The sequence below is a fragment of the Pseudomonas spartinae genome, from assembly GCF_965197125.1.
Lineage (GTDB): Bacteria > Pseudomonadota > Gammaproteobacteria > Pseudomonadales > Pseudomonadaceae > Aquipseudomonas > Aquipseudomonas composti_A.
This window is the reverse complement of record NZ_CBDAMB010000001.1, coordinates 560,178-786,107: the sequence shown is the minus strand read 5'-3', so window position 1 is coordinate 786,107 and position 225,930 is coordinate 560,178. Positions and strand designations below refer to the sequence as shown.

Here is a 225,930-nt window from a genome sequence, read left to right as displayed (position 1 = left end):
GGCTTCGTCGGCACCTTCGGCATCGGTTTCGCCTGGGGTCTGCGTTCCTACACACCGGAGCTGCTGTGGAGCACCGAGCCGTTCCTGGTGTTGTTCTTCCTGATGTACGTGGCCATCGGCCTGTTGTTCGCCCGTCGCACCCTGCGTGACGCGGCAGATGCCCCGCAGGCACGCGACGAACTGCTGCGCTGGTCGCTGCGCCGCGGCGATTACGTCGATGCCACCACGCTGTTCGGCCCGCCACTGGTCGGCTTCGGTCTGCAGGTCGCACTGGTGCGGCATATCGAGTTCGCCGCTGCATTCAGCGCCCTCGGCCTGGGGCTGTTCTATCTGCTGCTGGCGCGGGTGCTCAAGGCGCGAGCTGGCCAGCGCGCCTTGCTGCTGATGGAAACCTGCCTGGCGCTCGGCGTGGTATTCGCCAGCCTGGCCATTCCGCTCGCGCTGGATGCACGCTGGACCAGCGCGGCCTGGGCCGTGGAGGGCGCCGGCATCTTCTGGTTGGGGCTGCGTCAGGGCCGGCCGCTGGCGCGTGCGTTCGCCCTGTTGCTGCAGCTGGGCGCCGCCCTGGCGTTCGTCAGTGCTCTGGATTACGGCCATGACCGCCTGCTCGACGGCTCGCCGCTGGGCGCGCTGATGCTCGGTGTGGCCCTGTTGTTCAGCTATTGGCAGCTACGCCGGGCGCCGCAGGCCGCCAGTGCCCGGGAGAACCGCTTGCAACCCTGGCTGGGCCTGGCGGGGTTGGCGTTTCTCTATCTGATCGCTCCGCTGCTGTTCGAGGCACCCGGCACCGCCATCGCCTGGGCGTTGGCCGGCCTTGCGACGCTGTTCGTCGGCCTGCGTATTGCGGCGCCGAGCTTCGTCTACAGCGCCTTCTTCATCCAGTTGCTCGGTGGCCTGCTGTTCCTCGGCCAGATGGCGCTGGATTCACTGTTCGGCCGTGGCGGCTTCAGCGCTGGCTGGTTCGGCCTGCTGGCAGCGTCGATGGTCGGCCTGGGGCTGATCGCCGGGATGCTGCTGGCCGCACGTGATCCGCAGATCCGCGACAATCGCCGTCTGCTCGGTGCCCTGTCGATGGTGATGCTGGTGGGGCTGGTGTTCATCAATCTGGCGGTGCTGTTCGTGCTGCCCTGGGTGGCGGCTGCCGCGGTGTGGGGCGGCACCGGGCTGTTGATTCTGTGGCTGGCGCTGTATCTGCAGCAGCGCGCGGCCTTCCTGTTCAGTCTGGTGCTGCAGGTTTTCGCTGGCCTGGCCTTCCTCGCGGCGGGGCCGCTGCTGCTCTCGGGCATCAGTGGCGAGGGCCTGTCACCGCTGGCGCATACCGGTTTCTGGACGCCGGCAGTGCTTGGCCTGGCTGCGCAGATCGGCGCCTGGCGCTTGCACAGTCTGGCGCACAGTGGGCGGGAAACCGGGCTCGATGGCATCAGTCTGCAACGCCTGGGTCAGCTTTTGCTGGCTTGGGGCGCGGCCTGGTGGGCGCTGGCCCTGGCCAGTGAGGTGCTGCGCTTCGTCGGTGTTGATCTGCAAGCCAGTGCGCTGCTGGTACTGGCCGCCGCGTCGAGCCTGGCCTGGATGCTGCTGGCGCTGCGCACTGGTTGGCGCGAGCTGGCCGTGCTGTGCAGTCTGCTGGCGCCGGTGGCAGGTCTGATCCTGGCTTATGCCTGGCATCCGCTGTATCACCCGGCGGCGAACTTTGGCTGGCTGGGGTGGGGCGCTGTGATCGCCGTGCATCTGCTGATGCTGAGGTGCCTGAGCGGGCTACTACCGAGCAGCGCGGCCAGCGTTGCCCATGTGCTCGGCTGCTGGTTGCTGATCGCTGTGTTGGCGCTGGAGCTGCGTTACCTGCTGCTGAGCCTGTCCGATCACTACAACGCCTGGCGCTGGCTGGGCTGGGCGCTGCTGCCCACCGCTTACCTGTGGGCGATGGCGCAGACGCGGCGCTTGCCCTGGCCGGTTGCCAGCTTCGAGCGCGAATACCGCCTGTGGGCGGCGGCGCCGCTGGCCGCACTGATGCTCATCTGGTTCTGGCTGGCCAATGCCAACAGCGCCGGCGACAGCGATCCGCTGCCGTACTTGCCGCTCATCAATCCGCTGGAGCTGGGCCTGCTGCTGTGCCTGGGTGCGCTGTTCGTCTGGGCGCGTGATGCGCTGCCGCGCTTTGGTCTGGAACCTGTGCGTGCACAGCAACTGGTGCAGGGTGTGGCAGGGGTGTCGCTGTTCGCGCTGCTGACAGTGATGGTGATGCGTTCGGCGCATCACTGGGGCGGCGTGCCCTGGCAGACGTCGGCGCTATTGGACTCGATGCTGGTACAGGCTGGCTGGTCCATTGTCTGGACCCTGATCGCCCTGGCATTGATGCTGTCGGGCCATCTGCGCGTACGTCGCGAGCTGTGGCTGGTCGGCGCTGCACTGATTGCCCTGGTGGTGGCCAAGCTGTTCTTCGTCGAGCTGGGTAACCGCGGCGGTCTGGAGCGCATCGTGTCGTTCATCGGGGTCGGGGTGCTGCTGCTGGTGGTGGGCTATTTCGCCCCGCTGCCGCCGCGCAAGGCCGACGATACTGCGGCCAAGGAACAGGAGCCTGCCGTATGAGGTTCATCCGTTGGGGCCTGCTTCTGGGGTTAGCGCTGAGTACACTCGGTCAGGCAAGCGAGCAGCTGCAGGATTATCGGCACAGTGCCGCCCTGCAACTTGCTGGAGAGGGCCCCTGGTATCGCCTGGAGCTGCCATTCGCTGCTCACCTCGCTGCCGGCTATGGCGATTTGCGCGATCTGCGCGTATTCGACAGCAAAGGCCAGATGCAGGCCTATGCGCTGATTCCGGGGTACAGCGAGACGCTGCAGCATGAGCAGGAACACGGCGTGCGCTGGTTTCCGCTACGGGGGCGTGTCGATGCTCAGGAGATGCCCGCGTTACGCGTCGAGCGCAGCACCAGCGGTACCCTGATCGAGCTGCGTGGCGACGCGCCGACGGCAAGCGGGCAGCAGTTACGGGGCTGGTTGCTCGATGCCAGCGCCATCGATGCGCCGCTGGTGAGTCTGAACCTGGACTGGAGTGGAGCCGAAGACGGATTCCAGCGTTTCAGCATCGAGGCCAGCGACGACCTGCAGCACTGGCGCAGCTGGGGAGAAGGACAGGTGGCCCGCCTGAGTTTTGCCGACGAGCACATCGATCAGCGCCAGGTCGAGTTGCCCGGGCTGCGTGCCCGCTATCTGCGCCTGCTGTGGAACAATCCCGCCCTGGCCCCGCAACTGGAGGCCGTCACCCTGCGCAGTCAACGGCAGGATCATCAGGCGGCGCCCCTGGTGTGGTCCGAGTCCATGCCGGCACACGCCAATGGTGAGGGGCAGTACCAGTGGCAGTTGCCGCTGGCTCTACCGCTGGAGCGGCTACGTATCGAGCTGCCGCAGAGCAATACCCTGGCGCCGCTGCGTTTCGAGGCGCGTACTAGCGACCAGGGCAACTGGCGTCAGTTGGTCAGTGGCGTTCTCTATCGGCTACCGGAGGCCGGGCGCGAAGTGGTCAGCGATGAATTGGCCCTGCCCGGCTGGCCAGTGCGCCAGCTCCGTGCACAGGTGGATGCCCGTGGTGGCGGCTTGGGCGCGGATACGCCAGACATGCGGGTTGCCCTGCGCGCCACGCAGATGGTGTTTCTCGCACGCGGCGAAGCGCCCTATCGACTGGCGCTGGGCCGCCTAAATGCACAGTCGGCGGCATTGCCGCTGCAAACCCTGATTCCCGGTTATCAGGCGCAACGGCTGGCCAGCCTGGGGCGTGCCGAGTTGGCCGAGGCGCTTGGCGCCCCGGTCGATTCGCAAGCGGGCTCCACTCAGCACTGGCAGCGCTGGGGACTCTGGGCTGTACTCTTGCTGGGAGTCGGCTTGCTGGCGGCGATGGCCGCCAGCCTGTTGCGCCGTCCGCCAGACGCCTGAGCGAGGCGCTACGGACCAACAAACCCCTGCTGCGGCAGGGGTTTTGCAGTATCTTAGGCACCTTGCGCTAATCCAGCATTGAAGGTCAGGAAGGCCCTTGCGTATTTCGATTTGCGTCACTGCCCAGCCGTCCAGTGTCGCTTGTGTCCGCGACTCACGCACTGCTTCGCCGGGAATGCGGAGGGGGCGCTGATGCACGCGTGCATGGCTTCCGGCTGGAGCCTGTCGGCGCCAGTGCTGGGAACGCTGCTGGTATGTCTCGGCGTGATCCTGCTGGCCTGCTGGGTCACCCGTCAGCGCGACTTCCCTGGGCGTGACAGCTTCTTCCTGCTGCACCTGGCCAGTCTCTGGTGGATGGTCGCTGCAGCGTTGGAAATGGCCTTCCTCAGCGCCGACTGCAAGATGTTCTGGGCCAGCATGGCCTGGCCCGGCATTGTTGCCACGCCCACGTTCTGGGCGGTTTTCCTCTGGCAATACGTCAACAGCATGCGCACGCCGCTGGCGCGTAGCAGCATCCTCGGGCTTGGTCTGGTGCCACTGCTGGTCTGGGGGCTGGCGCTGAGCAATCCCTGGCACGGCTTGTTCTACGGCGCTGGCAGTGCACCGATCGACGCCAGCCTGGGTGCGCCCGTGCGCTACGAGCATGGCCCGCTGTTCTACGCCACGGCTGTTTATGTGTACCTGTTCATGGCCTTCTGCATGGGCGTGGTCACGCGTGCCGCTGCGCTCAGCCAGGGGCTGCATCGTCGCCACTACCTGGCCTTCGTGCTGGTCACGGCTGTGCCCTGGGCGGCCAACGTAGGTTACGTCGTATTCGGTTGGACCCTGTTCGGCTTCGATCCGACACCCTTCAGTTTCGCGTTCACCCTGTTGGCTTTTTCCTGGCTGATCGTCGGCGTGCGCCTGTTCGATCTCCTGCCGGTAGCGCGTCACCTGCTGCTGGAGGCCTTGCTCGATCCGGTGCTGGTGATAGATCCACGGGGCCGTGTGATCGAGGCCAACCCGGCAGCGCTGAGACTGGCGGGCCTGCAATCAGGATGGCACGGCATGGCATTGGCGCAGTGGCCGGTTTTCGGCGCCGACCTGCAACGACTGCTGCAAGAGCGCGGCGCTACCGAGGCGGACGTGCCGCTGACGCTGACCTGCGCCGCGCGCTACTACGAGTTGCGGGTGCGTGGCATCCAGCGCGTCACTCGCCATGGTCCGACGCTGCTCGGCCATATGCTCTATATCCGTGACGTGACCCAGCGCCACCTCAGTGAGCTGAAGCTGGCCGAAGCCCTGGCACTCAGCGAGGAGCGCCTGAGCACCATCTCCAGTCTGCACGAGCAACTGCGCGAGCAAGCGCTGTGCGATCCGCTGACCGGGCTGTACAACCGTCGTTACCTGGACGAATTCTTCGCGCGCGAGCTGGCCAGGGTGCAGCGCGAAAAATTGCCGTTGGGGTTGGCGCTGATCGATCTCGACAACTTCAAGCGCCTCAACGACGAGTACGGCCACCTGGTCGGCGACGATGTGCTCAAGGCCGTCGCCCAGCACCTGCTGGACAACCTGCGCAGTACCGACGCAGTGTTTCGTATCGGCGGCGAGGAGTTTCTGTTGATATTGCCGGGCGCCGACCCGCATGAGGCCGGCGAACGCCTGCAGAGCATCTGCACGCAGCTGGCCGCTCAGGATGTCGCCACCCGGGGTGGTGATCAACGCGTGACCCTGTCTGCCGGCATGGCCCACTGGCCTGAGCAGGGGCAGGCGCTCGACGAGCTGCTGCAGGTCGCCGATGCCGCGCTTTACCAGGCCAAACGCGACGGGCGTAACCGCGTCTGCGACCTGCTGGCAGAGGCCAAACCCAGCCATCCATCCCAGCAGGCAGCATTGCGCGGCGACTCGGGTTAAACTGCGCGCGATTTTTTCCCTTTCCGGAGCCGTCCATGTCCCGCGTCACCCTCAGCCGCTACCTGATTGAGCAGACCCGCAGTCACAACACCCCGGCCGACCTGCGTTTCCTTATCGAAGTCGTGGCACGGGCCTGCAAGGCGATCAGCCATCAGGTCTCCAAGGGCGCCCTCGGTGGCGTACTGGGCAGCCTGGACAGCGAGAACGTGCAGGGCGAAGTGCAGAAGAAGCTCGACGTGATCTCCAACGAGATCCTGCTCGAAGCCAACGAGTGGGGCGGTCACCTGGCCGGCATGGCGTCCGAGGAAATGGACAACGCCTATCAGATTCCCGGCAAGTACCCGAAAGGTGCTTACCTGCTGGTCTTCGACCCGCTGGACGGCTCCAGCAACATCGACGTCAACGTTTCGGTCGGCACCATCTTCTCCGTGCTGCGCTGTCCTGAGCGCAATGGCCAGACCGGTGACCTGGGCGAGGAAGCCTTCCTGCAGCCGGGTACCCAGCAGGTCGCGGCCGGTTATGCCATCTACGGCCCGCAGACCATGCTGATGCTGACCCTTGGCGACGGCGTGAAGGGGTTCACCCTGGATCGTGAACTGGGCAGCTTCGTGCTCACCCACGACAACATCAAGGTGCCCGAGTCGACCAAGGAATTCGCCATCAACATGTCCAACCAGCGCCACTGGGAAGCCCCGGTGCAGCGCTACGTCTCCGAGCTGCTGGCCGGTGAAACCGGGCCGCTGGGGCGTAACTACAACATGCGCTGGATCGCCTCGATGGTGGCCGACGTGCATCGCATCCTCACCCGTGGCGGTGTGTTCATGTACCCGCGTGACGCGCGCGAGCCGGACAAACCGGGCAAGCTGCGCCTGATGTACGAAGCCAACCCCATGTCGATGATCATCGAACAGGCCGGTGGCGCAGCGACCGACGGCAGCCAGCGCATTCTCGACATCCAGCCCACTTCGCTGCATCAGCGCGTGCCGGTCTACCTCGGCTCGAAAGAAGAAGTGCTGCGCATCACTGCGTACCACCGCAACTGATGCAAGCCTGGCAGCCGTTGCTCGACTGGTGGTTCGGGGCCGATCACGGCCCGGCCACCGAGGTGGCTGCTGCGCGCCAGGGGTTGTGGTTCGGCAAGCGCGACAGCCAGGACCGTGAGGCCGAGGCGCGTTTCGGCGCGCAGGTCGAGCAGGCCCTGGCAGGCGAGCTGCAAGGCTGGGCGGATGACCCGCAGGGCTGGCTGGCGCAACTGATCCTGCTCGACCAGCTACCGCGCATGATCTTCCGCGATACGCCTCGCGCATTCGCTGGCGACCCACTTGCCCGTCCGCTGCTGCGCGCTGGCCTGGATAGCGGTTGGGATCGCAGGCTGACGCCCATCCAGCGCGTCTTCGCCTACCTGATCTTCGAGCACGCCGAGGATCTGCCCTTGCAGGACCGCGCGGTCGAGCTGTTTGGTGATCTGCTGAGCGAGGCCGCTGCCAATGAGCGGCCATTGTTCGCGAACTTCCTCGATTTCGCCGAGCGTCATCAACGGGTGATCGCCCGCTTCGGTCGCTTTCCCCATCGCAATGCGATTCTTGGTCGCACCTCTAGCGCCCAAGAGCTGGCCTTTCTGCGGGAACCCGGCTCGAGTTTCTGAACTCCAAGCGGGCAAGTCGTCGCCGGCTATGCCAAGCTTGCTGGCACCTTCCCATCAGGAGCTTCATCCATGTCGATGCGTATCTTCGCGTTGCTCGCCTGTTGCCTGCTTGCCGCCTGCGGCAAGGTCAATCAGGAAAATTATTCCAAGCTCGAAGCGGGCATGAGCAAGCAGGAAGTGGAAAGCCTGCTCGGCGCGCCGGGCGAGTGCGCGGGTGCACTCGGGATGACCAGTTGCACCTGGGGCGACGACAAAGCCTATATCAGCGTCCAGTACGCCGGGGACAAGGTCATGCTGTTCTCCGGCAAGGGACTCAAGTAACAGGAGCCTCCATGCGTTCGATCCTCATCGCCAGCGCCATTCTCGCTCTGGCAGGCTGCGCCAACTCGGGTACCGGCAGCATCTCCAAACCGCCACCGCAGACCATGCAGGTCGACCTGCAGCGCTACCAGGGCACCTGGTACGAGCTGGCGCGCCTGCCGATGTTCTTTCAGCGCAATTGCGTGCAGTCCGAAGCGCATTACGGCCTGCGTGATGACGGTCGTATCGACGTGACCAATCGCTGCCGCGACAAGGATGGCGAGTGGATCGAGGCCAAGGGCGTCGCCGAGCCTCAGGTCGAAGGGCAAACCGACAAACTGTGGGTGCGCTTCGACAACTGGGCCAGCAAGCTGCTGCCGATCAAGGGCGACTACTGGGTGATCTACCACGACGAGGATTACCGTGTGGCGCTGGTCGGTCACCCGGAGCACAAGTACCTGTGGCTGTTGTCACGTACACCGGAGGTCGATCAGGAAACCCGCGACAAGCTGCTCGAGGTGGCGCGTGAGCAGGGCTACGTCACCTCGGATCTGATCTGGCGTCAGGCTGACTGACTCAGCGCCCGCGCTGGCCCGGATGCGAGCCGGGCCAGGCCTTCATTCCCAGTCCAGGCGCGCAAGTTTCCATTCGCCGCCGTCGAGCCACCATTGCAGCTTCACCGAGTAGTGCCGCGCGCTGTCGGGAATCAGTCCCTCGGCGCCGCTCAGGCCCACCTGCGCCTCGGTGTAGCCCTTGCTGCTGATTGCCGGGTCGATCCAGCTGTTCTTGCCCAGGGCAATCACCTTGACGTTCTTGTGGCGCAGGAACAACAGGGTCATGGTGCGCTTGGCCCACTCGCTGTCGAGCTCCTGACGAGCCAGGAAGTCGCCATGCAGCTGGTCCATTACCGCGCCAGTACGCTTGGTTTCGATATTGTCCTGCAGCTGCTGCACAGCGGCTTCCAGAGCGGCCTGCGGATCGTCACGAGCGCCGCAGCCGACGAGCAGCAGGCTGAGGGAAATAAACAGCGACCAATACAGTTGACGCATCGACATGCTGAACGTCCTTTTCATGGTTATGATGCCGGGCAGAGTGGAACACGGCAGTTGTAGCCCATCCAACAGGAGCCAACCATGCAGACTTTGTACCCGGAGATCAAACCCTACGCCCGCCACGAGCTGGCGGTCGAGCCGCCGCACGTCCTCTATGTCGACGAGAGCGGCTCGGCGGACGGGTTGCCGGTACTGTTCATCCATGGTGGCCCAGGCGCCGGCTGCGATTCGGCCAGCCGCCGCTATTTCGACCCCGCGCTGTATCGCATCGTCACCTTCGACCAGCGTGGTTGCGGTCGTTCCACGCCGCACGCGAGCCTGGAAAACAACACCACCCAGGCATTGATCGGCGATATCGAGCGCATTCGCGAGCACCTGGGGATCGACAGGTTCGTGCTGTTCGGTGGCTCCTGGGGTTCCACCCTGGCGTTGGCCTACGCACAGGCACATCCACAGCGGGTGCACGGGCTGATCCTGCGTGGCATCTTCCTGTGCCGGCCGCAGGAGTTCAGCTGGTTCTATCAGGAAGGCGCCAGCCGCCTGTTCCCCGATTACTGGGAAGACTATGTCGCGCCCATCCCCGTGGAGGAGCGTGGCGACCTGATGCAGGCTTTCTACAAGCGCCTGACTGGCGCCGACCAGATCGCCCAGATGCATGCTGCCAAGGCCTGGTCGACCTGGGAAGGTCGCACCGCCACCCTGCGCCCGAACAATCAGGTGGTCGACCGCTTCAGCGAGGCGCATCGGGCGCTGTCCATCGCTCGTATCGAGTGCCACTACTTCGTCAACGATGCCTTCCTCGAACCGAACCAACTGCTCCGTGACATGCCGAAGATCGCCCATCTGCCGGGCATTATCGTGCATGGTCGTTACGACGCCATCTGTCCGTTGGACAATGCCTGGGCGCTGCACCAGGCCTGGCCCAACAGCGAGTTGCAGATCATCCGCGACGCCGGTCATTCGGCGGCGGAGCCGGGCATTACCGATGCGCTGATCCGCGCCGCCGAGCAGATGGCCCGGCGCCTGCTCGACCTGCCGCTGGAGGATGCATGAAGCTGCTGATCCAGCGCGTCAGCGCCGCCAGGGTCGAGGTCGAAGGCGAGGTGGTGGGCAGCATCGACCAGGGCCTGCTGGCGCTGGTCGGCATCGAGCCACAGGATGATCAGGCCAGTGTGGGGCGGGCCCTGCACAAGCTGCTCGGCTATCGCGTGTTCAGCGACGAGGCGGGCAAGATGAATCGCTCGCTGACGGACGTGCAGGGCGGCCTGTTGCTGGTGTCACAGTTCACCCTCGCGGCCGACACCAAAAGCGGCATGCGCCCCAGCTTCTCCAGTGCCGCGCCGCCCGCGCAGGGCGCCGCGCTGTTCGATGCCCTGGTCGAGCGCGCACGCAGTGAGCATGAGCAAGTCGCCACCGGGCGCTTTGGCGCCAACATGCAGGTGCATCTGGTCAACGACGGGCCGGTGACCTTCTTGCTCGAGGTATAGCGTGTAGGGTGGACAACGCGAAGCGTGTCCGCCGCTGAGTGCCTCAGAACAGTCTGGCCAGCAACACCGGTACCGCCGTTTCAACGCGCAGAATGCGCTCGCCCAGCTGCACCGGCTGCAGGCCGGCGGCCTCGCGTAGCAGTTCCACTTCGTAGGGGATCCAGCCGCCTTCCGGGCCGATGGCCAGCGTCACGGGCTGTTCTACCGCGCGTGGGCAGGTTGGGTAGTCGCCGGGGTGTCCGGTCAGGCCGAGGGTGCCGGCCGCCAGTGCCGGTAGGCGGTCCTCGACGAAAGGTTTGAAGCGTTTTTCGATGCTGACCTCGGGCAGTACGGTATCGCGCGCCTGCTCCAGGCCGAGGATCAACTGCTCGCGAATCTCCTCGGGCTGCAGGAAGGGCGTCTGCCAGAAGCTCTTTTCCACCCGGTAACTGTTGACCAGCACCAGGCGCGGTACACCCATGCTGGCGATGGTCTGCAGGGTGCGCTTGAGCATCTTCGGCCGGGGCAGTGCGAGAATCAGCGTCAGCGGCAACTTGGCCGGTGGCGCCTGGTTGAGTTCGACGGCGAGCTCGGCGCTGTCGGCATCCAGGCTGAGCAAATGCCCTTCGCCCATCAGGCCGCCCAGGCGTCCTACACGCAGGCGATCCCCTGCTTCGGCGCGGTGTACCTCCTGCAGATGCTTGAGGCGCCGGCCACTGAGACGCACTCGATCGACGCCGATGAAGTCGGCGTCTTCCAGTAGCAGCAGATTCACGGCTGCGGCGCGGGTGGCTGGTCTTCGGGTTTGGCTTGGTCTTCAGCCTCTTCCTGCTCTTGCTTCTGCTTGCGCTTGAGCAGTGCGCCAGCCAGCAGGCCGCTTTCGAACAGTAACCACATCGGCAGCGCCAGCAGCGTTTGCGAGAACACGTCCGGTGGCGTCAGCACCATGCCGACGATGAAGCAGCCGACGACCACGTAGGGACGGCTCTTGCGCAGCGTGGCGACGTCGACCAGGCCCACCCAGATCACCAGGAAGGTGGCGATGGGGATCTCGAAAGCCACGCCAAAGGCGAAGAACAGGGTCAGGACGAAGTCCAGGTACTGACCGATGTCGGTCATCATCGCCACGCCTTCTGGTGTCACGCTGGCGAAGAAGCCGAACATGATCGGGAAGACCACGAAGTAGGCGAAGGCCATGCCGGCGTAGAACAGAAAGATGCTGGAAATCAGCAGCGGCACTGCAATCCGTCGTTCGTGGGTATAGAGCCCCGGTGCGATGAAGCCCCAGGCCTGATGCAGGATCACCGGCATGCCAAGGAACAGTGCGCACATCAGGGTCAGCTTGAACGGCGTCAGGAACGGTGAGGCGACACCGGTGGCGATCATCGTCGCGCCGGCCGGCAAGTAGGCGCGTAGCGGCGCAGCCACCAGGGCGTAGATGTCCTGAGCGAAGTAGAAGAGGCCGGCGAAGATCAGCAGGATGATCACGACGCAGCGCAGCAGGCGAGTACGCAACTCGGTCAGGTGCGAGACCAGAGGCATTTCCTGGTCGTCTTGCGGGTTTCTGCTCATGGCTGGGGATTCTTGTCCTGAACGCTCGGGGTCGCTTCGGCTGTCGGTTTGGCGCTGCTTTCGGCAGGCGGGCTGGTGCCGTTGCCGGTGCCTAGGATGTCCTGCTTCATCGCATTCATCTCGCGCTCAAGCTCGAGAATTCGCTCGTTGTGCAGCTGGCGACGAATTTCATCGGCGCCGATCTCGCGCTCCACCTCGGCCTTGATCGAGTTGAAGCTGCGCTTGATCCGGCCGATCCACAGGCTGGCCGTGCGCACGGCACCTGGCAAACGCTCAGGGCCGAGCACTACCAAGGCCACCAGGCCTACCAGCAGCAGTTCGGTAAAACCGATGTCGAACATGGCTTAGTCTTTCTTCGCCGGCTCTTCGACCTTGCGTGCCTGGGCGTCGATGGTCTGCCCCTTGGGCTCTTCGACGGCCGGCTTGTCGGCTTCGCCGTTGTCCATCGACTTGCGGAAGCCCTTGATCGCGTCGCCCAGATCCGAGCCCAGGTTCTTCAGGCGCTTGGTGCCGAACAGCATGACCACGATGAGCAGGATGATCAGGAGTTGCCAGATGCTGATGCCGCCGAAACCCATGATGAGTTCTCCGTTGTGAAAGTTATTCGGATTGCGGTCGCGCGGCTTTTTCCGCGTGGCCAGAGAGGCCGAAACGGCGATCCAGTTCATCCAGCACGGCCTGTGGGTGCTGGCCGAGGGCGGCGAGCATGACCAGGCTGTGGAACCACAGATCAGCGGTTTCGTAGATCAGGTCCTTGCAGTCACCGCTGTTGGCGGCGTCCTTGGCGGCGAGGATGGTTTCCACCGATTCCTCACCGACCTTTTCCAGAATCTTGTTCAGGCCCTTGTGATACAGGCTGGCGACATAGGAGCTGTCCGGTGCTGCACCCTTGCGCGCTTCCAGTACCTCGGCCAGACGGCTAAGAGTGTCACTCATGGCTGTGTCCTGCATAGATGGCGTGCGGATCTTTGAGCACGGCGTCGACGGTTTTCCAGCCGCCATTCTCGTATACGCGGTAGAAGCAGCTCTCGCGCCCGGTGTGGCAGGCGATGCCTCCCAGTTGCTCGACCATCAGCACGATGACGTCGGCGTCGCAGTCCAGACGCAGCTCATGCAGCTTCTGCACGTGGCCGGATTCTTCGCCCTTGCGCCACAGCTTGCCACGCGAGCGTGACCAGTAGATGGCGCGCTGTTCGCTGACGGTGAGGGCGAGGGATTCGCGGTTCATCCAGGCCATCATCAGGATGCGGCCGGTCTTGTGATCCTGGGCGATGGCCGGCACCAGGCCGTCTTCGTTCCAGTGGATTTCGTCGAGCCAATCGTTCATCGGTGTTCCAAGTCTGCCGGGGTTGCCGGACTGTCAATTCGCCAAGTGTGCCAGTGCCGTGGCTAGCTGGCTATCGGCGCAGCACCAGATAGAGGCCGCCGCCGACCATTAGCCAGGCGGGCCAGGCGGCGAGCAGCGGCGCCAGTCCCTGAAGGGTGCCGGCGCCAATCAGTGCGGCACCGAGCAGGCGCAGTGGCCAGCGGTCGCTGCTGGGTCGCGGTTCTTCGCTTTGCGATTGCTGCAGGCGCTGCAGCGTGTCGCGGGCGATCTGCGACAGGTGTGGCACCTGTTCGGCCTGTTGCTGCAGGTTGCGCAGCAGGTGCAGGGGGCTGATGCGCTCGCGCATCCAGCGTTCGAGGTAGGGCTGGGCGGTGCTCCACAGGTCCAGGTCCGGATAGAGCTGGCGGCCCAGGCCTTCGATGTTGAGCAGGGTTTTCTGCAGCAGCACCAGCTGGGGCTGCACTTCCATGTTGAAGCGTCGCGCGGTCTGGAACAGGCGCAGCAGCAATTGACCGAAGGAAATGTCCTTTAGCGGCCGCTCGAAGATCGGCTCGCACACGGTGCGGATCGCCGCTTCGAATTCGTTGACCTTGGTTTCTGCCGGCACCCAGCCCGAGTCGATGTGCAGTTGCGCGACCTTGCGGTAGTCGCGTTTGAAGAAGGCCAGCAGATTGCGCGCCAGGTAGTCCTGGTCCTCGTCGGTGAGGCTGCCGACGATGCCGCAGTCGATGGCGATATATTGCGGGCTCCAGGGCGTGCGGGTACTGACGAAGATGTTGCCGGGGTGCATGTCGGCGTGGAAGAAGCTGTCACGGAACACCTGGGTGAAGAAGATCTCCACGCCGCGCTCGGCCAGCAGTTTCATGTCGGTGCGCTGGTCGGCCAGGGTCTCCAGGTCGGTCACCGGAATGCCGTAGATGCGCTCCATCACCAGCACCTGGTGGCGGCACAGGTCCCAGTACACCTGCGGCACGTAGAGCAGCGGCGAGCCGTCGAAATTGCGCCGCAGCTGGCTGGCGTTGGCCGCCTCGCGCAGCAGGTCGAGCTCGTCGTAGATGGTCTTCTCGTAATCGCTGACCACTTCCACCGGATGCAGGCGGCGGGCATCAGCGGAGGCTTTCTCGGCGATGCGCGCGATCAGGAACAGCCAGGCCAGATCCTGGCGAATGACCGGTTTGAGGCCAGGCCGCACCACCTTGACCACCACTTCCTCGCCGGTCTTGAGCTGCGCCGCATGCACCTGGGCCACCGAGGCCGAGGCCAGCGGCTGGCTGTCGAAGCGGGCGAACAGCTCGCTTACCGGGGCGCCAAGCTGACGCTCGATCAGGGCGATGGCCTGATCCTCGGGGAACGGCGGGACGCGGTCCTGCAGGTGCGCCAGCTCGTCGGCGATGTCCGGCGGCATCAGGTCGCGGCGGGTGGACAGCAACTGACCGAACTTGATGAAGATCGGCCCGAGGTCTTCGAGCGCCAGGCGCAGGCGCGCACCGCGCGACAGCTCCAGCGGCTTGCGCGGTAGCCAGCGCCAGGGCAGCAGGTAGGACAGCGCGCGCAGCCAGAACGGCAGCGGCAGCTCGAACAGCATTTCGTCCAGTTGGTAGCGGATGACTACGCGCTGGATGCGCAGCAGACGGCGAACGGCAAGCAGCTTCATGCGTCGGACTTATTGGCAGAAGTGAGGCGCTCGATGCGTGCTTCCAGGCGGTCGAGGGCGAGTTTCAGTTGGTCCAGCTCGGCGAAGCGCACATCGGCTTCGCGCTGGCCTACCAGGGTGCGTGACTCTTCGGCCAGGTAGTCGGCCAGGTCCTGCTTGAGGCTGGCAGCGCCATTGGTCGCCAGGTTGACCCGGCTACGCAAATGGCTGGCGAACAGCGTGGTGGCCAGCGGGCCGAGCCAGCGGGATATTTCGTACTCCCAGTCCAGCTCCAGATCCTGGAGGATGCCGGCCAACTGCAGCAGCACGGCGCTGTCGCCGTCGAGGGAAATTTCCGGGCGGTGCAGTACAGCGGTCTTGTCGCGGCTCAGGGCTAGGCGCGCCAAGCTGGCGGCGGGGGCGGTGAGGGTACAGTCGGCAGGGGCGTGCCACTGCGATGCCAGTTGCAGGCCAGCGCCGCTGGGCAGGATGAACAGCTCCAGCACCGGGCTCTGGCAATGCACGGCAATTACCTTGCCGCTGAGCGCCTGCAGGCGCGGCAAGGCCGTGCCATCGAGGCGCAGAACACGATTGAGGCCGGCTTCGACGCTGGCCAGCAAGCCGGTTATCAGCATCAGGGCTTGATGCCGCGGTGCAGGGCGACGATACCGCCGGTCATGTTGTGGTAGGTGACGCGCTCGAAGCCGGCGTCGACCATCATCGCCTTGAGGGTTTCCTGATCCGGGTGCATGCGGATCGACTCGGCCAGGTAGCGATAGCTTTCCGAGTCATTGGTGATCAGTTTGCCGGCCAGCGGCATGAAACTGAACGAATAGGTGTCGTAGACCTTGGCCAGCAGCGGGTTGCCGGGCTTGGAGAATTCCAGCACCAGCAGACGGCCACCGGGCTTGAGCACGCGCAGCATGGAGCGCAGGGCGTCTTCCTTGTGGGTGACGTTGCGCAGGCCGAAGGCGATGGTGACCACGTCGAAGTGGTTGTCGGGGAACGGCAGCTTCTCGGCATCGGCCTGAACGAACTGCACGTTGCCGGCCACGCCCTTGTCCAGCAGGCGGTCACGGCCGACCTTGAGCATGGAGTCGTTGATGTCGGCCAGTACCACCTGGCCGGTGGGGCCGACGATGCTGGCGAACTTGCGGGTCAGGTCACCGGTGCCGCCGGCGATATCGAGCACGCGGTTACCCGGGCGTACGCCGGACAGCTCGATGGTGAAGCGCTTCCACAGACGATGCAGGCCGCCGGACAGTACGTCGTTCATCAGGTCGTACTTGGCCGCCACCGAATGGAAGACTTCGGCTACCTTTTCCGCCTTCTGGCTTTCCGGTACATCCTGGAAACCGAAGTGAGTGGTGGGTTCCTGCTCCTGGGCCTTGCGTGGATCGCTCATGTCGCTCTCACCGGGTAGAAAACCGCCCCATTCTAAAGGTGCAGGCAGTCTTTGTCTTGCTCGGGTGCCCGGCCGTGCGGTGGGCTGATAGAGTGATGTGACCTCATGCCGCAGCCATGCGGCGCGCTGCCAGTTCAAGGAGTTGTCATGTCCCGTATTCGTGTCGAACGATCCCATTCCCTCGGCCGCGAAGCCGCCCGCGAAAAGGCCGAGCGCCTGGCCGAACGCCTGGCCAGCGAGTACGACGTGCGCTATCGCTGGAATGGCGACACCCTGGAATTCAAGCGCAGCGGTGCCGATGGCAGCATCGCGGTCGGTGACGATACCGTGCGCGTCGAACTCAAGCTCGGGCTGCTGCTGTCGCCGATGGGCGGCATGATTCAGCGCGAGATCGAGCAGGTGCTGGACAAATCCCTGGTCTGAACAGGCCGCCTTAAGCTTCAAGTCAGTACGTAGGGCGGATGGAACGGTGACGCGTGATCCTTCCGACCCGCTGCAGCTGCTCCTAGTATGCGATTTCTAATTTTTCTCCTTAGGGTGTACCCAAGCCTGCAATCCGTGGGCGTTTCCGCTAACTGTCAAAGCGCGTGAGGTGCACCATGTCGAAAGTCGCCGTGAAGAAAAAAGTAGAAACCGTGGTCGAAGACAAAGCCGGTCTGTTCGACGACGTGAAGGGCTATGCCCGCAAGATCTACCTCGCTGGCCTGGGCGCCTACGCCAAGGCGGGTGTCGAGGGGGCCGAATACTTCAAGGAGCTGGTCAAGGCCGGCGAAGGCGTCGAGAGCAAAGGCAAGAAGCTGGTCGACGAGCAGGTAGATGCTGCCAACAGCCAGATCGAATCGGTCAAGCAGTCGGTCAACAGCAACGTCACCAGCGTTAAAGGCAGGGTCGAAGTTCAACTCGACAAGATCGAGAAGGCTTTCGATACTCGTGTGGCTTCCGCTCTGAACCGTATCGGCATTCCGTCCAAGCAGGATGTTGAAGCACTCTCTGCTAAGCTGGATGAGCTGAGCGCGTTGCTCAAGCATGTCGCGCGTACCAAATAAGGAGATCAGGATGGCTGTTAAGAAGAAAACCGAGAAACAGACCAGCTCCTGGATCGGCGAGGTCGAGAAATACTCGCGCCAGATCTGGTTGGCAGGCTTGGGCGCTTACTCCAAGGTCAGCAAGGACGGCACCAAGCTGTTCGATACGCTGGTCAAGGATGGCGAGAAAGCCGAGAAGTTGGCCAAGAGCGAAGTCGACAAGCAGGTCGATGCGGTGAAAACCGGCGTCGGTTCCAAAGTCGGTTCGGCCCGCTCCAAGGTCGATGAAGTGCGGGGCAAGGCGATCGGCAAATGGGGTGAGCTGGAAGAGGCTTTCGACAAGCGTCTGAACAATGCCATCTCGCGTCTGGGTGTCCCCAGCCGCAACGAGGTCAAGGCATTGAACGACAAGGTCGACAGCCTGACCAAGCAGTTGGAGAAGATCACTGGCGTATCCGCCAAGTCGGTCGCCAAGCCTGCTGCTGCCAAAGCTGCGCCGAAACCCGCTGCCAAGGCGGCCGCCAAGCCAGCTGCGAAAGCCGCTGCCAAACCGGCGGCCAAGCCAGTAGCCAAAGCAGCAGCCAAACCGGCCGCTACCAAAGCTGCGGCGAAGCCTGCGGCGGCGGCCAAGCCGGCAGCTAAACCAGCGGCGAAACCAGCAGCCAAGGCGGCCGCGAAACCCGCTGCCAAACCTGCCACCGCCGCCAAACCGGCAGCCGCCAAACCTGCGGCCAAGCCGGCAGCTGCGAAGAAGCCGGCCGCGAAGAAACCTGCTGCGGCCAAGGCAGCAGCGCCGAAAGCGGCTACTCCGGCTCCGGCGGCGCCTGCAGCTGCTACCCCGGCCGCAGCTCCGGCTGCCACGCCTGCAGCGCCAGCCACTTCGTCCTGAGTTTCTCGGTAATGGACAACGCCCGGCCTAGTGCCGGGCGTTTTCATTTCAGGTCGTCGGGCACGCGATGCCTAGCAACGGCGGAGCAGTGTCAGGCTTCCAGATAACGCTGCGCCAGTTGCTCGACGGTGCCGCGTGACGGTTGGTTCAGGTGCGGTGCCACCAGCATCATGATCTGGTACACCACCAGGCGCACTTCGCCTTCCCGGTCGAGAATGCGTTGGTAGTCGAGGGAGAACAGCAGGGTCAGGGTGATCTGCTCGACCAGTTGGCCGAGCGCTTGAGTGCCACTGTTCAACTGTCCGGCGGCCATGAGGCGGGCGAGCAAGGCCGCCAGGGTGCGCTTGAGGGCGTTCAGCCAGTGGCGAACGCCGCGCGCCAGTTTCGGCAGGCGCCCGGTCAGGTTGGACATGTCCTGGAAGAGAAAGCGGTACTGCGACAGGCGCTCGACGATCAGGTGCAGGAACAACCAATAGTCCTCGACGTCCAGCTGGGCTTCCGCAGGTGGATCGAGCAGCGGCGCCATCTCGCTCTGGAAGCGCTCGAACAGCTCCAATACCAGCGGCTCCTTGCCGTGGAAGTGGTAGTAGAGATTGCCGGGGCTGATATCCAGCTCGTTGGCGATCTCCAGGGTGGAAACGTTGGGTTCGCCCTGCTCGTTGAACAACTGCAGGGCGGTTTGCAGAATACGTTCGCGGGTTTTCATCCTTGGCTTCTTGTTCGGCTGGGCGCGAAGACCTGACGATAACCGGCCGCTACGCTGCCGGCCATCGCTTTCAGCGGATGTGCACGTAGGTGCCCGGCGCTGCTTCCATGGGCGGATGGTTCTGGTTGCCCAGAGCCATCAGGGTTTCGCGTTGCTCGCCGGAACGGGCCTGGATCCACTCCAGCCACTGCGGCCACCAGCTACCCTGCTGGTGTTGGGCGTCGTGGTACCAGGCGCGTGGGTCGGAGGTGAGCTTGGCGTTCTCGTAGTAGTTGGCCTTGGGGTTGCCTGGCGGGTTGAGGATGCTCTGGATATGGCCGCTGTTGGACAGGATGAAGCGGCGGTTGCCGCCAAGCAGCAGGGTCGAGCGATAGACCGCATCCCAGGGTGTGATGTGATCGTTGATGCCAGCCACGCTGAAACTGTCGACGGTGACCTTGGCCAGGTCCACCGGCGTGCCGCAGACTTCAAGGCCGCCAGTGCGGCTGAGCGGGTTGTGCTTGAAGAAGTCGATCAGGTCGCCGTGCAGGGCGGCGGGCAGGCGGGTGTTGTCGTTGTTCCAGTAGAGAATGTCGAACGCCGGTGGTTGCTTGCCGAGCAGGTAGTTGTTGACCCAGTAGTTCCAGATCAGGTCGTTGGGGCGCATCCAGGCGAATACCCTGGCCATGTCGCGACCATCCAGCACGCCTTGCTGGTAGGAGCGGCGCTTGGCCGATTCCAGGGTTTCCTCGTCGGCAAAAAGCATGGCCGGGCTGTCGATCTGGCTGTCGAGCAGGCTGACCATGTAGGTGGCGCTGGCGATCTTGCGCAACTGTCGGCGCGCCTGCAGGTGACCTTGCAGGGCGGCGATGGTCAGGCCGCCGGCACAGGCGCCGAGCAGGTTGACATCCTTGCTGCCGGTGATGGCCCGACAGGCGTCGACGGCCTCCTCGACGGCCTGCACGTAGCTCGACAGGCCCCATTCGCGATGCCGTGGGTCGGGGTTGCGCCAGCTGATCATAAAGGTCTGCAGGTCGTTCTTCAGCGCGTACTGGACGAAGCTCTTGTCGTTGGACAGATCGAATATGTAGTACTTGTTGATCTGCGGCGGCACGATCAGCAGCGGACGCAGGTACTGTTTTTCGCTCATCGGCTTGTACTGGATCAGCTCCAGCAGCTCATTGCGAAACACCACCGCGCCCGGGGTGCAGGCCAGATTGCGGCCGACCTCGAAGGCATGCTTGGTGACCTGGCTGGGCAGCCCGTCGTTGTGCAGCAGGTCGTCGAGCAGATGGCGCAGACCCTTGAAGGCGCTGCTGCCACCGGTATTGAACAGTTCCTTGAGCGCCTGCGGGTTGAGCGGGCTGTTGGAGGGCGACAGGGCGTCACTCATCAGCGAGGCGAGAAAGCGCGCGCGGGCGCGGTCATCGGTTGACAGGTCGCTGTCATCGATCCACGCCGCCAACTGCTTCTGCCAGGCCAGATAGGCCTGCAGGCTGCGTCGGTAAAAGGGGTTGAGGTGCCAGGTCGGGTCGGCGAAACGAGGGTCCTGCAGGTTGACCTTGTGCAGGGTGTCGCCGAGCAGTACCCGGCCGAGCTGGCCGCCGAAAGCCAGCAGGTGGCGTCCGCTGCGCACGGGGTTCTTCAGGCCCTGGGCGGCCAGCAGGCGCATGGTCGATAGCAGGTCGCGACCGCGAACGCCGACTACGGCGCTCTGGGCATTCATGAAACTGGCAGGTGCCGGCAGTGAAGCCGGAGTCGATTTGTCTCGCATGGTGTAACACTCCATCGTCAAACCGCCTGGCAAGCCGTTGAAAACGACCTGCAAGAGACTTTCATGGCGCGGACTGCCTGACGCGCACCTTGTGCTTGTGCACGATGTGCAGCAAGCCCTGTACCAGACGCGCGGGAGATCCGTCCCAGAGCGCTGGCTGGAAAATCGAAGGGGCCGATACCGGCCCCTTCTTCGAGCATGCCCTACATTGCGCACTAAGCTGGTGCGGGTCAACAAGCCGCTAGAAAACTACCTTGGCTTTGGCTTCCTGCGTCGCTCTACCTCCTGCATCCATGCAGTCGTCGCCTAGGTATTCGAACGGTTTGCTAGTGCTGGCGCACAGGAGTTGGCTGCGGGTGCATCACCGCGCGGTGCCGCTCCTCTTCGAGAAACTTCATGATGATCGGGGCCACCGCCTCGGCGCGGGTCACCAGGAACAGGTGGCCGTCGTCGATCACGTGCAGTTCGGCGTTGGGAATGCGCCAGGCCAGCAGGCGCATGTTGATCAGCGGGATCAGCGGGTCGTCGTCGCCCGCCATCACCAGCGTCGGTTGGCGGATCTTGTGCAGCCAGTGGATGCTGGTCCAGCCGAGGCCGGCGAACAGTTGCCAGTAGTAGCCCATCTTGCCGCCCGAGCGCACCTTGCTGGCATGCGCCATGGCCAGCTTGGGGTCACGGCGGAAGGCGCCGCCGTAGATGTCCGGGGCGATGCGTACGCCATAGGACGGCTGCACATAACGCCGCGGGCTCGCCATGCGCCAAAGCACCTTGGGCTTGCCTGGCACCATCACCGCGCCAGCCGAGGTGGCGGCGAGGATCAGCTTCTTGCAGCGTTCGGGGTAGTCATGGGCGAACTGCTGCGCCAGGGCGCCGCCCCAGGACACGCCGATGGCATTGACCTGACCGTAGTCGAGGTAGTCCAGCATGCGTGCCGCGAGCTTGGCCAGGCCGGGGAAGCGATAGGGCATTGCCGGGGTCGAGGAGCCGCCGACACCGGGGACATCGAAGGCAATGATTTCCAGCTCCGGGTCGAGGGCGGCGACGAAGGGCATCACCAGTTCCAGGTTGGCGCCGATGCCGTTGAAGATCAGCAGTGGCACCAGTTGGCTGTTGCCCGGCCGCACCGCGGTGCGGATGGTCTGCCCATCGAGGTCGATGGTGCGGAATACGAATGGTTGCGGCATGGGCGCAGCCCCTGTGGAGTTGAGCGCTGGAGAGGGCCATCCGGGCCGCCTCCAGGGTTACCAGGATCTACCTGGTTCGCCGCGCCGGTTGGCCCGTCGAGGCGTGCGGCACTTCCCGGTGCCGCTGCGGTTGAGGCTGACGATCAGCGTTCATGTACGTAGGTGCCCGGGGCGGCCTCGCCGGCCGGGAATTTCTTGTTGCCCACTGTGCTGGATGCATTCTTGGTCTTGCCCGAACGTTCGGTCAGCCAGGCCTGCCAGTACAGCCACCAGGAGTCGGCGTGCTTGGTCGAACTCTCCTGCCACGCCTTCGGGTCCAGTGGCATTTCGCTGTTGGTCATGTAGCGCGCCTTGGGGTTACCCGGCGGGTTGAGGATGCTCTGGATATGGCCGCTGTTGGACAGCACGAACTCGCACTTGCCACCGAACAGGTGGGCCGACTTGTAGCAGGAGTCCCAGGGGGTGATGTGGTCGGTGGTGCCGGCGACGACGAAGAAGTCGCAGGTGACCTGCTTCAGGTCGATCGGTGTGCCACAGACCTCCAGAGCGCCCGGACGGGTCAGCGGGTTGGTCTGGAACATATCGATGAACTCGCCGTGCAGCGCGGCCGGCAGGCGCGTGGTGTCGTTGTTCCAGTAGAGGATGTCGAACACCGGCGGCTCGTTACCAAGCAGATAGTTGTTGACCCAGTAGTTCCAGATCAGGTCGTTGGGGCGCATCCAGGCGAACACCTTGGCCATGTCGCTGCCTTCCAGCACGCCGGCCTGGTAGGAGCGGCGCTTGGCTGCTTCCAGGGTCTTCTCGTCGGCGAACAGCGCGACCTGGGTGTCGAGCTGAGTGTCGAGCACGCTGACCAGCAGGGTCAGGGCGTTGACCTTCGGCTGGCCGAGGGCCGCATAGTGGCCGAGCAGCGACGCGGTGGTCAGGCCGCCAGAGCAGGCGCCGAGCATGTTGATGTCCTTGCTGCCGGTGATGGCGCAGATGACCTCGATGGCTTCCTTGAGCGCCTCGATATAGGTGGACAGGCCCCATTCGCGCTGCGCCTTGGTCGGGTTGCGCCAGCTGACCACGAAGGTCTGCACCTGGCTGCGCAGGAGGAAGCGCGCCAGGCTCTTGTCCGGCGACAGGTCGAAAATATAGAACTTGTTGATCTGCGGCGGCACCACCAGCAGTGGGCGCTCATGCACGCTTTCGGTGATTGGCCTGTACTGGATCAGCTCCAGCACGTCGTTGCGAAATACCACCGCGCCCTCGGTGATGGCCAGGCTCTTGCCGACTTCGAAGGCCTCCATGTTGACCTGGCTGGGCATGCCGCCGTTGTGCACCATGTCCTTGGCCAGATGCGAGAGGCCGTCCAGCAGGCTTTTGCCGCCGGTCTCGAAGAAGCGCTTGACCGCTGCCGGGTTGGCCATGCTGTTGCTGGGGGCCATGGCTTCGGTCATCAGGTTGATCACGAAGTGGCCGCGGCTGGCGTCCTGTTCGGACAGCGAGCTGTGTTCGATCCAGTCGTGCAGCTCCTTGCGCCAGGCCAGGTAGGTCTGCAGATAGCGGCGATACAGCGGGTTCTGGCTCCAGGCCGGGTCGGCGAAGCGGCGGTCGCCGTCTTCGGGCTTGAGTGCGGACTGGCCGAGCACGACATTCTTCAGTTCGAGGCCGAAATGGGCGACGTGTTTGGCGCTATGGAAGGGTTGCTTGAGTGCTTGGGTGAGCACCATGCGGGCAGAGGTCAGAAGATCCTTGCCGCGGATGCCGATCACCGGGTTGAGTCCCAGTGTGTTTTCCGAGGCCTGGCGTTTCAGGTCTTCGTTATTCTTGTCACTCATCTACGACGCTCCATTGTCCTGAGACGAATACCGGCCTGCGAGGGCGCGCGGCGACACGGGGCCTGGTACTGCTCGGGTTACCGGGGGCGGATCGAGTCCGCATCTTTCGTTGCACCTGGCACAGCCAAATGCAGGGAACCTGCCAGTTCCTTGGTTACCCGAGTTTTTGCAGTTAAGCAAGCGAGTCAGTGGGGCAGGAGTATGCCGCGATAGATTAGAAAACGCGCTCTAACTGTCGCTAACGTGACTCTATGTAATGGGCGCGAGGGCTCTGCTGCAGGGCTTTTGCAGCGGCTCAGAGCATCAGGCGCACGACTGACTCGTTGGGGTCGCGGGTTTTTCCGGCGGCGCTCAGTTGGGCCAGGTAGTCGGCCCACAGCGCATCCTGGCGTGTGGCCAGTTCGAAGAGATAGTCCCAGGTGAACAGGCCACTGTCGTGGCCATCGTCGAAGCACAGTTTCAGTGCATAGTTGCCAGCCGGTTCGATTTTCTCGAGGCCGACATTGAGCTTGCCGGTCTGCAGTATCGGCGTGCCGTGCCCCTGTACTTCGGCCGAAGGCGAGTGCACGCGCAGGAACTCGGCGCTGAGCGAGTAGCTCTGCTCGCCGTACCGCAGCTCCAGGGTTTTTGACGCCTTGTGCAGTTTGATTGCGCTGGGAATGGGCATGGCTGATTTCCGTGATCTAGTTAGGCGCTACGCCCAGGTGAGTGATTGCCGCGGTCTGTAGGAGCGGATCTATCCGCGAATTTCGCGGCTGAAGCGGAATGCCGCCCAGCCGCTCCTACAGAATGATGCCGGCCACTGGCGGCAAGATCGTGCTCCTGGATTTACAGGATGTAGCGCGACAGATCTTCGTCCTGAGCCAGCTCGCCGAGGTGGCCGTTGACGTAGGCGGCGTCGATGCGAATGGCCTGACCATCGTGTTGCGCGGCCAGGTCGCCGGCGCTGAAGGATACCTCTTCCAGCAGGCGTTCGAGCAGGGTGTGCAGGCGGCGCGCGCCAATGTTTTCGGTCTTCTCGTTGACCTGCCAGGCGATCTCCGCCAGTCGCTTGATGCCGTCTTCGGCGAACTCGATGTCCAGCCCCTCGGTCTTGAGTAGCGCGCTGTATTGCTCGGTCAGTGACGCATGCGGCTCGCTGAGGATGCGCTCGAAGTCCTCCGGGCTCAGCGCCTTGAGCTCGACGCGAATCGGTAGACGGCCCTGCAGTTCCGGCACCAGGTCGCTGGGCTTGGACAGGTGGAAGGCGCCCGAGGCGATGAACAGGATATGGTCGGTCTTGACCATGCCCAGTTTGGTGTTGACCGTGCAGCCCTCGATCAGCGGCAGCAGGTCGCGCTGTACGCCCTCACGGGAGACGTCGGCGCCGCCGGTGTTGCCGCGCTTGGCCACCTTGTCGATCTCGTCGATGAAGACGATACCGTGCTGTTCGACAGCTTCCAGCGCGCGCGCCTTGAGCTCTTCCTCGTTGACCAGGCGAGCAGCTTCCTCGTCGCGCACCAGCTTCAGGGCGTCGGCGACCTTGAGCTTGCGGCTCTTCTTCTTGCCCTTGCCCATGCTGGAGAACAGGTTCTGCAGCTGGTTGGTCATTTCCTCCATGCCCGGCGGGGTCATGATCTCGACACCCATGGGCGATTCGGCCACTTCGATGTCGATCTCCTTGTCGTCCAGTTGTCCCTCGCGCAGGCGCTTGCGGAACAGCTGTCGGGTGTTGGAGTCCTCGTTGCGCGGCGGCTCGTCGCCGAAGCCCTGGCGTGCCGGCGGCAGCAGGGCGTCGAGGATGCGTTCCTCGGCGGCGTCTTCGGCGCGGTGGCGGACCTTGATGATTTCCTGCTCGCGCAGCATCTTCACGGCGGCATCGGCCAGGTCGCGGATGATCGACTCGACGTCGCGGCCGACATAGCCGACCTCGGTGAATTTGGTCGCTTCGACCTTGAGGAATGGCGCGTTGGCCAGCTTGGCCAGGCGCCGGGCAATTTCGGTCTTGCCGACGCCGGTCGGGCCGATCATCAGGATGTTCTTCGGCGTCACTTCCTGGCGCAGTTCGGCCGGCAGCTGCATGCGCCGCCAGCGATTGCGCAGGGCAATGGCGACGGCGCGCTTGGCGTCGTCCTGGCCGATGATGTGGCGGTTGAGTTCGTGAACGATCTCGCGGGGCGTCATGGACATGGAATTTGGCTCGCTATCGGAAAACTGTAAGAACCTGCTCTGCCGTATCGGGAACAGGTTCTGAGGCAGTGGACGCTACTCGGCAGCGTCCAGTTCCTCGATGGTCTGGTGATGATTGGTGAAGACGCAGATGTCGCCGGCGATACCGAGTGCAGTCTGCGCTACCTCGAGGGCGGACAGATCCGTCTTCATCAGCAGGGCGCGCGCCGCGGCCTGGGCGAAGTTGCCGCCGGAGCCCATGGCGATCAAGCCTTCCTCGGGTTCGACCACGTCACCGTTGCCGGTGATGATCAGCGAGGCGTCCTTGTTGGCCACGGCCAGCATGGCTTCCAGGCGGCTCAGACTGCGGTCGGTACGCCAGTCCTTGGCCAGTTCGACAGCGGCGCGCACCAAGTGGCCCTGGTGTTTTTCCAGTTGGCCTTCGAAGCGCTCGAACAGGGTGAAGGCATCGGCGGTGGCACCGGCGAAGCCGGCCAGCACCTGGCCGTGGTAGAGGCGACGCACCTTCTTGGCGTTGCCCTTCATGACGGTGTTGCCGAGGGATACCTGGCCGTCGCCTGCCATCACGACCTTGCCGTGGCGGCGCACTGAAACGATGGTGGTCAAGGGTGAATCTCCACGCTGCGGGGCGAATTGCCCGGATGGAGAATCAGATGGGGTGCCCGCCTCCGCTTTTCAACCGGCGACGGGCTTAACAGGCTTTTGAAAAACTACCTGCGTTGTCTGGCCGTCGTTAAAAACAGCCTCACAATCGAAGATTGAACGCGCTTTGGCGCGGCCCCGTAGGGGTGAGCGAAGCGAATCAAATGCTCATTTACAACGCGTAAAGTCGAGCGCGACTCCGAGCGTTTTTCGGCTGTTTTTTCCCCGGCCAGTCTGCCTCGCCTACGTTTTTCAACGGCCTGTCGGACGATCAGCGGACTTGGCGCTGCTGTAACAGCAGGTTGCTGTAACCATTGCCGGCGAGGGTTTTCTGCGCTGCTGCCAGCTGTTCGCGGCTGGCAAACGGGCCGACCAGGACGCGGTGCCAGGTTTCCTCGCGCACCTTGCCGGTTTCCACACGTACGTTCTGCCCCAGCAGGATGATCTGCGCTCGCACGGTGTCGGCATCGTCGCGCTTGCGGAACGAGCCGGCCTGGAGGAAGAACTGCGTGGTGACCGGCGCGCTGGCCAGCACCGGTGGTGCGGGCGGCGGCACCTGGCCGTTGAGTGCGGCTTCGGCGCGAGCGGTGTCGATTTTCGCAGCTTCCTCCGGGGTAACCGGCTTTGGCTCGGGCGCAGGTGGAGGCGTTTCTTCCAGCGCCTGCGGCAGGATCACTTCCGACTCCGGCAGCAGGGTGTAGAAGTCGTACTTGGGCCTGGCGGGTTCCGGCTTGGTCGGTTTGGGTTCCGGTTTGGTGCTGCGCACCTGCTCGCCCTTGTCGCGCTTGATCTCGTCACGACCCGGTTCGAGGCTGAACAGGAACATGAAGAAACCGCCGACCACCAGACCGCAGGCCAGCCAGATCCAGCCCGGTACGGGCTTCTTCGCCGGGGCTTGATAGCGACTGGCGCCGCGTTTCGGTGCCGGTTTCTTGCGCGCTGCCATTTACATCCGCTCCAGGGTTTCCAGGCCGAGCAGTTCCAGGCCCTGCTTGAGGGTGCGGCCGGTGAGGGCGGCCAGGCGCAGGCGGCTGTTGCGAGTCACCTCGTCGGAGGCCGTAAGGATCGGGCAGTTCTCGTAGAAGCTGGAGAACAGGCCGGCGATGTCGTACAGGTAGCTGCACAGCATGTGCGGCGTGCCCTTCTCGGCGACGTTGCCGAGCAGCTCGTTGAACTGCGCCAGCTTGGCGGCCAGGGCCTGCTCCTGATCGGCGACCAGGCTGATCTGTCCGCCGATCTCGTCGACGCCCTTGCCCAGCTTGCGGAATATGCTGGCGACACGGGTGTAGGCGTACAGCAGGTAGGGCGCGGTGTTGCCCTCGAAACTCAGCATCAGGTCGAAGTTGAAGCTGTAGTCGCTGGCGCGATGCTTGGAGAGATCCGCGTACTTCACCGAGGCGATGCCGACCACGCGGGCAATCTGGCGCAGTTCGTCTTCAGCCAGATCCGGGTTCTTGTCCTTGACCAGGGTGTAGGCGCGCTGTTCGGCTTCGTCGAGCAGTTGCACCAGCTTCACGGTGCCGCCGTCGCGGGTCTTGAACGGGCGGCCATCAGGGCCGTTCATGGTGCCGAAGCCCATGTGTTCCATGTCCATGCTGGCGGGGACGAAGCCGGCCAGGCGCGCACAGGCGAAGACCATCTGGAAGTGCAGGGCCTGGCGCTGGTCGACGAAGTACAGCACGCGGTCGGCCTTGAGCGTGCCGGCGCGGTAACGGGTGGCGGCCAGGTCGGTGGTGGCGTACAGGTAGCCGCCACCAGCCTTCTGCACGATCAGCGGCAGCGGGTTGCCTTCGCTGTTTTTGAATTCGTCCATGAATACGCACTGGGCGCCGTTGTCCTCGGTCAGCAGGCCCTTGGCGGCGAGATCGGCGACCACCTTGGGCAAATCGTCGTTATAGGCGCTCTCGCCCTTGACGTCGGCCATCCCCAGTTTGACGCCGAGGCGGTCGTACAGCGCCTGGCAATGGCTCAGCGAGATGTCGTTGAAACGGTGCCACAGGCGCAGGCACTCGGCATCGCCGGCCTGCAGTTGCACTACCAGCTGGCGGGCGCGGTCGGCGAACTCGGGCGACTCGTCGAAGCGCTTCTTGGCGGCGCGGTAGAAACCTTCCAGGTCAGCCAGCTCGCTCTCGGCAGCCGCCGGGTTTTCCTGCATGTAGGCCAGCAGCATGCCGAACTGGGTGCCCCAGTCGCCGACGTGGTTCTGGCGGATGACCGTGTCACCGAGAAACTCCAGTACACGGGCCACGCCATCGCCAATGATGGTCGAGCGCAGGTGGCCGACGTGCATCTCCTTGGCCAGGTTGGGGGCCGACAGGTCGACCACCACGCGCTGCGCCGGGCCGCTCTTGCGCACGCTGAGCTTGGCGTCGGCCAGTGCGGCTTCCAGGCTCTGGGCCAGGGCATCGCTGTTCTGGAAGAAGTTGAGAAAGCCGGGGCCGGCGATTTCCACCTTGGTGACCTGCTCGTCGGCCGGCAGTGCTTTGATCAGCTTCTCGGCCAGGTCACGCGGCTTCATGCCGGCCGGTTTGGCCAGCATCAGGGCGATGTTGCTGGCGAAGTCGCCGTGGCTCTTGTCCTTGGTGTTCTCCACCTGGATGGCCGGTGTCAGCCCGGCAGGCAGCACGCCTTCGGCGGTGAGGCGGTCGAGGGCTTGCTGGATCAGGTGGCGAATGCTGTCTTTCATGTTCGGCTCGGGTTGCCTTGGGGCTTTGGTCGAAAACTGCGCATTATAAAAGCAGCAGCGAGCGGCAGGCCATAACTTGTGGGCTGTGCTGTGCGCGGCAGTCGCTGCGCATGGGCACCCTACCCTAGAACAGGTCGATTGGGTCGACGTCCAGTGACCAGCGCACTGCGCGGCCGCTGGGCATTTGCTCGAGTGCATGCAGCCAGCGGTTGAGCAGGCGGTGCAGTGGCGCACGGGCATTGCCCTGCACCAGCAGTTGCGCACGGAAGCGGCCGGCGCGGCGTTCCATCGGTGCCGGAACCGGGCCAAGCAGTTCGATGCCGGAGAGATTCAGTTCACCGAGCAGGTGTTCGGCCTCGCTGCAGGCTTCATCGAGGAAGCCCTCCGCCTGCCCTGGCTTGTGCGCTTCGGCGCGCAACAGGGCCAGGTGACAGAACGGCGGCAGGCCGGCACTGCGGCGTTCGCTTAGCGCCTGTTCGGCGAAGGCGAAGTAGCCTTGCTCGGTCAGTTGCACCAGCAGCGGATGGTCGGCCAGGTGACTCTGGATGATCACTTTGCCCGGCTCCTCGGCGCGGCCGGCGCGGCCAGCGACCTGCACGATCAGCTGCGCCATGCGCTCGCTGGCGCGAAAGTCCGCGGAGAACAGGCCGCCGTCGGCGTCGAGAATCGACACCAGGGTCACCCGCGGAAAATGGTGACCCTTGGCGAGCATCTGGGTGCCGACCAGGATGCAGGGTTCGCCCTTGTTGATGGTGGCGAACAGGCGATCCATCGCGCCCTTGCGCGAGGTGCTGTCGCGGTCGATGCGCAGTACCGGGTAATCGGGGAACAGCACCGCCAGGCGCTCTTCCGCGCGCTCGGTGCCTGCGCCGACCGGGCGCAGGTCGACGTGCTGGCATTTCGGGCAGTTGCTCGGTTGCTTCTCCACATGCCCGCAGTGGTGGCAGCGCAGTTCCTGGTAGCGCTGGTGCACGGTCATCCGGGCATCGCAACGCGGACACTCGGACAGCCAGCCGCAGTCGTGGCAGAGCAGGGTCGGGGCGAAGCCACGGCGGTTGAGGAATACCAGCACCTGCTGGCCGGCCGCCAGGGTCTGGGCGATGGCCTGCTGCATCGGCCCGGAGATGCCCGAGTCCAGCGGTCGGCTCTTTACGTCGAGGCGCAGGAAGCGTGGCTGGCTGGCGCCGCCGGCGCGCTGGGTCAGCTTGAGCAGTGCATAGCGGCCGCTGTGGGCGTTGTGCAGGCTTTCCAGCGAGGGGGTGGCCGAGCCGAGTACGATGGGCACATCTTCCTGGCGGGCGCGCACCAGCGCCAGGTCGCGGGCGTGGTAGCGCAGACCCTCCTGCTGTTTATAGGAGGCGTCGTGCTCTTCGTCGACGATGATCAGCCCCGGGTTCTTCATCGGCGTGAACAGCGCCGAGCGGGTGCCGATGATGATGTCGGCTTCGCCATCGCGCGCGGCCAGCCAGGCGTCCAGGCGCTCGCGATCATTGACCGCCGAGTGCAGCAGAGCGATGCGCGCGTTGAAGCGACGGGCGAAGCGGTCGAAGGTCTGCGGGCCGAGGTTGATCTCGGGGATCAGCACCAGGGCCTGCTTGCCAGCCTCCAGGCACTGATGGATCAGCTGCAGGTAGACCTCGGTCTTGCCGCTGCCGGTGACGCCCGCCAACAAAAACGCATTGAACTGATCCCAGCCCGAGGCCACGGCGTTGACGGCGGCGCGTTGTTCGGCGTTGAGCGGCAGCTCCGGTTGCGCCAGCCAGTGCGCGGGCTTGGCGTGAGGTTGGGTGCGGCGCACCTCGACCCGTACCAGCCCCTTCTCATGCAGCAATTGCAGGCTGTCGCGATTGAGTTGCAGCTGGCTGAGCAGGCTGTGGGCGACACCGTGCGGATGTTGCGCCAGCGCCTTGAGCGCGTCGCGTTGGCGGGGGGCACGGGCCAGCCGTGGGTCTTCGACGCTGGCGCCTGTGTTGGCCAGCCAGTAACGCTCCTGGCGGGTCTCGGCCGGTTCACCCTGGCGCAGCAACACCGGCAAGGCCCAGCTCAAGGTGTCGCCGAGGCTGTGCTGGTAGTACTGCGCCGTCCACAGGCACAGCTTGAACAGCGGCGCTGGCAGCGGCGAGCGGGCGTCGAGCAGCTCCAGTGCGGGTTTGAGCTTGTCGAGAGGCACTTCGCTCTGGCTATCGACCTCCACCAGCACGCCGATCATCTCGCGCCGGCCGAAGGGCACGCGCAGGCGTGCGCCTGGCTGCAAGGCGCTGCGCGACACGCCGGCAGGCGGCAGATAGTCGAACAGGCGGCGCAGCGGCGAGGGCAGGGCGAGGCGCAGGATCAGGTTGGGCAAGCCAGGAGCTCCTTTGACAGGCCGGCGATCTTAGCACGCGACGACCGGCGCCTTGCGCAGCTTGCATCGACTCGCGCGTCTGGTAAGATGCGCGGCCTATTTCTGTGCGGTGCCTGACATTGGTCGGGTGGCGGCACGACTACCCTGAGGAAAGCACGATGAAAGCCGATATCCATCCGAACTACGTCGAAATCGACGCTACCTGCTCCTGCGGTAACGTGATCAAGACCCGCTCCACCCTGGGCAAGAACCTGAGCCTCGACGTTTGCTCCGAGTGCCACCCGTTCTACACCGGTAAGCAGAAAGTGCTGGACACCGGCGGCCGTATCGATCGCTTCAAGCAGCGCTTCGGCGTATTCGGCGCCAAGTAAGCGGCCGAACGATAACGGAATCTGGCATGCGCCACTCCGTGATACTGAAAAAGGCGTCCCTGGTGGGCGCCTTTTTCGTTTCTCTACTGTGCGTCGATCTGGCTCAGGCCTTCTGTCCGCAGCGCGCCGACCTTACTCAGGTCGCCGTGCGCCATGTGGTCGATGGCGACACCGTGCGCCTGACCGACGGGCGCAGCATTCGTCTGATCGGCATCAACGCCCCTGAACTGGGCCGCAAGGGCCGCAGTGATGAGCCCTATGCCGTGCAGGCCAAGCGCCGCCTGCAGGCGCTGGTGGATGCCAGCGATGGCCGCGTAGGCCTTCTCTATGGCGCGCAGCGCAAGGATCGTTACGGACGCACCCTGGCCCATCTCTATGACCGCCAGGGGCATAATCTCGAAGCGCAACTGCTAAGTGAAGGCCTTGGTTTCATGGTGGCAGTGTCGCCCAATGCGGCACTGGTGACCTGCCAGGCGCAAGCCGAGCGTCAGGCGCGCAGCAAGCGACTTGGCGTGTGGCGTGACGGGCAGGTGAAGACGGCTGGCCAACTGCGCGGCGGTGGCTTCGCCTTGCTCGGCGGCCGGGTCATCGCTGTGCAGCGCAATCGTGGCGGTCTCTGGCTCGACCTCGATGGCGGTCGGGTGTTGCGCGTGGCGCCAGAGCTGCTCGATGAGTTCGACCTGCGCGCCTTGCAGGCGCTCAAGGGGCGACGGGTGGAGGCGCGAGGCTGGGTCATCGATCGGCAGAGTCGCGGTGGCTTGAAATCCGGGCAGGCGCGCTGGATGCTGCCGCTTACCCATTCGGCGATGCTGGAGGTGTTGCCATGATTCGTGCATTGACGCTGTGCTTGTTCTGCAGCTGGTTGGCCGGTTGTGCGGTCAATCCCGCCACCGGGCGTACCGATTTCGTGATGATGAGCGAGCGCCAGGAGCTGGATCTCGGCGCGCGCTACAACCAGGAAATCCTCAAGCAATATCCGCGCTACGAAGACGCCAAGCTGCAGGCCTATATCCAGCGCGTTGGTGAGCGTGTGGCGCGCAGCAGCCATCGCAATCAGCTCAACTACGTCTTCACCTTGGTCGACAGTCCTGACGTCAACGCCTTCGCACTGCCGGGGGGCTACATCTATATCCATCGCGGCCTGCTCGCCTATCTCAACTCCGAGGCGGAGCTGGCCGCCGTGCTGGGGCACGAGGTGGGCCACGTGACGGCGCGTCACAGCGTGCGCCAGCAGAGTCAGTCCACGGCCTGGGGGCTGCTTGGCCAGGCCGCAGCCATCGGCACGGGCGTCGGTGCAGTAGGCGATCTGACCAGTGTCATGGGCAACGCCTTCGTGCGCGGTTATGGACGTGACATGGAACTGGAGGCGGACGGTCTGGGCGCGCAGTATCTGGCACGCAGTGGCTATGACCCGCAAGCGATGATAGAGGTGGTCAAGGTGCTCAAGGGCCAGGAGGACTTCGCCCGCGCGCAGGCGGCCAAGCGCGGAGAAGCACCGGCTGCCGGTGGTTATCACGGCTTGTTCGACACCCATCCGGACAATGATCGCCGCCTGCAGCAGGTGATCGGCCCGGCGAGTGCGCTGGTAGGTGGCAATCAGGAGGTCGGGCGCGACAACTTTCTGCAGATGCTCGACGGTCTGGTGTTCGGCGATTCGGCCGCCAGCGGTATTCGCCGTGGGCGCAATTTCTATCATGGCGAACTGGACTTCGCTCTGACCTACCCGCAGGGCTGGCAACTGGTCAATCGCCCGGATGTGCTGATTGGCCATACCGCGGATGAGCAGGCCTTCATCGCCATGACCCTGGAGGCGGTGGACAAGCGACTTTCGCCGGCCGAATTTCTGCGCAAGCGCGTCGGTAATCAGCGTCTGGTGGCGGGCGAGGAGCTGAAGGTGGGTGCGCTGCAAGGCTATACGGCGATCCTGCAGGGGCAGGCGGCGCGCCGCGTTGCGGTGATCTATCGCGGCGACAATGCGTACCTGTTCGTGGCGGCGGTCAAGGGGCGCGCTTCGCTGGAAACCGAGGATAAACACTTTCTCGATGTCATCCGTAGTTACCGGCCGCTGACGGCAGCCGAGCGCAAGCTGGCCGAGCCGGTGCGTCTGCATGTGGTGCGGGCCAAGGCGGGCCAGCGCTTCTCCACTCTGGCCAAGGATTCGCCGCTACCGGTTGATGGCGAAGCGCAGCTCAGGTTGCTCAATGGGTTGTATCCGAGTGGTGAGCCGCGCCCTGGCGAGTGGCTGAAAACGCTGCGCTAGTGTGGTGCTTCAATCGCGACCGAACGGTCTTGTGCAGGTGTATACAACTTGCGTATCCTCGGCCGCTGCCCGTTCAACAGCCAACAAAAGCGGAAATGCCACTATGTCAGATCTAAAAACTGCCGCTCTCGAATATCACGCTCAGCCCCGTCCCGGTAAGCTGAGTGTCGAGTTGACCAAAGCCACCGCTACTGCCCGCGACCTGTCGCTGGCCTACAGCCCAGGTGTCGCCGAGCCGGTACGCGAAATCGCTCGCGATGCCGAGCTGGCCTACCGTTACACCGGTAAAGGCAACCTGGTCGCCGTGATTTCCGACGGTACTGCCATCCTCGGTCTGGGTAACCTCGGCCCGCTGGCTTCCAAGCCGGTAATGGAAGGCAAAGGCGTGCTGTTCAAGCGTTTCGCCGGTATCGACGTGTTCGATATCGAAGTCGATGCGGAAAGCCCGCAGGCCTTCATCGACACCGTAAAGCGCATCTCCATCACCTTCGGCGGCATCAACTTGGAAGATATCAAGGCCCCCGAGTGCTTCGAGATCGAGCGCGCGCTGATCGAACAGTGCGACATCCCGGTGTTCCACGATGACCAGCACGGCACCGCCATCGTGACCGCTGCCGGTATGCTCAACGCGCTGGAAATCGCCGGCAAGAAGCTCGAAGAGGCGAAGATCGTCTGCCTGGGCGCCGGTGCTGCAGCCATCTCCTGCATGAAACTGCTGGTGAGCATGGGTGCCAAGGTCGAGAACATCTTCATGATCGATCGCAAGGGCGTGATCCATGCCGGTCGTGACGACCTCAATCAGTACAAGGCCGTGTTCGCCACCGAGACCGACAAGCGCACGCTGTCCGACGCGCTCGAAGGTGCTGACGTGTTCGTCGGCCTGTCCGGTGCCAACCTGCTGAGCGCGGAAGACCTCAAGCGCATGGCGGCCAACCCGATCGTCTTCGCCTGCTCCAACCCGGATCCGGAAATCAAGCCGGAGCTGGCGCACGAGACCCGCAACGACGTGATCATGGCCACCGGTCGTTCCGACTACCCGAACCAGGTCAACAACGTGCTGGGCTTCCCCTTCATCTTCCGCGGTGCTCTGGACGTTCGCGCCACTCGCATCAACGAAGAGATGAAGATCGCTGCCGCGCTGGCGCTGCGTGACCTGGCCAAGCTGCCAGTACCGCAGGACGTGTGCGACGCCTACGGCGGCATTGCGCTGTCGTTCGGTCGTGAGTACATCATTCCGAAGCCGATGGATCAGCGCCTGATCACCGTGGTTTGCGATGCCGTGGCCAAGGCTGCCATCGAGTCCGGTGTGGCTACTCTGCCGTATCCGAAGCACTATCCGCTGACGTCGGTGGATGAGGTATTCAACGGCTAAGCCGATTGGATGCACAAACAAAAAACCCGCCTAGGCGGGTTTTTTGTTGTCTGCTGTTTGCTCGTCAGCGCGCGCCGGCAAGGTGCCGATCAGAACAGATCGATCGGCGCCATTTCGTCGGCTGGCAGCGGGCTGCCAGGCGCGCCCATGCCGGGTTCGAACTCGCTCATCGGTGGCGGCGAGTCCTCGCTTTTGAACAGCTCGAAGTAGGCATCCGGGGTGCCCGGCGCCGCAGCGCGACCGCTGACCGGGTCGACGCGCAGGGTCAGAATGCCCTTGGGTTCCTTGGGTAGATGGCTCGGACGATCCTTGAGTATCGGCCCCATGTAGTTCATCCAGATCGGCAGTGCGACTGTGCCGCCATACTCGTGGCGACCAAGGCTTTCCGGCTGGTCAAAGCCAGCCCAGACGGTGGTCACGTAGTCGGCGTTATAGCCGGAGAACCAGCTGTCCTTGGACTCGTTGGTGGTGCCGGTCTTGCCAGCCAGATCGCTACGTCCCAGGGCCAGGGCGCGGCGGCCGGTGCCGCGTTTGATCACGTCCTGCAGCATGCTGGTCATGATGTAGGCCGTACGCTCGTCGATGATCTGTTCAGCGACTTTGGGCTCTTCCGGTGGCAGGTCGTCCGTCGCGTTCACGGTCAGGTTGGCATTTTCCTCGGTCGGCTGACTGCCGGGGACACGTGCCGGGTTGGCGCGGAACAGTGGCTTGCCGTTGCGATCGTCGATGCGTTCGATCAAGTAGGGTTCGATCTTGTAGCCGCCATTGGCGAAGGTCGCCCAGCCCTCGGCGATTTCCATCGGTGTCAGGCTGGCAGTGCCAAGCGCCAGCGACAGATTGCGTGGCAGGTCCTGCGGGGCAAACCCGAAGCGTTCGATGTAGCGAATGCTGCGGTCGACGCCCATATCCTGCAGCAGGCGAATCGAGACCAGGTTGCGCGACTTGTACAGGGCTTCGCGCATACGGATCGGGCCGAGGAAGGTGTTGTTGTCGTTCTTCGGCCGCCACTTCTGTGACAGATAGTCGTCGGAGAGGATGATCGGGGCGTCGTTGACCAGGGTGGCGGCGGTGTAACCGCTATCCAGTGCAGCACTATAGATGAAGGGTTTGAAGCTGGAGCCCGGTTGGCGTTTGGCCTGTACTGCGCGGTTGTAGTTGCTTTGGTCGAAGGAAAAACCGCCCACCAGCGCCTGGATGGCTCCGCTGTAAGGGTTGAGAGAGACCAGCGCGCTCTGCGCTGCGGGAACCTGGGTGAAGCGCAGGCTGCCGTCGTCCTGGCGCTGCACGCGCACGATATCGCCGACCTGGGCAACGTCGCCGGGTTGCTGCGGGCGTGGACCGAGGCTGTTGGTATTGAGGAAGGGACGCGCCCATTTCATGCTGTCCCACGCCACGGCCTGTTCTTCGCCATTGCGGGTCATCACCAGGATGCCGCTCTTCTCGACCTGAGTCACTACGGCGGGCTCCAGGCCGCCGATGCTGCGGAACTTGCCCAGTTCGGCGAGCCAGGTTTCTCGTGTCATGCCTGGCAGGCGGCTTTCTGGGCCGCGGTAGCCGTGACGTTGATCGTAGGTGATCAGTCCGTCACGCAGCGCGGTATTGGCCACTTCCTGCAGCTGGCTGGGAACGGTGGTCGTGACATTGAAGCCTTCGGTGTAGGCCTCACTGCCATAGCGGCCGACCATTTCCGCGCGCGCCATCTCGGCTATATAAGGAGCACTCAGTTCCGGCGTCGGAACGTGATAACGGGCGTCCACCTCTTCGGCCAGTGCTTCTTCGTAGCTGGCCTGGTCGATGCGGCCCAAGCGGTAGAGGCGGCCGAGAATCCAGTCGCGACGTTCCTTGGCTCGGGTCGGGTTGACCAGCGGGTTGTAGCGCGAAGGGGCCTTCGGCAGGCCGGCGATCATTGCCATCTGCGCCAGGTTGAGGTCGCGAATGGACTTGCCGTAGTACACCTGTGCCGCCGCCTCGATGCCGTAAGCTCGGTGACCAAGGTAGATCTTGTTGACGTAGAGCTCGAGGATCTCGTCCTTGCTCAGTTCGCGCTCGATCTGCAGGGCCAGGAGGATTTCGGTGGCTTTGCGGGAGAAGCTTCGCTCGTTGGTGAGGAAGAAGTTCTTCGCCACCTGCATGGTGATGGTGCTGCCGCCGCTCTGAATCTGACCGCTTTTCAATAATTGCGTGGCAGCGCGCATCAGGCTGGTCACATCGACGCCATAATGATTGGCGAAATTATCGTCTTCGGCAGCCAGCAAGGCGCTGATGAATTCCTTGGGGATTTCATCGAAGCGAATGGGCGAGCGGCGCATCTCGCCGAACTCGGCAATCAGCTTGGCGTCGCTGCTGTAGACCCGCAGAGGAATCTGCAGCTGCACCTGACGCAGTGACTCGACGGACGGAAGGGTCGGGCTAAGATAAAGAAACGCGCCGCTGAAACTGAGCAACAGCCCACAAAAAACGGCAACGCAGGACCACCAGATGAACTTCAGCAGGCGTATCAAAATGTTCGGAATTCCAAGTAAAAGAATGAGTTAAGCAGGAGCTGAGGCGAAAAGGGAAAAGCTGATCACATTATAAGCGTTTTTTTTCCCGGGGAGCCATTTGCGCTTCTGTCAAGACTGATATTTAATGTGGAAAAACATAAATAGTCCGTAAGTCGCGGATGCCAATAGGAAAACGGTCGTGCTAGGGCTCTTCACTAAGAAAGCGAATACGCTGCTGGGGATCGATATCAGCTCGACTTCGGTCAAGCTCCTCGAACTGAGTCGCTCGGGAAGCCGCTACAAGGTAGAGGCTTACGCAGTCGAGCCGCTCCCGCCAAACGCAGTGGTCGAAAAGAACATCGCCGAGCTGGAAGGGGTCGGTCAGGCGCTTTCTCGCGTATTGGCCAAGGCCAAGAGCGGCGTCAAGACAGCTGCCGTTGCGGTTGCCGGTTCGGCCGTGATCACCAAGACCATCGAGATGGAAGCTGGGTTGTCCGATGATGATCTGGAAAACCAGCTGAAGATCGAGGCCGACCAGTACATTCCTTATCCTCTGGAAGAAGTCGCCATCGACTTCGAGGTGCAAGGCCCGGCTCCGCGTAACCCTGATCGGGTAGAAGTGCTGCTGGCCGCCTGCCGCAAGGAAAACGTGGAGGTCCGCGAAGCGGCTCTGGCGCTCGCCGGTCTGACTGCAAAGGTGGTCGATGTCGAAGCCTACGCCCTCGAGCGCGCCTACGGGCTGCTGGAAGCGCAACTGGGTGCAGGCCATGAGGAGCTCACGGTTGCGGTCGTGGATATCGGCGCGACCATGACCACACTCAGCGTTCTGCACAACGGCCGCACCATCTACACCCGTGAGCAGCTCTTCGGTGGCAGGCAGCTAACCGAGGAGATTCAGCGTCGCTATGGTCTCTCCGTCGAGGAGGCTGGGCTTGCCAAGAAGCAGGGTGGTCTTCCAGATGACTACGACAGTGAGGTTTTGCAACCGTTCAAGGAGGCTGTCGTTCAGCAGGTCTCGCGATCGCTGCAGTTCTTCTTCGCCGCAGGCCAGTTCAACGATGTCGACTACATCCTTCTGGCCGGTGGCACCGCGTCCATCCCTGATCTCGATCGGCTGATCCAGCAGAAGATCGGTACGCAGACGTTAGTGGCCAATCCCTTTGCCGATATGGCGCTTAGCAGCAAGGTCAACGCCGGTGCGCTGGCCAGTGATGCGCCGGCACTGATGATTGCCTGTGGTCTGGCGATGAGGAGTTTCGACTGATGGCGCGGATTAACCTACTTCCCTGGCGTGAACAGCTGCGCGAGGAGCGCAAGCAGCGGTTTTTGGTCACTTTGGTCGGTGTTCTGGTTCTGGGCGCTGGCGTTGTATTCCTTGGCGGGCAGCTGCTCAATGGAGCTATTGAGCAGCAGGATGCCCGTAATAATTTTATCCGGTCGGAAATTGCTGTGCTGGATTCGCGGATAAAAGAAATCAGTGAACTGAAAACGCGTCGCCAGCAGCTTTTAGAGCGAATGAAGATTATCCAGGATCTGCAGGGTAACCGACCGATAATTGGTCGAATATTTGATCAGTTGGCGAGAACTCTTCCTGATGGAGTGTATTTCACTAGTATCAAAATGACTGGTAAGAATATAGCCATTCTCGGGGCAGCCGAGTCCAACAATCGTGTTTCTAATCTTATGCGTAATTTGGATTCGTCTGATTGGCTGGAGCTGCCGAATTTGAGTCAGGTCAAAGCAACTACGGCGGGAGCGCTGGATCAGGCTAATGTCTTTCAGCTGAGTGTGCAGCAGACTCAGCCTCAAGTAGAAGTAGTTGAGGGTGATAAAAAATGAGCCTCGCTGAATCTATCGATAGCCTGCGTAAAGTCGATCTAAATGATCTGGATGTGAACAATATCGGCAGCTGGCCTGCTGCGGCGAAAGGAATAGTTTTTCTGCTGTTTTTTTTGTTGGTTGTCGGTGGTGGATACTATTTCTACCTTAGTGATTTGCGAAGTGCTTTGGATGTATCAAGAGGTCAAGAGGAGGCTCTTAAGCAGCAGTTCTCAACCAAGGCTTTCCAGGCAGCAAATTTAGAGGCCTATAAAGAGCAGATGGCTGAGATGGAAGTGTCATTTGGCGCTCTACTTAGGCAGTTGCCAAGCGATACTGAGGTGCCAGGGCTGCTGGAGGATATTACTCGCACTGGTTTGGGGAGTGGCTTGGAGTTTGAAGAGATTAAGCTGCTTCCTGAGGTTGCTCAGCAATTCTATATAGAGTTGCCGATACAGATTGCTGTTGAGGGGACCTATCATGATCTCGCTACATTTGTAAGTGGCGTAGCCAGCCTTCCGCGCATCGTTACCTTGCATGACTTTGAAATAAAACCAGTTGCTCAGGACGGTTCATCTGTTTTGCGCATGACCGTTTTGGCGAAGACTTATCGTTATAACGATAAGGGGGTGGACAAGTGAGGGCTGACAGGTTTTTGTTGCTTTCTTTTTTTCTCGTACTGCTGCAGGGGTGTGGTGGTGAGGGTAATTTCTCTGACTTGCAGGCCTTTATGGCGGAGGTTAAGGCTAGGCCTAAAGGTTCCATCGAGCCATTACCGAAGTTTCAGCCCTATGAGGCATTTTCCTACAATGCATCCTCCCTTCGTAGTCCGTTTCAGCCTCCTATTAAAGTAGAGACTGTTAGCCGGCCAAAAGGTTCTAAAGAAATCAAGCCTGATGAACAGCGTGTTCGAGAGTTTCTTGAAGGCTTTAATATAGAAAGCTTTGAAATGGTTGGTACGCTCTCTAATGGTGCGGGTACATATGCGCTAGTCAGCGGTGCGGGCGGAGTGCATCGAGTTAAGGTGGGTGACTATCTTGGAAGAAACCATGGTCGAATAGTAGCCGTAGATACTGCCGCTATCGAGGTTGTTGAAATCGTTCCTGATGGTGATGGTGGTTGGTTGGAACGGCCGCGAAGCCTGGTGCTCAAAGAGCGCTCTTAGAAAGGCGAGGGTTATATGAAAAAAAAATACCAGTCTGCACAACGGAAGCACCTAATGAATATCTCCTTCTCGCAATTTGGTTATGCGTTGTCAATGCTGTTTATTTCGCCGGTATTGCTGGCAGCCAATTTGCAGCATTTGGATGTGGCCTCGTTGCCGGGTGATCGCGTTGAGCTAAAATTGCGGTTTGATGAACCAGTTGTGGCTCCTAGGGGCTATACGATTGAGCAGCCGGCTCGTATTGCGCTTGATCTTCCGGGTGTTGTTAATCAGCTGGGTAGCAAGAGTCGCGAGCTTGGCATGGGTAATGCCAGAAGTGTAACTGTTGTCGAGGCCAAGGATCGTACGCGTCTTATAGTAAATCTTACCTCTCTGGCTCCATACAGTACCCGTGTTGAGGGTAATGAGCTGTTTATATTGGTAGGCGATGTATCTGCAGGGCGGAGTGGTTCTACGTCGCGCTCGGCGGCTGCGCCTGCGAAGGCGCCGGCTGTTGTGGGTAGGGCGATTCGTGATCTCGACTTTCAAAGGGGGGAGCAAGGCGAGGGTAATGTAGTAATCGAGCTCGCGGATTCCTCTGTAAGTCCTGATATTCAGGATCAGGGTGGTAAAATTCGTTTGGATTTTGCAAGGACTCAGTTGCCTGAATCTTTAAGGGTTCGCTTGGATGTAAAGGATTTTGCTACGCCAGTACAGTTCGTAAATGCTAGTGCTTCTTCTGACAAAGCTAGCATCTTAATTGAGCCTACCGGTATGTATGATTATCTGGTTTATCAAGCAGATAATAAACTTACTGTTAGTGTTAAGCCGCTCACTGCTGCGGATCAGGAACAGAGAAAAGTCGATCAGTTTGCATATTCAGGCGAGAAGCTGTCGTTAAATTTTCAGGATATTGACGTTCGTTCCGTTTTGCAGCTAATTGCAGACTTTACTGATTTAAATTTGGTTGCCAGTGATACTGTGCGCGGTAATATTACTCTGCGATTGCAAAATGTTCCTTGGGATCAAGCCTTGGATTTGGTGCTTAAAACCAAGGGGCTGGACCAAAGAAAGGTCGGCAATGTTCTTTTGGTTGCCCCTGCCGATGAGATCGCAGCACGTGAGAGGCAGGAGCTAGAGTCGCGTCGTCAGATTTCAGAGTTGGCTCCTCTGCGTCGTGAATTAATTCAAGTTAACTATGCAAAGGCTGCTGATATGGCGAAACTGTTTCAGTCGGTTACGACTGTTGATGGCGCCGCTGAGGATCGGGGTTCGATAACTGTTGATGATCGCACTAATAGCATTATTGCTTATCAGACACAGGACCGCCTGGATGAGTTGCGTCGGATTGTCGCTCAGCTCGATATCCCGGTTCGCCAAGTTATGATTGAGGCGCGTATTGTTGAGGCGAACGTCGATTACGAAAAACAGATAGGTGTGAACTGGCGTGGAGCAAGGGTTGGTGATAATAATTTTGTAATCGGTGGTCAGGGCGGTAATAGGCCTGGTGCCCCAGGATATGGTCAAAACCCTGGGGTGCAGAATCCAACCCCTTCCCTCGGCAATTTTGTAGATCTTGGTGCGACCAGTGCCAGTTCTGGTTTTGGTATAGGGTTTATCACTGATAACACTATCTTGGATCTTCAGCTTTCTGCAATGGAGGCTAGTGGTAATGGTGAGGTGGTTTCTCAGCCGAAAGTTGTTACCTCTGACAAAGAGACCGCCAAGATACTGAAGGGTTCTGAAGTTCCTTATCAGGAAGCTAGTTCGAGTGGGGCGACTAGTACTTCGTTCAAAGAGGCGGCGCTTTCCCTGGAGGTTACGCCGCAGATCACGCCTGATAATCGCATCCTTATTGAGGTTAAAGTTACAAAGGATGCGCCGGACTTTTCACAGGCTGCTCAAACTAATGGGGTCCCTGCAATAGCAAAGAATGAGGTCAATGCCAAGGTACTGGTGTCTGATGGTGAAACCATCGTCATTGGTGGTGTTTTCTCTAACACGCAGACCAAGTCCGTCGATAAGGTTCCATTCCTTGGCGATCTGCCTTACCTGGGGCGTTTGTTCCGGCGTGATCTTGTTCAAGATAGCAAGGAAGAGCTGTTGATTTTCCTTACCCCGCGTATCATGAACAATCAAGCCATTGCCGTGAATCGATGACCTAAGTGCGGAATGTAATCCTCGTTGGCCCGATGGGTGCTGGAAAGAGCACCATCGGGCGTTTGCTTGCCAAAGAGCTGCGTGTGCCTTTCAAGGACTCTGATAAGGAGATCGAGCAGCGTACCGGTGCCGACATTCCCTGGATCTTCGATGTCGAGGGGGAGCAGGGCTTTCGTGAGCGGGAGCAGGCGGTGATCGCCGAGCTTTCGATGCAGGATGGCCTTGTCCTGGCTACTGGTGGTGGGGCGGTCATGCGTCCAGAGAACCGGCAGGCGTTGCATGCCGGTGGGCGTGTGGTTTACCTGCATACGTCGGTCGAGCAGCAGATCGACCGCACATCGCGTGATCGAAATCGTCCTTTGTTGCGTACGGCCAATCCCGCTCAGGTGCTCAGGGATCTGATGGCCATGCGCGATCCTCTGTATCGAGAGGTCGCTGACATCATTATAGAGACTGATGAGCGTCCGCCGCGTATGGTCGTTCAGGAAATTCTCTCGCGTCTGGAAGCCTTGTCGCCCCGTTAAAGCGCGGAGCGAACTGCGCTATCCTAGTGGCCTTTTTACTCTGGGGGCCTCATGCAGACTCTTCACGTTGAACTCGGCGAGCGTAGTTATCCCATCTACATCGGCGATGGCCTGTTGGCGCGCTCCGAGCTGCTCACGCGTCATATCGCTGGGCGGCAGGTGGCGGTGGTTACCAATGAGACCGTGGCGCCTCTTTATCTCGAATCGCTGATGCGCTCCCTCGAGGGTTTCAAGGTCGCGTCGGTCGTTTTGCCCGATGGCGAAGCTTTCAAGAATTGGGAAACCCTGCAACTGATCTTTGATGGACTGCTGACGGCACGCCATGATCGGCGCACCACTGTTGTTGCCCTTGGCGGTGGCGTGATCGGTGATATGGCGGGTTTCGCTGCCGCTTGCTACCAGCGCGGCGTGGATTTCATTCAGGTGCCGACCACGCTGTTGTCGCAGGTCGATTCTTCGGTCGGCGGCAAGACCGGGATCAATCATCCGCTGGGCAAGAACATGGTGGGCGCCTTCTATCAACCCAAGGCAGTGCTGATCGATACGGCTAGCCTGCATACCTTGCCGCCGCGTGAGCTTTCCGCCGGCTTGGCCGAGGTCATCAAGTACGGTTTGATCTGCGACGAGCCTTTCCTCGACTGGCTCGAGGGCAATATGTCCGCCCTGCGTGCTCTGGATGGTGCTGCGCTGACCTACGCCATCGAGCGTTCGTGTGCGGCCAAAGCCCAGGTGGTCGGTGCGGATGAGCGTGAGTCCGGCGTGCGTGCGACGTTGAATCTGGGGCACACCTTCGGTCACGCCATCGAGACCGAGCAGGGTTATGGTGTCTGGTTGCACGGCGAGGCTGTCGCCGCCGGAACGGTGATGGCGCTGGAAATGTCTTATCGTCTGGGCTGGTTGTCGGCACAAGAGCGCGATCGTGGTGTGCGCCTGCTGCAGGCTGCCGGCCTGCCTGTCGTGCCTCCGCAGGACATGACGCCAGAGCAGTTCCTGGAACATATGGCGGTCGACAAGAAGGTCCTCGATGGGCAGTTGCGCCTCGTGTTGCTCAAACGCCTGGGTGAAGCGGTAGTGACCGCTGATTATCCGCGTGAAATTCTCGACGCCACGCTGCGTAGCGATTACGTCGCGCTGGCTCAGTCGTCCAACTCTTGAAGAGTGATTCATGACCAGTTTGCATGCTGACGAAGCTTTCCTGGCGCATTACCAATTCAGTCACGACCCCTTTGCGCCGCGCGTGCCCGGCTTCAAGTTCTTTCCTGCCCAGCGCAAGCCGGTGCTGGGGCAGTTGCACCACCTGGCGCGATACAGCCAGCTTTTGCTGGCGGTGGTTGGGCCGCAGGGCAGTGGTAAAACGCTGTTGCGGCAGGCGCTTGTCGCCAGTACCAACAAGCAGGCGGTGCAGAGCGTAGTGATTGCGCAGGGTGTCACCAGTAGCGAGGCGCTGTTGCGCCAGGTGGCGCAGGGCTTGTCCGTTGCGCAGGCTGATGTGCGCTCGATTCTGGCGCAAGTTGGGCAGTTGGCACTGACGGGGCAGGAGGTCTATCTGCTGGTCGATGATGCTGATCAGCTGGACGACGTGGCGCTGAAGAATCTGTTGGTGCTCGCTGCCGGGGGCGATGAGGGACGGCCTCACGTCTTTCTGTTCGCCGAGCAGGAATTGCTGGCTCGACTGGAGGCTTTGGCGGGCGGTGAAGAGTGCTATCACGCCATCGAACTGCAGCCTTATGGCGAGGACGAGACGCGCGACTACCTGGCGCAGCGTCTCGAGGGTGCTGGTCAGGATATCGATGTGCTGAGCGAGGAGCAGATCGAAGACATTCATGCCCGTTCTCAGGGGTGGCCGGGGGCGATCAATCAGGAAGCCCGCGAGTTGCTGGTCGAGCAGATGCTTGCGCAGCGCTCCTCTGGGCGCGCGCCGGGTGGCGGTTTCTCGCTGCCGAAGAAGCATGTGCTGGCACTGGCTGTCGTGTTGGTGGGCGTTGCCGCGGCCTGGTTCATGCAGGGCCGTGAGTCCTCTTCGTCGGCGCCGGTGGCCAGCAATACCTCGCTGCCTCTGCAGTCCTCTGCGCCTGTCGTGGAAGCTGAAGAGCCGGCGCAAACGCCGGCCGCCGAGGGGCCTGCTCCCGCCATCGAATTCGCGGGGGCCAGTCAGCCGCTGCCACTACCGCTGGTGGGTGAGTCGCAAGCCGTGATTCGCCAGCCTTTGGCCGAGGCTGCAGGTGAGGAGTTGGACGACTTCGAGCCGCCGGCATCGACTGAGCCCTCGACAGTGACTCCGCCCTCGGCTCCAGTCGCTGCGGCACCGGCACCGGCACCGGCACCGGCACCGGCACCGGCACCGGCGCCGGCCAAGCAGCCTGAGCCTGCTGCGCCCAAGCCTGCGGCTCCAGCTCCGACCCCTGCACCGAAACCTGCCCCCAAGCCCGCGCCCGCTCAAGCTGCGACGCCTAGTGCCGCTTCGGGAGGCTGGTACGCGCAACAACCTGCGTCCCGCTACGCCCTGCAGGTGGTCGGCTCGCGCTCCGAGGCCAATATCCAGGCGCTGGTGCGTGAGGGGGGTAGCGAATACCGCTACTTCAAGAAGATCCATCAAGGACAGCCGCTGTACGTGCTGACCTATGGTAGTTTCTCCAGTCGCGACGCCGCTCAGGCAGCGGTCAAAACCCTGCCGGCCAAGCTTCAGGCGGGCAAGCCCTGGCCTCGGACGCTGGGCAGCATCCAGCAGGAAATGAGCCGCTAAGCGCTCTGTCGCAAGATGACCGCCTGGTCGTTAGCACGACCTCGCGGTCTTATCCTTCGATTTTGCGACATTAATTTTCACCCCCTCGTCACGAAGATTTGTGGCGACATGGGGGGATATGTACAATGACCTCCCTTTTGCCCACGCAAAGCTGGCCCGTGCCCGCTTTTCGGGTTTAAGTAATTGAATTAGAAAGTAATTTGCCTGAGGTCTAGGCAGCCTGGTGAGAGTTCCCCTATGAAAGCAGGTTTGTACCGTCCTGATGAGTTCAAGGATAACTGCGGCTTCGGCTTGATCGCCCACATGCAAGGTGAACCTAGTCATCACCTGCTCAATACCGCTATTGAAGCCCTCACCTGCATGACCCACCGTGGCGGTATCAACGCCGACGGCAAAACCGGTGATGGCTGCGGCCTGCTGATCCAGAAGCCTGATCAATTCCTGCGTGCAATCGCCCAGGAGCAATTTGGTGTCGCACTGCCTGGGCAATACGCCGTGGGCATGGTGTTCCTCAACCAGGATTCGGCCAAGGCCGAAGCCGCGCGCGAGAACATGAACCGCGAAATCCTCGCGGCCGGCCTGCAATTGGTGGGCTGGCGCAAGGTGCCGATCGATACCAGCGTGCTCGGCCAACTGGCCTTGGAGCGCCTGCCGCAGATCGAGCAGGTGTTCATCGGCGGCGAAGGCCTGAGCGACCAGGAATTCGCAATCAAGCTGTTCAGTGCCCGTCGCCGTTCGTCGGTGGCCAATGCCGGCGACAGCGATCACTACATCTGCAGCTTCTCGCACAAGACCATCATCTACAAAGGCCTGATGATGCCGGCGGACCTGCAGCAGTTCTACCCGGACCTGGGTGACGAGCGCCTGCAGACTGCCATCGCGGTTTTCCACCAGCGCTTCTCCACCAACACCCTGCCGAAGTGGCCACTGGCGCAGCCGTTCCGCTTCCTCGCGCACAACGGTGAGATCAACACCATCACCGGCAACCGCAACTGGGCGCAGGCCCGTCGCACCAAGTTCGCCAACGAGCTGATCCCCGATCTCGACGAGTTGGGCCCGCTGGTCAACCGCGTCGGCTCCGACTCCTCGAGCATGGACAACATGCTCGAGCTGATGGTCACTGGTGGCATCGACCTGTTCCGCGGTCTGCGCATGATCATTCCGCCGGCCTGGCAGAATGTCGAGACCATGGACGCCGACCTGCGCGCGTTCTACGAATACAACTCCATGCACATGGAACCCTGGGACGGCCCGGCCGGTGTGGTGCTGACCGATGGTCGCCATGCCGTGTGCCTGCTCGACCGTAACGGCCTGCGCCCGGCGCGCTGGGTCACCACCAAGAACGGCTACATCACCCTGGCGTCGGAAATCGGCGTGTGGGACTACCAGCCCGAGGACGTGATCGCCAAGGGCCGTGTCGGCCCGGGGCAAATCCTCGCTGTCGACACCGAAACCGGTCAGGTGCTGGACACCGAGTCCATCGACAGCCGCCTGAAGTCGCGCCACCCTTACAAACTGTGGCTGCGCAAGCATGCCCAGCGGATCAAGGCGACGCTGGAAGACCGTGACCATGGTTCGGCCTTCTACGACCCGGATCAGCTCAAGCAGTACATGAAGATGTTCCAGGTCACCTTCGAGGAGCGTGACCAGGTGCTGCGCCCGCTCGGTGAGCAGGGCCAGGAAGCGGTCGGCTCCATGGGTGACGACACGCCGATGGCGGTGCTCAGCCAGCGTGTGCGTTCGCCGTACGACTACTTCCGCCAGCAGTTCGCGCAGGTCACCAACCCGCCGATCGACCCGCTGCGCGAAGCGATCGTCATGTCCCTGGAAATCTGCCTGGGCGCCGAGCGCAACATCTTCAGCGAGTCGCCGGAGCACGCTACCCGCGTGATCCTCAGCAGCCCGGTGATCTCGCCGGCCAAGTGGCGCGCGCTGATGAGCCTGGATCGTCCCGGCTTCGACCGTCATGTCATCGACATGAACTACGACGAGTCGCTGGGTCTGGAAGCCGCCGTGCGCAACATGGCCGACCAGGCCGAGGAAGCCGTGCGCGCCGGCAAGGTGCTGCTGGTGCTGACCGACCGTCACATCGCCCCGGGCAAGTTGCCGGCGCATGCCGCGCTGGTCACTGGCGCTGTGCATCATCGCCTGACCGAGAAAGGCCTGCGCTGCGACTGCAACATCCTGGTGGAAACCGCCACCGCGCGTGACCCGCACCACTACGCCGTGCTGCTGGGCTTCGGCGCCTCGGCGGTCTACCCGTTCCTGGCCTACGAAGTGCTGGGCGACCTGATCCGCACCGGCGAAGTGCTGGGCGATCTGTACGAAGTCTTCAAGTACTACCGCAAGGGCATCTCCAAGGGCCTGCTGAAGATCCTGTCGAAGATGGGGATCTCCACGGTCGCGTCCTACCGCGGTGCGCAGCTGTTCGAAGCGGTCGGCCTGGCCGATGAAGTCACTGAGCTGTGCTTCCGTGGCGTGGCCAGCCGTATTCAGGGCGCGCGTTTCGTCGACCTCGAAAGCGAGCAGAAGCTGCTGTCCTTCGAAGCCTGGAACAACCGCAAGCCGATCCAGCAGGGCGGTCTGCTCAAGTTCGTTTACGGCGGCGAATACCACGCCTACAACCCGGACGTGGTGCGCACGCTGCAGGAAGCCGTGCAGCAGGGCAACTACGCGAAGTACAAGGAATACTCGACGCTGGTCGACACCCGCCCGGTGTCGATGATCCGCGACCTGCTCAAGGTCAAGGAGTCCGCTTCGCCGATCGCCCTGGACGAAGTCGAGCCGCTGCAGGCTATTTTCAAGCGCTTCGATGCCGCGGGTATCTCCCTCGGCGCGCTGTCGCCGGAGGCCCACGAGGCCCTGGCCGAGGCGATGAACCGCCTGGGTGGCCGTTCCAACTCCGGTGAGGGCGGCGAAGATCCGGCCCGCTACGGCACCATCAAGAGCTCGAAGATCAAGCAGGTGGCCACTGGCCGCTTTGGCGTGACCCCGGAATACCTGGTCAATGCCGAAGTGCTGCAGATCAAGGTGGCCCAGGGCGCCAAGCCTGGTGAGGGCGGCCAGCTGCCGGGCGGCAAGGTCAACGGTCTGATCGCCAAGCTGCGCTATGCGGTACCGGGCGTGACCCTGATCTCGCCGCCGCCGCACCACGACATCTACTCGATCGAAGACCTGGCGCAGCTGATCTATGACCTCAAGCAGGTCAACCCGAAGGCGCTGGTGTCGGTCAAGCTGGTAGCGGAAGCCGGTGTCGGCACCATCGCCGCGGGTGTGGCCAAGGCCTACGCCGACCTGATTACCATCTCCGGTTACGACGGTGGTACTGGGGCATCGCCGCTGACCTCCATCCGTTATGCCGGCGCGCCGTGGGAGCTGGGCCTGGCCGAAACCCACCAGACCCTGCGCGGTAACGACCTGCGCGGCAAGGTGCGGGTGCAGACCGACGGCGGTCTGAAAACCGGCCTGGACGTGATCAAGGCCGCGATCTTGGGCGCTGAGAGCTTCGGTTTCGGTACCGCGCCGATGGTCGCTCTGGGCTGCAAATACCTGCGCATCTGCCACCTGAACAACTGCGCCACCGGCGTGGCCACGCAGAACGACAAGCTGCGCAAGGATCACTTCATCGGCACCGTCGAAATGGTGATGAACTTCTTCACCTACGTCGCCGAGGAAACCCGCGAGTGGCTGGCCAAACTGGGCGTACGCAGCCTGGAAGAGCTGATCGGGCGTACCGACCTGCTCGAAATGCTGCCGGGCGAAACTGCCAAGCAAGGCAACCTGGATCTGTCGCCGCTGCTGGCCAGTGCGCATATCCCGGCTGACAAGCCGCAGTTCTGCCAGGTGCCGAAGAACCCGCCGTTCGACGAAGGCCTGCTGGCCGAGAAGATGGTCGAACTGGCCAAGGACGCCATCGCCGGCAAGACTGGCGGTGAGTTCGAGCTGAACATCGGTAACTGCGACCGCTCCATCGGTGCGCGGATTTCCGGTGAGATCGCCCGCGTGCATGGCAACCAGGGCATGAACGGCGCGCCGATCACCTTCCGCTTCAAGGGCACTGCCGGGCAGAGCTTCGGCGTGTGGAACGCCGGTGGTCTGCACCTGCGCCTGGAAGGCGACGCCAACGATTACGTCGGCAAGGGCATGACGGCAGGCAAGATCGTCATCACCCCGCCCGCTGGCAGCCCGTTCGCCACCGAGGACAGCGCCATCATCGGCAACACCTGTCTGTACGGTGCAACCGGCGGCAAGCTGTTCGCCACCGGCACCGCGGGTGAGCGTTTCGCCGTGCGTAACTCCGGCGCCCATGCCGTGGTGGAAGGCACTGGCGACCACTGCTGCGAGTACATGACCGGCGGTTTCGTCTGCGTACTGGGCAAGACCGGCTACAACTTCGGCTCGGGCATGACCGGCGGTTTCGCCTACGTGCTCGACATGGACAACGGCTTCTACGACCGCGTCAACCACGAGCTGGTGGAAATCCAACGCATCAACAATGAAGCGATGGAGGCCTACCGCAGCCACCTCGAAAGCGTGCTCGCCGAGTACGTCGAAGAGACCGGCAGTGAGTGGGGCCAGAACCTGCTGGAAAACCTGGACGATTACCTGCGCAAGTTCTGGCTGGTGAAACCGAAAGCGGCCAGTCTGAAGTCGCTGCTGTCCAGCACCCGTGCCAACCCGCAATAAGAATGCGCCTGAAGTGGTTTGATGAGGTAATGCAATGACTGAACGTCTGAATAACGACTTCCAGTTCATCGAAGTCGGGCGCAAAGACCCGAAGAAGAAACTGCTGCGTCAGCGCAAGAAGGAGTTCGTCGAGATCTACGACAACTTCAAGCCGGCGCAAGCTGCAGACCAGGCGCATCGCTGCCTGGGCTGCGGCAACCCGTATTGCGAGTGGAAGTGCCCGGTGCACAACTTCATTCCGAACTGGCTCAAGCTGGTGTCGGAAGGCAACATCCTGGCCGCCGCCGAGCTCTCGCACCAGACCAACACCCTGCCGGAAGTCTGCGGCCGCGTGTGCCCGCAGGACCGCCTCTGCGAAGGTGCCTGCACCCTCAATGACGGCTTCGGCGCGGTGACCATCGGTTCGGTGGAGAAGTACATCACCGACACCGCTTTCGCCATGGGCTGGCGCCCGGACATGTCCAAGGTCAAGCCGACCGGCAAGCGTGTCGCGGTGATCGGTGCCGGCCCGGCCGGTCTGGGCTGCGCCGACGTGCTGGTGCGCAACGGCGTGACCCCGGTGGTGTTCGACAAGAACCCGGAAATCGGTGGTCTGCTGACCTTCGGCATTCCCGAGTTCAAGCTGGAAAAGACCGTGCTCAGCCGCCGCCGTGAAGTCTTCACCGGCATGGGCATCGAGTTCCGCCTGAACACCGAAGTCGGCAAGGACGTGACCATGCAGCAACTGCTGGATGAGTACGATGCCGTGTTCATGGGCATGGGCACCTACACCTACATGAAGGGTGGTTTCCCGGGCGAGGATCTGCCAGGCGTCTATGACGCGCTGGACTTCCTTATCGCCAACGTCAATCGCAACCTCGGTTTCGAGAAGTCGCCGGAAGACTTCATCGACATGAAGGGCAAGCGCGTCGTGGTACTCGGCGGTGGCGACACCGCGATGGACTGCAACCGCACCTCGATTCGCCAGGGCGCCAAGGCCGTGACCTGCGCCTACCGTCGTGACGAAGAGAACATGCCGGGCTCGCGCAAGGAAGTGAAGAACGCCAAGGAAGAGGGCGTGAAGTTCCTCTTCAACCGCCAGCCCATCGCCATCGTTGGCGACGGCAAGGTGGAAGGCATCAAGGTGGTCGAGACCCGTCTCGGCGAGCCGGATGCCCGTGGCCGCCGCAGTCCTGAGCCGATCCCCGGTTCCGAGGAAGTCATCCCGGCCGAGGCCGTGCTGATCGCCTTCGGTTTCCGCCCGAGCCCGGCACCCTGGTTCGAGCAGTTCGAGATTCAGACCGATAGCCAGGGCCGCGTCGTGGCGCCCGAGCAGTCGCAGTTCAAGCACCAGACCAGCAATCCGAAGATCTTCGCCGGTGGCGACATGGTGCGTGGTTCCGACCTGGTGGTGACGGCGATCTTCGAGGGTAGGAACGCCGCCGAAGGCATCCTCGACTACCTGGGCGTCTGATGACGCAGCGCAAGTAAAGACGAGACAAATCGTCGCGATGGACAAAAGGCACGGCACTCGCCGTGCCTTTTGTTTTGCGCTCTGCGAAAATGCCCGCACTTTTTTCGCCGGATGCCGCCATGACCGCCCTGAAGAACGACCGTTTCCTTCGTGCCCTGCTCAAGCAACCCGTGGATGTCACGCCCGTCTGGATGATGCGCCAGGCCGGTCGCTATCTGCCGGAGTACCGCGCGACCCGGGCCAAGGCCGGCGACTTCGTGAGCCTGATGAAGAACCCGGAGCTGGCCTGCGAGGTCACCATCCAGCCACTGGATCGCTACCCGCAACTGGATGCAGCGATTCTGTTCTCCGACATCCTCACCATTCCCGACGCCATGGGCCAGGGCCTGTATTTCGAGACGGGTGAGGGGCCGCGCTTCAAGAAGGTGATCAGCAACCTGGCCGACGTCGAGGCGTTGTCCGTGACGGATGCCGAGAAGGATCTGGGTTACGTGATGGATGCGGTGCGCACCATTCGTCGTGAGCTCAATGGCCGCGTGCCGTTGATCGGCTTCTCCGGCAGCCCGTGGACGCTGGCTACCTACATGGTCGAAGGCGGTTCGTCGAAGGATTTCCGCAAGACCAAGGCCATGCTCTATGACAATCCGCAGGCCCTGCATGCGCTGCTCGACAAGCTGGCGCAGTCGGTCACGGCCTATCTGAACGGGCAAATCCTGGCTGGCGCGCAGGCGGTGCAGATCTTCGACTCCTGGGGCGGCGCGCTGTCGGCAGCCGCCTATCAGGAGTTCTCCCTGGCTTACATGAAGAAGATCGTCGACGGCCTGATCCGCGATCACGACGGTCGCCGTGTGCCGGTGATTCTGTTCACCAAGGGCGGCGGTCTGTGGCTCGAATCGCTGGCTGAAACCGGCGCCGAAGCGCTTGGTCTGGACTGGACGTGCGACATCGGCAGCGCTCGCGCTCGTGTCGGTGACAAGGTCGCCCTGCAGGGCAACATGGATCCGGCGGTGCTCTACGCCAAGCCGGCGGCGATTCGCGCCGAAGTGGCGCGCATCCTGGCGGCTTACGGTGCCGGCAGCGGCCATGTGTTCAACCTTGGCCATGGCATCACCCCGGAGGTCGACCCGGCGCATGCTGGCGCCTTCTTCGAGGCGGTGCACGAGTTGTCTGCGCAGTATCACCAGTAAGTCGTAGCCTGCTGGCGACCAGGCCAAGCCTGGCTGCTAGCGGTCCCCGTTACGCGGTGGCGCGGGCGCCAGGCGCTCCTGCTTCTTGCGTGGCGGGATCAGGCGCACGTTAATCACGCCGTCCGTCGTGCCATGTTCGAACAGACTGTCGCTGGGTTTGGGTTTACCGCCGAACAGCGACGGGTTGCCGGAGAAGCCCACCGGCTCCAGCGGAATGCCGCGCGGGCTGAGATCCAGCTGGCCATTGCCGTTGCTGTCCTGGAATACCTGTACGGCGTAACGACCGGGCGGCAGGGCGGCGATGCGCAGCGGCGTTTGCGTTCCCTGCAGTTCGTACTGGCTGGGTTGCCAGTCCTGTTGGTCGGCCGGTACCAGTGCCAGATACAGGTTTGCCTGATCCGATGTGCCTTGCACCTCGATCAGCAGGTCGCCTGCCTGGAGCGATTGGCAGGCGAGCAGCGGAACCAATAGGCAAACTTGGCACAGGCGAGTTACGGTTTGAAGAAGTCTCTGTGGCATAATTCGGCCATTTTGCAGGGAATGCGCCACGAATGCGTCATGTTTTAGTCGTCCATTTTTCTCAGACTGGCCAATTAGACCGCTTGGCGCAATCGGTCTGTGCGCCGCTGCGCGAGTGCGACGACATCCAGGTGGATTTCCTGGCGCTGCAACCGGCCGAGCCATTTCCCTTTCCCTGGCCGTTTCTCGGTTTCTTTCGCATCTTCCCGGAAACCGTGCTGATGAAGCCGCAGCCGTTGCTGCCGCTGGCCGTCGATGCCGACAAGCGCTATGACCTGGTGATCCTGGCCTATCAGGTCTGGTTTCTCTCGCCCTCATTGCCCTGTACCAGCTTTCTCGCTTCGCCCGAGGCCGCTCGTCTGCTGAAGGGCACGCCGGTGGTCACGCTGATCGGTTGCCGCAACATGTGGCTGATGGCGCAGGAGAAGGTCAAGGCGCGCCTGCAGGCGCTGGGTGCCCGGCTGGTCGACAACGTGGTGCTGACCGACGCCTGTGGTACCGCCGCGAGCTTCCTGGCCACGCCGCTGTGGATGTTCACGGGTCGGCAGAAGCCCTATAGCTGGGTGCCGCGTGCAGGTATCGACGAGCGGGAATTGGCGGCGGCCAGTCGCTTCGGCGACGCTATGGCACGCCGCCTGCGCGCGGATCGACTGCCCATCGAGCTGCCGATGCTCGCAGGCCTCGGCGCGGTCAAGGTGGATGAGAAGCTGATCGCCAGCGAGAAGGTTGGCAATCGCAGTTTCACCCTGTGGAGCCGTCTGTTGTCGGCGCTTGGCCCGCAGCAGAGCCGCCGACGCGGCGCCGGCCTGGTGCTGTACATCGTGTTTCTGATCTGCCTGATCCTGACTGTGGTGCCGATCACGGCTGTTTTGAAGAAGTTGCTGGCACCGCTGTTCAAGGCGCGTATCCAGAAAGAGAAGGCCTACTTTGCCGGCCCGTCCGGCGAGTGAAGTGACCCTGAGGTAAGACCGTGGTAACCCCTGTATTCATCAACCGCATCAGCACCTGCCTGCCGCATGAGCCTGTGGACAACGAGCAGATGGAAGCGCGCCTGGGCATGGTCGGTGGCAAGCCGTCGCGTGCGCGCAGGCTGGTGCTGCGCCGTAATGGCATCCAGCAGCGCCACTACGTGATCGACCCGCACACGGGCGAGCCGAGCATGAGCAACGCCCAGCTCAGTGCCGAGGCCATTCGTGGTTTGCAGGGCAATGGGTTCGAGCTGAATCAGCTCGACTGCCTGGTGGCCAGCACCTCGTCGCCGGATCAGGTCATGCCGGGGCACGCGGTAATGGTGCACGGCGAACTGGGTAACCCCTCCTGCGAAGTGGCGACCACTGCTGGCATCTGCCTGTGCGGGATGACGGCGCTGAAGTACGCCTGGATGAGCGTGGCCAGTGGCGAGAGCCGCCATGCCGTGGCCTGTGGCTCCGAAGTCGCCTCGACGCTGATGCAGGCGCGCAACTTCAACGCCGAGTACGAAAGCCGCGTCGATGAGCTCGAGAGTCACCCCGAGATCGCCTTCGAGAAGGACTTCCTGCGCTGGATGCTGTCCGACGGTGCCGGCGCCGTGCTGCTGCAGGATCGCCCCAACGCAAGCGGCCTGAGCCTGCGCATCGACTGGCTGGACATTCTCTCGTTCGCCGACCAGATGCCGCCGTGCATGTATGCCGGTGCCGACATGCAGGATGACACCTTGCGCGGTTGGAGCCGTTACGACGCCGACGAGCGCGCGAAGCAATCGGTGATGGCGATCAAGCAGAACGTCAAGCTGCTCAACGAGAATATCGTCAAGTACACCGTGGAGGAGGCGCTCAAGCGCATCATGGCGCGGCGCGAGCTGTGCGTGGCGGACATCGACTGGTTCCTGCCGCACTACTCTTCGGAGTTCTTCCGCGAGCCGCTCGCCTTGGGCCTGGCCAACGTCGACCTGCCGATCCCGATGGAGCGCTGGTTCACCAACCTCACCAGCAAGGGCAATACCGGTGCGGCGTCGATCTTCATCATCCTCGAGGAGCTGTTCAATGGCGGGCGCCTGCGCAGCGGCCAGCGGTTGCTCTGCTACGTGCCTGAAAGCGGGCGTTTCTCCAGTGCGTTCATGCACTTGACGGTGGTTGGCGATGAAGCTTGACGACGTTCCCCAGGACCCCGGTTCCGCCTATGGCGGGCACAGCAAGCTGCTTTATGCGGTCGACGACAGCGGCCATTACCAGGGCGCACAGAGCGTAGGCTGGGATCCCGAGTCCTACGCCACGCAACTGGCCGTCGCCGAGCTGGAGGCGCAGGAGGCCGAGGCCCTGGCGCTCTGGCAGCGCGGCGAGCTATCGCCGCTCAAGTGCCTGATGTACCGCTACCGCATGGACGAGCCGGCGCTGGCGCAGATCACCGGTCTGTGGCAATGGCGCCTGCGCCGGCACTTTCGCCCGCACATCTATCGCCGCCTGAGCACCTCGGTGCTGGCGCGCTACGCCGACGCCTTCGGCCTGACCGTCGACGAGTTGCGTCGCTACCAGAGAGAGTTGCCATGACCGCGTTCCAGCACCGCCAGAGCGCCCACTGCGAAAGTGGCGTCATGGCCAGCCTGCTCACCCATGCCGGTTTGCCGATGAGCGAGCCGATGGCCTTCGGCCTGGCATCCGGCCTGGCCTTCGCCTACCTGCCCATCGTCAAGATCGGTGGCATGCCCTTGATCGCCTATCGCATGCCGCCGCGTCACCTGATCAAGACGCTGAGCAAGCGTCTGGGCGTGCGCCTGACCAGCCGTACCTTCGCCAATCCCGAACAGGGCCGCTTCGCGCTGGATGCGGCGCTCGACAGCGGCCGCCTGGCTGGCTTGCAGAGTTCGGTGTTCTGGTTGCCGTACTTCCCGCCGGAGATGCGCTTTCACTTCAACGCGCACAACCTGCTGGTCTATGGCCGTGAGGGTGACGAGTACCTGCTCAGCGACCCGGTGTTCGAGGAACCGGTGCGCTGCGCCAGCGCCGATCTGCAGAAGGCGCGCTTCGCCAAGGGGGCGCTGGCGGCCAAGGGCCTGATGTACTACCTCGACGATGTGTCGCCGGAGCAGGACTGGGAGCGGCTGATCCGTCAGAGCGTGCTGTCCACCTCGCGCATTCTCGACGGCATGCCGCTGCCGTGGATCGGCATTCGTGGCATCCAGCACCTGGCCAAATGCGTCGAGGCGCTCGACCCGGGGCAGGCCAAGTACAACCGCCTGTACCTCACTCATATCGTGCGCATGCAGGAAGAGATCGGCACCGGCGGTGCGGGCTTCCGCTTCATGTACGCCAGCTTTTTGCAGGAGGCCGGCGAGAAGATCGGTGATGCCAACCTGCAGGCGGCTTCGGCGCGGCTCACGGCCGTGGGCGATGATTGGCGCCAGTTCGCCTCGGCCTGCGTGCGGGCCAGTCGCAGCAAGGGTGAAGCCCCTGACTTCAGACCGATCGCCGAGATGCTGCGGGGTATCGCCGGGCAGGAGCGGGCGCTGATGAAGGAGCTGGGCGCCTGGGCCAAGCGCAAGGGATGAGGTTGGTGCTCCTTGCTTGGTGAGAGGCTGTCTGTGCTGGGCTGAAGCGGAGCGTCGCCCGGCCGGCCTTGCCTTTGACCATGGCAGTGTGAGGCGATGACCGGGGTAAGCGTCGTCCACCCTGCAACTCAAGGCGGGTGGGCGCTGGCCCACCAGGATCACCAACAAACCCGATCAGAGCTGCAGATGCAGGACGTCGGTTGCTGCCGTCAGCTCGGCGAAATCCTCTGCTTTGGTGGGTGCTTCGATCAGCACCGCCTGCGCCTGAAAGTCGCTGTTCTCGTCGATCACCACCAGCAGCGCCTGATCGACCAGGCCATCACCGAGATCCAGTGCGGCCAGCGCCTGGAGTTGCTTCCAGACGTTCGGCCCGGCGCCGATGAAAAGGTTTGGCCCTTCCAGCCCCAGTTGCGCGGCGACGTGGAAGCCGGCGGCGTTGCTGACGCTGTTGACGAATTCGAAGGGCTTGGGCTGCAGCTGGTGCACGCACACGCTGTCGAGCAGCGAGCCCATGGTGGCACGCGCCGGATGGCGGGAGGCCAGGTACAGGCCGCAGTCGCGGCGCACCTTGGCCTTGAGTGGCGCGGTGCACAGCAGGGCCTGCAGAATCAGCCGGTCGATACGCCGCGGCGGTGTGGCCAGCCACTGGCCCAGCGCGGCTTTCAGCGCCTTGTCGGAGCAGCTCGCCTGACCGCGTACGTTGCAGGCCGCGATGACCGGTTTCATGGGGTTTCTCCCGCGCAGCCCTGCAGCACCAGGCTGGCATTGTTGCCGCCGAAGCCGAAGAAGTTGGCCAGTAGCAGGCTGCCTGGCTCGATGGCCAGTGGTGCGCCATTCAGGGGCAGCAGGGCCTCGTCGGCATAGTCCAGGCCAGGCAGATGGTCGAGGTTCTCCAGCAGCAGCAGGGTTTCGCTCAGGCCGCAGGCGCCCAGGGTATGACCGAGCCAAGGCTTGAGCACGCACAGATGAGGCAAGGCAGCGCCGAACAGCAAGCGCACGCCATTGCTCTCGGCGCGGTCGTTGGCGCCGGTGGCGGTGCCGTGCAGTTTCACCAGGGCGATCTGCTCGGCAGTGGCACCGGCACTGCGCAAGGCTTCGCGCATGACCCAGTCGATATGGCTGCCGTCTTCGCGGGTGGTGGTCAGGTTGCTGGTGTCGCAGGCGCTGAAGCCGCCGAGCAGCCTTGCCAGTGGGGCGGTGCCGGGCTCGCGTGCGAGCAGGGTGGCGGCATAGGCTTCGCCAAGAATCAGGCCGTCGCGCTCCGGGTGAAAGGGACGATAAACGCCGCTCGGGCTGGTCAGGGCGAGTGCGCCGAAGCCTTGCTGGGCGATAGCACTGGGCGTTTCGAAGGCCAAGACCAACACGCGTTCATACAGGCTGGCGGCGAGCATTCGTGCGCCATACAGCAGGCCGTTGGCGGCGCTGGTGCAAGCGGTGTTGAGGGTGAAGGCGTCAGCGAAGCCCCAGCGTTGCTGCAGCGTGCGGGCCAGCAGGTCGAGTGTGGTCGAATGCTCCGCACGAAAGCCGCCTTCGCGTGCCACCTGCGCTTCCAGGTCATTGATGTCGAGACTGGTGCTGGCAACGATCAGCAGGCAATCACTCAGGTCCTGTGGCGGCTCGGCCAGGGTCTCGCCGATCAGACGATCGAAACGTTGGTCGAGGCTTTCGTCGTTGTGGCCGATGCCCAGGTAGGCACGCGGTTGCTGCAGTTCGTGCAGCAGGAAAGATGCAGGAGTCGCATGTGTCCCTTGGCGCAATACGTTGCCGGCGCTGCGCAGGTCGGCACCCAGCGCACTGTGCAGGGCGCCGCGTTGCAGGTAGATCGGCGTCACGGTTTCTGCCTGATAAAGGCGGCGATGCTGGCGATGCTATTGAGGATGCGCCGGCCATCCTTGGCCCCTTCGATGCGTACGCCATATTGCTGCTGCAGGGCCAGGGACACTTGCAGGGCATCGAGGCTATCCATGGCGATACGGCTGTGCTGGCCGAACAGTGGTTCGTCGTTGTCGATGCTCTGCCAGTCGATGTCGTCTTCCTTGTCGCACTCACGGATCAGCAATTGCTTGAGTTCTTGTTCTAGTAGTGTGTCGTCCATTGCGTTTGCTGCACTCGTTTGCGAAACAGGAAAAGCCCGCCAGCGCCCAGTACCAGGGCAAACAGCAGAAGGCGGGCGCAGTCGGGGGCGATGTCGGCCAGATTTCCCTGGCCCACCAGCAGGGTCAGGAAGGCGTCCAGCGCCCAGCTCATCGGCGAGACTTCTGCCAGTTGGCTCATGGCCTCGGGCATCACGCTCTTGGGCACCATGATGCCGCCGATTGCGGCGAGGATGATATTGAGGCCGCCGCCGAGCAGCAACGCCTGTTCGCCGCTACGCGCCAGTGCCGCCAGCAGCAGCCCCAGGCTGCAGGCGGCCAGGCTCAGACTCAGGGCCAGCAGGGCATAGCCCAGTGGCGCGCCGGGCAGGCTCAGGCCGCTGAGGCCGAGCAGCGGCAGCACGTGCACGCCGATGGCCAACAACAGGGCAAACTGCAGCAGATTGATGACCAGATAGGGCAGCAGCTTGCTCAGCACCAGGGTGGTAGGGCTCAGCCCCAGCGCGCGGAAGCGCAGCAGGGCGCCGCTCTGTTGCTCGCGCTGAAAACCGCCAGCCATCGGCAGGGCGACGAAGAACATGCCAAAGATCAGCCAGGCCGGCACGCTCAACTGGCTGGCGTTGGCCTTGCCGCTGAGCTCCCCGCTGGCCAGCAGTTGCCGTTCGCTGACCTGGCTTTGGGTGCGCTGGCTGATCAGTTGCCAGCGCTGCTCGGTGCTCATGCTCGGGTCCAGCGCGTCGCTGTCTTGCAGGTAGGCCAGCAGGCGGGTCTGCGCCAGGGCGATGTTCAGCGCCGCGCGCAGGCGTTGGCGAGACTGGCCATCGGTACGCGGTGCAAAGCTCAGCGTCGGGCCGACGTGAGGCGTCTCCAGCAGGGTGTCGGAGAAATTCGTGGCCAGGCTGATGCGGGGCAGGGGCTCGTCGCTGCTGGCGAGCAGGTGGCTGCCTGGCAACTGTGCCTGCAGCGCGTGCTGGAAGAACGCGCTGGCATCGCTCGGTTGCGGGACCTCGACCACCAGGTCCAGGGGCGGTGGCTGATCACGCAGGTAGTTGGACAAGGCGGCCGCCATCAGCACCAGAAACAGGATCGGCATGATGAACAGCACGGCCAGTGCATGCGGGTCGCGCAGCAGCAGCAGGCATTCCTTGCGGATCAGCGCCAGCATCGGGCTCACAGGCGGCCTCCGTTGAGGCTCAGGTAGAGTTGCTCCAGCGAGGGGCGGCCGAAGCGCAGCAGGCTCGGAGGCACTGCTTGGGCGGCGATGAACTGGGTGATGGCCAGCAGTTGCTGGCCGTCCAGGTTGGCGATGCGCAGGCCGTCGGGCAGTGTCTCCGCGTCCAGCTGCAAGCGAGCAAGCAATTGCGGCAAGCCATCGGGCACCCGCTGCGGCCACTCCAGCAGCAGGCCGTGTCCGCTGTCGAGCAGTTGCTGTTTGTTCAGGTCCAGACGCACCTTGCCTTCGTGCAGCAGCAGAATGCGCCCGGCGACTCGCTCAACCTCGTCCAGGTAATGGCTGGTGTAGATCACCCCATGGCCTTCGCCAGCCAGGTGCTCGACGGCGTCGAGCAGCAGTTGCCGGCTGGCTGCATCGACGCCCACCGTGGCTTCGTCGAACAGATACAGGCGTGCCGGCTGCAGCAGGCCGATGGCGAAATTCAGGCGCCGCTGTTCGCCGCCGGACAGGCGTGCGGCGCGACGCGACAGCTTGTTTTCGAGGGCGGTGCTGGCAATGCTCAGGTCCAGACGCTGGCGGCGCTGGGCACCGCGCAGGCGGTACAGATCAGCGAACAGCGCGAGGTTCTCGGCGACCGTGAGCTCGGCGTAGAACGCCAGTTGCTGGGGCACCAGGCCCAGGCTGCGCGGGCCGTCCCAGCGGATTTCGCCCTGCTGCAGGGCGAGGGTATCGCTGAGCAGCGCGAGCAGGGTGGTCTTGCCGGCGCCGTTGCTGCCGAGCAGGCCCAGGCATTGGCCTTCCTGCAATTGCAGGTCGATGTGCTGCAGGGCGGGGCTGTCCGCGCCAGGGTAGCGGTAGCTGATGTCATGTAGCTCAAGCATGGACGAGCACCAGCAGCAGTTTGCCGTCCAGCAGCGGCTGGCCGCCGGCCTGGATGGCGAAAGCATACAGCGCGCCGGCCGGGCTCAGGGCCTCCTGCCGGGCGCTGACCAGCAGTGGTTCGTCGCGACGTGTGACCGGGTGCAGATGGAGCTGGGAAAGTTTGCCGACCAGGGCCATTTCGATGGCATCCGCTTCGCCGTATAGGGCACCATGTGCGGCGCAAAGCTGGGCAGCGGCCTCGAACAGCAGGCAAGGCGAAGCATCTTGCCCAAGTTTTTCGAGGTGCTGCCAGGCGCTGAGACCGCGAATGGCCTTGGCATCGTGATCGAGCAAGGCATCCAGCCAGAGAGCGTCGCCCTGGTGCGGCAGCAGTGTGTGCAGTTGGGTGCGATCCATGGCGAGCGGTCTGGGCGTTTCGGGCGACGCAGTGTAACAGAGGCAGGGATAGAGGGAGGATGGGGTGACGATGTGGCAGTGGCTGGCTTTTGTGACGATCAGCGCGATCCTGGTGGGTATTTCCTGGCGCACGCTGGGTAATGTGCGCAGCCACGGGTTCTATCGTTTCCTCGCCTGGGAGGCGATGCTGGTGATGCTGGTGCTCAACGCGTCCTCGTGGTTCGGCGACCGGAGCGAGTTGAGTCAGCGCATATCCTGGGTCCTGCTGAGCCTGTCACTGGCGGTGCTGTTCGCCGGGATCTACCAGATGCGCCGCTTCGGCCAGGCAGGCGAGCAACGCCAGGATGATGAGCTGTTCGCCTTCGAGCGCACCTCGCAGTTGGTGACGGGCGGCATCTTCCGTTATATCCGTCACCCCATGTACTGCTCGTTGTTGCTGCTGGCCTGGGGCATCGCCTGCAAGCGCATCGATGGGTTGATCATGCTGCTGGCGGTACTGTCCAGCGTGCTGCTGTGGTGTTCGGCACGCTGCGAGGAGCGCGAGTGCCTGGCCTATTTCGGCGATGCTTATCGCGACTACATGAGACGCAGCTGGATGTTCGTGCCCTTGCTCTTCTGAGGGCGTCACTCGGCCTTTCCAGGGAAAGGCCGGTTCTGACAGCTCACTCGTTACTGAACCTTAGCCAGATCGCCCTTGAGCGCCACGCCAGACATGATGCTGCCTTTGTGGCACTCGTACTTCTCATTGTCCTTGTAGACGTTGTTGTTGTAGTTGCTGACTAGGTTGACCACGGCATTGGCACCAGCGGCCTTTGCCGACTTCTGGAAGCGGATCAGCGAAGAGTGCAGAGCACGGTTACAGGAAGCCTCCACGCTTTTGCCAAAGGCGTTGCTCTTCTGGCTGGTGGTGAGGCCGGATTTGAGCACGCTGACCTTGCCTGTTGGCTTCTTGTCGCCTAGGTAGAACTTAACGCTACCGTCGATAACTCCGGAGTTGATTGCTTCCTGTACAGCCGCATCGAACGGCAGGAAGTTCACGTCGTCAGCCGCCTGGCTCAGGCCAGGTAGCAGAACCAGGCCAAGTGCAGCAGCCATCCAGTATTGCTTGTTCATCATGCTCTCTCCTTTTTGGCGGGTGATGCTTACTGTTGTAGGGCTTTCATACTGCGTGCTACTCGCAGCTCCTGTTGGATGACGCCGTTTAGTTTCTTCACCAGAGCGTTGTAGCGTTTGTGAATCTTGCCATCGGCGTAGTCCAGATTCTGACTGTCGCGGTAACGGATGTTGTAGTGGTCTGGAGCGTAATCAATGTCGATCCAGATCTTGTGACGACCGCGGAAGTTCATGTGAGCCTGCATCAGCCCCTGGTGTCCCCCCTCGATCTGCCAGCGGGTGCGGGTCAGGGCTCTGATGAGTGCCTGCTGCATCGCTTGCTCGTCCAGATAAGATGCGCTGTCCGTGGGTAGCGGCTGCTGTACGGTCAGCACCGGTTGCATGCGGCTGCACGCGCCAAGTCCTAGCAGCATCAGAATGAGCAAGATGCGAGAAATATTGCGGGGCATATGGGACTCCATGTCGTTAAGGGTCATTTCCAGCGCTTGAAGATCAGCGAGGTGTTCACGCCGCCGAAGGCGAAATTGTTGTTCATCACATACTCGTGGCTCATCTGGCGGAACTCGCCGCGCAGGTAATCCAGCTCGCCGCAGGCCGGGTCGATGGCGTCCAGGTTGTGGGTATGCACGTAGCTGTCCGAATTCATCATCTCGATGCTGAACCAGGATTCCAGCGCCCCGCAGGCGCCCAGGGTATGACCCAGGAAGCTCTTCTGCGAGCTGATCGGCATACGCGGGCCGAACAGGCTGCTGGTGGCCTGGGTCTCGGCGACATCGCCCTGCTCGGTGGCGGTACCGTGACCGTTGACGTAGCCGATGGCCTGGGCCGCCAGACCGGCGTCGTCCAGCGCCAGTTGCATGGCGCCACGCATGGTTTCCTGCGCCGGCTTGGTAGCGTGCTGGCCGTCCGAGTTGCAGCCGAAACCGACGATCTCGGCATGGATGGTGGCGCCACGGGCGAGGGCGTGCTCCAGCTCTTCGAGAACCAGAATACCGGCGCCTTCACCGATCACCAGACCGTCGCGGCCGCTGTCGTAGGGGCGTGGGCTGGCGTGCGGCGTGTCGTTCTTCAGGCTGGTGGCGTACAGCGCATCGAAGACCATCGCCTCGGTGGGGCAGAGTTCTTCGGCACCGCCGGCGAGCATCATCTTCAGGCGCCCGAACTTGATCGCCTCGTAGGCGTAGCCGATACCCTGGCTGCCGCTGGTGCAGGCGCTGGACGTGGGGATCAGGCGGCCCTTGAGGCCGAAGAAGATGCTGATGTTGGCGGCCGTGGTGTGCGGCATCATGCGGATGTAGGAGTTGGCGTTGAGGCCGTCGGCCACCGAGTTCAGCAGCATGTTGCCGAATGCCTTGACCTCTTCGGTGCTGCCGGTGGACGAGCCGCAGGCGACGCCCATGCGCCCGTCGGCGATGCATGGATCGCCGAGCAGACCGGCGTGCTCCAGGGCGCGCTCGGCGGCGAATACCGCCAGTTTCGCCACCCGGCCCATGCTGCGGGTCTGTTTGCGGTTCCAGTGCTTGGGCTGGACGAAGTCGTCCACCGGGCCACCCAGGCGGGTATTCATTTCGCTGAAACGATCCCACTCGTCCATGCGGCGGATGCCGCTGCGGCCTTCGCGAAAGGCCTGGGCGATGCTCGGCCAGTCGCTGCCCAGCGAGGTGATGCCGGCCATGCCGGTAACTACTACACGTTTCATCAGCACAGCCCACCATTGACCGCGAGAACCTGACGCGTAATGTACGCCGCCTCGCTGGACATGAGGAAGTTCACCGCGCCGGCCACTTCCTCCGGGGTGCCCATGCGGGCAGCGGGAATCATCTTGAGGATTTCGTCCACCGGGACCAGCTCGTCGAGAATCTCGGTATCGATCAGGCCGGGCGCGACGCAGTTGACGGTGATCTTGCGCTTGGCCAACTCGATTGCCAGGGCCTTGGCGGCGCCGATCACGCCGGCCTTGGAGGCACTGTAGTTGACCTGGCCGCGGTTGCCGATCAGCCCCGAGACCGAGGTGATGCAGACGATGCGGCCCGCTGCGCGGCGGCGGATCATCGGCATGGTCAGCGGATGCAGCACGTTGTAGAAACCGTCCAGGTTGGTGCGCAACACCTGATCCCAGTCGTCCTCGGACAGGGCCGGGAAGGCGCCATCACGGGTCAGGCCGGCATTGCACACCACGCCGTAGTAGGCGCCATGGGCTTCGATGTCGGCTTCCAGCGCTTCGCGGCAGGCCGCGCGGTCGGATACGTCGAATTGCAGGATGCGCGCCTGGCGGCCGAGTTCGGCGATCTGCGTCTGCACGGCTTCGGCTTCATCGCGGCGCGAGCGGCAGTGCAGGACCAGGTCATGGCCCGATTGAGCCAGGCGTAGGGCGATGGCGCGGCCGATGCCACGGCTGGAGCCGGTGACCAGAACGGTGGCGGCAGAGGTGCTTTCAGTCATGGGATCGCTCTTGCAGATAGACCGCCGGTTGCGGCGGGCGGAACACATTGAGGCGGGCTTCGGCCTGGATGCCGGGGCCCTGGAGGTGGCATTCGAACACGCCCATGCCGTTGTCGTCCTGCAGCGAGCACAGGGCGCGGATGTGCAACTCGCTGCCAGCCGGGAAGCGCTCGACGTTGCAGCTGTACTTGCGCGTGCCGAGCAGAAAGCCCAGCTCCACCGGCAAGCCGGCGCGCTTGGCCTGGATGCCGGCGAATGAGGCGATGGCCTGCGCCATCAGCTCGATACCGGTCCAGGCTGGCAGGCTGCCGTCGCTGTCGTTGAGCAGGCCGTCAGGGCGCACCGTGAGGCGCACCTCGATCGCTTCCGTGTCGCAGCTCAGCACTTCGTCGAGCAACACCATGTTGCCGGCATGGGGCACCAGTTCGGCTACGGGCCACAGTTTCATGGTGCATCCCCCAGAATCAGCGCGACGTTGTTGCCACCAAAGGCGAAGGAGTTGCTCATCAGGTGACGACCCTGGGCACGGCTCAGGCGGGTACCGGCCCGGACCAGTTCCAGCGGCGCCAGCTCGGGGTCGGGCTGGCCGTCCCAGAGATGGGGTGGCAGCAGGCCGTCGCGGTTGTACTCGCTCAGGGTCAGCCAGCAGAAGGCTGCTTCCAGTGCGCCGGCGGCGCCCAGGGTGTGGCCGGTCATGGGCTTGCTCGACGAGCAGGGCAGGCCGGCAGGAAACAGGGCGTGCACGGCCTTGCTCTCCATCGCGTCGTTGTGTCGGGTGGCGGTGCCGTGCAGGTTCAGATAATCGATGCGCTCCGGCGTCAGACCAGCGTTGCTCAGGGCCTTTTCCATCGCGCTGCGGGCACCCAGGCCGTCCGGGTGCGGGGCGGAAATATGGTGGGCGTCGGAGCTGGCGCCGCCGCCCAGAAAAACGATGGGGGCAGGCTCACGGGTCATCAGGAAAAGGGCGGCGGCTTCGCCGATGTTGATGCCGTTGCGATTCACCGAGAACGGGTTGCAGGGTTCGGCCGACACCGCTTCCAGCGAGGAGAAGCCATTGAGCGTCAGCCGGCACAGGCTGTCCACGCCCCCGCAGATCACCGCGTCGCACAGGCCCATGCGCAGCAGGCGATGAGCGCTGAGCAGGGCGCGGGCGCTGGAGGTGCAGGCCGTGGATTGGCAGTAGACCGGGCCGCCAAGCTTCAGCCAGTCCGCCAGGAAGTTCGCGGGTGCGGCCATTTCCTGTTGGGCGTAATCGTATTCGGCCGGCAGTGCGCCTTCGTTGATGTGGCGCCCGATGTGCTCGCCTGCCTCGCGAATCCCTGAGGTGCTGGTGCCCAGCACCAGGCCGACGCGATGAGCGCCATGGCGGGCGATGGCCGCGCGCAGCTCGGGCTCGATCTGCAGCGCTGCCGCCAACAGCAGTTGGTTGTTGCGGCTGTGCGCGGTCTCGAAACCGGGCGGCATGGCGGGTAGATCGGCATGCACGGCGCCCACCGTCAGGCTGCGTTCGCTGACCCAGCCGTCTTCGGCGCGCATGCCTGAGGTGTCGCCGGCGAACAGCGCATCGGCGACCGCCTGCTTGCCTTCGCCGAGGGCGCAGAGCAGACCGAGTGCGTGGAGATAGCTGGGGGTAGGGGCGCGGGACATCAATCGCTTTCTTCCAGGTTCAGTGCACGTATCCGGTAGTTCAGGCCGGTCTTGCCAAGGGTGAAATCCACAGGGCCGTGGTAATCGATGGTCCAGTCCGGCGCGAGACGGCGCTGATCATCGTTCAGCTGTTGCCAGCTGCCGGCCGGGTAAGCCTGCAGCGCATCGCGGCGGCTCAGGGCGAACAACAGCGCGGCGAACAGTTCGCGGGCCTCGGCATTGGGCGGCAGCAGGCCGTCGTTACGCCATTGCCCGGCATCCAGTAGCTGACGTGCTTGCGGGATACCCAGTGGGTCCATCAGTGACCAGCGCAGGGCCGAGCCCTCACGCTGCACCACCAGCAGCCAGTCCTGTCGCTCCTGCGCCTGCTCGCGCTGGATCTGCAGGCTGAGCGGCAAGGGCGCGACCAGTGCCGGTGGCGTTTGCGGCACGGGTGTGTGTGCGGCGCAGGCGCTCAGCAGCAGGCTGGCGGCGAGCAGGAGTATGCGTGGCATCACGGTTTGCGCGCCACTACGTTGAGCAGCGTTTCGTCGCGTTGACCGACCGGCTTGGGTCGCATCAGCCCCCAGCGCTCCAGCAGGCCGAAGTCCTTGGAGCGGCTCCACCACAGGTAGGGGTAGGAAATACTGCTCTGGTCGAACTGGAAACCCTGCGCGCCGAGCATTTCCAGATACTGCTCGGCACTGCGCTGAACGTGCATCGGGTGGCGGAACAGCCAGCGGATCACCCAGGTATCGATGTAGAACTTGGTCGATTCGGCCAGCAGCAACCGGCCGCCCGGTTTGAGCACGCGCCAGAACTCGGCCAGGGCTTTCTCCTGCTCCACCAGATGGTGCAGCGTCTGGTGGCAGAACAGCAGATCGACACTGGCGTCGGGCAGATCGATGGCGGCGCAGTCACTGGCGATCAGCTCGACTTCGAGACCCAGACGCTCGGCCTCGTGGCGCGAGCAGTCCAGGCTGTGCGGGTCTGCATCGAGGCCGATCAGTCGCGCTGGCGAGAACGCTGCGTCGAGCAGGCCGAAGGAGCGCCCCTGGCCGCAGCCTGCGTCCAGCAGGACCGGTGCGTGCGGCAGCGGGCCGTCTATCAGACGCACCAGATCGTTGATCGCAACCCGCAGCACATGGTGCTGCCAGACATGGCTTTGCAGGAACCAGAAGCCGAAGCGGGTTTCTTCTACGTAGGTGGGCGAGACGGGGCGCAGGGCGTTCATCGACGATCCTTGTTTAGAATCTATTCACGGGCTAGCGAGCTTGAGCCATACAAGGCAGAAGCAGGCGAGGAAGCGGAGTTTACGAGTTGTAAATGAGCATTCCGAGCCTGTTTCTAACGCTGTAGGGCCGGCGCGCAGCTGATTGTAAATAGGTTCTCAGTTTTGGGCGCAAAGCTCTGCTAGAACGCGCAGGCGCCGGCGAGGTTCGGAGACATAGGGATTCTTACCGTCCCAGGCGTAGCCGGCAAGAATCGAGCTGATCATGCGGCGAATTTCCGGGGATGCCTTCTCGTAATAGATCACGTCCTGGAAGGAGCCCTCGTACCAGCCTTCGACGTAGACGCGGAAGGTATCCACGCCGCGCTTAAGCGGGATGGCGAACTCGTTCTCCCAGTCCACCGTCTCGCCGCCCAGTTGGCGATGCAGCAGTCCTGCGGCCATGCTCGCCGAGCGCATGGCGATGGTCACGCCCGAGCTGAACACCGGGTCGAGGAATTCCGCGGCATTGCCGAGCAGGGCGAAACCCGGGCCGTGCAGGCTCTTGACGTTGGCCGAGTAGCCGTTGATTTCGCGTGCCGGGGTATCCCACACGGCATTGCCCAGCACCTTGCTCAGCGACGGGGTCTCGGCAACGAACTGCTTGAGGCAGGCGTCGAGATCCTGCGGGTAGTTCGCGTAGTGCTCGGCGGCGCAGACCACGCCCAGCGAGCAGCGGCCGTTGCTGAACGGGATGGTCCAGAACCACACGTCGCGCAGGGTCGGGTGGGTGGTGATGAGGATCATCTCGCGGTTGAAGCCCGAGGCCGGGTCGATGTTGTCCTCTATGTGAGTGAACACCGCGCGGCGCACCGGGAAGGCCGATGGCGTGTCGAGGTCGAGCAGGCGCGGCAGCACGCGGCCATAGCCGCTGCCGTCGAGGACGAAGGCGCATTCGACCTGGTACTCGGCACCATCGGCCAGGCGGCGTACCGACAGGCGCGGGCAATCGCCGCTGAAGTCGGCGGCGAAGATTTCCTCTTCGTAGCGAATTTCCACACCCTGGCGCTCGGCTTCGTCGGCCAGCAGCTTGTCGAAGTCGGCGCGGATCACCTGATAGGTCGAACCCTTGCCTTCGGTGAACTTGTCGCGGAAGTCGAAGCTGGTGTAACGCTCACCCCAGGCGAACGCCGCGCCGTGTTTGGTCTGAAAGCCGGCGGCCTGCACCGCCTCGAGCATGCCGGCTTCCTCGACGAAATCCAGGCAGTGCGACAGCAGGCTTTCGCCGATGGAGAAGCGCGGGAAGCGCTGTCGCTCCAGCACCAGCACGTCATGCCCCTGGCGTTTGAGAATGGCTGCCGCGATTGCTCCGGACGGGCCTGCACCGATAACGACGATCTGACGCTGTTCGATTTCAGGAGATTGCATGACGACTTCTTCGCCTCAAGGTTGTGGGCATACCCGGCACATCGTGCGCCAGGTTTTATGGGGAGTGGTTAATACAGGTCCGATCATGTCGACTGCGCCTCGGCTTGCCTGTCGCTTGCCCAGGGCGCGAGGAGGAAGCTGAAGACCAGGCCGATGCTGATGGTCAGGCCGAAATTGCTTACCGCCGGGGTGCTCGACAGCGCCAGCAGGCCGAACGACAGCCAGGTGGTCAGGGCCGACAGCAGTGTGCCGAGCAGGCTGGTGGCTGCACCGCCGACCTGCTCGCGGATCAAGATGGCGTAGTCCACGCCAATGGCGGTGACCAGCAACAGGCCGAACAGGCTGAACAGCGTCAGCGGCTGGCCGAGCCAACCCAGGCTGGCCAGGCTGGCCAACGCCGCCAGCAGCGACACCGCCAGTATGCGAGCGGCGCCGCGTGCACCAAAGCAGCTGCACAGCAGGGCGAAGATCAGCAGGCAGGAGGCCAGTTTGAGCTTGGCGGCGCTGACCTGGGTGGCCGCGAACAGGCGATTGAGCTCGCCGAGGCGGTCGACCAGTTTCACTCCGTCGAGCCCGGCGGCCTGAGCGGCCAGCAGGTTGCTGTCGCTCAGACCTTGCAGGCTGATCAGCCCGGCGACCTGTCCATCTGTCGTATTGCCCAGCCAGAGTGGGCGCCAGGGTTCACTCAGCGGTGCGCCGAGCACCTGCTCGATGCTCAGCGTGGGCAGCGCTTGCATCTGCTGGGTCTCGTGCTCGATGGCCTCGGCAGGGATGCCCAGTTCGGTGAGCGCGGCGCTGTGGCTGGGCAGTGCGGCGAGCGCCTGGCGCAGGCTTGCCTGCTGCGTGGCTGACGCGATCAGCTGGCTCAGCGCCAGATAGCTTTTCAGCTGACCTTTCTCCACCAGCTTGTCCAGGCGCTGCCCCAGCAAATGCTGGCGCTGCAGCAGTTGCTCCTCATCGTCGCCACGCACCAGAAAGAACTGACTGGTCGGTTGCATGCCGACGATCTGGCTGATGGTTTTCGATTGCTCCAGCAATTGTGGCGGCACGCTGGCCCACTGGCGCAGGTCGTCCTTGTGCGAGAGCTGCAGCACGCCGCCTGTGCTGAACATGACGAAGATCAACAGCAGCCAGGGTGTTGGCACCTTGCGCAGCAAGGCTTCGCGCCAGTCGAGCAGGCGCTGCGCCAGAGCATGAGGGCGCTGCCAGGGCCGAATCTCGGCTTTGCCGAGCAGCGTTGGCAGCAGGAACAGGGTACTCAGGTAGGCGCCGAGCAGCCCGGCTGCCGAGAAGATCGCCACCTGCTTGAGGGCCGGAAAGGGCGTGAAGGCCAGTGCCAGATAGCCGATGACATTGGTCAGCAGCGCCAGGGTCAGGCCCAGCAGCGTAGCACGCAGGGCACGCCAGCTATCCCAAGGTTGCAGTGTCCAGCTCTTCGACAGCAGGTGCAGAGGGTAGTCGATGGCCACGCCGATCAGGCTGGCGCCGAGTACCAGGGTCATCACGTGGATATGACCGAACACCGCGACACAGGCCGTCAGCCCGGCGAGCACGCCGATGCCGACGGGGACGAAGGCCAGCAGGATGCGCAGCCGACGAAACACCAGCAGCATCATCAGCAGCGCCCCGGCGCTGGCAAGGCTGCCCATCAGGCTGATTTCGCCTGTGGCCTCGCGCTGGCCATGGGCGGAGTACAACAACCCGCTACTGGCCAGAAGCTGGCCGCCACGCGCCTGTACCTGGTCGCGGGCCTGGCTGACCAGATCGTCCGCCGCCAGCGCCAGGTTGCCGTCGAAGGCATCGGCAGTGGTGCGGGCGCGCAGCAGTGCCCAGGTGGTCCCCTCGCTCTCGGCGATCAAGGCGCCGCTGAGATCGACCTGAACGTTGTGCTGATGGGGCAGGCTTTTCTCTACCAGGGTGCTCAGGCCGAGCAGGTCGTCATTGGTGGCGACCACGCCCTGGCTGCGGAAGGGGTCGAACAGATCCTGTACGCGTCTGGCAACGAAGGCACTGGGGTCGTCGATCAGCAGCTGGCGGTCGGCTGCCGACAGCAATGCCAGGCGTTGTTCCTGCAGTTGCTGGCGTATGCCGGCCAGGTCGGCTTGTGGATCCCACTGCACCTTCTCGAACAGCGCCTGCTGTTGCCAGCGCTGACCCAGTTCGGCAGCCAGCGCCAGGGCCTGTTCGCGTTGCGGGTGGCTGATCAGCACCAGCAGTTCGCGGTTGAGCGGCTCCTGCATGCGTTGCACGGCCTGCTCTTCGAGCGCGTCGGGTCTGCCGCTGGGCACCAGCTCCAGCAGGTTGGCCGAAACGGGCGCACCGCCTCGCCACTGCCAGGCAGCAACGACGACGAGCAGGAGCAGGGCGAGCGGGAAGAGCCGTGAACCCCAGTATTCAATTCTGGAAGTCATGTCGCTCCGCATCGCTCAGGGCTTGCCCGGGCTGGCTGTCCTCGAGGCGCAGCACGGTGCTGTCGCCCTGGGTTTCCTGCAGCTCGATGCGCTGCACCAGGGCGCCGCCGCTGATATGGATGGCGTTGAAGACCTGCTTGAGCAGGACGCTACGCGGCGTCAGGTCGAGCGTCCAGGCCTCGGCCGAGCCGCTCAGGCTCAGTTCGAAGTCCTGACGCAGGCCGCTGCTGTCACCCTTGAGCACGGCGAGGAACAGGCGGTTCTGCTGGGCGCTGGCGCTTTGCTGGGCGACCAGCTGCCAGCCCTGTTCGCTACGTCGGGCGATGCCCTGCGCATCGATGCGGTAGTCCTGCTGCAGTGGGCGTTCGAGCAGCCAGAGCAGGCCTTGGTCCCTGGCCAGGACGAAGCGGCCGCGGCTGGTCAGTGGTTGCGGCAGGGCACGCAGGTGCTTTTCCTGAATGAAGTGACCACGCACCACCTCGGGTTTGCCAAGTTGCGCGCTGAGCTGGTCGAGGTCGAACGCCAGCGCCGACTGGGCAATGCCGGCCAGCAGTAGCCCGAATGCAATCCGCGGCATCCTGAGCGCAACACGCTTTTCGGATTTCATCCGGGCTATGCATTCGCAGCCTGCCAGGACGGCGCTGAGCAGGCGTCTCACGCGATGGCCCTCTGCACGGCATCGATGAAGACCTGCGGCGAGTTGAACTGCATTTCTCGGGTGGCGATTTCCACGGCCACTTGCACGGTACTGCCACGGGTCATGCGTTCACCGGTCTCGGCATCGCTGATCAGGTAGTTGATCTTCAGGCGGTTTTCCCACTCCACCAGGTCGGCGCGCACGACGATGCGCTGGCCGAACTGGGCGCCGCGCACGTAGCGCAGCTGCAGGTCGATCACCGGCCAGGCATAGCCGGAGTCACGCATCTGCCGGTAGTTGTGGTCGAGCTTGTCGAGCAGGGCGCAGCGCGCCTGCTCGAAGTACTTGACGTAGTGGCCGTGCCAGACGATTTCCATCATGTCGACGTCGTAGAACTGCACCTGCAGTTCGATCTGCGCCTGCAACACGCCTGATTTACGCATACAGCCCCCAGTGCTGGCTGCGAATGCGCTCCAGGCACAGGCGCAGCTCACCTTCCAGGGCGCGGTCTTCGATCACCGGCGGGAAGTCACTGGCCAGTTGCTCGCGCATGGCTGCCAGCGGCGCGGGAATGTCGCGCTTGCCAGCGCGCTCGCGTAGCCACACGCCCTGGTTGGCGGCCAGCAGGGTGGCGGCGGCGACCTGTTCGGTCAGCTCCAGGCTGCGCAGCGCATCGCGCGCGGCGATGGTGCCCATGCTCACCTTGTCCTGGTTGTGGCATTCGGTGGAGCGCGAGAACACGCTGGCCGGCATGGTGTTCTTCAGCGCTTCGGCGGTCCAGGCGCTGGCGCCGATCTGCACGGCCTTGAAGCCGTGGTTGATCATCGCGGTTTCCAGCGGTGCGCCAGACAGATTGCTCGGCAGGCCGTGGTTGTAGCGGCTGTCCACCAGCAGGGCGAGCTGGCGGTCGAGCAGGTCGGCGACGTTGCCGATGAGGTTCTTCAGGCTGTCCATGGCAAAGGCGATATGCCCGCCGTAGAAGTGCCCGCCGTGCAGGGTGCGCTCGGTCTCGGCATCGAACAGCGGGTTGTCGTTGGCGCTGTTGAGTTCGATCTCGATGAACTGGCGCAGCAGGCCCAGGCTGTCGGCCAGCACGCCAAGCACGTGCGGCGCGCAGCGGATCGAGTAGCGATCCTGCAGGCGATGCAGGGGCGGCAGCGGCGCTTCGACGGCCAGGTCCTGGCGAATCCAGGCGGCGACCTGGGTCTGTCCGGGGTGCGGCTTGGCGGCGAACAGGCGCTCGTCGAAGTGCTCCGGGTTGCCTTCGAGGGCGATCACGTTGAGTGCAGTGATGCGCGTCGCCAGTTTCAGCAGGTAGTCGGCGCGGGCATAGGCCAGGCAGGCCAGGGCGGTCATCACTGCGGTGCCGTTCATCAGCGCCAGGGCTTCTTTCGGGCGCAGGGTCAGGGGCGTCCAGCCCAGCTCGCGATGCACGTCGGCGGCGCTGCGGCGTTCGCCCTTGTACAGCACCTCACGCTCACCACTGAGGGTGGCGGCGACGTAGGACAGCGGGGTGAGATCGCCGCTGGCGCCGACTGAGCCTTCTTCCGGGATCAGCGGCAGCACGTCGTGATCGATGAACGCCTGGATGCGCTCGAGCAGCTCCACGCGTACCCCGGATACCCCATGGCACAGCGACTGCAAGCGGGCCGCGAGCACTGCGCGGGTGCTGGGGGCGTCGAGCAGTTTGCCCAGGCCGCAGCCGTGGAAGGTGAACAGGTGCTTGGGCAGTGCCTCGACCTGGTGCAGCGGCACCGCTACCACGCAGGAGTCGCCATAGCCGGTGGTGACGCCATAGATCACGCCTTCCTTGTCTAGCAGGGTGTCGAGAAAACGAGCGCCCTTGGCGATCTTTTCCCGGTAGGCCGCGTCGTTCTGCAACTGGGCTCGGGCCTGGCGTTGCGACAGGGCTACGATGTTCTCGATGTTCAGCGGGCGCTCGCCGAAGATCACCGGCTCAGGCTGGTATGTCGTCATCTCGCTTCCAGAAAGGGTAGAAGTTGAACCATTGGTTGGGGGCGTCCAGGCAGTGTTCGCCCAGGCGTTGCGCATAGCGTTGTGCCCAGTCGCGGATCACCTGGTCGCGCTCGCTGCGCTTCCAGGCCACGGCATCGGCGAAGTGTTCGAGGCGCACCTGGTAGCGGCCGTCGATTTTCAGGCAATGAATCAGTTCCACCGGGCACTGCAGCAGGCCGGCCAGCAGCCAGGGGCCCTGGGGGAAGGCGGCCGGCAGACCGAGGAAGTCGACCTCGACACTGCGCCCGCCGTGCAGGGGCACGCGGTCGCCGGCAATCGCCAGCCATTCGCCGCGCTCCAGGCGCTCGGCCAATTGCAGCATGATCGCGGGGTCGAGTTCGCTCACCTGAATCAGGCGCAGGTGGCTGGCGCCGGACTCACCCAGCAGGCGGTTGAAGCGTTCGGCATGCTTGGTGTGCACCAGGACGTTCATGCGTACCTGCTCGCCAAGTTCGGCCAGTGCGCGGCAGACTTCCAGATTGCCCAGATGGGCACCGACCAGAAGCCGCCCGCGGCTGCCGTCGTGCATCTTTTCCCGCAGCTTGTCGGGGTCGTGCAGTTGCAGGTGCTGCAACGGCAGGTGGCCATTCCAGGCGTCGAGCTTGTCCAGCAGGCTGTCGGCGAAGGCGAGGAACTGACGTAGCACCGAACTTCGGCTCGGGCGCAGTTCGGGGCGTGCGCTCCATGCTGCCAGGTTGTGCTGGTACTGATGGATGCTGGTGCGCGCGCTGCGGCCGAAGATGTAGAAGTACAGGACGATCAGGTACAGCAGTGGCGTCAGCGGACGGCGGCCAAGTCGACGCACGGCGGCGACCGTGAAACGCATCAGCAGGAAGCTGCCGCGCTCCTTCTGGCGAGCCCAGTGATCCTTGTGTTCGGTAGCGCTCATGCAGTCAGCCTGCGCCAGAGAATGCGCGGTGCACGCAGCAACATGCCGAAGAACAGACGGGCATGCATGCCGGAGATCAGCAGGTTGTCGTGCCACAGGCGAAAGTGCGAAAGGCCATCGGCCGGGTAGTGCACGCGGGTCGGCAGCCAGTGCATCGGCTGCTCGCGCCAGGCCATGCGCACCAGAATCTCGGTGTCGAAGTCCATGCGCCGGCCGAGCTTGACCGTGTCCAGCAGTGCCAGGGTGGGCGGCAGCGGATAGATGCGAAAGCCGCACATGGAGTCGCGGATCTGCAGCGACAGGCAGTTGATCCAGACCCAGATGTGGGTCAGGTAGCGGGCATAGAGGCGCGACCTGGGCACGCTGGCATCGTATTGCGGGTAGCCGCAGACCATCGCCTCTGGATGCGCTCGAGCGGTGTCGAGGAAAGCATCGATGCTGCTCAGGTCATGCTGACCGTCGGCATCGACCTGCAGGGCATGGCTGTAACCGAGGCGCGCTGCTTCACGCAGGCCGGCCATCACCGCGCCGCCCTTGCCCAGGTTGCTGGGCAGGCGCAGCAGGTGGACGCCTGACTGCTGCGCCAGTTCGTCCATCACGGCGGCGCAGGTGGCACTGGAACCATCGTCCACCAGCAGGCAGGGCAGCCCGGCGCGGTGCAGTTCGTTGACCACGCCAGGCAATGGTCGCTCGTGGTTGTACACCGGAATGACCGCGCAGGGTTTGAAGCCAGATTCAGCCATGGGCCGGCTCCAGCAGGATGCGCCCGGAGGAACAGGCCGCTTCGCCATTGTGGTAGGCGAAGTAGAGCTTGCCGCGCTCGGTGTCGAAACGCAGGGTGAGCTGCAGGGTGTCGCCGGGGCGCACCAGTTGCTGGAACTTGAGCACTTCCATGCCGGCGAAACGTGGCGGCAGGTCGCTGATCAACTGGCGCGCCAGTTGCTGCGCCCAGTCCACCTGGACCACACCTGGCAGTACCGGGGTCTGCGGGAAGTGGCCAGTGAAGTGGGCAAGATCCAGCGGCACCTGCAACTGCAACAGCCATTCGCCGTCGCGTGCTTCGGCGCTGACGGGCTCTACCCGAGTCGGCCGTGGGGCGCTCAGCAGGGCGTCGACCTGGCTCTGTGGCAGTTTGCCCTGGCTGCTGTAGGGCAGCTCCAGCAGCAGGCGCCAGCGGCGTGGCAGGGCGATGGTTTCGCAGTGCTCGGCCAGATGTCGGCGCAGGGTTTCGGTCAGCGTGCGGCGACCCTGGTTGCGCAGGGCGTGTACGCCACTCGGGCTCAGGGCCAGCACGGCGCCGAGAAAGGCGCGGCCTTCCTGGATCACCCCCAGGCGAGCGTCGGCAACCCAGTCGTGGCCGGTCAGCGCCTGCTCCAGCATGGGCAGGGAGATGCGTTTTTCCTCCAGCTTGACGATGCGGTCGAGCCGCCCGCGCAGGACGAAACGACCGTCGTCGCCGATCTCGGCGGCGTCCGCGCTCTGCTCGACATGCCCGGCGGGCAAGTACGGCGAAGCGATACGCAGGGCGCCGGCTGCATCGAGGCTCAGCTCGACGCCCGGGAAAGGCTGCCAGGCGCTGTCGCCCTGACGCCAGCCGATGCCGCCGGTTTCCGAGCTGCCGTAAATTTCCGTCGGCCATTGGCCCAGGCGCTCATGCAGGGTCTGGGCGGCCTCGGCAGGCAGGGCGCCGCCAGAGGAGAACAGCTGTTTGACCTGGCTCAGCGCCGGCCAGTCGAGGTTGTCGCCCATGCGCTTGAGCAAGGCGGGGCTGGCTATCCAGGCGAAGTCAGGGGCGGCGCCAGCCTCTGCGCTCGTACGGCCCCTGGCGATAGCCAGGCTGGCCTGCTGCAGGTCTTCAGGGAAGGGCAGGGCGCGGCGGTATAGCGGTCGGCCGGCGCAGAGCGGCCAGAGCAGGCGAAACAGCAGGCCGTAGATATGCTGGCAGGCGACGCTGCCGAGGATGGTGGCCTGGCCGAGGTGCGCGCCCCACAAACGCTCCAGCGCCTCGACCTCGTTGGCCAGTTGCACCAGGCTCTTGTCGATCAGTTTGGGCTCGCCGCTGGAGCCCGAGGTGCACAGGGTCAGGTGGCAATGCTCGGGCAGCAGGCGGGCGCTCGGCAGCGGCTCCGCGTCCAGCCCGCTCAGGTCATCCAGCCACAGGTCGACCTGATCTGCCAAACGTTGGCGCGTCTGCGCCTGGGCATCGGCGGGCAGCAACACCTGCACTCCGGCGCGCCAGGCGCCGAGCAGGGCGATGGCCAGTTCGCCGGCATCCTCCAGATACAGCGCCACGCGTTCCACGCTTCGCGCCTGCAGGGCAGCGGCCAGGCGCAAGGCGCGTTCTTGCAGCTGCGCATGCTGCAGGGTCGGCTCCAGGGCCACCTGCCGGTCAGGCCGGGCTTCCAGCAGCAGATCAGTGAGGGGCAACCAGGTCATTCGTGTTTCCTTACCTGCTGGCGGATCAACCATTCGCCAGCGAACAACAGGCCGATCAGGCCGTAAGAGATGAATCCGGTGTAGAGCGTCCACCAAGAGAGCGGCGCCCACATCGCCAGTGCCATCAGCAGCACGGTATTGCCTAGGAAGAACAGCGCCCAGACCTTGGTGACGGTGCGGGTGTAGCGCACGGCGATGTCCGGTAGCTGCGGCTCCCGCAGGCGTGCCAGGCGCTCCACCAGCGGCGGGCCGAACTTCAGGCTGAGGCCGAACAGCGCCAGCAGCATCAGGTTGAGCAATACCGGGTACCAGCGCAGCAGGGCCGGCTCGTCCGCGACTGCCAGCAGCAGGCAGAACGCCAGCGCCGCCACGGCCAGCCACAGGCCACCGGGGCGGCGACGTGCCGTCAACGCACGGGCCAGCCAGAGCCCGCCGAGCAACGCAGCAAACACACGTGGCGACCAGTGTTCCATGCCGTAGTAGACGGCGAAGGGATAGAGGATGCCGGCGATCAGCAACAGCAGGCCAAACAGGCGCGCCATGGGGTCAGGCTTGGGCCTGGGGTGCGTCGTTGATCAGGCGGTACACGGCTTCTACCACGTCGCCGACGCTACGTACGCTCTTGAACTCCTCGGCCGCCAGCTTGCGCCCGGTCTGGCGCTTGATATGGTCGATCAGGTCGACGGCGTCGATGCTGTCGATTTCCAGGTCTTCATACAGGCTGGCGTCCAGGGTCACGCGCTCGGCGTCCAGTTCGAACAGCTCCACCAGGGCGCTACGCAGGGTGACGAAGATTTCTTCGCGGCTTTGCATCTGGGCTAATCCTCAAGCGGCTTTCTGGGCAGAAACGAACGCAGCCAGGCTCGCGACATTGGCGAAGTGCTTGCGGGTGTCCTTGGCTTCGGCGTCGATCTTGATGCCGAAACGTTTCTGGATGGCCAGACCCAGTTCGAGCGCGTCCACCGAGTCCAGGCCCAGGCCTTCGCCGAACAGGGTCTGCTCTGCGCCGATGTCGTCGGCGCTCATGTCTTCGAGGCCGAGGGCGTCGATGATCAGGTTCTTGATTTCAAGTTGCAGATCGCTCATCTGAGGCGAGCTCCTTCATAAAGTGTTGATGCAGATGGTCGTTGAGCTTGCGCGAGGCAATCGGCAACGGGGCCTGCTCGGTGTATTGCCGCGGATCGATATCCTCCCCGACCCGCAGGCGAAAGTGAAAACGGCGCGACGGAATGCTGTACCAGGGCTCGGCCTTGGTCAGGGTGGTGGGGGTCACGCTGATGACCACCGGGGTCACCACGCTGGCGCCGCGCACGGCGATGGCGGCTGCGCCACGGTGAAATTCCGGGTTGCTGCCAGGTACGGTGCGGGTGCCCTCGGGGAAGACGATCAGGGTTTCGCCGTTTTGCAGAGCGCCGGCGGCTTCATCGAGCATGTCCATGCTGCCGCTGTTGCTGATGTATTGGGCGGCGCGAATCGGCCCGCGCATGCAGGGGTTTTCCCACAGGCTCTGCTTGACCACGCAGTTGGCGTCGCGGATGAAGGCGATCAGCACGACCACGTCGATCAGCGAAGGGTGATTGGCGATCACCATCTGCCCGGGGCGGCCAAGACGCTCGGCACCCTCGACTTCATAGGTGAGCACGCCTGTGCGGTACATGAACTGAACGAATACGCGAAAGGTCCAGCTGACCACCGCCCGGGCGCGACTGCGGCGGCGCAAGGTGTCGCCGGGCAGCAGGCTGAGCAGGGGGAAAACCAGGACGCGCAGCAGCACACCGCCGACGCCAAACAGGGCGAAGCTCAGGGCGGTGGCGACGAGCCGCCATGCGTAAGGCGGGCTGTATTGGCTCAGGCCTCGTTGCGTGACCAGGTCCATTGACGGTGTTTCCAGTTATGAGTCAGCGTTGGCTGCCCGCCATGGAAGGCGCGCAGCAGGTTCAGAGGGTGTGGCCAGGCGGCGGGTAAGCCAGAGACGGCGGGCGCGAGGCTCAAGGTCCAGGTTTTGCCCGGTTTCAGCAGCAGAGCCAGCGCGTAGGAGAAGGGTACGTCATCTATGTAGGGCGTGTAGAGGTCGGGCGGCAATTCTTCGGCGATCACAAGCAGCACCGCCGGCGCTCCTTCGGCCAGCAGGCCACTGGCTTCGACCATGGCCTGCTCAAGGCCGTCTCCGGTCGCCGCCATGGCGGTCATTTCGCTATCGTCGGCGCGCAGGATCGACCACAGACCGATGATGGCGTTGTGTACCGACAGGCTGAACTGGGTGGGCGACAGCGGTTCGTCTTGCGCCAACTCGGTGAGAATGTTCAGGGTGCGCGGAGTTTCGCCATGACGCGAGGCGAATACCATCGGCAGAGGACCTTGCCCTTCGGCGAGCGGCCAGGCGACATGGAACAGCATCCGCGCCAGCCGGCTGAGGCGGCGCCGTTGCATGGCGGGAAGAAAACTCACGTCCGGTTGTTGTTGCTCGTCGCGCACGACCACAGGAGCGCTGCACCAGGCACGCCAATCATCCTCTGACTCCAGGCCGGGGGCCCAGGCGCGCAATCCTTCGATGTGGAAATTCATAGCACGAGGCTTTTCGCCACTCCGGGCATACTGGTGGGCACGACGATACGCCTGAAGGCGTCGCTATCAGTCAGTGCCATGGCATAGTGCCGGTACTTGTTCGGTCGGGCATTATCTAGATGCGCGCAGGACTGTGCAAACATTGCGCAGCTTCTTCTGATAGGCGGATGATGGCGATGTGGTCTACGTCTCGTGCCTGTCATGGCCTTTGCATAGAATTCGGAACATTCCAGATCAGGGAGAGCAACGATGCGACGTGTGGTATTCAACCAGAAAGGTGGCGTAGGCAAGTCCAGCATCGCTTGTAATCTCGCCGCAGTGAGCGCAGCTCAGGGCTATCGCACGCTGCTGATCGACCTCGATGCCCAGGCCAATTCGACCCACTACCTCACCGGCCTGACCGGCGAGGAAATCCCCATGGGCATCGCCGACTTCTTCAAGCAGACGCTCTCGTCCGGGCCGTTCGCCAAGAAGGGCAAGGTGGATATCTACGAAACGCCATTCGACAACCTGCATGTGGTCACGGCTACCGCCGAACTGGCCGAGTTGCAGCCGAAGCTGGAGCAGAAGCACAAGATCAACAAGCTGCGCAAACTGCTCGACGAGTTGGCCGAAGACTACGACCACATCTACCTGGATACGCCGCCGGCGCTGAACTTCTACACAGTTTCTGCGTTGATCGCCGCTGATCGTGTGCTGATTCCCTTTGATTGCGACAGTTTCTCGCGTAATGCGTTGTACGGCCTGCTGGCCGAGCTCGAAGAGCTCAAGGAAGATCACAACGAGGCGCTGGAGGTGGAAGGCATCGTGGTCAACCAGTTCCAGCCGCGTGCCACGTTGCCGCAGCAGTTGCTGGATGAGCTGATCGCCGAAGGACTGCCGGTGCTGCCGGTGAACCTGATGAGTTCGGTGAAGATGCGCGAATCGCACCAAGTGTGCACGCCGCTGATCTATCTGGATGCACGGCACAAGCTGACGCAGCAGTTCGTCGAACTGCACGATCTGCTCAACGCTGCAGACTAAGGTTGATCAGGGCTGCTTTGTTACAAGCCTTCAGTTCCCGCCAAACAAGAACGCCCCGAGATGATCGGGGCGTTCTTGTTTCAGTTGACCTGTCAGAGTTTGTTGGCGGCTTCCTGAGCAATTTCTTGCAGACCTGCTTCGGTGATGGCTTTCCAGTCGCTATCGGTGACGGCTTGCATGCCATCGCTTTTCAGCGTGACGATTTCCATATTCGGTTGGCCAGCAGCTTCGATGTTCAAGCGCGACTTGTTGTTGACCGTCACGTAGAAGAAGCCGGGCGAAAACCATGACCAGAACTCCTTGACGCGAACCTTCACCTCGGTAGCGCCGTCGGCATTAGGAGCTGTCACCACCTCATAGCCAGCTTGCCGGTAGGCAGAGGCCACGGACTCTTCGACCAGGGCAGACACGGTACGGCCAGATGGCAGCAAAACGTCTCCGAGCGCTTTGCCATAGCCATTTCTCTTGCGGCCAAAGGCCCGCTCGGTGATCGAGCGATCAGTGGTTTCTGCATTCTTCAGCGACGGAATGTCGGCCTGGCTCGGCTTGATTTCGAAAACGCGCTCATCGACTGCGCTGATGTACACCTTCTTACCGTTGCTGGCTTCAGGGGTGCCGGCCAGCTCCAGCGAAGGGGCCTTCACATCGATCTCGGAACGGCTCGTGGCGCAGCCAACGCAAAGCGCCAGCAGAAGACTAACGCCGGCTAGTCTGACGGTCTTTTCCATACTCATAGAACTACTCCTTGTGTGCATCGGTTGGGCATTGGACGGGCGATTCTACAAGGATGATGGCGAATTGGCATCTGCGCTGCAGTGACTAGGTATTGAGTAGGCGTTTGGATGCTGACCATAGGGCTTCTGGGGCCCTGCTCGGTAGGCGGGTTTGTTACTGCTGTGCAAAGGGCGGCCGACGGGCCGCCCCGAGCAAGGGCAATGGGTTGTCTCTGACCGTGTGTACTCTTGTGGCTGGTCTAGCGCACCACGAACACGTCGCATGGCGCCTTGTGCAGGAAGTGCTGCGCCAGGCTGCCCAGCAGGGCCTGGGAGAAGGCGCTGCGGCCGTGGCTGCCGAGCACCAGCAGCTCGCCTCGACGTGTCTTGATCTGCTCCTGCAGGCTGCGCAGGATGCCGCCTTGCAGCACTTCATGACTGAGTTTCGGGCCGCCCGCTGGCAGCAGCTGCGCTTCGTCGTGCAGTAGCTGATCGATCAGGCCTTGCTGAGTCTGCAGCTGCAGTTCCACCTGCTGCGGCGTGCCCTTGTCCGGCTCGAACACGTGCAGGGCGTGCAGCTCGGCATTGCCAGGCAGCAGTTGATACGCCTGGCCGAGTGCGCTGCAGGCGCACAGGGAGAAGTCGATCGCGGCCAGCGCCCGCTGATAAGGCTGGAAGTCGTTGCGTGCTACCAACAGCAGCGGCACGGTGCAGCGGCGGGCGATGCGGTCGAGGCTGGTGCCGGAGAAGAAGTCGTGGCGTTTCTGGTGCCCGCCCAGTACCAGCAGGTCGCAGCCGCTGTCCTGCACCTGTTGCAGCACCACTTCCGAGGGCTTGCCGCTGAGCATGCGCAGCTCCGTGCCTGGTGGGGCGTACTGGGTCAGGCTGCGATCCAGTGCCTGGCGTGCCTTCTCGTGCTGCTCGCTGCCCTGGCTCGGGTCGAGCACATGCAGGAGGGTCAGGCGGGCGTTGTGCTGCTGGGCCAGCTGAGTGGCGCGGCACAGCGCCATGTCAGCGGTGTCGCGCAGGTCGTGGGCGATAAGAATGTGCTTGAACATGGTGACGGCTCTCCTGCCGATACCCCTCGGCAATTTTATTGTGCCTGTTCAGATAGCCGCTCTTTTGACCTGTGGCAAGGTCAGGGACTGTTACCGATTGCGAATGCTGGCAGCGGCGCCATTGAGCGTAAACGCAATTGGTAGTGGCCGCGACTTTCTGCGACCACTTCGCCGCTGCCGTCGGTCAGTTGCAGTTCCAGCACATACTCGGCCTTGCCCTGCTGGCTCGCTTGCTCTTCCAGTCGGGCGATTTCCTCGGCCGCGAGGCGCGCTTCGACCCGGATGTCGCCCGTGGCGGGGCGACGAAAGCGCAGGTTCATTTCCTTGATGACGGGATAGAAGCGCTGGGCGTCGAAGCTGCTCAGAAACAGTGCGCCGCCGGGAATTTCCGCCAGGGTGAACAGGGCGCCGGCGTACATGCTGCCGATATGGTTCTGGTTGCCTTGCAACGGCATGCGCAGGCGGACGAAGCCAGGCTCCAGCACTTCGGCCTTGAGGCCGCTGCGCTTGACGAAGGCGATCTGCTCTTCGGTGAGTTGACGGGCGATTTCCACGGGCAGGGGCATGACGGACTCCTTGAGCGGGCGTCAGGCCAGCTTACGGCTTGCTCGTCGCCGTGCAATTGACCGCAGTGGCCGCCGTCACTGACGCAAACGCTCAAGTGGCGTAGCCCGGATACAACCCGGAAATGGCTGGCGCCCTGATTCCCCGGATTGCGTCCGGGTTACAGAAGCACGCTAGATGCCCTGCTGGCGCAACCAGGCCTGCAGTTGCGGCAGTGGCATGGCGCCGCTCTGACGCGCGACTTCGACGCCACCCTTGAACAGGATCAGGCTGGGGATCGAGCGAATGCCCAGTTGCCCGGCCAGATTCGGGTTGGCCTCGCTGTCGAGCTTGCCCAGGCGGCAGCGCCCTTGAAGCTGGGCAGCGGCCTGCTGGAAGGTCGGGGCGAAGGCCTGGCACGGGCCGCACCAACTGGCCCAGACATCCACCAGCAGAGGCAGGTCGCCCTTCAGCTGGCTGGCGAAGTTGGCTTGGCTGAGGGTGATGGGCGCGGCCGGTAGCACGTCGGCCTTGCAGCGGCCACAGCGTGGCGTGTCCGCCAGGCGTTCGGCGGGAATGCGGTTGAGCCCGTTGCAGTGCGGGCAGGGGATCAGCAGGGGATCGCTCATGATTCGGCTCCAGCGGCAATGACACCTATCTGGAGCCGAAGCGGCGGCTTTTCAAGCGATCAGCCGCGCGCGGCCTCGAGTGCCTGGGTCAGGTCGGCGAGGATGTCGTCGATATGCTCGATGCCGATGGACAGGCGCACCATGTCGCGCGGTACGCCGGCCTTCTGCAGTTCCTCGTCGCTGAGTTGGCGGTGCGTGGTGGATGCCGGGTGGCAGGCCAGTGACTTGGCGTCGCCGATGTTGACCAGGCGTACCACCAGTTGCAGCGCATCGATGAAGCGCGCGCCAGCTTCCTGGCCGCCCTGGATACCGAAGGACAGGATCGCCGCCGGCTTACCGCCGAAGTAACGCTGGGCCAGCCCGTGCTCGGGGTGGTCGACCAGGCCGGCGTATTTGACCCAGGCCACCTGTGGGTGCTCTTGCAGGAACTGCGCGACTTTCAGGGCGTTCTCGGTGTGCCGCTCCATGCGCAGGGCCAGGGTTTCCAGGCCTTGCAGGATGAGGAAGGCATTGAACGGCGACAGCGCCGCCCCGGTGTTGCGCAGCAGCACCACGCGGCAGCGGCCGATGAAGGCCGCGGGGCCGAAGGCTTCGGTGTAGGTGACACCGTGGTAGGACGGATCGGGCGTGTTGAGCAGCGCGAAGCGTGTTTTGTGCTCGGCCCAGGGGAATTTGCCGGAGTCGACCACGATGCCGCCGATGCTGGTGCCATGGCCGCCGATGTACTTGGTCAGCGAATGCACGACGATGTCCGCGCCATGCTCGAAGGGGCGGCAGAGGATTGGGGTGGCCACGGTGTTGTCGACGATCAGCGGCACGCCATGGCGGTGCGCGGCATCGGCCAGTGCCGCCAGGTCGACGATGTTGCCGGCCGGGTTGCCGATGGATTCGCAGAACACCGCCTTGGTGCGCTCGTCGATCAGCGCTTCCAGCGCGGCGATGTCATCGTGCGCGGCGAAGCGGGTCTGGATGCCGAAGCGTGGCAGGGTGTGGGCCAGCAGGTTGTAGGTGCCGCCGTAGAGCTTGGCCACCGAGACGATGTTGTCGCCGGCTTCGGCCACGGTCTGGATCGCGTAGGTGATGGCGGCCATGCCGGAGGCCACGGCCAGTGCGCCGACGCCGCCTTCCAGCGCCGCCACGCGTTCCTCGAGCACGGCATTGGTCGGGTTCATGATGCGCGAATAGATGTTGCCAGCCACCTTCAGGTCGAACAGATCGGCACCGTGCTGGGTGTCGTCGAAGGCGAAGGAACTGGTCTGGTAGATCGGTACGGCCACGGCCTTGGTGGTGGGATCCGGATCGTAGCCGGCGTGGATGGCCAGTGTTTCCAGTTTCATGCGCGCGTTCCTTCTGGGCAGATTGAAAGGATCGCAGCATGGAGAATGCAGCAGGGCCCGGTCAATGCGCTGGAGCAACGAAACGGGCCCTGGGTTAGAACGTTGTATTGGGCGCTTATGCCTTAGACCGGTGTCAGCGGGAAGAACCAGGGGATGATCATCGTCGCGACGCACCACAGCAGCAGGTTCAGCGGAATCCCCACCCGCATGAAATCGGTAAAGCGATAGCCACCGGCGTTGTAGACGAAGGTGTTGGTCTGGTAGCCGATGGGGGTGGCGAAGCTGGCGCTGGCGGCGAACATCACCGCGACCACGAAAGCGCGCGGATCGACGCCCAGGTGTTGCGCCACGCCGATGGCGATGGGCGTCACCAGTACCGCTACCGCGTTGTTCGACAGCATCTCGGTGAGGATCGAGGTGAACAGGTAGATGAAGCTCAGCATCAACAAAGGGCCGGCCCACGGCAGCCAGCCCATCACGTTCTCCACCAGCAGCTTGACCAGACCGACCTTGTCCATGGCGATGCTGATGGCCAGCATGCCGAAGATCAGGCTGAGAATTTTCCAGTCCACAGCCTTGTAGGCGTCTTCCACATCCAGGCAGCGGGTCGCCAGCACGGTCACCGCGCCGATGATCGCCAGTCCCTCGATGGGCATCACGCCGAAAGCGGCCAGCAGCATGACGGCGAGGGTCGAGATGATCGCGATGGGTGCCTTGTCGCGGCGAAAGGCGCGCTCCTGTACGGCGTTGAGGCTGATCAGCTCGCCGTTGTCGGCGAAGCGCTTGATCTGCGCGGGGGTGCCCTCGACCAGCATCACATCGCCAAACTGCAGCTCGAAGTCGTCCAGATTGCCCTGCACGTTCTCGTCCTGGCGATGCACGGCGAGCACGGCGATGCCGTAGCGCGCGGTGAGGTCAAGGTCGCGCATCGGCCGGTGGCTGTAGCGTGAGTTACGCCCGACTATGGCTTCGGCGAGGATCACGTCGTGGCTGCTGATGGTTTCGAAGGCATCGCCACGGTTGAAACTCAGGTGGCCGCTCTCGCGCAGCTCCACCACGTCCTTGACCTGACCATGCAGCACCAGGCGGTCGCCGCTGGCCAGCAGCGTTTCCGCGCCGGGTTCGGTCAGCTCCTGCTCTTCGCGAAACAGCTTCAGTACCTGCAGGCCGCTGCCGCCGTTGAGGTGGGCCTCGTGCAGGGTCTTGCCGATCATCGGTGAGTCGTGCGGCACCAGCAGTTCGGTCATGAAGGTGCGTGACAGGTCGGGGCGCAGCTGGCGCGACAGCGTCTCGCGCTCCGGCAGCAGGTGGCGGCCGATGGTCAGCAGGTAGAGCATGCCGCACGTGGCCATGACCAGGCCGACACCGGTGATCTCGAAAATGCCGAACGGCGCCATGCCGGCCTTGCGCGCCACGCCATCGACCAGAATGTTGGTCGAGGTGCCGATCATGGTCAGGGTGCCGCCGAGGATGGTGGCGTAGGACAGCGGAATCAGCAGCTTGGACGGCAGGGTACCGGCGCGGCGGGCCAGCGCGATCGCCACCGGAGTGAGGATGGCGACTACCGGCGTGTTGTTCAGGCAGGCGGAGACCACCAGCGCGGTGACGGTCAGGCCGGTGAGCACGCGAATCGGGCTGGTGCCCACCAGATTGCCCAGCCAGTTGCCGAGGGCGTCGATGCAACCGGTGCGCTCCAGCGCGGCGGAGAGCACGAACATGCAGGCGATGGTCACCGGCGCGGAGTTGGACAGCACACTGAGCACTTCGCTCGGCGTCAGCAACTGGGTGACCAGCAGCGTGGCCACGGCAATGGCCGCGACGATGTCCGGGCTCCACTTCTCCCGGACGAAGGCATACAGCACCCAGATCAGCAGGGCGCCGACGAATAACAGGGGGAGGGAGTCCCAGGGCATGAAGATCCTTGGCAGCGAATCTCGTGTGAGGTATCGGCACGCACTGGGCGGCCTGGCTGGGCGCCAAGATAGAGGGGTTCTCTTAGATAGTCTAAGAATGTTTGGGTAGATTGATATGCCTTTTCGATTTAACGGATAAGCGATATCGAGGCCTGGCGAGGCGCTTCTCTGCCCGGGTTGAAGCCCGCCAGATCACGCTCTCGATCACGACGAACAGCTGATCTCCAGGTGCTTGCCCCACTCCGGCGGACGCTCGGCATAGCGCTCCATTCCCGGCTGCTCGTCGAACGGCCGCGACAAGACCGCGTGCAGCTCGCGCAGCGGAGCATAGTCGCCCGCCTCGGCCGCTTCGATGGCCTGCTGCGCCAGATAATTGCGCAGGATGTACCTGGGGTTGACTGCGTGCATGCGCGCCTGGCGTTCGTCTTGTGCGCCGCTTTCCAGCGCGCAGCGTGCCAGGTAATCGATGCCCCAGGCATCGAAGCCGGCCAGGTCGACGAAGTCGTCGCGCACGCTCTTCAGCGCCTCGGCGGGCGCCTGCTCGCCGAGGCGGCGGAAGAACAGCGTGTAGTCGGTGGCCTTGCCCTTGTCCATCAGTTGCAGCAAGCGCTGGATCAGCGCTTCGTCGTCGTCCCGGGCGCTGGTGAAACCCAGGCGCTTGCGCATCAGGTCGAGGTAATGCGCCTGGTACAGCGGCAGGAACAGATCCAGCGCTTCACGCAGTGCGTCCACGGACGCGAATGGCGTCATGGCTTGGGCCAGCGCGGCGAGGTTCCAGTGGGCGATCGGTACCTGATTGCTGAAGCTGTAGCGGCCGGTGTCGTCGGAGTGGTTGCAGATGTGCTTGGCATCGAAGTCGTCGAGAAAGGCATAGGGGCCATAGTCGAAGGTGATGCCGAGGATCGACATGTTGTCGGTGTTCATCACCCCATGACAGAAGCCGTAGGCCTGCCAGTGGGCGATCATCGCTGCAGTACGCTCGATCACCTCGCGCAGCAGGGCCACCCAGGGCTCGTCCTGTTCCAGGCACTGCGGGAAGTGGCAGGCCATGACGTGCTCGCCCAGGGTCTTCAGTTGCTCATGCTGGCGCGTGTAGTAGAAGTATTCGAAGTGGCCGAAGCGCACGTGGCTCTGTGCCAGGCGCAGCACCATGGCTGCGCTTTCGCGCTTCTCACGCCACACCGGCGTGCTCGAGCCGGTGACGCACAGTGCGCGCGAGCTGGGGATACCCAGTGCGTGCAGGTGTTCGCTGGCGAGAAACTCGCGGATCGAGCTGCGCAGCACGGCGCGGCCATCGCCCATGCGCGAGTAGGGCGTCATGCCGGCACCCTTGAGGTGCAGATCCCAGTGCTCGCCGGCCTGGTTGACCACCTCACCCAGCAGCAGCCCGCGACCGTCGCCCAGGCGTGGCGTGTAGCCGCCGAACTGATGCCCGGAATAGACCATGGCGCGCGGTTCGGCTTCTGGCCACAGCTTGTGCCCGGCGAACAGCTCGGCGAACTCGCTGCGTTGTGCTTCGGCAGGCTGCAGATCGAGCAGGGCCATGGCCGACTCGCTGACCACTACCAGGCGCGGCTGCTCGATGGGCTCGGGCAGCACTTCGGTGGAAAACGCGTCACCGAGGCGCGCGAAGCGGTTGTCGAAGGTCAGCGTGTCGAGGCTTTTCACCTGGGGCTCCTCTGCAGATCAGGGCGTGGTGGGGGGCGGGGGCGTGTCTTGTACGGCGGCGGCGCCTGCGGCGGCGGCCTTGATCAGGTCCTTCTGGTCGAGTTTCTGTTCGCCGTGCTCAAGGTTTTTCACGTAGACCTCCACCTGGCGGAAGGCGATATTGATGCCGTTCTTGGGGAATTCCTTGTCGATAAAACGGTTGATCTCGTCGGTGGCCGGGTTGCGGTCGCCGAGGTCGCGCACATGAATGCGCAACTCGTGGTCCAGCGTGCTTTCGCCGAAGTTCAGGAAATAGGCAATCGGCGCCGGCTCCTTGAGTACCCTTGGGTTTTCCTGCGCGGCCTGCAGCAGCAGCTTGCGCACCAGGTCGAGGTCCGAGCCATAGCCAACGCCGACCTTGAGGGTGACGCGGGTGACCGTATCACTGAGCGACCAGTTGATCAGCTGGCCGGTGATGAAGGTCTTGTTCGGAACGATGATTTCCTTGTGATCGAAGTCGGTGATGGTGGTGGCGCGAATGCGGATCTTGCTCACCGTGCCGGACAGGTTGCCGATGGTCACCACATCGCCGATGCGCACCGGGCGCTCGAACAGGATGATCAGGCCGGAGATGAAGTTGGCGAAGATTTCCTGCAGGCCGAAACCCAGGCCGACCGACAGCGCGGCCACCAGCCACTGCAGCTTGTCCCAGCTGACCCCCAGCGTCGACAGCGTGGTGACGATACCGATGGTCACCAGCGCGTAGGACAGCAGGGTGGTGGTGGCGTAGGCGCTGCCCTGGGCCAGGCGCATGCGTGACAGCACCAGCACCTCCAGCAGGCCGGGCAGGTTGCGCGCCAGGGCCACGGTGATGGCGACGATGATCAGCGCGCCGATCACGTCCATCAGGCTGATGGGTACCAGGGTGGCAGTCTCGCCAGTGCCACTGCTGTACTCGTAGAGGTTGACCGTGTCGAGGTAGGTGAACACCCCGATCAGGTCGGCCCAGACCCAGTACAGGCAAACCAGGAAACCGCCGAGCAGGGCCAGGCGGATCAGGCGCAGGGACTGCTGGTTGACCTGCTCGATATCCAGGGTGGGTTCTTCCACGGGCGCTTCGCCGTCGTGGCCTTCCTTGCTCTGCGCCTGGCGTTTGGCCAGGGCGCGCTGATAGGCCAGGCGCCGGGCTGCCACGCTCAGGCCGCGCACCAGGGTCGCTTCGACGATGAGCAGGATAATCAGCAGATAGAGCGTGTCGATCAGGCGGTCGGTGAGCTTGAGGGCGGTGTAGTAGTAGCCGAAGGCGACCGCCCCGATCAGTGCCAGCGGCAGCAGGTTGAACAGTACGCCGACACTGGTGCGCAAGGCCGAGGTGTTCTCGCGCAGCGGGGCGCTGAACAGCAGGTGGAACAGTTGCCAGGCCATCAGGGCGTAGCAGCTCAGCACCACGGCGATGCCGATCACGTCGTTGGTCAGGCTGTCCGGCTGATGTTCGGCAATGCTCACCACCGCCACCAGGGCCATCACCACCAGCCCCAGGCGCCGCATGTGCTGGCGGAAGAAGGCGACATTGGCCGGTGGCCAATGGAAGTGCAGGATGGCAACGCCATCCGGGGACAGAATCCGGTGCAGGGTGTAGAACACCAGCCAGGCTTCGGCCATCTCGTACAGCGCGGCGCCCAGATAGAGGTTCTGTCCGCGGGCATCGTGCAGCAGGGCGTAGCCGCACAGCGCCAGGAACAGGGTGACCGGCAGGGCCAGGATCAGGTTCAACCCCAATGCCATGGGGGTATGCAGCTGGCTGTCGTGCTTGTAATGGCCGATGTCACCATGCAGTGCGCCGAGCTTGCTGAACAGGTACTGGCGGCGCCAGAGAATCAGTGCGCAGAGCAGGATCAGCGGCAGAAACACCAGCGGGCGCTCGATCAGGCCGGCGCCCAGCTCGGTGATGGCCATGCCCCAGGGCATTTCGGAGAGTTGCTGCTGGAGGTGACGCGGCGCCGCCTTCAGCCATTCGAGATCGAGCGGCTTGTTGCTGGGAATCCAGAACATCTGCTCATCGATGGTCGCGCGCAGGCTGCTGGCGGTGCTCTGCAACTCCTTCTGATTGAGCTGCAGGGTGATCGACTCGTTGAGCAGCGCATTCAGTGAGCGGTTCAGGCGGTCGAGCAATTCACGGCGCGTGTCGAGCTGCTCGAGAAGGGCCTTGCGCAGTTCCTTGGTGACTTGTTCGTCTGGCTGATTGGTCAGCAGGTTGTCCACATAACGACCGGGATCGCTGATCTCGTCGCGCTGTTTGTTCAGCTCGAACTGGTACAGCCGGATATCGGCAATCTCGTCGGCGAGCGAGCCGTCTTCGAGTTTCAGCTTCGGCAGGGCCTGCTTTTGCTGATAGAGAATCTTCGACAGCAGCAGGCTGCCCTGCAGCACGCTAATCTGCTCGTCTAGGGCCTGATCGGCCTGTGCCAGGTTGTCCAGTTGCTGACGGGTCTGCAGGTTCTGCTCTGTCACGCTGTTCAGGCGATCGGTCGAACGCAGCAGGTAGTCGGACAGCTTGAGATTGAGCGTGCTTTCCTTGGCCAGTAGCTTGTCCGAGCTGGCGCGCTCGGCTTCCAGTGACTGCTCGGCAACGGTCTGCTCAGATTCGGCGCGGCGGCGCTCGTTGATCCGGCTCTGCAGTGCCTGACGGTCCCGCTCGGCGCGGTTGATGCGCTCTTCGAGCAGGGCGCGCTGGGCGCCACCCAGGTCCTGCAGCAGGCTGTTACCGGCCAGCTCCTGGCGTCGTAACTGGGTCTGCGCTGCGAGCAGCGCCAGCTCCGCATTGAGCTGGTCGCGGCGTTCCGGGATCAGCGTCTTTCCGTCGTAACGACCGCTTTTGAGCGCGTCATTGATGACCTGGCTGCGCGCCTGGTTCTGGCTGATCTCGGCTTGCGAGCGCTCGGGGCGGGTCTGTGCGGTGATGACCAGGCTGTTGGCTTCGATGATGGCCTTGTTCCACTCGCTGAGCTGGCTGGAACGTTCGGCGAGCAATTGCTCCAGCTGAGCCAGGCTGGTGCGCGCGTGACGCTCTGCGATCGGCACTTCAGGGCTGGCCTTGAGCCGGCTGAGTTCGCGTTGGGCCTCGCTGATCAGGCGCGGCGCCTCGTCCAGCTGCTTGCGCAGATCACTGAGGCGCTGCTCGGCGGCCTGCCGGTCCTGCAGCATGCGCAGCGTCTGCTCCAGGGTTTGTTTGAGCGCCAGTTGCTCGGCTTCCGGCAGTTTGCGATCCGCCAGGCTGTCGAGACTCTGCTGCACGTTCTCGGCCTTTGGGGGCTCATCGGCGAATGCCGGCGCGATGCCGAGGCACAGGGCAAGCAGGATGGCAGCTAGAGGGAAGCGCGACAGGGACATGATCGGATCTACTGAGTGAGCGATGGCGATTGAGTGGCACGTGGCACAACGAAGACGCGGGCCTGGAGGCCCGCGCTTGGTGCTGATGCTAGCAGAGTCCTAGCGGGGAGTTTCCACCCGCAGGCTAGAAGTGCAGCCCGGGCCCCGGGCGTGTACCTTCGGGAAATCTGACGCCGACCTTGCGTATCTTGTTCCCTTCCATGGCCGCTACGGTCCAGGTCAGGCCCTGCCATTCCACCTGGTCGCCGACCACCGGTTCGCCGCCGATCAGATGAGCGATGAAGCGCCCCAGCGGCTGGTTGCCTTCAACGTCCTCGGTCTTGAGGCCATAGAGTGCGGCAACCGCGTTCAGTTCGGCATCGCCTTCCAGCACGAAATCACCGAAGAAGCGCAGATCCTGACCTCGCTTGGGTGCCTGGCTGAACAGCTTGCCGAGTGCTGGCAGGTCGTGCTCGTGACCGATCACGCACAGCAGATCGCCGGCTTCCAGACGCGTACTGCCGGATGGGTGAAGCAGTTCGCGACCGCGAAACAGCGCGGCGATACGGGTGCCCTCAGGCATGTTCAACTCACGCAGGGCCGCGCCGATGCACCATTTTTCCGCCCCCAGGCGGTAGACGAACAGCTCCCACTGGCTGGTCGGATGCACTTCCAGGCCTGCGCGTGAAACGGGCAAAGGCTCTGGCGGAACCGTCACCCGCATCAGCTTGGCGGCCAGTGGCAGGCTGGTGCCCTGCAGCAGCAGGGAAACGATCACGATGAAGAACGCCACGTTGAAGAACAGCTGCGCGTTGGGCAGGCCGGCCATCAGCGGGAACACGGCGAGGATGATCGGCACCGCGCCGCGCAGGCCGACCCAGGCGATGAAGATCCGTTCGCGGTCGTGGAAGGCGCGAAATGGCAGCAGGCCAAGGAAGATCGACAGCGGCCGCGCGAACAGAATCATCCACAGTGCCAGGGCCAGCGCCGGCAGAGCGATGGGCAGCAGCTCGTGCGGGGTAATCAGGAGGCCGAGAACCAGGAACATGCCGATCTGAGCCAGCCAGGTCAGGCCATCGAGCATATGCAGAATGCCGTGGCGCGAGCGAATCGGCCGGTTGCCGAGCAACAGGCCGCACAGGTAGATGGCGAGGATGCCGCTGCCCCCTACCGCAGTGGTGATGGCGAAGATTATCAGGCCGCCACTGACGACCAGCAGCGGGTAGAGACCGGCGGCCAGTTCCATGCGGTTGACCAGGTTGAGCAGCAGCCAGCCGCCGCCCAGCCCCAGCAGCGCGCCCAGGCCGAACTGCTGCACCAGTTGAATCGGCAGGTCCCAGCTGAAGCCGGTCTGGCCGCTGGCGAGCATGGCGATCAGGGTCACGGTGAGGAACACGGCCATCGGGTCGTTACTACCGGACTCGATTTCCAGCGTCGAGCTGACCCGTTCGTTGAGGCCGCGCCCGCCCAGCAGAGAGAACACCGCCGCCGCATCGGTGGAACCGACGATGGCGCCGATCAGCAAGCCTTCCAGCAGGGTCAGGTTGAATAGCCAGGTAGCGGCCAGGCCAGTCAGGCCGGCAGTGACCACGACGCCCACGGTGGCGAGCGATAACGACGGCCACAAGGCCACGCGGAAGCTGGAGACCCGCGTACGCATGCCGCCATCGAGGAGGATGACCGCCAACGCCAGGTTGCCGACCAGGTAGGCCAGGGGATAGTTGTTGAAGACGATGCCGCCGGGACCGTCGGTGCCGGCCAGCATGCCGACGCCGAGGAAGATCACCAGAATCGGGATGCCGAAACGGGTACCGAATGCGCTGACCAGAATACTGGCCGCTACCAGCAATGCGCCGATCAAGAACAGATTATTGATGGCGCTGGCATCCAACGGCGCGTACTCCTGGCTGGGTCATCGGGTGCGCCGTTATGCATGGCGCGTGCCAGGGATTCTAACCGTAGCCTTCGTACCGCTGTCAAAAAGGTTATTACATTTTTCTAGATTGCCCCGGAGCGCCCGTGTTCGGTCGCCCGGGGCGTTCGGCCCGGTTTCAGAACCAGGCGTCCTGCATGCCCAGGCAGGTGTCGTCGCGGGCTTCGAGAATGGCCAGGTCGTGGTGGCAGCTGGGCACTTCCCAGGTCAGGAAGTAGCGCGCGGCTTGCAGCTTGCCGCGATAGAACGCCTGCTCCTCGGCATTGTCCGCCTGCGCCAGGCCCTGCTCGGCGCGAATCGCCTGCTCCAGCCAGCGCCAGCCGATCACCGTATGGCCGAATACCTTCAGGTACAGCGCCGAGTTGGCCAGGCCCTGGTTGACCTTGCCACTCATCAGGTCGCCGAGCAGGGCCAGGGTCACCGCCTGCAGGCGCGCCAGCAGTTGTTCCAGCGGCTGGCGCAGGGCCGTGAGCGACTCATACGCGCTGGCGCGCAGGCAGCAGTCGTTGATCAGCTTGAGCAACTGCTTGAGCGCGGCGCCACCATTCTGCGAGACCTTGCGGCCGAGCAGGTCGAGCGACTGGATGCCATGGGTGCCCTCGTGGATCGGGTTGAGGCGGTTGTCGCGGTAGTACTGCTCCACCGGGTATTCGCGGGTGTAGCCGTGGCCGCCGAGGATCTGGATCGCCAGCTCGTTGGCCTTGAGGCAGAACTCCGACGGCCAGGACTTGACGATGGGGGTGAGCAGGTCGAGCAGTTCCAGGGCGCGGGTGCGCTCTTCGGCGGTTTCCAGGGTGTGGGTGTCGTCGAACAGTCGCGCGGCGTACAGGCCCAGGTCGAAGGCGCCTTCGACGTAGGCTTTCTGCGTCAGCAGCATGCGCCGCACATCGGCATGTTCGACGATGGAAATCTGCGGGCTGCTCGGGTCCTTGCCGTCCGGCTGGCGGCCTTGCGGGCGGTTACGGGCGTAGTCCAGCGAATACAGATAGCCGGCGTAGCCGAGCATGATTGCGCCCATGCCGACGCCGATACGCGCCTCGTTCATCATCTGGAACATGTACGACAGGCCAGCATGTGGTTTGCCCACCAGATAGCCGACGCATTCGCCGTTATCACCAAAGTTCAGCGCCGTGGAGGTGGTGCCGCGCCAGCCCATCTTGTGGAACAGCCCGGCCAGGGTCACGTCGTTGCGTGCGCCCAGCGAGCCATCGTCGTTGACGTGAAACTTGGGCACCAGAAACAGGCTGATGCCCTTCACCCCGGGCGGTGCATCCGGCAGCTTGGCCAGCACCATGTGCACGATGTTCTCGGAGATCGGCTGGTCGCCGCCGGAGATGAAGATCTTGTTGCCCTTGATCCGGTAGCTGCCGTCGGCGTGCGGCTCGGCCTTGGTGCGAATGTCCGACAGCGAGGAGCCAGCGTGCGGTTCGGTCAGCGCCATGGTGCCGAAGAAGCGGCCGTCGATGATCGGCTGCAGGTAGCGGGTTTTCTGCTCCTGGCTGCCGAAGGCCTCGATCAGGTTGGCCACGCCCATGGTCAGCATCGAGTAGGAACTGGTGGCGATGTTGGCCGACTGGAAGTGGGCGAAGCAGGCCTGCGACAGCAGGTTGGGCAGTTGCATGCCGCCGTGCTCGAAGTCGCGGGTGGCATTGAGAAAGCCGGCCTCATGGAACGCGCGCAGTGCCGGTTCGACTTCCGGGATCAGCACCGCGCCGCCGTCGACGTACTGCGGCTCGTGCTCGTCGTTCTTGCGGTTGTGCGGGGCGAACAGCTCCTCGGCAATGCCGCGTGCGGTGCTGATCGCCGCGTCGAAGGTCTCGCGGTTGTGATCGGCAAAGCGCGCACGCTGGGTCAGGGCTTCGGCGTCGAGCACTTCATAGAGTTCGAACGCCAGGTTGCGGGAGCTGAGCAGGGTCTCGGACATGGAACGGGCCTCCAGATGATCAGTCGAGTCTAGGCAGTGGCTAGCCCGGCTGCCCAGCATCATCAGTCATGGTGATAAAGCGCCACATCACCCAGCCAATTCCAGCACCGTAGGAGCGGTTTCAGCCGCGAACCTCAACCTCGAACGAAACCCCGCGCCAGCTCACGGGTCAGCTCGGCGGCCGGCATTGCTCGGCAGCTCGCGATGTTCTGCCCGGCCCACAGCGGCGAAAAGTCCCCGCTGCCCTGCGCTTCGGCAGCCGCGCGCAAGGGGGCAATGGCTGCCGTCGCCAGTGGGAATGCGGGTGCTCGCTCGCTGAGCGGCCCCAGCTCGCGCATCAGGCGGTTGACGATGCCGCGAGCCGGGCGCCCGCTGAACAGGTTGGTCAGCGCGGTATGGCGTGCCGCTGGGCTTTGCAGGGCGGCGCGGTGCAGGGCGCTGGTGGTGGCTTCCGGGCACAGCAGGTAGGCGCTGCCGACCTGCACGCCGGCCGCGCCGAGGGCCATGACCGCGGCCACACCCCGGGCGTCGCTGATGCCGCCGGCCGCGATGACCGGCACCGCCAGCGCATCCGCCAGTTGCGGCAGCAACGCCAAGGTGCCGAGCTGACGACTCAGATCGAGGTCGAGAAAGTGCCCGCGATGGCCGCCCGCTTCCAGCCCCTGAGCGATTACCGCATCGACGCCGCGCTCCTGCAGCCACAGGGCTTCGTCGAGGGTGGTGGCACTCGAGAGAATCGCCGCGCCGCTGTTTCGCACCCGCTGCAGCAGGGCTTCTTCCGGCAGGCCGAAGTGGAAGCTGACCACGGCCGGACGGAATTCCTCCACCAGTGCGGCAGCCTCGTCGTTGAATGGCAGGCGCCCTGGGCCACTGGCGATGCTGGCCGGATCCACGCCCAGTTCGTCGTAGTAGGGGGCAAGCGCTTCGCGCCAGGCGGCATCACGCGCCATGTCCGGCAGTGCAGGCACGTGGCTGAAGAAGTTGAGGTTGAACGGCCGCTCGGTCAAACCGCGCATGGCCTCCAGCTCCTGGCGTAGCGCGGCAGGGGTGAGCATGGCGCAGGCAATCGAGCCGAGGCCACCGGCCCGGCTCACGGCGGCAGCCAGGCGGTGGTCCTGCGAGCCGGCCATGGGCGCCTGGATCAGGGGCAGTTCGCTGCCGAGCAGATCATTCACGAGCATGGGATGTGTCCCTTTCAGTGGGCGGTGGGGCGGCAGGCGTGCGCCAGGTCCAGAACAACGACCATAGCAGTGCCAGCGCGCCGATCGAAAAGCTGCTGGTCAGGCTGTAACCGGCGGCAGTCCAGTGTTCCACGAACCAGGGGCCGACCAGCTGACTGCTGCCGTAGAGGCTGATCAATAGTGCTGCCAGACGCGGCCCCTGGCTCGGCTTGAGTGCGCGGGCGAGTCGCTGCGTGAGCAGGACGGTGCCCATGAAGGTGCCGCCGACCAGTACGGCGCAGCCCAACACCCCGATTGGTCCGGGCAGCAGTACTGGCAGGGCGGTTCCCAGCAGTTGCAGCAGGTAGTTGGTTTGCAGGGCACGGCGGTCGCCGAGCCAGCCACCGACGTGATTCCACAGGGTGGCGGAGATCAGGCAGGCCAGCGCGGTCCACCACCAGCTCCCGATCAGCAGGGGGTGATCTGGCGGCAGCTGTTCGCGGGCCAGCGCGGGCAGGAAGGTCAGCGGCAGGATATAGCCCAGGCCGGCGCCCAGATACGCCAGTAGTAATGGCAGGCTGCTGCGGTCGATCAGCCGCCCGTGCGTGCTGGCTTGAGTCATGACAGGTAGTTGCAGCGCCAAGCCTCGCAGCATTATCGCGCTGAGTAGTGCCAGCGGCAGGGCGAACAAGGCCATCGGAAGCCAGCGCATCGGCCCCTGCCAGGGGCTGAGCACCACCAGCACGCCACACAGCAACATACCGCCGCCCAGGCCCAGGTAGACCAGGCCACTCAGCGCCGTGGCCTGACGTACAGCCAGCCATTCCAGCACCAGCGCCGGAGCAAGCACGAAGACCACGCCATTGCTGATGCCGTTGCTCAGGCGCAGTAAGGCGAGCATATCGATGTCGCGAGTGAAGACCTGAGCCAGGGTCAGACCGGCGTTGATCAGCAGTGCTGCCGGCAGGCCCAGTCGCAGTCCACGCGGGTTGGCCATGGGCAGCGCGAGCAAGGCGCCGAGCAGGTAGCCCAGGTAGTTCCAGGTGGCCAGCTGGGCGCCTTGTGCCAGATTGAACAGGCCATCGTCGAGCAGCAGCGGCAACAGCGGGGTGTAGGCAAAACGCCCCAGGGCATGCACCGCCACCAGCGCAAGGGCTGCGGCGAGGATGGCCTTGAAGCTGTCTCGGTCGAGTTTGAACATCGGGCCTCCGGTCGTGCTGCGCACCTTAGTCGTTGTCGAGAATTGGGTGTTAGTGAAAAATAGTGCTGATGGTTTTCACTTTTGGTGATGTTTATGGGCGCCTGGCAACGACTGAATCCACAGCTGCTTCGCTACTTTCTGGCGATCGCACGGGAAGGCTCATTGAGCGCCGCAGGCTTGTACTTGAGTTGCGTGCCGTCGAACGTCTCGGCGCGCCTGCGCCAACTGGAGCAGCAGCTCGATGCACGGTTGTTCATGCGCCAGGGGCAGCGCTTGCGGCTGACGCCAGCGGGGGAGCGCCTGTTACCTCATGCCGAACACCTGGAGCAGCTGTGTCGGACGGCCTGGCGCAGCGTGCAGGAAGACATCTGGAGCGGCGATCTGCGTCTGGGCGCGATGGAAACCACGGCGGCAGTGCGTCTGCCGGAGCTGCTCGCGGCATTTCATCAGCGGGCACCGCGGGTCAACCTGCAATTGAGCACCGGACCGAGCCGGCGCTTGATTGAGGGTGTGCTGGCCGGTGAGCTGGATGCAGGCCTGGTCGGTGGGCCGTTCGAGCATGCGCAGCTCGAGTGCACGCCGCTCTGGCAGGAGGAGCTGATGCTGGTGCTGCCGCCTGCTCAGGATGCTGCGGGGCTGGAGGGGCAAGCGCAGACGCTGCTGGGATTCCCCGAAGGCTGTCACTACCGTGAGCGTCTCGAGCGCTGGGCGGTCAGTCGTGGTTTGCAGGTGGCGGCGCGGCAGAGCTACGGCTCCATCGACGCGATCTTCGCCGGTATCGCTGCCGGCATGGGCATAGGCCTGTTGCCACGCAGCCTGCTCGAAAGCCATCCGCGCTTGCACCTGGTGCAGTATCAGCCCATCGCCCCGGAGCTCGGTGCGACCACCACCTTGTTGGTGCGTCGTCGCGACGCCGGCGAGCATCCATCACTGGCCTTGTTGCTGGAGCTGATACGCGCGCAAAGCCCGCTCAACGGGTAACACACCGTTGAAGAACGTAGGCGATGGCAACCACGACTGCATGGATGCAGGAGGTAGAGCGACGCAGGAAGCCAAAGCCGAGGTAGTTTTTCGACGGTCTGGTAAACTTGGCGACCGCTTCGGAGACCCCCATGAACTACCGCCACGCCTTCCACGCCGGTAACCACGCCGACGTACTCAAGCACCTGGTGCTGACCCGCCTGCTCGCCCTGCTGTCACGCAAGGAGGCGCCTTTCGCCTACCTCGACAGCCACGCGGGCATCGGCCTGTACGACCTGCACGGCGATGCGGCCAGCCGCACCGGTGAGTACCTGGAAGGCATCGCGCGTCTGTGGCAGGCCACGCAACTGCCGGACGCCGTGGAGGCCTACCTGGAAGTGGTGCGGGCGATGAACCCGGATGGCGAGCTGCGCTATTACCCGGGCTCGCCCGAGCTGGCGCGCCTGCTCAGCCGCGAGCAGGACCGTCTGCAGCTCAACGAGAAACACCCCGAAGATGGCCGTCTGCTCAAGGACAACATGCGCGGCGACCGCCGTGTGGCCGTGCACCTGGGCGAGGGCTGGCACGTGCCGCGGGCGCTGATGCCGACCCGCGAGAAGCGCGTGCTGCTGTTGATCGACCCGCCGTTCGAACAGGCCGACGAGCTGCAGCGCTGCGTCGAAGCACTGAACGAGGCCCATGGGCGCATGCGTCAGGCCATCGTGGCGATCTGGTACCCGATCAAGGACGAGCGCCAGTTGGCGCGTTTCTATCGTGACCTGAGCAAGAGCGCTGCGCCCAAGCTGCTGCGCGCCGAGCTCTACGTGCATGCGCCGGACGATGCCACACGGCTGACCGGTTCGGGCCTGGTGATCAGCAATCCGCCATGGGGCCTGGAGGATGAACTCAAGCAGTTGCTGCCCTGGCTGGCCAATGCGCTCGGTCAGAGTCAGGGCGATTGGCGCCTGGACTGGCTGATCGAGGAAAAGCCGGCTGGCTGAGCCGCCGCCCCGGGTTCAGCTGCGTTTGTCGCTGGGCTCGATGTGGTAGCTGAGGTTGCGCCGCGGGCTGAGGTACTCCAGCACCTCCAGCGGTAGCTGCGAGGGGCGCAGGCTGCGGTCGATGGCCAGTTTCGGCTCCTGCGTGAGGTCGACGATCAGTGCCTCCTGCATGGGAACGTCGGCGTCGTAGAGAATCAGCGTCGGTTTCAGCGCCTGGGTCGGGTTGATCCCCAGCACCAGCGCATAGCGCTCATCCTCCAGCTGCACCAGGCTGCCCGGCGGGTAGATGCCCATGACGCGGATAAAGGCTTTCAATGCCACTTCGTCGAAGCGTTCACTCTGCTGCTTGAACATCAACGCCAGGGCTTCGTGCGGGCTCAGGGCCTGGCGCGGATCGAGCGGGTTGCACAGACCGTCGAAGTGGTTGGTGATGGCCACCAGCCGGCTGAGGCGGGCGATGCCGGCTTCGCGCAGTCCACGGGGGTAGCCGCTGCCGTCACAATGCTCGTGGTGCTCGTGAATGATGCGCAGCACCTCGTCGTCGAGCATCAGCTTATGGCCCATGCGCAGGCCGAAGTCGGTGTGCATCTGCAGCAGCTGTTGCTCCGGGCGGGTCAGCGGTTCGGGTTTGAGCAGCACCTTGCTCGGCACTTCCAGTTTGCCGATGTCGTGCAGCAGGGCGCCGAGGCCGAGGCTGTGGCAGGCCTCGCTGTCGAGGCCGAGCTGGCGCCCGAGCAGCAGGGACAACACGGTGACGTTGAGCGCATGGAAGTAGCTGTCCTCGGCGGCCTTGCCGGTGATGCCATGCAGCACCACGCCGGGGGCGCCCAGCAACGTCTCGACCATCTCGCCGACGATGGCGCCGGCCTGGCGCATGGCATCTTCCGGGCGGCTGCGCAGGGTCTGGTTGAGCGCTTTGATGCGCTGACTGGCCTCGATGAAACGGCGATCGACCTCGGCCAGGCGGCTGCGCAGATGGCGCAGTTTCTGCGCACGTTCCTGGCGAGCCTGGGTTTCCGGATCGAGCGGCGCCTCTTCGACCGCAGGCGCGGTGGCCGTGTTGACCAGAGGCAGGGGCGTACTGTCGCTGCGCGCCGGGTCGTAGCGCAGCTGTTTCAGGTTGAGGGCGCGCAGGGCGCGAATCTGTGCTTGATCCTTGATCTTGAAGTTGCTGAAGGCGAAGTCGTGCTCCCACCAGCTCAGATCAAGGTGAACGTAGAGACCGACGCAAAGCTGATCAGGGACGATGGTGGGGAGAGGGGCAGGCATGCCGGACTCGTCGATGGCTGGCGATTGGCCTGCAGTTTAGTCCGCCTGATGGCTTAAAGGCATCAGTTGTTCAGGCCATCACGTCGATGCTGTTGCCCAGATTGGGGGGATTGCTGGGCGCACTGGCCGGTGCGGCCGACTGTACCAGGCCGGTGATGTTGGCAGCTTGCAGCTCCAGCGTCTTGCGCAGCAGCAGGAGCGACATTTGCGCAGAGATCTGCGCAGATGCCTGGCTCGACACCTGACTGGAAATGCTGCTCAGCTCCACGACCCTTCACCCGTGCTCAAGATTCAGGGGGTAGACATACGCCTGTTCCGCCCAGACCGCAATAGCCGTTGGGGTTCTTCGCCAGGTACTGCTGATGGTAGGTCTCGGCGTAGTAGAAGGTCGGCGCCTCGGCGATTTCGGTGGTGATGCTGCCGATTCCCGCTTTGTCCAGCTCGGACTGAAAGCGCGCCTGACTGGCCAGGGCAGCGCTCAGCTGCGCTTCGTCCTGGCAGTAGATCGCCGAACGGTACTGGGTGCCCTTGTCATTGCCCTGGCGCATGCCCTGTTAGTATGACTTGGCCTGGCAGCTATCTATGTAAACTGATATCACCGCCAGCCTAGCTTCTACGAATGGTCTGAGAAGATCCTTTCTCGAAATATGCAGCCCAGCAACCATGAGTGTTGCAGATTAGCTATTTCGCGATACCGAGGCGTATTCGGCGTTTCCGCAAAGTTCCGAAGTTTTGTTTCTTAAAAAATTGAGTAACTGGATTTAGCCGTTCCGGGCTTATCTTTGTTTTGTACTGACTTTGCGACAGGTCACAGAGGAGTGTACATGGTTCTGAGTGTCAATGTTGACTTTCGCAGTAGTCACGATTCGAGGCTCTCACAGCTCTCACATAAAATTCCGCAGTTTTTCAATAATTCAGCTGAACCTTAACCGAGGGGCCATGCCGAGTGAAAGGTGATGGTTGGTTTTCCGAGGCAGGCGAGAGCTGACTGATATCTGGATATTTCTGGCTGTCAAAAGTGGCGTTGTGCCGGGAGATGCTTCCCACCGTCAGCACCATCATTGCGGGTGCCGGATCGATGATTGCGCTTTGTTCTGCGACAAGATATTCGGGGTACTCGTCACGCCAGCTGTTTACCGGAACTGGAGGTTCTTCAGAGCCGCGGAAGTTACCCGTAGAGACCACAAACAAAATGTTATGCCGCCTTGAGAGGACGTCCAGGATGTAGGCGAGCCCCCTGACATGAGCTCCATCGTACGGAGCATTATTGTTACCCAGGGAGAGATTGAAGATCCGACATCCAAGCTCGACGAAGTACTCAACCGCTTTCGTCAGTGATGCCTCAAGCGAGAGCTCGTCATAGATCGCATCGCCAGTATGCGGACACTTCTTCATCACCTTCCCATTGAAAATCCAGAGCTCCGGGCGCCAGAAATTTGAGTTGTTGCAGGCCTCTACGTCGCCATACAGGGCCACACCGGCTACAGCAGTACCATGTCCCGCCTGGTCATCGTCTCCTTCCTCATCCACAAAGGAGGCGCTTTCAGCCATCGCAGGTTTCAAGAGGGGGTGGTTCCCGTTGATACCACTGTCCAGAATGCAGACCCGTGCCGCATCTGCGGCCGGTGCAGGTATGTTTCGAGGTAGCTCGTTGATATCCCGATTCAGCTGCTGAATGCTGATTCCGGTGGCGGGAATGAGATCAACAAGCCGGACATCGCGGTGGTTCAGCAGTAGCTGTGCTTGTTCGGGCGTCACCTCAACCCGGTACATGAGCAAGCTGTCCAGATTCAGCTTGTCGAGCCTTTTAATGCGCTCCCCTGAGAGCCAGGCCTCGAAAGCATTTGTGAGTAGGATTCGCTTCGGGTGGCTCGCTACATAGACAGGCCATAGTTCGACATCAAGCTTGAAGGTGGGGGTGTCCGGAATCCCGATATGGGTGATCGCCCAGCTCTTCCGATCCTCCGCAGACCATGTCTCCACCCCTGCGATAGCCTCCAGAATCTGGCCATAGGTCAAGGCGTCGTCCATAACACCCAGCTTCGTCAGATGGTCAGCGAACTTGGCCAAACCTTCTTCTGTCGCGAAAACAACGCAAAGCTGTTTATCCTCCTGGCTGACGAACTCCAAGCCATGGACATCAAGGTTTGAGAAGTTGAGAGTGCCGTCGTATTTCAGTTTGAGGACGTAGGGAGAGTTAGCTGTCGAGCCGATCTGCTTTTTGGCTTGCCCTTCAGCCGTAAGAAAGTAAGCATTGAGTTTCTGGCCATGCCCTCGACGATCTTCACGTTTGGTGAAGGGAGGGGGATTCTTGGTCCGGCGTGAGTTATCCAGAACTTCCCGTGCAATGTTCAGATGCTTGTAGGTAGCCACCGCTTCTTCCTTGAATTGTTATGATTCAGGACTTCCTGAGATCTTCTCTTGCAAGTGCGCTTTTCAGCTCTTTGAGGGTCAGAAACTCTTGCTCCCGCAGGATCATCCGCTTCGCGGCGCGACGTATAACTCGCTCAACATCAGCTCCGCTCTTGCCCTTAAACTCCGTCAATACTTCCTTGTCGTCAATCTCAAATTGACGCCGGATTCCTCTCAGCTTCAGTGACAAAATATCTTTCAGTTGCTTCTCATCCGGGAGCGGAAATTCGATGGATTCATCAAATCGTCGCCAAATGGCAGTGTCCAGAATCTTCTCATGGTTAGTAGCAGCCAAGATCAAACTGCGACCTTCGTATGAGTCCATCATCTGAAGCACTGCGTTTACTACACGTCGCAGCTCACCATGGTCGCCACTATCGCCGCGCTCTTTACCGATTGCATCGAACTCATCGAATAGAACAACAAACGGATGCTGGGCAATAAAATCGAAGACCTTGCGAAGGTTGGCAGCCGTTTCACCAAGGAAAGACGAAACCAGCGCATCCAATCGGACAATTGCCAAAGGTCGATCAAGTTCGAACGCTACTACCTCGGCTGCCAGTGTCTTTCCGCAGCCCGGTGGGCCGAAGAAAATCACCTTGCCCGCGGGCTTCATACCGTAGCTGCGGAGCACATCAGCACGACGGTTCTCTTCGAGTATCTCCTCTAGTGCAGCAGAGCTGCTGGGAGGGAGAATCACTTCATCAAGGGAGCGCTTAGGTGACCTTATGTCAAGCAGCGGTAAACCGCGCTCTTTATCTACGGGAACATCATAGTGAGTGCGTGATGTGCTACTAGATGCTTTGAAGTTCAAGTCGCTGCCGTAGAGGATTTGCTCTAGATCATTAGCGAGAAGATGGTGTTGTTTCTGCCGCTCTTCCTCGATAACAGCTTTAGAGGCAAGGCGAAACGCATCGGTATCACCTGCAGTGCCCGCTTTGAACAACTGGCGAAGAATTTTCCCATTGGCCATAGTCGCCACCCTCTGAGTTACCGCTATTTTATATTATATGTAGGTATTGATAAACCCAGTTGCGGCTACATAACTTGCAATAAATTGTTTCGCATTTTGATCTTCATGGTCAAGGACTCCATTCCTCATTAAATAGCTAAACACACTTGAGATTAAAAGTTTGGAGCAGTGCGGCTGATATGGCAGTGTAGCCTAACTCACGTTCTAAAAACTTTAAATAACTAGCCTTCGAAATTCCGCCGAGCGGCAGAGCATCATGCCGCCTAGCGCCCAATCGCCAATGCTACCCAAGAGTGAGGCAATGGGCCTGCAGGCCTCAAAGCCTGCTAGGCAGCTGGAGTCTGATGCTTACGCAGCTTCTTCATCATCCGCCACCTCCTCGCCCATCGGGGCGGGCGGTCGTGATGGTTGGACTCGGTTTTACATTGGGCACTATTCGCGCCCAGTTGCTTTTTGGTTTTTGAATATAGTTTCCAGCTTTGCGAGCTTTGGTGCTATTGATATCTGGCAGTATCTATTGCTTGGGTTCTTTGTGAAGAAGTCTTGGTGGTATTCCTCGGCTTCGAAGAATTCAGTTAACCTCTCTAAGGTGGTTGCCGTTGGGTTTTTCCAAAGGCCATTTTTTTCAGTTTCTAGTATTGCGGTTTTCGCGGTTACTAGCTGTTCGTCGCTATCATAAAATATGGCAGATCGATATTGGGTTCCAATATCTGCACCTTGCCTATTTAGAGTGGTTGGGTCATGTATTGCAAAGAAAATCTCAAGCAATTCGGATAGGCTGATTTTGCTACTATCAAATTCAATCTTTATTGCTTCGGCATGGCCTGTTTTGCCAGTGCATATATCATCATATGTTGGTGCGTTGAGGGTTCCCCCCGTGTAGCCACATTTCACAGACTGAACGCCCTTGATTCTCTTGAAGACTGGTTCAAGACACCAAAAGCAACCGCCTGCCAGTACTATTTTTTCGGTTTTCATACGGGTCTCTGTATAAAATTCAGGGGGCTGGGGTGCTGCCGATATGGGTGCAGTATGGCTGCTCTGCTGTCACGTAGATCGCCTGGCTGGGCTATAGCTATGCTGAGGCGCGCTAGCAATAGGATTCCTAGCATAGATTTACTCTTGACGGTCCTCCTAATCCCTGGGTCGGGTTGTGCACTTCCCAGAACACCTTGAGCAGTGCTTCGAAGCTGGTCTGCTGCGGGTCGAACACCACCAGCACCACTTCGCTGTGCCCGGTCAGGCCGGAGCAGACTTCCTCGTAGGTGGGGTTGGGCGTGAGGCCGCCGGCATAGCCGACCGCGGTGCTGAACACGCCGGGTTGCTGCCAGAAGCGGCGCTCTGCGCCCCAGAAGCAGCCCAGGCCGAACACCGCCTGCTGCAGGCCAGCGGGGAAGGGCGGTTTGATCGGGTTGCCGTTGATGTAGTGAGTGTCGGTCACCGGCAGCGGCTCGGCGCGGCCCGGTAGTGCCTGTTCGGCCGTCGGCAGGGCATCCTTGTTGACGAGAATCTGGGAACGCAGAACCATGGCGGTCTCCTCGAAAATGGCTAACTGGTGGACTACGCGCAGTGTGGCGTATTACGTCCGTTGGTCGGTCTGGCGACTGCTCTCGGTGTGCGGCCGGCAGGGGTAGCGGCGCAGACTGTCGATCAGCTCGCGACCGGGAATCGGTCTGTCGAACAGGTAACCCTGGCCGACGTCGCATAGCTGGCGGCGCAGGAAACCGAGCTGAGCGCCGGTCTCGATACCTTCGGCCACGACCTTGAGCTTGAGATTGTGGGCCATGGCGATCACGGCAGAGGTGATCTCCATGTCGTCCTGGTTGTCGGGGATGTCCTTGATGAAGCTGCGATCTATCTTGATCACGTCGATGGGGAATTTCTTCAGGTAGCTGAGCGACGAATAGCCCGTGCCGAAATCGTCCATGGCCAGGGTCAGGCCCAGGCTTTTCAGGCGACCGAGTTGGTGGCGGGTGTCGTCGGTGGCCTCCAGCAGCAGGCTTTCGGTCAGTTCCAGCTCCAGCAGCCTGGGGTCGAGCTGTTCCTCATGCAGGATGGCGGCAATCGAGCCGACCAGGTCCGGGTCGGAGAACTGCTTGGGCGACAGGTTGATCGCCACCTGCAGATTGCCCAGGCCGATGGCGGCGATCTGCTTGCTCATGCGGCAGGCCTGACGCACCACCCATTTGCCGATGGGGATGATCAGGCCGGTTTCCTCGGCAACGCCGATGAACTGGTCCGGGCTGATCATGCCTTTTTCCGGATGCTGCCAGCGCAGCAGCGCCTCCATGCCCAGCAGTTGCCCGCTCTTGAGACATAGCTTGGGTTGGTAGAAGACTTCCAGTTCGTTCTGGGTCAGGGCGCGGCGCAGGTTGTTCTCGACGAACAGCTTGTAGTTGGCCTCGGCGTTGAGGGCTTCGGTGAACAGTTGCACCTGATGCTTGCCGTTGGCCTTGGCCTTGTGCAGGGCGAGACCGGCGTGCTTCATCAGGGTTTGCGGGTCGTCACCGTGCTCCGGGGCGATGGCCAGGCCCACCGAGCCGGTGATGCTGATCAGCTGGTTGTCGACGAACAGCGGCTTGTCCAGCGTCTGCAGCACCTGGTGGGCGACGTGCAGGCCGCTGTCCTGATCGCAGCCGTCGAGCAGGATGGCGAATTCGTTGCTGGCGAAGCGTGCCAGGGTGCCCTTGGCGCCCAGGCTGTTGCGCAGGCGCCTTGCCAGCGCCGAGAGCAGCTTGTCGCCGGTCTGGTGGCCGAGGCTGTCGTTGATCCGCTTGAAGTTGTCGATGTCCACCAGCAGCAAGCCCAGCGCCTGAACATTGCGGGCGAAGCGCTCTTCCAGGCTGCGGATGAACGACGGGCGATTGCCCAGGTTGGTCAGGTTGTCGGTGTAGGCCAGGCGTTCGATGCGTTGCTGCGCCAGCTTGGCCTCGGTGATGTCTTCGTAGATGCCGATGTAGTGAGTCAGCTCGCCGTCGTCGCCGTACACCTTGGAGATCGACAGGTGGCCCCAGTAGGGCTCCTGATTCTTGCGCCGACTGCGAAACTCGCCCTGCCAGCTGCTGTGCTCGGCCAGGCTTGAGTCGGTATCGAAGAGCAGGTCACTGAGATTGTCCAGCGCAGGCAGTTCGGACAGGCGATGGCCGCAGACCTCGTCGCTGCTGTACAGGGTGATGGCGGTGAAGCTGGGGTTGACGTACTCGACCCTGCCGTCGCGGTCGACCAGCAGGAAGGCACTGGCGCTCTGCTCGACAGCGCGCTGGAACAGGTACAGGGCGTGAGTGGCAGTGCGCTTCTCCTGGTTGATCAGCACCTGGGCGAACTGGTCGGCCAGTTCGCCGGCGAACGCGATCTCGTCGGCCTGCCAGAAGCGCTTGGGGCCGATGTGTTCGAGGCAGAGCACGCCGACCACTTCGCCTTCGATGCGGATGCTGGCATCCAGCGTCGAGGTGATCCCCTGCGGCGTCAGATAACTGGGAGCCAGCTCGCGAGTGCGGCGGTCGTGCTGGGCGTCGTGGGCGTCGATCGCGCGGTCGCTTTGCAGGGCCTGCAGGTAGTGCGGAAAACTCCTGGCGTCGGTCGGGGCCTGCTGTTCGTGCCGGCCCAGGTCGCGACGGTACAGCGCCACGGACTCGAGGGTGTTGCTGCGCAGGCTCCAGATCCCGGCACGAGCGATGCCATAGACCTCGCAGGCGGCCTGGGTGATGAGTTCGGCAGCCTCCTGGCGCGGATCGCTGGAAACATAACGCTGGCGCGCCAGGCGCATGATCAGTTGCTGCTGGGTATGCGAGCGCGCCAGGTGCTTCAGGTGGTCGTCCTGAGTGCGCTGATAGTGCTGCAGCGAGCTGCGCAGGTTCTGGTTCTGTGTCTGCAGCTCTCGCTCATCCGGGGCGTAGCCATCGAGGCTTTCGTCGGTGATCAGCAGATAGCCACGCAGCAATTGCCGGTTGCGCTGTTTGAATGGCTCGCCGAGCTCGAGCAGATTCAGCGGGCCCTGAGGCGTATGCAGGGTGTAACGCACCAGGTAGTGCGGCCCCTGTAGCAGTTGTTGCTGGATGGCATCGTGCAGGCGATAGCGTACCTCGGGCTCCATCAGGCTGGCGTAAGGCGCGTCCACCAATGCGCACAGGTCCGCGGCGCTGATGCCGAGCTTGCGCTCGCAGGTAGGATCGAGAAAAAGCAGGGCCCAGCTTGGTTCGTTCAAGCGCTCGAAACGCAACATGCCGAGCCGCGAAGGCACTGGCAACTGCGTCACAACCTCGGCTGCCGAGCGGGTGCCGGCATCGGGATGGCTTTTCATTGGGCGTTGGGCTTCCAGTATGCTGACCAGGCGAGGCATCCGTTCTCGGTACAGGGCCGCTGCAGCCAGATGGCGCATCGGCTTGGACGGAGGCTAGGGCTCAGGCCTACTTCACTATAGCGTTCGGCAAGGGTGCATCATGCAAGCGAGACTGACAAGAAAACTGATGGCCATGCTGTTGGGCGGCGCACTGTGCGCGGCATTACCCGCGTTGGCCAGTGCCGACGACAAGGCCGCGTTGCAGGGCGCCGAACAGGCAGCGTATCTGGATGGACTAAAGCGTCTTTATCTGACCGACAACGAGCGTCAGGCGTTGCTCGCGCACAGCAACGCATTGCTGGAAACCTACGCCCTGCGCGCCGGTTACCAGGTAGGCCAGGCGCAGCGGCAGGACCTGTTGTACCACTTCAGTGTCGGTGGTGCGGGCGAGCTCGTCCTGCGCGAGGAGACCAGGGGCGCGCAAGGTACAGCCATTGCGGTACGTAATCAGCGGGTCGCGGTATTTGGTATCGATCCGTTCATCCGCTACGAATGTCCGACCGGCGGTATCCGTTGCGTGCTGTTCAACCCGGCCGACGGCAGCCCGCTGCTGAGCATTCTGCGTGATCACCAGGGTGCCGGCGAGCTGGCCAAGGCGCTGAGCTTTCTGATTCGCAACGTGCAGAAGGGCTGAAGCGGAGCACCTAGCCAGCGGCCATTCCCCGCGCCGCTGCGGTCGTCCGCGTTTCGACTGGCAAGAAACAGGCAAAAAAAACCCCGCCTAAGCAGACGGGGTTGAGGATGCGAGCGTGGCGTGCTCGAAACGATTTACAGCAGGATGGTGCGGATATCGGCCAGCAGCTGCGACAGACGCTGAGTGAAGCGAGCGGCGGCAGCGCCGTTGATCACGCGGTGGTCGTAGGACAGCGACAGCGGCAGCATTAGCTTGGGCTGGAAGGCCTTGCCATCCCAGACCGGCTGAATGGTGGCCTTGCTGACACCGAGGATCGCCACTTCCGGCGCGTTGACGATCGGCGTGAAGCCGGTACCGCCAATGTGACCGAGGCTGGAGATGGTGAAGCAGGCGCCCTGCATGTCGTCAGCCGAGAGCTTCTTGGAGCGCGCTTTTTCCGCCAGGGCAGCGGCCTCAGCCGCAAGCTGCAGCAGGCTCTTCTGATCGACGTTCTTGATCACCGGCACCAGCAGGCCGTCCGGCGTATCGACGGCGAAGCCGATATGCACGTACTTCTTGCGGATGATCGCTTTGCCGCTCGGGGCCAGCGAACTGTTGAAGTCCGGCAGCTCCTTGAGCAGGTGGGCGCAGGCCTTGAGCAGCAGCGGCAGCACGGTCAGCTTGACGCCGGCTTTCTCGGCCACGGCCTTCTGCGCGACGCGGAAGGCTTCCAGGTCGGTGATGTCGGCCGAGTCGAACTGGGTTACGTGCGGCACGTTGAGCCAGCTGCGGTGCAGGTTGGCAGCGCCGACCTGCATCAGGCGGGTCATCGCCACTTCTTCGATTTCACCGAACTTGCTGAAGTCCACGGTCGGGATCGGCGGGATACCGGCACCGCCGGTGGCGGCTGCGGCAGTCGCCTGCGGTGCGGCCTTGGCCTTCTGCATCATCGCCTTGACGTGAACCTGCACGTCTTCCTTGAGGATGCGACCTTTCGGACCGGTGCCGGCGATGTCCGCCAGTTCCACGCCGAAATCGCGAGCCAGCTGACGCACGGCCGGGCCGGCATGCACCTTGGCGCCATCGCGCTTGGGCGCGTTGGCGACTTCGGCGGCAGCAGCCGACAGCGAGGCGATGGCGCGCACTTCGGCGGCCACTTCCGGTGCCGCACCTTCCGGCACGCGATGCACTTGCTGGCTGGTTTGCGCCGGCGCGGCGGCCGGGGCTGCGCCCGCTACCTTGAGCTTGAGGATCAGGTCGCCAGTGCCGATTTCATCGTCCAGCTTGACCTGCACCGACTCCACCACGCCGGCAGCCGGTGAGGGGATTTCCATGGAGGCCTTGTCGGACTCCAGGGTGATCAGTGACTGGTCGGCTTCGATGCTGTCACCGGCCTTGACCATGACTTCGATGACCTTGACCTTGCCGTCGGTACCGATGTCCGGCACGTTGACGTCCTGCACGCTGCTACCGCTAGACGCGGCGGCCGGTGCCGGGGCAGCCGCGGGAGCAGCTTCGGCCTTCGCTGCGGCCGCTTGAGCCGGAGCGGCCGCTGGTGCGGCCCCTTCGACTTTCAGCTTGAGGATCAGGTCGCCGGTGCCGATTTCATCGTCCAGCTTGACCTGTACCGACTCCACCACGCCGGCAGCCGGCGCGGGGATTTCCATGGAGGCCTTGTCGGACTCCAGGGTGATCAGCGACTGGTCGGCTTCGATGCGGTCGCCGGCCTTGACCATGACTTCGATGACCTTGACCTTGCCGTCGGTGCCGATATCCGGCACGTGCACGTCCTGCACGCTGCTGCTGGCAGCGGGCGCGGCTGCCGGAGCGGCCGCTTTCGGCGCTTCGGCTGGCGCTGCTTCGGCTTTCGGCGCAGGCGCCGCGTCTGCGGCTCCTTCGACTTCCAGCACCAGCAACTCGTCGCCTTCCTTCAGGCGGTCACCGATCTTGACCTTCAGTTCCTTGACCACGCCGGCCTTGGGCGAGGGCACTTCCATGGAGGCCTTGTCGGACTCCAGGGTCAGTACGCTCTGGTCGGCTTCGATACGGTCGCCGACCTTCACCAGCAGTTCAATGACCTCGCCTTCACCGCCGAGGTCGGGTACGCGAATCAACTCACTCATCGCTACGCTCCTTAGCAGTCCAGGGGGTTGGCTTTGTCGGCGTCGATGCCGAACTTGGCGATGGCGTCAGCCAGCACCTTGGCTTCGATCTCGCCACGGTCGACCAGGGCTTCCAGAGCGGCCAGCACGACCCAGTTGCGATCCACTTCGAAGAAGTGACGCAGTTGCTTGCGGCTGTCGCTGCGGCCGAAGCCGTCGGTGCCCAGGGCCTTGTATTCCTTGCTCGGAACCCACTGACGAACCTGTTCGGCGAACAGCTTCATGTAGTCGGTGGAGGCGATGACCGGACCCTTGCGACCGTTCAGACACTGCTCGATGTAGGTCTTCTTGGGCTTCTGGCCCGGGTGCAGGCGGTTGCTGCGCTCCACGGCCAGGCCGTCGCGACGCAGTTCGTTGAAGCTGGTGACGCTCCATACATCGGCGCCGATGTTGAACTCGTCGCGCAGGATCTTCGCCGCCTCGACGACTTCACGCAGGATGGTGCCGGAACCCAGCAGTTGCACGTGGTGCGCGGCTTCCTTCTTGTCTTCCTCGAGCAGGTACATGCCCTTGATGATGCCGTCTTCCACGCCCTGCGGCATGGCGGGCTGCTGGTACGACTCGTTCATCACGGTGATGTAGTAGAAGATGTCCTGCTGCTCTTCGGTCATCTGGCGAATGCCTTCGCGGATGATCACGGCGAGCTCGTAGCCGTAGGTCGGGTCGTAGGTGCGGCAGTTGGGGATGGTCGCTGCCAGCATGTGGCTGTGACCGTCTTCGTGCTGCAGACCTTCACCGTTCAAGGTGGTACGACCGGCGGTACCGCCAATCAGGAAGCCACGGGTGCGGCTGTCGCCAGCGGCCCAGGCCAGGTCACCGATACGCTGGAAGCCGAACATCGAGTAGAAGATGTAGAACGGCAGCATCGGCTGGTTGTGGCAGGAATACGAAGTGCCCGCCGCGATGAAGGAGCTCATGGCGCCGGCTTCGTTGATGCCTTCCTCGAGGATCTGACCTTTCTTGTCCTCTTTGTAGAACATCACCTGGTCTTTATCGACCGGCTCGTACAGCTGGCCGACCGAGGAGTAGATGCCGAGCTGACGGAACATGCCTTCCATACCGAAGGTACGGGCTTCGTCCGGGATGATCGGGACGATGCGCTGGCCGAGTTCCTTGTCCTTGACCAGTTGCGCGAGGATGCGCACGAAAGCCATGGTGGTGGAAATTTCGCGGTCGCCCGAGCCATCGAGGATAGCCTTGAGGGTGTCCAGCGGCGGCGTCGGGATGCTGAAGCTCTGCTGGCGACGCTGCGGGACGAAACCGCCCAGCGCGTTGCGGCGCTCGTGCAGGTACTTGTACTCGGGGCTGCCCGGCTCCGGACGCACGAACGGCAGGTTTTCCAGGTCTTCGTCCTTGACCGGGATGTCGAAGCGGTCGCGGAACTGACGCAAGCTGTCGACATCGACCTTCTTGGTGTTGTGCGCGGTGTTCTTCGCTTCACCGGCGCCGGTACCGTAGCCCTTGATGGTCTTGGCCAGGATCACGGTCGGCTGGCCGCTGTGGTTCACGGCCTGATGGTAGGCCGCGTAGACCTTGTACGGGTCGTGGCCACCACGGTTGAGCTTCCAGATCTCGTCGTCGGAGAGGTCCTTGACCATCTCCTGCAGCTCGGGGCTGTTGAAGAAGTGCTGGCGTACGTAGGCGCCGTCTTTGGCCTTGTAGTTCTGGTATTCACCGTCGACCACTTCGTCCATGCGGCGCTGCAGGGCACCGTCCTTGTCCTTGGCGAACAGCGGATCCCAGAAGCGACCCCAGACCACCTTGTTGACGTTCCACTGGGCACCGCGGAACACGCCTTCGAGTTCCTGGATGATCTTGCCGTTACCGCGGACCGGGCCGTCGAGGCGCTGCAGGTTGCAGTTGATGACGAAGATCAGGTTGTCCAGCTTCTCGCGGCCGGCCAGGGAGATGGCGCCGAGGGATTCCGGCTCGTCGCACTCGCCGTCGCCCATGAAGCACCAGACCTTCTGCTTGCCGGCCGGGATGAAGCCGCGTGCTTCCAGGTACTTCATGAAGCGCGCTTGGTAGATCGCCTGGATCGGGCCCAGACCCATGGAAACGGTGGGGAACTGCCAGAAGTCCGGCATCAGCCAGGGGTGCGGGTAAGACGACAGACCTTTGCCATCCACTTCGCGGCGGAAGTTCTTCATCTGGTCTTCAGCGATGCGACCTTCCATGAAGGCGCGGGCGTAGACCCCAGGGCTGGCGTGGCCCTGATAGAACACCAGGTCGCCGCCGTGTTCGTCGGTCGGGGCCTGGAAGAAGTAGTTGAAGCCGATGTCGTACAGCGTCGCGGAAGAGGCGAAGCTGGAGATGTGGCCGCCCAGGTCCGGGTCGTCCAGGTTGGTGCGCATCACCATGGCCAGGGCGTTCCAGCGCACCAGCGAGCGGATGCGGCGTTCCATGAACAGGTCGCCGGGCATGCGAGCTTCATGGGTAACCGGGATGCTGTTGCGGTAAGGCGTGGTGATCGCGTAGGGCAGTTGCGCACCGCTACGGGTGGCCAGCTCGCCCAGACGGGTCATCAGGTAATGGGCACGGTCTTCACCCTCACGGTCGAGGACGGATTCAAGGGCGTCCAGCCATTCCTGGGTTTCGATCGGATCGAGGTCTTGCATGGCTTGCTCCAGGGCGGAAAGGCTTCCAGAATCGGAGGCCAGTTGGGTCTCACCGGCTTTTTGGGCGGGCGAGTTGAAATTCTTGGATTTACCGGGGGTAGGACCGGCCGTATGTAGTTTTACTACATTTCGACGGCGGATTCAGCCCTCTGGATACAATTCTTTCGTAGTAAAACTACAATCCGCGGCACCGCCGGCCGCGCGTGCCCCGCTGGAGCGGGGCTGCGGGCGATTGCACCGTGCGTCCGGCAGTCCGCCAAAAGGATAGACCATGAGCCTGCCGTTGCTGGTCGAGTTGCCCCCCTCCCTCGTATCCCTGGCCGAGCGCGCCGAAACGTCGTTGCAAAGCGCCTTGGCCGAGCATGAGACGCTGGCTCAGCGTGTCGCTGCCTGGCCCCGCGAGCGGCACGATGCATGGCGGCAGGTCTCGGCCCTGAGCGACTTCGTCGCCGAGCAGGCTCAGCGCGATCCGCAGATGTTCGTCGCGCTGGCGGAGTCCGGTGAGCTGGAGCGCAGCCTGGCGCCTGGCGAGTTGCGTCAGCAGTTGGAGGCTCAGTTGGCCGAATGCGCTGATGAGGACGCGCTGGGGCGTAGTCTGCGGCGTTTTCGCAATCGTCAGCAGCTGCGCATCATCTGGCGCGACTTCAGCCGCCAGGCGGCGCTCGGTGAAACCTGTCGCGACCTGTCCGATCTTGCCGATGCCTGTATCGACCTGGCCTATCACTGGCTGTATCCGCGGCACTGCACGCAGTTCGGTACGCCGGTGGGCCGGCGCAGCGGTCAGCCGCAGCATATGGTCATCCTCGGTATGGGCAAGCTCGGCGCGCATGAGCTGAATCTGTCCTCGGACATCGACCTGATCTTCGGTTACCCGGAGGGCGGCGAGACCGAAGGGGTGAAGCGCCCGCTGGACAATCAGGAGTTCTTCATTCGCCTGGGGCAGAGGCTGATCAAGGCGCTGGATGCGATCACTGTCGACGGCTTCGTGTTCCGCACCGACATGCGCCTGCGGCCCTATGGTTCCAGCGGTGCGCTGGTGTTCAGCTTCAATGCGCTGGAGCAGTACTACCAGGATCAGGGCCGCGACTGGGAGCGCTACGCGATGATCAAGGCGCGTGTGGTTGGTGGCGACCAGGCAGCAGGTGCCGAGTTGCTGGAGATGCTGCGACCTTTCGTCTATCGCCGCTATCTGGATTTTTCCGCCATCGAGGCGTTGCGCGCGATGAAACTGCTGATCCAGCAGGAAGTGCGGCGCAAGGGCATGAGCGAAAACATCAAGCTGGGTGCCGGCGGTATTCGTGAGATCGAGTTCATCGCCCAGGCCTTCCAGCTGATTCACGGCGGGCGTGATCTCAGTCTGCAGCAGCGGCCGTTGCTCAAGGTGCTGGGTACGCTGGAGGGGCAGGGCTACCTGCCGCCAGCAGTGGTCACCGAAATGAAGGAAGGCTACGAGTTCCTGCGCTACACCGAGCACGCCTTGCAGGGCATTGGTGATCGGCAGACGCAGATGCTGCCGGCCGATGCGCAAGATCAGGCGCGCGTGGCGGCAATCATGGGTTTTGCTGACTGGGCGAGTTTTCATGAGCGCCTCATGCACTGGCGCGGGCGCATCGAATGGCATTTCCAGCAGGTGATCGCCGATCCTGATGAGGATGAGTCGGATGCTGGCGAGGCCAGTGTCGGCGCCGAGTGGCTGCCTTTGTGGCAGGGGGCGCTGGATGAAGAGGCGGCTGCGCAGCAACTGCTGGAAAGCGGTTTCGTCGATGCTGTCGCCGCTTGTCGGCGCCTGGCCGATCTGCGTAACGGTCCGCAGGTCCGCGCCATGCAGCGTCTGGGGCGCGAGCGACTGGATGCCTTTATTCCGCGTCTGTTGGTGCAGGCGGTGGAGCATGATGCCCCGGACCTGGTGCTGGAGCGGGTGCTGCCTCTGGTGGAAAAGGTGGCCCGGCGCTCGGCCTACCTGGTGCTGTTGACCGAGAACCCCGGTGCGCTGGAGCGGTTGATCAGCCTCTGCGCAGCCAGCCCGTGGATTGCCGAGCAGATCGCTCGTTACCCGCTGTTGCTCGACGAGTTGCTCAACGAAGGACGCCTGTATTCGCCGCCGCTGGCGCCGGAGCTGGCGGCCGAGCTGCGTGAGCGGCTGATCCGCATCCCCGAGGACGACCTGGAGCAGCAGATGGAGGCGCTGCGCCACTTCAAGCTGGCGCACAGCCTGCGCGTGGCAGCCTCGGAGATCGCCGGTACGCTGCCGTTGATGAAAGTGTCGGACTACCTGACCTGGCTGGCCGAGGCGATTCTCGATCAGGTGCTGGCCCTGGCCTGGCAGCACACGGTGCAGCGTCATGGTCGGCCGTATCGTGCCGACGGTACGCCCTGTGATCCGGACTTCATCATTGTCGGCTACGGCAAGGTCGGCGGTCTGGAGTTTGGCCATGGCTCGGACCTGGATCTGGTGTTCATCCACGACGGCGACCCGCAGGCTGAGACCGATGGTGCCAAATCCATCGATGGTGCGCAGTTCTTCACCCGCCTGGGGCAGCGCATCATTCATCTGCTGACCACCCAGACCACCTCCGGCGCGCTCTATGAGGTGGACATGCGCCTGCGACCTTCTGGCGCAGCCGGGCTGCTGGTCAGTTCGCTGGGCGCTTTTCAGCGCTATCAGGAAACCGAGGCCTGGACCTGGGAGCACCAGGCGCTGGTGCGGGCGCGGGTGCTGGTGGGATGTTCGCGTCTGGCCGGCGAATTCGCTCGCGTACGGGCCGAGGTGCTGGGGCGTCAGCGTGATGTCGAGGCGCTGCGGGTCGAGGTCAGCGAGATGCGCGCGAAGATGCGCGACAACCTTGGCAACAAAAATACCGCGGCCGGGACGGCGCCGAATGCCTTCGAGGCCACGTCCTCCTTCGATCTGAAGCAGGATGCCGGTGGTATCGTCGATATCGAATTTATGGTGCAATACGCGGCTCTGGCCTGGTCGTGGCAACACCCGCAGCTACTCGAGTTCACCGATAACATCCGCATTCTGGAGGGTCTGGAGCGGGTCGGATTGATGGGCGCCGAGGATGCCGCATTGCTGCGCGAGGTCTACAAGATCTATCGCTCGGCTGCTCATCGCCAGGCGCTGCAGAAGCAGCCCGGTGTGGTGCCGGGCGATCAGTTCCAGGATGAGCGTCGCGCCGTGATGCGCCTGTGGCGTCAGCTGGGGCTGAGTTGAATGGCAGGGGCTGCGGCCCCACCTAATTGTTCGAACCGTGAAGCGAATTTGAGGAGCAGGCAAGATGTCGATGTCCGACCGTGATGGCGTGATCTGGTACGACGGCAAACTGGTGCCGTGGCGCGAAGCCAACACCCATGTGCTGACCCATACCCTGCACTACGGCATGGGCGTGTTCGAGGGCGTACGTGCCTACAACACCCCGGACGGCACCGCGATCTTCCGCCTGCAGGCGCACACCGACCGTCTTTTCGATTCCGCGCACATCTTCAACATGCAGATCCCTTTCACCAAGGAAGAGATCAACGAAGCCCAGCGCGCTGCGGTGCGTGAGAACGGCCTGGAAAGCGCGTACCTGCGCCCGATGGTGTTCTTCGGCAGCGAGGGCATGGGCCTGCGCGCCGCTGGCCTGAAGGTGCACGTGATCGTTGCCGCCTGGCACTGGGGCGCCTACATGGGCGAAGAAGCGCTGGAGGCCGGCATCAAGGTGCGCACCAGCTCCTACACGCGCCACCACGTCAACATCGCCATGACTCGTGCCAAGGCCAACGGCAACTACATCAACTCGATGCTGGCCCTGCAGGAAGCCATCTCCGGTGGCGCCGACGAAGCCATGCTGCTGGATCCGGAAGGCTACGTAGCCGAGGGTTCGGGCGAGAACATCTTCCTGGTCAAGGACGGTGTGGTGTACACCCCGGAAGTGACCTCCTGCCTCAACGGCATCACTCGCAGCACCATCCTCACCCTGGCCGACGAGCACGGCATCAAGGTGGTGGAGAAGCGCATCACGCGCGACGAGGTGTATATCGCCGACGAGGCCTTCTTCACCGGCACCGCTGCCGAAGTTACGCCGATCCGCGAAGTCGACGGGCGCAAGATCGGTGCCGGCCGCCGTGGTCCGGTCACCGAGAAGCTGCAGAAGGCCTACTTCGACCTCGTTACCGGCAAGACCAGCGGCCACGCCGAATGGCGTACGCTGGTCAAATAAGCGATTCCTCGAAGGCCCGACGGGGAGGCTTCAGGAGTCTGTCGGCAATCTTGCGAGCTAGAGTCAGGCTAGGCGCGACAGGGGGAGGGCGTGAGTTTACTGCGGTAAATGAACGCCCAAGGCCCTTTTGCAACGACGCATGACCGACGCGCAGCTGATTGCAGGTGGGCTCTGAGCCTCCCCGGTTGTTTTTGGAAAAGGCATGAAAATACTGATCATCGGCCCTAGCTGGGTGGGCGACATGGTGATGGCGCAGACGCTGTTCCAGTGCCTGAAGCAGCGCCACCCCGCGTGCGAGATCGACGTGCTGGCACCGGACTGGAGCCGGCCGATCCTCGAGCGCATGCCCGAAGTGCGCGCCGCGCTGAGCCTGCCGCTGGGGCATGGCGTGCTCGATCTGGCCGGCCGTCGGCGTATCGGCAAGTCGCTGGCCGGTCAGTACGATCAGGCGATCCTGCTGCCCAACTCGCTCAAATCCGCGCTGGTGCCCTGGTTCGCCGGTATTCCCAAGCGCACTGGCTGGAAGGGCGAGATGCGCTATGGCCTGCTCAACGATATCCGCACGCTGGATAAAGACCGCTATCCGCTGATGATCGAGCGTTTCATGGCGTTGGCCTATGAGCCCGATACGCTGCTGACCCAGCCTTACCCGCAGCCGCGTCTGCAGATCGATGAGTCCAGTCGCGACGCCGCGCTGGCCAAGTTCGGCCTGCAACTGGACCGGCCGGTGCTGGCGCTGTGTCCGGGCGCCGAGTTCGGCGAGGCCAAGCGCTGGCCCGCCGAGCACTACGCCAAGGTGGCCGAGGCCAAGATTCGTGAAGGCTGGCAGGTCTGGTTGTTCGGATCGAAGAACGACCATGCCGGTGGCGAAGATATTCGCCTGCGTCTGATTCCGGGCCTGCGCGAGGAAGTCAGCAATCTTTCCGGGCAGACCAGCCTGGCCGAGGCCATCGACCTGATGTCGGCGGCCACTGCCGTGGTGTCCAACGACTCCGGGCTGATGCACGTCGCTGCCGCCCTGAACCGTCCGCTGGTGGCGGTCTATGGCTCCACCTCGCCGCAGTTCACCCCGCCTTTGGCCGATCGTGTCGAGATCGTCCGCCTGGGGCTGGAGTGCAGCCCATGCTTCGAGCGTACCTGCCGTTACGGTCACTACAACTGCCTGCGCGAGCTCAAACCGCGTCCGGTGATCGAGGCGCTGGATCGGCTGGTCGGCGAAGCCTTGACCCTGGTCGAGGGCGACTGATTTGCGGGTGCTGATCATCAAGACCTCGTCGCTCGGCGACGTGGTGCATACCCTGCCGGCATTGACCGATGCAGCCCGTGCGATTCCTGGCATCCGTTTCGACTGGGTGGTCGAGGAAGGTTTCGCCGAGATTCCGGCCTGGCACCCGGCGGTTTCCCAGGTGATTCCCGTGGCCATTCGTCGCTGGCGCAAGCATCCGCTGCGCACCTGGCGCAGTGGCGAGTGGGCGCGCTTCAAGCAGCGACTGCGCGAGACCCGCTACGACCTGGTGATCGACGCTCAGGGTCTGCTCAAAAGTGCCTGGCTGACGCGTTATGTGCAGGCGCCGGTGGCCGGGCTGGATCGCGACTCGGCGCGCGAACCGCTGGCCAGCCGCTTCTATGCTCGGCGTTATGCGGTCGCCAAGGATCAGCATGCCCTGGAGCGCGTGCGCCAGCTGTTCGCCAAGGCGCTGGGCTATCCGCTGCCGTCTGGCACCGCCGATTACGGGCTGAACCGCGCGGCGATGATGGATACTGCGGCGCCGCCCTACCTGGTGTTTCTGCACGGTACCACCTGGGCCAGCAAGCACTGGCCGGAAGCTGATTGGCGTGCCCTGGCCGAGCGCATGGACGAGCTGGGCTGGGCCGTGCGCCTGCCCTGGGGCAACGAGGCGGAAAAGGCGCGTGCCGAGCGTATCGCTGCCGGCCTGAGGCATGCCGCCGTGTTGCCGAAGCTGAACCTGGCCGGCGTGGCCAAGGTGATTGCCGGCGCCAGCGCCTGCGTTTCCGTCGATACCGGGCTCGGCCATCTGGCCGCAGCGCTGGACGTTCCCAATATTTCCCTTTACGGCCCGACCCTGCCCGGCAAGGTGGGCGCCTATGGCCGTAGCCAGATTCACCTGTGCGCCAGCGGTCCGGGGGCTGGCGGCGGGGATCGTGACAAGCCTTGCTTCGATGGCCTGGGCGCCGAGCGCGTCGGTCTGGAACTGGAGGCGCTGCTGCTCGCGCCTCCCGGCACCCTTTAAGGAGCGGCTATGCAACTGGCCTTCGTTCTCTACAAATACTTCCCGTTCGGCGGGCTACAGCGCGATTTCATGCGCATTGCCCTGGAGTGTCAGGCGCGTGGTCATGCCATTCGCGTCTACACGCCGATCTGGGAAGGTGACAACCCCGGCGGCTTCGACGTGCGCGTGGCGCCGGTGCGCGCGCTGTTCAATCATCGCCGCAACGAGAAGTTCACGGCCTGGTTGCAGGCGGATCTGGCGCGCGATCCAGTCGACCGGGTGATAGGTTTCAACAAGATGCCCGGCCTCGACGTCTACTACGCCGCCGACGGCTGCTTCGAGGACAAGGCGCAGACCCTGCGTAACCCGATCTACCGGCGCTGGGGTCGCTACAAGCACTTCGCCGACTACGAGCGCGCAGTGTTTGCGCCGGAGTCGAAGACCGAGATCCTGATGATCTCCGAAGTGCAGCAGCCGCTGTTCATCAAGCACTACAAGACGCCGCTGCAGCGCTTCCATCTGCTGCCGCCCGGTATCGCCCAGGATCGTCGTGCGCCGGCCAATGCCGCAGAAATTCGCGCCGAGTTCCGCCGTGAATTCAAGCTGGCCGACGACGACCTGCTGTTGGTGCAGATCGGCTCCGGTTTCAAGACCAAGGGCCTGGATCGCAGCCTCAAGGCGCTGGCCGCGTTGCCGCGTGAGCTGCGCAAACGCACCCGCCTGATCGCCATTGGTCAGGACGACCCCAAGCCATTCCTGCTGCAGATCAAGGCGCTGGGGCTGTCCGATCAGGTGCAGATCCTCAAGGGTCGCAGCGACATCCCGCGCTTTTTGCTCGGCGCCGACCTGCTGATCCACCCGGCCTACAACGAGAACACCGGCACCGTGCTGCTGGAGGCGCTGGTGTCCGGGTTGCCGGTGCTGGTCACCGATGTCTGTGGTTATGCCCACTACATTGCCGATGCTGATTGCGGCCGCGTACTACCCAGCCCCTTCGAACAGGAACGGCTCAACCGTACCTTGACCGATATGCTCGCCGATCCGGAGCGCCGCGCGTTCTGGGAGCGCAACGCGCTGGCGTATGCCGACAGTGCCGATCTGTATTCGATGCCGAAGAAGGCTGCCGACGTGATCCTGGCGGAGAAGCACGTGTGAAGCTGATGCTCGCTGAACCCTTCAAGACCCTGTGGGCAGGGCGCGACGCCTTCGATGCTGTGGAGGTGTTGCAGGGCCAGGTCTACCGTGAGCTGGAAGGTCGCCGCACCTTGCGTACCGAGGTCGATGGCCGTGGCTATTTCGTCAAGATTCATCGCGGCATCGGCTGGGGGGAGATCGTCAAGAACCTGCTCACGGCCAAGGCGCCCGTACTGGGCGCGGCGCAGGAGTGGCAGGCGATCCAGCGTTTGACCGAGGCAGGTGTGCCGACCATGACCGCAGTTGCCTATGGCGAGCGCGGCAGCAATCCGGCGCGGCAGCACTCGTTCATCGTCACCGAGGAGCTGGCGCCGACCGTCGACCTGGAGCAGCTCAGCCTCAACTGGGCGCAACAGCCACCCAAGCCGGCGCTCAAGTGGGCGCTGATCGAGCGAGTGGCGCAGATGACCGGGACCATGCACCGCGCGGGGGTCAATCACCGCGACTGTTATATCTGCCACTTCCTGCTGCACACCGACAGGCCGATCCAGGCCAGCGACCTGCTCCTGTCGGTGATCGACCTGCACCGTGCCCAGGTGCGCGACGCCGTGCCCCGCCGCTGGCGTGACAAGGATCTGGCCGCACTGTATTTCTCGGCGTTGGATATCGGCCTGACCCGCCGCGACAAGCTGCGCTTTCTGCGTACCTATTTTCAGCGGCCCCTGCGCCAGGTACTGCGCGAGGAGGCGAGCCTGCTCGCCTGGTTGGAGCGCAAGGCAGTGAAACTGTATGAACGTAAGCAGCGTTACGGAGATGCGCTCTGATGGCGAGCTGGATCCTTGCCCCTGAGTACCATGCCCTGACCGAGGACTTCGGCTCTCTGGAGGCTGTTTTCGCGATCAAGGGCGAGCGGCTGACCAAGGACCCATTGTCGGAGGTCATTCGTATCGAGCGTGATGGCGTGCATTACTACGTCAAACGCTACTGGGGAGCGGGTAAAGGTCTGCGCCGCTATCTGGGGCGCCCGCGGGTCAAGGCCGAATGGCAGAACCTCAAGTTGTTCGCCAAGTGGGGCATCCCGACGGCGCCGATCGTTGCGCATGGTCTCCAGCGCAAGGCGGGGGCTTTCGTGCGTGGAGCGCTGGTGACACGCGAGCTGGAAAATACGCTCGATCTTGCTGCGATCGCCAACCGTGATGACCCGCGCCTGGCTGATCGGTCGTGGGTTCTGCGCGTCAGTCAGCAACTGGCCAGGGGCACGCGGACGATGCATGAGCACCACTTCACCCACAACGACCTGAAGTGGCGCAACCTGCTGGTCAATGAAAAGGCCGAGTTGTTCTTCATCGACTGCCCCACCGGCAGTTTCTGGTGGGGGCCGCTATTGCGTTATCGGATCATCAAGGATCTGGCCTGTCTCGACAAAGTGGCCAAGCGCGTGCTGTCGAGAACGCAGCGTCTGCGTTTCTATCTGCAATATCGCGAGTGCAACCGGCTCAGTGGCGCGGATAAACAACGCGTCCTGCAAATCCTGAAGTTCTTCGAGGGCCGGGAATGAGCGACTTCATCGCGGAGCAGGATCGCGCCCTGCTCGAGCGTCACGGGTTGGCCAGTTTCGATGCCCTGTGGGCGTTGAAACTGGAAGCCGTGGACGAGCCCAACACCGAACGTGGCGGCTGGAGCAGCGTATATCGCCTGGAACTGGACGAGCGTGCCTTCTACCTGAAGCGGCAAAGCAATCACCTGACGCGCAGTCTGCTGCATCCCTTCGGTGAGCCGACCTTCGCGCGCGAGTTTCGCAATATCCGCCGTTACACCGAACTGGGCATTCCGGCGCTGCAGGCGGCCTATTTCGCCGAGCGTCGTTTGCCGGGCGAGCGCCGTGCCGTCTTGCTGACTCGCGCACTGGACGGCTGGCAGGATCTGGAACAATGGTTGACCCGATGGTCTGCACTCGACGGTGCCAGGCGTGCGTCCATCCTTCATGCCTGTGGCCGTCTTGCGCGCTGTTTGCATCAGGCGGGGCAGATGCATGGTTGTTTCTATCCCAAGCATATCTTCCTGCGCGAGCTGGAGGGCGTGTTCGAGGCGCAACTGATCGATCTGGAGAAAACCCGTCCTTTGCTGTTGGGGCAGCGTGATCGAGTCAAGGATATCGAGCCCCTGTTGCGCCGTGCCAGAGTCTGGAACGAGGCTGAGGTGCGTGAGCTGCTGGGGGCCTATCTGGGCGATGAGGGCGCTGTCGATGCCTGGTGGCGGCAGCTCGCTGCTCGGCAGCGCTACAAGGAGGCGCGTTGATGCAACTGGTTGAGTTGAGCCAGGCTGGCCGCACACCTGATTTGCCGTTGACACTGCAGGTGGCGGGCGAGCCGCTGGTACTGGAGCGCCTGCTACGTGTGCTGCCAGGGCAGCGCTATGTCGGCGTTGCGCGTTGGCAGGGGCGTCCGGTGCTGGCCAAGTTGCTGGTTGGCGACAAGGCGCAGCGGCACTTTCTGCGCGAGCGTGAAGGCGCCGAGTATCTGGCTGGCCAGGGGCTCGTCACGCCCAGGCTGCTGGCTCAGGATTTCATCGACGGGCAGGGCGGCTGGTTGCTGTTCGAATATCTGGAGAGCGCACAGAGCCTCTGGGATGCCTGGCGTGAAGCAGCTCGCGAGCAGCTGTTGAGCGACGCCCAGCAGAGCGTGCTGGCCGAAGCGCTGACGGCAATCGGGCAGATGCATGCTCAGGGCCTGTGGCAGGCCGATCTGCATCTGGACAACCTGTTGCGCCATGAGGGCCGCCTGTACCTGATCGACGGCGGTGGCGTGCGCTGCGAAACAGCAGGGCAACCCCTGTCACGGGCACGAGTGCTGGAAAACCTCGGGGTTTTCTTCGCTCAGCTGCCGGCCGAGCTGGACCCCTACCTGGAAGAGCTGCTAATCCACTACCTGCTGGCTAACGGCGAGCACGCGCTGCCGCTGGAGATGCTGCAGGCCGAAATAGCCAAGGTGCGCCGTTGGCGCCTGCGCGATTATCTGAAGAAAGCGGCGCGTGATTGCAGTCTGTTCGCCGCACGCATCGGCGCCTTTGGCCTGTGTGTGGTGCGCCGCCAGGCCGAGCCCGCCCTGCAGCCGCTGCTGGCTGATCTGGATGCTCGGACCGACGCCGGACATATCTACAAGACCGGTGGCGCCGCTACCGTCGCGTGCGTGGAGCTCGACGGCCGGCCGCTGGTGGTCAAACGCTATAACGTGAAAAACCTGCTGCACTGGCTCAAGCGCGTCTGGCGCCCCAGTCGTGCCTGGCATAGCTGGCGCGAGGGCAATCGCCTGCAACTGCTGGGCATCGCCACGCCAACGCCGCTGGCAGTGATCGAGCGGCGCTGGTGCTGGCTGCGCGGTCGTGCCTACCTGATTACCGACTATTGTGGCGGGCAGGATATAATCGCGCGTTTTGAGGCATACAAGCAGGCAACGCCCCCGGAAAGCGACCTGTTGGCACTTGATCGATTGTTCGCTGCCCTGCAGCGCGAACGCATCAGTCACGGTGATTTCAAGGGGCACAACCTGTTCTGGGATGACGCCCAGGGCGCCTGGTCGCTGATCGACCTGGATGCCATGCGCCAGCATCGCAGTACGCGCAGTTTCGCCCGGGCCTATGCTCGCGACCGCGCCCGTTTTCTGCGCAACTGGCCGGCGGACTCCGCCCTGCACCAGTTGCTCGACCAACGTTTACCGCAGGTGCCCGGCACCTGCCCGAATTAGAGGCTCAAACCTGTGGCACTGACCATTCTCGGCCTGTCCGGCGCCCTCAGTCACGATCCGTCCGCCGCGCTGTACATCGACGGCAAACTGATCGCGGCCGTGGAAGAGGAGCGCTTCGTGCGCGACAAGCACGCGAAGAACCGCATGCCCTACGAGTCGGCCAAGTTCTGCCTGGAACAGGCCGGCATCAAGCCGTCGGATGTCGACGTGGTGGCCATTCCCTTCGCCCCCATCAGCATCTTCGAGAAGGCCCGCTGGCAGTACGCCAAGCGTTACGCCTACGCGCCGGATCGCGCTCTGGACGCCATCCTGTTCGGCAACCGTCGCTACCACCGCTACAAGAAGCGTATCGAGTGGTGCCTGGTGCAACTCGGCTTCGACCTGAAGAAGGTCAAGATCGAGCCGGTCGAGCACCACCTGGCGCACGCCTCCAGCGCCTACCACTGCTCGGGCTTCAAGGAAAAGACCGCGATCCTCGGTATCGACGGCAAGGGTGAGTACGCCACCACCTTCTTTGGCTACGGCGAGAACGGCAAGATCCACAAGATCAAGGAGTTCTTCGACCCGGATTCGCTCGGTGGCCTGTATGGCGCGATCACCGAATACCTGGGCTTCGAGATGCTCGACGGTGAGTTCAAGGTCATGGGCATGGCGCCCTACGGTGACGCCGCCAAGTACGATTTCTCGCGCCTGGCCAAGTTCGAGAATGGTGAGCTGATCATCAACACCGAGTACGCCAACGTCATCGGTTTCCGCCGCTACAAGGAAAACGGCAAGGGCTACTACTTCTCGCCCAAGCTGATCGAATGGCTCGGGCCCAAGCGTGAAGGCGACATCGCCGATGACCCCTACATCCATTACGCAGCCAGCATGCAGGCGCTGTTCGAGAAGCTGGCGCTGCAGATGATGGAGTACTACCTCGGCGACATCCTCAAGGAAACCGGCAAGATCGCCTTCGCCGGGGGCTGCGCGCTGAACGTCAAGCTCAACCAGAAGATCATCGCCCGCGACGATGTGAAGGAACTGTTCGTGCAGCCGGCTTCCGGCGACGCCGGCACCGCCGTTGGTGCCGCGGCTTACGTGTCGCACCAGCGCGGCGTGCCGGTGGAGAAGATGGAGCACGTCTATCTCGGCCCGTCCTACTCCAACGAAGACGTCATCGCCGCATGCGCCAGGCACCCGAACCAGCCGGTGTTCAAGCGCATCGAGAATACCCCTGAGCGTATCGCCCGGATCATGGCCGACGGCAACCCGGTTGCCTGGTTCCAGGGGCGCATGGAGTTTGGCCCGCGTGCTTTGGGGGGGCGCTCCATCATCGGCTGCCCGAGCGTGCCGGGTGTCGCCGACCGTATCAACGAGCAGATCAAGTTCCGCGAGCGCTGGAGACCCTTCTGCCCGTCGATGCTCGATACCGTGGCGGCGAAGATGCTCAAGGTGGATCATCCGAGCCCGTTCATGACCTTCACCTTCGAGGTCAATGAGGAGTGGAAAGAGCGCGTCGGCGAGGTGGTGCACGAAGACGGCACCTCGCGCGCTCAGGTGCTGGAGCGCCGCTTCAATCCGCGTTGGTACGACCTGATGCTGGAGCTGGAGAAACTCACCGGCAACGGCGTATCGCTGAACACGTCGCTCAACCGCCGTGGCGAACCGATGATCTGCTCGCCGACCGACGCGCTGAACATGTTCTACGGTTCGGATCTGCAGTACCTGATCATGGAAGACGTGCTCGTGGTCAAGGATGGCAAGGATTGGTATGACGGCGTCTGAGCCGACTGCCAGCCAGGCGCAGCGCTGGGTTCTGCAGTTCTGTCACGGCTATGACGGCCCCTTTCTGGATTGCGCACGGCAGTACGCCGTGCTGTTCAAGGGCACGCCGTACAAGGTCTGCACTGTTTATCTGACCGGCGCTCCGTCAGCGGAGGTCGAGCGCGGCTCGGCTTCCGACGAGGTGATCTTCCTCGATTACTCCAGTGCACAGGTGCGTGGTCTGAAACTGGCGGCGATCCGCGATTTTCGCCGCATCGTCGCGTCGCGCGACTTTGCCCTGTGCATCGCTCACCGCTTCAAGCCGATCTACGTGGCGCTGCTCGGCAGCGATCTGCCGGTGATCGGCGTGCATCACGCTTTCGGCGACTACAAGCGCCGTTCCCGTCAGCTGTTCGCCAATTTCTTCCGCAAGCGCCTGGCATTGCTGGGCGTTTCCAACGCCGTACGTGACGACATGCGCGCCTGTCTGCCTGACTGGCCGGCCGAGCGTATCGAAACGCTGTACAACCGTATCGATGTCGAGGCGGTACAAGCCGAGCAGGTTTCTTGCGAGCAGGCTCGCGCGCATCTGGATTTGCCGCAGGATGCCTGGGTGGTTGGCAACGTCGGTCGCCTGCATCCGGACAAGGACCAGGCCACATTGATCCGCGGCTTCGCCCAGGCATTGCCGCAGCTGCGGGATGGCAGCTTGCTGGCGATCATGGGTACTGGTCGGCTGGAGTCTGCGCTCAGGGCACTGGCGTTGGAGCTGGGCGTCAGCGAGTCCGTGCGTTTTCTTGGTCAGGTGGCGAATGGACGGCGCTATTTCAAGGCCTTCGATGTCTTTGCGCTGACCTCCGATCATGAGCCATTCGGCATGGTATTGCTGGAGGCGATGGCCGCCGGAGTGCCAGTCATATGCAGCGATTGTGGCGGTGGTCGTGAGGTGGTGGATGGCGAAGGTTTGCTGGTCGCATTCGGTCAACCTGCTGCGTTGGCTGGGGCGCTCCGTGACTGTTCCCTGAGCCCGCTCGATCCCTCGTTACCTGCGCGTAGATTGAGTCTGTGCTTTAGTGATCAGGCGGCACGAGTGCGCTTCTGGGCGTTCGATTGGCTGTCCCAATAACTTGTCTTGTTCTGACTGTATTCCCGGATCGTTACTGTGAGCCCTAGCATTTGCTTCATCATTCCGTATTTTGGGCGCTGGCCGTTCTGGATGCCTTTGTTCTTGGAAAGTTGCAGAAGTAATCCGGATATCGACTGGTTGCTATTCAGCGACTGTGGTGAGCCGGATAACTTGCCGGCCAATGTTCGTGTTGAGCCGGTGACGTATGCAGATTATTGCTCTTTGGTGTCGGTGCGCTTGGGCATAACGTTTACGCCGCATAATCCCTACAAGCTTTGTGATCTGAAACCTGCTCTTGGCTATATCCATGAGGAGCAGTTACGGGGATATGATTTTTGGGCGTTTGGCGATCTCGATCTGATCTACGGACGCTTACGTCAGTACTTCTCTGACGAGCGACTTGCACGTTACGACCTTTACTCCACCCATGCTCGGCGTGTGTCGGGTCACTTATGCCTGATTCGTAATACCGAGGCAATGCGTAGAGTCTTCATGCGTATGCCGTCTTGGCAGGAACGCTTGGGGGATCAAGAGCATCATGCGCTTGACGAGGGAGCATTCAGTCGCCTGTTCTTATGGCGAAAGAATTTTCCAAAGCCGCTTTTCAACTTGGTGGGGCGTTTCAACCCCTTGCGCCGGCGCAGTGAGTTCGTTGAAGCATTCAGCACCCCAAATGGCTGTATACCTTGGATTGATGGAGGCTTTCATTTTCCTGATCGCTGGTTCTGGCGCGATGGCTGCCTGACTAACGATCAGGACGGTGATCGACAGTTTCCTTATTTCCACTTCGCCATATGGAAGCGAGGTGAGTGGTCTGACAAGGCGTCTCCCTCGCAGGAAACGATGCAAGCATTGGCCGGTAAGCGAGCCTGGATGGTAAGTGAAGAAGGATTTTCGCAATGGCAATGAGCATGGCGCGTCGTATCAAGGTTTTGCAGTTGCATCCTGACTACAACATCAAGACGCACGATTTTGCTGATTTGGGGGAGCAGATTTTTCACGCCCTTCCTTCTGAGCGCTTCGAGACAGTCAATGCGTTTCTCCGGGGACGGCCGACTACCGGTCAGCCGGAGAGTCGTGCTGAGCGTTCTGTTTACTTCGAGTTCTCCGATGCGCAGCTCAAGGGCATGCGCATTCGTGCTATGTGGCGGCTATTTCAGTATTGCCGCAGCGAGCGCTTCGATGTGGTGATCTGTAATCGCTTCAAGCCCGTGAACATGATGCTGATGCTCAATCGCTGGCTCAAGATCCCTCTTTGTATCGGTATCGCCCATGGTTTTGGCGAATACGATCGGGCCTATCGTCGTCAGCAGACTGCTCGGCTGGTGAGCCCCGCTTGGCGTTTCGTGGGTGTTTCTCCTGCGGTTAAGCAGTACCTCCTGGATTGTCAGTGCGGCTTCACTCCGAGCAACACCGTTGCGATAACCAATGCCATCGATATCGTGCAGGCCGAAAGTCTGCAGTTATCACGTGACCAGGCGCGTTCTCAGTTGGGGCTCGAGCCCAATGTGCGGATTGTCGGGGCATTGGGGCGACTGGTCCCGGTAAAGGGGCACATACATCTGATCCGTGCTTTTGCGCAGATTGCGCAGCGCTATCCAGATGTACAGCTGGCAATCATCGGGGAGGGGCGCGAGCGCGACCGCTTGCTACAGGAAGTGGAGCTTCTTGGTTTGCAAGGGCGTATCCATTTGCTTGGCTTTCGAGATAACGCTCTACGCTATGTGCGGGCGTTCGACATATGGGCCATGCCCTCTTTGGCGGAGGGCTTGGGTTTGGCGTTGCTTGAGGGGATGAGTGGGCGGCTACCGGTAATCGCGAGCGATGTTCCTGCCATGCTCCCGTTGATCCAGGGAGCTGGTGGTATCGCTGTTGCTCCGGCAGACGTCGAGGGACTGAGCCAGGCCTTGGATGAGTATCTTTCCCTCAGTGATGAGCAGCTTCAGATCAAGGGTGAGCAGTCTTACAGTTACTTGAACAGAGAGCACGATATTGACGTGTTTCGCCAGCAGTATCTGGAGTTGATCGAATCTGCGCTTAACGAGGTGAGGAAATGACGGAGCAACTGCCATTGGTCACGGTGGTGATCGCTTCATACAACCATGCGCCCTACATCGAGCGCTGCATTCTCAGTGTCGTGCAGCAGACATACCCGAATATCGAGTTGTTGGTGATCGATGACGGCTCCACGGACGACAGCGTGGCGCGAATCGAACGCTTGCAGCAAGAATATGGATTCGACTTTCGTGTCCAGCAGAACAGGGGGTTGACGCATACGCTCAATGACGCGGTTTCGCGCGCCCAAGGCAGCCTGATTGCTCCATTCGGCTCGGATGACATCATGGTGCCGGAGCGTATAGCCAAGCAGGTCGCTTACATGCGGGATAAGCCGGAAGTCGGGATCTGTGCCGGCAATATCGAGTTGATCGATTCGGACGGTCATCTGTTTCCCGAGTTTCGTCAGCGTCGAGATATAGCGTTTCGTCGACTGGATTTCGATGACGTGTTCATGGAGCGTAAACCCTATCCGCCAGCGCCCACGCTACTGTTTCGCAAAGAAGCGTTGGAACGGGTAGGGGGGTTCGATCCTGAGATCCGATTAGAGGATCTTCTTATCGAACTCAAGATCACTCATGCAGGTTATTACATCGACTGTCTTGGCGAGGTGTTGGCTCAGTACCGCAAGCATGGCAGTAACTCCTCCAAGAACACCCCGTTCATGGTGGATAGCATTCTGCGTACTTATGCCTTGTTCAAGGACCACCCTCAATACGAGTTCGTCAGGACTCGGTTTCTCAGCTCTATGTTCCTGAAGTGTTCCAATCGAGACCGTGATTACGCGCGGCAGTTGCTCAGGCAGATTCCGTTGCGTAGATGGAACAAGAAAACCTGGCGTGGGCTGGGGCGTCTTTTTTTCTCGCCTCTGGAGAAGAACTGATCATGGGTTTCTGGGCAAGATTTCGAGAGCGTCGGAGCAAGCGTGCGATCCGTAAGCTGCCGAGGCTGTATCGCGGTCAGGCCCGCTTTCTCCAGCGCTATCCTCACTACTCGATAGGTGTAGGCAGTTATGGTCTACCCATCGTCCATGACTGGAGTGAGGGCGCTACGCTTCGTATAGGTGCGTATACATCCATCGCTGAGCAGGTCGAAATATTTCTCGGTGGGCATCATCGTACTGAGTGGGTTACGACTTACCCGTTCCCGGCCATGATTGACGAGGCTGCGGATATTACCGGCTATGCCTTCACTCGCGGTGATGTCGTGATTGGCAGTGATGTGTGGCTATGTACTGGGGCAATGATTCTTTCTGGCGTGACCGTGGGCGATGGTGCGGTGGTCGCTGCTGGTGCCGTGGTAAGCCGAGACGTGGCTCCATACTCGATTGTGGCTGGTAATCCAGCGAAACACATCCGGTGGCGTTTCAGCGAGCCAGTCAGGGAGGCGCTCCTGGCTGCGAGGTGGTGGGAATGGCCTGAAGACGAGGTGCGTAAGGTCAGTGCACTACTGTGCAGTGAGCGGCTGGATTCTTTTCTTGAGTACGTGGAGCGACGTGCTGCGTCACTCCGGCCTCAGTAGCAGCGCCTGAGCAAGGCGAGGGGCGCATTGGCGGTAGCCATCGATGAGGGCGTCCTTATGCAACTTGAACAGCCACTCCTCGTCTTGCTCGTAGCGACGCATGTGCTTCAGATTGCGTTGGCGCATGCTCAGGTTGAGTGGGCGTCGTCCAAATTTCATGTCAGCGACATCTATCAGGCCGAGGGCGCCATCAGGCATCACCAGTACGTTGCCCAAGTGGATGGAGCGGAAATAGACGCCCTTCTCATGCAGGCGCGCCAGCAACTGCCCGAACTGGTTAATCAACAGGCCGCGCTGCTCCGGCTGTGCCTTCTCCAGGGCCTGTCTCAGTGTTTCGCCCGGAAGTGGCCAATAGTGCACGGCAGTCCCGTTCACGTCGTCCTCTACGCGGTATACCTCGATTATCTGTGGTGCAATAAAACCCAGGCTCTGTAGTTGTCTGGCATTGTCTGCGAAGCGCTTGGCATAGGGTTTCAGGGTTTCGCTGGAAAACAGTCGACGTATACGGAATAGCTTAAGAAAACTGCTGTCCTGCAGGCGAAGGACTTTGGGGCCGAGCCCGTCTTGCTCCAATACGCTGGAGCCGAGCATCAGTGCCTGCAGTTGTCCTTCTGACAGACGCTGCATCAAAGTGCATGCTCCTGTTTGCGTCCGATACTTAGCGCTGCCACCAATGCCAGCGGAATCCAAGTCAAGAACCAGTGTTCTTTGGGGCGAGGAAGAATTCCCCCTCCCTCAGTAAGGCCTGCGCCCAGTCCGTAAACAACCAACGCACCAGCGATGATGAAATACAAGTCACTGCGTCGTCGCCAGCAGGTCCAGAGTGCCGCACCGTGCATGAGCGCCCAGCAGAGGGCGCCGATTACGCCGGTATAATAGAGCACGCCTAGAAAGAAGCTATGAGGTTCGCTGAATGAGTAGTGAGTACCAGGAACATTGATCGCGAGATGCGCATCGAAGCCGTGCCCGATCCATGGTTGTAAGCGAATCTGCTCCAGCGCCAATTGCCAGATTTCCAGGCGGTAGGATGTACCTCGGTTAAGCAGGCTTTCAGGGAAGGCCAGCAGAAGGATAATTAACCCGCAAGCGCCGGCGCAGGCGAGCAGGAGTGCGCGTTTGTTCCAACAGCAAAGCATCAGCCAGGCCGCCGCAAGTGCAGCTGCGACAAGCGGAGTACGGGAGCCCGTTGCAAGTAGCGTCACTGATAGTACCGCCAGCGGAATTAGCGCGAAGCAGTAGTACCGCGACGAGGAGGTCATGACCCAGCCAAGCCATATCACGCAGAACAAGCCAAATACATGTGAGCTCAGCAGTGGGTTATCCAACGCTCCGCTACCTACCAGGCGAGCGCCGGGGGTGTAGTGGGTAGCGAAGTCGACTAATCCATACGCCGCTATAGGAATAATCGCCAGCGATGCCAGGGACAGGACCAATAGCAGGCGCGAGCAGTTGCGTTGGGTCATCAGCATGCAGGCTGTGAAAAGCATGAAGATATAGAGCGGTCTCTTGGCAAGCGAGGCAAAGGAATCTTCGGTTCCTGACCAGGAGATGCTGATCAGTGCCCAGGCTGAGAAGGCAAGAAACAAAAGAGTGACGGGCTCACTCAGTTGCAGGGCAATCTGCTTGGGCTGCATCACGATCGCAATCAGTGCTGGTGCTGCCATCAGAGCATAGAAGAGCTTGTGATACTGGCTGCGATCATCCAGCCAGGTCAGCCCGGTCAGCAAACAGAAATAGCCGATTGGTAAAATCCATTCGCTAATGAAGTTCGATGTATTGCGCGGCCATGCGCCCAAGGAAAGCGACATTGATCCTGTATTCCCCGATTCTGATTCGAGGCGCGATTCTACGGGATACCAGTGGATTTTTCGCGCATCCATGACGCGGCAGGGGGCTGTGATAGTATTCGCCCCTGTTCTGGCTGCGGCATATTTCCATGACCGATACCTCTGCGGACCTTCAAGCCACCTCCAGTTTGAAGATCTATTTTCGCTTACTACGATACGTCAGACCTTACATCGGTTTGTTCCTGCTCAGTCTGGCTGGCTTTCTGATTTTCGCCTCCACTCAGCCAATGCTGGGTTATATCCTCAAGTACTTCGTCGACGGATTGTCCAATCCTGATGCGAGCCTCTTTGCAGGCGTGCCCTGGTTGCTGGAGCATGCGCCCTGGCTGGCACATCTAAAGCTGCTGCAGGCAGTGCCTCTGCTGATCGTGCTGATTGCCTTGTGGCAAGGCATTGGCTCTTTCCTGGGGAATTACTACCTGGCAAAGGTTTCGATGGGGCTGGTGCAGGACCTGCGTGTCGAGCTGTTCAATAACCTGCTGACGCTGCCCAACCGTTACTTCGACAACCACAACTCCGGTCATCTGATCTCGCGCATCACCTATAACGTGACCATGGTCACCGGTGCTGCCACCGACGCTATCAAGGTCGTGGTGCGCGAAGGGATGACGGTGATCTTCCTGTTCGCCACCTTGCTGTGGATGAACTGGAAACTGACGCTGGTGATGGTGGCGATCCTGCCTGTGATCGGCCTGATGGTGACCAGCACCAGCAAGAAATTCCGCAAGCAGAGCAAGAATATCCAGACCAGCATGGGCGATGTCACCCATGTGACCTCTGAAAGCATCCAGGGTTATCGCGTTGTGCGCAGCTTCGGTGGAGAGGACTACGAGAAGCAGCGTTTTCTGGGCGCCAGTGAGGAAAACAAGCTCAAGCAGTTGAAGATGGTCAAGACCAACGCTGTCTACACGCCGTCACTGCAATTGGTGATCTACAGTGCCATGGCCGTGTTGATGTTCCTGGTGCTGCTGCTGCGCGGCGATGCCTCGGCAGGGGATCTGGTGGCTTACATCACCCTGGCAGGTCTGCTGCCCAAGCCCATTCGCCAGCTATCCGAGGTCAGTTCGACTATTCAGAAGGGTGTCGCCGGGGCCGAAAGCATTTTCGAGCAACTCGACGAGGAGCCGGAAGTTGATCGTGGCACTCAGGAGCGCGAGCGCATCAGCGGCCGGCTGCAGGTGAAGGATCTGAGCTTCAGCTACCCCGGTGCGGAGAAATCCGTGCTAAACAACATTTCCTTCGTCGCCGAGCCCGGGCAGATGGTGGCGCTGGTCGGGCGCTCCGGCAGTGGCAAGTCAACCCTGGCCAATCTGATACCGCGTTTCTACCACCATGATCAGGGGCAGATTCTGCTCGATGGCGTGGATGTCGAGGACTACACCCTGCGCAACCTGCGCCGGCACATCGCGCTGGTCACGCAGCACGTCACCCTGTTCAACGATACCGTGCGCAACAATATCGCTTACGGTGATCTGGCTGGCGCGCCGTTGGAGGCCGTGCAACAGGCTGCGGGTGACGCCTATGCCGCCGAGTTCATCGAGAAGATGCCACAAGGCTACGACACCCTGGTCGGTGAGAACGGCGTGCTGCTCTCCGGCGGTCAGCGTCAGCGCCTGGCCATCGCCCGCGCCCTGCTCAAGGATGCGCCGTTGCTGATTCTCGACGAGGCCACCTCGGCGTTGGATACCGAATCCGAGCGGCATATCCAGGCGGCGCTGGATCAGGTGATGCAGGGCCGTACCACCCTGGTCATCGCCCACCGCCTGACTACCATCGAGAAGGCTGACCTGATTCTGGTGATGGATCAGGGGCAGATCGTCGAGCGCGGCAGTCATGCCGAGTTGCTGGCACAGAACGGTTACTACGCGCGTCTGCATGCCAAGCAGTTCGAGGACGGCGACGAGTCGGTCGTGGTCGAGCAGAGCGTCTGATGCTGAGCCGTCTACGATTCTGGCGTGAACGCGGCTGGACGCCGATTACTGCTGCCGACTATGCCGAGGCCTGGGCCCGTTTTGGCGGCAGCGTCGCGACTCATCCCGAGGTGGTGGTGCGGCTGGCTGACCTGGCTGGTATTCCCGTGCGCTATCTGGGTTGGCAGGTCGGTGGCGAACTGCAGGCTGCAGTTGCTACCTGGGGGCGGTATCTGGCCCTGTCCAAGGATGTGCTCAAGCAGCAAGGCAAGCGCGGTCTGTTCGATCTGGGCAATGCCGAGATCATTCTGCCTCTGGCTCCGCAGGCGCAGGTTTCGCTGCGCCATCGGGCACGCTACCTGTCTGAACTCAATGCAACAGGACTCATCGGTGTCGGCGAACAGCCCGAGGGCCTGGCGCTGGCTCGTGAGCCTGAGCAATACAGCAAGAAATTTCGCTACAACCAGCGCCGCGAGCAACGCTTGCTGGAAGAGGCGGGCGGGGTGATCCGGCCGATGCTGGAGCTGACGCCCGAGGAGCAGGCGCGCATCTATGCCGATCTGTTCCAGCGTCGCTGGGGCTTCGAGGCCACTGGCAAGGAGCACCTGACAGAAGTGTTCGGCCTGCTGCGCGATTTCATGACCGGCTCGCTGATCTACCTCAACGACGAACCGGTGGCGATCCAGGTGCTGTACCGGGTCGAGGCGCCGCAATGGGTCAGTCTGGAATACATCAACGGCGGGGTCGATCCGCAGCAGCGCGAGTTCAGCCCTGGCAGCGTACTCAGCTTCGTCAACACGCAAAGCGAGTGGGAGCAGGCGCGGGCGCTGGGCAAGCCTCTGCGTTACTCGTTTGGCCGCGCTGACCGCGAATACAAGGATCGCTGGTGCAACCGGGTACCGGTCTATCAGGTGTGAGCGCATGAACGGTCGCAAGCAACAACTGCTCAAACGCCATCGCCGCAACAAACGCATCGCCCTGTTGCTGGCACTGTTGACGTTGCTGGCGCTCGGTGTGCTCGTCGCCTGGTGGCTGCCGCCAGTGCTGCTGGTGTTGGGCTGGGTCGCGCATGAGGCCTGGTTCGCCGATCACCTCTTTTATTCACCGCGCGACGATTATCGCTACGACTTCCCCGAGGACAGCCTGAGCGTATCGGCGCGCATCGAGCAGGGGCAGCTGCAGGTCGAGGCTGACCTGCAGGGCTACGACACGCTGATACTCGAGCTGCGTCTGACGGCGACCTGGCTTGGCCGGTGGTTCGATCCCTATGTGCGCCTGGGCGATGACCGTCAGGATTTCGAGCGTGGCGTGGCTGGCCGTCGTTACCTCAACCTGTCCGGGCAGCAGGCGCAGGCTCTGAGCATCGTGCCGCGCTTCTGTCGCATCGGTGGCGAGTTGCGCCTGCATGCCATGCGCAATCCCGATTTCGCCGAGCAGCGCATGCTGATCATCGCGCCGCATGCCGACGATGCCGAGCTGGCGGCCTTTGGTCAGTACAGCCGCGCGGCCAACACTGCCATCGTGACCCTCACTCAAGGCGAGATCGAGGCCGAGGCCTATCAGCGTTTCGGGCTGGACAAGGCCGCCGCTGCGCGTCTGAAAGGGCGCTTACGCAGCTGGGACAGCCTGGCCGCACCGCTGTGGGGTGGGGTCAATCAGGCGCGTTGCGTGCAGCTCGGCTACTACTGCCTGCAGTTGCCGGCCATGGCCGAGCAACCGCACGTACCCTTCGGTTCGCGGGAGTCGGGCGAGAGCGATGTGCGCCCTGTGCGCCGCCATAATCCGTTGTCCTTGCCGGGCGATGCCGACGGACAGCCAACCTGGAGCAACCTGATCGACGATCTGGTCGCCGTGATCGAGCATTACCGGCCCGAAGTCGTGCTGACGCCGCATCCGGAGCTCGACCCTCATCATGATCACGTCGCCAGTACGCGCGCCTTATTGGAAGCCTGCGAGCGTGCGGCCTGGCAGCCGAAAACGCTGCTGCTCTATGCCAACCACCTGCATGACAACGACCGTTGGCCCATGGGGCCGGCCGGCCATGGCATTGCCCTGCCACCGGCGATCACGGCGCTGCCGGCCGAGCGTCTGTGGAGCCCGTTGCTCGATGCCGAGCGGCAACTGGACAAGGCCATGGCGCTGGGCATGCAGCATGATCTGCAAGCTCCGCTGCCGCTGAAGCGGCGCCTGCGCCGCCTGATCCAGTGGGCCTTGGCCGGGCGCCGCTGGCCTGTCACGGGCGAGGACGAGTTCTTCCGCAAGGCCGTGCGCCGCCATGAGCTGTTCTGGGTGCGTACCCGCTAGAGCGGTACACCGAATGCGTCATGCTATGATTTTTCCCGTTTTTCTGCCCTTCTGGAGCTGCCATGAAACTGACCATGCCCCGCTATGACCAAGCCGCCGTTCTGGTGGTGGGCGATGTGATGCTCGATCGCTACTGGCATGGCGGCACTTCGCGGATTTCCCCGGAGGCGCCGGTACCGGTGGTGCGTGTGGACCAGATCGAGGATCGTCCCGGTGGTGCTGCCAACGTGGCACTGAATATTGCCGCACTCGGCGCGCGCGCGTTGCTGGTGGGCGTGACCGGCAACGATGAAGCCGCCGAGAGCCTGAGCGACAGCCTGCGTGGCGCAGGCGTGGACGCCCATTTCCAGCGCCATGACGGCCAGCCGACCATCGTCAAGCTGCGGGTGATGAGCCGTCACCAGCAACTGCTGCGCATGGACTTCGAGGAGCCGTTCAATACCGACACCGCAGCCCTGGCGCGTGAAGTCGATGCACTGCTCGACGGGGTCAAGGTGCTGGTACTGTCGGACTACGGCAAGGGCGCGCTGCAGAACCATCAGGCTTTGATCCAGGCGGCGCGCAACAAGGGTGTCCCGGTGCTGGCCGATCCCAAGGGCAAGGACTTCTCCATCTACCGCGGTGCCAGCCTGATCACGCCAAACCTGCATGAGTTCGAGCTAATCGTCGGTGGTTGCGTCGATGAGGCCGAACTGGTGAGCAAGGGCGCCACGCTGATGCATGAGCTGGAGCTGGGTGCATTGCTGGTGACGCGTGGCGAGCACGGCATGACCCTGCTGCGGCCGGAGTATCCGCCGCTGCACCTGCCGGCTCGTGCCCGTGAGGTCTTCGACGTGACCGGTGCCGGCGATACGGTGATTTCCACCCTGGCCGCGTCCATCGCCGCCGGTGAGGAGCTGCCACTGGCGGTGGCCCTGGCCAACCTGGCAGCCGGCATCGTCGTCGGCAAGTTGGGTACGGCGGCCATCAGTGCGCCTGAACTGCGCCGTGCGGTGCAGCGCGAGGAAGGCTCCGAGCGCGGCGTGCTGAGCCTGGATCAACTGCTGATCGCCATCGAAGATGCCCGCGCTCATGGCGAGAAGATCGTCTTCACCAACGGTTGCTTCGATATCCTCCATGCCGGCCATGTGACCTACTTGGAACAGGCGCGTGCGCAGGGTGATCGGCTGATCGTGGCGATCAACGACGACGCTTCGGTGAGCCGTCTGAAAGGGCCGGGCCGCCCGATCAACGCCGTTGATCGGCGCATGGCGGTGCTCGCCGGTCTGGGCGCGGTGGACTGGGTGGTGAGCTTCAGCGAAGACACCCCCGAACGCCTGCTGGGGCAGGTGCGGCCGGACGTACTGGTCAAGGGCGGCGACTATGGTATCGAGCAGGTGGTCGGCGCCGATATCGTCCAGGCCTATGGTGGTGAGGTGCGCGTGCTCGGCCTGGTGGAAAACAGCTCCACCACGGCGATCGTCGAGAAGATTCGCAGCAAGTGACAGCAGGCTGAGCCAGGTGCAAGTCCTGCTCAGTCCGTTCGCCTCCAGCCATGGCTTGACCCGATTGCCGCAGCAGCCTGTCTTGAGGGTCATAGGCACTCGCTGACCCTGACCTCATCATCAATGGCATCCCTCATGTGGAGTGAGATGCCATGACCGTCGATGTACAGGGCCAGGCCCTGAGTGTACTGAGCAAGCTGGCCCAGGCCGACTGGCCGGATCGCCTGAAGGTACGCAAGTCCTTCGAAAAACTCGTTTACAGCGGGAGCCGCGCCAGCTTTCGCCTGGCGGCTGGGCGTGCGGCGAGCAAGCCGCGTGAGGCGCGTCAGACAGCGGATGAGCTGTTCGATCTGTCATTCACCGATGAGCAGCAAATGCTGGTGGACATGCTGCAGGGCTTCGCCCTGGAGGTACTGCGTCCGGTAGCGCATGAGGCGGATGCGCAGGCGCGGGTGCCGGCTGCGCTGATCAATCAGGCGCGCGAGCTGGGCTTGGCTCACTATGGCGTGGGCGAGGCGCAGGGCGGCCTGGCCGGCGAGCGCACCGTTCTGAGCAATGCGCTGATCGCCGAGAGTCTGGCGCAGGGTGACTTTTCCCTGGCCGCTGCGCTGCTGGTGCCGCTATCGGCCGCCAACTGCATTCGCCGCTGGGGAACGGTTGAACAGCAGGCCGCCTGGCTGCCGGCGTTCGTTGGCGAGCAAGGCGCGCCGGCGTTCGCCTTGGCCGTCAATGAGCCTGCTGTGCTGAGCGATCCAGGCCAGCCTGCGACGCGGGCGCGCAAGCGCGGCAGGCACTATCTGCTCGACGGTGAGAAGACGCTGGTGATTGCCGGCCTGGATGCCAGTCGGCTGGTCGTCAGCGCCCAGGCCAGTGATGGGCCGGCGCTGTTCATCGTCGAGGCGGCGAGCAAGGGCGTCAGTCGCACTGCCGAGCCCGCCATGGGACTCAAGGCCTGTGGGCTGGCGCGTGTCCAGCTGAAGGGCGTCAAGGTGTCGAGCGACTGCCGCCTGGCTGGCGATGCGTTCGACTTCACGGCCTTTCTCGATCATTCGGCATTGGCCTTCTGCGCGCTGGCCGTGGGCACGGCCCAGGCTGCGCTGGATTACGTGACGACATACTGCAACGAGCGCCAAGCCTTCGGTGAGCCGATCAGCCACCGCCAGGGCGTGGCTTTCATGGTGGCCGATATCGCCATCGAGCTGGATGCCATGCGCCTGCTGCTGTGGCGTGCCTGCGCCCGTGCCGAGGCCGGTCAGCCCTTCCATCGCGAGGCCTACCTGGCGCGTCTGCTGTGTGCCGAGAAGGCGATGAAAATCGGCTCCGACGCCGTGCAACTGCTCGGTGGCCACGGTTTTACTCAGGAGCACCCGGTCGAGCGCTGGTATCGCGATCTGCGCAGTGTCGCCGTGCTTGCCGGCGGTTTGCACCTTTGAGAGGAGTGCCTGCATGAATCTGGAAACCCCGAAGAAATTCCGCGGCCTGCAGCACCAGGCCGGGCAGGTGGCCAAACATTATTTCCGGCCTATCTCGCGCAAGTACGACAAGGCCGAACACGCCTATCCCAAGGAGCTGGATCTGCTCGCCGCGCTGCTCGACGGCATGAACGAAGGCTCGCCCGATGCGGTCGGCGCCGGCTCGGCCAGCAAGCGCGGGGCGGCCCGCGAGCAGCAGGAAGGCATCAAGAACGGCGGCAATATGGCGGCGCTGCTCGGTGTGATGGAGTTGTGCTGGGGCGACGTCGGGCTGCTTTTGGCCATGCCGCGCCAGGGGCTCGGCAATGCGGCGATTGCGGCGGTGGCCAACGATGAACAGCTCGCGCGCCTGGGCCGGACCTGGGCCGCCATGGCCATCACCGAGCCGGGCTGCGGCTCCGATTCCGCAGCGATTCGCACCACGGCAGTGAGGGACGGCGATCATTACATCCTCAATGGCGAGAAGATCTTCGTCACGTCCGGAGAGCGGGCGGATTCGGTCGTGGTGTGGGCCAGCCTGGACAAGAGCCTGGGGCGAGCGGCGATCAAATCCTTCGTGGTCGAGAAGGGAACGCCTGGGATGACGGTTACGCGTCTGGAGAAGAAGCTGGGGATCAAGGCGTCCGACACCGCTTCGATCAGCTTCAGCGACTGCCGGGTGCCGGCAGCCAACCTGTTGGGCAATGCCGAGATCGACGTGCAGAAGGGCTTTGCCGGGGTCATGGAAACCTTCGACAACACCCGGCCGCTGGTCGCCGGCATGGCTGTCGGTGTCGCGCGCGCAGCGCTGGAGCGTGCCCGTGAACTGTTGAACAAGGCGGGTTGCCGTCTCGACTACGGCAAGCCGCTGCTCTGTGTCACTCACGCCGAGGCCACGCTGTATCGCCTGGAAGCGGAGTGGGAGGCGGCGCGGCTGCTGACGCTCAAGGCTGCCTGGATGGCCGACAACAAGTTGCCCAATTCGAAAGAGGCCTCCATCGCCAAGGCCAAGGCTGGGCGCGTGGCCAGTGAAGTGACGCTCAAGTGCGTCGAGCTGGCCGGTGCGCTGGGTTATGGCGAGGATGAGCTGTTGGAGAAGTGGGCCCGCGACTCGAAGATTCTCGATATCTTCGAAGGCACGCAGCAGATTCAGTTGCTGATCGTCGCGCGCCGGCTGCTGGGCAAGAGCTCCAGTGAGCTCAAATAGAGCGTTGCAAGGTCTCAAGCAGTAAAAGAAAAAGCCCGCAATAGCGGGCTTTTTTGCTTAGAAACGGAAGACTTCCGTGTCGATCTTGATAGGTTCTGCCACCGGGATTTTCGGCCCGGGGGCAGGTTCCTGTGGTTTGGCTTTGGCCATCGGCGTCTTCTTGCGTGACGGTTCAGGCGCCGGATCTGCCGCCGCGATGGGCTGAATGGCCACCGCCAGCTCGGCTGCCAGGCGTTGCAGCAGGGCGCTTTGCGCCTTGACCTGTTCAGCCAGAGGACCGCTGTGCGGTTCTTCCAGACGAATCAGACGGCTGTCGCGCAGTTGCCCACGGCGATCCAGCAGGCGCCATTGCGCCTCCAGCACAGCCGGCTGGGTCGGGCCGGAATCCAGGCGGGTGATGGTCAGCATGACCTGCGCATCGGCACTGAAACCGGGAGCTGCCGGCGCCAGAACCAGGCGCTGGCTATCCAGGCGCCAGGCCAGCTGGCGCAGCATCTGTTGGTCGATATCGTTGGCCAGGCCACTGGCCCAGCGCGCGTTCTGGGCCGCGACCAGGCTGCCGTCGGCCTGACGCTGCAGCAGATTTTGCTGACGCAGGTAATCGGCCACGCTGATCGGGCCGACCAGCACGGTCACACCATTGTCCTTGGTGGGAGTTACGGCCTTGCCGCCGTCCAGTTGGTAAAGGGGAACCGGCTTCTGCTGCAGCAGGCTGCAACCGCTCAATACGAGCAGCGCGGTCAGAAGCAGGGCCACAGGGCGTACTACAGTCATCATCAATCCCAGGCAGCCGCTTCTGGGGCAGCTGCACATCGATCCCATATCATTCAGGGGGTCATTTGCACATGACCCAGGGCGCGTATCATCCGTCAAACCGCGCTATGACTCCAGCCTTGGCTGCTTGCCGGTCGCGCGGGTTTTCTGGAAGAACGAGGCGTGTTGCCGACGCTATTCCACCAGAAGCTGGTCGACACGCTGGAAGCCGCGCGGCAGCTTGTTGCCACGGCGGCCGCGTTCGCCCTTGTAGTGCTCCAGGTCGTCGGCTTTGAGTGTCAGGGTACGCTTCCCGGCCTGCAAAACCAAACTGGCGCCGCTGGGCAGCACGGCCAGATCGGTCAGGTATTCCTCGCGCGAGGCCACGCGTTCGCCGGGAATGCCGATGATCTTGTTGCCCTTGCCTTTACCCAGTTGCGGCAGGTCGGTGACCTTGAACAGCAGCAGGCGGCCTTCGGTGGTCACCGCAGCCAGCCAGTCGTTTTCGAGATTGCTGACGGGTTTGGGCGGGACCACCTTGGCGCCGTTGGGTAGGGTCAGCAGCGCCTTGCCTGCCTTGTTCTTGGCCTGCAGATCCTCGCCCTTGACCACGAAGCCGTAGCCGGCGTCGGAGGCGATGACATACAGCGCGCTGTCTTCTGGCAGCATCACACATTCGAAGCTGGCGCCTGGCGGCGGCGTCAGACGGCCGGTCAGCGGTTCACCCTGGCCACGCGCTGATGGCAGGCTGTGGGCCGTCAGCGAATAACTGCGGCCAGTCGAATCGATAAATACCGCGTACTGATTCGAGCGCCCCGGTGCCGCCGCCTTGAAGCCGTCGCCGGCCTTGTAGGACAGGCCCGTGGCGTCGATGTCGTGGCCCTTGGCGCAGCGCACCCAGCCTTTTTCCGAGAGCACCACGGTGACCGGTTCGGTCGGCATCAGCTCGGTTTCCGACAGGGCCTTGGCCTCGGCGCGAGCGACGATCGGCGAGCGGCGGTCATCGCCGTACTTCTCGGCGTCTTCGATGATTTCCTTGCGCACCAGCTTCTTCAGCTTGGCTTCGCTGCCGAGCAGGGCCAGTAGCTTCTCGCGCTCCTTGGCCAGCTCATCCTGCTCGCCTCGGATCTTCATTTCTTCCAGGCGGGCCAGCTGGCGCAGGCGGGTGTCGAGGATGTAGTCGGCCTGCACATCGGTGAGGCCGAAGGTTTCCATCAGCACCGGCTTGGGCGAATCCTCGCTGCGGATGATGCGGATCACTTCGTCGAGGTTGAGGAAGGCGATGAGCAAGCCTTCCAACAGGTGCAGGCGCTTCTCGACCTTGTCCAGGCGGAACTGCAGACGTCGGCGCACGGTACCGACGCGGTACACCAGCCATTCACTGAGCAGGGTGCGCAGATCCTTGACCTGCGGCTTGCCGTCGAGGCCGATGACGTTGGTGTTGACCCGATAGCTGGACTCCAGATCGGTGGTGGCGAACAGGTGAGTCATCAGCTCATCGGCATCCACACGGTTGGAGCGCGGGATGATGACGATGCGGGTCGGGTTCTCGTGGTCGGACTCGTCGCGCAGGTCGGCAACCATCGGCAGCTTCTTGGCCTGCATCTGCCCGGCGATCTGCTCCAGCACCTTGGCCCCGGAGACCTGATGCGGCAGGGCGGTGACGACGATGTCTCCGTCCTCGACGCGATAGACGGCGCGCATGCGCACCGAGCCGCGGCCGGTCTCGTAGATCTTCAGCAGATCGGCCTTGGGCGTGATGACCTCGGCCTCGGTCGGGAAGTCCGGGCCCTGGATATGTTCGCAGAGCTGCTCGACGGTGGCGCCGGGCTCATCCAGCAGGCGTACGCAGGCGCTCGCGACTTCGCGCAGGTTATGCGGCGGCACGTCGGTGGCCATGCCCACGGCGATGCCGGTGGTGCCATTGAGCAGCAGGTTGGGCAGGCGCGCCGGCAGGGTCGCCGGCTCGTTCATCGTGCCGTCGAAGTTCGGCACCCAGTCGACCGTGCCCTGGCCGAGCTCGGTGAGCAGCACTTCCGAGTAACGCGACAGGCGCGCCTCGGTGTAGCGCATGGCGGCGAAGGATTTGGGATCGTCCGGCGCACCCCAGTTGCCCTGGCCATCGACCAGGGTGTAGCGATAACTGAACGGCTGCGCCATCAGCACCATGGCCTCGTAGCAGGCGCTGTCGCCATGCGGGTGGAACTTGCCGAGCACGTCACCGACGGTACGCGCCGATTTCTTGTGCTTGGAATCGGCGTCCAGGCCCAGCTCGCTCATGGCGTAGATGATGCGGCGCTGCACGGGCTTGAGGCCGTCGCCGATATGCGGCAGGGCGCGGTCCATGATCACGTACATGGAGTAGTTGAGATAAGCCTGCTCGGTGAAGTCGGCGAGTGACCGGCGTTCAACGCCTTCCAGGCTCAAATCGAGGGATTCGCTCATGCGGGCCTCATTGCAAGGTTGATTGGCGCAGCACCAGGGTGCCGCCCTTTTGACTGAATTCGAGTTGCTTCAGGGCGCTCATGCCCAGCAGCACTTCGTCGCCGTCCATGCCGGGTGCGATCAAGGCGGCGACGTCGCGCAGCTCGATATCGCCAAGGCGCAGGCTGTCCAGGCGCGTGCGGTGCCCGGTGGCACGGCCGTTGGCGGTGCTGATGATGATCGGTGCTCCGCGTTGCAGGCCCAGTTGCTCGGCAACCGCGCTGGGGATCGCCACCTGGGTGGCACCGGTATCGAGCAGGAAGGTCACGTCATGCCCATCGATCTGGCCATTGACCACGTAATGCCCCTGCCGACTGCTGGCCAGGCTGACTTCGACGAAGCCATTGCCACGCACCGACTGCGGCGTCTGGTTGGGGTTGTGCTGGCGATCTTCCCAGTTGCCGAAGAAATGCGTGGCCAGCAGCAGGCCCGCGCCCCAGGCGAGCACCCACATCACTCGTCCGGCGCGACGACCGGGCGTCTGCTCGCTCACGGGCGCCGGCTCCAGCCGCCCTTGGGCGCGTTGAGACGCCAGACGATGGGGCGCTCCTCACCGTCGGCGCGGGCCTGGCTGCCGTTGTCGATGCCGATCCAGGCGCCGTCCTTGTCGATCCACAACGCCTCGGCCATGCCGTAGTCCGGCGTGTAGCGACGCGGCTCGGTCAAGGCCTCGGCGGCGAACGACCAGCAGATGTCCGCGACGCCGTCGCTCAGGGTGCGGCGGCAGATGCGATGAGCCTGGCGCTCCAGGGTGAAGAGCTTTTCGCCGAAATAGGCCAGGCCGGAGAAGTCGCGTGGTGCCGCGTGGCCGCCGAGTGCTTCTGGCGAGGCTTCTTCGCCGCTTTCGCTGTTCAGCACGCAGCCGCCGGTGCAGCGCCAGCTGTTACCGCGCTGATGCAGCACGGTAAGGCCACGGCGGCGTTGCTCTGCCGCCAGCCACAGGCGTTCGCCTGCAGGGTCGATGGCGATGCCTTCGAAACCCTGGTTGAAGTGCAGCAGCATGCCGCTGGCACGTGCCTGGCGTACCAGGCCGCTCGGCAGGTTGAGCCACTGCGTGCTGCCGTTGCTGCTGATCTGCAACACGGCAGCGCGGGTTTCGCTGACCAGGTAGCGATTGCCTTGCGCGTCGCAGGACATTCCCTCGAAATCCAGCGTGCCGCCACGCACCAGCCCGGCGGCCCAGTTACGCATGCGCAGGCCCCAGGGAAGGGCGCTCTCGGGCGGCTCCGGGGCGACGAAGGTTTCCGCCTCGGCGCGCAGCAGGCCTTCTTCACGGTGCAGTTGGTAGATGCGCTCGTCGTCACGGTCGGAAACCGCCCACAGCGTCTCGCCGCACAGGGCCAGGCCGGAAAGGTTGCCGCTGGGCATGTCCGCCACCGGGTATTCAGCCTGCAGCTGCAGCTCTTCCAGCGCCACCGGCTCGGCGTTCGCGACGCCGGCCAGCAGACCGAGTGCCAGGAGGTGACGGCGCATCAGGCCAGTACCTCGGCCAGGTTGCCTTTGCTTTCCAGCCAGCTCTTGCGATCACTGGCGCGCTTCTTCGCCAGCAGCATGTCCATCACTTCGCGCGTGCCTTCGAAATCATCCAGGGTCAGCTGCACCAGGCGCCGGGTGTTCGGGTCCATGGTGGTTTCGCGCAGCTGCGGCGGGTTCATCTCGCCGAGCCCCTTGAAGCGGGTGACCTGCGGCTTGCCGCGGCGTTTCTCGGCGACCAGGCGGTCGAGAATGCCATCGCGCTCGGCGTCGTCCAGGGCGTAGAAAATCTCCTTGCCCAGGTCGATGCGGTACAGCGGCGGCATGGCCACGTAGACATGGCCGGCATCGACCAGCGGGCGGAAGTGACGCACGAACAGGGCGCAGAGCAGGGTGGCGATGTGCAGACCGTCGGAGTCGGCGTCGGCGAGGATGCAGATTTTGCCGTAGCGCAGCTGGCTGAGGTCGTTGGAGCCCGGATCGATGCCGATGGCCACGGCGATATCGTGCACTTCCTGCGAGGCCAGCACTTCGCTGCCATCGACTTCCCAGGTGTTCAGAATCTTGCCGCGCAGCGGCATGATGGCCTGGAATTCCTTGTCGCGCGCCTGCTTGGCGCTGCCGCCGGCGGAGTCACCCTCGACCAGGAACAGTTCGCAGCGCAGCGGGTTCTGCCCCGCGCAGTCGGCCAGTTTGCCGGGCAGTGCCGGTCCCTGGGTGATCTTCTTGCGCTCGACCTTCTTGCCCGCCTTGAGACGCCGCCCGGCATTGCTGATGGCCAGCTCGGCCAGGGCTAGGCCGGTTTCCGGGTTGGCGTTGAGCCACAGGCTGAAGGCGTCCTTGACCACACCGGAGACGAACGCGGCCGCCTCGCGCGAGGACAGGCGTTCCTTGGTCTGGCCGGAGAACTGGGCGTCCTGCATCTTCATCGAGAGGACGAAGGCGATGCGCTCCCAGACGTCTTCCGGCGCCAGTTTGACGCCGCGCGGCAGCAGGTTGCGGAACTCGCAGAACTCGCGCATGGCATCGAGCAGGCCCTGGCGCAGGCCGTTGACGTGAGTGCCGCCCTGCGCGGTAGGGATCAGGTTGACGTAGCTTTCCTGCACCGCGTCGCCGCCTTCGGGCAGCCACAGCAGGGCCCAGTCCACCGCCTCCTTGTTGCCGGCCAGGGTGCCGCAGAAGGGCTCGGCGGGCAGGCGCTCGAACTCGCTGACGGCATCGACCAGATAGGAACGCAGACCGTCCTCGTAATGCCACTCGACCTTCTCGCCGGCGGCCTTGTCCTCGAACGTCACGGACAGGCCCGGGCACAGCACGGCCTTGGCCTTGAGCACATGCTTGAGGCGGCTGACGGAGAACTTGAAGGAGTCGAAGTACTTGGCGTCCGGCCAGAAATGCACGCTGGTGCCGGTGTTGCGCTTGCCCACCGTGCCGATGACTGCCAGCTCGCTGGCCTTGAAGCCGTCGGCGAAACTCATCTGGTACTCGTTGCCATCGCGCTTGACGGTGACCACCACGCGGGTCGACAGGGCGTTGACCACGCTGATGCCGACGCCGTGCAGGCCGCCGGAGAACTGGTAGTTCTTGTTGCTGAACTTGCCGCCGGCATGCAGCTTGGTGAGGATCAGCTCCACGCCCGGCACGCCTTCTTCCGGGTGGATGTCCACCGGCATGCCGCGGCCGTCGTCGAGCACTTCCAGTGAGTTGTCCTCATGGAGGATCACCTGGATGGTCTTGGCGTGTCCGGCCAGGGCTTCGTCGACGCTGTTGTCGATCACTTCCTGGGCCAGGTGGTTGGGGCGCGTGGTATCGGTGTACATGCCCGGGCGCTTGCGCACCGGGTCGAGGCCGGAAAGGACTTCGATGGCGTCTGCGTTATAGGCGTTCTGCTGGGCCATAGGGTCTCTTGTTCATCAATTGAATGCGGAAAAGTCGGTATCGCGCCAAAGTGTGGCGTTAATGCCGGCGAAAGCGAAGAGCGTTGGCAGGCGTTCGGCAAAGCCCTGGAAGCCGTGGTCGCCACCGGCCTGGATGCGCAGGGCGCAGGCGCGGTAGTAACGCTCGGCGTCGCGGTAATCGAGGGTTTCGTCGCCGCTCTGCAGCCAGATCTGATAGCGCGTCGGATCGTCTGGCGGCGCCACTTCGAACTCGGCCAAGGCACTGACATGATCGGCGGTCAGGTCCCAGGTCTCGTCGCTGTAGTGGTTTTTCTGCGGGCCCAGGTAGCCGTCGAAGCGCAGGTGCGGCCGTACCGCCGGATTGACCAGCAGCGCCTTGAGCCCGTGTTGCTCCGCCAGATAGGTGGCGTAATAGCCACCCAGGGAGCTGCCCACCAGCAGTGGCGCGCCCAGTTCGCCGATCAGCGCCTGCAACTGCGCCATGGCCTGGCGCGGATGATGGTGCAGGGCTGGTACGCGCAACTGGTTTTCCAGGCCCAAATGAGCCATGGCGCGGCTCAGCTGGCTTGCCTTGTGCGAGGCTGGCGAGCTGTTCAGGCCGTGGATATAGAGGATGGATGCGGTCATGGAGCGGGAGGCTACTCGTCCGGGGCCTCAAGCTGCAAGCTTCAAGCTGATTAGGGGTATGTCAGTAACCCTTGACGCTGTAATCCACTTCGAAATGGATGCCGGTGACGCGTGATACCCCGGTGTCCAGGCTGCCGTCGGCATGCAGGCGTAGCCAGCGGTAGCCAGGCGCTTCGCTGCCGACCTGGAAATCCTCGCTGCCCGGTGCGAACTGTACGCAGGTCGAGGGCGAGGCGAGCAGACGCAGATTGCCGCGCATCTGGTCGAACTCCTGATGGATATGTCCCCAGAGCACGGCGCGCGCCTGCGGGTATCGGTCGAGGATGGCGAACAGGGCATCGGCGTTGCGCAAACCGATGGGTTCCATCCATTTGCAGCCGATTGACACCGGATGGTGGTGCAGGCAGATCAGGTGATGGCGTTGCGGCGCCTCGCTCAGCGCACGCTCGAGCAACTCCAGCTGGCTGGCGGCGAGAAAGCCGGGGACGGCGCCCGGGATCGAGGAGTCGAGCAGGATGATGCGCCAGGCCCCGAGGTCGATCACCGGCTCCAGCAGGTCACTGTCTTTGCTGGCGGCCTGCATCGGCGGGGTTTCATCGTGGTTGCCGGCCAGCCAGCGCGCCGGTGCATCGATGGCCGAGGTGAGTTGGCGAAAACGCTGATACGACGCGACGCTGCCGTCCTGGGACAGGTCGCCCGTGGCCAGGATCAGGTCGATCTGCGGCTGCTCCTGCTGCACCCGCTCGATCACTCGCTGCAGGCTGTCGCAGGTATCCATGCCCAGCAGCTTGCCGTCCGCTTCGGCGAACAGATGACTGTCGGACAACTGCACCAGCAGAGCCGAGGAATCAGTGGGTGGGGTGGGCAGGCTCGGCAAGACCATCTCCTAAGGCATTATCGAGTGGATTATGGTGGTTGCTGCCACAAAGGGAAAACCTGGGAAGCAGACGCAGATCACAGAAATTGGCACGACCTTGCACTATCGGCCGGCCGGGGGAAAGCTTGATCGCGAGGAGGCGGATCCTACATCACTGGCTGTGATTCATGGCCGCAGGCCAGGCAATGACTCAGCCACTCACCGAGAAACAGGTTGAGCTGGCTCTTTTCATCCGGCTGGTGCATCGCCGCATTGGGGTATGGGTAGCGGATGTGCAGGCGTCGCGCGTTTTCCGCGCTGACCACCTCGGCCATGCGCGCATCGTGATACACCCGTACCTGTAGTTGCGGCACCGGCAGCCAGGGCAGGCTGTGTTCCTGGCGCACGCACAGGGTGGTGGTATAGGGGCAGCTTTCCAGCACTTCCAGCGCCAGAATGCCGAGCAGGTGCTCGCCCTGGCTCAGGGCGACGCGACGGCTTTGCGTATGCTCGCGCATCTCTGGCAGCAAGCGCATCAGGCGTGCGTAGTTGGCCTCGCAAGCTGCTTGCAGCTCGACCAGGTCGACCCGATAGCGCTCACGCAGCAGATTCACGACCACATCCCTCGCACTTCGTCGCGGTTCAACGCCAACCATTGCAGGGCGATGATGCTGGCAGCGTTGTCGATGCGTCCGTCGCGCACGGCGGCCAGCGCATCTCCCAGCGCCATCACCTGAACACGGATGTCCTCGCCCTCCTCGGGCAGGCCGTGCACACCGCCGGCGCCTTCACTGCTGCAGCGCCCGACGAACAGATGCACGCGCTCGTCCGAACCGCCTGGTGAAGGGTAGTACTGAGTGATCGGCCACAGTGACGTCAGGGCCAGATCGGCTTCCTCGATGGCCTCGCGCCGCGCGACCTCCTCGGGTTCCTCGTCCTTGTCGATCAAACCGGCAACCAGTTCCAGCAGCCAGGGGTTGCTGCTCTTGTCCATGGCGCCGACACGAAACTGCTCGATCAGCACCACTTCGTCGCGCTGCGGATCGTACGGTAGCACGCATACGGCATCGTGACGCACGAACAGCTCGCGGGTCAGTTGCGGGCCCATGTTGCCGGCGAACTGGCGATGGCGCAGCTTGATCCGGTCGAGCTTGTAGAAGCCGCGAAAGCAGTTCTCGCGCTCGATGATGTCGATGTCGTTCTTGTCCATGGTCACTCCAGATGGTCGTAACGGGCCAAGCTCAGACTGTGTGAAAACTACTGCGCTCGCTCATGCTGCGTTAAAAAACGGCTCAAAGTACTCATTTACAGCTCGTAAACTGCGCCTTTTCGCCGTTTTTTGCCTTGCCTGACCTTCGCTCGCTATGTTTTCACACGGTCTGATGCGGCCCGTTACCCGTCACACTAGCGAGCATAGCGCTGCCAGATCAAGCTTCCATGACGGTCTGTTACACGCGTTGGTAAAGCTGGCTACCTTGCGCTTTGAACTCCTCGGCCTTGGCCTGCATACCCTGCTCGGCATCCAGGTCGACGGCGTCGATGCGCTGGTCCTTGGCGTATTCGCGCACTTCCTGGGTGATCTTCATCGAGCAGAACTTCGGCCCGCACATGGAGCAGAAGTGCGCCACCTTGGCCGAATCCTTGGGCAGCGTCTCGTCGTGGTAGGCGCGTGCGGTGTCCGGGTCCAGGCCGAGGTTGAACTGATCTTCCCAGCGGAACTCGAAGCGCGCCTTGGACAGCGCGTTGTCGCGGATCTGTGCACCCGGATGACCTTTTGCGAGATCCGCAGCATGCGCGGCGATCTTGTAGGTGATGATGCCGGTCTTCACGTCATCCTTGTTCGGCAGGCCCAGGTGCTCCTTGGGCGTGACGTAGCAGAGCATGGCGCAGCCGAACCAGCCGATCATCGCCGCGCCAATGCCGCTGGTGATGTGGTCGTAGCCCGGAGCGATGTCGGTGGTCAGCGGGCCGAGGGTGTAGAACGGCGCCTCGTCGCAGCATTCCAGCTGCTTGTCCATGTTCTCCTTGATCAGCTGCATTGGCACGTGGCCGGGGCCCTCGATCATGCACTGCACGTCGTGCTTCCAGGCGATCTTGGTCAGCTCGCCAAGGGTTTCCAGTTCACCGAATTGCGCGGCGTCGTTGGCATCGGCGATGGAGCCGGGGCGCAGGCCGTCACCCAGGGAGAAGGACACGTCGTAGGCCTTCATGATTTCGCAGATGTCGTCGAAGTGGGTGTAGAGGAAGTTCTCCTTGTGATGCGCCAGGCACCACTTGGCCATGATCGAGCCGCCACGGCTGACGATGCCGGTGACGCGCTTGGCGGTCAGCGGCACGTAGCGCAGCAGCACGCCGGCGTGGATGGTGAAGTAGTCCACGCCTTGTTCTGCCTGTTCGATCAGGGTGTCGCGGAACAGCTCCCAGGTCAGGTCTTCGGCAATGCCGCCGACCTTTTCCAGGGCCTGGTAGATCGGCACGGTGCCAATCGGTACCGGCGAGTTGCGGATGATCCACTCGCGGGTTTCGTGGATGTGCTTGCCGGTGGACAGGTCCATCACCGTGTCCGAGCCCCAGCGAATACCCCAGGTCAGCTTAGCCACTTCTTCTTCGATCGAGGAGCCCAAGGCGCTGTTGCCGATATTGCCGTTGATCTTCACCAGGAAGTTGCGGCCGATGATCATCGGCTCCAGTTCCACGTGGTTGATGTTGGCCGGGATGATGGCGCGGCCACGGGCGACTTCGCTACGTACGAACTCGGGGGTGATCTCTTTCGGGATGTTGGCGCCGAAACTGTGCCCGGCATGCTGCTCGCCCAGCAGACCGGCTTCGCGCGCCTCGGCCAGCTTCATGTTCTCGCGGATGGCGACGTACTCCATCTCCGGCGTGATGATGCCCTTCTTGGCGTAGTGCATCTGGCTGACGTTGTGCCCGGCCTTGGCCCGGCGCGGGTTGCGCACGTGGGCGAAGCGCATTTTGGTCAGCTCGGCATCATTGAGGCGGCGCTGGCCGAATTCCGAGGACAGGCCCGGCAGTTTCTCGGTGTCGCCACGATCCTCGATCCAGGCGCTGCGCACGTCGGCCAGGCCCTGGCGCACGTCGATGCTGACGTTCGGGTCGGTGTAGGGGCCGGAGGTGTCGTAGACGGTGACCGGAACGTTGATCTCACCGCCGAAATCGGTCGGTGTGACGTCCAGGCTGATCTCGCGCATCGGTACGCGAATGTCCGGGCGTGAGCCTTGTATGTAGACTTTCTGCGAACGGGGGAAGGGTTGTACCGACTGCTGGTCGACCTGGGCGCTCTCGCTCAGAATCGGACTCAAATTCTTTTCTTGTTGTGCGCTCATCAAGGCTCTCTCCGGGGATAGGTGTCGGAGTTGGAACCTGAGGGGAGAGGGGGCGCGAGATACACCTTGGGCGGTGCCGAGAGGACTCGCCGGTCTACTGGCGAGGACATCTTGTTCCCTACGCAGGCCTTAACCTGATCAGGTTCAACGGGATCCGGCAGCTGCCAATCTCAGCCCCGCATTTGGGGCACCCCGACAAGAACTCGGCCAGTCTAAACAAGCTGGCGGCAGAAAACCAACTCGGCGGTCAATAAATTCCGACCCGCGCGTCGGAAAACGACTGCGGGCACTGCTGATGGCCGATTGTTCCCGATGAGCAACATAGCTTGCCGCCAGCTAGACTGATGCCGTCCATGGCACGCTTGACCCTCGCCTGCGGCGAGCCGTAGCCTTGCTGATTACCGCCTATTCAAGGATCGATATCCATCATGTTGCGCAGACTTTCCCTGGCAATCGCCGTGGCCGCCGCTTCGGTGGGCCTGGTTCAGGCCGAAGAGGCCCCGCTGTCGAGCAAGACCGACCTGGTCACCGTGTATCAGGAAGCGGCGCAGAACAATGCCGACATCGCCGCCGCGCGCGCCGACTATCAGGCTCGCCGCGAAGTGGTACCGCAGGCGCGTGCCGGCTTGCTGCCCAACCTGTCGGCTGGCGCCAACTACGGCGACACGCGCACTGAAGTCGATTCTCCCAGCGCCACCCTCTCGCGCAGCGGCCTGGTGTATCAGGCCAATCTCAGCCAGCCGCTGTTCCGCGCCGATCGCTGGTTCCAGCTACAGGCGGCCGAAGCCACCAGCGAGCAGGCCGCGCTGGAGCTGTCCGCCACCGAGCAGAACCTGATCCTGCAGAGCGCCGAAACCTACTTCGCGGTGCTGCGCGCCCAGGACAATCTGGCCTCGACCAAGGCCGAAGAAGCGGCATTCAAGCGCCAGCTGGATCAGGCCAACGAGCGTTTCGATGTGGGCCTGTCCGACAAGACCGATGTGCTCGAAGCCCAGGCCGGTTTCGATACGGCCCGGGCCAACCGCCTGCTGGCCAAGCGCGCGGTGGATGATGCCTTCGAAGCCCTGGTGGCCTTGACCAATCGTGATCACCTGGCGGTCGAGGGGATCGTTCACACCTTGCCGGTGCTGGCGCCGACGCCCAATGACGCCAAGTCCTGGGTCGACACTGCCGCCACACAGAATCTCAACCTGCAAGCCAGCCTGTACGCGGTAAACGCTGCCGAAGAAAACCTGCGTCAGCGCAAGGCCGGTCATGCGCCGACCCTCGATGCGGTGGCCAGCTACCAGAAGGGCGACAACGACAGCCTGGGCTTCACCAACTCTGGTGCGTTCGGCGCTCCGCGCTACAGTGGCGACGTTTCGCAGCGCACCATCGGCCTGCAATTGAACATCCCGCTGTACAGCGGCGGCCTGACCAGCTCGCAGGTGCGCGAGGCTTATCAGCGTCTCGGCCAGACCGAGCAACTGCGCGAGAGCCTGCGCCGTCAGGTGGTGCAGAACACCCGCAACCTGTTCCGCGCGGTGAACACCGATGTGGAAACCGTGCAGGCGCGCAAGCAGTCGATCATCTCCAACCAGAGCGCCCTGGAGGCCACGGAAATCGGCTATCAGGTCGGCACCCGCAACATCGTCGACGTGCTCGATGCCCAGCGTCAGCTGTACAGCGCCGTGCGCAATTACAACGATGCGCGCTACGACTACATCCTCAACAACCTGCGCCTGAAACAGGCTGCCGGCACGCTCAGCCCGGCCGATCTGGATGCGCTGGGCGGCTTCCTCAAGCCGGACTACAACCCGGACAAGGACTTCCTGCCACCGGATCTGGCTTCCGCCGCCGAAGAGCGCCTGAAGAACAATCAGGACTATTGAGAGCCCGATACGCAAAAGCCCGACGTCAGTCGGGCTTTTGCTTTCAAGTGCGGCAACTCCGAGATGCAGGGTGATCGAGCCGTCGTAGCCCGGGTGCAATCCGGGACAAGCGCCATGCTGCAACATCCCCCGGACTGCATCCGGGCTACAGAAGCCGCTGCAGCCCTGTCAGCAGGCGCTGCAGCGCGCCCTGGTTGGCCTTGAGCACGCTCAGGCCGGCCTGACTCATGCTTCGCATCTCGCTCGGCTCGTTGAGCAATGTGGCAACCCTGTCCGCCAACTGCACGGCGTTCTCCACTTCGCTCAGGGCGCCGGCTTCGCGCAGCTGTGCGGCGATCTCGAGGAAGTTGAACAGGTGCGGCCCGCTCAGTACCGGCTTGCCCAGGGCTGCGGGTTCGAGGAGGTTGTGCCCGCCGTTGGCCACCAGGCTGCCGCCGACGAAGGCGATATCCGCCAGTGCATAGAGAAACAGCAGCTCGCCCATGGTGTCGCCCAGCAGCACCTGGTCGCTGGCTTGCACCGTTTCAGCCGTGGAGCGGCGACGCGTCGTCAGGCCCTGAGCGAGGCACAGCTCATGGACCGAGTTGAAGCGTTCAGGGTGGCGCGGCACCAGGATCAGCAGCGCGTCAGATCGTGTTGCCAGCAACTGGCGATGGGCGGCGAGGACGATCTCGTCTTCGCCAGCGTGAGTGCTGGCGGCGATCCACACCGGGCGTTGTTCGGCCTGCCACTGACGGCGTAGCTCGGCGGCGCGTTGCAGCAGCTCGTCATCGATCTTCAGGTCGAACTTGATCGAGCCGGTGACTTCCACGCAGCCCGGGCGAGCACCGAGGTCGAGAAAGCGCTGTGCCTCGGCCTGGGTCTGTACCGCGATCAGCGACAGTTCGGCGAGCATCGGTGCGGTGAGCCTGGCGAAGCGCGCGTAGCCGCGTGCCGAGCGTTCGGAGAGGCGTGCATTGGCCAGGGTTACCGGGATGCCGCGTTTGGCGCACTGGTGGATATGGTTCGGCCACAGCTCGGTTTCCATCACCACGGCCAGGCGCGGCCTTGTGCGATCGAGAAAGCGTGCCGCGGCCCAGGGCAGGTCGTAAGGCAGGTAGCAGTGCTGCACGCTGTCGCCGAACAGGGCCTGGATGCGCTCGGAGCCGGTCGGGGTCATGCAGGTGACGGTGATCGGCAGGTCGGGATGGCGCGCCTGCAGGGCGCGGATCATCGGCGCGGCGGCGATGCTTTCACCCACCGACACGGCATGCACCCAGATGCCGCCAGGTTTCATCGGCGGCAGGGCGAAGGAGAAGCGCTCCTTGATACGGCGCGCATAAGCCGGCGCCTTGCGGGCGCGCAGCGCCAGGCGCAGGGCGATCAGGGGCAGGGCCAGGTGCAGCAGGAGGGTGTAGAGGTGTCTGTTCATGGGGGCGCAGCTTATCGCTGCCGGCCGGGTGCTGGAAGGGCGATCATGCCGGTGGCCGCAACAGCTCGCGTGCCAGGCAGTCCGCCAGCCAGTTGGCGGCGGGGCCGAGCGCGCCGTCGCGGCGGCGGACCAGTTCCACCACCAGCGGCAACGGCGCCCAATCGCTGCGCAGTTCCTGAAGGTGGCCCTGGTAGGTCGGATACTGCGCCACGTGACGTGGCAGCCAGGCCCAGCCAAGACCACGAACCACCAGCTCGGCCATCGCGTAGAAACTGTCGGCGCGCCACACCAGCGGACTGATCTGTTCACCGCCGGGGTAGTGACTGTCCTGCGGCGTCATCAGCAGTTGGCGATGTTCGGCCAGGTCGCGGCGCTCCACACTGTCGAGGCCTGCCAGTGGGTGTTGCGGGCTGCACACCGTGACCATCTCGATAGTGCCCAGGCGTTGGCTTTCCAGCTCGCGGGGCATCAGCTCGTGATGAAACAGCAGGCCGAGGTCCGCCTGGCGCTGCAGCAGCTTGCGCGCCACGTCGCCCTGTGCGCCGCTGGAGAGCTGGACTTCGAGCAAGGGAAAGGCCTCGGCCAGTGCCTCCAGGCTGGCCAGCACCGGCTGGTAGGGCATGGCCTCGTCCTGCGCCAAGCGTAGGCACGCCTCTTCGCCACGTGCCAGGCCGAGCGCGCGGCCGTCCAGTCGCTCACACTGCTGCAAGACGCTGCGGGCCTGTTCCAGCAGCGCGGCGCCTGCCTCGGTCAGGCGCGGCTGGCGCCCGCTGCTGCGTTCGAACAGGGTCACGCCGAGATCGCTTTCGAGCAGGGCGATGGCGGTGCTGACGGCCGATTGCGCGCGGCCGATTTGCCTGGCGGCGGCGGAAAAGGATCGGCTCTCGGCGGTGCGGACGAACAGTTGTAGCTGATCGAGATTCCAGTTCATGGCCGGCCTATCTCCAAAGCAGATAGGTAATGACTTTATCCCATCATGGAAGAACTTAGAATCGAGACCCTCTTTCAGGAGTCGCCATCATGCCCGGATATCTCTATCTCGCCATTGCCATCGCGGCCGAAGTGGTCGCCACCACCTCGATGAAGGCTATCGACGGTTTCAGCAAGCCATTGCCGCTGTTGCTGGTGGTCGGCGGCTACGCGATCGCCTTCTGGATGCTGATTCTGGTGGTGCGGACCATTCCGGTGGGCATCGCCTACGCTATTTGGGCGGGGCTGGGCATCGTCCTGGTCAGCCTCGCCGCGCTGGTCATCTACCAGCAGAAAATCGATCTACCGGCTGTGCTCGGTATGGGCCTGATCGTCAGTGGGGTGGTGGTGATCCAGCTGTTCTCCAACTCCACCGGGCACTGATGTCCGCGCCTGCCTGAAGCCGCTCGGTGCACATGCTGCACCCGGCGGGGCTTGCCTGAAGCCGTTATACTGCGCGCCTGTTTTTCGCCGAGGCCCGTTCATGTCCCAGTCTCTCAGCACCGATGTCCTGATCGTCGGCGGCGGTATCGCCGGCCTTTGGCTCAATGCGCGCCTGCGTCAGCAGGGCTTCGCTACCGTCTTGGTGGAGCGAGGCAGCCTGGGTGGCGGGCAGAGCCTGAAGTCGCAGGGCATCATCCATGGTGGCGCCAAATATGCCTTGCATGGCGCACTCACCGGCGCCTCCGAAGCCATCGCCGATATGCCGCGGCGCTGGCGCGAAGCGCTGGCTGGTAACGGCGAGCTGGATCTTTCCGGCGTGCGCATCCTGTCCGATGCCCACTACCTGTGGTCACCGGGCACCCTGGCCGGCAACCTCACCAGCTTCTTCGCCAGCAAGGCGGTGCGCGGCCGGGTCGATCAGGTCAAGGGTGAGCAGTTGCCGCCGGCGCTGCAGCATCCGAAGTTCAAGGGCAAGGTCTACCGACTCGCCGAACTGGTGCTCGATGTGCCGAGCCTGATCGCGCGCCTGGTCGAACTGGCTGGCGATGGTCTGCTCGCCGCTGAACGTATCGAAGCGCTGCAGGAGAATGGCGAGCTGTGCGGGCTGATCGTCGACGGCCGCGAGATTCGTGCGCAGCGCGTGGTGCTCAGTGCCGGGGCCGGCAATGCCGAGCTGCTCGCCGCCCTGGGCGTCGAGCAGCCTGCGCAGCAGCTACGCCCGCTGCATATGGTGCTGGCCAAGGGGCCGGCACTGAAACCGCTGTATGCGCATTGCCTTGGCGGCGGACCTAAACCGCGAGTCACCGTTACCACTCATCCGGCCGCCGATGGCCAGTGGGTCTGGTACCTCGGCGGCGATCTGGCCGAGGCGGATGGCGTCGCCCGCGATGAGGACGCGCAAATTCAGGCTGCGCAAAAGGAAATGGCCTCGTTGCTACCCTGGGTCGATCAAAGCCAGACGCGCTGGGCGACACTGCGCGTCGACCGCGCCGAGCCTGCGCAGTCGGGGCTGGTGCGCCCGGACAACGCCTTCCTCGCCGAGCAACGGCGCCTGCTGGTGGGTTGGCCGACCAAGCTGGCGCTGGCGCCGGACTTCGCCGACCGCGTACTGGCCACGCTGAAACGCGATAACGTGCAGCCGGCCGAGCATGCCGCGCTGCCTGAGCTGCCGCGCCCGGCGCTGGGACAGCCGGTCTGGGAGGCGCTGTTGCCATGAACACTCTGCATGATCTGCATCGCCCGCTGGGCTCCACCGGCTTGAGTGTTTCGCCGCTGGGCCTGGGTACGGTCAAGCTCGGCCGTGACCAGGGCGTGAAGTACCCCAACGGTTTCACCATTCCCGATGATGCGCAGGCCCTGGCCTTGCTGCAGCAGGCGCGCGAGCTGGGCATCAACTTGATCGACACCGCGCCGGCCTATGGCGTCAGCGAGCAGCGCCTCGGTCCGTTGTTGCGGGGCCAGCGTGATCAATGGGTGATCGTCAGCAAGACCGGCGAGGAGTTCGTGCAGGGGCAGTCGCACTTCGACTTCTCTTCCGCGCACACGCGTCTTTCGGTCGAGCGTAGCCTCAAGCGCCTGGAGACCGATCGTATCGACCTGCTGCTGGTGCATTCCGACGGCAACGATCTGGCGGTGCTGGGGGAGACGGGAGTGTACGAGACACTGGCGCAGCTCAAGCAGGAGGGCAAGATTCTCGCCTACGGTCTTTCCGGCAAGACTGTCGAGGGCGGACTCCTGGCGCTGGAACAGGGCGACTGTGCCATGGTCACCTATAACCTGAGTGAGCAGGGCGAAAAGCCCGTACTGGACTACGCTGCCAGTCACGCCAAGGGGATTCTGATCAAGAAGGCGCTGGCCAGTGGGCATGCCTGTCTGGCCGAGGGTGTCGATCCGGTGCGTGCCAGCTTCGAGCTGATCTTCGCTCATCCAGGCGTCAGCAGCGCCATCGTTGGCACCATCACGCGGGCGCACCTGGCGGCCAATGTCGCTACTGTCGCGGCGGTTTTGCAGGGTATCCGCTGAGGTCCTCGGTCACGTCCTCTTACAGCCTTGGGTTGTGCTGGGTGGTCGGCTTGGGGCAGCCTTGAGCGGTTTTCGCTTCAACCTGATCCTCGCGTGGGGGCCCTTCACCGGGCTCTCACGCCCAGCCGGAACAAGGAGTCGAGATGTCGCGTACGCTGATCCGCAAGGACCCGAGTAACTTCAAGACCCTGCCGCTGTTCGTCGAGGCCAGCCCAGATGGGCTGAGCTACCAGAGCCTGGGGCAGCCGCTGAACTTCCAGCAGATGCTCGAACGCCGTCGCCCGCTGGAGGTGGCGGACAGCTCGCGTTTTTCCGTCGAGCTGGCCAACCTCGGTGTGTCCGTACGCCTGACCCTGCGCCTGCATGGCCGTGATTACTGGTTGCTGGTGCGTCAGCGGCGTCCGGATCGGGGTGACACCGTACTCAAGCTGATTTCCGGCTATGTGCCGGCGCATGAGCTGAACCTGCCGCTGCTCACTGCCATTCAGGAGGTCGCCGAGGAGTGCCTGCTGGAAAGTGTCGATGGTTGGCTGGGCGGGCGTTTCGCCGATACCTGGTTGCCTACGCCCTATCAGGACACGCTGCGTTATCGCGAGTCGAGTCACTTTCGACTCAGCCCGCTGTCCGGCGCCGCGCGGCCGGTGCAGTGCGGCAACCTGACCTTGCTCGAGCGCCCGCGCGCCTATGTGCATCTGCCCACGGCCTCCTTGCAACTGGTCTACGACCTGGGCCTGGAGCTGCCGCGCGATGCTCGCCAGTTGAGCCTGTTCCACGTCGACGAGTGCCTGGAAGACGGCCGCCTGGTAGCGCGCCTGGAGCGTCGGCGGCCGGATATCTTCTTGTTGGCGCTGCAGCGCGGAGTGCCCAGTGGTGGGCTGTTCACCTTGCGCAAGGGCGAGCTGTTGCCCGCCAGCACCCGAGGGGTGTGGCTGTCGGAAAGTTTTGCCGAGCAGGATGGCTGGCTGGTGCGCGACGAGCGGATTCGCTGGAAGGACTGGCTGCAGCGCTACGGCGTGAAGACGCCGCAGCGGCGAGCCTTGGTCAGCGCCTAGTCGAGGCCGGGCGTCACTGCGCCCGGCTGTCGTGCGTGCGCGTCAGTTGCCGTTCCAGCAGTGCCGGGTAAGGATCGAGCAGGCGTTCCACGCAGCTGGCACCTTCCGGGCTGGCGATCGGGCGGATGCGGGCGCGCTGGCGAGCCAGGGCATCTTGCGCAACGCGTTGTTCGACCAGCAGCAGATTACGGCTGTGCTGCGACAAGGCCAGGGCGTCCAGGGCGCTGTCGCTGAGCAGCAGGTCGACCTGGCCCAGCTCTTCCAGATCACGGCCCAAGGTCAGCCCGAGCTGTAGTTGCAGGGTGATGCCGCTGTCGGCGACCTCGATTTGCAGGGCGTGGCCCAGGGCACGCATCAGCTCACCGCAGCAGATGGCGTGGGTCAGGTAGTCCTCACCGCATTCGCGTTCATGGAACAGCATGAGGCTGCTGCCGTCCTTGAGCGTGTGCAGCCGCCCCTGATACAGCGCGGAGGCCTGCTCCAGGCAGCCCCGATAGCGATCCAGCAGATCCAGCAGTCGCGTCCGCGGCAGGCGCCGCAGTTGTTCCTGGGCGCCGAGTTGAATGGCCAGCACGGCGCTGGTTTGCGAGGGGAGTGGGGTCTTGGCTGCCGGCGCAGGCGTTGCGGAGTCGTCACGCAGGTCGGAGAAGGGATCGTCCGGCTCTATCGACTCGGGCCAGGGCTTGAGCGGCTCGTCCTCGTCCTCGTCCTCGTGCAGCTCCGCTTCGTCGAACTCATGCTCGGCGCGGGGCTCGCGAGGTTCGTCGGCAGGCTCGTCGTCCTCGTCGTGCAGATAGTCTTCGCTGTTATCGTCCAGCAGTGGCTCGTCATCCAGCTCCGGCTCGGGCTCCGGCTTTTCCGGTACCAGTCGCGCCTGCAGCTGGCGCGCCAGATCGCCGATCTCGTCGTTGCGCCCCGCGCCTGGCGCAGGGTCGTCCGGGTCACGTAGCCACAGGCGCATTTGCAGCAATGGTGTGGAAATGTAGCGGCCCAGACGCATGCTCAGCGACAGGGTCAGGGCCAGCAGAATGAGGCTGAGAATGCCCATGCTCTGCAAGCTGATGGTCATCGGCTGCTGGAACTGGCCCATGTCCAGGCTGATGCGCAACTGCCCGGCGATCACCTCCTGGAAGGTGATGGGCGTGGAGTAAAGGCCCTCGGTTTCGCCCAGTACGCTGCGCGTCGGACGCGACCCGGCTTCGGCGAGGATGCGGTTATCCACGCTGTAGATGGCGGCATGGGCCACCAGTGGGTTCTTCGCCAGATTGTTCAGCAGCACATTGAGGCTGAGGATGTCGTTGGACACCAGCAGTTCGGTGGCTGACGCCGCTGTCTGGGTGATCAGTGCCTGGCCCAGTGCATCGGCCTGTTGCTGCATGGCCTGCTTGAACTGCATGCCCATGACCCAGGCGTAGATGACCATGGCCAGGGCTACCAGCAGCAGGCTGTGGCTGGCGATGCGCAGTACCAGGGGCACCCGCCGCTGACGCAGCGCGTGGAAGATCATGATGAAGAAATTATCGGGTTTGGCGGGCGCGGGCCGGTTCACAGAGCACGGCTCTTGTCGACTGAAGTTGCCGCGCAGTATAGCGAGCGGCCTGGAGTGGGCAAAGCGCATGGCTGCACGGATCGGCGGGAAACTGGGTAGAATGTGCGCCTTTTCGTCGGCCGGTGGTCAATTCGCCGCTGGCTCGCCTCAATCGTTTGCCTTGGAGGGTGCGTCTTGCGCGAAATCGTCCTGATCAATATCACCGGCGAAGATCGCCCCGGACTCACCGCTGCCATCACCGGCGTGCTGGCTCAGGGCGGGGTGAACATCCTCGATATCGGCCAGGCGGTGATCCACGACACCCTGTCGTTCGGCATCCTCATCGAGATCCCGGACAACGGTCGCTCCCAGTCGGTGCTCAAGGATCTGCTGTTCACTGCCTACGAACTCGACCAGCAGGTGCGTTTCACGCCGGTTTCGGAAGACGACTACCGGCAGTGGGTCGGTGGCCAGGGCAAGGCCCGCCATATTGTTACCCTGCTGACGCGCAAGGTCAGCGCCGAGCAGTTGCAGCGCGTCAGTGCCATCACCGCCAAGTACGGCCTGAATATCGATCATATCGACCGTCTTTCCGGGCGCATGCCACTGGACATGCCAGCCGAGCAGGGCAAGGGCTGTATCGAGTTCTCCGTGCGTGGCGAGCCAGCCGATCCTGCAGCCCTGCGCGCCGAGTTCCTCAGCGTGGCGCAGGAGCTCAACGTCGACATCGCCTTCCAGCGTGATTCGGTGTTCCGTCGCAATCGCCGTCTGGCCGTATTCGACATGGACTCGACGCTGATCGAGGCCGAGGTGATCGACGAACTGGCCAAGGCCGCCGGTGTCGGTGAGCAGGTTGCCGAAATCACCGAGCGCGCCATGCGTGGCGAGCTGGATTTCCGCGCCAGCTTCAAGGAACGCCTGGGCTTGCTGCAGGGGCTGTCGGAGGACGTGCTGGAAGAGATCGGCGCGTCCCTGCGCCTGACCGAGGGCGCCGAGGTGCTGTTCGCCGAACTCAAGCGCCTGGGTTACAAGACTGCGATTCTGTCGGGCGGCTTCACCTACTTCGCCAGGCAACTGCAGGCCAAGCTGGGTATCGACTACGTGTTCGCCAACGAGCTGCAGATCGAGAACGGCAAGGTTACCGGCGTGGCTGTCGAGCCCATCGTCGATGCCCAGCGCAAGGCCGATCTGCTGCGCGAGCTGGCGCAGAAGGAAGGCCTGCAGCTGGAGCAGACCATCGCCGTTGGCGACGGTGCCAATGACCTGCCGATGCTCGGCCTGGCCGGTCTCGGCGTGGCCTTCCGCGCCAAACCACTGGTCAAGCAGTCGGCCAAGCAGGCGATCTCCACCCTGGGCCTGGACGGCATCCTCTACCTGCTAGGTTTTCGCGACCGCGAGGGGCAGGACTGAGCCAAGGTATTTCGGAAATGAAAAAGCCGCCTGAACAGGCGGCTTTTTCTTGGGCGCGGGTTTATTCGTCGCCGGCCGAGAAGTCGTAGTCCATCGACTGGCTCGGGCCCTGCAGGTAGTAACCCTGAATGAAGTTGACCCCGGCCTGCCACAGTGTGGCCAGCACGCTGGCGCTCTCGACGAAGGGCACGATGGTCAGCTTGGCCTGGGCATGCAGGCTGCTGAGCAGCGTCTTCAGCGCTTCCTGGTTGTCGGCGTTGGTCAGGTCCTGGGAGAACGAGCCGTCGACTTTGACGAAGTCCACTTGCAGGTGCTTGAGCGTGTTGAACGGGTTCAGCGCGCAGCCGAACTGGCTCAGCGCCGCCTTGCAGTGCAGCTCCGCCAAGCCCTGGGTCAGGGCCTTGGCCTGCTTCAGGTAGGCGATGGCATCTGGCTCGCTGAACTGGAACACCAGTGAATCCGACGGCAGTCGTGCAGCCTTGAGCGCGACGCTGAGCCAGGGCAGCAGTGTCTGGTCCTGCAGGCTGGCGCTGGACAGGTGCACGAACAGACGCGTGTTGTGACCTTTGGAGCGATGATCGGCCAGCAACTTGATCGAGTTGAGGATCACCCAGCGGTCGATCTTCTCGCCCAGCCCGGCGTCCTTGGCGGCTGCGAGGAACTGCATCGGCGGCACCTCTTCACCCTGCGGGCTGAGCAGGCGCAGCAGTACTTCATAGTGTTCGTGGGCATCGCCACGCAGGCTGATGATCGGCTGGAACAGCAGGCGGAAGCTGTTGTTCTCCAGTGCCTGCTGCACCATCGCCAGCAGGTTGCCGCGGTTGGCGGCGGCAGCCAGTTCGTCGGCCGGGTTGAACAGCTTGATGGCATTGCCATCGTTGAGTTCATCGGCGCAGCGGTGCGCACGGTCGATGACTTCCTGGGCCTTGGCGGTTTTCTCGCTGAGGCCGGCAACGCCTACCGACAGCGTGGTCTGGGCGGTGCGCCCGCTGACGTCGAACAGGTGGCCTTCAACCTTCTTCAACAGCGCTGCCAGACTGGCTTCGCATTGCTCGGGCGTCTGGCCCGGCAGCAGGGCGGCGAACACGTCGTCACCGAAGCGGGCCAGCTGGGTTTGCGCCGGGAAGTGCGCGCGCAGCAGGCCAGCCAGGTCGGTCAGCAGCAGGTCGATGCCGGCCAGGCCGATTTCGCCCTGCATGCTGGCGCAGCGGTCGACGCGGATGTACGCCAGGGTCGAGGGCTGGCCAGTGCTGATGGCGCGCTCGGCAGCGTTGTCCATCAGTTCGAGGAAATGGTTGCGGTTGAACAGGCCGGTGACCAGGTCCTGGCTGCTGATCTCGCGCAGTTTCTCTTCCAGTTCGGCGTTGGAGGTTTCCGCGCGAATCACCACCTGAATGCACGGCTCGCCGTCGTAGGTGGCCGGCGAAAAACTCATCTGCGCGGCGAAGCTGCTGCCGTCGGCGCGCACGCCCTGGCAGTTGAGCTCGGCGTGGCCTTCGGCGCTCTGGTAGTTCTTCAGGAAGTCTTTGAAGGCCCCATGATCGGCACTGGCAATCAGGTCGATCATCGGCATGCCTTCGAGCTCGTCGCCATCTTCGTAGCGGAACAGCTCCAGGTACGCACGGTTGGCGTAGATGTGCATGCCTTCGTGGACGTAGGTGATGGCATCCACCGAACTCTCGAGCAGCAGTTGGCAGCGTTTCTCGGCCTCGCGCAACGCCACTTCCGCGGCGCGGCGGGCGCGGCGCTCCTCGAGGTTGGCCAGCTCGCGCTTGGCCACCAGCACCAGGCGCTCGTCCTCGCCTTGCGGCAAGGCATCCTGGGCGCCGAACAGGAGCGCCTCGGTGATGATCTCCGAGTCGTTGTCTTCGATCAGCTGGATGACCGGAATGTCCTTGGCCTGGCGGCGGATGGCGGTAATCGCCTCGCTAGGCTCGAGCTGCTCGCTGCTTGGCGCGCAGATCAGCAGATCCCAGGTCTGTTGCAGGGTTTCTGCAAGGTCGTCGCTGGAGGTCAAACGGTGCACACGGGTGGCGTGACCGGCGTTGCGGAACAGACTGACCAAACGCTCAGCTTCGTTCTGCGAGTCTTCGAGAATCAGCAGGCGGATGGTTTTTTTTTCGATGGCCATAGGGGAGTCAATACCGCGCCGAACGGACGCGAAAAGGCGACAAATGGTAAGTCTGGCGGAGCCTACAGCGACTTCCAGAGCGAGTCAAAATCTTCCTCCCCGGCAGGCTTCTGGCTTTGCGAGGCTGTGACCGGTGTCCCGGCTGCGCCTTCTTCTTCGCCCACGCGGCGGTACTCGAACTGACTGAAGCTGCCGGTGCTGACCTGCTTGTGGGTGAGCATGGCGCGATGCTCTTCGCCGTGGTCGTTGATCATCACCTTGCTGCCCTCTTGGAACGGCAGGCGCGGGGTGATCAGGCTGGCAGGGCGGGAGATGGCGCTGATTTCCGGTAGCAGCAGGGCGCGCAGGTACTGGCTGCTCTGTTCGGATTTGCGCAGCAGCTGCAGGCCGCACGGGCGCGCATGCGGGGCGATCAGTTCGATGCCCATCTGCGTGCCGCCACCGCGAACCTGGCGAATCCAGCGCACGATGGCCACGCTCCAGCCCTGGCTCGGGTTGTCCTGCACGCCGAGCAACTCGCCGGCCTGCAACTGGCTGGGCACGTCCTTGGGCCAGGACAGGCAGTAGCCGCCTGGGCTGTGATTGACGATGGCCAGCGGGAAGGTCGGATAGTCCTCGCTGCTGCTCGTGGGTTGCGGCTGTTCGCCAGGCGTCACCTTGGTGTACTGGATTTCTTCGAAATGGATTTCGTCAGCGGCAGTGCGCTGAGCGTCGAAGGCGTTCGACCAGACGTCAGGCTCGCCGGTCGTTGGCTTGAATACCGCGGCGCCCAGTTCGACCGGACGCTTGAGTACTTCGGCGAAGCTGCGCTTGCCGGAGAGGAAGAAATGCAATGCGGTCATGCCGATGCACAGGGTCAGGTTGCCCTGGCCCGGTGTGCGCTGGAAGGTGCGCTCGGCGATGTCACCCCAGGCTGCTGCGACATGTTGTAGCAGGTCGAGGCTGATGCCTTCCGGAATCATCAGGCGCGATTTGCTTCGCTCCTCTTCCGGCAGTTCGAGGTATTCCTTGATCGCATCGACCAGTGGCTGCGTATCGATACCCAACAGGTTGTGCAACTCGCTGCTCTGGTACAGCGACTTGTAGCGTGGTGGGCCGTCGATCTGCGGCGCCAGTACGAACAGGCTGTCCGGATGGTCACCCGGCTGCAGCTTGACCAGCGTGCTCCAGGGCTCCAGCGCTTCTGCCAGGCGGGCGATGCCGTTCTGCCGCATCTGGTTGGTGCGGGCGCAGCCTAGCAGCAGTGCGGTCACGTAGGACTGTTCGGTGCTCAGGCCTTGGGTGTGGCGGGCCAGTGGATCACGAATGACCTGACGCTGCAGGCGTTGCTCGCAGGCGATCTGATACAGCTGGTGCAGCTCCAGCCAGAGTCCCTCGGGCACCGGGCAGTAAAGCTGGCTGGCGCGGATCAGCGGGCTGCACAGGCTGTGGCTGGCGCGTTGCAGGGCGACGGCGAGCAGTTGCTCGCGATCCTTGCCGCTGCGGCTGATAACGCGGGAGATGATCAGTTTGTAGCCGACGGCCAGGTGGTTCTGCAGCGCCTGGCATAGGTTGGCTACCTTACGTGGGCGCTCATCGAGCACGATGGCCTGGTTGAGGAAGTGCCGCTCCAGATGCTGGCAGACGAAGCTGACCTCCGGGCGCAGCAGCTCGAGCAGTTGCAGGCGGTTTTCCGAAGGGGTGAGGAGTTGGTTGAGTTCCACCAGGCTCTGATACAACTGCCGCGCGGTTTCACCGATGTTCGCCTTGGGTAGGCCTGCAATCCAGCGTTTGAGATCGCGGGGGGTGCCGTCACAGAAGCTGAGGCTCTGCTTGCTTGGCGTGGGTACGCGCAGTAGCTGAAGGTGGGTACTCTGTTTATCCATCAAACTTGGAGGCTCCGGCCACGCACTAGCAAGCGGCTCTAGTAATAGTCTTTCGAACTCTAGCAGCATCTGGCTGCGCTGGCAGCCCGTCCACTTGGACGGGCAACCCAGGCAGGGTATGGATCTTTGACCAGACCGTCGTTATGCGGGTTCCTGTTCCTTGGCGTTCAGCCCTGAGCGTTGCCCAGCAGTTGGCCCATGCGTACCGCGCTGCCGGCATCCAGCTCAGCGGCCCATTGCACCTGATTCGGGCCGAACAGGACGATGGCAGTTGAACCCAGTTTGAAACGACCCATTTCCGCTCCTGTGGCCAGTTCGATCGGGCCGCGCGCATGCGCGTCATAGCGAGTGCTCTTCAGTTCGCGCTTGGGCGGCGTGACCAGCCCGGCCCACACGGTTTCGACGCTGGCAACGATCATCGCGCCGACCAGTACCACGGCCATCGGGCCGCGCTCGGTATCGAACAGGCAGACCACGCGCTCGTTGCGGGCGAACAGTTCAGGTACGTTCTCCGCCGTGGTCTGGTTGACCGAGAACAGGCGGCCCGGCACGTAGACCATCTCCTTCAGTGTGCCGCCCAGTGGCATGTGCACGCGGTGGTAGTCCTTGGGCGAGAGGTACACGGTGGCGAACTGGCCGCCCATGAACGGTGCCGCGCGCTCGGCATCACCGCCGAGCAGTTCGACCGCACTGAAACTGTGGCCCTTGGCCTGGAAGATGCGGCCATGCTCGATGGCACCGAGCTGGCTGATAGCGCCGTCGGCAGGGCTGAGAATGGCGCCGGGGGTTTCATCCAGCGGGCGGGCGCCATCTTTCAGGGCGCGGGTGAAGAAGGCGTTGAAGTGCTCGAAGGCGCGCAGGTCTTCGACTTGCGCTTCGCTCATGTTGACCTGGTATTGCTTGGCGAACCACGAGATCAGTGGATTCTTCAGCCAGCCGATACGGCATTCGGCGACGCAGCCGATCAGGCGCGACAGCAGGTGGTGAGGCAGCAGGTACTGGCTGAGGATAAAGAGACGTTGTTTCATCGTGCTTCCTTGAAGGTTCTGAACCGGCACTGGCTTGGCCAGGCCGGGGATATCTGATCGTCGACGCGTTCAGCGTTCGATGGGGGTATCGGGCAGGTTGCCCCACTCGGACCAGGAGCCTGCGTAAGCCTTCACGCGCGGATAACCGAGCGCCTTGGCGACCACGTAGCTGAAGCCGGAGCGGCGGTGCGTCTGGCAGTGGGTGATCACTTCCTTGTCGGGCGTGATGCCCAGGCCTTGCAGAACGTCGGCGATGTCGGTGCGGATGCGCATGCCGCGCTGTGGGTCCATGCCGGCCGTCCACTCGAAGTGGGTGGCGCCGGGGATATGCCCGCCACGTGCCGAGCTGAGTTTTTCGCCGCGGTACTCATCTGTGCCGCGCACGTCCCAGATGGCCATGTCGCTCTGCCCCAGGCGCGACTCTATGTAGTCGCGGGTTGCTGTGGGGGCATCGCTCAGCATCAGTTGCACTTCGCTGCGGGTGACGTTGGGCACTTCCTGGCTCAGCTCGAGACCGTCGCCGACCCAGGCCTGCAAGCCGCCGTTGAGGAAGTGGTAGCGCTGATGACCGATCACGTCGAGCAGCCAGATGAAACGACCGGCCCAGGGGCCGCCTTCGTCGTCGTAGACCACATATGTGGCGTCCGGGCGGTGACCGATGTCGGCGAACAGCGCCTCCAGCTTGGGGCGCTCGGGACACAGGCCGGGAGCCGGCGGCTGGCCCAGCTGCGTGCGCTTGGCATCGACCCAGCGCGCGCCGGGGATATGGCCCGCTGCGTAGCGTGCTGCGCCGCTCAGGTCGAGCAGGATCAGATCGCTGGCGTCCAGGCGTTCGGCCAGCTCGGCCGGCTCGATCACCAGGGGCAGGTTGTCGAAGGCGGACATGACGGCCTCCTCGTATGAAAAGAGGTCGATTGTAGCGGAAACAGGTCGCTTCAGCGCCCGCGTCTGGAAAAGCTGCCGAGCGCGCGTTCGATGCACTGCACGGTCTTGCCGAAAGCTTGCAGGCTCAGGTCGTTGAGCGGCTGGCCGCCCTGGTCCGCGACTACCAGCATCACCACCCGGCCATTGCTGGCCAGCGAGCGCAGCAGCAGGTGCTCGCTGGGAAACAGTGCCTTGAGGTTGCCCGGCAGCAGCGCCGAGAACTGCGCCACGTTGCCGGGTGTCAGGCGCAACTGACCCGGCGCGCTGAGCAGGCGCTTCAAGACCTGGCTCTGTGCCGGGTCGAGGCTGAGGTTGGCTGCTCTGGCCTCCAGGCCGGCCTGCTGCTGGGTTTGCAGGCGGGTGTGCTGGCGATCGGCAAGCAGCAGCAGTACGCGCTTCAGGCCGCACGCCTGCAAGGCGTCGCGGGCGCAGCCAGTCAGCTGCGGCACGTTGGCGAAAACACTGGGCTCGGCGAGCAGGCGTGCACAGTGCTGACGCCAGGTGGCGAGGTCATCGCGTTTGGGTGGCGCCGCGACGTTCGCGGCTGGCGTCAGGCGGTGGGCGTCCCAAGGCCAGATCAGCGCCTGCGCCGGGTGCCAGAGTGTAGGGTCATGAATCAGGCGTGCGCTGCTCACGGCGTGCTGGTGCACTTCCTGCTGCAGCTCGTTCAGGGGTATCTGCAGATACAGTCCGGTCAAGCGCTGCCAGCGCAGGCTGTGTGCGCTGTTCCAGGCCTGGTGCGCCGATACCGCGAGGCCGTTGGCCAGCAGCACGCAGTTGCCCGGATGAGTGAGCCAGTGTCGCAAGGGCGTGTCGGCGTCGAGCATCTGCTGTTGATGCAGGGGATGTTCGTTGTCGCGGGCGATGTGCAACGCCTTGACCAGTTGGCGTCGATCTCGCTCCAGCAAACGGTAGCTGCGTACGATCCATTCGGGCAGGCGCCAGCGCTCGGCCAGTTTGACGCACAGCTGAATCAGGCTGACGCCGAGCAATTCCTTTTCGACCACGGCAGGGCGCTCGCCCTTGAGCAGTACGCGCTGCTCCCAGGCTTCGAAGAGCTGAGGATGAGCGCACAGCAGCGGCCAGATAGGGGAGAGAAACAGCAGGCTGCAGCCGTGCAATTCATTCCACAAGCGCGCCAGGCGTGCGCCGAACAGGCCGCGAGCCTGTTGGCTGGCGTGCTGGCTGATCAGCAGGATCTGCTTGAATGCCAGAGGTATGTCACTTTCTGGCAGGGCCGGCGCTTGGTTGAGCAGGGCTTCGCAGCGGCTCAGGCCCAGACGCGAAAGGGCGGTCTCGACGCTTTCAGCGGGGTCGCTGAGGCTGTTGTTCGACTGGTTGGCTTCACGCAGTACCTGCAAGGCAAAGGAGGGACTTGCCTCTATCGCCTCGGCAATTTCGCGCCAGGTCCGGCGGCTGTCGGCGAGGATGCGACGCAGACGCAAATGCTGCTGCTGCTCGATTGGCAGTGGCAATTTGCCCAGTTGTTGTACCCAGGCATCTAGCGTGCGCGGCAGGGACTTTGACGTCGACATATTGGCTCGAGTCGAAACTGGCTTTTGACCATAACTGGCTATAGTCTGGCGTATAAGCTCCGATAATTAGAAGGGTTGTTTTTAATAACCCACCCTCTTGGCTCTTCAAGCGTTTCTTTCATGGCAAAAATCATAGGCATCATCGTCGTTTTCGGCTGCGTATTCGGTGGGTTCGTGCTATCGGGCGGTCATCTGATGGCACTGGTCCACCCTTTCGAAGTATTGATCATCGGCGGCGCGGCGCTCGGGGCATTTCTGCAGGCCAACCCTGGCAGCATGTTCATGACGGTGTTCAAGAAGTCGCTGAGCATGTTCGGCAGCCGCTTCACACACGCCTATTACCTCGAAGTGCTCAAGCTGCTGTACGAGATTCTCAACAAGAGCCGCCGTGAGGGCATGATGGCCATCGAGGCGGACGTCGAGGACCCCAACGCCAGCCCGATCTTCAGCAAGTACCCTGGCGTGCTCAAGGATGCGCGGATGACGGCGTTCATCTGCGACTACCTGCGCATCATGTCCTCAGGCAATATGGCGCCGCACGAGCTGGAGGGCCTGTTCGACATGGAGCTGGCCAGCCTCAAGGAGGAAGTGGAGCACCCTGCCCACGCAGTGGCCAAGGTCGCCGACGGCATGCCGGCCATGGGTATCGTGGCGGCGGTACTGGGTATCGTGATCACCATGTCGATTCTTGCCGAGGCCGACAACGCGCAGATCGGCGAGAAAGTGGGTACGGCGCTGGTCGGTACCTTCCTCGGTATTCTCGCTTCCTACGGTTTCTTCGGTCCGCTTTCGGGGGCCCTGGAGCATGACGCCAAGGAAGAGTTGAACCTTTACGAGGCGATCAAGGCGACGCTGGTCGCATCCGCTTCCGGCATGCCGCCGACTCTGGCTGTCGAGTTCGGGCGCAAGGTACTGTACCCAGCGCATCGCCCGAGCTTCAGCGAGCTCGAGCAGGCCATGCGCGGCAACTAAGCCATGGAAAATAACCAACCCATCATCGTCAAGCGGGTCAAGAAGACCGCTGGCGGGCACCATGGCGGTGCCTGGAAGATCGCCTTTGCCGACTTCGCAACCGCCATGATGGCGTTCTTCCTGGTGATGTGGCTGATGTCCTCGGCTACGCCTGAGCAGAAACGCGCGATTTCCGGTTACTTCCAGGACCCTATCGGTTTTACCGAAAGTGCCAGTCCCTATGCCATCGACCTCGGCGGCACGCCGACGCCGGCTCCCGAGCGGACGCTCAATCCGGACGTTTCCGAGACGCCGGAAAGCCAGCCGGACGAGACGGGAGTCAGTACCGACCAGGTCGAAACCCTGGCCGAGAAAATGGAGCAGGAGCGTCTGGAGCTGCTGCTGCAGGAGTTGCAGAACAAGGTCGAGGAAAACCCCGAGCTGCAGCGTTTCAAGGACCAGATTCTGTTCGAGATCACCCAGGATGGCCTGCGCATCCAGATCATGGACGCCGAGAACCGGCCCATGTTCGCCCTCGGCAGTGCTGATCTTCAGCCCTATTTCGAAGACATCCTGCTGGCCATGGCCGACACCATTCGGGCGGTACCGAACAAGATCAGCGTCAGCGGTCATACCGATGCCAAGCCTTTCGCGGGGCGCGGCGATTTCGGCAACTGGGAGCTGTCCTCCAATCGCGCGAATGCCGCGCGGCGAACCCTGGTGGCGGGTGGGTATCCGGACGAGCAGGTGGCGCGAGTGGTCGGTTATGCCTCGTCGGCCCTGTTTGATCGCGAGGATCCGTTCAATCCCGTCAACCGGCGCATCGATATCGTCGTGCTGACCAAGAAGGCGCAGCGCGCGATCGAGGGCGAGCAGGGTGCGGGTACGGAGCCGTCAGCTCAAGAACCGACGCCCGCCGGTACTGCACCTGCGCAGCCGGCCGACGCACTGCCGGCCGATCAACTGCGTGAGCGGTTGAATATCTTCGAGAATGGCAACAGCCCGCTCGAGCAACTGAACAATCAGTAATCGTCTTGCGGCAGGCTGGCGAGAATGTGCCGGTAGCTGGCCATGCGCTGAGGCTGCACGCGGCCGTCCTCCAGGGCTTGCAGCAGGGCGCAGCCGGGCTCGCGGTCGTGCTTGCAGTCGCGAAAACGGCAACGCCCGAGCAGGTCGTGGAATTCGATGAAGCCGGCTTCCACGTCATCGCGGCTGACATGGCCCAGGCCGAATTCGCGGATGCCGGGGGAGTCGATCAGCTGACCGCCGCCAGGGAAATGGAACAGGCGCGCGGTGGTGGTGGTGTGCGTGCCCTTGCCGGTCAACTCCGACAGTGCGCCGACTCGGGTATCAACCCCAGGCAGCAGGCTGTTGACCAGGGATGACTTGCCCACCCCGGACTGGCCGACGAAGACGCTGACGTGGCCGTCGAGGCGCTTCTTCAACTGCTCCATGCCATCGCCCTGATGGGCCGAGACCTCCAGCAGCGGGTAGCCCAGCTGGCGATAGACCGCGAGCAGCGCATCCAGCGCCACCTTGTTCTGCTCGTCGATGAGGTCGGCCTTGTTCAGTAGCAGCAGGGGGCTAATGCCGGCATGCTCGGCGGCGACCAGGTAGCGATCGATCAGGTTGGCGTGCGGTTCGGGCAGGGGCGCGAAAACGATGACGATCAGGTCGACGTTGGCAGCCACCGGCTTGAGCTGGCCGCGCATGTCGGGGCGGCACAGTTCGCTGTTTCTCGGCAGCTGCGCGACGATGACGCCGTCACCCTGATTGCCGGGGCGCCAGACCACCTGGTCGCCGGTGACCAACGCCGGTAGGTTGGCGCGCAGGTGGCAGCGAAAGATCTGGCCGGCCGACTCGCCCTGCAAACCCTCGATCTCCACTTGCACACCGAAGTGCGCAATGACCAGGCCGGTCTGTTCCGGGCCCAGGTCTCCGCCTTCCAGTGCTTCCACCGCCCGCGATTCGCGTTTGGCGGCGCGAGCGGCGCGTTCGCCCTGAATCTTTTCGATACGCCAGCTCTGGCGGCGGTTGAGTTGGCGTTTGGCCATGGAGTTTCCGGGGGGTAGTGGAGTGTTGATCGCGGCGAGTTTAGCATGAGCGCTCGGTGGCCATTCGGCTGTCAGGAGCAGAGGCTGGCAATGATGACAGGCGGGGAGGGGGCGGTGCTGCGGCTGCCGCTGCTGCGTGCTCTTTTGGCGCAGGGATTGGCCATTGCGCTGGTGGTGGTGCTGGTCTATCTGTTGGCCTTGCTGCCCTGGCGCATGTCGCTGTTTTCGGTGGCCCTGCTGCAGGGCGTGCTGGCCGCCGGCATCGGTTGGCGCCTGGGGCTGTCGCGTTGGTGGTTGTGGATAAACCTGGCATTTCTGCCGGCGCTGCTGATGCTGCAGCGCGTCGATTTGCCGGCCTGGCTGTTCCTGCTGGGATTCGTGCTGCTGCTTCTGGTCAACTGGAACAGCTGGCGCGAGCAGGTGCCGCTTTACTTGAGTGGGCGCAAGGCGCAGCAACGTCTGCAGCAGTGCTTGAGCGAGCTTGAGCCGCCGCTGCGTTTCGTCGATCTCGGCTGTGGCACCGCAGGCACCTTGCTGCGGCTGGCTCGGCAGTTCCCGCGCGGGCAGTTCGTAGGAGTCGAGACGGCGCCGCTGCTTTTCGTGCTCGCCTGGTTGCGCTGCCTGTTGCAGGAAAACTGCAGTATTCGCTATCGCAGTATCTGGCGGCTCGATTTGCGGTCTTTCGATGTCGTTTACTGCTTTCTCTCGCCTGCGCCGATGCCTCGCCTCTGGGCCAAGGCGCAGGCTGAGATGACTGCCGGCAGCTGGCTGATCAGTAATACCTTCGAGATTCCCGGGGCGCCGGCCGACCGGCAGCTGGAGGTCAACCAAGGACGGCAGACCTCGCTGTTTCTCTGGCAGATCAGGGGAGCGGATATCCGCTAGACTTGGCGCCTGAGTCTAGGAGCAGCCAACCATGCAAAACCCCAACAACCTGATCTGGATCGACCTGGAAATGACCGGCCTGGAGCCGGAGCGCGACGTGATCATCGAGATGGCCACCATCGTCACCGATAGCGAGCTGAACGTGCTGGCCGAGGGGCCGGTCATCGCCATCCATCAGAGCGACGAGACACTGGCCGGCATGGATGAGTGGAACACTCGCACCCATGGCCAGAGTGGCCTGACCCAGCGTGTGCGTGACAGTCGGATCGACGCCGCTACGGCCGAGGCGCAGACCATCGCTTTTCTCGAACAGTGGGTGCCGAAGGGCAAGTCGCCGATCTGCGGCAACAGCATCGGTCAGGATCGTCGCTTCCTCTACAAGTACATGCCGGCGCTGGAAGCCTACTTCCACTACCGCTATCTGGACGTGTCGACGCTGAAGATTCTGGCGGGGATGTGGGCGCCCGAGGTCAAGGACAGCTTCGAGAAAACCGGCACGCACCAGGCGCTGGATGACATTCGCGAGTCCATTGCCGAGCTGCGCCACTACCGTAAGCACTTCCTCAAGGTCTGAGTCGGCCCGTCCTGTAGGGCGTAGCGGGCGATTCCCTCGCCGGTTGCAGCTGGGTTAGAGCGCGCCATGCCGATCCAGCGCCCACTCGACATGCTCGCGCACCAGTTCCGATGGGTGTTCCCGGCGTGCCTGCAGGGCCTGTAGCACCGGGATGGTCGAGGGCGCGTTGCCCAGGCCGACTGCCAGGTTGCGCAGCCAGCGCTCATAGCCGGCGCGGCGTAGCGGCGAACCCTCGGTTCGGCTGAGAAACTCCTCTTCCGTCCATAGGAACAGTTCGGCCAGGCCGCTGTTGTCTAGGCCGTGGCGTGGCTGGAAATCGCCCTGCTCGGTGGGGCGGGCAAAGCGGTTCCAGGGGCAGACGATCTGGCAGTCATCGCAGCCGAACACGCGGTTGCCGATTGGCGCGCGCAGTTCTTGCGGGATCGAGCCCTTGAGCTCGATGGTCAGGTAGGAGATGCAGCGCCGGGCATCCAGCATGTAGGGGCCGGCGAAGGCGGCCGTGGGGCAGATGTCCATGCACGCGCTGCAGCGCCCGCAATGTTCGCTGGTATGTGGAGTATCGACAGGCAATTCAATGTCGACGAACAGCTCGCCAAGGAAGAAATAGCTGCCAGCCTTGCGGTTGAGTACCAGGGTGTTCTTGCCGATCCAGCCCAGGCCTGCCTTTTCGGCGATGGCCTTTTCCAGGACCGGGGCGCTGTCGACGAAGGCACGGTAGCCGAATGGGCCGATCCGCTGCTGGATGCGCTCGGCCAGTTGCTGCAGGCGCTTGCGGATCAGCTTGTGGTAGTCGCGGCCCAGTGCGTAGCGCGACACGTACGCCTGCTCCGGCTCCTTCAGGCGCTGAGCCATCTGCGTATCGCCGGGCAGGTAATCCATGCGCAGGGACACCACGCGCAAGGTGCCGGGTACCAGCTCATCCGGGTGCGAGCGTTTGCTGCCATGGGCGGCCATGTAGTCCATTTCGCCCTGGTAGCCGGCCGCCAGCCAGCGTTGCAAGTGCGCCTCGTGCTCACCCAGCTCTACATCGGTAATGCCGACCTGCTGAAAGCCCAGCTCACGCCCCCAGTCCTTGATCGACAGGGCGAGGGCATTGAGGTCGAGTGTTTGATTGGGCATGAGGCGGGCGCGGGCGATGGACGTGGGTATAATTCTGCCAGACATCCGTCGTGAGCGAGTCATGCATCCACTTCCCGCTTCTTTGCCCATGAGCCTGCACAGCGCTGAACAGGTGCGCGCGCTGGATGCTCAGCTGATAGCCGCTGGTACGCCAGGCTTCGAATTGATGCAGCGTGCCGCCCATGCTGCCTGGCGCGCCCTGCGCAGGCGCTGGCCGGATACGGGCGAAATCACCGTGCTGGCTGGGCGTGGCAACAATGCTGGTGATGGTTATCTGATCGCCGCACTGGCGCAGCGCGCGGGTTGGCGCGTGCGCGTGCTGGCGGTAGGGGATCCGGCCGCGCTCAGTGGTGACGCCGCCCAGGCCTGCGCCGAAGCCCGGCGTGCGGCTGTGGAAATTCTGCCCTGGAGCGAATGCGCGCCCTTGGCTGGGGTCGTGGTCGATGCGTTGCTCGGTACGGGCCTCAGTGGTGCGGTGCGAGAGCCCTATGCCCAGGCGATTCGCATGCTTAATCAGAGCGCGTTGCCGGTGCTCGCCGTGGACATCCCCTCCGGTTTGCATGCGGATACTGGCGCGCGGCTGGGTGTGGCGGTGCGCGCCGATCTGACCATGACCTTCATCGCCCTCAAGTTGGGCCTGCTGACGGGCGTTGGCCCCGAGCTGTGCGGCGAACTGCAGTTCGACGACCTGCAGGGCGACGCGCAGCTGTTGGCAGATGCTCCCTGCGAGGCTCTGCGCCTCGATCCGGCGAACTTGCCGCGCCTGGCTGCTCGTTCGGCACTGGCGCACAAGGGCCAGTTCGGCCACCTGCTGGTGGTGGGCGGTGATCTGGGCATGGGCGGCGCTGCGCTGCTGTGCGCCGATAGCGCGCTGCGCGCTGGTGCCGGCATGGTGTCTCTGGCGACGCGAGCCGAACATGTCGCGGCGGCGCTGGTGCGGCGCCCCGAAATCATGTGTGCTGCGGTGGCTTCGGCCAATCAGCTGTTGGCACTGATCGAGCGCGCCGATGTCTGCGTAGTAGGCCCAGGCCTGGGGCAGGGCGCTTGGTCGCGCAGTTTGCTGTCTGGCGTCTGTGCTTTCGATGCGCCCCAGGTCTGGGATGCCGATGCGCTGAATCTGCTGGCTGCCGGGCGGGTCACGTCGCCGCGTCAGGGTGTGTTGACCCCGCATCCGGGCGAGGCCGCGCGTTTGCTGGGCGTCGATACTGCCGAGGTGCAGGCTGATCGAGCGGCTGCGGCGCGGGCGCTGGCGCAGCGTTTCGGGCTGGTGGTGGTGCTCAAGGGCGCTGGCAGCCTGATCGCGGCGCCGGACGGGCGTTTGGCGTTGTGCGATCGTGGTCATCCGGCGATGGCCGGTGCGGGGCTGGGCGATGTCCTGGCAGGCCTGGTCGGCGCGCTGCTGGCGCAGGGGATGACCGCATACGATGCCGCCTGCCTGGCAGTATGGCTGCATGCGCGAGCTGGCGAAATGCTCGCCGCGCAAGGGCGTGGGTTGGCTGCCGGTGATCTGTCCGGCGCCATTCGTCAGTTATTGGAGGAGTTGTGTCCTTGTGTGAAGTGAAGCTCGAAGCGGCTGACGAGGCCGTGATGATGGCCTTGGGCGCGCGGATCGCTGAGGCCAGTGGTGGCGTCGGCATCATCTATCTGCATGGCGACCTGGGCGCCGGCAAAACCACCCTTTCTCGTGGCATTCTGCGCGGCCTGGGCCACGCCGGTGCGGTCAAGAGCCCGACCTTCACCCTGGTCGAGCCCTATGAAATCGGTGATCTGCGCGCCTTTCACTTCGATCTCTATCGCCTGGTCGACCCCGAAGAACTGGAGTTCCTCGGGATCCGCGATTACTTCGAAGGTGATGCCCTGTGCCTGATCGAGTGGCCGCAGCGTGGTGCGGGCGTTTTGCCAAAGCCGGACATGGACATTACCATTAGCCCCCAAGCGAGCGGCCGTTCGCTGTTGCTGCAGGGGCACGGGGCTCGTGGGGAGGCCTGGTGCAAGGCCCTGAGCGGCAAGCAATGAATAAGAAGCGATGGGGTTGGTTATGCGCATAGGCGCGCTGGTTACCGCTGTTGGGGTGTTGTTGGCGGCCCTGGCTGCCGAGGCGTTCGCTGCCTCCGATGTGCGTGGCGTACGCCTGTGGCGTGCTCCTGACAATACCCGCCTGGTCTTCGACCTGTCCGGTCCTGTGCAGCACAGCGTATTCACCCTGAGTGCGCCGGATCGCATCGTTATCGACGTCAGTGGCGCCAAGTTGGCCACCAATCTCGACCAGCTTTCCCTCGCCAATACTCCGATCACCGGTGTGCGTTCTGCCCAGCGCAGCGCCGATGACCTGCGCGTGGTCATCGACCTTTCTGCGCCGGTGTCACCGAAGAGCTTCACCCTGGCGCCGAATCAGCAGTACGGCCATCGCCTGGTGGTCGATCTGTTCGATCAGGGCAGTGCGCCGCCGGCTACGCAGGTGCCCAGCGTTGCCGCCAGTGCGCCACCCGTGCCGGTCACGCCGACCCAGCCGCCACCGAAGCTGACGCCCGTGCCCAATGGCAAGCGCGATATCGTCGTTGCCATCGATGCCGGCCACGGCGGTGAAGACCCCGGTGCGCTCTCGCCGGTCAAGGGGCAGTACGAAAAGAACGTGACCCTGGCCATCGCCAAGGAGCTGCAGCGGCAGATCAACGCCGAGAAAGGCTTCCGTGGCGAGCTGGTGCGTACCGGTGACTACTTCATCCCGCTGCGCAAGCGCACCGAGATCGCGCGCAAGAAGGGCGCCGATCTGTTCGTGTCCATCCATGCCGATGCCGCGCCGCGTTCGTCAGCCTTCGGTGCGTCGGTCTATGCCCTGTCCGAGCGCGGCGCTACTTCCGAAACCGCGCGCTGGCTGGCCGACGCCGAGAACCAGTCCGACCTGATCGGTGGTGCCGGCAACGTCAGCCTCGACGACAAGGACAAGATGCTTGCCGGCGTGCTACTGGATCTGTCGATGACCGCGTCGCTGTCGTCCAGCCTCAACGTCGGGCAGAAGGTCCTGTCGAACATGGGTGGTATCACACCGCTGCACAAGCGCCGCGTCGAGCAGGCGGGTTTCATGGTGCTGAAATCGCCGGATATTCCTTCGATCCTGGTGGAAACCGGGTTCATATCCAACCCCAATGAAGCGAGAAAGCTGCACACGGCCAGCCATCAGCAGGCGCTGGCGCGCTCCATCACGTCCGGGGTCAAACAGTTCTTCCACGAGAACCCGCCGCCCGGCACCTACGTTGCCTGGCTGCGTGATGAAGGCAAGATTGCCGCCGGCCCGCGAGAGCATGTGGTGGCGCGCGGAGAGAGCCTGGCGCTGATTGCTCAGCGCTACCAGATCAGCCTGGCGTCGCTGCGTGGTGCCAACAAGCTCAAAGGCGACGTGATCAAGGTTGGCCAGACATTGCAGATACCCGCCACAGCGCTGGCGGCCCAGTAGTGAGTGTCATGTCCCGTATTCATTTGCTCAGCCCGCGCCTGGCCAACCAGATCGCCGCGGGTGAGGTGGTCGAGCGTCCGGCTTCGGTCGCCAAGGAACTGCTGGAGAACAGCCTGGACTCAGGTGCCCGGCGTATCGATGTCGAGGTCGAGCAGGGCGGCGTCAAGCTGCTCAAGGTGCGCGACGATGGTGGCGGTATCGCCCCTGACGACCTGCCGCTGGCACTGGCGCGCCACGCGACCAGCAAGATTCGTGCTCTGGAGGACCTCGAAGCCGTGCTCAGCATGGGCTTTCGTGGCGAGGCGCTGGCGTCGATCAGTTCGGTATCGCGCCTGACCCTCACCTCGCGTACCGCCGACGCCGATCAGGCCTGGCAGGTGGAGACCGAAGGGCGCGACATGGAGCCGCGGGTGCAGCCCGCCGCGCATCCGGTGGGCACCTCGGTGGAGGTGCGTGACCTGTTCTTCAATACCCCGGCGCGGCGCAAGTTCTTGCGCGCCGAGAAAACCGAATTCGACCATCTGCAGGAAGTGATCAAGCGTCTGGCGCTGGCGCGTTTCGACGTCGGCTTCCATCTGCGCCACAACGGCAAGACCGTACTCAGCCTGCATGAAGCGAATGACGATATCAGTCGCGCGCGCCGTGTTGCCTCGGTCTGCGGCTCGGCATTCCTCGAGCAGGCGCTGCCGATCGAGATCGAGCGCGGCGGCCTGCGGTTGTGGGGCTGGGTTGGTCTGCCGACCTTCTCTCGCAGTCAGGCGGACCTGCAGTACTTCTACGTCAATGGGCGCATGGTGCGTGACAAGCTGGTTGCCCATGCGGTGCGCCAGGCCTATCGCGACGTGCTGTTCAACGGACGTCATCCGACGTTCGTGCTGTTTCTGGAAATCGATCCGGCGACGGTGGACGTCAACGTCCACCCGACCAAGCACGAAGTGCGTTTCCGTGAAAGTCGCATGGTTCATGACTTTCTCTACGGCACCTTGCATCGCGCTCTGGCCGATGTGCGCCCGGAAGACCAGGTGGCCGCTCCGGCCGCCGTATCGCCCATGCTGCGCCCGAGCGGCCAGGCTGCCGGGGAGTTTGGCCCGCAGGGCGAAATGGGCCTGGCGGCCAGCATTCTTGAAACGCCTGCCGCCAGCGTACAACCGGCCTGGCGGGGCAGCGGCGCCGGATACCAGCAACCAGCAGGTAGCCCGGGTGTATCGACTGGTGAAGCCCAGGCTGCGTATCGCGAATATTTTTCGCCATTGCCGACGGCCCAGGTTCAGCCCATACCGCAGGAGCAGGGCGACATCCCGCCGCTTGGCTATGCGGTGGCGCAGCTCAAAGGCGTCTATATCCTCGCCGAGAATGCCCAGGGCATGGTGGTGGTAGACATGCACGCTGCCCATGAGCGGATTACCTACGAGCGCCTGAAGCATGCCATGGCCAGCGAAGGCCTGCGTGGGCAGCCGTTGCTGGTGCCCGAGTCCATCGCCCTCAGCCAGCGCGAGGCGGATTGCGCCGAAGAGCATGGTGAGTGGTTCCAGCGTCTGGGTTTCGAGTTGCAGCGCCTTGGCGAGGAGTCCTTGGCAATTCGCCAGATTCCGGCGCTGCTCAAGCAGGCCGAGGCCACCCAGTTGGTGCGCGACGTGTTGGCCGATTTGCTGGAGTACGGCACCAGCGACCGTATTCAGGCGCATCTCAACGAGTTGCTGGCGACCATGGCCTGCCACGGCGCGGTGCGCGCCAACCGGCGCCTGACCATTCCCGAGATGAATGCTTTGCTGCGGGACATGGAGCAGACCGAGCGCAGTGGTCAGTGCAATCACGGTCGTCCGACCTGGACGCAACTGAGCATGGATCAGCTCGACAAACTGTTCATGCGCGGCCAGTAATCGAGCTGGTGAGGCCCGGTTTGCAGGGCTTCTTTCTCCCGTCTTGGTGTTTCGAGTCATGCCGATGTCTTCGCTTCCTCCTGCAATCTTTCTGATGGGCCCGACCGCAGCCGGCAAGACCGACCTGGCTCTGGAGCTGGCGCGTGTGCTGCCATGTGACCTGATCAGCGTTGACTCGGCGCTGGTCTACCGCGGTATGGATATCGGCACGGCCAAGCCTGAGAGAGCCGTTCTTGACGAGTTTCCTCATGCCCTGATCGACATTCGCGACCCGGCCGAGAGTTATTCGGCAGCCGAGTTTCGCGCCGATGCCCTGGCTGCTATGGCTGAAAGTACGGCGCGTGGGCGTATTCCGCTGCTGGTTGGCGGCACCATGCTGTACTACAAGGCATTGCTGGAAGGCTTGGCCGACATGCCTAGTGCCGATCCGGCCATTCGCGCCGAGCTGGAGGCGCGGGCGGCGAGCGAGGGGTGGGAAGTGCTGCATCGCGAGTTGGCGTTGGTCGACCCGGAGTCTGCGGCGCGCATCCATCCCAACGACCCGCAGCGTCTGACGCGGGCGCTGGAGGTCTATCGCGTGAGCGGTCTGAGCATGACCGAGCATCGCCGACGACAGGCTGCTGGAAATCCCGATACGGGCACATCGGGTGTCGGACAATTACCCTATACTGTTGCTCAGCTTGCTATCGCGCCGGCGCAGCGTCAGGTTTTGCATGAGCGCATTGCGCAAAGATTTCGGGTGATGCTGGAACAGGGTTTCGTCGAAGAGGTCGAAGCCCTGCGTAGACGAAGTGACTTGCACGCGGGATTGCCGTCTATACGGGCGGTGGGTTATCGCCAGGTATGGGAATACCTTGATGGCGAGCTGTCCCGGGACGAGATGGTCGAGCGCGGCATCATCGCCACTCGGCAATTGGCCAAGCGTCAGTTCACTTGGCTACGTGGTTGGGATGGTTTGGAGTGGCTGGATAGCCTGGCCTGCGACAATCTGTCTCGCGCCTTGAAATACCTGGAAAGCGTCTCCATATTGAAGTGAGACCTTGCCGCTGGCCGTCTATCCTTGGGGGTAGGACGGTCCGAAGCCATTGTTTACTTACTAAAATTATTGAAAATTGATCCTTGAAAGGAGTGCGGCACATGTCAAAAGGGCATTCGCTACAAGACCCTTACCTGAATACCCTGCGTAAGGAACGCGTCCCTGTTTCCATCTATCTGGTCAACGGCATCAAGCTGCAGGGCCAGATCGAGTCCTTCGACCAGTTTGTCATCCTGCTGAAGAACACCGTCAGCCAGATGGTCTACAAACATGCCATTTCCACCGTCGTACCAAGCCGTCCGGTCCGCCTGCCGAGCGCTGGCGATGCCGAGCAGGGCGATGGCGAGCCGGGTAACGCCTAATAGGGGGTTGCATTGTTCTTCGAGCGTCATGAGGGCGGTGAGCGGGCCATCCTGGTTCATCTGGAAGGCCAAGACTCCGAGGCGAGCGAAGATCCCCAGGAGTTCCAAGAATTGGCCATGTCGGCAGGCGCTGACATGGTCGCTTTCTTTCGTGTGCCCAGCAGTCGCCTGACTGCGAAGTTCCTTATCGGCAGCGGCAAGGTCGAGGAGCTGCGCGACCAGGTCAAGGCCATCGATGCCGATCTGGTCATCTTCAATCACACCCTGACACCCAGCCAGGAGCGCAACCTCGAGCGCGCCTTCGAATGCCGCGTGCTCGATCGTACTGGCCTGATCCTCGATATTTTCGCCCAGCGCGCGCGTACCCACGAAGGCAAGCTGCAGGTCGAGCTGGCTCAGCTCGATCACATGAGTACGCGCCTGGTGCGCGGCTGGACTCACCTTGAGCGGCAGAAGGGTGGTATCGGCCTGCGTGGTCCGGGTGAAACCCAGCTGGAAACCGACCGCCGCCTGTTGCGTGTGCGCATTCGCCAGATCAAGCAAAAGCTGGAGAAGGTGCGCAGTCAGCGTGAGCAGGCGCGTCGTGGGCGCAAGCGTGCGGACATTCCTTCGGTTTCGCTGGTGGGTTACACCAACGCCGGCAAGTCCACGCTGTTCAACGCCCTGACGACCTCCGAGGTTTACGCGGCCGACCAACTGTTCGCCACGCTTGATCCGACCCTGCGTCGTCTGGAGCTCGATGACCTCGGTCCGATCGTGCTCGCCGACACCGTGGGCTTCATTCGTCATCTGCCGCACAAGCTGGTCGAGGCCTTCCGCGCTACGCTGGAAGAGTCGAGCAACTCTGACCTGCTGCTCCACGTGATCGATGCCCATGAGCCGGAGCGCATGGCGCAGATCGAGCAGGTTCAGGCGGTGCTCAAGGAGATCGGTGCGAGCGAGCTGCCGATGCTCGAGGTGTACAACAAGCTGGATTTGTTGGAAGGTGTCGAGCCACAGATCCAGCGCGATGGAGATGGTAAGCCGGTTCGCGTCTGGCTTTCGGCCCGCGAAGGGCGTGGTCTGGAGCTGCTGAGACAGGCCGTGGCAGAGCTGCTGGGCGAGGATCTGTTCGTCGCGACCTTGCAGTTGCCGCAACGATTGGGGCGGCTGCGTGCGCAGTTTTTTGCGTTGGGGGCGGTGCAGGGCGAAGAGCATGACGAGCTTGGGCACAGTTTGCTGTCGGTACGTTTGCCGCGAGTCGAGCTCAATCGCCTGGTGAGTCGTGAGGGTTTGGAGCCTCAGGTCTTCATCGAGCAACATACTTTGCAATAAAGCCTGTAGCGGTGGCTTTGCTGTCACCATAGGGCTTTGGGTAGCATTGGCCGGCGCGCCGTGGGCGCGCCTTTGCTTTATCAGTACGGAGAACGCTATGGCTTGGAATGAGCCGGGTGGAAACTCGAACAATCAAGACCCTTGGGGTGGCCGCAAAGGCGGTGGACGCAAGGGCCCGCCGGATCTCGATGAAGCGTTCCGCAAGCTGCAAGAAAGCCTCAACGGCTTGTTCGGTGGCGGCAAGAAGCGTGGTGATGACGATTCCGGGCGCAGTGGCGGCGGCGGTGGCTTCGGTCTGCTGTTCGTGGGCCTCGGCCTGCTGGCGGTAGTCTGGCTATACAGCGCGATCTATGTGGTGGACGAGCAGGAGCAGGCCGTAGTGCTGCGTTTCGGCAAGTACCACGAGACCGTGGGTCCCGGCCTGAACATCTACTTCCCACCGATTGATCGCAAGTTCCAGGAAAACGTGACGCGTGAGCGTGCCTACAGCAAGCAGGGCGCCATGTTGACCGAGGACGAGAACATCATCGAGGTGCCGCTGACTGTGCAGTACCGTGTGAGCAACCTGCAGGACTTCGTGCTCAACGTCGACCAGCCGGAAGTCAGTCTGCAGAATGCGACCGACAGCGCCGTGCGCCACGTCGTGGGTTCCACCGAGATGGATCAGGTGCTGACCGAAGGGCGTGAGTTGATGGCTACCGAGGTGCGTGAGCGCCTGCAGCGTTTCCTCGACAACTACCAGACCGGTATCACCGTCACCCAGGTGAACATCCAGAGCGCTGCGGCGCCGCGTGAAGTTCAGGAAGCCTTCGATGACGTGATCCGTGCCCGTGAAGACGAGCAGCGCGAGAAGAACCAGGCCGAGTCCTACGCCAATGGTGTGATTCCGGAAGCGCGTGGTCAGGCCCAGCGTCTGCTGGAAGAGGCCAACGGTTACCGCGACGAAGTCATCGCTCGCGCCCAGGGTGAGGCTGATCGTTTCACCAAGCTGGTCGCCGAGTACCGCAAGGCGCCGGAGGTGACTCGTGAGCGTCTGTATCTGGACACCATGCAAGAATTGATGAGCAACACCAGCAAGGTTCTGGTCACTGGCGACAAGGGGCAGAACAACCTGCTCTATCTGCCGCTGGACAAGATGATCGACGCCCGTGGCGGCTCCTCGTCTTCCAGTTCTACCAACAGCAGCACTTCGGCAACGCGGGATCCAGCCGTGCCGCTAAGCAGCGATCTGTCGCAGCGTAACCTGCGTACCCGGGAGGGCCGTTGATGAACAACAAGTCCCTGATCGGCCTGATCGTGGCCGTGGTTCTGGCCCTGGTGGCGTGGAACAGCTTCTATATCGTGGCGCAAACCGAACGTGCGGTGCTTTTGCAGTTCGGGCGTGTGGTCAATCCGGACGTGCAGCCGGGTCTGCATGTGAAGATTCCTTACGTGAACCAGGTGCGCATCTTCGATGGTCGTCTGCTGACGCTGGATTCGACTTCATCGCGCTTCCTCACCCTGGAGAAGAAGGCATTGATGGTTGATGCCTATGCCAAGTGGCGAGTGAAGGATGCCGAGCGTTTCTATCAGTCCACCTCTGGTCTGAAGCAAGTGGCTGACGAGCGCCTGGCGCGCCGTCTCGAGGCATCGCTGCGTGACCAGTTCGGTAAGCGCACCCTGCATGAGTCGGTGTCTGGTGAGCGTGATGCACTGATGGCCGATGTGACGGCGTCCCTCAATCGTGCTGCCGAGCGTGAGCTGGGTATCGAGGTGGTGGACGTGCGGGTCAAGACCATCGACCTGCCGCGTGAGGTGAACCGCAGCGTGTTCGAGCGGATGAGCACCGAGCGTGAGCGTGAGGCTCGCGAGCACCGTGCCAAGGGTCGTGAGCTGGCCGAAGGTATCCGTGCCGATGCCGATCGTCAGCGTCGCGTCCTGCTGGCCGAAGCCTATCGTGAAGCTGAAGAGCTGCGCGGTGATGGTGATGCTCAGGCGGCTGCGATCTACTCTCGGGCTTACGGCCAGGATCAGGAGTTCTACTCCTTCTACCGCAGCCTGCGTGCTTACCGTGAAAGCTTCGCGGACAAGCGCGATGTACTGGTACTGGATCCAAGCAGCGACTTCTTCCGCTACCTGGAAAAATCCAAGCCTTGACCGGCAGCCCTGGCGGCGCGATGCGTCGCCAGGGTGACCGCAAGGTAAAACGTGGTATGATGCGGCAGCCGGGAAAATCCCGGCTTTTTTGCGTCTGTGGGAATCATGTGGCAGGAACTTGGCATCGCACTGTGTCTGGTATTGGTGCTGGAAGGCATCCTGCCTTTCCTCTGTCCGCGCCACTGGCGCGGAGCGGTATTGCAGGCGGCTCGTCTGCCCGACCGCCGACTGCGTCTTATGGGGCTGACCAGCATGTTGCTGGGGACTGCCCTTCTATATCTGCTTCACTGAAGGCTTGTGCCGCCCGGATCGAGAGGGGAATGGCGAAATGGCAACGGTAGACCGCTGGCTGCTGCCAGATGGCATCGAAGAAGTACTGCCGCCGGAAGCGGCGCGCATCGAGGCGGCACGCCGCCAGGTGTTGGACCTGTTCCAGCGTTGGGGTTACGAGTTCGTCGTTACCCCCCATATCGAGTACCTGGAATCTCTGTTGACTGGCGCCGGTCAGGATCTTGACCTGCGCACCTTCAAGGTCACCGATCCGCTGTCCGGTCGGCAGATGGGCTTTCGTGCCGACATCACGCCGCAGGTGGCGCGTATCGATGCTCATACCCTGCGCCGCGAAGGTCCGAGCCGTCTGTGCTATGCCGGCAGCGTACTGCACGCCAAGCCGCGTGCGCTGACCACGTCGCGCAGCCCGATCCAGCTCGGCGCCGAGCTCTATGGCGACGCCAGCCCGGCCAGCGATATCGAGGTGATCAGCCTGCTGGTCGAGACCCTTGAGCTGGCGGCGGTGCCGGACGTGCACATGGATCTTGGCCATGTCGGTATCTACCGCGGGCTGGCGCGTGCCGCTGGTCTGTCTGGCGAAGCCGAGCAGCAGCTGTTCGATGCGCTGCAGCGCAAGGCCATGGACGAAATCGAAACCCTGACCACCGCACTGCCGCAAGGGCTGGGCAGCATGCTGCGTTCGCTGGGCGAGCTGTGCGGTGGACGCGAGGTGCTGGATCTGGCCCAGGCCGCGCTGGTCGAAGCGCCGGATGCGGTCCACGCTGCGCTCGACGAGCTGGTGGCCATCGCCGATGCGCTGGAGCTGCGTTATCCGGAGCTGCCGCTGTACTTCGACCTCGGCGAGTTGCGTGGCTACAACTATCACACCGGTGTGGTGTTCGCCGCTTTCGTTCCGGGTGAGGGTGGTGCCATCGCGCAGGGTGGTCGTTACGACGACACGGGTGCGGTATTTGGTCGGGCGCGCCCGGCCACGGGCTTCTCGACCGACCTGAAAACCCTGGTGACCCTGGGTGACATGCGTCTGGACGACACGGTCAGTGGCGTCTGGGCACCGGATAATCATGACCTTTATCTGTGGCAGGCCGTTCGTCGTCTGCGTGGTGAGGGCGAGCGCGTGGTACAGGCGCTGCCCGGACAGAGCGAGGCGGATGCACGCGAAGCGGGCTGTGATCGCCTGCTGGCGCTGCACGATGGACGTTGGCAGGTGACGCCCCTGGCGTCCTGAATTCATTTTCGCCGGCCAGAGCGGCCGGCATCGAAGCTTGCGCGAAGAGGACAAGTTTATGGGTAAGAATGTCGTCGTCCTGGGCACCCAGTGGGGTGATGAGGGCAAGGGCAAGATCGTCGACCTGCTCACCGAGCAGGCTGCCGCGGTCGTGCGTTACCAGGGTGGCCACAATGCCGGCCACACCCTGGTGATCGACGGTGAGAAGACCGTCCTGCACCTGATTCCGTCCGGCATCCTGCGTGAAGGCGTCGAATGCCTGATCGGCAACGGTGTGGTCGTCGCGCCTGACGCGCTGATGCGCGAAATCACCAAGCTGGAAGAGAAGGGCGTTCCGGTGCGTGAGCGCCTGCGCATCAGCCCGGCCTGCCCGCTGATCCTGTCCTATCACGTCGCGCTGGACCAGGCGCGCGAGAAGGCTCGTGGCGACGCCAAGATCGGCACCACCGGTCGCGGTATTGGCCCGGCCTACGAAGACAAGGTGGCCCGTCGCGGTCTGCGCGTGGGTGATCTGTTCCACCGCGAGCGTTTCGCCGCCAAGCTCGGTGAGCTGCTGGACTACCACAACTTCCAGCTGGTCAATTTCTACAAAGAGCCGGCCATCGACTTCCAGAAAACCCTGGACGAGTGCATGGAGTACGCCGAGCTGCTCAAGCCGATGATGGCTGACGTGACGGCCGTGCTGCATGACCTGCGTCGTGAGGGCAAGGACATCATGTTCGAAGGTGCTCAGGGCTCCCTGCTGGACATCGACCACGGTACCTACCCCTACGTCACCAGCTCCAACACCACGGCTGGCGGCATCGCCACTGGCTCCGGTTTCGGCCCGCTGTACCTGGACTACATCCTCGGTATCACCAAGGCCTATACCACCCGTGTCGGCTCTGGCCCGTTCCCGACCGAGCTGTTCGATGACATCGGTGCCTTCCTGGCCAAGCGTGGTCACGAGTTCGGCGCCACCACCGGTCGTGCCCGTCGTTGTGGCTGGTTCGACGCTGTGATTCTGCGTCGTGCCATCGAGATCAACAGCATCTCCGGCCTGTGCCTGACCAAGCTGGACGTGCTCGATGGTCTGGAAACCATCCGCATCTGTACCGGTTACAAGGACGCTGACGGCCAGGTGCTGGTCGATGCGCCGACCGATGCCGACAGCTACATCGGCCTGCAGCCGGTCTATGAGGAAATGCCGGGTTGGAGCGAGTCCACTCTGGGCGCCAAGACCCTGGAAGACCTGCCGGCCGCTGCCCGTGCTTACATCAAGCGTGTGGAGGAGCTGGTTGGCGCGCCGATCGACATCATCTCCACCGGCCCGGATCGCAACGAAACCATCGTGCTGCGTCACCCGTTCGCCTGATCGAGATTGTTCGATCCGCCAAAAGACCGCCTTCGGGCGGTCTTTTTGTATCCGAATAACGGGCATGAAGCTTGCCTGCGTTCAACAAATCGTCAAAGTTGCCGTTATAGCGATCAGGTTCGTTGAGGAGAGCTGTCAGTGTTCGCCATTATTTCGATGTTGCGCAGTCGTCTGTTGCGTCCGGTGTTCATCGCGCTCGGCTTGGCCATGCTGGTGCAGGTGGGGCTGGCCGTGTGGTTGATGCGCGCCTCGGTGAACGACATGGTCGAGGATCTTGCCCAGCGCCTGGGCGGTGAGAGTCTGCGTCTGGGGCAGGAGCTGAACGTTGCGCAACAGGAGATGAGCCAGGGGCTCACGGCGCTTTCGCAGAATACCCGCTCGCGCCTGGCCGAAGGCCTTACGACGCAGCTCAAGGGCGAGCAGGCGCAATTGCGCAGCGTGCTGGAGGGGAGTCTCAAGCAGTCCGGTCAATCGCTCGCGCAGCTGTTGGCCGGGGTCGCGCCCAAGTCCATCTGGGATCTGGATATCCCGGCGTTGACGGCGCTGACGCGTATCGCGCAGCAGGACCCGGCCGTGCTCTTCGCAGTCATCTACGATGCCGATGGCAAACGTCTGACGCGTAATTTCAATCGCAGTAATGCGCAGGTGCGTGAGTTGATCGCCGCCGGTCAGGGCACGTCTCCGCTCGACAAGCTGGTCGACGCCGCCTCGCGTAATCCCAATGTCTATATCGTCGAGGCGGACATCAATCCGATGGGCGCGTCCATCGGCAAGATCCAGATGGGCCTGTCGCTCGATGTGGTCGAGCGTGAGCTGCAGGCGCTCGACGGGCGTTTCAATGCGCTGGTCGACGGTGCCGGCAAGCTGGTCGACAGCAGCCTCTCGGGAGCTTCGGAGGAGACGACGCGAACCCTGCGTGAGCGCCTGCAGTCTGCCGAGCGCTACACCCAGCAAATGGCGCGCAATGGTGGCGAGTCGGTGCGCCAGGCGGCGGATGGGCTGCGTTGGAATATCGCGTTGGGCCTGCTCCTGGTTGGCGCGCTGGCGCTGGTGGTGGTGGCGCTCGTGCTCGGTTGGCGAGTGCTGAGTCGCCTGCGTCTGCTCAGTGATGCGCTCAATGATCTGGCTGCAGGCGAGGGCGATCTGACGCGGCGGGTGGATATTCGTAGTCAGGACGAAGTGGGGGAGATGGCGGGGGCGGTCAATCGCTTCATGGACAAGCTGCAGCCCATCGTGCGTGAGTCCGGTGATGTGGCGCTGCGCACGGGCGAGCAGATCCGTAGCCTCACTCAACGTGGCGCCGCGGCCGAGTCGGCGGCCGGTCGCCAGCGTGACGAGGTGGCTGGCAGCCTGCAGGCTCTGGAGCAAATGGCTGATGAGGCGCAGGCGGAAAGCCAGGCCATGCAGGAGGCATTGCAGCGCGTCGATACCATTCGTGAGGCGGCGCATGAGAATGCGGTGATCGCGCAGCGTCTGTCGTCGCTGATCGAGGGGTTGGTGGCGCGTGTGGCTGATGGCTCGGCAGTAATCGAGCGGCTGGCCAAGCAGAGCGAGCAGATCGAGGTGGTGCTGACGGTGATTCAATCCATCGCCGAGCAGACCAACCTGCTGGCGCTCAATGCGGCCATCGAGGCCGCGCGTGCCGGTGAAAGCGGGCGCGGTTTCGCGGTGGTGGCTGACGAAGTGCGCGCGCTGGCGAGCAAGACGCAGCAGTCCACCGGCGATATCCAGACCCACATCAGCGCCTTGCAGCGCGGCGCGCAGGAGGCGGTCAGCGCAATCGCCCAGGCGGGGGCGCAAGGCAGCGAGGGTTTGCAGGTACTGCGCGACAGTGCGCGTCTGCAGCAGTCTGTGCAGCAGTCGGTGGACGAGGTGCACGGCGCCATCAATGCCGCGACTCAGGCTGCGGCGCATCAGGCAGAAGGGGCGGGGGCGGTGCGCGGTCGCGTCGAGATCATCCATGCCGAAGCGCAGCATGCGGCTGAGGCGGTGGCGGCAATTGCCGGCAATGCGCGCGCGCTGGATGAGTTGGCGGCGCAGCTCAAGGCCAGTCTGGGGCAGTTCAAGGTTTGATCGCTGGAAGAGGCGCCCGGTGCGCCTCGCTGCACTCAGACCAGTGCTTTTCTGCAGGCAATAAAAAACCGAGCCATGAGACTCGGTTTTTTGAATTTTGGTGCCCAGGAGAAGACTCGAACTTCCACGGCCGTTAAGCCACTGATACCTGAAACCAGCGCGTCTACCAATTCCGCCACCTGGGCACTGCAGCAATGTTCGTCGTTACCGACACGGAGCGTTGCATCCGTTATTTGCAAAGTGGGTTATCAATCCACTTCACGAATTTGGTGCCCAGGAGAAGACTCGAACTTCCACGACCGTTAAGTCACTGATACCTGAAACCAGCGCGTCTACCAATTCCGCCACCTGGGCACAGAAACCGATGAATCATCATCTGCTTCGTGTTACAACGTCTGCTCGACGCTGTGGGCGCGAACTATACGGGCGGGCATTTACCTTGTAAACCCCTGACCGCAAAAAAATTATTGTCGGCGGAAAAGCTGCCGCGAATGCCGTTTTCGCGCTTCAATAGGCAGATGGCATACACCTTTATACATAAGCATAGGTAATCCTTCCTACATGGCCGATTGGCAATCCCTCGATCCCGAGGCCGCCCGCGAGGCGGAAAAATACGACAACCCCATTCCCAGCCGCGAACTGATCCTGGCCCATCTGGCCGAGCGTGGTTCGCCTGCAAGCCGCGAGCAACTGGTCGAAGAGTTCGGTCTCAGTACCGACGATCAGCTCGAAGCGCTGCGCCGCCGTCTACGCGCCATGGAGCGCGACGGCCAGCTCATCTATACCCGCCGCGGCACTTATGCACCGGTGGACAAGCTCGACCTCATCTGCGGGCGCATCAGCGGTCACCGCGATGGCTTCGGGTTCCTGGTGCCGGACGATGGCAGTGATGATCTGTTCCTTAGCCCGGCGCAAATGCGCCTGGTGTTCGATCGCGACCGTGCCCTGGTTCGTGTCGCCGGCTTCGATCGCCGTGGCCGTCGCGAAGGCGGCATCGTCGAGGTCATCGAGCGGGCTCACGAGAGCATCGTCGGCCGCTACTACGAAGAGAACGGTATCGGTTTCGTCGTCCCCGACAATCCCAAGATCCAGCAGGAAGTGCTGGTTACCCCGGGGCGCACTGCCGGTGCGCGCATCGGTCAGTTCGTCGAGATCAAGATCACTCACTGGCCCACTCAGCGCTTCCAGCCGCAGGGCGATATCGTCGAGGTGATCGGCAACTACATGGCGCCGGGCATGGAAATCGACGTGGCGCTGCGCAGCTACGACATTCCGCATGTCTGGCCCGAGGCTGTGGTCAAGGAAGCACGCAAGCTCAAGCCCGAGGTGGAAGAGAAGGACAAGGAGAAGCGCGTCGACCTGCGTCACCTGCCTTTCGTCACCATCGACGGTGAAGATGCGCGCGACTTCGACGACGCCGTGTACTGCGAGAAGAACAGCAGCCGCTGGAAGCTGTTCTCCGGTGGCTGGAAGCTCTACGTGGCCATCGCCGACGTATCGCACTACGTCAAGGTCGGGTCGGCACTGGATGCCGAGGCGGTCGAGCGTGGCAACTCGGTGTATTTCCCCGAGCGCGTGGTACCGATGTTGCCGGAAGAGCTGTCCAACGGTCTGTGCTCGCTCAACCCGCATGTCGATCGCCTGGCCATGGTCTGCGAGATGACCATGTCCAAGAGCGGGCAGATGGTCGACTACAAGTTCTACGAGGCGGTGATCCATTCCCATGCGCGTCTGACCTACAACAAGGTCAGCCTGATGCTGGAAGATCCCAAGAGCAGCGAGGGCAAGTCCCTGCGCAGCGAGTACAAGGAAGTCCTGCCGCACCTCAACCAGCTTTATGCGCTGTATCAGGTGCTGGTGGCCGCCCGTCACGAGCGCGGGGCAATCGACTTCGAGACCCAGGAAACCCGTATCGTCTTCGGCACCGACCGCAAGATCGACGAGATCCGCCCGACTCAACGCAACGATGCGCACAAGTTGATCGAGGAGTGCATGCTGGCCGCCAACGTGGCCACTGCGCGCTTCATGCAGGATCACGAGATTCCGTCGCTGTACCGCGTTCATGATGGCCCGCCACCGGAGCGTCTGGAGAAGCTCAAGGCCTTCCTGGGTGAGCTGGGGCTTTCGCTGCAGCGTGGCAAGTCCAAGGACGGTCCATCGCCCAAGGACTACCAGCGCCTGCTGGAAAGCATCCGCGAGCGTCCGGACTATCACCTGATCCAGACCGTGATGCTGCGCTCTCTGAGCCAGGCGGTGTACAGCGCGCAGAACGAAGGGCACTTCGGCCTCAACTACGAGGCCTACACCCACTTCACCTCGCCAATCCGTCGTTACCCTGACCTGCTGGTGCACCGCGCCATTCGCAGCGTGGTTCGCTCCAAGCGTGAAACCAAGCACGTGGAGCGCGCAGGCGCGACGATCATGCCCAAGGCGCGCATCTATCCGTACGACGAGGCAGCCCTGGAGAAACTCGGCGAGCAGTGCTCGATGACCGAGCGCCGTGCCGACGAGGCGACCCGTGACGTGGTCAACTGGCTCAAGTGCGAGTTCATGCAGGACCGCGTCGGCGAGACCTTCGCGGGCGTGATCACTGCGGTGACCGGCTTCGGCATCTTCGTCGAGCTGCGCGACATCTATGTCGAGGGGCTGGTGCACGTGACCGCGCTGCCGGCCGACTACTACCACTTCGATCCGGTTCATCATCGTCTGTCCGGCGAGCGCAGTGGCCGCAGTTTCCGCCTTGGCGACAGTGTCGAAGTCAAGGTCATGCGCGTCGACCTCGACGAGCGCAAGATCGACTTCGAACTGAGCCAGGCCAAGGCCGGCAAGGGCGATGATGCGCGCCGCGGCGGCAAGTCCGGTATGGGCAATACCGATGTGCAGAAAAGTCGCGAAGTGAAGAAGGCGCTGCTCGATAGCGCCAAGAAAGGCGGCAAGGCACCGGCGAAGAAATCGACCAGTCACCGCAAGGGCGCACCAGCGCCCAAGGGCAAGGTCGAGGCAGCTGCTGACAAGCCGGGCAAGCGTAAGGCGAAACGATGAGTCAGTTGGAAAAGGTCTACGGCGTGCATGCCGTGGAGGCGCTGTTGCGCCATCACCCCAAGCGGGTCAAGCAGTTGTGGCTGGCCGAGAGCCGTCAGGCGCCGCGCATCCAGCCCGTGCTCGAGCTGGCTGCGCAGAACCGGGTGCCGGTGGGGCACAAGGAGCGCCAGGAGCTGGACGAGTGGGCCGAAGGCGTACACCAGGGGGTGGTCGCCGAAGTCAGCCCGAGCCAGGTCTGGGGCGAGAACATGCTCGACGAACTGCTCGAGCGCAGCGAAAGCGTCCCCTTGCTGCTGGTGCTCGATGGCGTGACTGACCCGCACAATCTCGGCGCCTGCCTGCGCACTGCCGATGCGGCGGGTGCGCTGGCGGTGATCGTGCCGAAGGACAAGTCCGCCACGCTCAATGCCACCGTGCGCAAGGTGGCATGTGGCGCCGCGGAAGTGATTCCGCTGGTGGCCGTGACCAACCTGGCGCGCACCCTGGAAAAACTGCAGAAGAAAGGCCTCTGGGTGGTCGGTACTGCTGGTGAGGTCGAACAGGAGCTGTACCAGCTCGACATGACCGGCCCGACGGTGCTGGTCATGGGCGCTGAGGGCAAGGGCATGCGTCGCCTCACCCGCGAGCATTGCGATTACCTGGTCAAGCTGCCCATGGGCGGCAGCGTCAGCAGTCTCAACGTTTCGGTCGCTACCGGCGTCTGTCTGTTCGAGGCGGTGCGTCAGCGCCAGGCCAAGCGCCAGGGCTGATTGTTCAAATATTCGCCAATTCGCCTTGCGTGCGGCAGGGGGCTTCTCTAGAATGGCGCCCCTTGCCGTGACGGCAGGCCTTTTCGCGCCTACCGCCTGGCAAGCTCATCACGAGAAAAACCCACTCCTTGCCTGACCACCTTAGTTGGCAGGCTACAACCCGTAAGGAGCATTTATGCGTCATTACGAAATCATCTTTCTGGTTCACCCGGACCAGAGCGAGCAAGTCGGCGGCATGGTCGAGCGTTACACCAAGCTGATCGAAGAAGACGGTGGCAAGATTCACCGCCTGGAAGACTGGGGCCGTCGTCAGCTGGCTTACGCCATCAACAACGTCCACAAAGCCCACTACGTGATGCTCAACGTAGAGTGCACCGGCAAGGCCCTGGCCGAGCTGGAAGACAACTTCCGCTACAACGACGCCGTGATCCGTAACCTGGTCATCCGTCGCGACGAGGCCGTCACTGGCCAGTCCGAGATGCTGAAGGCCGAAGAAAACCGCAGTGAGCGCCGCGAGCGTCGTGAACGTCCTGAAAACGCCGAGTCCAACGACGGCGATGACAGCGACAACAACGACAGCGACAACGCTGACGAGTAATCCACGGATCTATTGAGGAGCCAATCACATGGCACGTTTCTTCCGTCGTCGTAAATTCTGCCGCTTCACCGCTGAAGACGTGAAAGAGATCGATTTCAAAGATCTCAACACCCTGAAAGCCTACATCTCGGAAACCGGCAAGATCGTTCCTAGCCGTATCACCGGTACCAAGGCTCGTTATCAGCGTCAGCTGGCCACCGCTATCAAGCGCGCCCGCTTCCTGGCCCTGCTGCCCTACACCGACAGCCACGGCCGCTGAGATCGGATAGTCGACAAGCGTTAAGGAATAGATCGCATGCGTGCCCTGGCTGAATACATCATGCGCGGCCGTATGCAAGCCACCCTCGTGGTGGTGGGTTCGGCCATTGTGCCGTTGTTTGCCTGGTTAAGCGCTGCTGCAGGTGCCTTGGTGCTACTGCGCAGAGGCTTGAGTGATGCGCTCGGTATCGTCATCTGGGCCATGCTGCCCGCCGCTTACCTCTGCTATCTCGGTGATCCGAGTGTGTTGATGGTAATGCTGGGTACGCTGGCATTGGCGCAGGTGCTGCGTAGCAGTGCTTCCTGGAGCCGAGTTCTGATGGCGTTGGTGCCAGTTGGCGTGGTGTTTGCGCTGGTGGTCAGTGTGGCAATGGTTGAAAACCTTGAGGCAATCGCCGAAGCGTTTCGACAGGCCTTTGCTGAACTGCCCGCGCAATCCGCCGGAGGGCCCAGCAGCGAGCAGCTTCAGAGCATGCAGCAGGCATCGCTGGTACCGCTTCTGGGCGGCTTCATGACGTTCTCGTTGTTGACGATGAGTGTCCTGAGTCTGACCTTGGCGCGTTACTGGCAGGCGTTGTTATACAACCCGGGTGGTTTTGGTGAGGAGTTCCGCCAGATCCGCCTACCGGTGCCGTTTGCACTTGCATTGATCGCAGGTGTGTTTTTGGCGCCGTCATTGCTCGGCGATGCAGGGTGGGCTGTTACCCTGATCTGCATGTTGCCGCTGATGCTGGCTGGTCTGGCGTTGGGGCACGGCCTGATAGCGATGAAGCAGCTGTCGAGCTTTTGGTCGATAGGGTTGTATGTGGCGTTGCTGATGGCCGGGAACCTGATCTGTTTGTTAGTCGTTTTCGACAGTCTGTTTGATTTTCGCGGTCGCCTCGCTCGCAAGAGTGGCTCCGCGGACGGTGAAGGTTAAAAGTTAAGAGGTAAGACCCAAATGGAAGTCATCCTGCTGGAAAAAATCGCCAATCTGGGCAACCTGGGCGACAAAGTGAACGTTAAAGCCGGTTACGGCCGTAACTTCCTGCTGCCGCAAGGCAAGGCCACCGCTGCTACCGCTGAAAACGTAGCTGCGTTCGAAGCCCGTCGCGCCGAGCTGGAAAAACTGGCTGCCGAGAAGAAAGCTTCCGCTGAAACTCGCGCTGCTCAACTGGCTGAGCTGGAAGTCACCATCACCGCCACCGCTGGCGATGAAGGCAAGCTGTTCGGTTCGATCGGTACCCACGACATCGCTGACGCCCTGACCGCCTCTGGCGTTGAAGTGGCCAAGGCCGAAGTTCGTCTGCCCAACGGTACTATCCGTCTGGTCGGCGAATACGACGTAGCTGTGCACCTGCACACCGACGTCGAAGCTACCGTCAAGGTAATTGTGGTCGCCGCCTAAGAGCCCGCCCATGATCTGCCGCGCGTCCGCCGTGCTGCGTTGAAAGCTGGTTCGGAATGCTCATTTACTGCTTGTAAACTGCGCTTCCTCACCAGCTCTCGCCTTGCAGGGCTCTAGCTCGCGAGATCATGAACAGACTCTAGTTAGTAGCCGCCAAGCGGGCTTGCACTCAGGTGCTGGTCTGCTGACAATCGGGCACGGCATCGTTTCGGCGATCCGTGCCCTTTGTTTTTCTATCGCAGCACTGTCTTCCCGAGCCTATGAACGACATCAGCATTCCCGAACAGTACGACCTGCAGACCGCAGCCCTGAAAGTGCCTCCGCACTCCATCGAGGCGGAACAGTCGGTGCTCGGCGGCCTGATGCTGGACAACAATGCGTGGGAGCGCGTGCTCGATGGTGTGTCGGATGTCGATTTCTACCGCCATGATCATCGGCTGATCTTCCGCGCCATCTTCAAGCTGGCCGAGCGTAACGAGCCCTTCGACGTGGTGACCCTGTCCGAGCAGTTGGACAAGGAAGGGCAGCTGTCGCAGGTCGGCGGCCTGGCGTATCTCGCCGAGCTGGCCAAGAACACGCCGTCGGTTGCCAACATCAAGGCCTATGCGCAGATCATTCGTGAGCGCGCCACCCTGCGCAAACTGATCAGCATCAGTAACGAGATCGCCGACAGCGCGTATGCCCCCGAGGGCCGCACGGGCGAGGAAATTCTCGACGAAGCCGAACGCCTGATCTTCCAGATTGCCGAAGACCGCCCCAAGACCGGCGGTCCGGTGGGGATCAACGACATTCTGGTCAAGGCCATCGACCGTATCGATACGCTGTTCAACAACGGTGATGCGATCACCGGCCTGTCGACCGGTTTCGACGATCTCGACGGACTCACCAGCGGCTTGCAGCCGGCCGACATGATCATCGTCGCCGGTCGTCCGTCGATGGGTAAGACCACCTTCGCCATGAACCTGGTGGAGAACGCGCTGATGCGCAGCGACAAGTCGATTCTCGTCTACTCGCTGGAGATGCCCTCGGAGTCCATCGTCATTCGTATGCTCGCCTCGCTGGGGCGCATCGACCAGACCAAGGTACGTGCCGGTCAGCTCGATGATGACGACTGGCCGCGATTGACCAGCGCGGTCAACCTGCTCAATGACCGCAAGCTGTTCATCGACGATACCGCCGGTATTTCCCCCAGCGAGATGCGCGCGCGTACGCGGCGACTGGCCCGCGAGCACGGCGAGATCGGCCTGATCATGGTCGACTACCTGCAGCTCATGCAGATCCCGGGTTCCAGCGGCGACAGCCGGGTCAACGAGATTTCCGAAATCTCGCGCTCGCTGAAGGGCCTGGCCAAGGAGTTCAACTGCCCGGTGATCGCCCTGTCGCAGCTCAACCGTGGCCTGGAGCAGCGCCCCAACAAGCGCCCGATCAACTCCGACTTGCGTGAATCCGGTGCGATCGAGCAGGACGCCGACATCATCCTGTTCGTGTACCGCGATGAGGTGTACCACCCGGAGACCGAGTACAAGGGCGTGGCCGAGATCATCATCGGCAAGCAGCGTAACGGTCCGCTGGGTACTGCGCGCCTTGCCTTCCTCGGCAAGTACTCGCGTTTCGAGAACCTGGCGCCGGGTAGCTACCAGTTCGACGACGAGTAGTTCGTATCCGCGCTCGCCGGGTTTTTCTCGGCAACGAGGCGGTGGCACAGATCAATGAAAGCGGGCGTCCAGCGGTTAAGATGGGCGCCCGTTTTTCGTTCAGGCCTCTGTCATGCGCCCGCTTGCCGCTATCGTCGATCTTTCCGCCATTGCCCATAATTACGCTGTCGCCAAGCGCTGCGCGCCGGGGCGCCAGGCCTTTGCGGTGGTCAAGGCCAATGCTTACGGGCATGGCGTGCGCGAAGTGGTGACGGCGCTACACGAGGCCGCCGATGGCTTCGCCGTGGCCTGTCTGGAGGAGGCGGCCGAAGTGCGCGCCATGCACGGCGAGGCACGTATCCTGCTGCTGGAGGGCTGCTTCGAAGCCAGCGAATATGGCATCGCCGCGCAGCTGGGGCTGGATCTGGTGCTGCAGAGCGCGGCGCAGGCCGAGGCCCTGCTCGCTGCTGAGCTGGCGCGTCCACTCAACGTCTGGCTGAAGCTGGACTCCGGCATGCATCGCCTCGGTTTCGACGCCGCCAGTCTGCGCCAGTGGCATGCGCGGCTGGAGGACGCCGCTCAGGTTGCCGAGCTGAATCTGCTCAGTCATTTCGCCTGTGCCGACGAGCGTGGCCATCCGCTTACCGAGCAGCAGGTGGAGCGCTTTCTCGACGTGCTGGATCTGGACTTCAATCATCGCTCGCTGGCCAACTCGGCGGCGGTGTTGACCATTCCCGCAGCGCATATGGACTGGCTGCGCCCCGGCATCATGCTCTACGGCGCCACGCCCTTCGCTGAGTTGAGTGCGCGCGAGTTGGGGCTGAAACCGGCCATGACCCTGGCTGCACGGGTGATCGCGGTGCGTGAGGTGGCTGTCGGTGAGAGCGTCGGTTATGGCGCGGCCTGGGTCGCCGAGCGGCCCTCGCGCATTGCCACGGTCAGCTGCGGTTATGCCGACGGCTACCCACGTCACGCACCGAGCGGTACGCCGGTGCTGGTCGAGGGGCAGCGCGCCAGGCTGGCGGGAAGGGTGTCGATGGACATGCTGGCGGTGGACATTACCGACCTGCCCGAGGCCGACGTCGACTCGCCAGTGGAGCTGTGGGGCAGCCAATTGCCGGTGGATGAAGTGGCCACGGCGTGCGGCAGCATCGGCTACGAGCTGCTGACCAAGGTCACGGCGCGAGTGCCGCGACGCTATATCGGCTGATCAGGCCAGGCCGCTGGGGACTTTCAGCACATCCAGTTGCAGGCACGCCTGCTCGCTCAGTTCACCGTCGTCGCCATGCACGCGTGCCCCGCAACGGCCTTGTTCCTTGGCGCGATACAGCGCCTGGTCGGCGATCTTGTACAGGCTGGTGAAGTTCTTCGCGTGGCGAGGATAGAGCGCCACGCCGATGCTGATGGTCACGCGCAGACGCTCGGCGCCGTAGTGCACCGCCTCCGACAGTTCTGCCAGCAAACGCTCGGCGATTTCCCGGGCCTGGCTTTCGGCATCGCTGCCGCAGATCAGTGCGGCGAACTCATCGCCACCCAGGCGCGCGACCGCATCACCGGCGCGCACGTGCTCACGCAGGCGTTTGGCGATGACCTGCAGCATCAGGTCGCCGGCGGTATGACCGAAGCGGTCGTTGATCGGCTTGAAGTGATCCAGGTCGATCAACAGCAATGCCACGCTTTCGTCGTGCCGTTCGGCATGTGCCAGCGCCGACTCGCAGCGCTCGACCAGATAACGCCGGTTGGGCAACTCCGTCAGTGGGTCGTGGAAGGCCGCATGCTGCAGCTCGCGCTCACGCTCGCGCAGTTGTTCGTTGGTCGCCGCCAGTTCGGCGGTGCGGGCGGTCACCGCCGCCTGCAGCTCGTCAGCGCTGGCCTGCAGTTGCGCCAGGCGCGCGGTTTTCTCGCGATCTGCCTGTTGCAGGGCCACGGCGCGCTCCTGCTTGAGGATCTGAATGCGGTAGGCCAGGGCAAAGGAGAACAGGATGGACTCGGCCGCCACGGCCAGTGGGAAAACATAGGCATTCCACTCGGCTGGCTGCAGTACGCCGGTGGTACGCAGCAGCAGGATGGCGACGCTGCCCAGGACCAATCCATAGCCGTACAGATACAGCTGCGCGGGGAAGAAGCCCTGTCGCCAACGGATCGCGGCGCTGCCCAGGGCGGCAGGTATGCTGGTCAGCGACAGCAGGGCAATGGCCCAGGCGGCGAGCAGGCGTTGGTCGAACAGATTCAGGACGATGGCGATCAGGTAGATCACGCAGGCCATGTTCAACAGGTGGTGCGCCCAGCGCACATAGATGCGTGTTTGTAATAGCGTCTGGGTGAAGCGGCTGGCGAACAGGCCCCATAGCGACGGCAGGGTGATGCGGTCCAGCCAGGCGGGCACCGCATGGTTCGGCCACAGGTACTGCGCGCCGTGGCCGGTCATGCTCATGATGAACAGCAGGGCGAAGGCGGTGGTCAAGACGTACCAGAAATACGCCCTGTCACGCAGCGAGATGAGGATGAACAGGTTGTACAGCAGCAGCGCGAAAACCACGCCATAGATGACGCCCAGGGCCAGGTTCTCGCGGGCTGCCAGCTGCGTGAGATCGTCGAGTTGCCAGATGCGCAGTGGGAACGAGTTGCCGGCGGGGTCAAGGGCGCGCAGGTAGAAGGTCGTTGGCTGGTCACTCAGGGTCGGCAGGTCGAACACCATGCGTCGGTACGGGTGGTCGCGACTCTCGGTGTAGGGGACTCGCTCGCCGGACTGGCGCAACTGCCAGCCGTCGTGGCCGTCAGGCAGGTAGAGCTGCAGGTCGAGCTGGGTGACCGAGCCTACTTCCAGCACCCAGCGTGCTGGTGCACGCATGTCACGCTGCAGGGTGAGTTTGATCCACCAGGGGTTGCGGCTCTGGCCGACGCTGGCGCGGCCGTTGGCGGGTTGAAAGCGAGCCTGTTGCTCGGCGGCGGCAAGATCATCGATGGACAGGTCGCCCTGAGTATCTTCCAGCAGCTCGATATATGCGTTGAGCGGCATGCCGCTGCTGGCGTCGGTGAGCATCACGGATGGCATCGCCTGGCCCGTGCTCGACAGTCCCAGCAGAAGAACAAGGAGGAGGGCGAAGCGCTGCTGCATAGGTGTCCTGAAGACGGCTGGCCGAATAGTTGAGTATATGCACAGGATTGTTATCGGGCGAAAACAAATATGGTGGTAAGGCTGCTGCCATATGAGTTGGCCAATTCTTGCGCGCTTTGATTATCGAAGCTGACGGCCCGGGGCTTGGATTGGCCAGGTTTGAGCGCCTGTCAATGCGCTTACGGACACCATAAAACCCAGCGTATTGGTCTGGTTTGGTCAAAATTTGTGCTATGATCCGCGCCCCTCGTAATAGCCCGCTGATCAAAAAATATGCAAGCCGCCAAGCCGCTGTTCGACTATCCCAAGTACTGGGCCGAGTGTTTCGGGCCCGCACCCTTCCTGCCGATGAGCCGGGAAGAGATGGATCTGCTCGGCTGGGACAGCTGCGACATCATCATCGTCACCGGTGATGCCTACGTCGATCATCCTTCGTTCGGCATGGCCATCATTGGCCGTCTGCTCGAGGCTCAGGGCTTTCGCGTCGGCATCATTGCCCAGCCGGACTGGCGCAGCAAAGACGACTTCATGAAGCTCGGCGAGCCGAACCTGTTCTTCGGCGTTGCGGCGGGCAACATGGACTCGATGATCAACCGCTACACCGCGGACAAGAAGATCCGCAGCGACGATGCCTACACCCCCGGTGGCCTGGCCGGCAAGCGTCCTGATCGCGCCAGCCTGGTGTACAGCCAGCGCTGCAAGGAAGCCTTCAGCCATGTGCCCGTGGTGCTGGGCGGCATCGAGGCCTCCTTGCGCCGCATCGCCCACTACGATTACTGGCAGGACAAGGTGCGTCGCTCGATCCTGATGGATGCCACCGCCGACATCCTGCTCTACGGCAACGCCGAGCGCGCCGTGGTCGAGATCGCCCAGCGCCTGTCGCGCGGTGAGCAGGTCGACGCCATCACCGATGTGCGCGGCACCGCGTTCATTCGTCGCGACACGCCGGCGGGCTGGTTCGAGGTCGACTCTACGCGCATCGACCGCCCCGGCCGCGTCGACAAGATCATCAACCCTTATGTGAACACCCAGGACACCGAAGCCTGCGCCATCGAGCAGGGCAAAGGCGAGGTCGAAGACCCGAACGAAGCCAAGGTCGTGCAGATTCTCGAAAGCCCGCGCATGACCCGCGACAAGACGGTGATTCGCCTGCCGTCGTTCGAGAAGGTACGCAACGACCCGGTGCTCTACGCCCACGCCAACCGTGTGCTGCACCTGGAGACCAACCCGGGCAACGCCCGTGCGCTGGTGCAGAGGCATGGCGAAGTGGACGTGTGGTTCAACCCGCCACCCATTCCCATGACCACCGAGGAAATGGACTACGTGTTCGGCATGCCCTATGCGCGTGTGCCGCACCCGGCCTATGGCAAGGAGAAGATCCCGGCCTACGAGATGATCCGCTTTTCGGTGAACATCATGCGTGGCTGCTTCGGTGGCTGCACCTTCTGCTCGATCACTGAGCACGAAGGCCGCATTATCCAGAACCGTTCGCACGAGTCGATCATCCGCGAGATCGAGGAGATGCGTGACAAGGTACCGGGCTTCACCGGTGTGGTCTCCGACCTTGGCGGGCCGACTGCCAACATGTACCGCATCGCCTGCAAGGACCCGGAGATCGAGAAGCACTGCCGCAAACCGTCGTGCGTGTTCCCTGGCATCTGCGAGAACCTCAACACCGACCACTCGTCGCTGATCGAGCTGTACCGCAAGGCGCGTGCGCTGCCGGGCGTCAAGAAGATCCTGATCGCCTCCGGTCTGCGCTACGACCTGGCCGTCGAGTCGCCGGAGTACGTCAAGGAGCTGGTCACCCACCACGTCGGCGGCTACCTGAAGATTGCCCCGGAGCACACCGAACGCGGCCCGCTGGACAAGATGATGAAGCCGGGGATCGGCAGCTACGACCGCTTCAAGCAGATGTTCGAGAAGTTCTCGAAGGAAGCGGGCAAGGAGCAGTACCTGATCCCGTACTTCATCGCCGCGCACCCCGGCACCACCGACGAGGACATGATGAACCTCGCCCTGTGGCTCAAGCGCAACGGCTTCCGCGCCGACCAGGTGCAGGCCTTCTACCCGTCGCCGATGGCCACGGCCACGGCCATGTACCACTCGGGCAAGAACCCGCTGCGCAAGGTCACCTACAAGAGCGATGGTGTCGAGATCGTCAAGAGCGAGCAGCAGCGTCGCCTGCACAAGGCCTTCCTGCGTTACCACGATCCCAAGGGCTGGCCGCTGCTGCGCGAAGCCCTGGAGCGCATGGGGCGCGGCGATCTGATCGGCAACGGCAAGCATCAGCTGATCCCCACCTATCAGCCGCAGACCGATGAGTACCAGAGCGCGCGGCGCAAGAACTCGACGCCTGCCGGCAGCAAGAAAGTCGGCAAGATCCTGACTCAGCACACCGGCTTGCCGCCTCGCGCCAGCGACGGCAGCAAACCCTGGGACAAGCGCGAGCAGGCCAAGGCAGCAGCCGAGGCGCGTAATCAGCAGGCTGCGCGCGAGCGTGCAGGTGCGGGTAAAGGCAAGGGCAAGAAGCCGTCGAAGAAGCCCGCAGTGCCGCGCTGAATCATCGACGCCGAACAAAAACGCCAGCATTGAGCTGGCGTTTTTGTTGCAGAAGCCCAGATCGGGGCCTGGCAGAGGGAGAGCTTCAGCTCGCCATTGCCGTCGTGACGTGCGGCTCGTTTCAGTTTGCGCTGAACCGGCAGGTCAGATAACGGTTGCTGGGGCCATAGCGCAGGATCGACCACAAGCGCCTGAATAGGTACAGCGGATGGCTGCGGTAATACGCCAGCACGGCATTGCCGACGCCTTCCGAGCGATGCTGGCGGGCCTCCTTTTTCTCGGGTTTCTTGAACAACCCGGAAAACTCCCAACGCTGGATCTGCTCGAAGCGCTCCTGCGCGCGCAGGTCGTGACGGCGGAACAGGCGCGCGAAGCTCGCCGGGCTGAAGTCATGGAGATGGTGCGGATTGCCGTCGAGCGTGGGGGTTGTCGGCACCGAGGCAATGATGCTGCCGCCGTGGGCCAGCAGTCGTGCGAGGTTTTCCACCAGGCGCACCGGGTCTGGCAGATGCTCGATGGTCTCCAGGCTGACGATGCTGTCGAAGCCTTCGCTGTCGGCGAAGGTTTCGGCATTGGCACACAGATAGCGCAGATTCGGTCGCTGGTAGTTGGCCTGGGCATAGGCGATGGCATCGGGGTCGATGTCGATACCGACGATCTGCTTGTCCGGATGTCGCTCGGCCAGCAACGCACTGCCGTAACCGCAGCCACAGGCCATATCCAGCACGCGTGAGCCTTGCAGCGAGTCGCTGGCGAATGCATAACGCTGCAGGTGCAGGTCGAGAGTGGCCTGGTCGGCGGCCAGGCGTTCATCCATCTTCAGGGGATAGATGCGTTCGAGGGTATGCATGGCAGCCTGTCCTTTGGCGACGAGGGAGGGTGTGGCGGTCCGTAGTCTGTTGCTTCCCGATCAGGGCTGCAAGCACCTTGCCGGGGCTGATGGTGCTGGGTGTGATGCGCCGCGGGGCTTGCTTATCCTTTTCTGGAGCCATGGTTGCAGAATATGAACGGCAGCGGATTCACGTCATGCATGTTGCTGTTGCCCCCTGTCCCTATCTGGTCCCTGTTGCTGGCTGCATACGGTGAGAATCAAGTGCTGCAATCTCGACTTGCAGAAGCAGCCGCAAACGCAGCTGATCAAGGCCGAATCGGGTGAGGTTATCTAGGGTCCGGCAGGCGCCTGGCAGCTTGACCGCAGGCCTGAGCCTCAAGGTCCACAGCTCGCAGCGCGATGGAGCGGAGCTCAGGCCCGAAATCCGGTGCCGAAGGGCTTCGGTGATCGTCTGCTGGAGATTCGTTCGGGTGCACTGCAAAAGTTGGTGCTGAACTTTCGCCTGCACAGCACCGACCTAGCGTCATGATGCTCGAGTTGGGGCGTTCGATCACCTCCCGCCGCGAAGGGCGGGAGGTGATCGAACGCCGGCTCGTCAGCCTCGATAGCGAGTGCTGAGGACTAGAGCTGGCCAGCCTGCCACTGCGCTTCGCGGCTGGAGAGGGCGGCGGCGATGTCCGCGATGCTGTCGGAGGCGATGCTCTCCGGCAGCGGGTCGAGACCGACGCTGGCGAACAGCTGACCATAGCTGTTGCGCAACTCGGCGTAGGCCAGGTCGCGGCGTAGGTCAGCCTGCAGCGTGTTCAGCTCGCCCTGGATCAGCTCCAGCTCGCCAATACCCTGTGCCTGGTAGCGATTGCGCAGTTGCTCGACGATCTGTCCGTCCAGCCCCGCCAGTTGCTGGCTGGTCTGGAACTGGCGCTGGGCCTCGCGGAAGTTGGCGTTTGCCACATGAAGCTGGGCGAGAATCGCCATCGACATGGCCTGGCGACGGGCGTCGGCGACTTCCTGGCCGGCCTTGGCGACATCAATGGCGGCTGGCGCGGAAAGTACGTTGAACAGGTTCCAGGTGACTTTCACGCCATAGTCGGCCCAGCTCTGGTTCACCAGGAAGCTGTTGCTGTCGTAGTGACCGCCAGCGGAGAACTCCAGGCCCGGCAACAGGCGCAGCATGGCCTTGCGAGTTTCAGCAGCACTGATGCGCGCCTGGTAATCCTGCTCACGCAGTTCCGGTCGACTGGCCAGTGCCTCCTGTTCCAGCGTGTCCAGCTCCACCTTGAGTTCCGGCATCTGATAACCGGTGTCAGGCGCCAGCTGGACCTGAGTGCCCAGTGGCAGGTTGATCAGGGTGGCCAGCTCGGTCTTGGCCAGCGACAGGGCACGGCGCTGCTCTTCCAGCTGGCGCGTGGCCTCGATCAGCGCGCGCTGATAGCTCAGGGCCTGGATCGGATCGCCGATGCGTTGTTCGCTCAGGCGCTGGCTGTTATCGCGGGCCTGGGCGACGCGTGCCATGAGGCTGTCGATCTGAGTCAGCAGACGATCCGCCGCCACGGCACGCCAGTAGGCCGAGCGCACATCCTGGATGATGGTATGCATCACCTTGCGGCGGCGCTCCTGAACGATCAGGCGCTGGTCGCCTTGCTGCTTGGCGCTGACGTAGCTGACGCCGAAGTCCAGCACGTTCCACACCATGGTCAGGTCTGCGACGCTACGGTCGCGGTCTTGCGAGGTGGATGGCTCCAGCGACTGGGTGCCGGTTTCGATGCTCTGGCTGCTGGAGGCGCTGATGTTGTTGCGCCCGGCGTAGCCGGCGGACAGTGCCATGCGTGGCAGCATGTCGAAGGTGGCCAGGTCGACCTGGCGCTGGGCCATGGCTTCTTCCATGACCTTAAGGCGTGCTTCGAGGTTGTACTTCACTGCGCGAGCCATGGCTTCGTGCAAGGTCAGCGGGCCACTGAGTGGCTCCTGATCCTTGAACATGATCGCCAGATCCTGCTGGGCGCGTTGCTCGCTTACGCTGCGGTCGATGGGTGTGCTGGTCACCGCACAACCGCCAACGGCTAACGCCAGTAGGCTGATACTGAAAAATTTCGCTGCTTTGCTCATCCTTGGACCGCCCCCTAGTACGGCACTCATTCGATTCTTATCTGTTGTGTCGATTACGCTTGTGGCATCTGCAACGGAATATCTCCCAGCGCCCAGGCCAGATCTCTTATCTGGCGTTGCTCGCTTTCACCTATCTCCTGCAGTTGCTGGCTCAGAGTCGCTGCTCCGAGAATCTCTCCCCCGCCCAAGCCACTGCCGGTGGAATTACCCCAGCGAAGCTGGATATCGCCTGACTCCTGCGGTACGTCCTTGCTGAACATGCTGGAGAAACTGCTGGTGCCGAATACCCCGCCGTCGCCGCCCCCAAAGCCGAGGAAGCCGACAGCGCCGCCAGAGGAGGCACCGCTATCACTGCTGGAGAACACCTGGGCGATGTAGCTGGGCGACAGTGCGCCGTTGTTGATGAAGATGTTGCCCAGCGTAGGTATGCCACTGCCGATAGTTGGCACGTCGAACAGCGGCGGTGGCAGCAGTGGCGAGGTGGTAATGGGTGGCGGTGCGCTGGGTATGCTCGGTTGAGTTGGCGTAACCGGTGCGGTCGGTACGCTTGGTGTCGGGTTGGCACGGAACTCCGGATCGCCGGTATTGAGCCCTCCCAGCGTGTAGCCGGTACTGGAGAAATTGCTCTGCAAGGTGTTACCGATGCCATCAACGATGCCGCTACCGGCGGCCGTGAGTGACAGACCGAGGGTGCCCTGGCCGGTCACGCCGCCGACGGTAATGCGGTAAGTGCGTGCATCGACCTGGACCAGCGAGAGCAGGATACCGCTGGCGCTGCCTGTTGTGGCCAGGGCGAAGTCGGCCAGATCGACGCCGTTGACGTCTTCGCTGAACGTGACGGTGAAACCGAGGGTGCTGCTAGTGGTGGGCGATGTTCCGTCGAGGGCGATGCCTGTCACCTGCGGTGCGGCTGCATCCACCAGTACGGCGGTGGTGGTGCCGATGTTGTTGAGAGCCGTAGCGGTATCGTTACCGGCGGCATCGCGCAGTGTCGCACCGTTGGCCTGGAGACTGCTGCCGATGGCAATGCCGTTGCTGTCCTGCTGGCCATTGGCAATGCTCAGACGGAATACCAGTGCGGAGCTGCCTGAGCCGCTGAGGTAGTTGGCGTAAACGGTGCCGCCGGTATCCAGGGTGATTGCCAGGCGCGGGGTACCGCCTGTGGTGTCGACGGTCACCGCTTCGTCGAAGTTCACCGTGAAGTCGAGGGTGTCTCCCACCACGTAGGTGCCATTGGCTGGCACGTTGACCGAGGTGACAGTTGGTGCCTTGCTGTCGATGGCGTAGTTGTTGGAGTCGGTGCTGCCGACGCCGGTGTTGCCGGCGGCATCGGCATAACCGGTGTTGTCCAGAGTAATCAGGTTGGTAGCGTCGGTGACGTCGGCGCCCGGTGTCAGGGTCGCCGTCCAGGTCAGCCCGCCATCGCCCGAGCTAAGGTTGCTGAGTGCACCATTGGCCACGCTGAAGTCGGTCGTGGTCAGCCCAGTCACCGCCTCGCTGAAGGTGATGGTGACGGTGGTGTTCTGGCCGGCCTTCAATGTCGTATCGGCGACCACGACGGTGGCCGTCGGGCGCTGGGTATCGATGGCGTAATTGTTGGAGTCGGTGGAAGCGCTTCCCGAGTTACCGGCAGTATCGGTATAGCCGGTGTTGTCCAGGGTGATCAGGTTGCTGCTGTCGGTGACGTTGCCATCTGGCGTCAGGGTGGCGGTCCAGGTGATGTTGTCCGAGGTGGACAGGTTGCTGAGGGTGCCGTTGGCCACGCTGAAGTCGGCGGTGGTCAGCCCGGTCACCGCCTCGCTGAAGGTGATGGTGACGGTGGTGGTCTGCCCGGCCTTCAGTGCGGTATCGCTCACCACGATGGCTGCCGTTGGGCGCTGGGTGTCGATGGCATAGTTGGCCGAATCGGTGCTGCCGCTGCCGATGTTGCCGGCCAGATCCATCACACCGCTGTTGTTGAGGGTGATGATGTTGCTGGCATCGGCGATGTTGGTACTCGGAGTGAAGGTGCCCGTCCAGGTCACGCCGCCATCGCTGCTGCTGAGGCCGCTGAGGCTGCCGTTGGCCACGCTGAAGTCGCCGATGTCCAGACCCTGCACGGCTTCGTTGAAGGTCACGGTGACGGTGGCGGTTTCGCCGATCCGCAGCGCCGTGTCGCTGAGAGTGATGCTGCTGGCAGCCGGGCGCACACCGTCCACCACCAGGGCCTTGTTGGCGCCTAGGGAACCGGCGGCCCCAGGCGTCGGCAGGGTGAGGATGGCGGACTGGCTGGTGCCGTCCTGAATGCTGCCGCCGTTGAGGTTCAGGGCCGAGGTGGAGGCGTAGTCGAGGTCGGCGGAGCTGTCGCCGGCCTGCACGGTGTAGCTGAAGCTCAGGGTGTCGGTGCCCGAGCCGGACACATAGTCGAGTACCCGGTCGGTGGTGCCGGTTTCCAGGGTCAGGGTCGGAGTACCGGTCACGTTCACCGCTGAGTCGAAGCGCACAGTGACGGTGATGACATCGCCGATCTTGTAGGTGCCGTTAGCGGTGCTGGACGAGACGCTGGTGACGGTCGGGGCGATGGGGGCGGTCAGGGTCAGGTCGTTGCCGCTGCTGCCGATGTAGCTGGTGGTCAGCTCGGTGCCGTTGCCGGCGGCGTTGAACTTGCCGCCCTCGCTGACGCCGCTGAAGGTGCCGGTCACGGCATCGGCAGCATCGTTGACGATCATCGTGTAGCTGTCGCCACTGCCGGCCGCGTAGCCATGGGTGACCGCCAGGGCGGCGCCGGAAACGTCGACGGAGCCATTGACCACGACCTGGTCGTAGCCGGTGCCGGCGGTGGTGCCGTTGATGTCCAGCGCCAGAATGCTGCCTGCATCCAGGGTCAGATTGCCGCTGACGGTCAGGGTGCCGGCGCCGCTGTTGCCCGGGGAGAGGGTGCCGCCGTTCTGCACGATAACGTCGCCACCCAGGGTGCCGCCGCCGGCCAGGGTGGCGCCATTGGCCACAATGGTAGCGCTGCTGGTGTTGCCGTCCACGACCAAGGTGCCGGCAGACACGCTGGTGGTACCCGTGTTGGTGTTGCTGCCCGACAAGGTCAGGTTGCTGGCGCCGGTCTTGGTCAGACTGCCCGTGCCACTGATGGTGCCGGACAGGGTGGCCGCAGCGCCGGCGTTGACGGTCACGAGGCCGGTCAGCGCCAGGGCATTGTCGATGGTGGTATTGCCGGTGATCTGCAGGGTGGTGCCGTTGGCCAGGTTGAGGCTGCCGGCGCCGAGGTTGGCGTCGCTGGCGACGCTCAGAGTGCTGGTGCTGACGCTGGTGCTGCCGCTGTAGGTGTTGTTGCCGGTCAGGGTCAGCACGGCGGAGCCGGCCTTGGTCAGATTGTTGTTGCCGCTGATCACCCCGGAGAGGGTGGTGTCGGCACCAGTGTTCACCGTGGCGCTGCCGCTCAGGGCAATGGCGTTATCGATGGTGGTGGCGCCGGTCACCTCCAGAGTGGAGCCCGCGCCCAGGGCCAACGTGCCGCTGCCGAGGTTGCTGCCGCTGGCCACGCTGAGGGTGCCGGCACTGACAGTCGTCGCGCCGTAGGTGTTGCTGCCATCCAGGGTCAGATTCGCGGCACCTGACTTGGTCAGTGCGTAGGCACCGCTGACCACGCCGGAAAGCGTAGCGTTGGCCGCAGCAGTGACTGTGGCGTCACCGCCGAGAACGATGGCGTTGTCGATGATGCTGGCGCCCGTTAGTGCGAGTGTCGTACCTGCGGCCAGGTTCACCGCCCCCGATCCCAGGTTGCCGTCGTTTGCGATCGACAGTGTGCCTGCGTTTACAAAGGTGGCGCCGTAGCTGTTGTTGCCTGACAGGGTCAGGGTGCCTGCGCCGGTTTTCGACAAGTCATAGGCACCGCTGATGGCTCCGCTGAGGGTGACGGCGTTGCTGTTGCCGATGCTGCTGTTGCCGGTCAGGACGATGGCGTTGTCGATGGTGGTGGGGCCAGAGACGTCGAGCACGGACCCTCCCGCCAGGTTGACGGCGCCACTGCCGAGGTTGCTGTCACCGGCGATCGACAGGGTGCCGGCGGAGACGCTGGTGGTGCCGCCGTAGGTATTGCTGCCGGACAGGGTCAGGGTGCCGCTGCCCTGCTTGACCAGCGAGCCGGTGCCGGACACCACGCCCGAGACCGAGGTGGAAGTGTTGTCGCCCCCGGAGGTAAGGGTGTAGCTGCCCAACTGGATGCTGGCGGTGGCGCTGTTGCTCGCCAAGCTGCCGATGGTCTGGTCCGACTGCAGGGTCAGGACGCTGTTGCCGTTGACCCGTACGGCGCTGCTGTCGGACATGGAGGCATCGCCATTGAGCTTGAGCCAGCCGTAGTTCAGCAACATGGTACTGCCGGTGTAGGTGTTGGTACCGGATAGGGTCGTCGAGTAGGTGGCGGATCCGATCTGGTTGAGATTCAGGCCGCCGGTGCCGCTGATATTGCCGGAGAAGGTGGTGTCCGCTGTCTGGTTCGTCGTCAGGCTGCTGCTGCCGAGGTTGATCGAACCCGCGCCGGAGAGGTTGCCGACGGTCTCGTTGCCGGCCAGCGCCAGGGTGGCTCCGGCCGAGACGTTCACGCTGCTGGTGCTGGCGATGGCATCGCCGCCGCTTACCGTCAGGGTGCCGGCGGAAATGCTGGTGGCACCGCTGAAGGTATTACCAGAGCCGGCCAGGGTCAGGTTGCCGGCCCCCGCCTTGGTCAGGGCACCGCTGCCGGCGACCACGCTGACGATGGATGCAGTGTCGCCCGAACCGTTGGTGAAGGTCTGGGTAGTGCCGCCGGCCAGGGTGATGGTGCCGCCGGTGAGGGTCAGGCCGCTCACCGCGTCGAGATCGAAGGTCAGACTCTCGTTGATCGACACGACATTGAGGTTGAGCGTCTGGCCGGCCAGGGAGCCATCGAAGACGATGGTCTGGGAACCGGTGTTGTCGGCCGCGGCAATGGCGATGGCTTCGCTGAAACTCACACCATTGCTGACGTTGATGGCGGCGGTGTCGGTGTTGTTGGTTACGTATATGAAATCGCTGGTGACCGTGGTCGTAGCGTTGGCACTGCCACCGGCACCGTCATTGAGGGTAAAGCTGATGGTGGCGTCGCCGGCCGGCGTGTCGTTGCGGTAGGTGATGTGCCGCGCCACGTCGTTGACCAGCGCCGTGGTGGCGTTGGTGGCGCTGCTGGTGAAATTGACGGTCAGCACACCATTGCTGTTGGTGAAGGTGGCGAAGGTCTGGCCCCCCGACTGCAGATTGCTGCCGCTGACGGTGAACTGGGCGCCGCTGGTGTCGAATCCCAGCACATCGCTGCCCACCGCCGTGCCGTTGCGCTGGATCACCAGGCTGGCGCCGGACCAGTTGCCATTGCCACCATTCAGCGCGCCCAGTTCGGCATCGATCAGGCTGGCATTGCTGCCCACATCGAGCTGCACGGTATTGCCCGCACCGGCCCAGGCGACGCTATCGCCGTTGAGGTTGCCAATCGTGGGAGGGTTATTGGCGCCTCTCAGGTCTGTCAGATTCAGTTGCTGCAGATCCATGTTGCCGAATGATTGTGCGCCAGCGAGGTTGGTCACGCGCAGGGTGAAGGAGGAGATGTCGTTGAATTTGGATGCATCCAGATCGACGGTCAGTGGCCCTTGAGCAGTGCTGTAGGTGAATGACTCAGAGACGGCGACACCGCCAGAGGTGGCGCTGAAGTCGAGGCGATAGTTGCCGCCGAAACTCTGGATCACCATGCCGTCTAGGTCGAATGTGCCCAGGTCGACGTTGTCTGCCGTCCAAGTCAGTTCGTAGTAATAGTCACCGTTGCCATCCATCTGCGTGCCGGTACTGAAGTAGATGGAGTCGGGTGAGCTGGCCCGGGTCGCGCCGGTTGATTCGGTGATGGTGAAACCGTCGACGGTGTTGCTGCCGGTATTGTTGCTCCAGTAGGTATCGCTAAACGACTGGTTGGGTGAGGGCAGCGCCAGCAGATTGTCGTAATTCGCCAGTTGCGCCATGTCCAGAACCGCGTGATCGGCGATATCACCGCTACGTCGCTCCAGATCCCAGTCGCCACCCATGGCGGTAGCGCCGGTTCTGTCGGAGGAGGCGGCGATGTCGGCCTGGGTCAGCGCTGCCAGTTGTTCCACCAGCGCTGCACCACTCTCGCTACGGCCGATGTCGCAGCCGTAGAGCAGAATGTCGCCGTCGCTGCTGAGGCTGGCGCCGATGGCGGCCAGCTCGGTCGAACGGCTGGCGACGTTCTGGTTGTCCAGCGAGCTCGTGCCCAGTTTCAGCAGGCCCTGCTCGCCGTGGCTGAAAATATGGATGGCGTCGATGTCTTGCCGGCCTTGTAGATAGTCGGCGATCTGTTGCAGGCCATCGCGACTGCCGTCGAGTACCACCACCTCGACTCCAGGGCGTAGTGAGGCGATCAGTTGCTCCTTGTCGGCCACCTTGCCGTCGATGAACACGAGATCCTGACGCTGGTCGGACGAGGCACTCTCTGGCGCTGCCGCCAGGGTGTCATGCGAGGCATCGATGGTGCTGGGCGCATCCGGGGTATCGGTAGGCTGGCTGGCGGCGGTCTCGGCGACGGTAGCGGCCACGGCGCCGTCGAACATCATGCGGGCTTCGAGGCTGATGGCCAGGGGGGCGTGCAGCGAGCCGGCCTGGGGTTTGCTGCGGGTCAAGAATTTCGACAGATTGCGGAACATTTTGGACTTCCTCCCTGAACTCACCGCTCATGTTTCCTCTACTGCCGAGGCTCTACGTGGGTTGGTGAATGGGCATGCAAGTGTGATTGGTGGCATTGTGCCTTCAATGGCCATAGAAGCAGTTTAGTTGTTCCTGCGGCAATGGCTAGGAGCCCCGAGAAATAAATCTTTGCCTGTAAGGATGTCAGCTATGGTTCTTATCGGCTCGGGCCGCAAGGAAGAAGTCGGCGGATCGAGCGACTCCGTGATCACGCGACCATAATCGAAAAGGAATAGTCATGAGCGATCAGTCCTACATTGGTGCGATCAGTGGTTGGGCACCCAACTTCGCACCCCGTAACTGGGCCTTTTGCCAGGGGCAATTGCTGCCAATCAATCAGAACCAAGCGCTCTTTGCCGTCATCGGCACGACCTATGGGGGGAACGGCCAGAACAACTTCGCCCTGCCCAACCTGCAGGGCCGTGTACCCATGGGGGCAGGGCAGTCGCCAGGCACCACGCTGCATCCTCTGGGGCAGCAGGCAGGCCAGGAAACCATGACCCTGACACAACTGCAGATGCCCGCTCACAACCATGCTGCCACGGTCTCGGCCAGCGCCTCCTTGCCGACCAGCAGCGCTGCTGCCACCACGGCCACGCCGACAGCCAGCACCGTGTTGGCCAGTGCCTCCGGCGCTTATGGCCGCGAGTCAGTCGACGTGAAGATCTACGCGCCGGCCCCTGGTTCGGTCAGCCTACCCCTTAGCACGACGGCTACCGTGGCCGTGGGCGCTACAGGCGGCAACCAGCCTTTCTCCATCCTCCAGCCCTTCACCGTCATCAACTACATCATCTGCCTGCAAGGGATCTTCCCCCCACGCGATTGATGGCTCGAGGAGTATTGCAATGGATATCGACAGCTACATGGGGGTAGTCGCCCCCTTTGCTGGAAACTTCGCGCCGCGAGGCTGGATGACCTGTAGTGGGCAGCTTTTGTCGATTGCCCAGTTCGATGCACTGTTCTCTCTGCTAGGAACTACCTATGGAGGTAATGGCACCACCACTTTCGGTTTGCCCAACCTCAATGGGCGGGTCGCGGTGGGGGCCGGCGGGCAATATGAGCCTGGCGAGATGGCCGGGACCGAAAGCACCACACTGCTGCTGAACAACCTGCCCCAGCACCATCACGATGCCGTTGCTCAGGTGAACGTGGCCCTGCAGGAAGCGGACTCCCCCGCCACTGCAAGCCAGGCCTCGGCAACCAGCACGCCCGGGCAAAGCCTTGGCAACTATGGTCGCGAGGACGTAGCGGTACAGATCTACGCGCCCGCGCCAGGCTCTGTGCAGTTACCCGCGCAACTGCAGATGAGCGTTCAGCTAGCGGTCAGTGGTCAGAACCAGCCTGTGGGCATACTGCAGCCGGTACTGGCCCTGACGCAGTGCATCTGTGTCGTGGGGCTCTATCCAGAACGCCCTTGATCGGTCGCCACTATCAGGCCTAGTTGAACTGGGCCTGATAGTGGCGCAGGCCGTCGCCAGGGGAGACGATCGGGCTCAGGTAGAGCATGTATTCGCGGCCGCTGGCGCTCTTGAGGCGGTACTGTGCCTCCAGCAGCAGCACGTTCATGGGGGTGGTGAAGATCAGCGAGAAGGGCGTGCGATAACCGTTGTTCGCCACGGCTCCCTCTACCAGCCTGTGCAGGGTCAGTTGGACGGGATCGGGAACGGTCTCTGCCGTGAACAACTGGCCGATTTCCGCGTTGAAAGACCGAGCCTTGAGGCCTTGGGTATCGATGAGCATGGGTCACTCCCTGTGCTTAGGAATAATTGGCATTGCCTGCCAAGCAGGGGAAATATAGCAGCCCATGAACGAGATGAAGGCCGGCAGTGAGCTCCAGCGACGTGTTGCTAGTGAGGCCGACGAGCCCTGGCTGCGCCAGCTATTCGCCCAACTGCGGGGTCTGCAGCCTGAGCTGCTGGCAGCCTGTCCCCAATTGCTGGAGCAGCAATGGCAACTGCAGCGCCAGGTTTTCGCCAGTCATTACCCGGATGCCCGTACTGAGGTCGTACTGATCGATGCAGAGCCGGTCGGGGCACTCACCTGGCACGAGGGAGCGCAAGCCATTCGCCTGCTGGATATCGGCCTGCTGGAGCGCTACCGCGGGCAGGGCCTGGGAGAGCGCTTGCTGAAGGCGCTGATCGGCAAGGCCGACCTGCAGGGCAAGGCGCTGGAGCTGGCGGTGATGCGCCACAATCCCGCTCTGCGTCTCTACCAGCGGCTGGGGTTTCGTGCCCTATCCGGCGCGGAGGATGCGGTTCAGCTCCAGATGCGCCGCGAGCCGCAGTCAGCAGCCTGACGTACCTCAGAAACCACTCTCGCGTACGCCAAGTGCCGCGATCCGCCGCCAGGCGGCGCCCAGCAGCGACTGGCGTTCACCGTCCAGCACCACCATGCCGCGCAGGGGATGATCGGGGTGGATGTCGCCATCCAGCAGGGTCAGGCGTACGCCATATTGCGCCTGCACCGGTTCCGCACGGCGCTGTGCGTCGCGGCGTACAGCGATGGGGCCACCGTGATCGGAGCTGAGTGCTTCCAGCTCCAGGTAGGCGACGCCAGTGGCGTCCACCTCGTCCAGGCGCACTCGCATTGCCGGGCGTGCCGGATCGTCGGTGATGAAACGTCCCTCGTTACCCACTTCGATCCGCCAGAGACTTTCTTCGGCCAGATAACCGCGCAGGCGTAGCCCCGGCTCGACGATGCGCGCCAGCGCCTCGGCCGGATGCAGCCAGCGGTCAGGGGTCAGGTCGCGTTGCAGGTCGCGTACTGTGCCGGCCTGCGGGGCACGCAATTGCAGGCGCTCACGCTGGGCGGCCAAGCCGCGGTATTCGGCGACGGCCTCGGCCAGGCGTTGTTCGAGGATACCGGCATCGGCCGCCGTTTCGCTGCGTGCGGACTGGCGGCGTAGCTGTAACTGAAGAATGTCGATTTCGCGACGGACGATGGCCTGGCGCGAGTCGAGATCGGGTGAGTCCAGCTCCAGCAGCAGGTCGCCAGCCGCAACGCTCTGGCTGTCCTGCACGTGCACGGCTTTCAGGCGAGCGGCTACCGGCGCATGCAGGGCGCTGGTGCGTGACGCTTCGAGCAGGGCCGGTATTTCCACCGAGCTGCGCCAGGGCACCACCAGCACCAGCAGTACTGCACCAAGGGCGAGGCCGGTGATCAGTACCTTGCGCGAGTCAGCCTGCTCGCGGCGTTGCCACCACTCTCCCAGTTCGCGCCAGATGGGCAGACCGATGAACCAGAGCAGTTCCACCAGCATCAGGAAGATGCCGAGCACCTTGAAGAACAGGTGATAGACCGCTAGCGCGATACCAAGGAACAGGATTGCGCGCCATATCCAGGAACCGTAGCCCCAGATCAGCAGGCGCCGGGTCATGCTTGGCGACCAGGGTTCCGGTGCTGGCTCGCCATAGCCGAACAGAGCCTCACGCAAGCGCCAGCGGCACAGGGCGAAGGCGCGACTCTGCAGGTTGTCGACGCTCCACAGGTCGCTGATCAGAAAGTAACCATCGAAGCGCATGAAGGGGTTGAGGTTGATCACCAGGGTGGTGATCCAGGTGGCGCTGGCCAGCATGAACGCCGAAGTGCGCAGCGGGCCATCGGGCAGCAACGACCAGGCCAGCAGCGCCAGCACCGCCAACAGCAACTCGGCGAACACGCCGCCTGCACCGATCAGCAGCCGCGAGCGGCGGTCGCGCACGCGCCAGGCGTCGCTGACGTCGGTATAGAACATCGGCAGCATCACCATGAACGCCAGGCCCATGCTCTGTACCCGACAGCCGGCACGCTTGGCCATAAAGGCGTGGCCGAACTCGTGACAGAGCTTGGCGAACGTCAGTGCGACTCCGAAGGCCAGGGCTCCACCGAGGCTGAACAGGTGGGGGAAGGTGGCAAGAAAGCGCTGCCAGTCGCGCATCACCAGGAACAGTCCCAGGGCGAAGACCAGCGGCAGGCCCCAGCGCAGCAGCCAGGAACCGTGGCGTTCGAGCACGGGCCAGGCGCGGTTGAGGAAAGGATCGGGCCGCCACAGAGGAATGCGAAAGAACAGGTATTGATGCAGCACCCGTTTCCACGGACTTTGGCGCTGGGCGGCGGCTTTCATCGCGTAGCTGGCGCGCTGTTTGTCGTCCAGGGCGGCGATGAGGTCGTGGTTGCTGAGAAAACGCAGCATGTCCTCCAGTTCGGCCTGGCCCAATGGCAGGCCAGGTTCGGCATTGGCGGCGGCCAGAACGCGCTGCGGCTCGCCCAGTGTCCAGTGACGCAGCAGGCGTACGGCGGCGGCGCCGAGTTTGAAATAGCGACCGCGTAGCGGGTCTGCCAGCGTCCACTGTGGCGCGCCGTCAAGGCCGGGGGCTGCCGGCGACAGCTGCAGGTCGGGGCGCAGGGCAGGCAACATCAGAAACCCAGGCTCTGGCGGGCGGCGGCCAGGGGGCGACGCAGCAGGTAATAGGCCAGCGGGGCTCGCTCACCGAACAGCTTGGCGGTGCCTCGCAGCCCCACGCGCGGTGGCGCCTCGACGAAGCGCGCATCCAGGCGATAGGCCAACTGCCCGGCGGCGGTGGTCTGGGCTTCGTAGGCGGAGCGCTCAAGCTGCGCTGCATGGCGATTGAGCGGATCGCTGTCGAGAAACAGTGCCACTTCGGCACCCGGCTGCAGGGCAATGGCGTCACCCACGGGGAGTTCGATACGCAATTCGGCCTGGGTCGGGTCGGCGATCTGCATCAGCCGCTCGCCGGTCTGCACGGGCTTGCCGGTCAGGCGCTCGGCGTCGGCGAAAACCGCGATGCCCGCCCGCTCGGCGCGCACTTCGCTGCGAGCCAGCAGTTGCCGGGCATAGTCGCGCTCGGCACGCTTCTGCTCGACGCGCGCAGCCAGCAGGTCGAGGCGGGCGCTGGATTCGGCATCGGCAAAGGCGCGCTGGCTGTTGGCCTTGAGTTCGGCCTCTGCCACGCCCAGCGCGCGCTCCGCGACGTCAGCCTGGGCCTTGAGGCTGGTGGCATCGAAGCGCACCAGCAGGTCGCCGGTCGCGACGCTCTGGTTGGGTTTGACCAGGAACTCGGCGATCACGCCATCCAGCGGCGCGGCGACGACACGGCCGCCCAGCGGCACGACTTCGGCAGGCGCCAGTACCGACTGGCGCACCGGGATCAGCAACAGCAGCGAAAGTGCGGCCGCAACCGCCACCAGCTTCTTGCGTGGCCAGCGCATGCGCCAGGGCTTGTGTGGCTGCAGCGCCAGCCAGGCGTGAGCGTAGGTGTCGGCCAGCTGCCTGAGCAGCGACTGCTCGGCGTCGCTGAAAGGGTTGTCGCGGGCCAGCCACAGGCCGCCGAAGGTTTCGCCACTGCGATTTTTCAGCGGCAGCCAGTAGGCATGTGCGGCGGACAGATCGTTCATGTCCGCGCGCGTCTGTTCGTCCAGATGGCTGGGGTCGACGTTATGTCCCTCATCCAGACGTTCGTGCTTGAGCAGGGTCGCGCTGGCCCGTTCGACGAAGGCGACGAAGGGAGAATGCGCCTCCACCACGCTGATGCCGGTCAGCGCCTGCACCTTGCCGGCGATCAACAGCGCCGCATGGCGAAAACCGAACAATGCCTGGCCATCATTGACCATGGCGAAGGCCAGCTGTTCGCAGTTGGCGGCCTTGCGCGCCTGTTGCTCGAGGCCAAGAAACAGGGCGAAAACGCGCTCTGCCGTGCCGGGCAGTGGTGCGTTCATTCCGTCACCTGGAACTGGGCCGTACCACTCATGCCGGCGAGCAGGCCCTGGACGTCATCGGGCAGGCTACCGATCAGCAGCAGGGTCTGGCTGCCTTCATCGATACGTGCACCCAGGCGCTTGACCTTGGCCTTGATCGGCTTGCCGGTTTCGTCGGGGGTGAAGTCGAAGGTCTGCTCCGGCTGCAGGCGGCTGAGCCAGCTCGACGGCACCAGCAGGTAGATTTCCAGCGTGCCGTTGTCCACCACATCCAGCAGCGGAGTGCCGCTGGCCACACTCTCGTGGGGTTGGGCGCGGCGCAGAACCACGCGCCCATTGAAGGGCGCCGTGACGCTGCAGCGCTTCACCTGTACCTGGTACACCTGGGTTTCGGCCTGAGCTTGTGCCTGCCGAGCCTCGGCCAGTGCCACTTCGAAGCGACCCACCGAGTTGAGGGCGGCCAGCTGTTTCTTGTGGTTCAGCTCTTCGCGGGTAGCCCGAGCTGCAGCCTGGGCGGCATTGAGCTGAGCCTGATAGGCGCTGCAGTCGAAGCGCACCAGTACGTCGCCCTTGTTGAACTTCTGACCATCGCTGAACGGCATCTCGATGATACGGCCAGGCAGCTCGCTGGAAAGCACGGCCTGGTTGTGCGCGCGCAGTACACCACGGACCTGGCGCTCGGCGGATTGCGTGGCGACCGGCGTCAGTGAGTCGAGTAGTGGGTCTTCGGCGCAGGCCAGCGAGCTGAATGCAACGATCAGCAAGCCAAAGAGGGTGGGGAGAGGGCTGTGGCGCGGCATGGCATACGTCCTTGCATGGAGTCAGCGCAGTCTACGGTAGAAGCCGATCATGGCAAATTGGCCGTAACAGCGCATCTAGATGGTGCATGATGTCGACTCTGGTGCGCGCGCGGCCTGCTTCTGGTGCGCCAGGTCTCCGATCAGCCTAGCTGGCGTGAGGCCTGGGCCCTGGCATAAGTCTTGCGCTGCACTGGGTATCGTCCAGGCTAGCAGGAGGCCGCCGTGTCGATTCATGTCGCGCTGCATCATGTCACCCACTACCGCTACGACCGCGCGGTCAACCTCGGGCCGCAGGTCGTTCGTCTGCGGCCGGCGCCGCACAGCCGCACACGCATTCTTTCCTACTCGCTGAAGGTCGAGCCTGGCGAGCACTTCATCAACTGGCAGCAGGACCCGCAGGGCAACTACCTGGCGCGTCTGGTCTTCCCGGAGAAGACCCGCGAGCTGAAGGTCGAGGTGGATCTGGTCGCCGAGATGGCGGTGTTCAATCCCTTCGACTTTTTCCTCGAGCCCTACGCCGAGCGCATTCCCTTCACCTACACCGAAGGCGAGCAACGCGAGCTGGCGCCCTACCTGGTCAAGCTGCCAGCCACGCCGCTGTTCGCCAAGTACCTGGCGAGCATCTCCCGCGAACCGGTGCCGAGCATCGATTTCCTGGTGGCGCTGAATCAGCGTCTGTCGACCGATATCCAGTACCTGATTCGCATGGAGCCCGGCGTGCAGACGCCCGAGCAAAGCCTGGAGAACGCCTCCGGTTCCTGTCGCGATTCGGCCTGGCTGCTGGTGCAACTGATGCGCCACATGGGCCTGGCGGCGCGCTTCGTTTCCGGCTACCTGATTCAGCTCACGGCCGACGTCAAATCCCTCGACGGCCCCAGCGGTACCGACAAGGACTTCACCGACCTGCACGCCTGGTGCGAGGTGTACCTGCCCGGCGCCGGCTGGATCGGCCTCGATCCCACCAGCGGCCTGTTCGCTGGCGAAGGCCACATCCCGCTGGCGTGCAGCCCCGAGCCGTCTTCGGCGGCGCCGATCACCGGTGGGCTGGACGAGTGCGAGGTGGCGTTCGAGCACCTGATGAGCGTCGAGCGCGTGTGGGAGGCGCCACGCGTCACCAAGCCCTACAGCGAGGCGCAGTGGCAGGCGATCCAGGCGCTGGGACGGCAGATCGACGAGGATCTGCAGAAACATGACGTGCGCCTGACTATGGGCGGCGAGCCGACCTTCGTCGCCCTCGACTATCCCGATGACGACGAGTGGAACACGGCCGCTCTCGGCCCGAACAAGCGTCGCCTGGCTGCTGATCTGTTCTATCGCCTGCGTGAGCATTACGCGCCCAAGGCGCTGGTGCATTTCGGCCAGGGCAAGTGGTACCCGGGCGAGCAGTTGCCGCGCTGGTCGCTGAACTGCTTCTGGCGCCGCGACGGTGAGCCGCTGTGGCATGAGCCGAAGCTGCTGGCTGACGAGAAACGTGGCTATGGCGCCACCGCCGAGACCGCCGAGCGCTTCCTGGCGACTCTGGCCGCGCGCCTGAACGTGGATGCCGGCAACGTCTTTCCGGCCTATGAGGACTGGTTCTACTACCTGTGGCGCGAGCGCAAGCTGCCGGACAACGTCACTCCCGATGATCCGCGTCTGAGCGACCCGCTGGAGCGTGAACGCCTGCGCAAGGTGTTCGAGCAGGGCCTCGATAGCGTGGTCGGCCATGTGTTGCCACTGGCCCGCCAGGTGGTGGGCGAGGGCTGGCAGAGCGGGCGCTGGTTCTTGCGTGACGAGCACTGCCGCCTGCTGCCGGGTGATTCGGCGCTGGGTTACCGCCTGCCGCTGGATTCGTTGCCCTGGGTCAGCCAGGCCGATTACCCCTATATCAACCCGGTCGATCCCAGTCAGACGCTGCCGCCCTTGCCCAGCCCGGCGCAGGTCCAGCGCCAGTTGCGTGGTGTCTGGCGTGGCGCCAGCGCCAATGTGCAGAGCGTGCGCCCGGCCAGCGGGCAATCGGCTGCCGGTATCGTACGCACCGCGCTGTGTGCCGAGCCGCGCGAGGGCAGGCTGTACCTGTTCATGCCGCCGCTGAGCCACCTCGAGGATTATCTGGAGCTGGTCGCGGCCATCGAGGCTGTGGCTGCCGAGCTCAATTGCCCGGTGCTGATGGAAGGCTACGAGCCGCCGCTCGACCCGCGTCTGCAGTATTTTCGCGTCACCCCTGATCCGGGCGTGATCGAGGTGAATATCCATCCGGCGGCGAGCTGGGATGAGCTGGCCGAGCGTTGCGAGTTTCTCTACGAGGCGGCGCGTCAGTCGCGTCTGT

At 63.2% G+C, this 225,930-nt stretch carries 192 protein-coding genes, 2 tRNA genes, 3 pseudogenes and 1 riboswitch (2 of these 198 running past the window's edge); of the genes and pseudogenes, 94 read left to right on the top strand and 103 right to left on the bottom strand.

The annotated features are described in order from the left end of the window. The 7 genes from ACN8M7_RS03610 to ACN8M7_RS03580 form a co-directional block, all read left to right on the top strand. On the top strand, window positions 1–2,586 hold the 3' portion of the coding sequence (locus ACN8M7_RS03610) for a DUF2339 domain-containing protein (protein ID WP_490259793.1). 1,026 nt of this gene lie to the left of the window's left edge; the window shows 2,586 of its 3,612 coding nt (coding positions 1,027–3,612); its start codon lies off the left edge, out of view; it ends in the stop codon at window positions 2,584–2,586. Beyond that, window positions 2,583–3,926 (top strand): DUF3999 domain-containing protein, encoded by a 1,344-nt coding sequence (locus ACN8M7_RS03605; protein WP_490259792.1) that lies wholly within the window; start codon window positions 2,583–2,585, stop codon window positions 3,924–3,926. Before ACN8M7_RS03610 ends, ACN8M7_RS03605 begins: the two co-directional genes overlap by 4 nt. Before the next feature lie 192 nt (window positions 3,927–4,118). Then, window positions 4,119–5,819 carry a histidine kinase N-terminal 7TM domain-containing diguanylate cyclase gene (locus ACN8M7_RS03600; RefSeq protein WP_490259791.1) on the top strand — a complete coding sequence of 567 codons (1,701 nt, stop codon included), beginning with the start codon at window positions 4,119–4,121 and terminating at the stop codon, window positions 5,817–5,819. Between the two features lie 35 nt (window positions 5,820–5,854). Then, entirely contained in the window at window positions 5,855–6,862 is a 1,008-nt protein-coding gene (locus ACN8M7_RS03595; RefSeq protein ID WP_037004510.1) for a class 1 fructose-bisphosphatase, read from the top strand. Further along, complete coding sequence (locus ACN8M7_RS03590; RefSeq protein ID WP_490259790.1) at window positions 6,862–7,464, top strand: DUF924 family protein; 603 nt, start codon at window positions 6,862–6,864, stop codon at window positions 7,462–7,464. The genes ACN8M7_RS03595 and ACN8M7_RS03590 overlap by 1 nt, the downstream gene beginning before the upstream one ends. Window positions 7,465–7,533: 69 nt before the next feature. Further along, window positions 7,534–7,785: an outer membrane protein assembly factor BamE domain-containing protein gene (gene bamE, locus ACN8M7_RS03585; RefSeq protein WP_061238465.1), complete on the top strand. Its 252-nt coding sequence runs from the start codon at window positions 7,534–7,536 to the stop codon at window positions 7,783–7,785. 11 nt (window positions 7,786–7,796) lie between these two features. Continuing rightward, window positions 7,797–8,339 (top strand): lipocalin family protein, encoded by a 543-nt coding sequence (locus ACN8M7_RS03580; protein WP_061238464.1) that lies wholly within the window; start codon window positions 7,797–7,799, stop codon window positions 8,337–8,339. Window positions 8,340–8,381: 42 nt separating this feature from the next. On the opposite strand, the gene ACN8M7_RS03575 is transcribed toward ACN8M7_RS03580, so the two are convergent. Further along, complete coding sequence (locus tag ACN8M7_RS03575) at window positions 8,382–8,819, bottom strand: hypothetical protein (protein WP_061238463.1); 438 nt, start codon at window positions 8,817–8,819, stop codon at window positions 8,382–8,384. 78 nt (window positions 8,820–8,897) lie between these two features. On the opposite strand from ACN8M7_RS03575, the gene pip reads away from it, so the two are divergent. Both pip and dtd read left to right on the top strand, forming a co-directional pair. After that, a complete protein-coding gene (pip, locus tag ACN8M7_RS03570) occupies window positions 8,898–9,869 on the top strand; it encodes a prolyl aminopeptidase (RefSeq protein ID WP_490259789.1) in 972 nt (323 codons plus the stop codon). Beyond that, a complete protein-coding gene (dtd, locus tag ACN8M7_RS03565; protein ID WP_061238461.1) occupies window positions 9,866–10,303 on the top strand; it encodes a D-aminoacyl-tRNA deacylase in 438 nt (145 codons plus the stop codon). The genes pip and dtd overlap by 4 nt, the downstream gene beginning before the upstream one ends. Window positions 10,304–10,346: 43 nt before the next feature. On the opposite strand, the gene ACN8M7_RS03560 is transcribed toward dtd, so the two are convergent. From ACN8M7_RS03560 to ubiE, 9 genes are all read right to left on the bottom strand, one after another. Continuing rightward, window positions 10,347–11,057 (bottom strand): 16S rRNA (uracil(1498)-N(3))-methyltransferase, encoded by a 711-nt coding sequence (locus ACN8M7_RS03560; protein ID WP_490259788.1) that lies wholly within the window; start codon window positions 11,055–11,057, stop codon window positions 10,347–10,349. Beyond that, on the bottom strand, window positions 11,054–11,854 hold the full coding sequence (gene tatC, locus ACN8M7_RS03555) for a twin-arginine translocase subunit TatC (RefSeq protein WP_061238459.1): 801 nt from the start codon (window positions 11,852–11,854) through the stop codon (window positions 11,054–11,056). The genes ACN8M7_RS03560 and tatC overlap by 4 nt, the downstream gene beginning before the upstream one ends. Further along, on the bottom strand, window positions 11,851–12,195 hold the full coding sequence (tatB, locus tag ACN8M7_RS03550) for a Sec-independent protein translocase protein TatB (RefSeq protein ID WP_061238458.1): 345 nt from the start codon (window positions 12,193–12,195) through the stop codon (window positions 11,851–11,853). Before tatB ends, tatC begins: the two co-directional genes overlap by 4 nt. Before the next feature lie 3 nt (window positions 12,196–12,198). Next, complete coding sequence (tatA, locus tag ACN8M7_RS03545; protein ID WP_024306614.1) at window positions 12,199–12,432, bottom strand: twin-arginine translocase TatA/TatE family subunit; 234 nt, start codon at window positions 12,430–12,432, stop codon at window positions 12,199–12,201. A gap of 22 nt (window positions 12,433–12,454) precedes the next feature. After that, window positions 12,455–12,790 carry a phosphoribosyl-ATP diphosphatase gene (locus ACN8M7_RS03540; protein ID WP_061238456.1) on the bottom strand — a complete coding sequence of 112 codons (336 nt, stop codon included), beginning with the start codon at window positions 12,788–12,790 and terminating at the stop codon, window positions 12,455–12,457. Continuing rightward, a complete protein-coding gene (hisI, locus tag ACN8M7_RS03535) occupies window positions 12,783–13,181 on the bottom strand; it encodes a phosphoribosyl-AMP cyclohydrolase (RefSeq protein WP_037049899.1) in 399 nt (132 codons plus the stop codon). Before hisI ends, ACN8M7_RS03540 begins: the two co-directional genes overlap by 8 nt. Window positions 13,182–13,251: 70 nt before the next feature. Beyond that, complete coding sequence (gene ubiB, locus ACN8M7_RS03530) at window positions 13,252–14,835, bottom strand: ubiquinone biosynthesis regulatory protein kinase UbiB (protein WP_490259787.1); 1,584 nt, start codon at window positions 14,833–14,835, stop codon at window positions 13,252–13,254. Next, window positions 14,832–15,449: a ubiquinone biosynthesis accessory factor UbiJ gene (locus ACN8M7_RS03525; RefSeq protein WP_490259786.1), complete on the bottom strand. Its 618-nt coding sequence runs from the start codon at window positions 15,447–15,449 to the stop codon at window positions 14,832–14,834. Before ACN8M7_RS03525 ends, ubiB begins: the two co-directional genes overlap by 4 nt. Further along, complete coding sequence (gene ubiE, locus ACN8M7_RS03520) at window positions 15,449–16,219, bottom strand: bifunctional demethylmenaquinone methyltransferase/2-methoxy-6-polyprenyl-1,4-benzoquinol methylase UbiE (RefSeq protein ID WP_061238452.1); 771 nt, start codon at window positions 16,217–16,219, stop codon at window positions 15,449–15,451. The genes ACN8M7_RS03525 and ubiE overlap by 1 nt, the downstream gene beginning before the upstream one ends. Before the next feature lie 147 nt (window positions 16,220–16,366). Between ubiE and ACN8M7_RS03515 the strand changes: the two genes are divergently transcribed. The 3 genes from ACN8M7_RS03515 to ACN8M7_RS03505 all read left to right on the top strand — a co-directional run bounded on the left by ACN8M7_RS03515 (window position 16,367) and on the right by ACN8M7_RS03505 (window position 18,133). Further along, a complete protein-coding gene (locus ACN8M7_RS03515; protein ID WP_490259785.1) occupies window positions 16,367–16,642 on the top strand; it encodes a polyhydroxyalkanoic acid system family protein in 276 nt (91 codons plus the stop codon). A 176-nt stretch (window positions 16,643–16,818) separates the two neighbouring features. Then, the gene (locus ACN8M7_RS03510; protein ID WP_490259784.1) at window positions 16,819–17,265 is read left to right on the top strand and encodes a phasin family protein; all 447 of its coding nucleotides are present in this window, start codon (window positions 16,819–16,821) and stop codon (window positions 17,263–17,265) included. 10 nt (window positions 17,266–17,275) lie between these two features. Next, complete coding sequence (locus ACN8M7_RS03505) at window positions 17,276–18,133, top strand: phasin family protein (RefSeq protein ID WP_490259783.1); 858 nt, start codon at window positions 17,276–17,278, stop codon at window positions 18,131–18,133. 91 nt (window positions 18,134–18,224) lie between these two features. Here the strand turns inward: ACN8M7_RS03505 and ACN8M7_RS03500 are convergent, their stop codons facing one another. From ACN8M7_RS03500 to ACN8M7_RS03455, 10 genes are all read right to left on the bottom strand, one after another. After that, entirely contained in the window at window positions 18,225–18,839 is a 615-nt protein-coding gene (locus ACN8M7_RS03500) for a TetR/AcrR family transcriptional regulator (protein ID WP_490259782.1), read from the bottom strand. Window positions 18,840–18,909: 70 nt separating this feature from the next. After that, window positions 18,910–20,592 carry a class II poly(R)-hydroxyalkanoic acid synthase gene (gene phaC, locus ACN8M7_RS03495; RefSeq protein WP_490259781.1) on the bottom strand — a complete coding sequence of 561 codons (1,683 nt, stop codon included), beginning with the start codon at window positions 20,590–20,592 and terminating at the stop codon, window positions 18,910–18,912. Between the two features lie 326 nt (window positions 20,593–20,918). Then, window positions 20,919–21,776, bottom strand: a complete 858-nt coding sequence (gene phaZ, locus ACN8M7_RS03490) for a poly(3-hydroxyalkanoate) depolymerase (RefSeq protein WP_061238446.1) — start codon at window positions 21,774–21,776, stop codon at window positions 20,919–20,921. 143 nt (window positions 21,777–21,919) lie between these two features. After that, window positions 21,920–23,599 carry a class II poly(R)-hydroxyalkanoic acid synthase gene (gene phaC, locus ACN8M7_RS03485; protein WP_061238445.1) on the bottom strand — a complete coding sequence of 560 codons (1,680 nt, stop codon included), beginning with the start codon at window positions 23,597–23,599 and terminating at the stop codon, window positions 21,920–21,922. A 295-nt stretch (window positions 23,600–23,894) separates the two neighbouring features. Continuing rightward, the gene (locus ACN8M7_RS03480; protein ID WP_490259780.1) at window positions 23,895–24,266 is read right to left on the bottom strand and encodes a gamma-butyrobetaine hydroxylase family protein; all 372 of its coding nucleotides are present in this window, start codon (window positions 24,264–24,266) and stop codon (window positions 23,895–23,897) included. Window positions 24,267–24,427: 161 nt separating this feature from the next. Further along, on the bottom strand, window positions 24,428–25,768 hold the full coding sequence (gene hslU, locus ACN8M7_RS03475) for an ATP-dependent protease ATPase subunit HslU (protein WP_061238443.1): 1,341 nt from the start codon (window positions 25,766–25,768) through the stop codon (window positions 24,428–24,430). Window positions 25,769–25,843: 75 nt separating this feature from the next. Beyond that, window positions 25,844–26,374: an ATP-dependent protease subunit HslV gene (hslV, locus tag ACN8M7_RS03470; protein ID WP_004372920.1), complete on the bottom strand. Its 531-nt coding sequence runs from the start codon at window positions 26,372–26,374 to the stop codon at window positions 25,844–25,846. Window positions 26,375–26,681: 307 nt separating this feature from the next. Then, entirely contained in the window at window positions 26,682–27,356 is a 675-nt protein-coding gene (locus ACN8M7_RS03465; RefSeq protein WP_490259779.1) for an SPOR domain-containing protein, read from the bottom strand. Beyond that, complete coding sequence (gene argS, locus ACN8M7_RS03460) at window positions 27,357–29,096, bottom strand: arginine--tRNA ligase (RefSeq protein ID WP_490259778.1); 1,740 nt, start codon at window positions 29,094–29,096, stop codon at window positions 27,357–27,359. A 124-nt stretch (window positions 29,097–29,220) separates the two neighbouring features. Next, window positions 29,221–31,440, bottom strand: coding sequence for a primosomal protein N' (locus ACN8M7_RS03455; protein WP_490259777.1), 2,220 nt, complete (start codon window positions 31,438–31,440; stop codon window positions 29,221–29,223). 158 nt (window positions 31,441–31,598) lie between these two features. On the opposite strand from ACN8M7_RS03455, the gene rpmE reads away from it, so the two are divergent. The 4 genes from rpmE to ACN8M7_RS03435 all read left to right on the top strand — a co-directional run bounded on the left by rpmE (window position 31,599) and on the right by ACN8M7_RS03435 (window position 35,443). Beyond that, window positions 31,599–31,811 carry a 50S ribosomal protein L31 gene (rpmE, locus tag ACN8M7_RS03450; RefSeq protein WP_003459015.1) on the top strand — a complete coding sequence of 71 codons (213 nt, stop codon included), beginning with the start codon at window positions 31,599–31,601 and terminating at the stop codon, window positions 31,809–31,811. Between the two features lie 26 nt (window positions 31,812–31,837). Further along, a complete protein-coding gene (locus ACN8M7_RS03445) occupies window positions 31,838–32,638 on the top strand; it encodes a thermonuclease family protein (RefSeq protein ID WP_490259776.1) in 801 nt (266 codons plus the stop codon). Beyond that, complete coding sequence (locus ACN8M7_RS03440; protein WP_490259775.1) at window positions 32,635–34,071, top strand: M48 family metalloprotease; 1,437 nt, start codon at window positions 32,635–32,637, stop codon at window positions 34,069–34,071. The genes ACN8M7_RS03445 and ACN8M7_RS03440 overlap by 4 nt, the downstream gene beginning before the upstream one ends. A 103-nt stretch (window positions 34,072–34,174) precedes the next feature. Then, window positions 34,175–35,443, top strand: coding sequence for a malic enzyme-like NAD(P)-binding protein (locus tag ACN8M7_RS03435; RefSeq protein WP_061238437.1), 1,269 nt, complete (start codon window positions 34,175–34,177; stop codon window positions 35,441–35,443). Window positions 35,444–35,532: 89 nt separating this feature from the next. Here the strand turns inward: ACN8M7_RS03435 and ACN8M7_RS03430 are convergent, their stop codons facing one another. Next, window positions 35,533–37,941: a penicillin-binding protein 1A gene (locus tag ACN8M7_RS03430; RefSeq protein ID WP_490259832.1), complete on the bottom strand. Its 2,409-nt coding sequence runs from the start codon at window positions 37,939–37,941 to the stop codon at window positions 35,533–35,535. 184 nt (window positions 37,942–38,125) lie between these two features. Here ACN8M7_RS03430 and ACN8M7_RS03425 point away from each other — a divergent pair, with 184 nt between their 5' ends. The 11 genes from ACN8M7_RS03425 (at window position 38,126) to hemE (ending at window position 53,641) form a co-directional block, all read left to right on the top strand. Next, complete coding sequence (locus ACN8M7_RS03425) at window positions 38,126–39,190, top strand: pilus assembly protein PilM (RefSeq protein ID WP_490259774.1); 1,065 nt, start codon at window positions 38,126–38,128, stop codon at window positions 39,188–39,190. Beyond that, a complete protein-coding gene (locus ACN8M7_RS03420) occupies window positions 39,190–39,765 on the top strand; it encodes a PilN domain-containing protein (protein WP_061238434.1) in 576 nt (191 codons plus the stop codon). The genes ACN8M7_RS03425 and ACN8M7_RS03420 overlap by 1 nt, the downstream gene beginning before the upstream one ends. Continuing rightward, window positions 39,762–40,385 (top strand): type 4a pilus biogenesis protein PilO, encoded by a 624-nt coding sequence (gene pilO, locus ACN8M7_RS03415; RefSeq protein WP_061238433.1) that lies wholly within the window; start codon window positions 39,762–39,764, stop codon window positions 40,383–40,385. The genes ACN8M7_RS03420 and pilO overlap by 4 nt, the downstream gene beginning before the upstream one ends. Further along, on the top strand, window positions 40,382–40,909 hold the full coding sequence (locus ACN8M7_RS03410) for a pilus assembly protein PilP (RefSeq protein ID WP_082768027.1): 528 nt from the start codon (window positions 40,382–40,384) through the stop codon (window positions 40,907–40,909). Before pilO ends, ACN8M7_RS03410 begins: the two co-directional genes overlap by 4 nt. A gap of 54 nt (window positions 40,910–40,963) precedes the next feature. Further along, the gene (locus ACN8M7_RS03405) at window positions 40,964–43,048 is read left to right on the top strand and encodes a type IV pilus secretin PilQ (RefSeq protein WP_061238431.1); all 2,085 of its coding nucleotides are present in this window, start codon (window positions 40,964–40,966) and stop codon (window positions 43,046–43,048) included. 5 nt (window positions 43,049–43,053) lie between these two features. Continuing rightward, complete coding sequence (gene aroK / locus ACN8M7_RS03400; RefSeq protein WP_082768026.1) at window positions 43,054–43,572, top strand: shikimate kinase AroK; 519 nt, start codon at window positions 43,054–43,056, stop codon at window positions 43,570–43,572. A 51-nt stretch (window positions 43,573–43,623) separates the two neighbouring features. Continuing rightward, the gene (gene aroB, locus ACN8M7_RS03395; protein ID WP_061238429.1) at window positions 43,624–44,727 is read left to right on the top strand and encodes a 3-dehydroquinate synthase; all 1,104 of its coding nucleotides are present in this window, start codon (window positions 43,624–43,626) and stop codon (window positions 44,725–44,727) included. Window positions 44,728–44,737: 10 nt separating this feature from the next. Next, the gene (locus ACN8M7_RS03390) at window positions 44,738–46,315 is read left to right on the top strand and encodes an AAA family ATPase (RefSeq protein ID WP_490259773.1); all 1,578 of its coding nucleotides are present in this window, start codon (window positions 44,738–44,740) and stop codon (window positions 46,313–46,315) included. Window positions 46,316–46,552: 237 nt separating this feature from the next. Then, window positions 46,553–51,001, top strand: a complete 4,449-nt coding sequence (gltB, locus tag ACN8M7_RS03385) for a glutamate synthase large subunit (RefSeq protein ID WP_490259772.1) — start codon at window positions 46,553–46,555, stop codon at window positions 50,999–51,001. 34 nt (window positions 51,002–51,035) lie between these two features. Beyond that, window positions 51,036–52,454 (top strand): FAD-dependent oxidoreductase, encoded by a 1,419-nt coding sequence (locus tag ACN8M7_RS03380; RefSeq protein WP_061238426.1) that lies wholly within the window; start codon window positions 51,036–51,038, stop codon window positions 52,452–52,454. A gap of 119 nt (window positions 52,455–52,573) precedes the next feature. Beyond that, on the top strand, window positions 52,574–53,641 hold the full coding sequence (gene hemE, locus ACN8M7_RS03375; RefSeq protein WP_490259771.1) for a uroporphyrinogen decarboxylase: 1,068 nt from the start codon (window positions 52,574–52,576) through the stop codon (window positions 53,639–53,641). Window positions 53,642–53,677: 36 nt separating this feature from the next. Here hemE and ACN8M7_RS03370 read toward each other — a convergent pair whose 3' ends face one another. Further along, on the bottom strand, window positions 53,678–54,109 hold the full coding sequence (locus ACN8M7_RS03370; protein ID WP_490259770.1) for a DUF2141 domain-containing protein: 432 nt from the start codon (window positions 54,107–54,109) through the stop codon (window positions 53,678–53,680). Between the two features lie 134 nt (window positions 54,110–54,243). Here ACN8M7_RS03370 and ACN8M7_RS03365 point away from each other — a divergent pair, with 134 nt between their 5' ends. The 4 genes from ACN8M7_RS03365 to darH are packed head-to-tail and all read left to right on the top strand — an operon-like array spanning window position 54,244 to window position 57,683. Continuing rightward, complete coding sequence (locus ACN8M7_RS03365) at window positions 54,244–55,110, top strand: dialkylresorcinol condensing enzyme (protein ID WP_490259769.1); 867 nt, start codon at window positions 54,244–54,246, stop codon at window positions 55,108–55,110. A 20-nt stretch (window positions 55,111–55,130) separates the two neighbouring features. Further along, a complete protein-coding gene (locus ACN8M7_RS03360) occupies window positions 55,131–56,288 on the top strand; it encodes a beta-ketoacyl-ACP synthase III (protein ID WP_490259768.1) in 1,158 nt (385 codons plus the stop codon). Then, complete coding sequence (locus tag ACN8M7_RS03355; RefSeq protein WP_061238421.1) at window positions 56,278–56,685, top strand: DarG family dialkylresorcinol biosynthesis protein; 408 nt, start codon at window positions 56,278–56,280, stop codon at window positions 56,683–56,685. Before ACN8M7_RS03360 ends, ACN8M7_RS03355 begins: the two co-directional genes overlap by 11 nt. Then, a complete protein-coding gene (gene darH / locus ACN8M7_RS03350) occupies window positions 56,682–57,683 on the top strand; it encodes a BtrH-related acyltransferase DarH (protein WP_490259767.1) in 1,002 nt (333 codons plus the stop codon). Before ACN8M7_RS03355 ends, darH begins: the two co-directional genes overlap by 4 nt. A gap of 174 nt (window positions 57,684–57,857) precedes the next feature. On the opposite strand, the gene ACN8M7_RS03345 is transcribed toward darH, so the two are convergent. The 6 genes from ACN8M7_RS03345 to ACN8M7_RS03320 are packed head-to-tail and all read right to left on the bottom strand — an operon-like array spanning window position 57,858 to window position 62,228. Beyond that, on the bottom strand, window positions 57,858–58,409 hold the full coding sequence (locus tag ACN8M7_RS03345; protein ID WP_490259766.1) for a hypothetical protein: 552 nt from the start codon (window positions 58,407–58,409) through the stop codon (window positions 57,858–57,860). Then, a complete protein-coding gene (locus tag ACN8M7_RS03340; RefSeq protein WP_490259765.1) occupies window positions 58,406–59,515 on the bottom strand; it encodes a beta-ketoacyl synthase N-terminal-like domain-containing protein in 1,110 nt (369 codons plus the stop codon). Before ACN8M7_RS03340 ends, ACN8M7_RS03345 begins: the two co-directional genes overlap by 4 nt. Then, window positions 59,512–59,778, bottom strand: a complete 267-nt coding sequence (locus tag ACN8M7_RS03335; RefSeq protein WP_061238417.1) for an acyl carrier protein — start codon at window positions 59,776–59,778, stop codon at window positions 59,512–59,514. Before ACN8M7_RS03335 ends, ACN8M7_RS03340 begins: the two co-directional genes overlap by 4 nt. Next, window positions 59,760–60,941 (bottom strand): ABC transporter permease, encoded by a 1,182-nt coding sequence (locus ACN8M7_RS03330; protein ID WP_490259831.1) that lies wholly within the window; start codon window positions 60,939–60,941, stop codon window positions 59,760–59,762. Before ACN8M7_RS03330 ends, ACN8M7_RS03335 begins: the two co-directional genes overlap by 19 nt. Before the next feature lie 5 nt (window positions 60,942–60,946). Beyond that, window positions 60,947–61,831 carry an ABC transporter ATP-binding protein gene (locus tag ACN8M7_RS03325; RefSeq protein WP_061238415.1) on the bottom strand — a complete coding sequence of 295 codons (885 nt, stop codon included), beginning with the start codon at window positions 61,829–61,831 and terminating at the stop codon, window positions 60,947–60,949. After that, complete coding sequence (locus ACN8M7_RS03320; RefSeq protein WP_490259764.1) at window positions 61,824–62,228, bottom strand: beta-hydroxyacyl-ACP dehydratase; 405 nt, start codon at window positions 62,226–62,228, stop codon at window positions 61,824–61,826. Before ACN8M7_RS03320 ends, ACN8M7_RS03325 begins: the two co-directional genes overlap by 8 nt. A gap of 70 nt (window positions 62,229–62,298) precedes the next feature. On the opposite strand from ACN8M7_RS03320, the gene ACN8M7_RS03315 reads away from it, so the two are divergent. Further along, entirely contained in the window at window positions 62,299–62,847 is a 549-nt protein-coding gene (locus ACN8M7_RS03315) for a methyltransferase family protein (protein WP_231740117.1), read from the top strand. A gap of 50 nt (window positions 62,848–62,897) precedes the next feature. Here the strand turns inward: ACN8M7_RS03315 and ACN8M7_RS03310 are convergent, their stop codons facing one another. The 21 genes from ACN8M7_RS03310 to ACN8M7_RS03210 all read right to left on the bottom strand — a co-directional run bounded on the left by ACN8M7_RS03310 (window position 62,898) and on the right by ACN8M7_RS03210 (window position 81,001). After that, entirely contained in the window at window positions 62,898–63,344 is a 447-nt protein-coding gene (locus tag ACN8M7_RS03310; protein ID WP_061238412.1) for a hypothetical protein, read from the bottom strand. Window positions 63,345–63,370: 26 nt separating this feature from the next. Beyond that, window positions 63,371–63,790 (bottom strand): hypothetical protein, encoded by a 420-nt coding sequence (locus ACN8M7_RS03305; RefSeq protein ID WP_490259763.1) that lies wholly within the window; start codon window positions 63,788–63,790, stop codon window positions 63,371–63,373. Window positions 63,791–63,813: 23 nt separating this feature from the next. After that, entirely contained in the window at window positions 63,814–65,040 is a 1,227-nt protein-coding gene (locus ACN8M7_RS03300) for a beta-ketoacyl-ACP synthase (RefSeq protein WP_490259762.1), read from the bottom strand. Next, window positions 65,040–65,783 carry a 3-oxoacyl-ACP reductase FabG gene (gene fabG / locus ACN8M7_RS03295; RefSeq protein ID WP_490259761.1) on the bottom strand — a complete coding sequence of 248 codons (744 nt, stop codon included), beginning with the start codon at window positions 65,781–65,783 and terminating at the stop codon, window positions 65,040–65,042. Before fabG ends, ACN8M7_RS03300 begins: the two co-directional genes overlap by 1 nt. Then, window positions 65,776–66,231 carry a hotdog family protein gene (locus ACN8M7_RS03290; RefSeq protein ID WP_490259760.1) on the bottom strand — a complete coding sequence of 152 codons (456 nt, stop codon included), beginning with the start codon at window positions 66,229–66,231 and terminating at the stop codon, window positions 65,776–65,778. The genes fabG and ACN8M7_RS03290 overlap by 8 nt, the downstream gene beginning before the upstream one ends. Continuing rightward, window positions 66,228–67,430, bottom strand: coding sequence for a beta-ketoacyl-[acyl-carrier-protein] synthase family protein (locus ACN8M7_RS03285; RefSeq protein WP_490259759.1), 1,203 nt, complete (start codon window positions 67,428–67,430; stop codon window positions 66,228–66,230). Before ACN8M7_RS03285 ends, ACN8M7_RS03290 begins: the two co-directional genes overlap by 4 nt. Continuing rightward, on the bottom strand, window positions 67,430–67,924 hold the full coding sequence (locus tag ACN8M7_RS03280) for a hypothetical protein (RefSeq protein ID WP_490259758.1): 495 nt from the start codon (window positions 67,922–67,924) through the stop codon (window positions 67,430–67,432). Before ACN8M7_RS03280 ends, ACN8M7_RS03285 begins: the two co-directional genes overlap by 1 nt. Continuing rightward, on the bottom strand, window positions 67,924–68,643 hold the full coding sequence (locus ACN8M7_RS03275) for a class I SAM-dependent methyltransferase (protein WP_490259757.1): 720 nt from the start codon (window positions 68,641–68,643) through the stop codon (window positions 67,924–67,926). The genes ACN8M7_RS03280 and ACN8M7_RS03275 overlap by 1 nt, the downstream gene beginning before the upstream one ends. A 156-nt stretch (window positions 68,644–68,799) precedes the next feature. After that, window positions 68,800–70,047 carry an NAD(P)/FAD-dependent oxidoreductase gene (locus tag ACN8M7_RS03270; protein ID WP_490259756.1) on the bottom strand — a complete coding sequence of 416 codons (1,248 nt, stop codon included), beginning with the start codon at window positions 70,045–70,047 and terminating at the stop codon, window positions 68,800–68,802. A gap of 83 nt (window positions 70,048–70,130) precedes the next feature. After that, the gene (locus tag ACN8M7_RS03265; protein WP_490259755.1) at window positions 70,131–72,458 is read right to left on the bottom strand and encodes an MMPL family transporter; all 2,328 of its coding nucleotides are present in this window, start codon (window positions 72,456–72,458) and stop codon (window positions 70,131–70,133) included. Continuing rightward, window positions 72,442–73,035 (bottom strand): outer membrane lipoprotein carrier protein LolA, encoded by a 594-nt coding sequence (locus tag ACN8M7_RS03260; RefSeq protein ID WP_490259754.1) that lies wholly within the window; start codon window positions 73,033–73,035, stop codon window positions 72,442–72,444. Before ACN8M7_RS03260 ends, ACN8M7_RS03265 begins: the two co-directional genes overlap by 17 nt. 77 nt (window positions 73,036–73,112) lie before the next feature. Then, window positions 73,113–73,538 carry an acyl-CoA thioesterase gene (locus ACN8M7_RS03255; RefSeq protein WP_061238401.1) on the bottom strand — a complete coding sequence of 142 codons (426 nt, stop codon included), beginning with the start codon at window positions 73,536–73,538 and terminating at the stop codon, window positions 73,113–73,115. After that, entirely contained in the window at window positions 73,531–75,072 is a 1,542-nt protein-coding gene (locus ACN8M7_RS03250) for an HAL/PAL/TAL family ammonia-lyase (RefSeq protein WP_490259753.1), read from the bottom strand. Before ACN8M7_RS03250 ends, ACN8M7_RS03255 begins: the two co-directional genes overlap by 8 nt. Further along, the gene (locus tag ACN8M7_RS03245; protein ID WP_490259752.1) at window positions 75,053–76,000 is read right to left on the bottom strand and encodes a lysophospholipid acyltransferase family protein; all 948 of its coding nucleotides are present in this window, start codon (window positions 75,998–76,000) and stop codon (window positions 75,053–75,055) included. Before ACN8M7_RS03245 ends, ACN8M7_RS03250 begins: the two co-directional genes overlap by 20 nt. Then, window positions 75,997–76,743 (bottom strand): glycosyltransferase family 2 protein, encoded by a 747-nt coding sequence (locus tag ACN8M7_RS03240; protein WP_490259751.1) that lies wholly within the window; start codon window positions 76,741–76,743, stop codon window positions 75,997–75,999. The genes ACN8M7_RS03245 and ACN8M7_RS03240 overlap by 4 nt, the downstream gene beginning before the upstream one ends. Beyond that, entirely contained in the window at window positions 76,736–78,436 is a 1,701-nt protein-coding gene (locus tag ACN8M7_RS03235; protein WP_490259750.1) for an ApeI family dehydratase, read from the bottom strand. The genes ACN8M7_RS03240 and ACN8M7_RS03235 overlap by 8 nt, the downstream gene beginning before the upstream one ends. Then, window positions 78,433–78,978: a COG4648 family protein gene (locus ACN8M7_RS03230; RefSeq protein ID WP_490259749.1), complete on the bottom strand. Its 546-nt coding sequence runs from the start codon at window positions 78,976–78,978 to the stop codon at window positions 78,433–78,435. Before ACN8M7_RS03230 ends, ACN8M7_RS03235 begins: the two co-directional genes overlap by 4 nt. 4 nt (window positions 78,979–78,982) lie before the next feature. Further along, on the bottom strand, window positions 78,983–79,249 hold the full coding sequence (locus ACN8M7_RS03225; RefSeq protein ID WP_061238395.1) for an acyl carrier protein: 267 nt from the start codon (window positions 79,247–79,249) through the stop codon (window positions 78,983–78,985). Between the two features lie 12 nt (window positions 79,250–79,261). Further along, a complete protein-coding gene (locus tag ACN8M7_RS03220) occupies window positions 79,262–79,522 on the bottom strand; it encodes a phosphopantetheine-binding protein (RefSeq protein WP_017678587.1) in 261 nt (86 codons plus the stop codon). Beyond that, window positions 79,503–80,312, bottom strand: a complete 810-nt coding sequence (locus tag ACN8M7_RS03215; RefSeq protein ID WP_197432150.1) for a lysophospholipid acyltransferase family protein — start codon at window positions 80,310–80,312, stop codon at window positions 79,503–79,505. The genes ACN8M7_RS03220 and ACN8M7_RS03215 overlap by 20 nt, the downstream gene beginning before the upstream one ends. After that, a complete protein-coding gene (locus ACN8M7_RS03210) occupies window positions 80,285–81,001 on the bottom strand; it encodes a beta-ketoacyl synthase chain length factor (RefSeq protein WP_490259748.1) in 717 nt (238 codons plus the stop codon). Before ACN8M7_RS03210 ends, ACN8M7_RS03215 begins: the two co-directional genes overlap by 28 nt. Window positions 81,002–81,250: 249 nt before the next feature. On the opposite strand from ACN8M7_RS03210, the gene ACN8M7_RS03205 reads away from it, so the two are divergent. After that, the gene (locus ACN8M7_RS03205) at window positions 81,251–82,024 is read left to right on the top strand and encodes a ParA family protein (protein WP_061238393.1); all 774 of its coding nucleotides are present in this window, start codon (window positions 81,251–81,253) and stop codon (window positions 82,022–82,024) included. A 92-nt stretch (window positions 82,025–82,116) separates the two neighbouring features. Here ACN8M7_RS03205 and ACN8M7_RS03200 read toward each other — a convergent pair whose 3' ends face one another. From ACN8M7_RS03200 to ACN8M7_RS03145, 12 genes are all read right to left on the bottom strand, one after another. Then, window positions 82,117–82,758, bottom strand: coding sequence for a flagellar biosynthesis protein (locus tag ACN8M7_RS03200; RefSeq protein ID WP_490259747.1), 642 nt, complete (start codon window positions 82,756–82,758; stop codon window positions 82,117–82,119). A gap of 239 nt (window positions 82,759–82,997) precedes the next feature. Then, window positions 82,998–83,795, bottom strand: coding sequence for a universal stress protein (locus tag ACN8M7_RS03195; protein WP_490259746.1), 798 nt, complete (start codon window positions 83,793–83,795; stop codon window positions 82,998–83,000). A gap of 80 nt (window positions 83,796–83,875) precedes the next feature. Next, window positions 83,876–84,361, bottom strand: a complete 486-nt coding sequence (locus ACN8M7_RS03190) for a PaaI family thioesterase (protein ID WP_490259745.1) — start codon at window positions 84,359–84,361, stop codon at window positions 83,876–83,878. Between the two features lie 171 nt (window positions 84,362–84,532). Then, a complete protein-coding gene (gene trxC / locus ACN8M7_RS03185; RefSeq protein WP_490259744.1) occupies window positions 84,533–84,967 on the bottom strand; it encodes a thioredoxin TrxC in 435 nt (144 codons plus the stop codon). 59 nt (window positions 84,968–85,026) lie between these two features. Beyond that, window positions 85,027–86,304 (bottom strand): bifunctional O-acetylhomoserine aminocarboxypropyltransferase/cysteine synthase, encoded by a 1,278-nt coding sequence (locus tag ACN8M7_RS03180; RefSeq protein ID WP_490259743.1) that lies wholly within the window; start codon window positions 86,302–86,304, stop codon window positions 85,027–85,029. Window positions 86,305–86,426: 122 nt separating this feature from the next. Then, entirely contained in the window at window positions 86,427–88,217 is a 1,791-nt protein-coding gene (locus ACN8M7_RS03175; protein ID WP_061238387.1) for an SLC13 family permease, read from the bottom strand. 204 nt (window positions 88,218–88,421) lie between these two features. Beyond that, window positions 88,422–89,885 carry a protein adenylyltransferase SelO gene (gene selO / locus ACN8M7_RS03170; protein ID WP_490259742.1) on the bottom strand — a complete coding sequence of 488 codons (1,464 nt, stop codon included), beginning with the start codon at window positions 89,883–89,885 and terminating at the stop codon, window positions 88,422–88,424. An 18-nt stretch (window positions 89,886–89,903) separates the two neighbouring features. Then, window positions 89,904–93,254, bottom strand: coding sequence for a mechanosensitive channel MscK (gene mscK / locus ACN8M7_RS03165; RefSeq protein WP_490259741.1), 3,351 nt, complete (start codon window positions 93,252–93,254; stop codon window positions 89,904–89,906). A 124-nt stretch (window positions 93,255–93,378) separates the two neighbouring features. Next, window positions 93,379–95,124 carry a potassium/proton antiporter gene (locus ACN8M7_RS03160; RefSeq protein ID WP_061238384.1) on the bottom strand — a complete coding sequence of 582 codons (1,746 nt, stop codon included), beginning with the start codon at window positions 95,122–95,124 and terminating at the stop codon, window positions 93,379–93,381. Window positions 95,125–95,284: 160 nt separating this feature from the next. Next, on the bottom strand, window positions 95,285–97,090 hold the full coding sequence (locus tag ACN8M7_RS03155) for an acyl-CoA dehydrogenase (RefSeq protein WP_490259740.1): 1,806 nt from the start codon (window positions 97,088–97,090) through the stop codon (window positions 95,285–95,287). Window positions 97,091–97,224: 134 nt separating this feature from the next. Next, window positions 97,225–98,271, bottom strand: coding sequence for an NAD(P)H-dependent flavin oxidoreductase (locus ACN8M7_RS03150; protein WP_490259739.1), 1,047 nt, complete (start codon window positions 98,269–98,271; stop codon window positions 97,225–97,227). Beyond that, window positions 98,258–99,451: a YbfB/YjiJ family MFS transporter gene (locus tag ACN8M7_RS03145; RefSeq protein ID WP_490259738.1), complete on the bottom strand. Its 1,194-nt coding sequence runs from the start codon at window positions 99,449–99,451 to the stop codon at window positions 98,258–98,260. Before ACN8M7_RS03145 ends, ACN8M7_RS03150 begins: the two co-directional genes overlap by 14 nt. A gap of 87 nt (window positions 99,452–99,538) precedes the next feature. Between ACN8M7_RS03145 and ACN8M7_RS03140 the strand changes: the two genes are divergently transcribed. Further along, window positions 99,539–100,432 carry a LysR substrate-binding domain-containing protein gene (locus tag ACN8M7_RS03140; protein ID WP_490259830.1) on the top strand — a complete coding sequence of 298 codons (894 nt, stop codon included), beginning with the start codon at window positions 99,539–99,541 and terminating at the stop codon, window positions 100,430–100,432. A gap of 131 nt (window positions 100,433–100,563) precedes the next feature. Then, a complete protein-coding gene (locus tag ACN8M7_RS03135) occupies window positions 100,564–101,412 on the top strand; it encodes a 23S rRNA (adenine(2030)-N(6))-methyltransferase RlmJ (RefSeq protein ID WP_490259737.1) in 849 nt (282 codons plus the stop codon). 15 nt (window positions 101,413–101,427) lie between these two features. On the opposite strand, the gene ACN8M7_RS03130 is transcribed toward ACN8M7_RS03135, so the two are convergent. From ACN8M7_RS03130 to ACN8M7_RS03095, 8 genes and pseudogenes are all read right to left on the bottom strand, one after another. Then, the gene (locus ACN8M7_RS03130; protein ID WP_490259736.1) at window positions 101,428–102,681 is read right to left on the bottom strand and encodes a cyclic di-GMP phosphodiesterase; all 1,254 of its coding nucleotides are present in this window, start codon (window positions 102,679–102,681) and stop codon (window positions 101,428–101,430) included. Window positions 102,682–102,751: 70 nt separating this feature from the next. Further along, complete coding sequence (locus ACN8M7_RS03125; RefSeq protein ID WP_061238377.1) at window positions 102,752–102,949, bottom strand: putative motility protein; 198 nt, start codon at window positions 102,947–102,949, stop codon at window positions 102,752–102,754. Between the two features lie 16 nt (window positions 102,950–102,965). Continuing rightward, window positions 102,966–103,235: pseudogene (locus ACN8M7_RS03120) on the bottom strand (peptide-methionine (S)-S-oxide reductase); the annotation flags it as partial. 352 nt (window positions 103,236–103,587) lie between these two features. Continuing rightward, entirely contained in the window at window positions 103,588–105,054 is a 1,467-nt protein-coding gene (locus tag ACN8M7_RS03115) for a S8 family peptidase (RefSeq protein ID WP_490259735.1), read from the bottom strand. 25 nt (window positions 105,055–105,079) lie between these two features. Continuing rightward, window positions 105,080–106,066 carry an AAA family ATPase gene (locus ACN8M7_RS03110; protein WP_003246630.1) on the bottom strand — a complete coding sequence of 329 codons (987 nt, stop codon included), beginning with the start codon at window positions 106,064–106,066 and terminating at the stop codon, window positions 105,080–105,082. Between the two features lie 432 nt (window positions 106,067–106,498). Next, complete coding sequence (msrA, locus tag ACN8M7_RS03105) at window positions 106,499–107,044, bottom strand: peptide-methionine (S)-S-oxide reductase MsrA (protein ID WP_003246627.1); 546 nt, start codon at window positions 107,042–107,044, stop codon at window positions 106,499–106,501. A gap of 157 nt (window positions 107,045–107,201) precedes the next feature. Then, window positions 107,202–107,594, bottom strand: a pseudogene (gene msrA / locus ACN8M7_RS03100) (peptide-methionine (S)-S-oxide reductase MsrA); the annotation flags it as partial. 51 nt (window positions 107,595–107,645) lie between these two features. Further along, window positions 107,646–110,366, bottom strand: coding sequence for a putative bifunctional diguanylate cyclase/phosphodiesterase (locus ACN8M7_RS03095; protein WP_490259734.1), 2,721 nt, complete (start codon window positions 110,364–110,366; stop codon window positions 107,646–107,648). Window positions 110,367–110,532: 166 nt separating this feature from the next. Here ACN8M7_RS03095 and ACN8M7_RS03090 point away from each other — a divergent pair, with 166 nt between their 5' ends. Further along, the gene (locus ACN8M7_RS03090; RefSeq protein ID WP_061238374.1) at window positions 110,533–111,039 is read left to right on the top strand and encodes a hypothetical protein; all 507 of its coding nucleotides are present in this window, start codon (window positions 110,533–110,535) and stop codon (window positions 111,037–111,039) included. A 134-nt stretch (window positions 111,040–111,173) separates the two neighbouring features. Here ACN8M7_RS03090 and aceF read toward each other — a convergent pair whose 3' ends face one another. After that, complete coding sequence (aceF, locus tag ACN8M7_RS03085; RefSeq protein WP_490259733.1) at window positions 111,174–113,141, bottom strand: dihydrolipoyllysine-residue acetyltransferase; 1,968 nt, start codon at window positions 113,139–113,141, stop codon at window positions 111,174–111,176. Window positions 113,142–113,152: 11 nt separating this feature from the next. Beyond that, window positions 113,153–115,798, bottom strand: a complete 2,646-nt coding sequence (aceE, locus tag ACN8M7_RS03080; protein WP_490259732.1) for a pyruvate dehydrogenase (acetyl-transferring), homodimeric type — start codon at window positions 115,796–115,798, stop codon at window positions 113,153–113,155. 271 nt (window positions 115,799–116,069) lie between these two features. Here aceE and glnE point away from each other — a divergent pair, with 271 nt between their 5' ends. The 15 genes from glnE (at window position 116,070) to ACN8M7_RS03005 (ending at window position 133,556) form a co-directional block, all read left to right on the top strand. Next, the gene (gene glnE / locus ACN8M7_RS03075; RefSeq protein ID WP_490259731.1) at window positions 116,070–119,012 is read left to right on the top strand and encodes a bifunctional [glutamate--ammonia ligase]-adenylyl-L-tyrosine phosphorylase/[glutamate--ammonia-ligase] adenylyltransferase; all 2,943 of its coding nucleotides are present in this window, start codon (window positions 116,070–116,072) and stop codon (window positions 119,010–119,012) included. A 64-nt stretch (window positions 119,013–119,076) separates the two neighbouring features. Then, a complete protein-coding gene (locus ACN8M7_RS03070; protein WP_490259730.1) occupies window positions 119,077–120,000 on the top strand; it encodes a branched-chain amino acid transaminase in 924 nt (307 codons plus the stop codon). 202 nt (window positions 120,001–120,202) lie between these two features. Beyond that, window positions 120,203–121,246: a lipopolysaccharide heptosyltransferase II gene (gene waaF / locus ACN8M7_RS03065; RefSeq protein ID WP_490259729.1), complete on the top strand. Its 1,044-nt coding sequence runs from the start codon at window positions 120,203–120,205 to the stop codon at window positions 121,244–121,246. Between the two features lies 1 nt (window position 121,247). Next, window positions 121,248–122,252, top strand: coding sequence for a lipopolysaccharide heptosyltransferase I (gene waaC / locus ACN8M7_RS03060; RefSeq protein ID WP_490259728.1), 1,005 nt, complete (start codon window positions 121,248–121,250; stop codon window positions 122,250–122,252). A gap of 9 nt (window positions 122,253–122,261) precedes the next feature. Then, the gene (locus tag ACN8M7_RS03055) at window positions 122,262–123,386 is read left to right on the top strand and encodes a glycosyltransferase family 4 protein (RefSeq protein WP_490259727.1); all 1,125 of its coding nucleotides are present in this window, start codon (window positions 122,262–122,264) and stop codon (window positions 123,384–123,386) included. Next, on the top strand, window positions 123,383–124,189 hold the full coding sequence (rfaP, locus tag ACN8M7_RS03050; RefSeq protein ID WP_490259726.1) for a lipopolysaccharide core heptose(I) kinase RfaP: 807 nt from the start codon (window positions 123,383–123,385) through the stop codon (window positions 124,187–124,189). The genes ACN8M7_RS03055 and rfaP overlap by 4 nt, the downstream gene beginning before the upstream one ends. Then, the gene (locus ACN8M7_RS03045; RefSeq protein WP_061237396.1) at window positions 124,189–124,923 is read left to right on the top strand and encodes a lipopolysaccharide kinase InaA family protein; all 735 of its coding nucleotides are present in this window, start codon (window positions 124,189–124,191) and stop codon (window positions 124,921–124,923) included. Before rfaP ends, ACN8M7_RS03045 begins: the two co-directional genes overlap by 1 nt. Further along, window positions 124,920–125,663, top strand: a complete 744-nt coding sequence (locus ACN8M7_RS03040; protein ID WP_061237397.1) for a lipopolysaccharide kinase InaA family protein — start codon at window positions 124,920–124,922, stop codon at window positions 125,661–125,663. Before ACN8M7_RS03045 ends, ACN8M7_RS03040 begins: the two co-directional genes overlap by 4 nt. Continuing rightward, window positions 125,663–127,108, top strand: a complete 1,446-nt coding sequence (locus tag ACN8M7_RS03035) for a lipopolysaccharide kinase InaA family protein (RefSeq protein ID WP_490259725.1) — start codon at window positions 125,663–125,665, stop codon at window positions 127,106–127,108. The genes ACN8M7_RS03040 and ACN8M7_RS03035 overlap by 1 nt, the downstream gene beginning before the upstream one ends. Window positions 127,109–127,120: 12 nt before the next feature. Further along, window positions 127,121–128,875 carry a carbamoyltransferase family protein gene (locus tag ACN8M7_RS03030; protein ID WP_490259724.1) on the top strand — a complete coding sequence of 585 codons (1,755 nt, stop codon included), beginning with the start codon at window positions 127,121–127,123 and terminating at the stop codon, window positions 128,873–128,875. Beyond that, window positions 128,862–129,980 carry a glycosyltransferase gene (locus ACN8M7_RS03025; RefSeq protein WP_490259723.1) on the top strand — a complete coding sequence of 373 codons (1,119 nt, stop codon included), beginning with the start codon at window positions 128,862–128,864 and terminating at the stop codon, window positions 129,978–129,980. Before ACN8M7_RS03030 ends, ACN8M7_RS03025 begins: the two co-directional genes overlap by 14 nt. Before the next feature lie 27 nt (window positions 129,981–130,007). Further along, the gene (locus ACN8M7_RS03020; protein WP_490259829.1) at window positions 130,008–130,889 is read left to right on the top strand and encodes a DUF6625 family protein; all 882 of its coding nucleotides are present in this window, start codon (window positions 130,008–130,010) and stop codon (window positions 130,887–130,889) included. Between the two features lie 2 nt (window positions 130,890–130,891). Then, the gene (locus ACN8M7_RS03015) at window positions 130,892–132,037 is read left to right on the top strand and encodes a glycosyltransferase (RefSeq protein WP_490259828.1); all 1,146 of its coding nucleotides are present in this window, start codon (window positions 130,892–130,894) and stop codon (window positions 132,035–132,037) included. After that, complete coding sequence (locus ACN8M7_RS03010) at window positions 132,034–132,918, top strand: glycosyltransferase (protein ID WP_490259722.1); 885 nt, start codon at window positions 132,034–132,036, stop codon at window positions 132,916–132,918. Before ACN8M7_RS03015 ends, ACN8M7_RS03010 begins: the two co-directional genes overlap by 4 nt. Before the next feature lie 2 nt (window positions 132,919–132,920). Next, a complete protein-coding gene (locus tag ACN8M7_RS03005) occupies window positions 132,921–133,556 on the top strand; it encodes a CatB-related O-acetyltransferase (protein WP_061237402.1) in 636 nt (211 codons plus the stop codon). On the opposite strand, the gene ACN8M7_RS03000 is transcribed toward ACN8M7_RS03005, so the two are convergent. Together ACN8M7_RS03000 and ACN8M7_RS02995 are read right to left on the bottom strand one after the other, a co-directional pair. Next, the gene (locus ACN8M7_RS03000; protein WP_490259721.1) at window positions 133,539–134,183 is read right to left on the bottom strand and encodes a BUD32 family EKC/KEOPS complex subunit; all 645 of its coding nucleotides are present in this window, start codon (window positions 134,181–134,183) and stop codon (window positions 133,539–133,541) included. The genes ACN8M7_RS03005 and ACN8M7_RS03000 overlap by 18 nt on opposite strands. Next, on the bottom strand, window positions 134,183–135,364 hold the full coding sequence (locus tag ACN8M7_RS02995; RefSeq protein WP_490259720.1) for an O-antigen ligase family protein: 1,182 nt from the start codon (window positions 135,362–135,364) through the stop codon (window positions 134,183–134,185). Before ACN8M7_RS02995 ends, ACN8M7_RS03000 begins: the two co-directional genes overlap by 1 nt. A 128-nt stretch (window positions 135,365–135,492) precedes the next feature. On the opposite strand from ACN8M7_RS02995, the gene msbA reads away from it, so the two are divergent. The 6 genes from msbA (at window position 135,493) to ACN8M7_RS02965 (ending at window position 143,759) form a co-directional block, all read left to right on the top strand. Then, a complete protein-coding gene (gene msbA / locus ACN8M7_RS02990) occupies window positions 135,493–137,334 on the top strand; it encodes a lipid A export permease/ATP-binding protein MsbA (RefSeq protein ID WP_490259719.1) in 1,842 nt (613 codons plus the stop codon). Beyond that, window positions 137,334–138,230: a GNAT family N-acetyltransferase gene (locus ACN8M7_RS02985; protein WP_490259718.1), complete on the top strand. Its 897-nt coding sequence runs from the start codon at window positions 137,334–137,336 to the stop codon at window positions 138,228–138,230. Before msbA ends, ACN8M7_RS02985 begins: the two co-directional genes overlap by 1 nt. A gap of 4 nt (window positions 138,231–138,234) precedes the next feature. Further along, the gene (locus tag ACN8M7_RS02980; protein WP_490259717.1) at window positions 138,235–139,617 is read left to right on the top strand and encodes a PIG-L deacetylase family protein; all 1,383 of its coding nucleotides are present in this window, start codon (window positions 138,235–138,237) and stop codon (window positions 139,615–139,617) included. Window positions 139,618–139,679: 62 nt separating this feature from the next. Beyond that, the gene (hldE, locus tag ACN8M7_RS02975) at window positions 139,680–141,101 is read left to right on the top strand and encodes a bifunctional D-glycero-beta-D-manno-heptose-7-phosphate kinase/D-glycero-beta-D-manno-heptose 1-phosphate adenylyltransferase HldE (RefSeq protein ID WP_490259716.1); all 1,422 of its coding nucleotides are present in this window, start codon (window positions 139,680–139,682) and stop codon (window positions 141,099–141,101) included. A gap of 152 nt (window positions 141,102–141,253) precedes the next feature. Continuing rightward, a complete protein-coding gene (locus tag ACN8M7_RS02970; protein WP_490259715.1) occupies window positions 141,254–142,534 on the top strand; it encodes an acyl-CoA dehydrogenase family protein in 1,281 nt (426 codons plus the stop codon). 13 nt (window positions 142,535–142,547) lie between these two features. Further along, window positions 142,548–143,759 carry an acyl-CoA dehydrogenase family protein gene (locus ACN8M7_RS02965; protein WP_061237410.1) on the top strand — a complete coding sequence of 404 codons (1,212 nt, stop codon included), beginning with the start codon at window positions 142,548–142,550 and terminating at the stop codon, window positions 143,757–143,759. A gap of 57 nt (window positions 143,760–143,816) precedes the next feature. Here the strand turns inward: ACN8M7_RS02965 and ACN8M7_RS02960 are convergent, their stop codons facing one another. The 10 genes from ACN8M7_RS02960 to thiC form a co-directional block, all read right to left on the bottom strand. After that, window positions 143,817–144,536, bottom strand: a complete 720-nt coding sequence (locus tag ACN8M7_RS02960) for a PqiC family protein (RefSeq protein WP_490259714.1) — start codon at window positions 144,534–144,536, stop codon at window positions 143,817–143,819. A 171-nt stretch (window positions 144,537–144,707) separates the two neighbouring features. Continuing rightward, window positions 144,708–146,957: a DNA topoisomerase IV subunit A gene (parC, locus tag ACN8M7_RS02955; RefSeq protein ID WP_490259713.1), complete on the bottom strand. Its 2,250-nt coding sequence runs from the start codon at window positions 146,955–146,957 to the stop codon at window positions 144,708–144,710. 7 nt (window positions 146,958–146,964) lie between these two features. Further along, window positions 146,965–147,450 carry a retropepsin-like aspartic protease family protein gene (locus ACN8M7_RS02950; RefSeq protein WP_490259827.1) on the bottom strand — a complete coding sequence of 162 codons (486 nt, stop codon included), beginning with the start codon at window positions 147,448–147,450 and terminating at the stop codon, window positions 146,965–146,967. Between the two features lie 35 nt (window positions 147,451–147,485). Then, complete coding sequence (locus ACN8M7_RS02945; protein ID WP_490259712.1) at window positions 147,486–148,469, bottom strand: esterase-like activity of phytase family protein; 984 nt, start codon at window positions 148,467–148,469, stop codon at window positions 147,486–147,488. After that, window positions 148,469–150,367: a DNA topoisomerase IV subunit B gene (gene parE / locus ACN8M7_RS02940; RefSeq protein ID WP_061237414.1), complete on the bottom strand. Its 1,899-nt coding sequence runs from the start codon at window positions 150,365–150,367 to the stop codon at window positions 148,469–148,471. The genes ACN8M7_RS02945 and parE overlap by 1 nt, the downstream gene beginning before the upstream one ends. A 15-nt stretch (window positions 150,368–150,382) precedes the next feature. Next, a complete protein-coding gene (locus ACN8M7_RS02935) occupies window positions 150,383–150,994 on the bottom strand; it encodes a YqiA/YcfP family alpha/beta fold hydrolase (RefSeq protein ID WP_061237415.1) in 612 nt (203 codons plus the stop codon). A 61-nt stretch (window positions 150,995–151,055) separates the two neighbouring features. Further along, complete coding sequence (gene cpdA / locus ACN8M7_RS02930; protein ID WP_197432116.1) at window positions 151,056–151,877, bottom strand: 3',5'-cyclic-AMP phosphodiesterase; 822 nt, start codon at window positions 151,875–151,877, stop codon at window positions 151,056–151,058. Between the two features lie 140 nt (window positions 151,878–152,017). After that, the gene (locus tag ACN8M7_RS02925) at window positions 152,018–152,470 is read right to left on the bottom strand and encodes a DUF1249 domain-containing protein (RefSeq protein WP_061237416.1); all 453 of its coding nucleotides are present in this window, start codon (window positions 152,468–152,470) and stop codon (window positions 152,018–152,020) included. Further along, on the bottom strand, window positions 152,461–153,060 hold the full coding sequence (locus ACN8M7_RS02920) for an NUDIX domain-containing protein (RefSeq protein ID WP_490259711.1): 600 nt from the start codon (window positions 153,058–153,060) through the stop codon (window positions 152,461–152,463). The genes ACN8M7_RS02925 and ACN8M7_RS02920 overlap by 10 nt, the downstream gene beginning before the upstream one ends. A gap of 238 nt (window positions 153,061–153,298) precedes the next feature. Continuing rightward, window positions 153,299–155,194, bottom strand: a complete 1,896-nt coding sequence (gene thiC / locus ACN8M7_RS02915) for a phosphomethylpyrimidine synthase ThiC (protein WP_490259710.1) — start codon at window positions 155,192–155,194, stop codon at window positions 153,299–153,301. Between the two features lie 98 nt (window positions 155,195–155,292). Further along, window positions 155,293–155,399, bottom strand: a riboswitch (TPP riboswitch). Between the two features lie 223 nt (window positions 155,400–155,622). Here thiC and ACN8M7_RS02910 point away from each other — a divergent pair. Continuing rightward, window positions 155,623–157,065, top strand: a complete 1,443-nt coding sequence (locus ACN8M7_RS02910) for a TolC family outer membrane protein (protein ID WP_490259709.1) — start codon at window positions 155,623–155,625, stop codon at window positions 157,063–157,065. A gap of 145 nt (window positions 157,066–157,210) precedes the next feature. Here ACN8M7_RS02910 and waaA read toward each other — a convergent pair whose 3' ends face one another. Together waaA and ACN8M7_RS02900 are read right to left on the bottom strand one after the other, a co-directional pair. Continuing rightward, window positions 157,211–158,476, bottom strand: coding sequence for a lipid IV(A) 3-deoxy-D-manno-octulosonic acid transferase (waaA, locus tag ACN8M7_RS02905; RefSeq protein ID WP_490259708.1), 1,266 nt, complete (start codon window positions 158,474–158,476; stop codon window positions 157,211–157,213). A gap of 43 nt (window positions 158,477–158,519) precedes the next feature. Then, window positions 158,520–159,407, bottom strand: a complete 888-nt coding sequence (locus tag ACN8M7_RS02900; protein WP_061237421.1) for a LysR family transcriptional regulator — start codon at window positions 159,405–159,407, stop codon at window positions 158,520–158,522. Between the two features lie 89 nt (window positions 159,408–159,496). Here ACN8M7_RS02900 and ACN8M7_RS02895 point away from each other — a divergent pair, with 89 nt between their 5' ends. The 4 genes from ACN8M7_RS02895 (at window position 159,497) to ACN8M7_RS02880 (ending at window position 162,963) form a co-directional block, all read left to right on the top strand. Next, complete coding sequence (locus tag ACN8M7_RS02895; RefSeq protein WP_490259707.1) at window positions 159,497–159,829, top strand: DMT family transporter; 333 nt, start codon at window positions 159,497–159,499, stop codon at window positions 159,827–159,829. 100 nt (window positions 159,830–159,929) lie between these two features. After that, on the top strand, window positions 159,930–161,105 hold the full coding sequence (locus ACN8M7_RS02890) for an NAD(P)/FAD-dependent oxidoreductase (RefSeq protein ID WP_490259706.1): 1,176 nt from the start codon (window positions 159,930–159,932) through the stop codon (window positions 161,103–161,105). Continuing rightward, the gene (locus ACN8M7_RS02885) at window positions 161,102–161,911 is read left to right on the top strand and encodes an aldo/keto reductase (protein ID WP_490259705.1); all 810 of its coding nucleotides are present in this window, start codon (window positions 161,102–161,104) and stop codon (window positions 161,909–161,911) included. The genes ACN8M7_RS02890 and ACN8M7_RS02885 overlap by 4 nt, the downstream gene beginning before the upstream one ends. Before the next feature lie 143 nt (window positions 161,912–162,054). Next, complete coding sequence (locus ACN8M7_RS02880; protein ID WP_490259704.1) at window positions 162,055–162,963, top strand: metal ABC transporter ATPase; 909 nt, start codon at window positions 162,055–162,057, stop codon at window positions 162,961–162,963. 13 nt (window positions 162,964–162,976) lie between these two features. On the opposite strand, the gene ACN8M7_RS02875 is transcribed toward ACN8M7_RS02880, so the two are convergent. Beyond that, the gene (locus tag ACN8M7_RS02875; RefSeq protein ID WP_490259826.1) at window positions 162,977–164,470 is read right to left on the bottom strand and encodes an AhpA/YtjB family protein; all 1,494 of its coding nucleotides are present in this window, start codon (window positions 164,468–164,470) and stop codon (window positions 162,977–162,979) included. Between the two features lie 216 nt (window positions 164,471–164,686). Between ACN8M7_RS02875 and serB the strand changes: the two genes are divergently transcribed. Beyond that, the gene (gene serB, locus ACN8M7_RS02870; RefSeq protein ID WP_061237427.1) at window positions 164,687–165,901 is read left to right on the top strand and encodes a phosphoserine phosphatase SerB; all 1,215 of its coding nucleotides are present in this window, start codon (window positions 164,687–164,689) and stop codon (window positions 165,899–165,901) included. 61 nt (window positions 165,902–165,962) lie between these two features. Here serB and ACN8M7_RS02865 read toward each other — a convergent pair whose 3' ends face one another. From ACN8M7_RS02865 to ACN8M7_RS02845, 5 genes are all read right to left on the bottom strand, one after another. Then, on the bottom strand, window positions 165,963–168,032 hold the full coding sequence (locus tag ACN8M7_RS02865; RefSeq protein WP_490259703.1) for an EAL domain-containing response regulator: 2,070 nt from the start codon (window positions 168,030–168,032) through the stop codon (window positions 165,963–165,965). A gap of 62 nt (window positions 168,033–168,094) precedes the next feature. Next, a complete protein-coding gene (locus ACN8M7_RS02860; protein WP_061237429.1) occupies window positions 168,095–169,897 on the bottom strand; it encodes a cyclic-di-GMP receptor FimW-related protein in 1,803 nt (600 codons plus the stop codon). Window positions 169,898–170,064: 167 nt separating this feature from the next. Continuing rightward, on the bottom strand, window positions 170,065–170,925 hold the full coding sequence (gene asd, locus ACN8M7_RS02855; protein WP_061237430.1) for an archaetidylserine decarboxylase: 861 nt from the start codon (window positions 170,923–170,925) through the stop codon (window positions 170,065–170,067). A gap of 69 nt (window positions 170,926–170,994) precedes the next feature. After that, window positions 170,995–171,810 carry a rhodanese-like domain-containing protein gene (locus ACN8M7_RS02850; protein WP_490259702.1) on the bottom strand — a complete coding sequence of 272 codons (816 nt, stop codon included), beginning with the start codon at window positions 171,808–171,810 and terminating at the stop codon, window positions 170,995–170,997. A gap of 50 nt (window positions 171,811–171,860) precedes the next feature. After that, window positions 171,861–173,384 carry an HDOD domain-containing protein gene (locus tag ACN8M7_RS02845; protein WP_490259701.1) on the bottom strand — a complete coding sequence of 508 codons (1,524 nt, stop codon included), beginning with the start codon at window positions 173,382–173,384 and terminating at the stop codon, window positions 171,861–171,863. A gap of 120 nt (window positions 173,385–173,504) precedes the next feature. On the opposite strand from ACN8M7_RS02845, the gene motA reads away from it, so the two are divergent. Next, window positions 173,505–174,356, top strand: a complete 852-nt coding sequence (motA, locus tag ACN8M7_RS02840) for a flagellar motor stator protein MotA (RefSeq protein ID WP_490259700.1) — start codon at window positions 173,505–173,507, stop codon at window positions 174,354–174,356. A 3-nt stretch (window positions 174,357–174,359) separates the two neighbouring features. Next, a complete protein-coding gene (gene motB, locus ACN8M7_RS02835) occupies window positions 174,360–175,364 on the top strand; it encodes a flagellar motor protein MotB (RefSeq protein ID WP_061237434.1) in 1,005 nt (334 codons plus the stop codon). Here the strand turns inward: motB and rsgA are convergent. Further along, entirely contained in the window at window positions 175,358–176,389 is a 1,032-nt protein-coding gene (gene rsgA / locus ACN8M7_RS02830) for a small ribosomal subunit biogenesis GTPase RsgA (protein ID WP_490259699.1), read from the bottom strand. The two genes, motB and rsgA, sit on opposite strands and share 7 nt — an antisense overlap. A gap of 90 nt (window positions 176,390–176,479) precedes the next feature. Here rsgA and ACN8M7_RS02825 point away from each other — a divergent pair, with 90 nt between their 5' ends. After that, the gene (locus ACN8M7_RS02825; protein ID WP_061237436.1) at window positions 176,480–177,274 is read left to right on the top strand and encodes a class I SAM-dependent methyltransferase; all 795 of its coding nucleotides are present in this window, start codon (window positions 176,480–176,482) and stop codon (window positions 177,272–177,274) included. Window positions 177,275–177,305: 31 nt separating this feature from the next. Then, window positions 177,306–177,848 (top strand): oligoribonuclease, encoded by a 543-nt coding sequence (gene orn, locus ACN8M7_RS02820; protein ID WP_490259698.1) that lies wholly within the window; start codon window positions 177,306–177,308, stop codon window positions 177,846–177,848. Between the two features lie 54 nt (window positions 177,849–177,902). Here orn and queG read toward each other — a convergent pair whose 3' ends face one another. Then, window positions 177,903–178,967 (bottom strand): tRNA epoxyqueuosine(34) reductase QueG, encoded by a 1,065-nt coding sequence (gene queG, locus ACN8M7_RS02815; protein ID WP_490259697.1) that lies wholly within the window; start codon window positions 178,965–178,967, stop codon window positions 177,903–177,905. 61 nt (window positions 178,968–179,028) lie between these two features. Here queG and ACN8M7_RS02810 point away from each other — a divergent pair, with 61 nt between their 5' ends. From ACN8M7_RS02810 to ACN8M7_RS02745, 14 genes and pseudogenes are all read left to right on the top strand, one after another. Next, window positions 179,029–180,528, top strand: a complete 1,500-nt coding sequence (locus tag ACN8M7_RS02810; protein ID WP_490259696.1) for an NAD(P)H-hydrate dehydratase — start codon at window positions 179,029–179,031, stop codon at window positions 180,526–180,528. Next, window positions 180,516–180,983: a tRNA (adenosine(37)-N6)-threonylcarbamoyltransferase complex ATPase subunit type 1 TsaE gene (gene tsaE, locus ACN8M7_RS02805; RefSeq protein WP_490259695.1), complete on the top strand. Its 468-nt coding sequence runs from the start codon at window positions 180,516–180,518 to the stop codon at window positions 180,981–180,983. Before ACN8M7_RS02810 ends, tsaE begins: the two co-directional genes overlap by 13 nt. A gap of 10 nt (window positions 180,984–180,993) precedes the next feature. Then, window positions 180,994–182,421, top strand: coding sequence for an N-acetylmuramoyl-L-alanine amidase (locus tag ACN8M7_RS02800; protein ID WP_490259694.1), 1,428 nt, complete (start codon window positions 180,994–180,996; stop codon window positions 182,419–182,421). Next, window positions 182,421–184,301 carry a DNA mismatch repair endonuclease MutL gene (gene mutL / locus ACN8M7_RS02795; RefSeq protein WP_490259693.1) on the top strand — a complete coding sequence of 627 codons (1,881 nt, stop codon included), beginning with the start codon at window positions 182,421–182,423 and terminating at the stop codon, window positions 184,299–184,301. The genes ACN8M7_RS02800 and mutL overlap by 1 nt, the downstream gene beginning before the upstream one ends. A gap of 64 nt (window positions 184,302–184,365) precedes the next feature. Then, on the top strand, window positions 184,366–185,337 hold the full coding sequence (gene miaA / locus ACN8M7_RS02790; RefSeq protein ID WP_061237442.1) for a tRNA (adenosine(37)-N6)-dimethylallyltransferase MiaA: 972 nt from the start codon (window positions 184,366–184,368) through the stop codon (window positions 185,335–185,337). 101 nt (window positions 185,338–185,438) lie between these two features. Continuing rightward, window positions 185,439–185,699 (top strand): RNA chaperone Hfq, encoded by a 261-nt coding sequence (hfq, locus tag ACN8M7_RS02785; protein WP_061237443.1) that lies wholly within the window; start codon window positions 185,439–185,441, stop codon window positions 185,697–185,699. 12 nt (window positions 185,700–185,711) lie between these two features. Continuing rightward, on the top strand, window positions 185,712–187,013 hold the full coding sequence (gene hflX / locus ACN8M7_RS02780) for a ribosome rescue GTPase HflX (protein ID WP_061237444.1): 1,302 nt from the start codon (window positions 185,712–185,714) through the stop codon (window positions 187,011–187,013). Window positions 187,014–187,110: 97 nt separating this feature from the next. Further along, window positions 187,111–188,280: an FtsH protease activity modulator HflK gene (hflK, locus tag ACN8M7_RS02775; RefSeq protein WP_061237445.1), complete on the top strand. Its 1,170-nt coding sequence runs from the start codon at window positions 187,111–187,113 to the stop codon at window positions 188,278–188,280. Continuing rightward, window positions 188,280–189,149: a protease modulator HflC gene (gene hflC / locus ACN8M7_RS02770; protein ID WP_061237446.1), complete on the top strand. Its 870-nt coding sequence runs from the start codon at window positions 188,280–188,282 to the stop codon at window positions 189,147–189,149. The genes hflK and hflC overlap by 1 nt, the downstream gene beginning before the upstream one ends. Before the next feature lie 105 nt (window positions 189,150–189,254). Then, window positions 189,255–189,440, top strand: a complete 186-nt coding sequence (locus tag ACN8M7_RS02765) for a DUF2065 domain-containing protein (RefSeq protein WP_061237447.1) — start codon at window positions 189,255–189,257, stop codon at window positions 189,438–189,440. A 37-nt stretch (window positions 189,441–189,477) separates the two neighbouring features. Beyond that, window positions 189,478–190,665 (top strand): ATP phosphoribosyltransferase regulatory subunit, encoded by a 1,188-nt coding sequence (locus ACN8M7_RS02760; RefSeq protein ID WP_490259692.1) that lies wholly within the window; start codon window positions 189,478–189,480, stop codon window positions 190,663–190,665. 58 nt (window positions 190,666–190,723) lie between these two features. Beyond that, window positions 190,724–192,019, top strand: a complete 1,296-nt coding sequence (locus ACN8M7_RS02755; RefSeq protein WP_061237449.1) for an adenylosuccinate synthase — start codon at window positions 190,724–190,726, stop codon at window positions 192,017–192,019. A gap of 156 nt (window positions 192,020–192,175) precedes the next feature. Further along, window positions 192,176–193,234: pseudogene (locus tag ACN8M7_RS02750) on the top strand (HAMP domain-containing protein); the annotation flags it as partial. Further along, complete coding sequence (locus ACN8M7_RS02745; protein WP_490259825.1) at window positions 193,208–194,092, top strand: methyl-accepting chemotaxis protein; 885 nt, start codon at window positions 193,208–193,210, stop codon at window positions 194,090–194,092. The pseudogene ACN8M7_RS02750 and the gene ACN8M7_RS02745, both read left to right, overlap by 27 nt. Before the next feature lie 98 nt (window positions 194,093–194,190). Here ACN8M7_RS02745 and ACN8M7_RS02740 read toward each other — a convergent pair. Then, window positions 194,191–194,277 (bottom strand) — tRNA-Leu (locus tag ACN8M7_RS02740). Between the two features lie 82 nt (window positions 194,278–194,359). Next, window positions 194,360–194,446: transfer RNA gene (locus ACN8M7_RS02735), tRNA-Leu, on the bottom strand. Window positions 194,447–194,653: 207 nt separating this feature from the next. On the opposite strand from ACN8M7_RS02735, the gene rnr reads away from it, so the two are divergent. The 8 genes from rnr to alr all read left to right on the top strand — a co-directional run bounded on the left by rnr (window position 194,654) and on the right by alr (window position 202,970). Further along, window positions 194,654–197,134: a ribonuclease R gene (gene rnr / locus ACN8M7_RS02730; protein WP_490259691.1), complete on the top strand. Its 2,481-nt coding sequence runs from the start codon at window positions 194,654–194,656 to the stop codon at window positions 197,132–197,134. Further along, window positions 197,131–197,883 (top strand): 23S rRNA (guanosine(2251)-2'-O)-methyltransferase RlmB, encoded by a 753-nt coding sequence (gene rlmB / locus ACN8M7_RS02725; protein ID WP_490259690.1) that lies wholly within the window; start codon window positions 197,131–197,133, stop codon window positions 197,881–197,883. Before rnr ends, rlmB begins: the two co-directional genes overlap by 4 nt. A 175-nt stretch (window positions 197,884–198,058) precedes the next feature. Further along, window positions 198,059–198,481, top strand: a complete 423-nt coding sequence (rpsF, locus tag ACN8M7_RS02720) for a 30S ribosomal protein S6 (RefSeq protein WP_061237453.1) — start codon at window positions 198,059–198,061, stop codon at window positions 198,479–198,481. A 28-nt stretch (window positions 198,482–198,509) separates the two neighbouring features. Beyond that, window positions 198,510–198,740 carry a 30S ribosomal protein S18 gene (gene rpsR, locus ACN8M7_RS02715; protein ID WP_003246847.1) on the top strand — a complete coding sequence of 77 codons (231 nt, stop codon included), beginning with the start codon at window positions 198,510–198,512 and terminating at the stop codon, window positions 198,738–198,740. A gap of 36 nt (window positions 198,741–198,776) precedes the next feature. Continuing rightward, window positions 198,777–199,658: a YybS family protein gene (locus tag ACN8M7_RS02710; RefSeq protein ID WP_490259689.1), complete on the top strand. Its 882-nt coding sequence runs from the start codon at window positions 198,777–198,779 to the stop codon at window positions 199,656–199,658. Window positions 199,659–199,679: 21 nt separating this feature from the next. Further along, the gene (gene rplI, locus ACN8M7_RS02705; protein ID WP_061237455.1) at window positions 199,680–200,126 is read left to right on the top strand and encodes a 50S ribosomal protein L9; all 447 of its coding nucleotides are present in this window, start codon (window positions 199,680–199,682) and stop codon (window positions 200,124–200,126) included. 260 nt (window positions 200,127–200,386) lie between these two features. Then, window positions 200,387–201,781, top strand: a complete 1,395-nt coding sequence (dnaB, locus tag ACN8M7_RS02700) for a replicative DNA helicase (protein ID WP_061237456.1) — start codon at window positions 200,387–200,389, stop codon at window positions 201,779–201,781. Between the two features lie 112 nt (window positions 201,782–201,893). Then, complete coding sequence (gene alr, locus ACN8M7_RS02695) at window positions 201,894–202,970, top strand: alanine racemase (RefSeq protein WP_490259688.1); 1,077 nt, start codon at window positions 201,894–201,896, stop codon at window positions 202,968–202,970. On the opposite strand, the gene ACN8M7_RS02690 is transcribed toward alr, so the two are convergent. After that, on the bottom strand, window positions 202,971–204,878 hold the full coding sequence (locus tag ACN8M7_RS02690; protein WP_490259687.1) for a diguanylate cyclase domain-containing protein: 1,908 nt from the start codon (window positions 204,876–204,878) through the stop codon (window positions 202,971–202,973). It abuts the gene before it with no gap. A gap of 273 nt (window positions 204,879–205,151) precedes the next feature. Between ACN8M7_RS02690 and ACN8M7_RS02685 the strand changes: the two genes are divergently transcribed. Continuing rightward, on the top strand, window positions 205,152–207,440 hold the full coding sequence (locus ACN8M7_RS02685; protein WP_490259686.1) for a YgiQ family radical SAM protein: 2,289 nt from the start codon (window positions 205,152–205,154) through the stop codon (window positions 207,438–207,440). A gap of 121 nt (window positions 207,441–207,561) precedes the next feature. Here ACN8M7_RS02685 and ACN8M7_RS02680 read toward each other — a convergent pair whose 3' ends face one another. The 3 genes from ACN8M7_RS02680 to ACN8M7_RS02670 all read right to left on the bottom strand — a co-directional run bounded on the left by ACN8M7_RS02680 (window position 207,562) and on the right by ACN8M7_RS02670 (window position 217,088). Then, on the bottom strand, window positions 207,562–208,290 hold the full coding sequence (locus ACN8M7_RS02680) for a class I SAM-dependent methyltransferase (protein WP_490259685.1): 729 nt from the start codon (window positions 208,288–208,290) through the stop codon (window positions 207,562–207,564). 603 nt (window positions 208,291–208,893) lie between these two features. After that, window positions 208,894–210,378: a TolC family protein gene (locus ACN8M7_RS02675; RefSeq protein WP_490259684.1), complete on the bottom strand. Its 1,485-nt coding sequence runs from the start codon at window positions 210,376–210,378 to the stop codon at window positions 208,894–208,896. A 53-nt stretch (window positions 210,379–210,431) separates the two neighbouring features. Continuing rightward, the gene (locus ACN8M7_RS02670; protein WP_490259683.1) at window positions 210,432–217,088 is read right to left on the bottom strand and encodes an Ig-like domain-containing protein; all 6,657 of its coding nucleotides are present in this window, start codon (window positions 217,086–217,088) and stop codon (window positions 210,432–210,434) included. 278 nt (window positions 217,089–217,366) lie between these two features. On the opposite strand from ACN8M7_RS02670, the gene ACN8M7_RS02665 reads away from it, so the two are divergent. Both ACN8M7_RS02665 and ACN8M7_RS02660 read left to right on the top strand, forming a co-directional pair. Then, window positions 217,367–217,954: a phage tail protein gene (locus ACN8M7_RS02665; RefSeq protein WP_490259682.1), complete on the top strand. Its 588-nt coding sequence runs from the start codon at window positions 217,367–217,369 to the stop codon at window positions 217,952–217,954. A 19-nt stretch (window positions 217,955–217,973) separates the two neighbouring features. Beyond that, window positions 217,974–218,546 carry a phage tail protein gene (locus ACN8M7_RS02660; protein ID WP_490259681.1) on the top strand — a complete coding sequence of 191 codons (573 nt, stop codon included), beginning with the start codon at window positions 217,974–217,976 and terminating at the stop codon, window positions 218,544–218,546. A 19-nt stretch (window positions 218,547–218,565) separates the two neighbouring features. Here ACN8M7_RS02660 and ACN8M7_RS02655 read toward each other — a convergent pair whose 3' ends face one another. Then, a complete protein-coding gene (locus tag ACN8M7_RS02655; RefSeq protein WP_061237465.1) occupies window positions 218,566–218,868 on the bottom strand; it encodes a DUF6916 family protein in 303 nt (100 codons plus the stop codon). 64 nt (window positions 218,869–218,932) lie between these two features. On the opposite strand from ACN8M7_RS02655, the gene ACN8M7_RS02650 reads away from it, so the two are divergent. Then, entirely contained in the window at window positions 218,933–219,424 is a 492-nt protein-coding gene (locus ACN8M7_RS02650; RefSeq protein ID WP_061237466.1) for a GNAT family N-acetyltransferase, read from the top strand. 6 nt (window positions 219,425–219,430) lie between these two features. Here ACN8M7_RS02650 and ACN8M7_RS02645 read toward each other — a convergent pair whose 3' ends face one another. Genes ACN8M7_RS02645 through ACN8M7_RS02635 form a run of 3 tightly spaced genes read right to left on the bottom strand, consistent with a single transcriptional unit; the run spans window position 219,431 to window position 223,622 of the window. After that, entirely contained in the window at window positions 219,431–221,527 is a 2,097-nt protein-coding gene (locus ACN8M7_RS02645; RefSeq protein ID WP_490259824.1) for an efflux RND transporter periplasmic adaptor subunit, read from the bottom strand. Then, window positions 221,524–222,843 carry an efflux RND transporter periplasmic adaptor subunit gene (locus ACN8M7_RS02640; protein WP_490259680.1) on the bottom strand — a complete coding sequence of 440 codons (1,320 nt, stop codon included), beginning with the start codon at window positions 222,841–222,843 and terminating at the stop codon, window positions 221,524–221,526. The genes ACN8M7_RS02645 and ACN8M7_RS02640 overlap by 4 nt, the downstream gene beginning before the upstream one ends. Beyond that, window positions 222,840–223,622 (bottom strand): efflux RND transporter periplasmic adaptor subunit, encoded by a 783-nt coding sequence (locus tag ACN8M7_RS02635; RefSeq protein WP_061237469.1) that lies wholly within the window; start codon window positions 223,620–223,622, stop codon window positions 222,840–222,842. The genes ACN8M7_RS02640 and ACN8M7_RS02635 overlap by 4 nt, the downstream gene beginning before the upstream one ends. Window positions 223,623–223,844: 222 nt before the next feature. On the opposite strand from ACN8M7_RS02635, the gene ACN8M7_RS02630 reads away from it, so the two are divergent. After that, window positions 223,845–225,930: the 5' portion of a transglutaminase family protein gene (locus ACN8M7_RS02630; RefSeq protein ID WP_490259679.1), read on the top strand. The gene runs 1,208 nt beyond the window's last position; the window shows 2,086 of its 3,294 coding nt (coding positions 1–2,086); the start codon lies at window positions 223,845–223,847; the stop codon falls past the right edge of the window.

What these genes read in the sequence shown, in the direction of transcription:
- rnr (WP_490259691.1), top strand. Translation starts at nt 194,654, where the DNA reads ATGGCCGATTGGCAATCCCTCGATCCCGAGGCCGCCCGCGAGGCGGAA.
- ACN8M7_RS02655 (WP_061237465.1), bottom strand. Translation starts at nt 218,868, where the DNA reads ATGCTCATCGATACCCAAGGCCTCAAGGCTCGGTCTTTCAACGCGGAA.
- msbA (WP_490259719.1), top strand. Translation starts at nt 135,493, where the DNA reads ATGACCGATACCTCTGCGGACCTTCAAGCCACCTCCAGTTTGAAGATC.
- ACN8M7_RS02985 (WP_490259718.1), top strand. Translation starts at nt 137,334, where the DNA reads ATGCTGAGCCGTCTACGATTCTGGCGTGAACGCGGCTGGACGCCGATT.
- ACN8M7_RS02810 (WP_490259696.1), top strand. Translation starts at nt 179,029, where the DNA reads ATGCATCCACTTCCCGCTTCTTTGCCCATGAGCCTGCACAGCGCTGAA.
- ACN8M7_RS03130 (WP_490259736.1), bottom strand. Translation starts at nt 102,681, where the DNA reads ATGCCTGCCCCTCTCCCCACCATCGTCCCTGATCAGCTTTGCGTCGGT.
- ACN8M7_RS02680 (WP_490259685.1), bottom strand. Translation starts at nt 208,290, where the DNA reads ATGCATACCCTCGAACGCATCTATCCCCTGAAGATGGATGAACGCCTG.
- ACN8M7_RS02710 (WP_490259689.1), top strand. Translation starts at nt 198,777, where the DNA reads ATGCGTGCCCTGGCTGAATACATCATGCGCGGCCGTATGCAAGCCACC.
- dtd (WP_061238461.1), top strand. Translation starts at nt 9,866, where the DNA reads ATGAAGCTGCTGATCCAGCGCGTCAGCGCCGCCAGGGTCGAGGTCGAA.
- ACN8M7_RS03110 (WP_003246630.1), bottom strand. Translation starts at nt 106,066, where the DNA reads ATGGCCAATGGGAAAATTCTTCGCCAGTTGTTCAAAGCGGGCACTGCA.
- ACN8M7_RS03290 (WP_490259760.1), bottom strand. Translation starts at nt 66,231, where the DNA reads ATGAAACTGTGGCCCGTAGCCGAACTGGTGCCCCATGCCGGCAACATG.
- ACN8M7_RS02950 (WP_490259827.1), bottom strand. Translation starts at nt 147,450, where the DNA reads ATGTGGGTGCTCGCCTGGGGCGCGGGCCTGCTGCTGGCCACGCATTTC.
- ACN8M7_RS02875 (WP_490259826.1), bottom strand. Translation starts at nt 164,470, where the DNA reads ATGATCTTCCACGCGCTGCGTCAGCGGCGGGTGCCCCTGGTACTGCGC.
- parC (WP_490259713.1), bottom strand. Translation starts at nt 146,957, where the DNA reads ATGAGCGAATCCCTCGATTTGAGCCTGGAAGGCGTTGAACGCCGGTCA.
- ACN8M7_RS03235 (WP_490259750.1), bottom strand. Translation starts at nt 78,436, where the DNA reads ATGACCTGGTTGCCCCTCACTGATCTGCTGCTGGAAGCCCGGCCTGAC.
- pilO (WP_061238433.1), top strand. Translation starts at nt 39,762, where the DNA reads ATGAGCCTCGCTGAATCTATCGATAGCCTGCGTAAAGTCGATCTAAAT.
- ACN8M7_RS02880 (WP_490259704.1), top strand. Translation starts at nt 162,055, where the DNA reads ATGTCGCGTACGCTGATCCGCAAGGACCCGAGTAACTTCAAGACCCTG.
- rpsF (WP_061237453.1), top strand. Translation starts at nt 198,059, where the DNA reads ATGCGTCATTACGAAATCATCTTTCTGGTTCACCCGGACCAGAGCGAG.
- ACN8M7_RS03025 (WP_490259723.1), top strand. Translation starts at nt 128,862, where the DNA reads ATGACGGCGTCTGAGCCGACTGCCAGCCAGGCGCAGCGCTGGGTTCTG.
- ACN8M7_RS03070 (WP_490259730.1), top strand. Translation starts at nt 119,077, where the DNA reads ATGTCGATGTCCGACCGTGATGGCGTGATCTGGTACGACGGCAAACTG.
- tatC (WP_061238459.1), bottom strand. Translation starts at nt 11,854, where the DNA reads ATGAGCAGAAACCCGCAAGACGACCAGGAAATGCCTCTGGTCTCGCAC.
- ACN8M7_RS03040 (WP_061237397.1), top strand. Translation starts at nt 124,920, where the DNA reads ATGAGCGACTTCATCGCGGAGCAGGATCGCGCCCTGCTCGAGCGTCAC.
- motA (WP_490259700.1), top strand. Translation starts at nt 173,505, where the DNA reads ATGGCAAAAATCATAGGCATCATCGTCGTTTTCGGCTGCGTATTCGGT.
- ACN8M7_RS03210 (WP_490259748.1), bottom strand. Translation starts at nt 81,001, where the DNA reads ATGAATTTCCACATCGAAGGATTGCGCGCCTGGGCCCCCGGCCTGGAG.
- ACN8M7_RS02935 (WP_061237415.1), bottom strand. Translation starts at nt 150,994, where the DNA reads ATGACCGCATCCATCCTCTATATCCACGGCCTGAACAGCTCGCCAGCC.
- ACN8M7_RS03275 (WP_490259757.1), bottom strand. Translation starts at nt 68,643, where the DNA reads ATGAACGCCCTGCGCCCCGTCTCGCCCACCTACGTAGAAGAAACCCGC.
- mscK (WP_490259741.1), bottom strand. Translation starts at nt 93,254, where the DNA reads ATGTCCCTGTCGCGCTTCCCTCTAGCTGCCATCCTGCTTGCCCTGTGC.
- ACN8M7_RS02640 (WP_490259680.1), bottom strand. Translation starts at nt 222,843, where the DNA reads ATGAACGCACCACTGCCCGGCACGGCAGAGCGCGTTTTCGCCCTGTTT.
- ACN8M7_RS03405 (WP_061238431.1), top strand. Translation starts at nt 40,964, where the DNA reads ATGAATATCTCCTTCTCGCAATTTGGTTATGCGTTGTCAATGCTGTTT.
- ACN8M7_RS03220 (WP_017678587.1), bottom strand. Translation starts at nt 79,522, where the DNA reads ATGAGCGATCTGCAACTTGAAATCAAGAACCTGATCATCGACGCCCTC.
- hflC (WP_061237446.1), top strand. Translation starts at nt 188,280, where the DNA reads ATGAACAACAAGTCCCTGATCGGCCTGATCGTGGCCGTGGTTCTGGCC.
- ACN8M7_RS02665 (WP_490259682.1), top strand. Translation starts at nt 217,367, where the DNA reads ATGAGCGATCAGTCCTACATTGGTGCGATCAGTGGTTGGGCACCCAAC.
- aroB (WP_061238429.1), top strand. Translation starts at nt 43,624, where the DNA reads ATGCAGACTCTTCACGTTGAACTCGGCGAGCGTAGTTATCCCATCTAC.
- phaC (WP_061238445.1), bottom strand. Translation starts at nt 23,599, where the DNA reads ATGAGTGACAAGAATAACGAAGACCTGAAACGCCAGGCCTCGGAAAAC.
- ACN8M7_RS03270 (WP_490259756.1), bottom strand. Translation starts at nt 70,047, where the DNA reads ATGCAATCTCCTGAAATCGAACAGCGTCAGATCGTCGTTATCGGTGCA.
- ACN8M7_RS02755 (WP_061237449.1), top strand. Translation starts at nt 190,724, where the DNA reads ATGGGTAAGAATGTCGTCGTCCTGGGCACCCAGTGGGGTGATGAGGGC.
- ACN8M7_RS03155 (WP_490259740.1), bottom strand. Translation starts at nt 97,090, where the DNA reads ATGTCCGAGACCCTGCTCAGCTCCCGCAACCTGGCGTTCGAACTCTAT.
- ACN8M7_RS03355 (WP_061238421.1), top strand. Translation starts at nt 56,278, where the DNA reads ATGAAGCTTGACGACGTTCCCCAGGACCCCGGTTCCGCCTATGGCGGG.
- ACN8M7_RS03390 (WP_490259773.1), top strand. Translation starts at nt 44,738, where the DNA reads ATGACCAGTTTGCATGCTGACGAAGCTTTCCTGGCGCATTACCAATTC.
- ACN8M7_RS02800 (WP_490259694.1), top strand. Translation starts at nt 180,994, where the DNA reads ATGGGGTTGGTTATGCGCATAGGCGCGCTGGTTACCGCTGTTGGGGTG.
- ACN8M7_RS02945 (WP_490259712.1), bottom strand. Translation starts at nt 148,469, where the DNA reads ATGCGCCGTCACCTCCTGGCACTCGGTCTGCTGGCCGGCGTCGCGAAC.
- ACN8M7_RS02995 (WP_490259720.1), bottom strand. Translation starts at nt 135,364, where the DNA reads ATGTCGCTTTCCTTGGGCGCATGGCCGCGCAATACATCGAACTTCATT.
- rplI (WP_061237455.1), top strand. Translation starts at nt 199,680, where the DNA reads ATGGAAGTCATCCTGCTGGAAAAAATCGCCAATCTGGGCAACCTGGGC.
- ACN8M7_RS02885 (WP_490259705.1), top strand. Translation starts at nt 161,102, where the DNA reads ATGAACACTCTGCATGATCTGCATCGCCCGCTGGGCTCCACCGGCTTG.
- ACN8M7_RS03285 (WP_490259759.1), bottom strand. Translation starts at nt 67,430, where the DNA reads ATGTCCCGCGCCCCTACCCCCAGCTATCTCCACGCACTCGGTCTGCTC.
- trxC (WP_490259744.1), bottom strand. Translation starts at nt 84,967, where the DNA reads ATGAGCGATCCCCTGCTGATCCCCTGCCCGCACTGCAACGGGCTCAAC.
- rpsR (WP_003246847.1), top strand. Translation starts at nt 198,510, where the DNA reads ATGGCACGTTTCTTCCGTCGTCGTAAATTCTGCCGCTTCACCGCTGAA.
- ACN8M7_RS03595 (WP_037004510.1), top strand. Translation starts at nt 5,855, where the DNA reads ATGTCCCGCGTCACCCTCAGCCGCTACCTGATTGAGCAGACCCGCAGT.
- miaA (WP_061237442.1), top strand. Translation starts at nt 184,366, where the DNA reads ATGTCTTCGCTTCCTCCTGCAATCTTTCTGATGGGCCCGACCGCAGCC.
- ACN8M7_RS03465 (WP_490259779.1), bottom strand. Translation starts at nt 27,356, where the DNA reads ATGGCAGCGCGCAAGAAACCGGCACCGAAACGCGGCGCCAGTCGCTAT.
- ACN8M7_RS03140 (WP_490259830.1), top strand. Translation starts at nt 99,539, where the DNA reads ATGTTTATGGGCGCCTGGCAACGACTGAATCCACAGCTGCTTCGCTAC.
- ACN8M7_RS03240 (WP_490259751.1), bottom strand. Translation starts at nt 76,743, where the DNA reads ATGGCTGAATCTGGCTTCAAACCCTGCGCGGTCATTCCGGTGTACAAC.
- ACN8M7_RS03480 (WP_490259780.1), bottom strand. Translation starts at nt 24,266, where the DNA reads ATGCCCATTCCCAGCGCAATCAAACTGCACAAGGCGTCAAAAACCCTG.
- ACN8M7_RS03515 (WP_490259785.1), top strand. Translation starts at nt 16,367, where the DNA reads ATGTCCCGTATTCGTGTCGAACGATCCCATTCCCTCGGCCGCGAAGCC.
- ACN8M7_RS02895 (WP_490259707.1), top strand. Translation starts at nt 159,497, where the DNA reads ATGCCCGGATATCTCTATCTCGCCATTGCCATCGCGGCCGAAGTGGTC.
- ACN8M7_RS02635 (WP_061237469.1), bottom strand. Translation starts at nt 223,622, where the DNA reads ATGCCGCGCCACAGCCCTCTCCCCACCCTCTTTGGCTTGCTGATCGTT.
- ubiB (WP_490259787.1), bottom strand. Translation starts at nt 14,835, where the DNA reads ATGAAGCTGCTTGCCGTTCGCCGTCTGCTGCGCATCCAGCGCGTAGTC.
- ACN8M7_RS03095 (WP_490259734.1), bottom strand. Translation starts at nt 110,366, where the DNA reads ATGAAAAGCCATCCCGATGCCGGCACCCGCTCGGCAGCCGAGGTTGTG.
- motB (WP_061237434.1), top strand. Translation starts at nt 174,360, where the DNA reads ATGGAAAATAACCAACCCATCATCGTCAAGCGGGTCAAGAAGACCGCT.
- ACN8M7_RS03435 (WP_061238437.1), top strand. Translation starts at nt 34,175, where the DNA reads ATGTCAGATCTAAAAACTGCCGCTCTCGAATATCACGCTCAGCCCCGT.
- ACN8M7_RS03335 (WP_061238417.1), bottom strand. Translation starts at nt 59,778, where the DNA reads ATGGACGACACACTACTAGAACAAGAACTCAAGCAATTGCTGATCCGT.
- ACN8M7_RS03500 (WP_490259782.1), bottom strand. Translation starts at nt 18,839, where the DNA reads ATGAAAACCCGCGAACGTATTCTGCAAACCGCCCTGCAGTTGTTCAAC.
- parE (WP_061237414.1), bottom strand. Translation starts at nt 150,367, where the DNA reads ATGGCCCAGCAGAACGCCTATAACGCAGACGCCATCGAAGTCCTTTCC.
- aceF (WP_490259733.1), bottom strand. Translation starts at nt 113,141, where the DNA reads ATGAGTGAGTTGATTCGCGTACCCGACCTCGGCGGTGAAGGCGAGGTC.
- ACN8M7_RS03345 (WP_490259766.1), bottom strand. Translation starts at nt 58,409, where the DNA reads ATGAAACCGGTCATCGCGGCCTGCAACGTACGCGGTCAGGCGAGCTGC.
- hslU (WP_061238443.1), bottom strand. Translation starts at nt 25,768, where the DNA reads ATGTCCATGACGCCCCGCGAGATCGTTCACGAACTCAACCGCCACATC.
- phaZ (WP_061238446.1), bottom strand. Translation starts at nt 21,776, where the DNA reads ATGCCGCAACCATTCGTATTCCGCACCATCGACCTCGATGGGCAGACC.
- ubiE (WP_061238452.1), bottom strand. Translation starts at nt 16,219, where the DNA reads ATGAGCGATCCACGCAAGGCCCAGGAGCAGGAACCCACCACTCACTTC.
- ACN8M7_RS03420 (WP_061238434.1), top strand. Translation starts at nt 39,190, where the DNA reads ATGGCGCGGATTAACCTACTTCCCTGGCGTGAACAGCTGCGCGAGGAG.
- ACN8M7_RS03380 (WP_061238426.1), top strand. Translation starts at nt 51,036, where the DNA reads ATGACTGAACGTCTGAATAACGACTTCCAGTTCATCGAAGTCGGGCGC.
- ACN8M7_RS02745 (WP_490259825.1), top strand. Translation starts at nt 193,208, where the DNA reads ATGGCGGGGGCGGTCAATCGCTTCATGGACAAGCTGCAGCCCATCGTG.
- ACN8M7_RS02850 (WP_490259702.1), bottom strand. Translation starts at nt 171,810, where the DNA reads ATGTCCGCCTTCGACAACCTGCCCCTGGTGATCGAGCCGGCCGAGCTG.
- glnE (WP_490259731.1), top strand. Translation starts at nt 116,070, where the DNA reads ATGAGCCTGCCGTTGCTGGTCGAGTTGCCCCCCTCCCTCGTATCCCTG.
- ACN8M7_RS03320 (WP_490259764.1), bottom strand. Translation starts at nt 62,228, where the DNA reads ATGGATCGCACCCAACTGCACACACTGCTGCCGCACCAGGGCGACGCT.
- ACN8M7_RS03590 (WP_490259790.1), top strand. Translation starts at nt 6,862, where the DNA reads ATGCAAGCCTGGCAGCCGTTGCTCGACTGGTGGTTCGGGGCCGATCAC.
- ACN8M7_RS03575 (WP_061238463.1), bottom strand. Translation starts at nt 8,819, where the DNA reads ATGTCGATGCGTCAACTGTATTGGTCGCTGTTTATTTCCCTCAGCCTG.
- msrA (WP_003246627.1), bottom strand. Translation starts at nt 107,044, where the DNA reads ATGAAAACCGAAAAAATAGTACTGGCAGGCGGTTGCTTTTGGTGTCTT.
- ACN8M7_RS03000 (WP_490259721.1), bottom strand. Translation starts at nt 134,183, where the DNA reads ATGCAGCGTCTGTCAGAAGGACAACTGCAGGCACTGATGCTCGGCTCC.
- ACN8M7_RS03265 (WP_490259755.1), bottom strand. Translation starts at nt 72,458, where the DNA reads ATGACTTCCAGAATTGAATACTGGGGTTCACGGCTCTTCCCGCTCGCC.
- ACN8M7_RS03135 (WP_490259737.1), top strand. Translation starts at nt 100,564, where the DNA reads ATGAACTACCGCCACGCCTTCCACGCCGGTAACCACGCCGACGTACTC.
- ACN8M7_RS02865 (WP_490259703.1), bottom strand. Translation starts at nt 168,032, where the DNA reads ATGGCCATCGAAAAAAAAACCATCCGCCTGCTGATTCTCGAAGACTCG.
- ACN8M7_RS03440 (WP_490259775.1), top strand. Translation starts at nt 32,635, where the DNA reads ATGATTCGTGCATTGACGCTGTGCTTGTTCTGCAGCTGGTTGGCCGGT.
- hemE (WP_490259771.1), top strand. Translation starts at nt 52,574, where the DNA reads ATGACCGCCCTGAAGAACGACCGTTTCCTTCGTGCCCTGCTCAAGCAA.
- asd (WP_061237430.1), bottom strand. Translation starts at nt 170,925, where the DNA reads ATGAAACAACGTCTCTTTATCCTCAGCCAGTACCTGCTGCCTCACCAC.
- ACN8M7_RS03280 (WP_490259758.1), bottom strand. Translation starts at nt 67,924, where the DNA reads ATGCCACGCATACTCCTGCTCGCCGCCAGCCTGCTGCTGAGCGCCTGC.
- ACN8M7_RS03015 (WP_490259828.1), top strand. Translation starts at nt 130,892, where the DNA reads ATGGCGCGTCGTATCAAGGTTTTGCAGTTGCATCCTGACTACAACATC.
- ACN8M7_RS03510 (WP_490259784.1), top strand. Translation starts at nt 16,819, where the DNA reads ATGTCGAAAGTCGCCGTGAAGAAAAAAGTAGAAACCGTGGTCGAAGAC.
- ACN8M7_RS03605 (WP_490259792.1), top strand. Translation starts at nt 2,583, where the DNA reads ATGAGGTTCATCCGTTGGGGCCTGCTTCTGGGGTTAGCGCTGAGTACA.
- ACN8M7_RS02890 (WP_490259706.1), top strand. Translation starts at nt 159,930, where the DNA reads ATGTCCCAGTCTCTCAGCACCGATGTCCTGATCGTCGGCGGCGGTATC.
- cpdA (WP_197432116.1), bottom strand. Translation starts at nt 151,877, where the DNA reads ATGGTCTTGCCGAGCCTGCCCACCCCACCCACTGATTCCTCGGCTCTG.
- ACN8M7_RS03505 (WP_490259783.1), top strand. Translation starts at nt 17,276, where the DNA reads ATGGCTGTTAAGAAGAAAACCGAGAAACAGACCAGCTCCTGGATCGGC.
- darH (WP_490259767.1), top strand. Translation starts at nt 56,682, where the DNA reads ATGACCGCGTTCCAGCACCGCCAGAGCGCCCACTGCGAAAGTGGCGTC.
- orn (WP_490259698.1), top strand. Translation starts at nt 177,306, where the DNA reads ATGCAAAACCCCAACAACCTGATCTGGATCGACCTGGAAATGACCGGC.
- hldE (WP_490259716.1), top strand. Translation starts at nt 139,680, where the DNA reads ATGAAACTGACCATGCCCCGCTATGACCAAGCCGCCGTTCTGGTGGTG.
- gltB (WP_490259772.1), top strand. Translation starts at nt 46,553, where the DNA reads ATGAAAGCAGGTTTGTACCGTCCTGATGAGTTCAAGGATAACTGCGGC.
- ACN8M7_RS03230 (WP_490259749.1), bottom strand. Translation starts at nt 78,978, where the DNA reads ATGGCGCGCCTGTTTGGCCTGCTGTTGCTGATCGCCGGCATCCTCTAT.
- hflK (WP_061237445.1), top strand. Translation starts at nt 187,111, where the DNA reads ATGGCTTGGAATGAGCCGGGTGGAAACTCGAACAATCAAGACCCTTGG.
- aceE (WP_490259732.1), bottom strand. Translation starts at nt 115,798, where the DNA reads ATGCAAGACCTCGATCCGATCGAAACCCAGGAATGGCTGGACGCCCTT.
- ACN8M7_RS03200 (WP_490259747.1), bottom strand. Translation starts at nt 82,758, where the DNA reads ATGAGTATGGAAAAGACCGTCAGACTAGCCGGCGTTAGTCTTCTGCTG.
- ACN8M7_RS02965 (WP_061237410.1), top strand. Translation starts at nt 142,548, where the DNA reads ATGAATCTGGAAACCCCGAAGAAATTCCGCGGCCTGCAGCACCAGGCC.
- ACN8M7_RS03245 (WP_490259752.1), bottom strand. Translation starts at nt 76,000, where the DNA reads ATGAGCGCTACCGAACACAAGGATCACTGGGCTCGCCAGAAGGAGCGC.
- ACN8M7_RS03010 (WP_490259722.1), top strand. Translation starts at nt 132,034, where the DNA reads ATGACGGAGCAACTGCCATTGGTCACGGTGGTGATCGCTTCATACAAC.
- ACN8M7_RS03310 (WP_061238412.1), bottom strand. Translation starts at nt 63,344, where the DNA reads ATGATGAACAAGCAATACTGGATGGCTGCTGCACTTGGCCTGGTTCTG.
- ACN8M7_RS02910 (WP_490259709.1), top strand. Translation starts at nt 155,623, where the DNA reads ATGTTGCGCAGACTTTCCCTGGCAATCGCCGTGGCCGCCGCTTCGGTG.
- ACN8M7_RS03250 (WP_490259753.1), bottom strand. Translation starts at nt 75,072, where the DNA reads ATGACGACATACCAGCCTGAGCCGGTGATCTTCGGCGAGCGCCCGCTG.
- hisI (WP_037049899.1), bottom strand. Translation starts at nt 13,181, where the DNA reads ATGAACGATTGGCTCGACGAAATCCACTGGAACGAAGACGGCCTGGTG.
- ACN8M7_RS03445 (WP_490259776.1), top strand. Translation starts at nt 31,838, where the DNA reads ATGCGCCACTCCGTGATACTGAAAAAGGCGTCCCTGGTGGGCGCCTTT.
- queG (WP_490259697.1), bottom strand. Translation starts at nt 178,967, where the DNA reads ATGCCCAATCAAACACTCGACCTCAATGCCCTCGCCCTGTCGATCAAG.
- ACN8M7_RS03215 (WP_197432150.1), bottom strand. Translation starts at nt 80,312, where the DNA reads ATGGACCTGGTCACGCAACGAGGCCTGAGCCAATACAGCCCGCCTTAC.
- ACN8M7_RS02670 (WP_490259683.1), bottom strand. Translation starts at nt 217,088, where the DNA reads ATGTTCCGCAATCTGTCGAAATTCTTGACCCGCAGCAAACCCCAGGCC.
- rpmE (WP_003459015.1), top strand. Translation starts at nt 31,599, where the DNA reads ATGAAAGCCGATATCCATCCGAACTACGTCGAAATCGACGCTACCTGC.
- ACN8M7_RS03005 (WP_061237402.1), top strand. Translation starts at nt 132,921, where the DNA reads ATGGGTTTCTGGGCAAGATTTCGAGAGCGTCGGAGCAAGCGTGCGATC.
- ACN8M7_RS03580 (WP_061238464.1), top strand. Translation starts at nt 7,797, where the DNA reads ATGCGTTCGATCCTCATCGCCAGCGCCATTCTCGCTCTGGCAGGCTGC.
- ACN8M7_RS03225 (WP_061238395.1), bottom strand. Translation starts at nt 79,249, where the DNA reads ATGCAAAGCCGCGAAGAAATCTTCGTCACCCTGCGTAGCGCCCTGGTG.
- argS (WP_490259778.1), bottom strand. Translation starts at nt 29,096, where the DNA reads ATGAAAGACAGCATTCGCCACCTGATCCAGCAAGCCCTCGACCGCCTC.
- ACN8M7_RS02900 (WP_061237421.1), bottom strand. Translation starts at nt 159,407, where the DNA reads ATGAACTGGAATCTCGATCAGCTACAACTGTTCGTCCGCACCGCCGAG.
- ACN8M7_RS02920 (WP_490259711.1), bottom strand. Translation starts at nt 153,060, where the DNA reads ATGGACAAGAACGACATCGACATCATCGAGCGCGAGAACTGCTTTCGC.
- ACN8M7_RS03315 (WP_231740117.1), top strand. Translation starts at nt 62,299, where the DNA reads ATGTGGCAGTGGCTGGCTTTTGTGACGATCAGCGCGATCCTGGTGGGT.
- ACN8M7_RS03055 (WP_490259727.1), top strand. Translation starts at nt 122,262, where the DNA reads ATGCAACTGGCCTTCGTTCTCTACAAATACTTCCCGTTCGGCGGGCTA.
- ACN8M7_RS03260 (WP_490259754.1), bottom strand. Translation starts at nt 73,035, where the DNA reads ATGCCGCGGATTGCATTCGGGCTACTGCTGGCCGGCATTGCCCAGTCG.
- rsgA (WP_490259699.1), bottom strand. Translation starts at nt 176,389, where the DNA reads ATGGCCAAACGCCAACTCAACCGCCGCCAGAGCTGGCGTATCGAAAAG.
- ACN8M7_RS03035 (WP_490259725.1), top strand. Translation starts at nt 125,663, where the DNA reads ATGCAACTGGTTGAGTTGAGCCAGGCTGGCCGCACACCTGATTTGCCG.
- ACN8M7_RS02650 (WP_061237466.1), top strand. Translation starts at nt 218,933, where the DNA reads ATGAACGAGATGAAGGCCGGCAGTGAGCTCCAGCGACGTGTTGCTAGT.
- ACN8M7_RS02860 (WP_061237429.1), bottom strand. Translation starts at nt 169,897, where the DNA reads ATGGATAAACAGAGTACCCACCTTCAGCTACTGCGCGTACCCACGCCA.
- ACN8M7_RS03190 (WP_490259745.1), bottom strand. Translation starts at nt 84,361, where the DNA reads ATGCCCCTGCCCGTGGAAATCGCCCGTCAACTCACCGAAGAGCAGATC.
- ACN8M7_RS02675 (WP_490259684.1), bottom strand. Translation starts at nt 210,378, where the DNA reads ATGAGCAAAGCAGCGAAATTTTTCAGTATCAGCCTACTGGCGTTAGCC.
- ACN8M7_RS02825 (WP_061237436.1), top strand. Translation starts at nt 176,480, where the DNA reads ATGATGACAGGCGGGGAGGGGGCGGTGCTGCGGCTGCCGCTGCTGCGT.
- ACN8M7_RS03045 (WP_061237396.1), top strand. Translation starts at nt 124,189, where the DNA reads ATGGCGAGCTGGATCCTTGCCCCTGAGTACCATGCCCTGACCGAGGAC.
- ACN8M7_RS02660 (WP_490259681.1), top strand. Translation starts at nt 217,974, where the DNA reads ATGGATATCGACAGCTACATGGGGGTAGTCGCCCCCTTTGCTGGAAAC.
- phaC (WP_490259781.1), bottom strand. Translation starts at nt 20,592, where the DNA reads ATGCGAGACAAATCGACTCCGGCTTCACTGCCGGCACCTGCCAGTTTC.
- ACN8M7_RS03540 (WP_061238456.1), bottom strand. Translation starts at nt 12,790, where the DNA reads ATGAGTGACACTCTTAGCCGTCTGGCCGAGGTACTGGAAGCGCGCAAG.
- ACN8M7_RS02690 (WP_490259687.1), bottom strand. Translation starts at nt 204,878, where the DNA reads ATGCAGCAGCGCTTCGCCCTCCTCCTTGTTCTTCTGCTGGGACTGTCG.
- thiC (WP_490259710.1), bottom strand. Translation starts at nt 155,194, where the DNA reads ATGAGCGCACAACAAGAAAAGAATTTGAGTCCGATTCTGAGCGAGAGC.
- ACN8M7_RS03195 (WP_490259746.1), bottom strand. Translation starts at nt 83,795, where the DNA reads ATGTTCAAGCACATTCTTATCGCCCACGACCTGCGCGACACCGCTGAC.
- waaA (WP_490259708.1), bottom strand. Translation starts at nt 158,476, where the DNA reads ATGAACAGACACCTCTACACCCTCCTGCTGCACCTGGCCCTGCCCCTG.
- ACN8M7_RS02765 (WP_061237447.1), top strand. Translation starts at nt 189,255, where the DNA reads ATGTGGCAGGAACTTGGCATCGCACTGTGTCTGGTATTGGTGCTGGAA.
- tatA (WP_024306614.1), bottom strand. Translation starts at nt 12,432, where the DNA reads ATGGGTTTCGGCGGCATCAGCATCTGGCAACTCCTGATCATCCTGCTC.
- ACN8M7_RS03175 (WP_061238387.1), bottom strand. Translation starts at nt 88,217, where the DNA reads ATGCCCTGGGACTCCCTCCCCCTGTTATTCGTCGGCGCCCTGCTGATC.
- ACN8M7_RS03330 (WP_490259831.1), bottom strand. Translation starts at nt 60,941, where the DNA reads ATGCTGGCGCTGATCCGCAAGGAATGCCTGCTGCTGCTGCGCGACCCG.
- ACN8M7_RS03600 (WP_490259791.1), top strand. Translation starts at nt 4,119, where the DNA reads ATGCACGCGTGCATGGCTTCCGGCTGGAGCCTGTCGGCGCCAGTGCTG.
- ACN8M7_RS03305 (WP_490259763.1), bottom strand. Translation starts at nt 63,790, where the DNA reads ATGCCCCGCAATATTTCTCGCATCTTGCTCATTCTGATGCTGCTAGGA.
- ACN8M7_RS02960 (WP_490259714.1), bottom strand. Translation starts at nt 144,536, where the DNA reads ATGATGACTGTAGTACGCCCTGTGGCCCTGCTTCTGACCGCGCTGCTC.
- tatB (WP_061238458.1), bottom strand. Translation starts at nt 12,195, where the DNA reads ATGTTCGACATCGGTTTTACCGAACTGCTGCTGGTAGGCCTGGTGGCC.
- waaF (WP_490259729.1), top strand. Translation starts at nt 120,203, where the DNA reads ATGAAAATACTGATCATCGGCCCTAGCTGGGTGGGCGACATGGTGATG.
- ACN8M7_RS03525 (WP_490259786.1), bottom strand. Translation starts at nt 15,449, where the DNA reads ATGCTGATAACCGGCTTGCTGGCCAGCGTCGAAGCCGGCCTCAATCGT.
- fabG (WP_490259761.1), bottom strand. Translation starts at nt 65,783, where the DNA reads ATGACTGAAAGCACCTCTGCCGCCACCGTTCTGGTCACCGGCTCCAGC.
- bamE (WP_061238465.1), top strand. Translation starts at nt 7,534, where the DNA reads ATGTCGATGCGTATCTTCGCGTTGCTCGCCTGTTGCCTGCTTGCCGCC.
- ACN8M7_RS03325 (WP_061238415.1), bottom strand. Translation starts at nt 61,831, where the DNA reads ATGCTTGAGCTACATGACATCAGCTACCGCTACCCTGGCGCGGACAGC.
- ACN8M7_RS02845 (WP_490259701.1), bottom strand. Translation starts at nt 173,384, where the DNA reads ATGTCGACGTCAAAGTCCCTGCCGCGCACGCTAGATGCCTGGGTACAA.
- ACN8M7_RS03300 (WP_490259762.1), bottom strand. Translation starts at nt 65,040, where the DNA reads ATGAAACGTGTAGTAGTTACCGGCATGGCCGGCATCACCTCGCTGGGC.
- ACN8M7_RS03145 (WP_490259738.1), bottom strand. Translation starts at nt 99,451, where the DNA reads ATGTTCAAACTCGACCGAGACAGCTTCAAGGCCATCCTCGCCGCAGCC.
- dnaB (WP_061237456.1), top strand. Translation starts at nt 200,387, where the DNA reads ATGAACGACATCAGCATTCCCGAACAGTACGACCTGCAGACCGCAGCC.
- ACN8M7_RS03255 (WP_061238401.1), bottom strand. Translation starts at nt 73,538, where the DNA reads ATGCGTAAATCAGGCGTGTTGCAGGCGCAGATCGAACTGCAGGTGCAG.
- ACN8M7_RS02980 (WP_490259717.1), top strand. Translation starts at nt 138,235, where the DNA reads ATGAACGGTCGCAAGCAACAACTGCTCAAACGCCATCGCCGCAACAAA.
- hfq (WP_061237443.1), top strand. Translation starts at nt 185,439, where the DNA reads ATGTCAAAAGGGCATTCGCTACAAGACCCTTACCTGAATACCCTGCGT.
- pip (WP_490259789.1), top strand. Translation starts at nt 8,898, where the DNA reads ATGCAGACTTTGTACCCGGAGATCAAACCCTACGCCCGCCACGAGCTG.
- ACN8M7_RS02685 (WP_490259686.1), top strand. Translation starts at nt 205,152, where the DNA reads ATGCAAGCCGCCAAGCCGCTGTTCGACTATCCCAAGTACTGGGCCGAG.
- ACN8M7_RS02970 (WP_490259715.1), top strand. Translation starts at nt 141,254, where the DNA reads ATGACCGTCGATGTACAGGGCCAGGCCCTGAGTGTACTGAGCAAGCTG.
- alr (WP_490259688.1), top strand. Translation starts at nt 201,894, where the DNA reads ATGCGCCCGCTTGCCGCTATCGTCGATCTTTCCGCCATTGCCCATAAT.
- rlmB (WP_490259690.1), top strand. Translation starts at nt 197,131, where the DNA reads ATGAGTCAGTTGGAAAAGGTCTACGGCGTGCATGCCGTGGAGGCGCTG.
- ACN8M7_RS03150 (WP_490259739.1), bottom strand. Translation starts at nt 98,271, where the DNA reads ATGCTCGTGAATGATCTGCTCGGCAGCGAACTGCCCCTGATCCAGGCG.
- ACN8M7_RS03090 (WP_061238374.1), top strand. Translation starts at nt 110,533, where the DNA reads ATGGCCATGCTGTTGGGCGGCGCACTGTGCGCGGCATTACCCGCGTTG.
- ACN8M7_RS03205 (WP_061238393.1), top strand. Translation starts at nt 81,251, where the DNA reads ATGCGACGTGTGGTATTCAACCAGAAAGGTGGCGTAGGCAAGTCCAGC.
- ACN8M7_RS03180 (WP_490259743.1), bottom strand. Translation starts at nt 86,304, where the DNA reads ATGAAACTGGAAACACTGGCCATCCACGCCGGCTACGATCCGGATCCC.
- ACN8M7_RS02760 (WP_490259692.1), top strand. Translation starts at nt 189,478, where the DNA reads ATGGCAACGGTAGACCGCTGGCTGCTGCCAGATGGCATCGAAGAAGTA.